Raw genomic sequence first — 169,915 nt, 5'->3', positions numbered from 1 at the left:
CGTTTCCATCAGGTACACCTCGGGCAGGGCTAAATCGTCAACGGCCCGCACGGGAAGGCGCTCGATGGCCCGCGCCGCGTCGTAGGCTACGTACCTGACAAAGCCGCCAAAAAAGGGCGGCAGCCCAGGCCATCTCGGCGCGCGGCGTGCGGCGAGGACCCCCCCGCAACTGTGCGAGGAGGTTTCCACGCCACCGCGCCGCTGTCCTACCATGCGTCACTGTCAAGAGGTCACCCTTGCCTATCACGAGTGATTCGCCGTAACCGAGAAATGTGTATCGCCCCTGGCCCCCGCTTTCGAGAAAAAAACTAGCTTGAGCATCCACCGCTAGCCGCTCATACCACACCAATGGATCAGTACCGTCCTATGGCAAGCGCCGCACCATCGGCACACAGTACAACCGTCGGGCGTCCAGATTAACGATACCTTCGTCCACAAATGACAAGCCTCCCTTCGCACACATGAATTTCATCATACGTGAGAAATAGCGCTAGAATAGCGCTCGACGACCATCAGTTTGAACGTTGTCGGGATGCTGAAGAACGACCGCCTCGCGCGCCACATTACCGACGCTGGTTGGGGCGTCTTCCGGGCGCTTTTCGAAGCAAAGGCCAAGTTTCGGGGAGTGTAAATTGAGAAGGCGAATCACTTCGAACCGACGTCGAAGAGGTTGGATTTAGCGTCCGGTTGAACGGCTCCGTCCTGTTCGTCAGCATGAAACGGAGTCTTGGCCTCGCGCGAGCGTTCATGGAGCGATCGGAGTGACGATGCTTCTTGCGAGCCCTACGGGAGACGGGCGGTGCAAAAAACGCCAATCGCTTCGTCGGACGAGGGTGGGAGGGGACCTAAATGCGACGTGTCGACGCGTGGGAAAAGAGACCCCCGCTTTTTGTATCCGTTGCATGCGGTATGGAGGTGGACGGTGCGGTAGAGTAGAGGACGAAGGAGGGATTCCATGTCCGAAAAAGTTGCGCGTTCGGAAGAGCTCTTTCGTCACGCGGTAGAACTCATGCCGGGGGGCGTAAACAGCCCCGTGCGCGCCTTCCGCGCGGTGGGACTTACCCCGCGCTTCATTGCCCGGGGAGAGGGGGCGTACCTGTACGACGTAGACGGGAACCGCTACCTCGACTACGTCCTCTCCTGGGGTCCGCTCATCGCGGGCCACGCGCACCCGCACGTCGTTCGGGCGGTCCGCGAGGTCCTCGAGCGGGGGACGAGCTTCGGGGCGCCTACGGAAGAAGAGGTACTCCTCGCGGAAGAGATCGTTCGGCGCGTTCCCTCGGTGGAGATGGTCCGCATGGTGAACTCCGGAACGGAGGCGACGATGAGCGCCGTACGCCTGGCCCGGGCCGCGACGGGACGCAGGCGAATCGTGAAGTTCGTGGGCTGCTACCACGGACACGCCGACCCGTTCCTCGTCCAGGCCGGCTCAGGTGTGGCGACCCTCTCCCTTCCCGACAGTCCGGGCGTGCCGGGGGAAACGGCGGGGCTCACCCTCACGGCCCCCTTCAACGACCTCGCCGCGGTCGAAGAGCTCTTCCGCCGCTTTGGGGAAGAGATCGCCGCGGTGATCGTAGAGCCGGTCGCCGGCAACATGGGCGTCGTTCCGCCGGTGCCCGGCTTCCTCGAAGGGCTTCGGCGGCTCACGCGCGAGGCGGGAGCGCTCCTCATCTTTGACGAGGTGATGACGGGTTTTCGCGTCCACGCCGCCTCGGCACAGGGGCTCTACGGCGTGGAGCCGGACCTCACGACGATGGGCAAGGTGATCGGCGGCGGCCTCCCCGTGGGCGCCTATGGGGGCCGGCGGGAACTCCTCGAGCTCGTCGCCCCGGCGGGGCCCGTCTACCAGGCGGGGACGCTTTCGGGGAATCCCCTGGCGATGGCCGCGGGGCGGGCGACGCTTGAACTCCTCGACGCAGAGGCTTACGCCTACCTCGACCGTCTCTCCGCCCGCCTCGCCGAGGCCTACCGCGAAGTCTTCGCCCGCCACGGCGTTCCCATCTGCGTGCAGCGAGTCGGCTCGATGCTCACGCCTTTCCTCGCGGAATGCCCCGTGCGCAACTTCGAAGACGCCCGCCGTCAAGACCTCGCGCTCTTCCGCCACCTCTTTCGCGAAATGCTGGCCGAGGGGATCTACCTCCCCGCCTCCGCGTTCGAGGCGCACTTCCTCTCCCTCGCCCACACGGAGGACGACGTCGAGCGCACGCGAGAAGCGCTGGAGCGCGCCTTACCGCGCGCGCTCGCGCAACGCAAACGCGAAGCCGACGGGAGTGCCAGCAGCTAAAGATGCGGCCTCCCGGTGGGAAGTTTGTTTTGCGGTGAACGGAGCTTGGCGAGGGGGGAGTACCGGTGGAAGTCGTCCGCATTTCGCCTCGGGGGTACTGCCACGGCGTCGTCGCCGCAATGGTCAAGGCGATTCGCGCCGCGCGCGATCCGTCCTTGCCTCGCCCACTGTACATCTTGGGAATGCTCGTCCACAACCGCTACGTCGTCGAGGCCTTTGCCTGCTTAGGCGTGGAAACCCTCGACGGTGCGGACCGCCTTTCGCTCTTAGAAAAGATCGCGACGGGAACGGTGATCTTTACGGCCCACGGCGTTTCTCCGGCCGTGCGGCGGCGCGCCGCGGAGAAGGGGCTTACGGTGGTCGACGCGACCTGCCCGGACGTCCTCCGCACCCACGAACTCATTGCGGAGAAGGCGCGGCGAGGGTACGCGATCCTCTACATCGGCCGCGCAGGGCACCCCGAACCGGAGGGGGCCATGGGGGTGGCTCCTGAGCACGTCTACCTCGTGGAGACCGTGGAGGACGTCGACCGACTCCCCGATTTTGGCGATCGGCCGATTGCGATCACGAACCAGACGACGATGAGCCAGTGGGACGTGGCGGACATCGTGGCATATGCCCGCGAGCGCTTTCCCCACGCCGAGGTGCACGACGAGATCTGCCTCGCCACGCAGGTGCGTCAGGTCGCCGTGGCGAAGCAGGCGCGCGGCGCCGACCTCACAATCGTCGTCGGCGATCCTCGAAGCAACAATACGGCCCGCCTCGCCCAGGTGAGCGAGCAAATCGCCGGCGTCAAGGCGTACCGCGTCTCCGACGTAGAGGAGATCGATCCGCGGTGGCTCTTTGGCGCGCGGCGTGTCGCCGTGACGTCCGGTGCGTCAACGCCTACGGCGATCACGAACGAAGTGATCGCCTACCTCGAACGCTTTCGGCCCGAAGATCCCGCGACGTGGCGCCCCGTTCGCCGCGTGACCTTGGAGGACATCCTGCCCAAGATCCCGCCCGAGCCCGAAATTCCGCATACCGGTCGTCCTCCCGCATAGAGGTATGGTGTGGGAGGTGAGCGCCCGGTTTGCGAAGCCGACCGGGGATCCGGGCGGCGGCAGATCGGGGAGCGGATGCCCGATCGCGGACGACTTTCCTTTGAACTCGTAGAGCGCATCGCCTTGGACGAACCCCTGGAAAGCGAAGCGCAGATCTTGGGTGCCGAACTCGTTCCGGACGTACGCATCGAAGAAGACGAGCGGCACGTGCGGATCGTTGGGTCCCTTCGCTTCACCGCAGAGTACCGCACTTCGTCCCGGGATCCCGAGGATGCGGGCGGGCCTTGCGGGGCGGGATCCGGCACGGGAGAATCGCCTCCTTCGACGCGCCATCTCGTGTACCGCATCCCGCTCGACATTTCCGTGCCCCGCGAGCGCGTGACCGGGGAGGGGCTTCTCCTCGAAATCCGCTCGCTCGAGGTAGAGCTTCTCGGCCGCGAGAGGCTCCTCTTGAGCACGGTTTTGGAGTTGGGGGGCATCGCCTCCTCGCCCGAAGGAGAGGTCGTCCCCGTCGTCGACACGGGGTATTCCTTTGAAACGACGGGTTTTTGGCCCTTTGCGGACGATTCGCAGGAGGCAAAGGAGAAGGATCCCGAACTCCTTGGAGACGATCCCGCCCTTGCGGCCCTCGCGTATTCTCCCGAGGACGTTCCATCTCCCTCGTCGGAGCCCCCTCCCGAACCGGAACCCTTTGCCCGGCCGCACGAGACTCCGTCGGCGGATGCCTTTTCTGAGTCCGTCTCCGAACCTCCTTCCCCGTCGGAGACTCCGTCTCCCCCGTCGCCGCAGGAGGCCCTCCTCTTTCCCTCCGGAGAAGGAGCCCCACCCGATGCCTTTCCTTCGGAGGAAACGCGGGAAACGACGGAGGAGGCCAAAGAGGCGGCGGAAGGAGCGAACGCGCGCGACGAAGCGGGCGCTTCGGGCGTTCCCGTAGAAGAAGCGCCCCCTACGGCGGAGGCGGAACGGGGACGACCGTCACGAGACACGGGCGAGGAGGGCGGAAAAAGCGCGACCGTCCGCGGGCAGGAGCGGGGACGAACTTCCCCGAGGAAAGGCCGAAGCGTCCTCCCCGGTTGGGGCGCGGCTCAGGCGCGGCGAGAGATTCCCGAGAACCTTCCGCCGACCGAAGGGGAGCTCCGGACGAACGAATTCCCTTCCTCCGTCGACCCTACCGCTTCTTTCGGGTCGCCCCGCATCGGCAAAGGGAATTTTCTCCCTTCGCAGATCGCCCGCTCGCGGGGACGGGAGCGGGCGAAGGAGGATTCCGCCCTCCGCTTCGTCTACCTCGGGCGAAAAACGTCCGCAGGCGGGAAAGGCGAAACTTCGCAGGCGGAAGGTTCTTCGCCCGGAGGGTCCCATTCGGCGCGGCGCGAAGGCGAGGAGCGGCGGTGAAGGCCGATGGGGTCCAAGGAAACGGAGGTCACACGCGACGCGCGGTTTGCCGCGGCCCTTCTCGGGACGTACTGGGGAATGCGCGGCGTCGTGCCCGAAGACGGCCCGCACGAACGGGGGGTCTTTTTCTTCCGCGTGGGCGGGGGGACGTACGCGCTCATTTCCGCGCCTTCGGGCATGCAGGCGGAGGCCGGCTTTCGCGCGCTCAAGTACGTGCACGGCCGGGGGCTTTCCACGTGGGAACCGCTCCCCAACCTCTTCGGCACGTACACGGTACACGTCCGCGGTACGGCATACGCCGTGTGCCGCGTCTACGAGACTCCGGCGAAAGCGCCCTCGCCGTACCCTTCCCGTTGGGACGATTCGGAAGAGGCTTCAGAGTGGCGCGTTCGCGCCGCGCAGACCCTCGCCCACCTTCACCGACTTACCGCGCTCTCCGCGTCTCCTTCCGCCGTCGCTGCGTTCCTCGAAGGTGAACGCCGGGCTTTAGCCGAACGGGCGGAGTGCATGGCCCGTCGGGAACGGGAAATCGCCTCGGCGCCCTATCCTTCCCCCGTCGAGGCGTTGTTTTTCGCTAACCTTGCCTTTTTGCGTGCGGCCGTAGAGGTTGCGCGGACCTCTTTGGACGGTGTCGCGCCTGGCGAGACTTACCCTCTCGTCCTCGTCCACGGAAGCCCCGTGGCCGACGCTTTCGATTCCGCGGGGCGCGTCCTCGGCTTTTGGAGTTCCGTGGCGTTTGCACCGGCCGCCGTCGATTTGGCGGCCTTCTTCCGCGGGGGGATCGAAGCGGCCGTCACCGCAGGCGGCCCTGTCTTCCGTTTTCGTCGGGGTGGTGAGATCTGGCTTGTCCGGTCGCGCGAAGCGTGGGAAGCGTACACGGCGGTGCGCCCGCCCGCCGAAAGCGAGGTCGCTCTGCTTCGGGCGCTTCTCGCAGCCCCCGCTCGCTCCCTCGACTTTTTTTGTCGGTACCCCGCCGACACCGCAGGCCACGAACTCGACCTCGTGCGCCGGTTTGAACGGTACCTGGACGAAGATTACCTGGCGGGCGTTCTCGCTGCCGCCCTTCCGTTTCCCTCAGTACCAGTCGAGGAGGGCGCCGACGTAGAGGAGAAAGAGGACGAGGAGCACGAAGACGTCAAACGTCGTGGGCGAGATGAGCGTGCGGAGGAAGTACACGAGGATCACCGGTAAGAGTACGGCGCGGAAAAATTCCTTTGCCCGGCCGAGGACGCCGCGCATCCACTCGAGCACTTCACCCGCCTCCCTTTGTCCCGCACGCGTGGGAAGGCGATCTTTCCCCCCAGCCCTTCCCCGTTTATCCGCGAAAGCGAGCTCTCCGCCCAATCCGTGACAAAACGAGACCCCGCCTTTTCCTGTGCATACGCGGGAAGGGCTCCCGCCTTCCGTCCGCAGGTACTCTTGTACTGCCCTTTTCCTGTACATATGCGGGAAGGGCAACTGCTGGTGCGTCAGATTCGCCGATACCTTCCTTCTCCCATACGTACGCGGGTGGGGGATGCCAGGTTTCCGGGGTTTGCCGCGCCGGGAGACGCGCGCCGCTCTTCCGTTACTCTCGCCACAGCCCGAGGGTCGCCGCGAGGAACACGAGCATCACCGCTCCGCCGATTCCGAGCAGCCAATAGGCGGCCCTGCGGAGGGGAGAGGGGTTCTCGAGGAAAGGGGGGTCTTGTTCCGGGGACACAAAAGGGTACAGCTGGCGCCAGGCGTAGCGGACGAAGGCCCAGCCGGGTGAGGTGATCAGGTAGAGGACCCCTCCTGCCGAGAAAAGGGCGAGCCCTCCCAAAAACCCGTAGTCAAGGCACGTGCGGAGATCGCAGGGGAACACGCGGCACCCCCTCTCGCGGAAAGGATTTCTTGTGTCGATCTTTCTTCATCCCGGGCATTGCCTTTGGAAAACGGTTTCGCTATAGTGAGTGTACATCACGGGCCAGAGGAGCTGTGCCCGAGAGCGAGACCTTAGGGGGGGTTCGAATGCACGGACGCGCAGTATGGCGTGGGGCGGCGTTTTTCCTGGCGCTGCTCTTCGCGGCGGCCGCCGTACTCGGAGGCTGCGGTGGGAAGGCCCAAGCGCCGGCTTCCGAGGGTCAGGTGCTCCGGCTTATGATCGGCGACGAGCCGCCGGACATGGTCGCCCAAACGACTACGGATACGATCTCCATCATGCTCCTCAGCGCGGTGCAGGAGGGGCTCGTGCGGCTTGGCCCCGACGGGAAGCCGGTTCCGGGTATGGCGGAAAAGTGGGAGGTGTCTTCCGACGGGAAGACGTATACCTTCCACCTGCGCAAGGACGCGAAGTGGTCCAACGGCGACCCCGTGACGGCAAAGGACTTCCTTGCGGGTTGGAAGCTCGTCCTCGACCCGCACATGGCTGCGGAGTATGCGAACCTCATCACAGACTACGTCGTGGGTGCGGAAGACTACTACAACTACCAGCGGTACCTCATGTTCAAGGAGCAGGCGGAGAAGTCGCCGGACGAATACCAAAAGGCACACGGCGACAAGACCCCTGCGGAAGTCGTCTACGGCAAGAAGATGGACGCGGTACCCGAGGTGACCTTCGACGCCGTAGCCCTTAAAGCCAAGGACGACTATACGATCGAGATTACGCTCAAGGAGCCGATCCCCTACTTCTTCGACCTCTTGGCCTTCCCGACGTACTTCCCCCTGAACGAGAAGTTCTACACGGCCAACAAGGAGAAGTACGGCTCCGATCCGCAATACCTCCTGTACAACGGGCCCTTCGTCCTTTCGGAGTGGGCACACGGGTCCAAGGTCGTGCTCACGAAGAACCCCAACTACTGGGACAAGGACACGGTAAAGCTCGACAAGATCACCTTCGACGTCGTGAAGGATGTCAACACGGCGGTCAACCTCTACCTCACGGGTAAGGTAGACCGGACGGGACTTGCCTCGGAACAGGTTCCCAAGTACAAAGACCGTCCCGATTACCACACCTTTGTGCAGTACGTAACCTTCTACCTCCAGTTCAACACGCAAAAGAAGCCCTTCGACAACGCAAAGGTGCGCAAGGCGCTCGCCTACGCCATCGACCGCAAGGCGTTTATCCAGACGGTCCTTCAGACGGACTCCGTTCCCGCCTACGGCCTCGTCCCCGAGACGGAGCCCGCCTGGGCCGGGGCGGACACGACTTTCCGCGACTGGAGCAAAAAGATGTTTGGCGGCCCGCTCTTCCAGGACGTCGGGGGGAACCCGGCACTCAAGGCTGAGGCCAAGAAGCTCCTCGAAGAGGGTCTGCGCGAATCGGGGATCGATCCGGCGAAGTTCACCTTCGAGTACCTCACGGACGACTCCGACGTCGCCCGGAAGTCCGCCGAGTTCTTTAAGTCGATGTGGAAGGAAAACCTGGGGATCGACGTGGAGATCAAAACCGTGGTCTTCAAGGAGCGGCTGAACCGCATGAAGACCGGCGACTTCACCGTAGTTCTGGCCGGGTGGGGTGCGGACTACGACGACCCGGAGACGTGGTTTGGCCTCTTTGAAAAGGGGAATCCGTTCAACTACGGGAAGTATTCCAACCCCGCTTACGACGAGGCCCTCAAAAAGGCGCGGACGGCGGGCACGGACCTCACGAAGCGGACAAACGCTTACGCAGAGGCGGAAAAGATTCTCATCCAGGACGACATGGGGATCGCCCCCGTCTACTACCGCGTGATTTCGTACCTCCAGCAGCCGTATGTGAAGAACCTGATCCAACGCGCTTCCGGGCCGGACCTCGAGTTCAAGTGGGCGTACATCGACACGTCGGCCAAGAAGTGAGGTTGCCGCGGATCCCTCGAGATTGCCACGGCATCCCTGCAGTGGGGCGAGGCCTTCGGGCTTCGCCCCGCTTTCTCTATCGCTTTCGGCATTTAGGTCTCTCCCCTCTTGTGCCGGGTTTAAAAGAGGGGGGAAGCGAACCTTCGGAGGTGAACGGCGTGCGCAAATGGGTTGTGTTGTTTGCGGCCTTCGCCCTCTTTCTGGCGGGGTGCGGCCGCACTCCCGGGTCCAATGCGGGAAGTGCCGACGCTTCCGCACCTAAGGGACAGGTTCTTCGCCTTCCGCTCATGGACGAGCCACCTGAGCTCGACGCTCAGAAGACTACGGACGCCGTATCCATCGACATTTTGAACGCCGTGCAAGAGGGCCTCGTGCGCATCGGTCCGGACGGCAAGCCTCATCCGGGTATGGCGGAACGCTGGGAGGTATCACCAGACGGTACGGTGTATACCTTCCACCTGCGCAAGGACGCAAAGTGGTCCAACGGCGACCCCGTGACGGCCCAAGACTTTCTCGCGGGGTGGAAACGGGTCCTCGCGCCGGAGACGGCGTCGGAGTACTCCTTTCTCCTCACGGACTACATTGCAGGGGCAAAGGCGTACGCGGATTACCAGCGTTACCAAATGCTCGTAAAGGAGCAGGCGTCGGATCCCGCCGGTTACCAAAAGGCGTACGGAGACAAGACGCCCGCGGAGGTCGTCTACGGCGAAAAGTTGGAAACGGTTCCCGAGGTGACCTTCGACGCCGTGGGAGCAAAGGCCAAAGACGAGCATACGTTGGAAATTCACGCTTCTCAAACCCATACCCTACATCTATGAACTTTTAGCCTTCCCCACGTACTTCCCCTTGAACGAGAGGTTTTACGCGGAAAACCGCGAGAAGTACGCCTCGGAAGCTTCCTCACTTTTGTACAACGGTCCCTTTGTGATCTCGGAGTGGGTGCACGGGTCTCACGTGGTACTTACGAAGAACCCGAACTATTGGGATCGGGACTCGGTAAACCTCGAGCGCGTCACCTTGAACGTCCTGAAAGACGTGAATACCGCCGTGCATCTGTACGAAGTAGGCCAGATCGACCGCGTGGTGCTCTCCGGCGATCTCGCGCCGAAGTACCGCCAGCGCGACGACTACCACGCCTTTGTGGAGTACTTCACATATTTTCTCATGTTCAACTTCGAGAAGCCGCCGTTTCAAAACGCAAAGGTGCGTAAGGCGCTCGCCTATGCCGTCGACCGCAAGTCTTACGTGGAGACTGTACTTCAGAACGGCTCCCCAGCTGCCTACGGGCTCGTCCCCGAGGGCGAACCGGCTTGGGCCGGGGCGGATACGACCTTCCGCGACTGGAGCAAAAAGATGTTTGGCGGCCCGCTCTTTCAGGACGTCGGGGGGAATCCTTCGCTCAAGGAAGAGGCCAAGAAGCTCCTCGAGGAAGGTCTGCGCGAGTCGGGGATCCCGCTTGAGAAGTTCCGCTTCACCCTCCTCCATGACGACAACGAGACGGCGCGTAAGGCTGCGGAATTTCTCAAAGCCTCTTGGAAGCAAAACCTCGGTGTTGAGGTGGAACTCAAGCAGGTGACGTTTAAGGACCGCCTCGCACGCATGCGTCGGGGGGACTTCGAGGTCGCCTATACCCGGTGGGGGGCGGATTACAACGACCCCGAGACGTGGCTGGGGCTCTTTGAGACGGGCGGGGCTTTCAACTGGGGGAAATACGCGAATCCCGCCTACGACCACGCACTGGCGCTCGCCCGTTCGGCCGGCACGGATTATGCAAAGCGAACGGATGCATACGCGGAGGCGGAGAAGATCCTCATCCGGGACGACATGGGCATCGCTCCGCTCGACCATCGCGCCGTCGCTTACCTACAAAAGCCGTACGTCCAAGGCCTCTTCATGCGCGCCACGGGAGCGAGCATTGAGCTCAAGTGGGCCAAGGTCGCGCGCTGAACCTGTTTCCGCCGGGCGGACGGCAGACAAGGAGGGGCGGCACTGCCGCCCCTTCACAGTTTTTGCTGCGGTGAGACCTGGAAAGAAATCTTCTTTTTTGGGAGGCCGTGTGCTTTAATAGGGAGAAGAACTTCGGAGGCGGTGCGGGACGATGCTGGCGTATACGTTTCGGCGCTTCATGTCCATGCTCTTTACGCTCTTCATCATCGCCACCCTCACGTTCTTCCTCGTCCACGCCCTTCCGGGCGGACCGTACAAGAACCCCGAAAAGCTCACGCCGGAGATCAAGCAGCTCTTCGACCGGAAGTACGGCCTGGACAAGCCCGTTGCCGTACAGTATGTGATGTACCTGGAGAACCTCCTTCAGGGGAATCTGGGGTACTCGTTCAAGTACGAAAACCAGACCGTCGACGAGATCATCGCCAGGAGTTTTCCGGTGTCTGCCCAAATCGGGCTCCAGGCCCTTCTCGTCGGACTTCCCGTAGGGCTCCTTTTTGGAGTCTTGGCGGCGCTCAACCGCGCGCGGGCGCTCGACTACGGCCTCGTGTTTTTGGCTGTTCTCGGAGTGTCGATTCCCAGCTTCGTGCTTGCAGGGTTTCTCCAGTACATCTTCGGGGTAAAGCTACGCGTCTTACCCGTCGCCCTCTGGGGGGGATTCGAGTATTCCATTCTTCCCACGCTCTCGCTTGCCGTAGGGGTTGTGGCCTTGGTCACCCGGCTCATGCGCACCTCGATGCTCGACGTTTTGGGGGCAGATTTCCTTCGGACCGCAGTGGCCAAGGGCTTGAGCCGGAGAACCGTAATTTGGCGTCACGCCCTGAGAAATGCCCTCCTTCCGATCGTGACGATTTTCGGTGTCCTCGTCGTCGACCTGATCACCGGATCGATCATCATCGAGCAGATCTTCAGCGTACCCGGCATCGGACAACATTACGTGACGTCGATCAACAACAACGACTACACCTTGGTCATGGGCCTCACCATCTTCTACAGCCTTCTTTTTGTCCTTGCAATCTTTTTCACGGACATCGCCTACGGGCTCGTCGATCCTCGGATACGCATCGCCGGACGGAAGGAGTGAACGGCATTGGGGGAATGGGGTACCGTTCTCTCCGAGGGACAGACATATGACGCCTCGCTCTTTCGCCCCCTCGCCCAAGAAGTAGACCGCGAAGAACTTGCCGGCCCTGCCCTCACCTTTTGGCAGGAAGTATGGCGGCGGCTGAGTCGAAACCCCGTCGCCCTCGCTTCCCTCGGGTTCCTTGTCCTCATGGTCGCATATGCCTTGCTCGTCCCCGCGCTTTCGCCCTACCGCGACGTCAACCTTGACCTCTCCAACGCACGTCTCGCTCCAAGTTGGGACCATCCTTTTGGGACGGATACGTTTGGCAGAGACCTCTTTTTCCGCGTCGCCCAAGGTGCGCGGATTTCCTTGTTCATCGCCTTTGCCGCGACGACGATCGACCTCCTCATCGGCGTGTTCTTGGGGGCTTTGGCGGGGCTCCGGGGCGGGGTTACGGACAGCGTGGTCATGCGCACGATCGAGGTCCTTTCGGGGGTTCCCTGGCTCATCATGGTGATCCTCCTCATGCTCTACCTGGGAAGTGGCCTCTTCACGATGATCGTCGCCATGGCGATCACGGGCTGGACGACGATGGCCCGGCTCGTCCGCGGACAAGTCCTCGCCTTGAAAAACCAGGAATTCGTCCTTGCGGCCCGAGCTTTGGGTGCTTCGACGTGGCGGATCCTTTGGCGCCACCTCTTTCCCAACGTTTTGGGGATTGTCGTCGTGCGCCTGACCATGAATATCCCTGCCGTGATCTTTACGGAGGCCGCCTTGAGCTTCATCGGCCTCGGGTTGCAGCCCCCCCTTGCCTCCTGGGGTGTCCTCGTAAACGACGGATGGCGTGTCCTCGAGATCCTTCCCTGGACCTTCTTCTTTCCGGCGTTGGCGATCACCTTGACCTCGCTCGCCTTCAACCTACTCGGCGACGCCCTCCGCGACGCCATCGATCCCCGGCTCCGGGTGTAAGGAGGGACCGCTATGCCGCAGACGTACGAGACAATTCACCCGAAAGAACCGCCCCTCGGATCTCGAGGGCCGCTTCTGCGCGTGGAAAATCTCACCGTGGACTTCCACACCTATGCGGGCGTCGTTCAGGCTGTGCGCGGGGTTTCTTTTGAGCTTGGGTACGGAGAGACGCTCGCCGTAGTCGGAGAATCGGGGAGCGGGAAGAGCGTGACCGCCCAGGCGATCCTTGGCCTTCTTCCCCGGCCACCGGCCCAGATCCGAAGCGGACGGATCCTCTTTGGCGGCAGGAATCTCCTCGAACTTGGTGAACGCGAGTGGGAAAACGTCCGCGGCCGCGAGATCGCCATGGTCTTTCAGGACCCCATGACCGCCCTCAACCCGACGATGACCATAGGTCGGCAGATCGCTGAAGGGTTCCAAAAGCACACCGGAGCGGGCGCGCGGGAGGCAGAAGAATGGGCGGTAGAGCTTCTCCGGCTCGTGGGCATCCCCCAACCGGAGGTCCGGGTACGCCAGTACCCCCACGAATTTTCCGGAGGAATGCGCCAACGGGTGGTCATCGCCATCGCCCTCGCCGCGCGTCCGAAGCTCATCATCGCTGACGAGCCTACCACGGCCTTGGACGTGACGATCCAGGCGCAAATCCTCGAACTTCTCATGGAGCTCAAGACGCGCTTCGGCACCTCCCTCATCCTCATCACCCACGACCTCGGTGTCGTCGCCCGCGTAGCCGATCGCGTGCTCGTGATGTACGCCGGCGAAGGGGTGGAGTGGGGGACTACCGAGGAGGTCTTTGCGGAAACGCGCCACCCATACACCTGGGGGCTTCTCAATTCCCTTCCCCGTCTGGACAAAGATCGACGGGAACCGCTCGTTTCCATCCCGGGAAGCCCTCCCAATCTCCTCAAGCCGCCTTCCGGATGCGCCTTCCATCCCCGTTGTCCTTTTGCCATGGAAATCTGTCGTCAGGCTTCGCCGCCTGAATATCGGTTTTCGCCGACGCACGGGGCCCGCTGCTTTCTCCACCACCCCGCGGCGCCGCGAATCGCCCCCGCCATTCAGGGAGGTGGTCAGGCGTGAGCCGGGTCCTTGTCGAGGTAAAGCACCTGAGCAAGTACTTCCACCTTCGGCGCGGCCAGGTCCTTCGGGCGGTGCACGATGTGAGCTTTGCGATTCGCGAAGGGGAGACCTTCGGCCTCGTCGGCGAGTCGGGGAGTGGGAAATCCACGGTGGGGAGGACCGTCCTTCGCCTTTACGACCGTACGGCGGGAGAGGTTCTCTTCGACGGCCGTGACGTCTTTGCTTTGCGCGGCCGCGACCTTCTCCGCTATCGGCGTGAGGCGCAGATGATCTTTCAGGACCCGTACGCCTCCCTGAATCCACGGATGATGGTGATGGACATCGTCGCCGAGGGGATCGACATTCACCGACTTGCCAATACTCCGGCGGAGCGGCGCGATCGCGTCTACGCCTTGCTTGAGGCCGTAGGTCTCACGCGCGAGCACGCCTTTCGCTTTCCGCACGAATTTTCCGGGGGACAACGGCAGCGAATCGGCATCGCCCGCGCCCTTGCCGTGGAACCCCGATTCATCGTCGCCGACGAGCCCATCTCCGCCCTCGACGTCTCCATCCAGGCTCAGATCGTAAACCTCCTCTACCGCCTCAAAGAGGAGCGCGGCCTTACGTACCTCTTCATCGCCCACGACCTTTCCATGGTTCGCTACCTCTCCGACCGCATTGGCGTGATGTACCTCGGGCACCTCGTAGAGGTCGCCCCGAGCGACGAACTCTACCGGAATCCTCTTCATCCCTACACGCGGGCCTTGCTCTCTGCGATCCCCGTTCCCGATCCGCGGGTGGAGCGCACGCGGGAGCGCATCGTCCTCTCGGGAGAAATTCCGAGCCCCCTCCATCCGCCCAGCGGCTGTCCGTTTCGCACGCGTTGTCCGCTGGCACAGCCGCGCTGCGCGGAGGAGCCCCCGCCGCTTCGCGAGGTCGCCCCTGGCCACTTCGTCGCCTGCCACTTCGTGTAAACGGGGGCGCAGTCTCGGACGCCTTTTGTCGTATTTCCGGTAAAGGGGTGATGGGATGCGAGCGTGGGTGTTTCGCGGCGCGCGGGTTCCCCTCGCGTGGGAAGAGGTTCCCCTTCCCGAACCCGGCCCCGGGGAAGTACGCGTTTGCCTTGCGGCGAGCGCCCTCAACCACAGGGATCTGTACTTTCTCGAAGGTTCGATGGAAGCCCGTCCCGGGACGATCCTCGGTTCTGACGGGGCGGGGGTGATTTGCGCCGTGGGCGAAGGCGTCCCTACATTTCGCATGGGCGAGCGCGTGTTTGTGGTGCCGAGCCTCGGCTGGCGCGACGCGTCTTCTGCCCCTCCTCCGGGGTTTCGCATCCTCGGCGTACCGGACAACGGGACCTTTGCCGAGGCCGTCGTCGTACCCCAAGAAAACGCCGTCCCCCTCCCTTGCGGCTTGACGTGGGAAGAGGCGGCGGCCCTCCCCCTCGCCTTCCTCACCGCATACCGCGCCCTCTTCACGCGTGCGGGACTCAAACCGGGGGAAGACCTTCTCATCACGGGGATCGGCGGCGGCGTAGCCTTGGCGGCGCTGCAGCTAGGTGTGGCTCAGGGCGCGCGGGTATGGGTCACCTCTCGGCACGAAGAAAAGCGGGCTCGCGCCTTTGCGCTCGGCGCGTCGGGAGCCTTTTCGAGCGCATCCTTCGCAGCCGACGTCCGGCGCGAGGCAGGCGGCGTCGATGTCGTCCTCGAAGCGGTGGGCGGGGCCACGTTTGCTGAGAGCCTCGCCTCCCTTCGGCCGGGCGGGCGCATCGTGACGTTTGCTGCCGCCTACGGAGGTGAAGTCCAGCTCGCCTTGCGCCCCTTCTTTTACGGACAGTACTCCCTCTTGGGGACGACGATGGGGTCCCTGGCGGAGTTTCACCGCTTGCTTGGGGAGTTCGTCGTCGGGCGCAGCGTGCGCCCGGTGATCGACCGAGTCTATCCTGCCGAACGTCTCCCTGAAGCCCTCGAACGCCTCGCCGCGGGCGAACATTTCGGGAAGATCGTCGTACGCTGGGGCGAGCCGCGCTGAACGCCAGCTCTTCTAGCCCCGCATGCGTGCGGAATCTTTTCGTCTTTGTCGAATTCCGGGAAATACGTCTCCTCCCCCCGGCTCAGCCGGGGGTTTTTTGTATCCTTCTTGTGAATTTGCGCTTTTGTCTTCTTGTGACAATGGTCACAATTGTTGCATATTCCTGCTTCGTCTGCTACAATCGCCGCAAGCGTTTCCACGCGCATACAGGGGGATTCGATCCGCACAAAGGAGGAGATGGCATGCGCCGCCTGTGGGGGATTTTTCTCGCGCTTGTGCTCGTGATGACCTTGTCCGTTGCGGGCTGCAGCAAAGGGGGCCCGCCGAGTTCGGAGAAGAAGCTCAAGCCCGAAGACCTGAAGATCGGCTACAACCCCGCTCCGGATCCGTCCAAGATTCCCGCGAAGTCCAAGGAACGCACGGATACGATTATCCTCGGCATGCAGGCACCGCAGGGGAAGTTCAACCCCGCGTACGTCGATTCCGCGTACGACGACTACGTGAACTCCTTGATTTTCGAAGCCCTGGGAAAGGTCGACAAGGACGGTTCCGTAGTCCCCGACGTGGCCACGTGGGAGATTCAAGACGGAGGCAAGACGTACGTCTTCCGCCTCAACCCCGAGGCGAAGTTCGCCGACGGAACGCCGATCACCGCTCGGGACGCGGAGTTCTACTTCTACATCACGCTCGATCCGACGTACGACGGCCCGGTCAACATGCTCTCCGCGAAGATCGTAGGGGCCAAGGAATACCACGAGGATAAGGAAGGGAAGGTAAAAGAAATTCGGGGCGTACAGGTACTTGACGAGCACACGCTGCGCGTAGAAGTCGAAGAGCCCTTGGCGATCACGATCAACTACCTCACCGTTCCGCTTCTTCCCAAGCACTACTACGGTAAGGATTTCCAAAAGGGCGATCTGTCCAAGGTGAAAGAACTTCTCTCGAAACCCCTTGGGAGCGGCCCTTACAAGCTCGAGAAGTTCGTCCCTGACCAGGAAGTGCGCCTCGTCGCTAACGAGAACTACTGGCGCAAGGACAAGATGCCCAAGATGAAGACGGTGATCGTCAAACCGACCACCCAGGAAACCAACCTCCAACTCCTCGGAGCCGGGGACACGGACTTTGAAGAAGGGATCACCGTCAACCGCGATAACCTCGAAGCGCTTCTCGACTACGGGTTCCTCGACATTAACCTCCTCCTCAACAACGGATTCGGTTACATCTCCGTAAACCACAACAACGAGATTCTCAAGGACAAACGCGTGCGTCAGGCGCTCCTCTACGGCCTCGACCGCAAGGCCGTCGTCCAAGGCGCCTTCCAGGGATTTGCCGAGGTAATCGACGTTCCCCAGACCAAGGTATCTTGGGGGTACCCGGACGAGGCGGGACTCACCCACTACGACTACAACCTCGACAAGGCCAAGCAGCTTCTCGAAGAAGCCGGGTGGAAGATGGGTTCGGACGGGTATCGCTACAAGGACGGGAAGAAGCTCGAATTCCACTACGTCGCTTCGCATCCGAACCCCGTAAACCAGGTCCTCGTCCCCTTGGCAAAGGAGAGCTACAAGACCCTCGGCATAGACCTCGTCGTCGACCAGCTCGACTTCAACGCGATGATCGAGAAGATGAACAAGGGAGACTACGACCTCGCCTTCCTCGCCGTCGGCCTCGGGAACGATCCGGACCCGTACTCCCTCTTCCACACGAACGGGGCGCGGAACAAGCAGATGTACCACTACTCGAACCCCGAGGTCGACAAGCTCATCGACGAGGGCCGCCGGGAGTTCGACAAGCAGAAGCGCAAGGAGATCTACAACAAGCTCTACAAACTCCTAAACGAAGAAGTCCCGATCCTCTACGTTTACCAGCGCTACAACCTGAATACTTGGAACGCCCGCCTCACGGGCTTTGACATCACGCCCTTCTACGACTTCACGAACTCCCTGCCCCAAGTGCACGTAAAAGAGTGACTTTGATACTTAGGGAGTTCGGGGCGCCGCGTGCCCGAAATCCGGGCGTGCGGCGCCCTTTGCCCTCACGTCGAGTTTTGGGTGAAAAAGGAAGGTGTGCGCCAATGTGGCGCTACGTCGTGCGCCGACTCCTCGAAAGCATCCCCACGTTCATCGGCGCCTCCATCGTGATCTTTCTTGCCTACTCCCTTGCCCCCGGGGACGTCTTTACCTCGCGGATCCTGAATGACACAAACATTACGCCCGAGAGGATTGCGGAACTCCGTGCCCTCTACGGCCTCGACCAGCCGCTTTACCTCCGCTACCTTCACTGGATGGGTCAGGTTTTGCGGGGGGACCTCGGCATCTCCTACATGTTTCAAAAGCCGGTTACGGAAGTGATTCAAACGTTTATGTGGAATTCCTTCCTCATCGCCGCTACGGTGATGTTCTTCGAATGGCTGTTTGCCCTGTTCATCGGCTTTTTTTCCGCCCTAAAACAATACAGTTGGTTCGATTCCCTCGTCACGCTCTTCGTCTACGCTACGATGTCCTTTCCCTCGTTTTTCCTCGGCCTTCTCCTTCTCAAGTGGCTCGCCGTGGACATCCCCATCTTTCCCTTGGGCGGGATGACGACGACGGGTTCGGACTTTACGGGGTGGGAGCACATTTTGGACGTGGCCCACCACATGGTCCTTCCGGTGCTTACGCTCACGCTTCTCAGCATCGGCGGCCTCACGCGCTACGTTCGGGCCAACGTCCTCGAGGTGATCCGTCAGGACTTCGTGCGTACGGCACGGGCGAAGGGCCTTCGGGAGCGCATCGTCCTTCAGAAGCACGTCTTCCGCAACGTGCTCCTCCCCCTCATCACCCTTTTCACCCTCGAACTCCCCGGCCTCTTCGCCGGGGCGATGATCACGGAGCAGATCTTCAACTGGCCGGGGATCGGCAAGGTAGCCCTAAGCGGGGTATACAACCGGGATTACCCGCTCGTCATGGGGTTTACCCTCTTTCTCGCCGTTCTCACGATCCTCGCGAACATCCTCGCCGACGTCCTCTACGGCGTAGCCGATCCGCGCGTACGCCACAGATAGACAATCCGACGAGTCGCAGGAGGGAGTGCACATGGACGGGCGTGGGGAGGAAACACGCGTAGGGGGACACCCGCCGTCGAAGGGCCGCAGGCGCCACCGTTCGCAGTGGGGAGACGTGTTCGCACGCCTCATCCGAAACCCCCGTGCGATTGTGGGAATTTCCCTCCTCGTCTTTATGTTCCTTTTCGCCTTTGTCGGTCCGCTTCTCTCCCCGTATGCCGGAGCAAAGGCGGACGTTTCCCAGGGGAACCGTCCGCCCAGTGCCGAACACTGGTTGGGCACCGACAACCTTGGTCGGGACGTCCTCCTTCGCCTCATGGAGGGTGGGAGGATTTCGCTCACCGTGGGGATCATCGCCACAGCCATCCTCGTCGCCATCGGGACTACCGTGGGTCTCCTCGCGGGGTTTTACGGGGGCTGGACGGACACCTTGCTCATGCGCCTCGTGGACATCCTCTTCGCCTTGCCCGCCCTTCCCCTCTTCATCACAGTAGGCGCGGTTCTTTCCGACCTCAAGTTCCCTCCCGAAAAGCGCATCTTTGTCCTCATGCTTCTCATCGGCGGCCTCAGTTGGATGGGGTTGGCCCGTCTGGTCCGAAGCCAGGTACTGAGCCTGCGGGAGCAGGAGTTCATGCTCGCCACCGAAGTTTTGGGCCTTTCCGATCGGCGGAAGCTCCTGCATCACCTTCTTCCCAACGTTGCCGCGACGATCATCGTGAGCGGCACCCTCGCCGTCGCTGGGGCGATTGTCGTCGAGTCGGCGTTGAGCTTTCTCGGCCTTGGGGTGATCCCGCCGACGCCTTCCTGGGGGCAGATGCTCTCCGCCGCCAATAACCTCATCGACTTCAAAAAGAGGCCGTGGCTTTGGATCCCTCCCGGCGTAGCGATTCTCGTTACGGTGCTCGCGATCAACATCCTTGGCGACGCCCTGCGCGACACGTTGGACCCCCGCACGCAGCGTCGGGTGCGGTAGGAGAAGGAGGCCGACGATGACGCAGCCACTCGTGGACGTTCGGGACCTGCGCGTGCACTTCTTTACGCCGGAAGGCGTGGTGAAGGCCGTCGACGGGGTGAGCTTCACCGTCGAGCGCGGACAGACGGTGAGCTTGGTCGGTGAGTCCGGAAGTGGAAAGAGCATGACGGCCCTATCCTTCCTTCGGTTGATCGACCCTCCTGGGAAGATCGTAGGCGGAGAAATCCTCTTTAAAGGACGCGAACTCGTCCGGCTTCCGGAACGGGAGCTCCGCCGAATCCGCGGAGGAGAAATCGGATTCGTCTTTCAAGAGCCGATGACCGCCCTCAACCCCGTCCTCCCTGTCGGCGAACAAATCGCGGAAGCCCTGCTCGCCCACACCCTTTTTGACCGCAAGGAGGCGTGGGAGAGGGCGGTGGAACTTTTGCGGCAGGTGGGGATCCCGCGGCCGGAAGGCGTGGTGAGCTCGTACCCCCACGAACTTTCGGGCGGCATGCGTCAACGGGTGGGGATCGCCATCGCCATCGCAAACAACCCGGATCTCGTGATCGCCGACGAGCCGACGACCGCCCTGGACGTGACAATCCAGGCGCAGATTCTCGACCTCCTCCGTACCTTGCGCGAGGAACGAAACATGGCCCTCCTCCTCATCACCCACGACCTCGGAGTCGTGGCCGAGATGGCGGACTATGTACTCGTCATGTACGCGGGGCGCATCGTGGAAGCGGGACCTGTGGAGGCGATTTTCGACGATCCTCGCCATCCCTACACCCGTGGACTGTTGCGCGCAAAGCCGGTGATCGGCCGGCGCGAGCGCCGCCTCTACGCGATTCCCGGACAGGTTCCCAACCTCCTCAATCTTCCCCCGGGTTGCGCCTTTTTCGACCGCTGCACCTTCCGCATGCCGCATTGCCGCACCGTTTTCCCACCCTACGTCGAGGTGGGCCCGGGGCACTTCGTCGCCTGTCACCTGGAGGTGAAGGAGGCGTGACGCTCGCGCAACCCGACGCGACCGCTTTGTCGCCTGGGAAGGATTTCCTCGTCGTTGCCGACGGCCTTCGTGTCTACTTCCCCATCCTCGGAGGGATTCTCCGCCGTCCCGTAGGGTACGTTCGGGCGGTAGACGGCGTGGACATTCGCATTCGACAGGGGTCGGTCCTCGGCCTCGTAGGCGAATCGGGAAGCGGTAAGTCTACCGTGGGCAGGGCGCTCCTCCGCCTCGTCCCTAAAACGGAAGGCTCCGTCTTCTACCGCGGAAGGGACGTGTACGCCCTGGGGCGGCGCGAACTCCGGAGCCTTCGACCGAAGATGCAAATGGTGTTTCAAGATCCGTTCAGTTCCCTCAACCCCAAGATGCGAGTAGGAGACGCAATTGCCGAGCCCTTGCTCGAGCACGGGTTGGCCGCACCCGGGGACGTGCGGGCGCAGGTGGAAGAAGTTCTCGCGCGGGTAGGGTTGGAGCCCGAGCACTACGACCGCTATCTCCACGAGTTTTCTGGGGGACAACGCCAGCGCATCGGGATCGCCCGCGCGCTGGCGCTTCGGCCCGAGTTCATCGTGCTCGACGAGCCCGTTTCCGCCCTCGACGTCTCCGTACAGGCGCAGATTTTGAACCTCCTCATGGACCTCAAGGAGACGTTGGGGCTCACGTACCTCTTCATTTCCCACGATTTGAGTGTCGTGGAGTTCATGAGCGACGACGTGGCGGTGATGTATCTCGGGAAGATCGTGGAGTTCGCCCCGCGCGAGGAGCTCTTTGCCCGTCCGCTCCACCCGTATACGAAGGCGCTTCTTTCTGCCGTCCCCGTCCCGGATCCGCGGGCTCGGCGTACGCGCGAACGCATCCTCCTCAAGGGGGACATCCCGAATCCCGCCGATCCTCCGGGTGGCTGCCCCTTCCATACCCGCTGTCCGTTTGCGGAAAAGCGCTGTGCGGAGGAACCTCCGGCCTTCCGGGAAGTCACCCCCGGCCACTTCGTCGCTTGCCACCTCGTCTGACGGACGGAGAGACCGTAGCCCGAGAACGGGGAAGGCCTTCAAGGGGTCACGAAATCCCGGACGTCCCCCGGACGACGGTGACGGGAAGGTGGGAGCGGCGGAGGACTTCCTCGGCGACGCTGCCGAGGAGGAGCCTACCCAATCCCGAACGTCCCGTGTTTCCCATAAAGATGGCGTTGGCATCGACGTGTGTCGCCGTACGCAGGATTCCGTCCACGATGTTTCCGCGCGCCACCCAGAGCCGAACCTGGGTGCCTTTTTGCGCGGCTGCGCGGGCGAGGAGGTACAGCCCGCGAATCCCCTGGACGGCGTGCCCTTCCAGGGGGATTTCGTGTAGGCGCCCCTCATCTTCGGGAAGGGGTTCGGGGTCTCCTTCGCCGTCCGGATCGACGTACACGGCGTGAAGGCGGGAGCCGAGGACGACGCCCAGGGCGAGGGCGTAGCCGGCGGCGGCGAGGGAGGGGGGTGAGCCGTCTAGGGCTACGAGAAGGGTACGAGGGGGGGTCGCCGAGCTCAAGAGAGCCTCTTCGTCGGATCCGGAAGGACCTTCTGGGCGGCGAGAGAGAGGACGGTCCTTCGGGTCGTGCATAGCTTTCCCTCCTTGCGCTACGATCGAATCTACGAGGTCGGTTTCCTCTGTCCTCGGACGACTCCCCGAAATTCCGAGGCGTTTGCGACGCAAAAGGAGCAGGGAGGCCGGGGGACGATGCTCCTCGACGAGGTGGACTTCCGTACGTTGCGCGTCTTTCTCGAGGTTGCCGCCACGGGGAGCATGAGCCGGGCGGCGCAAGCCCTCTATCTCGCTCCGTCTACGGTGAGCGAAGCCGTACGTCAGCTCGAGGGCGCCTTGGGCGTACGCCTCTTCGTCCGCGGCACCCGCGGCGTAGCGCTCACGAAAGCGGGTGAAGCGTGGGCGACCCACGTCCGGGACATCCTCGAGCGCTGGGATGCCGCTTTAGGCGAACTTTCTTCCGAAGCTCGCGACGACCTTTCCGGGGTGCTTTCTCTCGCGGCGAGCCGGACGGTCGGCGAATACCTCTTGCCCCGAATTCTCCCGGGTTTTCTCACCCGTCATCCCGGGATAGACGTACGCCTTCTCCTCGGAAATACGGAAGAGGCCATCCTCGCCCTCGAACGGCGCGAAGCGGTTGGCGCTCTCGTCGAAGGCGACGTGCCGCCTCGACCGACCTTGCGCAAGGTTCCCGTGCTCCTCGACGTCCTCACCTTTGCCGCACCCGTAGGTGGTCGCGAGATTTGCGCGGCATGCCGGTGTTTTTCCGAAGCGGGCGGTTTGCGCCTCCGAAGGCGGAACGCCGCCTGCAGGACTTGGAAGGAGGACGACGCCTGTGGAGTTCTCGCTCGGGCGCGTTGGCTCGTGCGCGAACCGGGTTCGGGAACGCGGGCGCTCACGGAAGGCCTGTGGCAGGCGCTGGGCATCCTTCCCGTTCAAACGCTCACTTTGGGGAGTATGCACGCCATCCTCGAAGGGGTCGCGGCGGGTCTCGGCGTTGCCCTCCTCCCCGAGCGGGTCCTCGCTTCCTCCACGGTGCGCGTCGCGGCGTGTAGGCCGCTTACGGGGCCTTTGGCGCCCCGCTTCGTCCGGCGCTTTCACCTCGTCACGCGGCTCGGGGAGGGAAACCTCCTCCTCTCCGCCTTTGCCCGTGCGGTGCGAGCCTCAGCGGAGGAGGAGCGAGACGAGGAGGCCATCTACGAGGACGAGGAACACGCTCGCGAGGGCTCCGACGGCAAAGGCCCGATACCCTAGGCGGCGAAGCGTGACGAAGTCCGCGCTCAGGCCAATGGCCGTCATGGCGGTGGTGAGGAGGAAGGAGGCGAGGTCGATCGTCCCCTGGCGAAGGGAGGGCGGTACGGGAACGAAGCTCCCGAGAAGGGCGACGGCGAGAAACCCCAAGACGAACCAAGGGAAGGGCGGCCGCGCGCGCGTCTTGCCGGGAGAACCCGGCGGGGTCGTTTTTTCGCGCCAGAAAAGTCCGATGCCCAGGGCGATGGGTACGAGGAGCGCGACGCGGGTCAACTTGACGAGGAGCGCGTCGTTCGTCACCGTAGGACCGAAGGGGTAGGCCGCGGCGACGACGTGGGCCACTTCGTGCAACGTGGCGCCGAGGAAGGTTCCTCGTCCGAGATCTGTCCAGGGAATCGCGGGGAGCACGAGGAGGTCGAACACGGTGAAGATCGTACCGAGGAAGGCCACGCTCGCCACGGCTGCGGCCGTTTCGCTTTCGTTTGCCCTGAGCTGAGGGGCAACGGCGAGGACGGCGGCGGCGCCGCACACCGACACGCCGCTCGCCGTGAGGACTCCGAGCCGCCGCTCGAGGGTGAAGCGTCGGGCGAGGGCGAGGGTCGTTCCGAAGGCGAAGGCGATGGACGTCAGCGCGAGAAGGAGGGGGAGAACCCCGAGCCCGAGGATGTCCCCGAGGGTAAGGCGCATCCCGAGGAGGACGATCCCGACGCGGAGGAGGCGCTGGGCGGCAAACCGGATTCCGGAAAAGGCGCCTGCGGGTACGTCCATGAGCTCCCGCCACGCCATGCCCACGAGAATGGCGAGGACCATGGGGCCTAGGACCTTAAATCCCGGGAGGTTGGCGAGGAGGAGGGACAGGTAGGCGAGGAGGAGGGCGAGGACGAGTCCTTGGAGGAATCCTCGGGCGTTCTTGAGGCGCGCCCGAAAGGATCGAGGGACGGGGGCGCGGTCGTCCTTCGTGACCCCCGACACGGCTTGGGACATCGGGCACACCTCCTGTGGGGTTTTTGCGTTTCCATCCTACCGGTGCCACGGAGCTTCGGCGTTCGCATCTTCCGAACGGAGTGCGGGGAGCTGGCGAAAGCCGCCCGAGAGGTTCGAGATGCAAACAAAGAAACGCCGCTTCTCTGCATTGGGAGTGGGGGACAGGAGAGCCACGCGGGAGCCGGCCAGCTCCTTTGACTGGCGGGCGGAAAATGCGTAAGATGAAAGGCGAAAAACTTCGTTCTCGAACGCGAGGATGGGGAGGAGTACCCGGGAAAAGGGCCCGCACAGAGAGGGGTTCCCGCGGCTGAAAGGACCCCCGGGTCGGCCCGGCGAAGGTGGCCCCGGAGCGGCACCGCGAAGCCCGGGAAGCGGTTCGGAGAACGCCCGAGGTTTCCCGAACCCGCTTCGGGTGGTAAGGGAATGCCGGTTGGCCCCGTTATCGGCCGAGGAGAGCGCCCGCGTTTGCGCGATAGGACGTGCGCCGGTCGCGATTTCCGTCTGGACCGAAGCGCACGAACCTGCAGAGCGCGGGCGAAGAAAGGTGGTACCGCGAAGACGGGGGTCTTCGTCCTTTCAGGGACGGGCCCCCTTTTTGCGCGTTCCCCGCGCCCCACGCCGTGCCCGGGCGTATGCGGACGTGCCCAGCGGGAAGCACGGTGCGCCGTGGGGCGCAAACGTCAGACCGAGGAGGGACGGTTCGATGGCGAAGGAACCGGAGAGTCAAATCTCCGAAGAAGGGGGAAACGCGGGTTCTTCTCACCCGCAAGACGCGCCTGCATCGGCGCTTCCCAAGACCTACAACCCTCGGGAGATCGAGCCCAAGTGGGCGGAGTTTTGGCACCGCCACGGACTCTTCACCCCCGTGGGCGGCGAGGAGCGCAAGACGTTTTCCGTCGTGATCCCGCCACCCAACGTGACGGGATCGCTGCACCTCGGCCACGCCCTAAACAGCACGCTCCAGGACATCTACGTCCGCTACCATCGGATGCTGGGGTACGATGCGCTTTGGCTTCCGGGAATGGACCACGCCGGCATCGCCACGCAGGTCGTCGTGGAGCGTCGCCTCGCCCAGGAGGGGCTCACGCGCCACGACCTTGGGCGCGAGAAGTTTCTCGAGCGTGTCTGGTCGTGGAAGGAGGAATACGCGGAGCGGATTCGCAGCCAATGGCGCAAGCTCGGCCTCTCCGTAGACTTCACGCGCGAACGGTTTACCCTCGACGAGGGGTACGTGCGGGCGATCCGCGAGGTGTTCGTCCGCCTCTACGAAGAAGGGCTCATCTACCGAGCACCGTACATCGTCCACTGGGATCCCGTAGCCCAGACCGTCCTCTCCGACTTGGAGGTCATCTACAAGGAAGTCGAAGGCAAGCTCTACTACGTGCGCTACCCCCTCGCCGACGGGTCCGGACACATCGTCGTGGCTACCACGCGGCCGGAGACGATGCTCGGCGACGTGGCGATAGCCGTTCACCCCGAGGACGAACGCTACCGCAAGCTCGTGGGCAAGGAGGCGATCCTCCCCCTCGTCGGGCGACGCCTCCCGATCCTTGCCGATGACGCGGTCGACCCCGAGTTCGGGACGGGTGCGGTGAAGATCACCCCGGCACACGACCCGTTGGACTTCGAGATCGGCCGCCGCCACGGCCTCGAGGCCGTCGTGGTCATCGATTCCTACGGTCGGATGAACGAAAACGCTGGCCCGTACCGCGGTCTTGACCGCTTTGCCTGTCGGGAAAAGATCGCCGAAGACCTCGCCCGCGAGGGCTACTTGGAAAAGGTCGAACGTCACGTCCACGCCGTTGGGCACTCGCAGCGCACGGACGCCGTGGTCGAACCCTACCTGTCCACGCAGTGGTTTGTCCGCATGAAGCCCCTGGCCGAACGCGCCCTTGCCGCCCTTCGCGAGGGGCGGGGGCCGCGGTTCGTCCCGGAGCGCTTCGAGAAGATCTACGTCCACTGGCTGGAAAACGTGCGGGACTGGGTGATTTCCCGCCAACTCTGGTGGGGGCACCGGATTCCGGCGTGGTACTGCGAGGACTGCGGGGCGACGACCGTGTCCCGCGAAGACGTCCACACGTGTCCGGTGTGCGGAAGCCCGCGCGTGCGTCAGGAAGAAGACGTGTTGGACACGTGGTTTAGCTCCGCCCTCTGGCCTTTCGTGACGCTCGGGTGGCCGGAGGAAACGGAAGACCTCCAGCGCTTCTACCCTGCCGACCTTCTGGTTACAGGCCACGACATCCTCTTTTTCTGGGTGGCGCGCATGGTCTTCATGGCGCTTCCCTTTACCGGAAAGGTTCCGTTCCGCGACGTCTATCTCCACGGGCTCATTCGCGACGAGGAAGGGCGTAAGATGTCCAAGTCCGTGGGGAACGTGGTGGACCCGCTCGAGGTGGTCGACACGTACGGCGCCGACGCCCTCCGCTTCATGCTTTCCACGGGCGTCGCTCCCGGGCAGGACATGCGTTTCCGCTGGGATCGCGCAGAGGCGGCACGAAACTTTGCCAACAAGATCTGGAACGCCACGCGCTTCGTCCTCATGAACCTGGGCAACGAAGACCTTCCCTTCGACCTCGCCTCTCCCGAAGGGATTCTTGAGTTTGCCGCCGCCCGGACGACCTTTGCGCCGGAGGACCGCTGGATCCTCCACCGCCTTGCGGAGACCGCCGAACGCGTCACGGAGCTCCTCGAACGGTACGAGGTCGGCGAGGCGGGTCGCGCCCTCTATGACTTTCTTTGGGACGAGTTTTGCGATTGGTACGTGGAACTCGCCAAGGGACCGATATACGATGGCCCGCCGGAGGCGCGGAGGCGCGTGCGGGCGATCCTCGCTTTCGTCCTCGACCACGCGTTCCGCCTCCTCCACCCGTTCATGCCCTTCCTCACGGAGGAACTCTGGCAAAAGCTTCCCCATACGTCCCGGGTTGCGCCCGTCCTTCCGCACCCTTCCCGTGTCACGAGCCTCGTCCTCGCCCCTTGGCCGACCACGGCGGGGGTTACGCTGGAGGCCTTCCGCGCCGATGCGGACGTCTCGCTCCTCGGGCGCTTCCAGGAGATCGTCCGCCTCGTCCGCAACCTCCGCGCCGAGGTAGGGGTGCCGCCGCAGACCAAGATCCCCCTGCACGTGCGCGTGGACGCCGAAGAGGCGTCGGTTGTCTTCCGCACCTTTGCCGGGGCTTTCGAACGCCTCGCCCGAGCAGAACTCGTTCGGGTGGGGCGCGACGTGAAGCGCCCGCCTACCTCGCTCACCCTCGTGTTTTCCGGCGGGGAGGGGTACGTCCCCTTGGAGGACCTCGTGGACCTCGACTCGGAAATCGCTCGACTTCGCCGCGAACTCGACCGCCTGGACGGCGAACTCGAGCGCGTGCGGCGAAAGCTCCTCAACCCAGACTTCACCGCCCGCGCGCCGGAAGAGGTCGTGTCCAAGGAACGTGCCAAGGAGGCGGAGTACCGCGAGCTCCGGGAACGCGTGCGTTCGCGCCTCGAGGAACTCACCCGTGCGGCGAGCGAGCGGCGAAAGAAATCCTAAATCCTGGGCGAAAAGGGGGCCCTTTCGTGGAGGACGTGCGGCGCGCAACCGGTGAGGAGGCAGAAGAACGTGCCAAGCACCTCGCGTGGGTGAAATCCTTCGCCCCCGAGGGGAGCGCCCTCGGTCTCGAACGGATCGAAGCCCTCCTCTCCGCCCTCGACCTTCCCCGAGACGCCGTACCGGCGGTGCACGTGGCGGGGACGAACGGCAAGGGGTCCGTGACGCGCACGGTGGCGGCGATCTTTTCCGCCGCGGGACGCCGCGTCGGCATTTACACGTCGCCGCACCTCGAAGACTACTGGGAACGGGTGGAGGTCGACGGCGCTCCCGTGCGCACGGAGACGCTCGCGGCCTTCCGCCGCGAGGTAGAGGCAGTGCTGCCGCGGCTCTCTGCCCGCGGGCTCGTCCCCACGGAGTTCGAGGTCATGACCGCCCTCGCGTGGTACGCGTTTTCCCGCGAGGGCGTGGACGTCGCCGCCGTAGAGGTCGGGCTGGGCGGCCGCCTCGACGCCACGAACGCCCTCTTCCCCAAGGTGGCGGCAATCACGACCGTCGGGTACGACCACGTACGCATTCTCGGGCCGACGCTTCGGGACATCGCCCGAGAAAAGGCGGGGATCCTCAAACCCGGCGTGCCCGTCGTCGTGGGCCCCCTCCCCCCCGAAGCGGAGGAGGTCGTCCTCGCCGAGGCGGAGGCGCGCGGGGCGCCGGCGTTCCTCTGGGGACGGGACTATGCGGCGGAAGACGTCGTCCCCTGCGGCGCGTTTCCCGGCGCCGTGCGCTTCACCTACCGCGGACCGTGGAGCACCCGCCCGGACCTCGTACCTGGGCTCGCGGGAGCGCATCAGGCGCAAAATGCCGCCGTGGCCGTACTCGCCGGAGAGATCCTCGCCCGCGCTGCGGGGATTTCCCTGCCCGACGAGGCGGTGCGCCTCGGACTCGCCGCGGTGCGCCACAAGGGTCGGCTCGAGTTCTTTCCGCCGGACGTATGGCTCGACGGCGCCCACAACCCCGAAGGGGCCCGTGCCCTGGCCGACGCGCTTGCGCGCGTGGTGGCGCCAGGGGCTCCCGGTGGGCCGCGCGTGGTCTTTCTCCTCGCCGTCTCGGCAGACAAGGACGTTTCGGAAATCCTCCGACCTTTGCTCCCTCTTGCCCGCGCGGCGTTCGTCACGCGCTACACGGGATCGCGGGCAATGTCCCCCGACGTCCTCGCCGACCACGTGCGCATGATCGCCCCGCACTTGGACGTATGGATAACCGAAGATCCCAAGCGGGCGTTTCTCGAAGCCCTCGCGCTCGCGCGGCAGGCGGGGGTACCCCTCGTCGTCTGCGGTTCGCTCTACCTCGTGGGGGAACTTCGGGCGTTTGTACGCGGCGTCCTGAGGGCCGAAGAACGCGCCCCGCAAACCTCGGGAATGCCCCCTGGGAGGGACTGACCGTACGATGAACGTTCGCCACCTTCACTTCATCGGCATCGGGGGCACGGGGATGAGCGCCCTGGCCCGCGTATTCCTCGCCCGCGGCGTGCGGGTGAGCGGCTCGGACGTGGCGGACCGTCCGATTCTCCGCGTTCTTCGGGAGGAGGGGGCCACGGTCTACGTCGGCCACAGCCCCGAACACGTGGACGGGGCGGAGGCGGTCGTCTACACGTCCGACGTCCCTGAAGACAACGTCGAATTCGTCGAAGCGGCGCGGCGCGGATTACCTCTCTTCCACCGCTCCGACCTCCTCGCCCTCCTTCTCAACGAGGCGCGCGGCGTCGCCGTCGCCGGTTCTCACGGCAAGACGACGACCACGGCGATGATCGCCTTTGTCCTTCGGGAGGCGGGGGCCGACCCGACGTACCTGATCGGGGGGGAGATCATCGGCGAGGCGGGGAACGCCCGCGCGGGGAAGGGAGACCTGGTCGTCGCCGAAGCGGACGAAAGCGACCGCACCTTCCTTAAGTACGCCCCCTCGGTGGCCGTGCTTACGAACCTGGAAAGCGACCACCTCGAAAACTACGGGGGTTCTTTTGCCTCCCTCCGGGAAGCATTCGAAGAGTTCGTGTGCCGCGTCCGTCCCGACGGCACCCTGGTCGCGGGTTGGGACGACCCTTCCGTTCGGGAGATTCTCGCGAAGGCCAAGACGCGCTGCCCCGAACGCTTTCCGGAAGTGGTGCGCTACGCGATCGCCGCCGAAGACGCCGAGATCCGCGGGGAGGGTTTCGTTTCCCGGAAAGGGAAGTATCGCTTTCGCGTCCGGGAGGGAGGAGCCCCCGCGGTCGAGGTGAGTCTGGGAATCTACGGCCGCCACCACGTGTACAATGCGCTCGCTGCGTACGCCGTCCTCCGCCGCCTGGGGATTCCCGCCGAGGAGATCGCCCGGCACCTCGCGCGCTACCCCGGGGTACACCGGCGCTTCGAAGTCCTCGGGGAAGCCCGCGGCGTACTCGCCGTGGACGATTACGCCGTCCATCCGACGGAGATCGCCGCGACGTTGGCGACGGCGCGCGAGACCGGACGGCGCGTGGTGGCCGTATTTCAGCCGCACCGCCGGGCGCGCGCCTACTACCTCTTTCGCGAGTTTTTGCCCGCCTTTCGCGACGCCGACCTCGTCCTCGTCCTCCCCGTGTACTCGCCTAAGAACGACCGCAAGGAATTCGCGATCGAAGGGTGGGAATTTGTCGAAGGAATCGCCCGCGAGAGCGGCGTTCCCGCAGCTTACCTCCCGTCGCTCGACGTCGCCCTCGCCTGGCTCGAAGCCACGCTGCGTCCCGGCGACCTCCTTCTTACGCTCGGCGCCGGCGACGTGCGGCGACTCGGCGAAAGGTGGGTGGAGCGGGGGAAGGAGGCGCACGCACCCCGGGATGCCTAGGAGGTTCCTCCTCTTGCTAGGCCCGACGGCCTAAGCTACACTAGCGGTGAAAGCCTTCGGGGGAACGGGTACGGGGGAAACGCGCGGGGGCCTTTCCTTTGGGGAAAGGACCGCCGAGGAGAGGCCCTTCCGTTTCACGGATTTGCGCAGTGCCCGAGAAGAGACGTCGAGGATGGAGTGGGACCCGACGCTGTGGGTAAGGGCGAAGGACGCGTAGCCGCATTTCTTTACGCCGCCGGTATAGCGTTTCTCGGCTTGGCCTTTTACGTAGGCGGAGAAGGCGGGGGAGCCTTTGGAGGAGTATGGAGGACGACGGCGATCGTTCCCGTCCTCCTCTGGGTTGCCGCGCCCCTTCTCGGCTGGCTTTCGTTCGTAGACCGGCGGGTGTACTTCTTTTGGGATGCCGCTCCGGCCCTCTTCCTCCTCTACGTCTACGGCCCTTTTGCCGAGTTCTTCTTCGGACAGCTCGTGGCTGCAGGAGCGATTCTCGGGATTCGTCCCCACGGTGCGCGCAAGGCCTTCACCCTTCCCGCGCTCTTCGCCGCGATGTCCGTGTTTGCGGCGACCGGCCTTTGGTTCGTGAAGTTCGCTTACGCTCCCGGGTCGACTCCTACGTTTTTTTCTCCGGGGCCGGCGGTTTCCTCGCTCGGAGAGAGCCTCGCCGTTACCGCCGTCCTCCTCTTCTTTCGCGTGGCGGGTATGTTCGCGTGTTGCGGAATCGGACACCGGTACGTGGCCGCACACGCTTCCTTTTGGCGGGGCCGCACGGCCCCGCCTTCCGTCCGTCCTTGGGTGGTCGTCGTTCTCCTCTTCGCCTACGGGTGGAGCGTGTTCGCGCTTTTCACCTTCCCCACAGGCGAAGACGTTTGGTGGTTCACCGCCTTGCTGTTTGTGGGTTGGGGGACGTACCTCCTCCTCGCCGCGGGCGCCCGCCGTCTCCTTGCGGTTTGGCAAGAAAAGGAGTCCTATCGCCTTTACCTCTTGGCCTCGCGCGGTTTGCGCCGCGAGCTCGAACTCTCCCGGGTAGCGGAAGAGGCCGCACGTGTGGCCGCACGCTTTTTTCCGCGTAGGCGCCTCGTGGTCCGCGTGTATTCCACCGGTACGCGCCAGCAGGCGTACCTCGAAGTTCGTGAGGACGGAACGCACGAGTTCTCCTTACGCTCCGAACCCCTTGCCGCCCTTCCCTCCCCCTGGGAAAAGGGAGAAGAGGTACGACCGATTACCACGTTGGAAGGGGAGGAAGCCCTCTTTCTCCCCTTTACCGGGTCGGGGCGAAGCAGCCCCGGGAAAGGGGGCTCCCCTTCGGAAGGTTCGGGCGAGGCGGGTGGGGGCGTATACGGGTACGTCTTTCTCTACGGTGCGCGGGCGTTTTCTACGGCGGGGACGGAACTCTTCCTTACTCTTTTTGGACAAGACCTGGGCAACGCCTTTTCCCTCGCCTTCGCCTATTACGACGTCGTGAAGCGACAAAACGAAGACCCCCTGACGGGACTTCCCAACTACCGCGCGCTCGACCGCGACTTCACCGTCTTTCGCGCCCTAGGAGAGCGGGGGATGCCCATCGCCCTCCTCATGGTGGACATCGACCGCTTCAAGCCGGTGAACGACACGTTTGGGCACCTCGCCGGCGACATCGTCCTGCGCAAGATCGCTCAGGTCCTCAAAGAGTTCGCCGAACGGCGCGGCGGCTACGCGTACAGGTACGGCGGCGAGGAATTCGTCCTCGTATTTCCCGGATACACCGAGGCCGAGGCCGCGCTCGTCGCCGAGGAACTTCGCGCTGAAGTAGCGGCCACTCCCGTGAGCTTTCCCAACTTTTTGGGGGGCGGCGACCTCGTCACCCTGCACCGCACGGTGAGCATCGGCGTCGCGGCGTATCCGGAGAGTGCCGAGGAACTCGAAGACCTCGTGCGCAACGCCGACCGCGCGATGTACTTCGGCGCCAAGTTCCGCGGCCGCAATCGCGTGGGTCGCTACTCCCTTCACGTATCCGCCGAATCCGACGATGCATGAAGGGGAAGGAAAGAGGGGGGCGGAGGATGCGGAGCTTCCTCGACCTCTTTGCCGAGGCCGTAGAGCGGGGGGCGACGGACCTCCACGTCACCGCTGGCGAGCCGGCAATCTTGCGCGTGCACGGGCGCCTCGAACGCCTCACGTCGGCGGTTTCGGCAGAAGACTTAGAAGGTTTCCTCGAGGAAGTTGCCGGAGAGCGCAAGCGCGAAGGGTGGTTGCGGGGGGAGGAGGTGGACGCTTCCTTTGTCGTCCCCGGGGGAGGCCGCTTTCGGCTTCACTTTTACCGCTCTCTGGGGCGGACGTCCCTTGCGGCGCGTCGCCTCCAAGAAGAAATTCCCGAACTCGAGAGCCTCGGCTTGCCCGCCCGCGTGGAGGAATGGTTGTCCTACCGAGACGGACTCGTCCTCGTGACGGGTCCTACGGGGAGCGGGAAGTCGACGACCCTCGCCGCCCTCGTGGAACGCATCAACCGGACGGAACGGCGGCACATCGTCACGCTCGAAGATCCGGTGGAGTACGTGTTTGTCGAAAAGCGTTCCGTGATTCACCAACGCGAGTACGGCTTGGACTTCACGGACTTCTCCAAGGCGCTGCGCGCCGCCTTGCGCCAAGATCCCGACGTAATCCTCGTTGGGGAGATGCGCGACCTCGAGACGATTCGCACCGCGCTCACCGCCGCGGAGACGGGGCATCTCGTGCTCGCCACCTTGCACACGAACGACGCGGCCCAAACGGTCGACCGCATCGTGGACGTCTTTCCTCCGGAACAACAGCGGCAAATTCGCGTCGAACTTGCTGCGACGCTGCGCAGCGTGTTGTCCCAGCGCCTTTTGCCCAAAGCCGGCGGTCGCGGACTCGTGCTCGTGGCGGAGCTCCTCGTGAACACCCCTGCGGTGAGAAATCTCATCCGCCAGGGGAACACGCACCAAATTCCCACGCTTTTGGAAACGGGTCGGGCACTGGGCATGCAGTCCTTGCGTCAGGACATCGAGGAAAAGCTCCGCGCCGGACTCCTAGACCCCGAGGTGGCCGCTCTCTACCTCCCGTAAGCGCCTTCGTAAAGCCACGGACCTTTCCGCCCGTCGGCATCGGTTTGTCCACCGGCGCATATACCTGGATCGAGGCGTTCGGTGGGAGGCGGTAGCATGACCGACGAATCGACCGGCGGGTTTCGCGAGAAGGGTGCTCGTCCTTCGAGACCGCAGGTGGTCGTGGAGACGGGGCGTTTGCGCCGGGGAGGCGAACCCCCGGGTACGTCTGATCCCCCACGTCCGTGGATACGCCAAGGCGTCGGCGCGGCGGAAGCCACTTCCGTCTTCCGTCGGTTGTACGGGAAGGAACGTTCCCGCACCGGACTCCCACCTTCCGTATCCCGAGAGGGGGGAGCGGATCTCGAAGCGCGTCCTTCGACGGGAGACGAAAAAGGGCGCAAGGATCCGGTGCGGCCGGAGGAGAGGGGAAGGGGTCTTCCCACTGGGAGCGGCGTGCTCGTCACCGTACCTTCGGGCGACACGGTGTCCGAGGAAACCTGGTTCGTCGGGTTGTCCGAGGAAGGGGCGGAGAACGCCCGAGGGCGTTTTCCTTCGGAAGAGGGACTTTTCCCGAGAGAACCTCTCGGGTTTTCCGGACGGGGAAGGCGGGAGATTCCCCTCGAATCCCCGCGGGCATACGTCCTTGCGCCCTCGGCATTCCGCCGGCGGCGGAGCGAAGTACTCGCCTGGATTTGGACGATCCTCGCGGCGGTAGTACTCGGTCTGTTTCTCGGGTACGTCGTCCTCTGGCTCATGGCACATTCGGATCAGCACCGACTCCCCGAAGATGCGGCGAGCCCGCGGGCGGGCCTTTCCGCCGCTCCCGGGTCCGTCCACCTCGCCCCTCAACGCTTTTACCTCCTTCAGGTGGGAGCTTACCAAGATGCGGCGAAGGCGGAGGCGGCGGCCTCCGAGCTTAAGTCCAAGGGAGTAACTCCCGTCGCGGCGGCGGAAGACGTGCACCGCCTATTTGCGGGATTGGCGGTGCGCGAGGCCGATGCCCGGCTCCTCGCCCAGGCGTACGACGAGCTGGGAGTCGAGGTGTACGTAAAGGCCTACACCGTCCCCGAACGAGACGTAAACCTCTCCACGAGCGATGCGGAGACGTCGCAGGCGCTCGGCGAGTTCCTTTCCGCCTTTACGGTTTTGGCGGAAAAGACGGCCATGTGGACGGCGGCGGGTGTGAAGGGCCCGGTCGCGATCGACGAAGAGGCATGGCGGGAATTTCGGGAGACCGCCGGGCGTTTTCGCGCACGGGGGGAAGCCCTCGAGAAACGCCTCGACGGAACTTCTGCGTCCGCGGTGGCAAACATGCGAACCCACCTCGAGGCGGCGGTTTCCGGCATGGTGAAGTACGTGGAGAAGCCGGACAAAGACCAACTCCAGGCTTCTCAGGGGGAACTCGTCCGCGCCTTCCTCGCCTACCGGGAATTCCTCTCCGCACTCGCTTTCAAGAACCCGTAAAGCCCGCCGTGGTCCTCGGTTTTTTCGGAAGTATCCCGGTTTTTCCGGCGGAGGTCCCGTAGGACCTCCGCTTTTTCGTCGAGCGGTGTTTTGCCTCGGAATTCCTGCCCAAACTCCGGAAAATCTTCCGCCTTTTGCCGCCCTTCCTCTTCCCGGCGCGCTTTTGCCTAAGGAAGAAGTCCGGTATAATAAAACGAGATCCCGCACAACGCTGCGGGACGACGGGAGTCGAGCACGACGTGAATCTCGGGCTCGCAAATTCGGGCACATGCGACGTTTTTCGCCCTAGAGATTCGGCGGTGGAGCGCACGGACGATGCACTCCCATCCTTCGCTTCCCCCCATCGTGCTTGCGAGCGCATCTCCCCGACGTTCGGCTCTGTTTTCCCTTTTCGGCCTTCCCTTCGCCGTCGTGCCGAGCGGCGTCGAAGAGGTGCTCCCCCGGGGTGCCGACGGTGCAGAGGCGAGCATGTCCTTGGCCGCGGCCAAGGGCGAGGAGGTGTACACCCGCCTTAGGGAGGAACGTCCCGACGCGATCGTCCTCGCCTTCGACACGCTCGTCGAGCTCGAGGGGCGCATCTTCGGAAAGCCGGCGGACGAAGAAGAGGCGCGGACCATGCTCCGGGCTCTCTCCGGGCGTGCCCACCTCGTGTACACGGGCTACGCCGTGTTTTCCCCTCACGGACGAAACGTCGGGTACGAGCGCACCGTCGTTCGCTTTCGCCCCCTTGCGGAGGAGGAAATTTCTGCGTACCTGGCCACGGGGGAACCCTTTGGAAAGGCGGGGGCCTACGCCGCGCAGGGACAGGGGGGAATCTTTGTCGAAGGAGTCGAGGGGGACTTTGCCAACGTCGTGGGACTTCCCCTGAGCCGGGTTGCCCTGATCCTTCGCGCGCTGGGAATTCACCCCTTGCCGTGGGGCCCGCCGCACGCCCCTGTTCCCCCCGAAGAACTCGGCCTCTTCCGCAAAGAACCATGACCAAAGGAGCGGGCCCTTCGCTTACCGGAAAATGGGCGTGACTCTACGCACACCGGCGACGGGGAAGGGGAGAGGAGAGGGAGAAGGTCGATGCGCCTCAAAGACCTCCCGCCGGAAGAACGTCCGCGCGAACGCCTTCTCGAGGTTGGGCCGGAAAGGGTGAGCACCGCGGAGCTCGTCGCCATCCTTCTCGGAAGCGGGATGCGCGGGCGCTCGGCCCTCCAACTCGCCCAGGAGATCCTCGCCCAGGCCGGATCCTTGCGAAAGCTCTTGGACTTGGGAGTTGCTGGACTCGTGCGCATTCCCGGCGTAAAGCGCGCCAAAGCCGTCCAGCTCGTAGCGGCGCTCGAGCTCGGGCGTCGTCTGTGGCGGGAGATGCGCGAGGCGCGTCCCGTGGTCACTTCCGCCGCAGAGGCGGCCGCCCTCCTCTTGGAGGAGTTGCGGCACCGTCCGGTAGAGCACTTCGTACTCCTCGTCTTGGATACCCGCCACCACGTCCTCGACCTCGTGCACCTCGCCGTAGGGACGGCGGACGAAGCGCTCGTCTCCCCGCGCGAGGTCTTTACGGAAGTGCTTCGGCGGCGGGGACGCAAGGTGATCCTCGCCCACAACCACCCGAGCGGGGACCCTACGCCGAGCGCCGAAGACGTCCTCCTCACGCGTCGCCTTGTAGAGGCGGGAAAGCTTCTCGACGTCGAAGTTGTCGACCACATCGTCGTCGGTGCCGACGGTTACGTGAGCCTTCGGGAAAGCGGCCGGTGGTGAAAGGAGCGAACAAAGAGGTGTTCTCCATGACGCGCGACATGGGCATCGACCTCGGTACGGCGAACACGCTCGTCTACGTGAAGGGGAAGGGAATCGTCCTCAAGGAGCCCTCCGTCGTCGCCGTAAACACGAAGACCGGCGCCGTTGAGGCGGTCGGCGAAGACGCGAAGCGAATGGTCGGGCGAACGCCCGCCTCGATCGTCGTGAAGCGTCCCCTTAAGGACGGGGTGATCGCCGACTTCGACACCACGGAGGTCATGGTCCGCACGTTCATCCAAAAAGCGCAAAAGAAGGGGCTCTTTTCCCGTCGCCCGAACATCATGATCTCCATTCCCCTAGGGGTAACGCCCGTAGAGCGTCGCGCCGTGGAGGACGCCGCACGGCAGGCGGGGGCGCGGGAGGCGATGACGATCGAGGAACCCTTCGCCGCCGCCATCGGCGTGGACCTCCCGGTTTGGGAACCGACGGGCAGCATGATCGTGGACATCGGCGGCGGGACGACAGAGGTGGCGATCATTTCCCTTGGTGGGATCGTCATCGGTCAGTCCGTACGCGTCGCCGGCGACGAGATGGACGAAGCGATCATCCAGTACGTGAAGCGGCGGTACAACCTCCTCATCGGGGAACGGACGGCGGAAGAGCTCAAAATCGAGTTGGGGAGCGCCCTTTCTCCGGAAAGCGGAGAAGGGCCGGAGATGGAAGTCCGGGGACGCGACCTCGTCACCGGACTGCCCAAGACCGTGTCCCTTACGGCGCGCGAGATCGCGGAGGCGCTGGACGACGTCGTGCGCGCCATCGTCGATGCCGTAAAGTCCACCTTGGAAAAGAGCCCGCCGGAGCTCGCGGCGGACATCATGGACCGCGGGATCGTCCTCGCCGGGGGGGGTTCGCTTCTTCGAAACCTCGACCGCCGGCTCGCAGAGGAGACGGGGATCCCGGTCTTCGTGGCGGAAAACCCCCTGCTTGCCGTCGCCATTGGCACGGGACGCGCGCTCGAACACCTTTCCCTCTACCAAAAGTACGTCCAGGCCAACGGAACGAGGCGGTAACGCCGTTCGCCGGCAGTTTCCCCTGCCGTAGGGAAAAGGGGGATTTTCGGTGGCCCGTGCCGGCCGGCTCTTCGTCGTGGCCCTCCTCGTCCTCGTCGTCGTGCTCCTCGCCTTTGCCCTTACGCCGCAGGGCCGCGGCGTTCTCTCCTCGCCGTCCGCCTTCGTGAAGGACACCGTGTCTCTCGGCCAGCGCATCGTCCACTGGCCCGTGCGTAAGTTCGAGGAACTCGTAGACCGCCTTCGGGAGGCGGGGCATCTGTACGAGGAAAACCGGGCGCTGCGGGCGGCCCTCGACCGCAGCCTCGACCTTGCCGCGGAAAACGAACGGTTGCGCCGTGAAAATGCGGCGCTTCGAGAGGCCCTGGGTCTCCTTCCGTCGCCGCGCGACGTTCGCCTGATTCCGGCTGAGGTCGTCGGCCGAAACTTCGAGGCATGGTACCGGATCGTCACGATCAACCGAGGCTCCCTCGACGGCGTGGGCGTGGGGATGGCCGTACGCACCCCCCGCGGCCTCGTAGGCGTTGTGGAATCCTTGGCCCCACACTCCGCCGACGTCCGCCTTCTCACGGATCCGGAGCCGCGGCGGCGCGTGTCCGTGCGGATCCAGAGCGAACCCCCGGTGTACGGGGTTCTCGACGGGTACGACGCGGACCACCGCGCCTACCGCGTCTCCATGGTTCCCCTCGGGGCAAAGCTCGAGGCAGGGCAGGCGGCCGTGACGTCGGGCTTGGGCGGGGTTCTCGCACCGGAGATCCCCGTCGGAACGGTGCAGGAGTTTCGCGCGGCAGAAGACGGGCTCACGCTCACCGTGTGGCTTAGGCCCGCACAGGATTTGTACGACTTAAACATGCTCTTCGTCGTCGCCCGAACGGATCTGAGGGGGGAGGGCGGGGGCCCGTGAACGAGGAGAGGGATTCGACGCGCGCCTTCGTTTGGACGACGGTGTGGTCGGTGGTCTTCGTACTCCTCGACACCTCTTTCCTTCCCGACGTCTTTTCCCTCGTGGGACTCGCTCCGCCCACGTACCCTTCCCTCGCCTGGACGTGGGCCGTCGTCGTCGCCTTTGTAGGGGGCGAACGCGCCGGCGCCTTTTATGGAGCCCTGTACGGGATTCTCGACGACGCCGCGTTCGGTCGGGCGGTAGGTCCGGGAATTGCGACCGGCCTGTTTGCTGGCCTTCTCGCGGGGACTTTGTCGCACGTCGTACAACCTTCCCCCTTCACCGCGGGCGGCGTCGTCTTTCTCTTTTCTCTCATCCGAGGCGCTTTTTTTTCTTCTGTTTCTTCCCTCTTTAGCGAACTGGGAGTACCTCTGTCCTCTCTCTTTTGGGGTGTGCTTCTGCCAAGGGCGTTTTGGGAAGCCTTTTTCGCCGTACTCCTCTACGCTCGCTTCCACGAGACCTTAGAGGATTTTCGCCGTACGGGGGAAGGGGGGCAGGAAGGCCGTGGAGGAGCCTAAGCGCTTTGCGCGTCGGATCAACGTCCTGTTTCTCGGCGTTTTCGTCCTCTTTTCCCTTCTTCTCCTCCGGCTTACGCAGCTCCAGCTCGTGCATGGCGAAGACTATGCCCGCCTCGCGGAAACCCTCGTCGTCCAAAATCTCGAAATTCCGGCGGCCCGCGGGTGGATTTACGACCGGAACGGCGCCGTGCTCGCGAAAAACCGCGCCGTCTACACCCTCACCTTCGTAGACCTAGGGTTAACGCGTGAGCAACTCTTGGCCCTTGCCGCCCGCCTGGAAGCCCTCCTGCGTCCCGAAGATCCCAAGCTCCACCGCGTGGAGATCCTGCGGCGGATGGACGTCGGTCTCTCCTACCGCGCCGTGGACCCCGGACGCGAGGAAGAACTCCGTCGCGCCCTCGACGAGGGGGCGCCTTTTTCGGAGGCCGACTGGAAGGTCGTGAGCGTGCCCGAGGGGCTCCCCCCGTACACCCCCCGAGTCATCGCCGACGACGTATCCGAACGCGTGACCTTTGCCGTCGAGGAAAACGCCCCCGACTACCCCGGGGTAAAGGTCGCTCCCGGGGCAAAACGCGAGTACCCCAACGGCTCGCTTGCCGCTCACGTCCTCGGCTACACGGGGTGGATCCCTGCGGAGGAAGCCACCCATTACTTCCAAAAGGGGTACGCCCCGACAGAACGCGTGGGGCGCAACGGGGTGGAGAAGACGTACGACGACGTCCTTCGCGGGCAAAAGGGGCTCGTCCAGGTACAGATCAACCGAAAGTACGAAGGCGTCGTGCAGGAAGAACGCCGACCCCCGCGCAGTGGGTACAACCTCGTCCTCTCCCTCGATGCTCGTCTACAAAAGGCTCTAGAGGACTTCCTCCGGGCGAGGGTGGACGAGCTTTCCAAGGACCCGTCGTATCCGGCCAAGGCGCGGGAGCGGATGAAGGATGCCTCTGCGGTAGTTTTGGACGTGCGCACGGGGGAAATCCTCGCCCTTGCCAACTACCGGACGTACGATCCCAATTACTTGGAAAACCTGGAAAACGAACTCAACCGCGCCGTAAGCGGGACGTACCTTCCAGGGTCCACGTTTAAGATGGTGACCGTGCTCACGGCCCTACACGAAAAGCTCTTTGCCCCTAACGAAAGGTTTTTCGCCTCCGGGACGTATTACGTGGGCACGCAACCGTTTCACGACTGGTCGGGAGCGCCCCGCACGTACGTGGACGGCCAAGACGCCCTCAAGTACTCCATCAACGGCTACATGATCGAAGTCGGAAAGCGCCTCATGCGCCGCGGAGACCTCGACGCCCAGATCGCCCTCGTCCGCCGCTACGCAGCTTCTCTGGGGCTCGGTGTCCGGCTGGGCGTAGACCTCCCAGGCGAAACCGACGTCACCCTCAAGGACATCCCGCCCGAACAGCGGGCCGGATCCCTGGCGCAGATGATGTTCGGGCAGGGAGATCAATACACGCCGCTTCAGCTCGCGGTGTACGTGGCGGCGATCGCCAACGGCGGAGACGTCCTCTGGCCGCACGTCGCGCGGGAAATCCGCGTTTCCGACGGGACCCCGGAATCTCCCGGCGCCGTGGTGGAGACGATCCCTCCCCGCGTCCTCTGGCATGTTCCCTTTACGCAGGAGGAACTCGAGTACGTGCGTCGGGGGATGTGGAAGGTCGCCAGCGAACCTGGGGGCACGGCGTACTGGACGTTCGCCGGACTTGGGGTATCCGTAGCGGCCAAGACGGGAACGGCGGAGATCTACAAAATCGGAAACACCTCCATTATGGACGGCCTCATGGTCGGGTTTGCCCCTTACGAAAATCCCGAGATCGCCTTTGCCGTCGTTTTCCCCGGGGGGAAATCCGGTTCCGCCGACGCGGGCGGCATCGCTCGAAAGATTGTGGAAACCTACTTCGAACTTCGGCGTGCGGATTCCCTCGAGGCGAGCCCGGCCCGTTAGACGTGTCTTCGAGAGGAATTTCCGGCCGGCGTGTGGAATGCATACCCCTGTGGAGGCAAGATCCATGGCCGCACCGATGTCACGCCCGCACGTCTTCGTGAAGGGAACGGAAGCCGGGCTTACCTTTTTCCTGAGCGAGGAGTCGAGCTTTGGCGAGCTTAGGGACGAGTTGCAACGAAAGGTCCGAGAAGCGCAGGAAAGTTTTTCTTCCGGGCCGCCGGTGCCGGTCGTTCTTCACCTGGGTCGGCGGCGGTTTTCTTCGGAGCGCGAAGAGGAACTCGCCCGCATCCTCGAGGAGGGCGGATACTTCCGCGTGCGCGAAATCCGGGCGGACGTATTTCCCGAAGAAGAATCCGCGGGCTTCGGAATGCCCTGCGCCCGGGTGTATTTCGGTCCCGTGCGCAGCGGCGAACACGTTGCGGCGGCAGGAGACCTCCTCGTCGTCGGCGACGTGCACGGGGGGGCCAAGGTGGAAGGGCGCGAAGCCGTGTACGTCTTGGGCCGCCTCGCCGGCGAGGCTCGCGTTCGCGAGTCGACGGGTTTCATCGTCGCGAGTTCCCTCCGGGCTGCGCTTCTCGTGATCGGCGACCGTCACCTCGCCGGGGCCGACATTCCCGAGGAACTTCGTGACCTACCCAGCTTTGCCGTACAAACGGACGGCGGGGTAGAGGTGTTTCCCTACCGGGAGTTTCGCCGCTTCCGGTTCCGCGGTCTCGAAGGGTTACTGCCGGAGGTTTGATGGCGTTTACGCGCGGCAGGAGTAGGTAGGGGAGGGGAGATCATGGGGCATCCGATCGTGATCACGTCGGGCAAAGGGGGCGTAGGGAAGTCGACGACGACGGCGAATTTGGGGACCGCCTTGGCGATGCTCGGACGGCGCGTCCTCCTCGTCGACGCGGACATCGGCCTTCGCAACCTCGACCTCATCCTCGGCTTGGAAAACCGCATCGTCTACGACCTCGTCGACGTCGCGGAGGGACGGGTTCGCCTCGAGCAGGCGTACGTGCGCGACAAGCGCATGGAAGACCGACTCTTCCTCCTCCCGGCTTCTCAGACCAAGGACAAGACGGCCGTATCCCCCGAGGCGATGGCCCGCATCGTCACGGAAGCGGGGGCCTCGTTCGATTTCGTCCTCATCGATTCTCCTGCGGGCATCGAACATGGGTTCCACACCGCCGTTGCCGGCGCGCAGGAGGCCATCGTCGTCACGACGCCGGAGGTTTCGGCGATCCGGGATGCCGACCGGGTGATCGGCCTTTTGGAAAAGAAGGGGATCTTTCGCCCCCGCCTCGTGATCAACCGCATTCGCCCGCACCTTGCCCAAAAAATGGAGCAGGTGGGCGTGGAGGAGATCGTGCAGATCCTTGGGGTCGACCTCTTGGGCATCGTTCCCGACGACGAACAGGTCATCCGCGACACGAACCAGGGCGTTCCCACGGTCCTCGAGCGCCGTTCTCCGGCCGCACAGGCGTACCGAAATATCGCGCGACGTATTTTGGGCGAATCCGTACCGCTCATGCGTCTCGAAGAGACGCCATCCGTATTTACGCGGGTTCGACGCTTTTTTTCGCGTCGCTGACAAATCGAACAGGTCGCGCCGCCGTGTAGTGTATGGGTTCCCGGGGAATGCCGTACTCCGCAGCCGGAAAGGGGGATTTGGATGGCCGAGCGAAAGCGCGCCGGGATCTCGTTTTGGCGAACCATTTCCCACGTCGACCTCACGACCGTCCTTTCCCTCCTCATCCTCGCCGCGCTGAGCTACGCCTCCATTCTCGGGGCGCACACGGGGGGCGGAGAGGCGTGGAAGCAGCTCCTTTGGTTCCTCCTCGGCCTGGGCGTCCTCTTCGCCACGGTCTTTCTCGACGACACCTTTGTGTACCGCGTCAGTTATTTCCTGTACGTCGTGGACCTTTTTCTTCTCGTGCTCCTCCTTTTTACTGGCCCCAAGTCGGAAGGAGTGTCTAGGGTACTTATGTCCTTCACTTTACCCGGTGGCATAGCGTTTCAGCCGTCGGAGTTCATGAAAGTCTTTGCCAGCCTCGTCTTTGCCCGCTGGTTTGTCGAACGCGAGGAGAAAGGCTCTCCCCCGCGGTCCGTTGTAGACCTTATTCCCCTCTTCGCCTTATGGGGTGTACCTTTCATACTCATCGCCATTGAGCCGGATCTCGGAGACGCCATTGTCCTCACAGTGCTTTTCACCTCCATCCTCTTCGTGGCGCTCGAGCGAAAGCTTCTCGTCAAAGTTTTCCTCCTCGGAGGTCTTGCGATCGGCGGTATCGCGGGGCTCTACTTCTTCGCCCCGCAGGTTTTTTTCAAGATCGTTAAGGAGTACCAGTGGCGGCGGATTACCGCTTTCTTGCAAGAGCCTACCTTCCCTGCCTCGGACGAACAGTTTCAGCTCGTAAACTCCCTCCTTGCCATCGGATCGGGCGGGGTATGGGGAAAAGGGTGGCTTTCGGAGATCAACCTTACGTACAACCACTGGGTCCCCGAGGCGCACACGGACTTCGTCTTTTCCGTGTACGGAGAATCGTTTGGCTTCGTGGGCGCTGCCTTTCTTCTCCTCGTGTACTTTCTCTTCTTCTACCGCGTGGTACAGATGAGCTTGGAAATGGAAAAGCCCTTCGCGCGCTACACCACGGCGGGATTTCTTGGGATGTTCGTCTTTCAGGTTTTCGAAAACATCGGTATGACTGTGGGGATCATGCCGATCACGGGCATTACCCTTCCCTTTCTCAGTTACGGTGGAAGTTCTCTCGTGGCGAACTTCTTTGCCGTGGGGCTCATCCTCGGCTTCTACATCCGTCGAAAGCGCCTTTCCTTCGTCTAAGTTGCGCCCCCTTCCGCATACACCTGTCCTACCAAAACTTGCGGAAGGGACGGAGCCCGACGTGCGGTTCGCAGGCGGTACGAAGATCCTCTCCCTTCTCGCCCTGGCCCTCGCCGTAGGGGCGGTGTACCGGGTTTTCTTCGCAGGCGCAGCAGGGACGGCGGCTTTCCCCGCTTCCGCCTCTCCTCGGATCTCGGGGGAGGGAAGGCCTTTTCTTTGGGAACTGCTTCCCGGCTTTCGCGGACGTCCATCCGCGTCATCCCGCTACCACATGCCCCTCGAGGGGAGGGTGGTTCAGGCCTTTCGGGAAAACGGAAGCGGCGTCGTCTTTGAGACGGGCTATCGCAGTCCCGTGTTCCCCATCGGCGTCGGCTGGGTGCGCAAGGTAACGGAGACGCTCGAGCGGGGGTTTTTCGTCGAAGTAAAGCACGGAGACGGAACGGTGAGTCGGTATGGCTTTTTAGGGGAAGTCTACGTCCGCGAAGGGGACTTCGCGTACCCCGACCGTCCGCTCGGGGTGGTAAAGGCGCGCACGCTCTACCTGGAAATCCGCCGCTTCGACGTCGCCGTAGACCCCCTGGATGTCCTCGCGCCCGCGGAGAAGCCGGGAAGGGGGGAATGACGGCTCCGTGCCCCGGATTTCCGTCCACCCCCTGTTCTTCCTCTTTGCCGGCGGAGCGTACCTCCTCGGGGTCTACCGAGAATTCCTTCTCCTCTTTCTCGCCCTCGTCTTCCACGAAGCCTTTCACACCGCGGCGGCGCTCGCTTTGGGGTACCAGATTCTTTCCCTGGAGCTTCTCCCCTACGGTGGGAGGGTTTCCCTCGAAGCAAAGGGCTACGGGCGCATCGCCTCGGAGATCGGCGTCCTCTTCGCGGGTCCGGCGAGCCACGCGCTCTTCCTCGCCCTGCCGTGGCCCTGGACGGAAGCTCTCTTAGGGCATTACGCGTCGTGGTGGCGGGACGTTCACGCGTCTCTCCTCGCGTTCAACCTCCTTCCCGTGTTTCCCTTGGACGGGGGACGGATCGTCCTTGCGGCGTTGGCGGCGTGGCTTCCCTACCGTCGTGCCGTCTACGCCGCCTACGGCGTGGGGGTGGGGCTCGTCTTGGCGGGGATCGTCTGGGCGCTCCTCGGGATCCGCACGCCTTCCCTCGGCCTCACCCTCTACGCCCCCTTTCTCCTTTGGTGGAACGTCCGAGGGCTTCGCCGCACCGAAGAGGAGTTTCTCCGCTTTCTCTGGCGGCGCTATCGGTTTCTTTCGGAGGTGCGCTCGTTTCCCCCATTCTTCCTCGGCTTTTCTTCGTCCGACGCACCCCCGCTTGCGGTACTCCGCCACGCACGGCGGGAGCGCTACCTCCGCCTTCCCTCTTCCTCCCGTCGCCCGCCCGTCTTCAGCGGGCGATTCGCCCAGGACCGAAGTGTACGGAGCGCCGCATCGGGGGTACAATCTCTCCTTTCCGAGGAAGGAAGGCCTTTCCCTGGGACGTCGAAGGGAGAAGGCGCGGCAAACGCGCCTTTTTTCCCCGATGAAGAAGGGTTTTTCCTCGCGCGGCTCTTCTCCCGGGGGGAACGGCGGTGACGTTCGCCCTTTTTCCGGTTTCCCTTCGCTTCCCCTTGCTGATCCGGCCGCTATGGTGTAGAGTGTAAGGGGCAAATCACGAACATTGATCGCACAAATCCGATCAATGTTCCCGGTTTTGCCCGTTCGCCGCCGCGTTGCGTCAGACGCGTCGGGGAGGTTTCCCGAGTCGGCAACGCCGCTCCCCATACGTGGGAGCGGCGGGGAAGGGGGCTTACGCCTGCCATGTCTACGGAGTCGCGTCGTACTTCGGAAGTCGCCGCCCACGGGGTCACCGTTCAGGCCCTCGCCGTCAAGGTCGGGCTCATCCTGCCGAACGACGACATCGCCGCGATCACCGCGGAGGCGACCCGCGGCCTCGTCCAGGACGGAGACATCCTCTGCGTCACGGAGGCCGTCGTCGCGCGCTCGCAAAACCGCTACCTCACCTGCGACGAGCTCGCCGAGGACATCATCCGCAAGTTCGACCTCTCCCCCGGGGCGACCCTGGCGGTGCTTTATCCGATCGCAAGTCGAAACCGGTTCGCCCTCGTGTTGCGGGCGATTGCCCAGGCGACCCGCGGCGGTCGGGTGATCGTGGCCTTTCCCATTCCCGCAGACGAGGTCGGCAACCAGGTGATCGACGCCGAGTTTGCCCGCGTTCGCCTGAGCCTCAAGGGCGTATACCGCCACTTCGCCGACGCCCGAGGCTCCACACCGCACCTGAACCTGCTCATCCGCGAGGTCATCGCTGCCCTCCTCCTACAGTCCATGGGGTACACGATCGTGGGAATGCGCAAGATCTTCGGGACGGGGATTGCCGACATCACCGTGCGCACGCCTGACGGCGTGCTCGCTCCGGTAGAGGTGACCTTCACCGACCTCACGAAGGCCGCCAAACAGGCGGTAGGGCTCATGGGAGACATTCCCGAGGCGCGCCGCGCCCTCGCCGCGGGCGTGGATTTCGGTCGAGGCACGTTCGTCCTCTACGATGCCGTGGAGTTCCTCGCGGGCACGGGCGAGCCCCTCGTGCGCACGTCCTTTGGGCAGCTCCTCGACGTCTTTCGAGACGACAGCGTGATCTACGCCGACGAACTCCCCGGGGGGTTTTTCCGCCACCCGATCACGGGCGTCGACTACCGAAGCCTCTACCTGGAGACAATCGCCGCCGGCGGCGCGCAGGGAGACGTGATCTTCACCAACAACCCCTTTAAGGTATACGAGCTCGGGTATCTGGACGGCGTGGTGATCGGCGAGGTGCACACGCGCCAGATGCGCCGCGAGATGTTTCAAGCCTTCGGCGCGCAGGTTCCCGTGCGTACCCTAGACGAGCTCGGACCGCCGCCGTGGGGGGTCATCGGTTCGAACGTTTCGGACTACGAAGGGTGTCTGCTCAAACTCCTTCCGGAAAACGCCGACGCCACGGCCGAGGCGATCCGCGCACGCGTGCGCGAGACGAGCGGCGTCGACGTGGAAGTCGTGATCTTCGGCGATGGGGCATACAAAGACCCGGACACGGGGATCTACGAGCTCGCCGACCCCTATCCCGCGATCGGGGCAACGTCCGGGCTCAAGAACGGCCGTTTGCGTACGGGGAAGAAGCTCAAGCTCGCCGTGGACACCCTGTCTCGGAAAGGCCATACACGGGAGGAAATCGAAGAGATCTTGCGGGCGAGCGAAGCAGACGAACGTGAGGTGGGTACGACGCCGCGGCGCATCGTCGCCATCGCCGCCACGATCGCCGACCTCATCGCGGGGAGCGCCGACCAGGCGACGCCGATCGTCGTGCTCAAGGGGTTTCTCGGCGGTTGAGAGGTTTTCCCGTTTTGGTGTTTCGCGCCCGGACTTGCCCGGATGGTCCGTCGCATGCGAAAAGGCCCTCCTCGACGTACGAGGAGGGCCTTTTCTTCGATTTGTCGGGGGACGTCCTGCGGGACCGCACTTCGAAGTTCGCCTTTTAGCCTTCCTGTGCGGCCGTGCGGAGTTTGGAGAAGGCCAGGATCACGAAGATGTAGTAGACGAGGAGGAGGATTCCCCCGATGAGAAGCGGGGTGAGGATGATCCCCCAGAGGAAGAGGTTTCCCGCGGTGCGGAATTGGGGAATTTCCGTGGCTTCTGCGGTTTGCACGTACGCCTTTCGAAGCGGGAAGGCCCCGATCAAAGACAAAAGCCAAAAGGGGAGAAACGAATAGAGGTAGATTCTTCCCATGGTGCCGATTTGCTTCGTCATCTCTTCCACTTCGGCTTCCGAGGCCGTGCCGCCTTGCATCCCCAGGGCGAGGTTTTGCAAGGCTTCCTGTGCGCTGGCGAGTTCTCCTGCCTTCCACAAAGTCACCGCCAAGGACAAGAGGACGCCGAGGGTGAGGAAGATCACGGCTGTGCGCCCGTTTCCGGAAATTTCCTGAGAGCCGAGCGCGTCCCCAATTCCGGAGAAGGCTATGTACAAGAACACCAGGGCCAAAAATTGAAGGAGAAGGGAAGAGATCTCTCGCATTCCCGCCGGTAGGAGAAAGACGAAGAGGTTGGCAATCCACAGGATTCCGGCGAGCATCCCGTAGAGCCCGGATTGGGAGAGGCGCGCGCCGTCGTTCATGGAGATACCTCCTTGTACCATACGTTTTTTCTACGCCTATAGGCAACGCGGGTTGTGGAGTGAGGCCGAGCTTTGCGGATACCGGATCAAATCGCGTGCCGACGCAAAGGAGGGAAAGAAGGGAACTTTTAAAAAGGAGATTCCGTTTTTCAGTCTACAGATTTATTTTGCGCAATGCAAGGGGGAATCACGACCGATCCGGTCTTATCCCTACGCGGTTCCGCTTGTCGGGCATTCCTCCGAACCTCGAGGACCTGTGTCCTTGTGTCCCGGTCGCTCTCTCCGCTATAATGGAACACAGTGAAATCGCGCTTTTCGCAACGGGGAGGGTTCAGGAAGAGATGGGACCGCTTTCGTGGCTCGTGCTCGCGCCGCTCGTGGGGATTCTCGTACTCCTCGTCCTCCCCGCATCTCAGACGCGCCTCATCAAGGCCGTGGGGATCGGTTTTGCCGCGGTGCCGGCCGTACTCGCGGGGTACCTGTATGCGGCGTTTCGCCCTGCGCAGGAAGGGTTTCAGTTCGTCGAGCGGGCGACGTGGTTTACCTTCGTGTACCCGAACGCGCGGAGCGGTCCCGGGACGTGGCAGGAGGTTCCTATTGCTTACGGGATGGGTGTGGACGGCCTCAGCCTCCCCCTCGTCCTTCTGGCCGCGATCGTGGGATTTCTCGCCGCCGTGGCGTCCGTCGGGTACGCGAAGCGGGTGAAGGAGTACTTTCTCTTCTTCCTCCTCCTTCAGGCGGGGACGCTCGGCGCCTTTGCGACGACGAGCACGCTCCTCTTCTTCATTTTCTTTGAGGTCGTCCTCGTCGCCTCGTTTTTCCTCATCGGCGTATGGGGGTCGGAACGGAGAGAAGAGGCGGCCTACCAGTTCTTGATCTACAACGGTCTCGGTTCGCTCCTCATGCTCCTCGCCTTCGTTTGGATCTTCAACGCTGTACTTTCGTTCGATGTTCCTGAAATTGGGAAGCGACTTGGCGAGGCCTATCTCTCTCCGGGAACGCAGGCGTTCGTCTTCGCTCTCCTCTTCCTCGGGTTTGCCGTGAAGCTTCCGATGTTTCCCTTCCACACGTGGATGCTCCGGGCGCACACGGAAGCGCCTCCGGCCATGTCCATGATCCTCTCCGGCGTCCTCCTCAAGCTCGGCGCCTACGGGATGCTCCGCTTTGCCGTAGGGTTTTTCCCGGAAGTGGCCTACCGGGCGGCGACATTCCTCGTCGTGATGGGCCTCGTGAACCTTCTGTACGGCGCCTTTGCTGCGCTCGTGCAAAAGTCCCTCAAGATGGTCATCGTCTACTCGAGCTTGAGCCACATGGGCCTCGTGCTCTTGGGGATCGCCGCCTTTAACACGTTGGGGTTCCAGGGGGCCGTGTTCCAAATGGTGTCCCACGGCCTCATCGCCGCCTTGCTCTTCTTCCTCGCCGGTGCGTTCACGGAACGTTTCGGGACAACGGAGTTTTCCGCCTTGGGCGGGATCGGAAAGAAGCTTCCCTACCTGAGCGGCGTCCTCCTCGTAGCGGCCATGGCCTCTCTTGGACTTCCCCTCATGGCTGGCTTCGTGAGCGAGGTTCAGGTGTACGTCGGTCTCTTTACGAGCGCCCTGCGTACGTACGCGTGGATTGCCCTCCTCGGCCTCGTCCTCACGGCGGCTTACTGGCTTCGCGCGGTCACGCGGGCGACGTACGGCCCCCTCGATCCGGAGACGGAACGGCGGCCTCTGTCCGACCTCCGGTTTGCCGAATGGGTTCCGGCCCTGGCCCTCGTAGGGCTCATCGTCTTCTTGGGCGTGTACCCTGCCTCCTTGAGCGTCGTCATTGCACAGGGTCTCGCACCCTTTTCGCCCCCGGTGGCGCTCCTTCCCTGACGGGAGGATCCGTTCGCGTTTCGCCGGATCACGTCGGTTTCGACGAAAGGGAAACCGCGCAGGAGCCGTACGGGCTCCTGCGCGGTTGTTTTTGCGGAATCGGTGACGGAAGTTGGAGCAGCGGGTGTGGGATTCGGCGTACGCCCACGCAGTCCGGTCGGTTAGAGTCCGTACCGTTCGGCAATGGCCTTGAGTTCCCGGGTAAGCTCGTTCGACATGGCGTAGAGGAAAGGGTCTTCGGCGGACCGCTTTTCCCTCGGCACGGGAACTTCGTATCGGGCGAGGATCCTTGCCGGACCGTATCCGAGGAGGTAGATGTCGTCACAGACGAGTACGGCCTCCCGCGTATCGTGGGTGACGTAGAGGGCGGAACGCCCGTCCGCAAAGACGCCCGTTGCCATCTCTTCGAGAAGGGCGAGACGAAGGGGGAAGTCCAGGCTGGCGAGCGGCTCGTCCATGAGGAGGAGGTCGGGTTCCGTCGCCAGCGCGCGGGCGATCGCCACGCGCTGGCGCTGTCCCCCGGAAAGTTCGAAAGGAAATTGTGCGCGGAAGGCTTCCAGGCGCACGGTGCGAAGGGCTTCTCGCGCCCGCCTCCGGCGTTCGGCCTCCGAAAGGTTCTGCCCGCGCAGGGCGAAGACGATGTTGTCCTCCGCCGAAAGCCAAGGGAGGAGCCTGGGTTCCTGAAAGATGAAGGCGTGGCGCCGAATGCGGGAGAGAATCCGCCCGCCGTCGGGCTTTTCGAGCCCCGCCACGATCCGGAGGAGGGTGGATTTCCCGCAGCCGGAAGGGCCGAGGAAACACCCTACCTTTCCCTGCATGAGACGGAAGTCGATCCCCTCGAGGACGGGTTTTCCCGCAAAGCTCTTTCCCAGACCTTCGACTTCCAGGACGTGCGCAGGCGTGGCGGGGGAATCTGTTTGTCGACCGTTTTTGAGGGCGGTAGGCACGTCGCATTCCTCCCTAAGTTTTTCTTCCGGCCGTCTTCCCCTTTCGTGTGCGGGGTGTGCTTCTCCTTCCCCGCTTTTGGGCCCGAACGTACTCCGCCAACCGCAGGTACGTCCTCATCCGGCGCGCAGGCGGCGGCGTTCTTGAAATTCGTACAACCGGTAGCGGCGCAAGACCCAGCTGCGGAAGAGCCCGATGAGGCCGTAGTCGAGGGTGAGACCGAGGAGCACGAGGAGGAGGATGTAGGCGTACACGTTTACCCCCGAACCGTACAGGTACTCCCCCCAGAGCTTTTGGCCGAGGCCCGTGTAGGCGCTCAAGGCTTCGGCCATGACGACGACGCGCCAGTTCATGCTAAGGCCGCCGGAAACGGCGGCAAGGAGCGCGGGGAGGAGGCTCGGGAAGTACAGGGTGAAGATCCGGTCGCGCAAAGGGACGCGAAAGCTCTCCGCCATTTCTACGAGGCGCCAGTTGATCTGCTTTGCCCCTTCCGTGAGGTTGAAGAAGACGATGGGAACAGCCGTAGCCACGGCGACGACGATCGAGGGCATGTGTCCGAGGCGGAACCAGAGGATGGCGAGCACGATCCAGGCCATGGGGGGGACCATTTCGAAGGTCACGAAAACCGGGTACACGGCCTCGCGGACGCGGGCGTCGAGGGTCGACCATATTCCGAAGAAGATGCCGATGCCGACGGAAAGAAGGGTGCCGAGAAACACGCGAAGGAAGGTATCTCCGGCGTCGCGCCAGATCCCGGGTTGCCGGAGGACCTCCGCAAGGGCAGAAACGACGCGTTCGATTCCGGGGACGATCGCGGGCGGGTAGACGAAGGAGAGGACTTCCCAGACGAGGACGAAGAGGGCAATTCCGAGGATCCGGTAGCGCCAAACGTGCGGCAACGGGGTTCATCCTCTCTTCCGGTAGTTCTCCCCTTTTCCTCCGGGAGCGGGAGCCCGTGAAGACGCCAAAGGAGCCCGGCCGAAGCCGAGGCTCCTGGCAGAAGGGCGCCTTTGCAAAGGAAAGGGAGGTTTTCGTCGGGGGCGCTTGAGGCGGAACGACGGATCGCGAAATCGACCGTCCCCTTTGCCCTTTACTGGTAGAGTTTCGTGCAGATGATCCCCGGGTCGCCCTCGACCCCCATCACGTTTTTCCACAGGGAGAAGACCGTGTCCTTGGCCTCCGGACCGCCCTTGAAGTCGAGGCCGAGACGGCCGGAGCTGAGCATCATCTCGAAGAGCTTGGGCGGCGCCTCCTGGTTGAACACTTCCTTCCAGTACTTCGGCAAGAGCTGGACGGCCTCCTGCCGGTTGGCCGGGTCGTTGGCGTAGGCGATGGCCTTTTTGAAGCCCTCGACGAAGGCTTTGCCCGCCTTGACACCCTCAGGAGTATCCAAGAGTTTGTCGTTTACAAGCCAAACGGCGCCGAGGGGGAAGATCTTGCCTTCGGGGTTGAGCACCTCTACCGGATCGGCGAAGACCTTGTACTTCGTCTTCCAGTTGTCCTTTTCCTGGCGCATGAGGATCATGCTCACGAGGGGCTCCGGAGCGGCGACCACCTTGATTCCCTGTTGGTTTTCGCTCAAGGTCGTCCACAGGGCTTCCCCGGGTCCCATGGGTGCGAAGTTAACTTCCGCCCCTTGCTTTTTGAGCGCCTTCTGCGCCAAGATGTGGGGAGGCGTTTGCACGCCGGGCACGGCGATCCCATTGGCGCCGTTTAGCTCCTTCCAGTCCTTGACGTCTTGCGGGGTGAGGATGTAGACGCCGCGCCAAACGTGCGTTCCTACAAGGCGGATGTGCTTCTGCCCTTCTTCGTACATCTTGCGCCCACCGAGGGAGTTGAAGAGGGCGAAGTCCGCGTCGCGGTTTTGGATGAGCGCCTTCATCGCACTCGGGTCGCCGCCGGGGGCGAGCTTGACCTGGAGCTTCACGGGAACGTCGCCTTTGAGCCACTCGTCCTGCTTCGCGTAGAGAAGGAGAAGCGGGATCGAGTTCGGGTCGGGCGGCGTGACCACGGTGAGCGTGACGGGTTCTTTCTTCGCGGTTCCCGAAGCCGGCGCGTTTGCCGCCGGCGACTTTTCTCCGGTTGCCGGCTCGCTCTTTTCCGGGGCTTCTGCCTTCTTTCCGCACGCGGCGAGCGGCAACGCCAGGAGGACGGCGAGGAGCAAGACCCCCAGGGCGCGCCAAGCGCGTTTTGTCGTTCGCACGGCTCTCCCTCCTTCGATAGTTCTTGCATACCTGCGGGGTATGATGTCTCCCAACCGGAGGAGCGGTGTGGGCCCCTCGGACGACGAGGTTCCCGCGGTGCTTTCATTCTCGACGATAAAGAGTCTCATTGTCAATGAAATTTCGGTGAAAATGAATGTAGCACTTGCCCATAACCCGTCTGCGCGCCGCGTTTGTAACAGAATCTTGAACATCGCGAAAGATTCCCTGTTTGCTGTACCTCCTATTTTAGAAGACGTACTACGTAAGGTTTCCGAGGCGCCTCGTTTTGCCTGGGATTTTTTGCTCTAGCCTTCAGGACTTTCCTCTCCTTCGGCATGCTCTGGATCGCCCTCAGGATCCCCGCGAACCTCTTATCGGCGAAGACGGATGGGTGAAAAACCTCCTTGCCCTCTCGGGGAAACCTCGGTATAATAACTTGAGTCAAATACCGCTCGCCGCAGGTCTCCGGAGGATTGCTCTGACGGGATAAGCGGACGTCCGAAACCCCGAAGTCTCGAGTGCGCGGTATCCACACGAGATGGGTTTCGGGGCGGCCCACCTTGCGGCGGCGAGTCCCGTATATGGGGGGTAGTTCCGTGTACGCGATCGTGGAGACCGGGGGCAAACAGGTTCGCGTGGAGCCCGGGAAGTGGGTTGACGTGGAAAAGCTCCCAGGTGAAGAAGGTGCGGAAGTCGTTCTCGACCGCGTCCTTCTCGTTGCGGACGACTCGGGCGTGGTTGTGGGTACGCCCTACGTACCGGGAGCGCGGGTGCGCGCCCAAATCGTAAAGCACGGCCGGGGGAAAAAGATCGTCGTCTTCAAGTACAAGCCCAAGAAGAACTACCGCAAAAAGCAGGGCCACCGCCAACCGTTTACGCGCCTCATGATCACAGCCATCGAGCGCTGAAGACGTACGTCGGAAGGTGGGGAAGATCGGAGGACGCGATGGGGAGCGTCGGTGCGGGATGGTACGGGTGCGGGCACAGCGCGAGGACGGCCGTCTCGTCGAAGTCGAGGTGAGCGGGCACGCGGGCTACAAGGAAAAGGGCATGGACATTGTCTGTGCGGGGATTTCGGCGATCACCCTCGGCGCGGCCAACGCCCTCGTCTCGCTTCTGGACGTAGACGCCGTTTCGGAGATCGGGCAAGGGGGCTACATCGTATTCCGCCTTCCGCGGGATCTTCCGACGGAAGTGGAAGAGCGTGCGGCCCTCATCCTGGAAGGCATGCTCGTCGCCCTTAAGGCGCTCGAAGAGAGCTACCCAGAGTACCTCCGCATCGAAGACCCCGACGATCCCCGCGCCCTTGCCAGACCCTAGGATCGGGATCGGACCCTTTCGAGGCCGTGCACACGTTCGTCGGCATTTGCTTTTCTCGGGGTCTCCCCAGGGTTTGCTAAGGGCTCTTGCGGCTTTGCGATTCCAGTGAGGAGGGGGAAAGGCCATGCGTTACCCCATGGATCTCCAGTTTTTCGCCCAGAAGAAGGCCGGAGGAAGCACGAAGAACGGCCGCGACAGCGTCGGGAAGCGCCTCGGCGTGAAGCGCCACGACGGCCAGTTCGTCCTAGCGGGGAACATCCTCGTCCGCCAGCGGGGCACTCGGATTTACCCGGGGCCTGGCGTAGGGATCGGCAAGGACGACACCCTGTACGCCCGCATCGACGGCGTGGTTCGCTACGAGCGCTTCGGTAAGGACAAGAAGCGCGTGAGCGTGTACCCGGTCACCGCCGAGGACCTCGAGGCGGTCGAGGCGGCGGAGTAATCGGTTTCGAGGATTGCGGAAGGTCCCGACGCGGGTCGCGTCGGGGCTTTTTTCGCGTGGAAGGGGGAGCGGCCCGGTGAGAGATCCTCACGCGCGTGTGGGCGAATTTCTGCGCCTGCGTCGCCACGCCTTCGCCAACGAACTCCAGCTTCTCTACGGCTACCTCGCCCTCGACGATCGCGAAGGTTTGCGCCGGCAGGTGGAGAAGTTGGTCCACCGCATCGAGCAAGAAAAGCGCCTCCAAGATTCTCTGGGCGATCGGATGTTTTTCCTCCTCCTGGAGTGGGAATCCCGCCTTCTCGGGATCCGCGTGCACTACGAGTTGGGAGGAGAGGACCTCCGTTCGGCTTGGAGCCCCAAACGGGTGGCGTTTTTTCGCAAATGGCTGCGCGTTTTGGAACGAGCGATAGCCGCATGGGAAACGGAGGGGGACCTCGAAGTGTCCTTCCGCGTGTCTGCGTCCCGTCCCCGCACGTTGACCGTCGTCTTTCGCCTGCGGGGCACCGCGGACGAAGTCGGACACAGGGCACGGGAGATTCTGGAGGCGGAAGGGAAGTCCCTCTTAAAGTCGCATCCCGGGCGACCGCAGCGCGTCGTCGTTACCCACACTACCTCCGGAGGGTGTGCGTTCCGGTTTGTCTGGGGTACGCGGGAACGGTCGAAGAGGTGAGAGGACGTGTTTGTCGACGAGGCCAAGATCTACGTTAAAGGAGGCGATGGCGGCAACGGTGCCGTTGCCTTTCGTCGCGAAAAGTACGTTCCCTTGGGCGGCCCAGCGGGCGGCGATGGTGGGCGCGGAGGCGATGTCATCCTCGAGGTGGACGAAGGGCTGCGCACGCTCGTGGACTTTCGTTTCCGTCGTCACTTTAAGGCAGAGAGGGGGGAACACGGGCAGGGCAAAAACCGCCACGGCCGTGACGGCCGTGACCTCGTCCTCAAGGTCCCTCCGGGTACAATCGTCTACGACGCGACGACCGGCGAGCGGCTTGCGGACCTCACGCGTCCGGGACAGCGCTTCGTCGTCGCCCGTGGCGGGCGGGGCGGTCGGGGGAATGCGCGTTTTGCCACGCACGCCAATCCGGCGCCTCGGATTGCGGAGAAGGGAGAGCCGGGGGAGGAACGCTGGGTGCGCCTCGAACTTCGGCTCCTCGCCGACGTCGGGCTCGTCGGCTTCCCCAACGCCGGGAAATCTTCGCTGCTCGCTGCGGTGACGCGGGCCAACCCCGAAGTCGCGCCGTACCCGTTCACGACGCTCAACCCGATCCTCGGGGTCGTCCGTCTCGGAGAAGGTCGAAGTTTTGTGATCGCCGACCTCCCCGGCATCATCGAAGGTGCGCATGCCGGGGCCGGGCTCGGGCACCGGTTTCTCCGCCACATTTCCCGCACGCGCCTCCTCCTCCTCGTCCTCGACATGGCCGCAACGGAAGGACGCGATCCGTACGAGGACTACCGAACGTTGCGCAAGGAACTCGAGCTCTACCACCCGGAGCTCGCGCGCCGGCCGTACTTCGTCGTGGCGAACAAGATGGACCTCCCCGAGGCGGAAGAACACCTCGCGCGGTTCCGCGCCCGCTTGGCGGAGTCTGGGGAGGACGTTCCCGTCTACCCCATTTCCGCGGTCACGCACTCCGGACTCGATGAACTCCTCCTCGCCGTCGAACGCGCGCTGCGCGAACTCCCCCCTCCGCTCGAGCTTTCGGAGGACGGCCTGAGGGACGAAGGCGGTGTGTGGGAGGAAGAGGATTGGGAGGAGGACGTCTCCCCGCCGACGTTCGAAGAGGGGCGAGCACGCGAGGGTACTTCTGTTCCTGAGCGCGAAGCCACACGAGACGAGGAAGGGTTTGTGATCACACGCGAGGGAGACACCTTCGTCGTGTACGCGCCGCGCCTTTTGCGCCTCATCGAGCGCTTCGGCCTCGAAAGCGACGAGGCCCTCCTCCGCGTCCAGCGGGAGATGCGGCGGATGCGCCTGGAAGAAGCCCTGCGCGCCCGCGGGGCGACCTCTGGTTCTCCCGTGCGCATCGGTCCTTACGAGTTCGAACTCATCGACGGTGCAGAACCGTAGGCGGCCCTTTCCCCGGTCTTCCCTCCCCCTCGTCCTCATACGCATGGGGAAGAGGGGGAAGGGGCGATGCTGCGCGAACGTCTCAAGCGCATGGGCTTTGTGTTCGGCTTGCTCGCGCTTCTCGCGCTCTACGGAGGTTGGCTGTTTGCCGGACCGTGGGGTGCGGAACGGTTTTCTGCGGTTTTCGGGAAAAACGCGCACCCCCCGTCCTCCGCGCCGACCTCCGGTTCAGGATCTGCGGCGGAGGATGGGGGATCTTCGGACGAAAGCCTTTACCGCACTTCCTTTGCCAACCGGCGGCATGTGGAACTCCCGGGTGGATTCGGCCGCGTGCAGCTTCCCCGCACATTTCGCGTACACGCCGAGACCGGGGAGGGCGAAGTTCTTGCCACCGTCGCCGCGGAAGGGCCCGGAGGACACCGGCTCCTCGTACAGGTTTTGCGCGTAGAGGACCTACGCCGTTGGGCGGAACAGGGACTCACCCGCGAAGGAGCCCCCTTCGGCGTTTCCCTACAGACGTATCGCGACCCGGAGTACGAGGGTGTGCGGCTCTGGTATGCCGTCGAAGCGTCCCACGGAACCGTCTACGCCAGCGAACTCCTCCTCCGCCCGACTGCCTCTTCGCAGCCCAAAGGCGCCGACGGAGGAAAATTGGGGTACCGCCTCGCTTCCTTTGCGCCTACACGTGCGGCCGCCGACGTAGGTCTCCTCTATCTCTACTCGTACTTTACGCCTGCTCCGTAAGCGACAAACCCGAAGCTCTAAGGGAGCCTTTCAAGCCGATCCTCCGTAGTTCCATGAGTTGTACGTGTTCGGTCGGGGTTTTCATCGCTTCGGAAGGGGTTGGATGGTGCATGCGGAAAGAACCATAGAGTATTGACAGGGGGAGCGACCGCAAGGTACGCTTGATGTGAACCATGATAAGCGATATCACGGGAAGATTTAGAAGGCTGTAAAAAGAAGCAGGAGGGAAATATTTATGAAAATAACTGATATTTTTAAGAGATGGATGAGAAATTTTGTGCAAGTAGCTAAGATTCTTGTTGTTATTTTACTGATATTAGCTTTAGGATCTGGATTAGGAAGATCTGTCTTTGATATTTATTATTATGCTGGATATAAACTCGGGTATTCTATAGGTAGCCAGGGTTTTGTAAGTAATTCCACATATGAAGAATGAGAAAAACAGAAGTTTTTTTAAATTTTTGTTATTTGATAAATAAAATAACTTTTATGTCAACAAATCCAGTCCGATCTTACAGTTTTTGTATTTTGCAAAATATTTGATAATATGTAAAAAGCATATCCGTTTTTTCGGGCAGAGGGTCAATTGTTTCCCTGCGCTTCCTACCGCGGATCTCAGAGTCGATTTCCGTCGAGGCGAGTTTGACGGCCAACCGATCTATGTGACCTACCTCACCTGAGGCCGTCGCGACTTGACTTTGTCCGGTATTTCTTGCCACAATAAAAGCACATCGATCAGATCCCCCATATGACGAGCTCCCATCATTTGTCTGTCTGGTGATGCCCATTGTCCGGAATATTCAAACATCGCGAATCGGCAGTGGTGACGCCAGGGGTGGGGGGTTCGCGGCGCAAGCGGCACAAGGCTTTTCCGGGATTTTTGCCGTCCGATCGCTCTTTTTTTGGCCCCTCAAAAAGAGGTTCGCGGAATAGGGGCCGCAAAGCCCGAAGGGACAAGGGCTTGCAGCGGCCGGAGTTTTAACCGCCTCGAAAGAGGCGGCAACGTTGAAGCCAGTGAGAAGAAACGTGAGGATGAGGAACAGAGCGCGTTTTAACCGCCTCGAAAGAGGCGGCAACGTTGAAGCAGAAGATAAGCCAGTCCTATCTCGCCTGTTCCATCAAAGTTTTAACCGCCTCGAAAGAGGCGGCAACGTTGAAGCTACATGCTGCAGGCGATGCAGATAGGTCATGAGGGAGTTTTAACCGCCTCGAAAGAGGCGGCAACGTTGAAGCTTTAATGCGAGTTCGATCGCGGTATCCGTGTCTTCACGTTTTAACCGCCTCGAAAGAGGCGGCAACGTTGAAGCGAAGACATCTCCTTCCGTCTTGAACCCGGTGTTGCGCGTTTTAACCGCCTCGAAAGAGGCGGCAACGTTGAAGCAAATCGTGGAAGGACGCAGGGGGCTGCTGATCGAAGTTTTAACCGCCTCGAAAGAGGCGGCAATTTTAATTTTATACCTATCTTGATAAATAGGGAACATATGTTTTCTTTTTGAATTTAAATTATAAAGTTTATAACGATATAAAATTTTAATTATTAGTTATTAAAAGCATGAATATTTTAAACATTGTTATCATTTTTTGTTCGTGATCCTATATTTGTTCCGCTTTTCCTTAGAATAATATGCCTAATTTGTCCAGGGTCCGTGCATATGTCGCGATACTTTTGTGGTGAGACAAATAAATCAAACGACGTCTTACGGAATGGCCAGTCGGCTGTCTCTCTTTCATTGCATTGCACTTCGTCGGGATTGATTTCTGTCGCGGCGAGTTCAACTGTCAAACGGACAGTTCGTCCTTCGTACGCGCGCCTCACGATTCGTACTGGGATCCCCGGGGGATATTTGCGAAGAACCCATTCTTCCGGTCGCACCGGAAAGCACCCAGCTTCGCGAAACGCAGGGGGGATGCTGGTTCCGTCCCAAACCTCATCGCCTACATATCCCAAAGGAGTAAACCACTTTCCCCGCCACGTTCCGGGGACGAGGGCTGCACCGGCGACAAAGGCGGCGACAAACGGCGAATTCGGTTGTAAATAGACCTCATCCGGTGGGCCGATTTGCACTACACGCCCGTCCTTTACCACTGCGATGAGATCCGCAAGCGCCAGGGCTTCTTCTCGATCGTGGGTGACAAAGATTACAGTGCTTCCGGTTGTCCGGTGAAGTTTGGCCAACTCCAATTGCATGGTGGCGCGAAGGGGGGCGTCGAGGTGGGAAAACGGCTCGTCCAGGAGGAGGAGCTTTCTCGACGCAGCCAGAGCGCGGGCAAACGCTACCCGTTGCTTTTGTCCTCCAGAAAGTTCGCTGGGGAACCGTTTGCGGAAAGGCAGTAGCTCCGTCAGTTTGAGGAGCTTCTCTACTTCGTGTTCTATCGTTTCTACGGCAGCATCCTCTTTTGGCTTGGATTGGGTTTTGTTGGATAGATATTTCCCGATCGTACGGCGGAAGATCCCCTTTCCTTCAAGTTCAGTTCGGAAGCGGCGGCGACGCCGTTGAAGAAGGGGGAAGGTGATGTGCTCTTCGACCGTCATGTGGGGCCAAAGGGCGAACGATTGGAAGACGACCCCGACTTCCCGCTCTTCGGGAGGCAACCGGTATCCTGCCCGACTTACGATTTGTCCGTCAAAGGAAATCGTTCCTGACTCCAAAGGGACAAAACCTGCAATCGCATGTAAGAGCGTCGTTTTGCCGCTCCCCGACGGCCCGAGTACGGCCAAAAAAGCTCCGGAAGGAACAGAGAGGGAGACTTCTCTAAGCACCGTTCGGTTTCCCAGTTTCACCGAAACCCCGGAAAGTTCCACCTTCACGACCATCCCCCGCTCGCGATCGGCTCTTCCTTTTGTTCTTGCATCTGCAACCTGCGTTTGCGGAATGCCTCGGACAAAGCAAAGAGGAAAAGGACAAACGTGGCGATGGTAAAGGCAAACGCCCTTGCCTCAGACAGCGCCCCGCCCTGTTCCATTTGGAAAATGCGCATGCCTACCGTTTCCTGTCCAGAGGAGGCGAGGAGGGCGGAAAGCGTGAGCTCCGTGCCGGCGAGGAGGACGACGAGGAGCATGCCTCCGAGAAGTTCGCCTGCGACGAGCGGAAACACGATGCGGGATAATCGTACTCCGAGACGTGCCCCGCTCACTTGGGCGGCTTGTTCCAAACGCACGTCCAGGCGGGAGAAGGCGGCTTCGGCAGATCGTACGCCAACTGCACTGAACCGTACGATGTAGGCGATCCAGAGCATGGCGAGCGTTCCGTAAACGCCGCCGATCATGTTGCCCACGGGCGAAGCCCAGAAGATGATGAGACCCAAGGCGACGACGATTCCCGGAAGGGCGAAGGGGAGGGTCATGAGACTGCTCGTAGCCCTCCACATGAAGTTCGGAGATTGGCGCTGTCGCAAAGTCACCGCCGTCCCCAGGACGATCGTTCCTGCGGCGGCGCTCAGCGACAGGAGCGCACTGTTCGTCGCCGCCCGGTGAATTCGCGGGTCCCCGAGCACGGTGGCAAAGTGGTTGAGCGTCCAGTTTTCCGGCGTCGGGGGTAAGCCGTAAGCCCGAACGATCGCTCCCAAACCGAGTCCCAGAAGAGGAAGCACGCTCGTGAAAAGCAAGAAGGCGAGGACGAGCGCAAAGAGGGGCCACTTGAAAGGCCCGAGTTCTACGGGGTTTCTCCATCTATCCTCGCCGAACGCTTCCGAGACGTCGTGTTGCGACCACTTCCGGAAACCGTAAATCCCCGTCATGGCGATCGCCACGAGGAGCAGGCTGAGCGTCGCTGCGCGAGCGAAGGCCGAAGGTCCAAACCCGGCCACCTGCTCATAGATGTAGGTCGAAAGCACCGGAACGTTCCCCGGAATGCCGAGGAAGGCGGGGATGCCGAAGTTGTCCAGAGATGCCAAAAACGCCAACGCGCTTCCCGCGGCGAGAGCCGGGCGCAAAAGCGGAAGTACGGCGCGGGAAAACGCGAAAGCGGGAGGGGCTCCCGAGGCTCGGGCTGCCAAGTACAGGGTTTCGGGAACGTTGCGTGCGGCTCGGACGACGAACAGGTACACGAGGGGGTAATGGGTAAGCCCCATGACCAACGTCATGCCGCCTAGGGTGTAGATCGACCATCCGGCCCAAGGTATGCCTAGAATCCCTAAGGTCTGCTCTAAAAGCGCGTTTTTTTCGAACAGCGAGGCCCAACTCAAGGCAATGACGTACGACGGGAGGACGAGGGGCAGCCACACGAAGACGGAGATGAAGGTTCGACCGGGCAAATCGGTAAACGACACGATCACCCCGATTGTTGTGCCAATGACCATGGCGAGTGCCGTTCCGCCGGCCACCATGACCGCCGTATTCCAGAGCATCGACGTCGTTCTGGGCGAGATGAAGAGCGAGAGCATTTCCGCAGAAGGTCCGAGCCGCAAGCTCTGGCCCAAAAGGGCGATAAGGGGTCCGGCAAAAAAGGCGACGATGGCGATGACCACCGCCGCCTCTCCTACCCGGGACACCCTGTCCCACCGTGAGGCGTTTGTCTGAGGAATATCCGCATCGGTTTGTCCGTGACGTTTCTCCATCGTACGGGTGACCTCCACCTCCTAAAGCTACGATCCTTTACGCGATGTCAGCGAAATAGATTGGCAAACTTTTCTTTTTCCTCTTCCCGCGATTTGGCCATTTCCTTGGGATCCGCCACGAGTACTTTGAGCGAATCGACGGAGCGTAATCCTTCTGGAGGGGTGATCCCCGGACGAATGGGCGTGTACCCGAGTTCGGCAGCAAGTTTTTGTCCTTCTTCGGAAAGGACAAAGTCGACGAACGCCTGTGCCGCCTTCGGGTTTTTCGTCCCTTTGACGATCGCAATTGGCTCCGTGATCACCGGAACGCCTTCTTTGGGGTATACGAGCTCCACCGGCGATCCTTCTTTTTTGGCCCGAGCTGCCATGAAATCGACGAGCATGCCGTAAGCCTTTTCTCCGCCCGCAACGGCGGTGAGTACACCGCCGTTCCCTTTTCCAACGACGACGCCGTTTGCCTTCATGTCTTCATAAAACTTCCACCCGAACTCCGGCTGCCGGACGAATACACCGAGGTTGTAGGCGGCCGCTCCCGAGTAGAGCGGGCTCGGCATGATCGCCTTGCCGCGCGTTTCGGGCGCTGTGAAGACGCGCCAAGAATCTGGGAGATTTGTGACTTCCTTTGTGTTGACGACGATGATGCTCGCCATAACCTTTGTTCCCACGTACGTTCCGTCTGGGTCGACGAATTCCTTGGGAATTCCTTCGACGTTTGGCGAGCGGTATGGTTCGAGCCATCCTTCCGCCTTAAGAGCTTCAAACGTGACCGCGTCGGCGAGGAGGAGTACGTCGGCCCGAATCTCGCCTGACATCTTTTCGGACCTCAGTTTGGCGACGACTTCTTCTGTTCCCGATCGAAAGAGGACAACCTCAACTTTTGGATAACGTTCTCGAAAGGCTTGGACGAGGCGGTTTGCATCGTTGTCCGGTTGTGAGGTGTAAAAAGTAAGCGTACCTGCAGGCGCGGTTTCGGTGTTGGCCTGGCCGCTTGTTTCGCTCTTTTGATTGCCGCCGGCTCCGCAGGCCCCGAGCAACGTCGCAAAGACCGCGAGCAAAAGAACCGGTAAAACGCGTAGGATCGACTTAGACAACGGTCTTCCCCCCTCGATTGCTCACCCCATAGTACAATCCTAGGAGACAACCGTTAAGCTCGAGTGAACTATGGGTTAAGGTTGTGTAAAGAACTTTCGTACCAACGGGAGGGGCGGAGTTGGAAGAGGAGTGGTGGTTTCACTCGTACAACCGCGGGAAACCCTTGGCCAAGGACGTAGAAGAGGCGCGTCGTCCGGAGTGGGCCGCGCGTCTCCTTGAGGCTCTCGGCCATCCCGAGGCGGGGATGCGCGTGGCGGTGGTGACCGGGAGCAAGGGGAAGGGAACTACGGCCTTTCTCCTCGCCCGTCTGTGGGAACGCCTCGACCCCGACGGCGGTCCCGTGGGGCTCTTTGTCGGCCCGCACCTGCACGACGTGCGCGAACGCATCCGCCTGCGGGGGGACCCAATCCCGCACGAAGCGTTTTCCCACTTTTCCGCTGTGGTTCAGCCCGTGTATACCTCGCTTTTGTCCGAGGTCCGGCACGAGGCCGGGGAGTACATCGGTCCCCTCGCCCCGCTCCTCGCCGTCGCCTTTCTCTTCTTTCGCGCGTCCGGCGTCCGGCGCGCCGTTCTCGAGGTCGGACGAGGGGGGCTTTACGACGAGGTGAACGTCGTGCCGCACGAGGCGGCGGTGATCACGGCGCTTTTCCCCGAACACCTCGATGCCTTCGGTCCTACCCTCGAGCACGTGGCGCGGCACAAGTGGGGAATCGTCACCCGCGACGTCCGCGACGTCTTCGTGGGCGCCTTGGATGCGGAAGGACTTCGGGCCCTCGGGCGGGCCGCCGAAGAACGCCAAGGTCCCCTCTGGGTACGGACGCACCTCTCGCTCGAACGGTTTGCCGGCGGACCTCTCTCTCCGGCGGCAAGAGAGATTGAAGCGCACCGCGCCGCCGCACGTCCGCGGCTCTTTTTGTACGGCCGCGATTTCGCTGCCTGCGACGTCCTCCTCGGCCCGGAGGCAACGACCTTTCGCTACTGCGAATACGCCTCTGTCTCCCGGGAAGGATCGACCGACGCGGCCCAAGGCGAAGAAGGAATCGTCCTCCCCCTTCTGGGGGCCCATCAGGCGCGGAATTACGCCCTTGCCTACCGGGCGGCGCGCCGCCTCGCCGGAGATCCTCCGCTCGCCGGGGAGAGACGCTTCGAAGGCCCTCTCCCTTGGCCCGGGCGGCTCGAACTCCTGGGGAGGGAGCCAGACGTCCTCGTAGACGGCGCGATTTCCCGCCAGGCGGCGGAAGAGGCGCGCCGCGTCCTCGAAGAGGCGTTCGGCGTTCCGCCGCGCCCCTTGGTCGTCGTCCTCGGTCTTCCTCACGGCAAGGACGTCGACGGCGTGGCGGATGTCCTTGCCCCGGTGGCCCGAAAGCTCCTCCTCGTTCCCGTTGTCGCAGCGCACCTGCGGCCGGCGGACTACGCCGCCGTGCTGCAGAAGTATCCCCACGCCGCGGAAGAACGCGAATTGGGCGCGGCCGTAAGCCGCGCCCTGAGGGAAGCGGGTCGTTCGGGAGTCGTCCTATTCGCGGGTACGCAGACCTTTGTCGCCGCCGTGCGTCGGGAGTGGCTCGGCCGAACGCGGCTCGGATAGAGGTTGCGGCGCAAGGTTCGCGCGGGCGGGGCGTACGACCGTACGCGGGCGAAGCGACCGCGGCGTGGACGAGGCGTTTTCCGTGCGCGCCCCCGTCCGCCTTGTGCGCGTGAGGAGCGGCCTGCCGGCTAAATCCGCACCGCAGCGTTTTCCTCGCGGATGCTCAAGGGGAAGGGAACGATTTGCGCGAGCTCCGCCTTGCGCCGCTCGGCTTCTTCGCGCGTGGCAAAGCGGCCGAAGACGACGCGGACGAGGTTTTTCGCTTCTGCGGCGGTGAGGGAGACCCGGCGGGTGATCGCGTCGCGGAGGAGCCCCAAGGCCGTCCGGAGCTCGACGACCGCCGTGAGGAGGAAGCCTTCCTGGCGGACTACTGTGCCCTGTTCCACGTCAAAGGTGAGGGCGCGGTCTCCGGCGCAGCCGAGGGTGTAGAGGACGTAAAGGTCGCTCAGCTGGCGGAGGACCTTTTCCCGCGACTTTTCCGAGAGGTGCAGGGCGCTCACCTTGTGGGAGGTGTAGACGATCCCGCCCTCGTATACGTCGACGAGGCCGTAGCCGTTGGGAAACTGGACTGTGGCGGGGAGCTCCACGTAGGGGAGTGCTCCTCGGGCTCCCTTCCCTACGGTGACGTAGTTTCGGTGCATGTGGCCGGCGAAGACGCCCTGGACGTTGGGGTAGCGCTTTACGATGTTTTGAAACTGAAGGAAGTTCGTCGTACCGAACCAGACGTCCATTCCGTTCGTCGGGTGGTGAAGGACGAGGAAGGCCTTCTTTTCCCGGTGCGCGGCGAGCGTGGCGTCGAGCCAGCGGAGCTCCGCTTGGGGGATGTACCCCCAGTCGTTGTTCGTTCGGGCCGAGTCCAGGTACACGAAGAGGGCGTCCCCCTGGACTTCGGCGCGGTAGAGTTCGCCGGAGACGTATTCGCGGAACCCCGCCTCGCCGACGCCGCCCGTCTTTTTCTGGTACTTGTCGTGGTTTCCCGGTACAGCGGCGAAGGGCAAGGCGGCGGCGTACGGGGCGACGACGTTCCGAAAGAGGGCGTACTCGTCTGCCCGCCCCGACTCCGTGAGGTCGCCGCCGTGGACGAGGTAGTTCGCGCCCTTCCGCACGAGGTCGTCGAGGGCGCTCCGGAGGAGTTCCGGACCGTCTTCGAGGAGCTTGCCGAGGTACAGCTGGTTCGGGTCGCCTTCCCCCGCCTGCGTGGCGATGTGGCTGTCGGAGACGAATCCCACGCGGTAGAGGAGAGATCCGCGCGGGGCGGGGAGGGTGCGCAGGGTGTTCAAGGGCCCCCGCACTCCGTCCGTCTCCACCTGGTAGAAGTAGCGCGTCGCCGGGAGAAGCCGGTCCACCTCGGCGAGGTGGTAGCGCGTCGCACCGCCAAAGGTGTACCGGGTGAGGCGTTCGGGGTGTTCGCCCAACCAGAGCACCGTAGACCCGGGTTGCTCCGTGACCCACGTGACGGCCATGCGGTCCGCTCCCACGGTGACGAGTTCCTCGTGGTAGATGGCGTTTTCCGACGATACGGCGGTGTCAGAAGTCTCGCCTTGGGCGAACGCTTCAGAGACGCCCACCGCCTGCACGAATACCGATGCGCCGATGAGGCCGAGGGAGCCGCGCAAAAAGTCGCGGCGCGAGATGAGCTGGCTCACGCCCGTCCCCTCCTCTGGCTTCGTTCCGAAATTCCCAAGTCATTATACGGATCGCATGTAAAGCGACCTTGTTCGCCTTGTAAATTTTCTTTATGTTTGTGTTAACGTTTTGTGAATTGAGGAGGGGATCGAGGCGGTTGGGTGCATTTCAGGGAACCCGCCTTCCTACGGGTTTGCTACTTAGGCCTGCGTCCGTACGCGCGCTCCACGGCGGAGGCGACGGCGTACATCGCCGTGGCGAGGAGGGCTACGAGGAGAATTCCGGCGTACACGTAGCGGAAGTTGAACACCTGGAAGCCGTAGACGATGAGGGCTCCGAGGCCTTGCCGGGCGACGAGGAATTCCCCGACGATCACGCCGATCCAGGAGAGTCCAATGTTCACCTTGAGTGCGGCGAGGAGCGTCGGGAGGCTTGCGGGAAAGACGATTTTCCGGAAGACGTCGAGGCGCGAGGCGCCGAGGGAGTAGGCGAGTCTGAGGAAGTTCGCGTCCACGGCGACAAAGGCCGACGTGAGCACCTGAATGGTCACGAAGACGGAAACGAAGGCGGCGATGGCGACGATCGCGCGCGGCCCCGCACCAAAGGCGACGATAAAGATGGGACCGAGTGCGATCTTGGGCAGGCTGTTGAGGACGACGAGGTACGGGTCGAGCACGCGCCCGAGGAGAGGAAAGAACCAAAGGGCGAGGGCGACCGCGATCCCGCCGAGCGTGCCGAGGACAAATCCAAGGAGGGTTTCGTACACGGTAATTCCCACGTGGCGCCAGAGTTCGCCGGAGGCGGCGAGGTCGGCGACGAGTTGGACGACGGCGGTGGGAGAGCTGAAGAGGAGGGGGTCTAGGATCCCCCACCGCGCTCCGAGTTCCCAACCTACGAGGAGGCTGAGGACGATCCCCAGCTGAAGGGAGCGCACGAACTGGGTCTGCCTTTCTTCCTTTCGGACGTAGGCGCGGCGCGCCTCTTCGAGCCATTCGTCTTGTTCTCTGCGGAATGCCGCGTATTCTGCAGAGGCTTCGGCACCTTTCACGCCGCTTCCCTCCTCGTTTTGGGATGAAGGTCACGCCGGGCGCTCGTCTTCCACGCGCTTCATCTCCTCCCAGATCTCCTGAAAGAGGCGCGGGAAGGCGGGGTCCGTGCGCCGGGCGAGCGGGGGTTTTTGCGCGAGTTCCGGCGGAGGGATGAAGGACGCCACGATCCGTCCGGGGTTGCGTCCCATGAGGAGGATCTGGTCGGCGAGGGAGATCGCCTCCGGGATGTCGTGGGTGACGAAGAGGGCCGTCTTTCTGTGGCGGCGGAGCACCGTGTGGACGAGTTCTCCCAGCCGGAGGCGCGTGGTGTAGTCGAGGGCGGAAAAGGGTTCGTCGAGGAGGAGAACGGCAGGGTCGGTCACGAGCGTGCGCACGAGCGCCGCGCGCTGGCGCATCCCCCCCGAAAGCTCGTGAGGATGGCGGTGGGCGGCGTCCCGAAGGTCGACTTCCTCGAGGAGGGCGTACAGACGCTCTGGCTGCGGCCGTTCGCGCCTGAGCTCCCACGCGAGCCGCACGTTGCCCGCCACCGTACGCCAGGGAAGGAGGTAGTCCTGCTGGAACATGATCCCCACAGCGGGGGAGGGTCCGCGGACGGGCTGTCCGAAGAGGCGGACCTCTCCCCGCGTGGGCATGAGAAGCCCCGCGATCGTATGGAGGAGCGTGCTCTTCCCGCAGCCGGAAGGTCCGAGGAGGGCGACGAAAGACCCTTCGGGCACAGAAAAGGTCACATCCCGGAGGACAAGGGTCGCCTTTTCCCGGGAAATAAAGGCCAGGGTGAGGTGGTCCACCTCGATGGCCGCACGCGCGGGCATGGGCGGCGACCTCCTTTGCTTCAGCGCAGGCTTCGCATTGCCTCTTCGGCGATCGAAGGATCGACGACCGCTTCGTAGGGGAGCCGCGCCGAGAGCATCCCGTTTTCCGCCAGGATGTCGAGCGTGCGTTCGTAGTCCTCTCGCGGCGGCAGGGGATCGGCGCCGAACACGTCCGCTCCTTGGAGGCGGCGTACGATTTCCGCGAGCGTGGGTTCGTCCACTCCCGGGAAGGCGTCGCGGAGCACGCGGGCGACCTCTTCGGGGGCGTGCGAGCGGACGTAGTCCTGGCCGCGGGCTATGGCGCGGGCGAAGCGCACGAAGACGTCGCGCCTGGCCTCGACGCTGCTCTTACGTGCGTGGTAGGACGTGTAGAGGACGTCGCCCGACTCCGGTCCGAACCCCGCGACGACGTACCCCTTTCCTTCGCGCACGAGCGTCGAGGCGAAGGGTTCGAAGAGCTGTACCACGTCTCCCGTACCCGACGCGAAGGCCGGGGCGAGGTTTGCGTAGTCCACGTGCTGGAGGTACTCGAGGTCGCGCCCCGGCTCGAGCCCGTGCTTGCGGAGGACGTGGCGGGCGATCATGTCCGGCATGCCCCCTTTCCGTTGGGCGAGGAATTTCTTCCCTCGCAAGTCCTCCCAACGAAAGGGCTCCATGGGCGTGCGGGAGACGAGGAAGCTCCCGTCGCGCTTCGTGAGGCGGGCAAAGACGACCATCGGGTCTTGCGGGTTTTGGGCGTTCACGTATACCGCCATTTCCGCACCTACGAGGATCACGTCGGCGTTGCCGCTCAGAAGCGCTGTGGTCACCTTGTCGCCCCCTTTGCCGTCGACGAGTTCGATGTCGAGGCCCTCTTCGGCAAAGTAGCCGAGGGCCAGGGCGACGTACTGCGGGGCGTAAAACGGGGAGTGGGTGACCTCGTAGAGGCGGATTTTCGTGCGTTCGCCGGACGGGGACGAGGTCTTCGACGAACTTTGGGAATGCGGGGCGATGTTTTCAGACGGCGCACCTGCCGTGCAGGCGGTTCCGAGGAGGACGAGGGCGGCGAGGAAAAGCCAGGCGAACCGAAAGGGGCGGAACACGCGCATCCCTCCTTCGTCCGGGCAAATGCCCAGCTGTACCCTCGGTGTATGCGCCTCTGCCGGGCTTGGTGCCCGTCCGAAGCGGAGGCGCCCGCTTTCTTGCACGCCTTTGCAGAAGCGCGGTATACTGTCTCCATGTAAAAAACACGTGTCCGTTCGGAGGGGACGAAGGTGGACATCGGATCGCCCGCGGGGGGAAGTTCGCGGCGACCCGGGCGGCGGTACTACCTCGTGCGCGAGGACCTCTTGCCGGAGACGATGCGCCGGGCCGCTCTCGCCCGCGAACGGGTGGAACTCGGGCTTTCTCCGTCCGTCCACGACGCCGTGCGAGCCGTAGGGATCAGCCGAAGCGCCTTTTACAAGTACCGCGACGGCGTCTACCCGTTCGACGACTTTGTTGGCCCACGGCTTGTCGTTCTCTCGCTCCGGCTGCGCCACCGTCCCGGGGTACTCTCCTCCGTCCTCGGGGAGATCGCCCGGCTCGGCGGAAACATCCTCACGATCAGCCAGAGCCTACCCCTCCAAGGTGCTGCGGCGGTCTTCCTCACGGTCGACCTCCGCGAAGTCGAAGAAGACCACCTCCTCCGCCGCCTCGGCGAGCTGGAGGGCGTGCTCGATGCGGCCGTTGTCGGCCGCGGTGCGAGCCCGGCGGGTCTCGGGTAGACCGTCCGGGCCTTTTCCGGGACGTGGGAATTCGCGCGAAAGGAGCGGTCGCACGATGTGGACGGGCATCCTCGACGCCTACGGAAACTACCTTCCCCTCACGGAGCGCACCCCGCGCCTTTCTTTGGGGGAGGGGAACACCCCCCTCGTCGCCCTGCCGCGCCTGGGCGCACGCCTCGACGTTGAGCTCTACGCCAAACTCGAAGGACTCAACCCCACGGGTTCTTTCAAAGACCGCGGGATGGTCGTCGCCGTGGCCAAGGCCCTCGAGGAGGGGAAGCGCGCCGTCATCTGCGCCTCCACGGGCAACACTGCGGCCTCTGCGGCGGCATATGCGGCCCGGGCGGGAATTCGCTCGTTCGTCGTCGTTCCCAAAGGGTACGTGGCCGTGGGGAAGCTCGTCCAAGCCGTAGCCTTTGGCGCGGCGATCCTCGAGATCGAGGGGAACTTCGACGCAGGGCTCCACATCGTGCGGCGCGTCGCCGAGCGGGAGTCCATCGCCCTCGTGAACTCCGTAAACCCGTACCGCTTGGAAGGGCAGAAGACCGCGGCCTTCGAGATCGTCGACGCCTTGGGGGATGCTCCGGACGTCTTGGCGCTTCCGGTGGGAAACGCTGGCAACATCTCCGCCTACTGGATGGGATTTACCCAATACCCGAAGGCGCTCCGTCGCCCTCGGCTTCTCGGCGTTCAGGCGGAAGGTGCGGCACCGATCGTCCGTGGGGCTCCTGTAGAGCGGCCGGAGACGGTGGCGACGGCCATCCGCATCGGGCATCCCGCAAGCTGGGACAAGGCGGTCCGCGCCCGCGACGAGTCGGGGGGTCGGATCCTCGCCGTATCCGACGCGGAAATCCTCGACGCCTACCGCGCCCTCGCCCGGGAGGAAGGGGTCTTTGTCGAGCCGGCGTCCGCGGCGCCAATCGCTGGCCTGTTTGCCGCTCGGCGGGACGGGTGGCTCCCCCGGGGGATCCGCGTCGTCGCGGTGCTTACGGGCAACGGCCTCAAGGATCCCGACACGGCGCTTTCGGCGCACGTCCCGGAGCGCATCGTCCTTCCCGCGGATGAAGAAGCCGTAGTTCGGACCATCGCCCGCGCACTCGGATCTTGAGGCGTAGGTCCGGGGGGCCGCTCGGTCGGTCGCGATACGAGAAGAGAAGGGGGAGCGCGGTGGAAGCGGAGGTCACGCACGAGATGTCCATCCCAGACGGAGGTCCGGGGGCACCCGCGGTCGTCGTCCGCGTACCCGCGACCTCTGCCAACCTCGGATCTGGGTTTGACGCCGTCGGTTGGGCGGTGGACCGCTACCTGTTCGCCGAAGTCCGCCCGGTTTCACCGGGCGATCGCCGGCGCTTCGAAGTTGTAGGCGAAGTTCCCCCCGACGCCCGGGCGGAGGGGGAGTCCCTCTTTTTCCGCGCGGTAGGGGAAGCCTTTGCGCGCGCGGGGCGCGAGGCGCCCGAGCTCGCCGTGCGCCTCCAAAGCGAGATTCCCCCGGGCAAGGGGTTGGGATCGAGCGCGGCGGTGATCGTGGCCGGGCTCGTGGCGGCAAACGTCCTCCTTGGGGGGAGGTTTGCCGTAGAGGAGCTCCTCTCCCTCGCCACCCGCCTCGAAGGCCATCCCGACAACGTGGCCCCCGCCCTCTTGGGCGGTCTCGTGGTAGCTCGGGCGGATGGCGAGGAAGTCGCCGCCGTACGCCTGCGCCTGCCGCGCGTGCCCGCGCTCCTCGCCTTTGTGCCGGAGGTCGAGCTCCGCACGCCTGCCTCCCGCCGCCTCCTCCCCGACACCTACGCCCGCGAGACGGCCGTTGCCGCCGCCGGGCGCGCCGCGCTCCTCGTCGCCGCCTTGGCGGCGGGGGAATTGGAGAAGCTCCCGGCGGCATTCGGCGACGGTCTGCACGAGCCGTACCGCCTGCCCCACATTCCCGGCGCCGCAGAACTGTACGCCCTCTGCGCTTCCGCGCGCGCTCGCGGTTGCCTCGGGTGTTACCTGAGCGGTGCGGGTCCGACGATCATGGCCGTCTTCGCCACGCCGGAGGCGCGGGAGGATTTCCGTCGCCGCTTTTCCGAACACCCGCTCGCCCTCTCCTTTGTGCCCGAACCCCTCGCCCTCGTGGAGGAGGGGGCCGTCGTCCTCGCTCCACGCTAGAAGGCGCAAGCGCGCACAACTTGCGATGCCGAACGAGGTGGAATCCGTGCCTACGATTGCCTATCTCGGTCCCCCGGGGTCGTTTTCTGAGGCGGCTGCCCTCAAGGTCCCGTTGCCAGACAAGACGCTCGTGGACTACCCGACGATTCCCGACGTCCTCGAGGCCGCGGACCTCGGACACACGACCTTTGCGATTATTCCCATCGAAAACGCCATCGAAGGTTCTGTGAACCTGGCGATGGATTGGCTCATCCACGAAGTCCGCCTCATGATCTTTGCCGAGATCGTCCTCCCCATCGCCCACGGCCTCTACGTCGCGCCACCGCAGCGGGAAACGCCGTTCCCTCAGATCGAAAAGATCTTTTCCCACGGGCAGGCGATTGCCCAGTCTTTTCGCTTTCTGCGTCGGACGTTTCCCCACGCCCAGGTGGAGCCGACGCTTTCCACGAGCGAAGCCCTGCGCCTCGTCGCCGAAAACCCGGACCGCCCGTGGGCGGCCCTGGGCCACCGACGCGGGGCAGAGCGCTACGGCCTCGTGGAGCGCATCCGGGACGTTCAGGACAGCCCAAACAACGCGACGCGCTTCCTCCTCGTCGGACACACGCCGCCGGCGGGCTTACCCCCGTCCGAGCGGAAGAAGACGACCCTCCTCGTCACCCTCGGGCGCGACTTTCCGGGGGCGCTCAGCCAGGTCCTCCACTGCTTCAGCTGGCGCGCGATCAACCTAAGCCGGATCGAGTCGCGGCCTACGAAGCGGCGGTTGGGTTCGTACGTCTTCTACATCGACATCGACCGCGGCGTCGACGACGTGCTCATCCCGGCGGCGATGGAAGAACTCCGCGCCCTCGGCCACGAGGTCCGCTTTCTCGGGAGCTACCCGGTGTACGAAGTGGACGACGACTGACGCGGCGCCCATTTTTCGCCACGTTTTCTCCGCACGTGCATAGAAAGGGCGGTGAGGGGTCGGACGCCGAGTCCGAAACGCGGGCAAAGGAGGGCGCTGCCGTGCGGATTCACATCGTCCAGCCGGAGGAGACGTGGGCGGCCATCGCCGAACGCTACGGCACCACTCCCGAGGAAATTCGTGCGTACAACGGCGTTGCGGAGGAAGACCTCCATCCCGGGATGAAGCTCAAGGTTCCCCCGGTTCGTTCGGCCGCGGAGGCCAGAGACCTTCAATCCGCGGAAGCGGATTTCGTCCGGGAGCATGCGGAGGCGGGAGGAGATCCCCCCGCATCCGAGGGCGACGCGTCTTCGCTTTCGGAAGCGGATGCGCCCGACGTGCGCGCGTCGTCCGCCGCGTTTGCCGAGGCGGAGGCCGCCGCAGAGCAGGAGGCGCAGGAAGGGAAGGCTGCCGCTAACGCGTGGCCGTATGCCGCGTCGACATACGTGCCCGTGGGAGCGGGGACGGGGTTTTTCGGATTTGCCCCTTCGCCCGGAGGATGGGGCGCCCCGGGCCTTTGGTGCGTTCCTGCGTACTTCCCGGGATTTTGGCCGCAGGCGGTAGGGGGCGGAGCGGGCGTCTGGCCGCCGACGGCGTGGCCTACGCCGGCGGGGTACGTTCCCGGAAGCTCCGCGGTCGGCGTAGCCTTCCCCCCTCCCGTAGGGATTTCCCCTTGGGGTTCGGCCGAAGTCGGCGCGCGCGCCTTTTGGGAGGGGATCGCCCGCACTTCTTTGCCCGCTTTTTCCGCGCCTTCGGTTGACGAGGCCGTAGAGCCCGGGAAAGACGGGGCGGTTGCGGGGAAAGACGAGGCGTTTCCCGAGATGTTCTGGGGTGGAGACGTCGAGGAGGCGTAGGCGAAAGGCAGTTGGCTGTCTTCGGGTGGGGCGGGCTGTCCAATCGGCCCGCCTTGATTTGTTTTCTCACCCTCGGGGTGTTTCGACAGATTCCCCCGCGGACGAACAGACGGTTTCCGCACCTCGGGACGCTTTGCCTCATCCGGGATGCGTCTGGTATAGTTCTGTTGTGAGGGAAAAAGCGGGCACGCGGGAAAGAGCGCCGAGGTGAAACCGTGGAAGAACTAAAGCAATATCTCGAAGCCTACCGCGTCCGCGTCGCCGAAGATGCGGCGCGGCGTGTGGAGTGGATTCGCGAACTCGTAGACCGAAGCGGGGCGCGCGGCGTCGTCCTCGGCCTCTCCGGAGGGTTGGACAGCGCCGTAGTTGCCGCCCTCGTTCGCCGGGCCGTGGGCAAAGAGCGCCTCACGTGTCTCGTGCTTCCCATAGAGAGCCCCCCTGAGTCCCTCGCCCATGCGCGGCTCGTAGCCGAGGCGCTGGACATAGACGCGCGCGAGGTCGACCTCGGACCTGCCTTTGCCGCCTTCCGTTCGGCATGCGCGTCGATCCTCACGTGGGACGAGCGCTCGGCGGGAAACCTCAAGGCGCGCCTGCGGATGGCGGCGCTGTACGCCTATGCCAACGCCCACGGGTATCTCGTGGCGGGAACCTCGAACCGGAGCGAGCTGTACGTCGGGTACTCCACCAAGGGGGGAGATGCCGTAGCCGACTTCTTCCCCATCGCGTCGCTCACGAAGAGCGAGGTGCGCGTGCTTGCGGAGTACCTGGGAATCCCGCCCGACATCCTGAAGAAGCCTCCGAGCGCCGATCTTTGGCCGGGGCAAACGGACGAGGGCGAACTCGGGCTCACGTATGCGGAGCTCGACCGCTACCTCCTTACGGGCGAGGCTCCGCCGGCCGTGCGGGAGCGCATCGAGGCCCTGCACCGCGCTTCGGAACACAAGCGGGAGCTTCCGCCCTCCCTCTGATCCGGTCTGCCGCTGCCCCGGACGGATACGCCTCCGGGGCGTTTTTGTGTCTTCCGGCAGAAGGAGTCGCGTACGGGCGAGCCCCGCTTGGCGGGGCACCGAGAGAAGCGGCCCCCCGGTCCAAGCTACGGGGCACAAGGCTCGAGGCATGGACGGGATCCCGAGGTCCGCACGACGGGGGTGAGGGCAGACCTCACGTCCACCCCACGAAGAACGGAGGGAAGGCATATGGCCGGTCACTCGAAGTGGCACAACATCAAACGGCGCAAGGCGGCCGTCGATGCCGTCCGCGGAAGGGAATTCGCCAAGGTGTCGCGGCAGATCTATGTTGCGGTGCGGAATGGAGGGGCGGACCCCAAGCAAAACCTCGCGCTCCGCGCCGCGATGGAACGTGCGCGGGAGATCAACATGCCGGCGGACACGATCGAGCGCACGATCAAGAAGGCCCTGGGCGACGTGGAGGGGGCGCGCTACGAGGAAATCCTCTACGAGGGATATGCCCCCGGCGGTGTGGCCGTACTCGTGCAGGCCCTCACGGACAACCGGAACCGCACGGCCCAGACCGTCCGCCACCTGTTTCACAAGCACGGCGGAAGCCTCGGGGAAAGCGGAAGCGCTTCCTACCTCTTTCGCTACACGGGCGTCGTGCAAATTCCCCGCTCGCCGCAGACGGAGCAGGCCGTCCTCCGCGCCCTCGACCTCGGGGCGTGGGAGGTCGAGGAAGACGAGGAGGTCGTCCACCTCTACGTAGAGCCGGACGCGCTCGAGGAAGTGCGCCGAACCCTCGAGTCGGAAGGGATCGAGGTGCGCGCTTCGCGCCTCACATACGTACCGACGCTTACCGTTCGCGTGGAGGGTGAGACGGCCGAGCGCGTCCTCGCGCTCCTCGAAGCCTTGGACGAAGAGGACGAAGTGCAAGAGGTGTACGCCAACGCCGAGTGGGAGGACGTCGGCTGACCGTTTCGCCGCGGCCGCCCCCAGGGAGAATAGGCTGGACGCAAGGGCGCACCGACGCCCGATCTCTGGTACAATTTTGGCAGGGTACAATTTCGGAAGAAAGGTCGTGCGGGGTTGCTCATCCTCGGCATCGATCCCGGCCTCGAAACCCTGGGCTACGGCGCCGTACGCGTAGAGGGGCGGACGCTACGGCCGCACGCCTACGGCGTACTGCGCACGGATGGAGGCCAACGTCCCGAAATCCGCCTCCTCGAGCTCTACCGTTCCATGCGGCGGCTCGTGGAGGACCTCGCGCCGAGCGAGGCCGTCGTGGAACGGCTCTACTTCGGCCGCAACGCCACGAGCGCCATGGCCGTTGGGGAGGCCCGGGGCGTCGCCCTCCTCGTCCTTGCGGAACTCGGGGTACCCGTGTTCTCCTACGCACCGGGGGAGGTAAAGGCAGCCGTCACCGGGTACGGCCGTGCCCCCAAGGAGCAGGTACAGGAAATGGTCCGGCGCATTCTCGGTTTGACCGCCCTCCCGCAGCCAGACGATGCCGCCGACGCCCTCGCCGTTGCCGTCGCACACGCCCACCGCCTCGCGTCGCGCCTTCGCACAGTTGGGGGGACGGGACGGTGATCGACTTTCTCCGCGGTCGGCTTGTGGACGAAGACGCCGAGGGGATCGTGCTCGAGGTAGGGGGAATGGGGTTTCGCCTGCGCACGCCTCGGCCCTTGGGGCTCCCCCGGGGAAGCGAGGTGCTCCTCTACACCCACCTCCTCTTTCGCGAGCGGGACGTAGAGCTCTACGGCTTTTCGACGCCCGAAGAGCGCCGCCTCTTCCTCTTGCTCCTGGGGGTCGGCGGCGTCGGACCCCGAAGCGCCCTCTCCGCGTTGGCGTCCTTTCCCCCGTCGGAGCTCGCCTGGGCCATCGTCCGGGAAGATCGGGACCTCCTTCGGCGGATTCCGGGGATTGGGGAAAAGCTCGCCGCACGCCTCATCCTCGAACTGCGCGATCGCCTGCGCAAGGAGCTGGGGGACGAACTTTCCGCGGCCGCTTCGGAAGGGGCGGCCTTTCGGGAGGTCCTCGAGGCCCTGTACGCGCTCGGCTTTCGGCCGGAAGAGGTCTACCCCCACGTGCGCGTGGCGATTGCCGAAGCGGGCGAAGAACTGGACGCCAACGCCCTTCTCCGCCGCGTCCTTCGCCTCTTGTCCCGACGGGAACGTTCCGCGGAGGGAGCGGGGGACGTCGGACGGGGCGGCTGAGCGCGTGAGGAGAGACACAAGGAGGGATTTCCGTGGACGGGGGGTGGAGGGAAATGGACGGCGCGGCGTTTGCCTGGGAGGAGGAAGCGACGTTTTCCGCCGCTTCCGTCGGACGGGACGATTCGACCGGGGCCTTACGCCCCGCGGCCCTCGACGAATACGTCGGCCAGAGGGAAGTGATCGGCAACCTGCGCGTGTTCCTCGCCGCCGCGCGCCGACGCGGCGAGCCCCTCGACCACGTACTCCTCTACGGCCCGCCGGGACTCGGGAAAACGACGCTCGCCCACATCATCGCCCGAGAAATGGGGGCGGAGCTCGTGGCCACTTCCGGCCCTGTCCTCGAGCGCGCTGGCGACCTCGCGGCCATCCTTTCCGGACTTCAGGAAGGGGACGTGCTCTTCATCGACGAAATTCACCGGATTCCCCGTCCCGTGGAGGAGATCCTCTACGGGGCGATGGAACAGTTCACCTTAGACATCGTCCTCGGGAAGGGTCCGGGGGCGCGCACCTTCCGCCTCGACCTCCCGCGCTTCACCCTCGTCGGGGCGACGACGCGCCTGGGCCTCTTGGGGGCGCCCTTGAGGGACCGGTTCGGCGTCGTCTTCCGCCTCGAGTACTACGAGGAAGACGAACTCGCGCGCATCGTCCTTCGGGCGGCCTCCCGCCTCGGCGTGGAGGTAGATGGGGAGGCGGCGGCGGAAATCGCCCGCCGCTCCCGCGGTACACCTCGCATCGCCCTGCGCCTCCTCCGGCGCGTGCGCGATTTTGCCGAAGTGGAGGGAGACGGGAGGATTTCCCTCGCCGTCGCCCGCCGCGCCCTCGACCGTCTGCGGGTGGATCCGGCGGGGCTCGACCCGCTCGATCGACGCTTTCTCCTCACGCTTATCGACGTCTTTGGCGGCGGCCCCGCGGGGCTCGACGCCCTCGCCGCCGCCCTCGGGGAGGACAAGGGAACGCTCGAAGAGGTATACGAGCCCTACCTTTTGGGCCGTGGCTTTCTCGCCCGCACGCCTCGGGGTCGGGTAGCCCTTCCCCGCGCATACGCCCATCTCGGGCGCCCGTTTCCCGGGGAAGGAGAAGGGGGTAGGGGGTGAGGCCGTTGCTCGGAGAGATCGGGCGCATCCTCATGGTTGCCGGAGCCGTTCTCTTCCTTCTGGGGGCGCTCCTCGCCCTGTTCGGAACGCACCTTCCGTTGGGGCGTCTTCCGGGAGACATCGTGATTCGCCGCGAGCACACGGTTTTTTACTTCCCCCTCACGACTTCGCTCCTCGTGAGCCTCTTTCTTACGCTCCTTCTCTTCCTCCTTCAATTCCTCCTCCGGCGGTGAGGCGCCGGGCCCTGCCCAACACAAAAAGGCCGGCGAAACGCCGGCCCAAGTTGGTTTTTAAGGTTCTCCGAGTACCGTTTCGTACGCCCGGATGTACCCCTCGACCATGTGGTCGAGGGTGAAGTGTTCTTCTACGCGCCTTCGCGCGTCCGCGCGGCGGAGTTCGGCGACGCGCGGCACGGCCTGTACGGCTCCTTCGAGGTCTTCCACGACAAACCCGGTCACGCCGTCCTCGACGATTTCGGGCACGGAGCCTCTCGCTGTTCCGATCACCGGCGTGCCCGTGGCCATCGCCTCGACCATCACGAGCCCGAAAGGTTCTGGGGCCCGCACGAGGTGCAAAAGCGCCAGCGCGCCCCCGAGGAGGCGGTCGCGTTCGCGCGGCCCAACCTCCCCTATGTACTCGATCGACCGCCCGTTTACGTGCGGGCGGATTTTCGTTTCAAAGAACTCGCGGTCTTCGGGAGGAACGGGTCCCGCGAGTTTGAGGGGGATCCCCGTGCGGCGGGAGACTTCGATGGCCAGATCCGGGCCCTTCACGGGGCTAAGGCGCCCCAGGAAGAGGAGGTAGGAACCCGGTCGTTCGACGAAGGTGAAGTCCGCGAGGTCGATTCCGTTGTAGACGTTGGCCACGTACCGGAGTTCCGGCGCTCCCTGGCGTTCCGCGTAGCTGATAGAGACGTACGGCAGGTGGGGAAAGCGGCGGTAGAGAAAGCGAGAGTCCGCCTCCAGAAGCGCGGCTCCGTGCAACGTGGTGAGGACGGGTACCGAGACGAGCGGCGTGAAGGGAAGGGGGAGGTAGTTCATGTGGTTGTGGAGGAGCTCGAGTTCCAGCTCCTCGGCGCGCTTCAGGGCGTGGGCGACGTGCATGAGTTCGCACGGCCGCGGCGGAAGGTCGTCCCGTTCGCCCAGAGGTCCCGGACAGACAGCTTCCAGGCGCGCGGGCGTGTCCGCGTCGGCCGTGGCGAAGAGGACGACGTCGTACCCGCGTTCGACGAGCCCTCGGGCGAGGCTGCCGGCGACGTATTCCCAAGGCCCGTACGCGCGGGGTGGGATGCGCCACGTGATGGGAGCGAGGATTCCGATGCGGCGCGTGTTTTCTCACCTCCTAGGGCACGCGCGACCGGGTTTCGGCGCGGCCCGTCCGGACATGTCCGCCGTTCCGCCCGGCGACAAAGGGATGGGCGGGTTCGGCGTTCGCCCGTTTCCGGGGGCGGGTGCGGCTCCGGTTTACAAGGCCCGACGGCCTGCCTGCTCGAGTTCGGCAAAGAAGACGCTTTCGCCTTGCGGCGTGAGAATGAAGTGTCGGCCCGTGAGGGCAGCCATGCGGACGGCGTAGTAGGCGGTCATGAGGTAGGAGAGCGTCGCCTCCGCCCCCGCGTTTTCGTTGGGCCCGGTCGGCGTGAGGCCGTCGTAGGCAGCACCCTCTTCTTCGTCGACGAGGGGAACTCCGAGGTCGTTGGCCCCCGTAAACCAGGCCGCCGCGCGCGCGAACGTCTCCCGGTAGAGGGGGTTGCGCGTGAGGGCGTACGCCTTTTCCGTCGCCATGGCGAGCTTCCAGACGTCGACGGGTTGCTGATCGAAGCGGGCGATCTTCCCCGGTTCTCCCCAACCGCGGTTGCCGACCGGGCGGACAATCCCGCGGCGGGCGTCGGTCGTCGTGCGGATCAAAAAGTCGAGCGCGGCGAGGGCGATGTCGCGAATCTCCCGATCGCCCGTGACCTCGTACGCTGCGAGAAGCCCCCACGGAAGAAGGGCGTTGGAGTACGTGAGCCGCGGTTCGAACCACGTCCACCCTTCCCGGGCGTGCGCCGCAAAGGCCGCGCGGAATTCGGCGAGCATCTCGTCGAAGGCGCGACGCTCTTCGGTGCTACGGATTCCGCGGTAGGCGAGGGCGGCCAAGGTATAGGCCATCCCCCGAAGCGCGCGGATTTCCCCCCGCCGCACGGGGCCCAACGCGTGTTCGAGGAGTTCGGTGGCGAGCTTCCTGTGCGGACGCTGGGGGAAACTCCTCTCCGCCCATGCAAGCGCCCAAAGGACGCGGCCGTGCAGGTCGTCGGAGGGGGACTCCTCCTCCGGGCGGCCGTCGTAGGTGACGTTGTTGTGGAAGCGGCCGTCGGGCAAACTCACCCATTCGAGGAACGCGAGGTAGATTTCCGCCCGTTCGAGGAGGGCATTCCGAAGTTCTCCGTCGGGGAGTTCGCGGCTCCACGCGAGCGCCGCCCAGAGGGCGCGGGCGTTGTCGTCCGCGGTGTAGCCCTCCTTGCGGCGCGGGAGGAGCTTGTGGGCGTGCTCCAGAAGTCCGGTGCGGTCCGTCAGGCGGAACAGGTGGCGAAAGGAAACCTTTCGACCCCTATCCATGGCTCGGCTTCACCTCGACTTCCGGGGCCAGCGCCTTGCCCAGTTCCCACATCGCGCGGCCCACGTTTTCCCAGCGCATCCTCCGGCCTACGGCACGGAGTCGGCGTTCGAGTCCCTTCCGGTACGCGTCGTCCCGGAGGATCCGCTTCAGCGCCGACGACCATGCGTCCTGGTCGCCGTAAGGGAGGAGGAGGTCGGGAAATCGCCCCAGGAGGTCGCGGGCGTACGTGTAGGGCGTAGAGAGGACGGGACGGCCGAGCCCTACGGCGTACGCCAGCGTGCCGCTGGAGATCTGCTCGAGTCCCGGGTAGTGGGTGATGTATACGTCGCTTACGGCGAGGAGTTCCACGAGCTCTTCGTCGCTCAGGAAGCGGTCGACGAAGCGCACGTGTTCCTCGAGGCCAAGTTCGCGGACGAGGCGTACGAGCTCCTCGCGGTAGGCTTCGCCTTCTCGGCGCCGCACCTCGGGGTGCGTTTGTCCCGCGACGAGGTAGAGGAGCTCCGGCACCTCCTTCACGACCTCCGGAAGGTAGGTGAGGAAGCGGTCGATCCCTTTGCTGCGGCTGATGAGGCCGAAGCTCAGGACGACCTTGCGTCCCGGCACGTCCCATTTCCTCCGCAGGGCTTCGCGGCTGAACCGCGGCTTTGCCGGTGCGCCGTGGGGGATCACCCGAACCTTTTCCGGCGGAATCCCGTACTGCTCTACGAGGTAGCGGACGGCACTCGGCGTCATCACGACGGCTAGGGTGCTGCGGGCGAGGATTTCCTCCTGTATGGCGTCGTAGGGAGGGGTTCGGCGAGAAAAAACGGTGTGAAACGTCGTGATGACCGGTTTTTCGAGCCGCGACAAAAAGTCGAGGAGGTATCGCCCCTCCCCGCCGCCGAAGATCCCGAACTCGTGTTGAACGTTCACGACGTCGACGTCCGAAGCGTTTACCCACTCCGCCGCCTCTCGATAGGCCTCCCGGTCTTCTTTAGGGAGGGTGCGGAGGAAGGGGCTTTCCGGCACCGTTTCCCCGGGGGGTACGACGGCGAGGACGGGGAGATCTTCCTGGGCGAGTCCAAGGGAGGCGATCATGCCGTTTCGCAGGTGGGAGGTAAAGGTGGCAATCCCGCACGCCGTCGGGGGAAAGGTGCTCACGAAGAGGAATTTCATCGGTTGGGCACCGCCTTTGGCGCGACTTCTTCTGCGGATGCGGAGGAGGCCACCTGCGCGGCGGCGCGCAACGCCAGGAGCCGTTCGCGGGAAACCTTGAGGATCGCCGCGTGTACCGTGTACGCGGGTGGCGTCTCCACCCCTTCGCACCCGATCGTCTCGGAGAGATGGCTCAGCTCGCCGACGCGGGCGCGGCGCCAGAGGATCGTCCGCGTGACCGTCGCGCCGCGGCCGACGCGCACGCCTTCTCCGAGGATTGCGTACGGTCCGACGACGGCGTCGTCTTCCACGACCACGTCGTCGGACAGAAGAAGCGGGGGCACGAGGCGCACGTTCTTCCCGATGCGCACGCGCCTACCCACGTATATGCCGCTCTTTGCTCCTGCGGGAAATTCCGGAAGCCGGAATGCACCGTCGAGGAGGTCCCAGTGCGCTTGGCGATAGCGCTCCGGTGTTCCGATGTCCATCCAGTAGCCGTCGAGGAGGAGGCCGTAAACGCCCGCTCCTTCGGCAATGAGGCGGGGAAAGATCTCCCGCTCGATGGACACCTCGCGGCCCCGAGGGATCGCGTCGAGCACGCGCCGTTCGAGAACGTACACCCCCGCGTTGATCCGACGCGAGGGCGCTTCTTCGATCTTTGGCTTTTCGACGAAGCGGAGGATTTCCCCCCGTTCCCCCTGGGCCACGACGCCGTAAGCGGAAGGATCTTCGACCTCCGTAAGCCCTATGGTCACCGCGCCCCCGTGTTCTGCGTGGAAGGCGAGGAGTCGCTCGAGATCTACCAGGTGTACGATGTCCGCGTTGACGACGAGAAAGCGGTCTTCCAGATACGGTTCGGCGTTCTTAATCGCCCCTGCCGTGCCGAGGTATTCCCGTTCCCGGGCGTAGCGGATCTCCACGCCGAGCGAAGAGCCGTCTCCGAAGTACTCTTCGATCACGTGGGCGTGGTGTTTCACGGCGAGCACAAAGCGCGACACGCCCTCCTTGCGGAGATGCAGGATCAGCGATGCGAGCCACGGGCGATTTCCCAGGGGAACCATCGGCTTCGGCAGGTCCTCCGTGATGGGGCGAAGGCGAGAGCCCATCCCCCCCGCGAGCAACAACGCCTGCATCCGTGTCCCTCCTTTTGTCCTGTGTACGCGCCCGCACACGCAAGCCCTTCCCTGCTAGTATGTGCTGCTTGGGCATTTCTCTTCGGCATGCCGGCTTTCGCGCCACGACCGTGCCGCCTGTTCCGGATAGGGCTCGGTGAGTCCCCCTGCGCACGCGATTCTTCTGTCCCTGCGAACGGAATACGGGACGCACCGGGGACCGCCTCCGCTCCCGCATCTCGCGTACGGAGACGGAGGCGGAGACGATATGTACTACATAACTCATTATGCATGACTTTCACAATTTCGTCAAGGCAATGTCTGGAAATTTGTGCTTTACCCGGCGCCGCCCCCGATGGGGCGGGAGATGCGAAAACCCCACCTCCACGAGACGAACCTTTGGCTCGTCCGCGCCTTTACAGCTTCCCCGCGAGCGGGTATATTTCTGTAGAGTATGCGTTCATCCGCAAGGGAGCGCGTCCGCCTTCGGGACGCGGCGTAGCCGGATGCGGAGGCGGAGGTGCGGAGTTCGGCTGTGCGGCGCACGCACCGCGGCGGGACTTGCGCGGTGGCGCTCTTTGCCGTTCACGACCGCGCCCGCGAGACGCATACTGTTGGAGAGGAAGACCCGCCGAGACGGGTTGCCGGTTGGGGGAGTTGCGTATGGGCGGAGGGACACCGGAGATGGTACAGATCAGACGGGCGCGTTCGGCCGAAGACCTCCTTCGCGAGCTGCGGGCCGGGGAGGGGCCGTTCCGCGCAGAAATCCTGCACTTCGTCGGCGTTGACGACCGAGATGTGTACAACATCACCCCTCCCTTTTGCGATGCCGGGCGCTGGCTCATCGCCGGCCGGGTAGAAAACCGCCGCAGCGAGGTCTCCGAGGTGTATTTTTTTGCGGAAAACGAACGAGGCGAATGGGAACTCCTCCCGGACACGCCCATCTTTTCCCTCCAAGACCCTTTTGTCGCACGCGTGCAGGGTGAACTCGTCTTCGGCGGCGTAGAGACGTTCATCCACCCGCGGGGGGTACCGCCGCGCTTTTGGTGGTGGCGGACCATCCTCTTCCGCGGTTCCGACGTGCGTTCCCTTCGCCCCTTCTTCTACGGACCGGACGGGATGAAGGACATTCGGCTCGTCGAACTCAAGGACGGGCGTATTGGCGTCTTTACGCGCCCGCAGGGCAAGGTAGGGGGGCGGGGGAAGATCGGCTTCTTCACCGTGGAGAGCCTGGACGAACTTCGCCCCGACCTCTTCGAGTCCGCCCCCATTCTCGAAGGCCTCTTTTTGGACGAGGAATGGGGCGGGGTAAACGAAGCCCAGCTCCTTCCGGATGGTCGGCTTGCCGTCATCGGCCACATCGCGCGCTTTGCCGACGAGGTGACGCGCTACCGCGACTACTACGCCCTCACCTTCGTCTTCGACCCGGTGACGTTTCACTTTACCGACGTGCGGATCGTCGCGGAGCGGCGCAACTTTGTGGAAGGCCCGGCGAAGCGGGAGGACGTAGCGAACGTCGTGTTTCCCGGCGGCCTCGTGCGCAATCCCGACGGGACGGCCGTCCTCTACGCAGGCGTAAGCGACGCGGGCGCCCAGCGCCTCTTCATGCCCGACGTCTTCAGGCCCTACGGCCTTCTTCCCAACCCCCTGCACACGCCCTGCGGGCCGCGGATCGAGCGATGAAGCTGTCCGACTTCGACTACGAACTTCCGGAAGAGCTCATCGCCCAAGAGCCCCTGCCCGAACGGGACGCTTCGCGCCTCATGGTCCTCTATCGGGCAGAGGGGCGTTGGGAGCACCGGCGTTTCCGCGAGCTTCCGAACTTCCTCCGATCGGGAGACGTCCTCGTGTTCAACGACTCCCGCGTGATTCCCGCACGCCTGTACGGCCGCAAGGCGGATACGGGTGCGCGCGTGGAACTCCTCCTCGTAGAGCCGCGGGGCGGGCCTTGGCGGTGGAAGGTGCTCGCACGTCCCGCGCGCCGCCTGCGACCCGGTACGGTCGTAGAGATCCTTCCCGTGTCCCCGGAAGCTTCCGAGCGCGCGTCTGCCGCGCTGCGCGCCGTCGTGGAGGAGGCGCTCGACGGCGGAGTGCGGGTCGTCCGCTTCGATCTCGGTGCGGGAGGAGACGAGGGGGATTTCTTTCGCCTCCTCGAGCGGGTCGGACGGGTCCCCCTGCCGCCCTACGTGCGCCGCGAGCTGCGCGACCCCGAGCGCTACCAGACGGTATACGCGCGGGAGCGCGGTTCGGTGGCCGCCCCTACGGCAGGGCTTCACTTTACTCCCGAACTCCTCAGCGCCCTTGCCGCCCGGGGGGTGACCTTCGCCTACGTCACCCTTCACGTGGGGCTGGGGACGTTTCGCCCCGTAACCGAGGAAGATCCCACCCGGCACCGCATGCACGAAGAACCGTACCGTCTGCCGCCGGAGACGGCGGAAGTCCTCGAGACGGCGCGGCGGGAAGGGCGGATGGTCCTCGCCGTAGGGACAACGAGCCTCCGCGTCCTCGAGACCGTGTACCGGCGGCACGGGCGCTTCGTGCCGGAGGAAGGGGTGACGGACCTCTTCCTCTACCCGGGCATTCCCGTCCGTTCCGTTCAGGGCCTCCTCACGAACTTCCACCTTCCCCGTTCGACGCTCCTCATGCTCGTTGCGGCGTTTGCGGGTTACGAACTCACCATGGCCGCGTACCGCGCCGCAGTGCGAGAGCGTTACCGCTTCTTCAGCTTCGGCGACGCCATGCTCATCGTATAGCCGCGACCTGGGAGAACGCCCTTTGCTTCCTGTGCGACGGAGGGAGACGCCGTTGGCCATTCGCTTTGAAGTCCTCGTCCGCGATCGCCGTTCCGGAGCGCGCGTGGGCAGATTGGTAACGCCGCACGGGACGTTCGAAACCCCGATGTTCATGCCTGTGGGCACGCAGGCTACGGTGAAGACGCTTACACCCGAAGAACTGCGCGAGATCGGGGCGAAGATCGTCCTCGCCAACACGTACCATCTCTGGCTCAGGCCGGGAGAGGACGTTGTGGCCGAGGCCGGGGGGCTACACCGCTTCATGGCGTGGGACGGTGCGATCCTCACGGACAGCGGTGGCTTTCAGGTGTTCAGCCTTGCGGAACGCCGGCGCGTCGAAGAGGAGGGTGTGTACTTCCGTTCCCACCTCGACGGCAGCGTGAAGTTCATGAGCCCCGAAGTTTCCATCGCCGTACAAAACGCCTTGGGGGCGGACATCATCATGGCCTTCGACGAATGCCCGCCCCTCGAGGCTGACCGAGCGTACGTCGAGGCGTCCGCCGCACGTACGCTTCGCTGGGCCGAGCGGAGCCTCCGCGCCCACCGCTACCCCGAGCGGCAGGCCCTGTTCGGCATCGTGCAGGGGGGGTTCTACCCCGACCTCCGCGTCGCTCACGCCCGCGCCCTCGTCGCCCTTGACTTTCCTGGATACGCTGTGGGAGGATTGAGCATAGGCGAACCTAAGGAGGTCATGTACCGGATCCTCGAGGAAACGGTCCCACACCTTCCGGAGGGAAAGCCGCGGTACCTCATGGGAGTCGGTTCCCCCGACGCGATCTTTGCCGCCGTTGAGCGGGGGATCGACCTCTTCGATTCCGTGCTCCCCACGCGCATCGCCCGCAACGGGACGGCGATGACGTCCCGGGGGCGTCTCGTGGTGCGAAACGCCGAATACCGGCGCTCCTGGGAGCCCCTCGATGCGAATTGCGACTGCAAGGTGTGCCGAACCTTTACCCGGGGGTACCTCCGCCACCTCTTTCACGCGGAGGAGATGCTCGGTCCCCGGCTCCTCACGTACCACAACCTCTACTTTCTCCTATCCCTCATGGAAGGGATCCGCGCTTCGATTCGCGAGGGGCGCTTTCAGGAGTTCAAGGAAGCGTTTCTCTCCGCGTACTACGCGGACCAACCGCACCGGGGGTTTTGAGTCGATCGGAACCCACGAATCCCCGGTACACGAAAGGGAGGATGCCCGTGCCTTACGAGCCCACGGCAACCCTGGCGCAGACCGGCGGAGACGGCAGCATCGCCCAGGTGTACGCCCAGTATTCCTCGCTCATCCTTCTCCTCCTCATGTTCGTCCTCTTTTACTTCCTCCTCATCCGCCCGCAACAAAAGCGGCAAAAAGAGCGCGAGCGTATGCTCGCCGCCCTGAAGAAGGGAGACCGGGTAGTGACCATCGGCGGCCTGCACGGCACGATCGTCGACCTCGACGACAAGACGGTCGTCCTCCGCGCCGGCGACAGCCGGCTCACGTTTGAACGAAGCGCCATAAGCGCCGTCCTCCGCGACGACAAGGGGGAAAAGTGACGCGTTCAGCGCTTCCGCCGGTGCGGCGTTCGGCGGAGGAACAGGTGCGACGAAAGGGTTCCCAACGCGCCGGCGGCCGTCGCTCCCACGAGGAGGGCGACCGTCGGGAGGTTGGGCGTTCGGTCGAAGAAGATCCAGGCAAACCCGGCGAGGGTGGCGAGGTAGAGGGCGCCGAGGAGCGCCCCTGCCGGCCACCCTCCTTCGTTTTGTCTGCTTCCGAGAAACCATCCGGCTGCGTACGCCACGCCCAGGTGCGTCCCCAGGACGAGTCCGGGAAGCGACCACATCTCCCGTCCGACTTCGACTTCTCCGTCCCTACCCGGGAACACGAGGACCACCGCCGTGCCCACGAGGACGAAAAGGACGAGCGAGAGCACGTACGCCTTGACGAACTCCATCGGTGTCCCCCCGATCTGCGCATACTACGCCCGTGGGTCGTATGCCCTGCCCGAAACGAGGTGGAAACCGCGGGAGGGTTTGCGGGTGGAAGACTTTTTGCGCATGCTCGTACGTTCCCTGATCATGTATGCGTACCTCATGTTCATCATTCGTCTTATGGGGAAGCGGGAAATCGGGCAGGTTTCCCTCTTCGACCTTGTCGTCTCGATCGTGATCGCGGAAATCGCCGCCTTCACGATTGACGACCTGGAAATGCCGCTGTACCACGGGCTTGGCCCGATCCTCCTCCTCGCGCTCACGCAGATCGTCATCTCCTACGCGTCGATGAAGAGCCGCCGCTTTCGCGACTTCGTCGACGGGAAGCCGTCCATCCTTATCGAACGCGGAAAGATCCGCGACCGCGAGATGCGCGCCCACCGGTACAACATCGACGACCTCTTCATGCAGCTTCGGGAAAAGGACATCTTGGACGTATCCGAGGTCGAGTTCGCGTACCTCGAACCTTCGGGGAAGCTCTCCGTGGTCAAGAAGCCCGAGCGTCAGCCCCTTACGCCGGAGGACTTGGGCATCCCGCCGAAGGTGAAGGACGTCCATCCCTTGCCCGTGATCATGGACGGAGAGGTGATTACAGAAAACCTCAAGCGTACGGGGAAGGACGAACGTTGGCTTCGGGAAGAACTGCGCGCCCGCGGCATCGCGCGGCCGGAGGACGTCTTTCTCATGACGTTGGACCGCGAGGGTACGGTGTACCTCGACCTCAAGGATGAAGCGGAATGTCCCCCCGCACCTTCCTCCGGAAGCGACGGGTCCGAACCGTGTTCGTCTACCCCTCGCCGCGAAGGAGGCGGGTGAGCGTGGCGGAAAAGGGGTAAAGCCCCAGCCGTTCGGCGAGAAGGGCGTAGAGGAGCGCGGCCGCGAGGAGGGCGAAGAGAAGCTCCTGTACGGATCCTCCCAGGACGACTTCGGCGGGGAGGAGGCGCAGGGCGTACACCCCGGTTGCCGCGCTCGCCAGGGCCACGAGGAACAGCTTTCCTTCGGTTTCCCCGGCGGGGGAGAATCCGAGGCGGCGGACGAGCGCGCGGTGGTGTAGGACGGTGAGGAGGACGCCTTGCAGCACGTACGCCACGGTGACGCCTCGGATCCCCAAATCGGGCCGGGGGGCGAGGGCGAGGATTGCGGCGAGCTTGAGGACGCTTGCGGCAAGCGTATTGCGGGCGTTTACCTGCGACCACCCCAGCGCCTGCAAGGCGGATCCCAAGGGTCCCTGGACGTAGAGGAAAGGTGCGGCAAGGGCGAGGAGGGAGAGGTGGGGCGCAAGGCGCGGAGTGGCAAAGAGGACCTCGGCGAGGGGCGAGGCGAAGAAAAAGAAGAAGGCGGCAAACGGAAAGGTGAACGCCGCGGTGTGGCGCACGCTCTGGCGGAGGAGCTCGGCGGTGCGCCTGCGGTCGTTTCGGGCCCAGGCTTCGGCCATGGCAGGAATGAGGCTTTGCGAAAGCGAATACGAAAAGGTGGTCGGGAACCAGACGAGAAAGACGGCGAGACCGGTAAGTTCCCCGTAGAGTGCGGCGGCTTCCGAAGCGGAGGCGCCTCCGTGGAGGAGGGCCCGGTTCACGAGAATGGGTTCTACGGCGTAGGCCGACGAGGCGATCACCTGGGTGAGGAACACGGGCCAGCCTTCCCTAAAGAGAAAGCGGAGGTCGTCGCGGACGTTTTGAGAGCCAAGGAACGGGATGCGCACCGCCTTCGGCGGACGGAACGTAGGGTCGCGGCGGTAGCGCAGGGCGAGGTAGGCGAGGCTGGCGATTTCTCCCAAAAGCGTTGCGGCGAGGATTCCCGCCGCCGCCGCGGAAGAACCGTAGGGAAGAAGGAGCCACGCGAGCAAAACCGCCGCAGGACTTCGGACGAGCACCTCTACGGTGGCGGCGACGGCCGGCGGGCGCATGTCCGAAAGGCCTTGAAAGTACGCGCGCAAGACCGTGCCGATCCCCATGATTCCGAGCGCAAGCCCGGCCACGCGGAGGGGGAGGACGAGCTCGGGGTTGGCAAAGGCCCAGCGGGCCAAGGGCTCGGCGAGGATGGCGAGGAGGGCGCCGCCCACCCCCCCGAAGCCCAGGGTGAGCCCCGCGGCGAGGTAGAACAGGCGGGCCATACGCACGTCGTCTTGCTTGCTCGCCGCTTGGGCGATGCCTTTGGGTAAGGCGACGTGGAGTCCAAAACGGGCGAAGGCGAGGAAGAAAAAGAGGAGCGGGAGGACGAGCTGAGCGAGCCCGAGAACCTCCGTACCCGCGAGGCGCGGGATCGCGAACTTGGGGAGAAAGCCCATGAGGCGGCCAAAGACGCCGGCGAAGAGGAGCGTGAAGGTTCCGCGCAAGAGGCTCTGTCGTGGCATGTCCGTCCCCCCGCTTCATGGCTATGAAAGACGTGCGGGGACCATGCCCTACTTGCCGGAGCCGTTCGGCCGAACACGGAAAGCGAGGGAGATCGCTGCGATGCGAGGCGTGTCCGAAGATCCGTACCCGAAATTCGACCGCGAGGTGCTGGAAGGCTCGTCCTCGCCCCAGGAGGATCTTTCGTTTCCGAATGCAGACGAGTTCGACATCGAGGCGGCGTTGGAGGCCCTCCGGGTTCGCGACGGTTACGGGGTGCGCGAAGCCCCTTCCGCCGACGCCGCGTGGCGTATCGACCGAGACGTCCGCGAACGCTACGGGGAGGAGATCCGCACGTCCCTCCTCGAGCTTTGCGAGGCGCGGGCCGCCGACTTTCGCCTTTTGGGACTTGCGGGGGTTACGGGAGAGGACGTGTGGCGCACGGTGCTTCGCCGCTACGACGACGTCCCACCCCTGTACCGCCTCGTCGCGGACATCCTTTCCCTCAAGGTGCAGACGTTCCTCGACGACCGGCGGCGGGAGATGTACCGGAATCTGCGTTGACCCACGCCGGGGGGCTTCCTATAATTGTGGCGTATCCTTGCGGTGTATCGCGGAATACGCCCGTTGCCCTGAACTCGGCCACGCGGCTCGAGAATGGGCGGGCGTTCCAAATCCCGTGCCCGTTCCGTTTCGGGAAGGAAGAAGGAAGGAGAACGCGCCGAAATGCCTCCTTTCCTGCGACGCCATCCCCTGGCAACCGTACTCGCCGCGGTTCTCCTTTTCGTCGTTTTGGCCGTCGGAACGCTCCCCGGAATCCTCAAAGGGATTCCGTTGGGCCTGGATCTGCGCGGTGGGTTTGAAGTCCTCTACCGCGTGGAGCCGATCGGGGGAGGGAGCGTGACGCGCGAACTCCTCGCCCAGACGCAGGCCGTACTCGAACGGCGGATCAACGCCCTCGGCGTCTCCGAACCCGACCTGAGCGTGGAAAATCCCGACCGGATTCGGGTGAAGCTCGCGGGCGTCACAGACGAAAAGGAAGCGCGCCAAATTCTCGCCGCCCAAGCCGAACTCACCTTCCGCGAAGTCGTCTACGATCCGCAGACGGGAAGGCTCGTCCCTACGGACAAGGTCCTCCTTACGGGGGCGGATCTCAAGGAAGGTTCGGCGCGGCCGGAGATCAACCCCCAGACCGGTGAAGCGGAAGTCGCGGTGGCCTTTAAGGATCCGCAGAAGTTCGAAGCGCTCACCCGGGAGTACTACGGCCTCCTCGATCGCCGCATTGGAATCTTTTTCGACAATGAGATGCTTTCGGCGCCCGTCGTCCGCGCGGTGATTACGAACGGCCAGGCGGTCATCACGGGATTTAAGGACCTCCGGGAGGCCAAGAACATCGCCAACCTCCTGAACGCCGGCGCCCTCCCCGTGAAGCTCGTGGAGATTTCCTCCAACGTCGTGAGCCCGACCCTCGGTCAGGCGGCGCTTCGCCACGGAATTGAGGCCGGCGCCCTTGCGGCGGCGTTCATCGCGATCTTCCTCACCGTGCTCTACCGGCTTCCTGGCTTGGTTGCCGTCTTTTCTCTTTCCGTCTACCTGTACCTCATGTTCGTCGTCTTGTGGGGCGTTCCCGTGACGCTCACCCTCCCGGGAATCGCCGCGTTCATCCTCGGCATGGGGATGGCGGTAGACGCGAACATCCTCACCGATGAGAGGATCAAGGAGGAACTGCGGGCTGGGCGCCCGCTTCGGGTGGCCGTGCGCCTCGGCTCCCAAAAGAGCCTCCGGTCGATCCTCGACGCCCACGTGACGACGATCCTCGCCGCCCTCGTCCTCTTTTTCCTGGGCACCGGATCTGTGCGCGGTTTTGCCCTCGTCCTCATCACCTCGAACGTCGTCAACCTCCTCACGAACGTCGCCCTCTCGCGCTTCCTCCTGCACCTCCTCGTAGAAAGCCCTCTCCTCGGGAAACCGCACTTGTTCGGAGTAAGGGAGGCAGAACCCCATGTCGCGTAAAGGGAAGGGATGGGAAGGGCGGCGGGATCTTGCGGGCGGGCGGAGCGAAGATCGGGGCGATTCCTACCGCCTCAAACGTCAGGGGGACCCTCCTCCTCCGAGGCGCGAATCTCCGCCTCTCGCCGAGGAAATGGGGGGCGCGGCATCTTCGGCGGGGGGATTTCGTGGGCTCGTAGACCGTATCGACTTTGTCCGCTTCCGGCGCGTGTACTACCTCGTCACGCTCGCCTTCCTCGTCTTCGGCGGGATCGCTCTCGCCTGGCGTGGGCTCAACCTCGGGGTGGACTTCACGAGCGGGACGCGGATCGAGGTCAAGGTCGGGAAGGAGTTCACGGACGAAGAAGTCTACGGCCTTCTCAAGGACGTCCCCCCCTCCCTCGTGGAACGGGTGGGCGTAGGTGAGGGGACATCCCTCGTCCTTCGCTACAAGCGCGTGCTGTCGCAAGAAGAGGTGGACCGTGTACGCGATCTTTTGAGCCGGCACTTCGGAGGCGACCTCACCCCGACGGTGAGCACCGTCGATCCCCTCGTAGGCCGGGAGCTCGCCCGCAACGCGGTGTACTCCACGCTCCTTGCGGCTTTGGGAATTGTGGTCTACATGACCCTGCGCTTCGAGTACCGAATGGCCTTGGCGGGCATCGTGAGCATCTTCAGCGTCGTAGGGATCGTGATCGGGTTTATCGCCCTCCTGCAGGTCGAGGTGGACGTGACCTTTATCACAGCAATCCTCACGATCGTCGGCTACGCGATCAGCGATACGGTGATCGTCTTCGACCGCATCCGGGAAAACCGCCGGCTTCGCGAGCCCAGGGACGCGGAAGGGTACCTCTCCCTCGTAAACACGAGCATCCGCCAGGTGTTCGTCCGCTCCGTGAACACCGTCCTCACGGTGCTCTTCGCCTCCCTCGCCCTTCTCGTGTTGGGCGGGCCCGGACTTTACACCTTCGCCCTAACGCTCACGCTGGGCCTCTTTTTCGGGGCATACGCCTCCCTTGCGACGGCGAGCCAGCTGTGGCTTGAATGGACCTTGTGGGACCTCCGGCGGGGACGCCTGCGTACGGCGCGTGCCTAAAGGGGGAAACGTCCGGAGGGAAGGAGGTAGGGCCGGTGGAGCTGCACGTCGCCGTAGGGGGGTGGACGTACGTCCCCCTCTCCGAAGAAGAGCGCCGCGGCGTCTTTCGCCTCGCCGAGGAAATCGCTTTCCCCCCGTCGCTTGCGGAGGTGCTCTGGCGCCGCGGGTACCGCACGCCAAAGGCGGCAAAGGACTTCCTCGCCCTAGCCGATGCCCCGCCGGCGGACCCCTTGGGTTTGCCGGGAACGGAAGCTGCCTTGGCGCGCCTCCTTCTCGCCCGACGGAGGGGGGAGCGCGTCCTCGTGTACGGGGATTACGATGCCGACGGCGTCCTCGGGACGGCCATCCTCGTGCGCGCGCTTCGCGCCGCCGGGATCCGCGTACGCGCCGTCCTCGCGGACCGCTTTCGCGGGGGCTACGGCCTTCACGCCGCCGCGCTAGAACCTCTCCTTCGCGGGCCGGAGGCGGCGACCCTCGTGGTCACGGTGGATACGGGTTCGACGGCCGCGGAAGACGTGCGCGCCCTGCGCGCGCTCGGGGCAGACGTCGTCGTGACGGACCACCACGCGTTGGGCGAATCGCTTCCCCCGGCCGACGTCTTCGTAAGCCCTCGCCTCCTTCCGGAGGGCCACCCCCTTTCCTTTCTTTCGGGCGCCGGCGTCGCCTACCTCCTCGCGCGCGCCCTCCTCGCGTCGCCCGACGTGGCAGACGAAGTCCGCGGCGCCTCCTCCGCGCGCGAAGCTCTCCTCAGCGAGCTCGAGGCGTACGCGGCATTGGCGACCGTGGCCGACGTCGTCCCCCTTTGGGGGGAAAACCGCCCCCTCGTGCGCCGCGGCCTCAAGTTCCTGCGGAACGCCTCGTCTCCCGCTCTGACTTCCCTCCTTCGGGCCGCTGGCGTGTCGCCGGACGAACTCGACGAAGTGGCGGTGGGCTTCCGCATCGCCCCGCTCCTCAACGCCGCCGGGCGCATGGCCACCCCCTATGAGGCGCTCCACCTCCTCCTTGCGGAGGACGCCGAAGAAGCCGAAAGCCGCGCCGCTCTCCTCCGCAGGTTGAACGAAGCGCGACGCCGCGAGGTCGGTAGGATATTGGAGGAAATCTCCGAAGCCGACCTCCGCGGTCCGGCGGCGGTCCTCTGCGGCGCGGATTGGCACGAAGGCGTTCTCGGCATCGTCGCTTCTCGCCTGGAGGCGGAGCTCGCACGCCCGGTGTTCGTCTTCGCGCCCGCGGAGGAAGAACCGGCGCTTCTCCGCGGATCGGCGCGCGCGCGCCCGCCTTACGACCTCGTTGCGCTTCTGGCCGAACTCCGAGGTACCCTTCCCGACGCGGTCCTCGTGGCCGGCGGCCACCGGGAAGCGGCGGGCCTCACCGTCCGGCGCGAAGCCTTTCCCGCCGTGCGCGAGGCGATTCTCACGCGTCTTGCGGCGCGGTACGGCGCTTCGGAAAGAACGCCGACGCGAGGGAGTCCCCTCGATGCCCGACTCACCCTCGAGGAGCTCGAGAACGGGTTTCTCTCCCGCTACGCCGCCCTCGCCCCGTTTGGGGAGGGGAATCCCCTACCGCGCTTTTTGCTCGAAGGAGTAGAAGTCGTGGACTCGCGCTTCGTCGGGCGGGACGGAGCGCACGTGCGTCTCAACCTCGCCCGCGGAAGCTCGCGGGGAAGGGCAATCGCCTTTCGCCAGGCGGAGTTCTGGCGCACCGCGGACCGCGCCCGTACCTATGCCCTGGCATGCGAAGTTCGTCCGTCGACCTTTCGCGGCCGGACGCACGCCGACCTCCACGTGCTCGCCGCCGAGCCGCGCCCGTCGCCCGCGTTCGTCCCCTTCGTCTGTCGGGAGGATACGCTTTCCCCAAGCCGCCTCCTCGCCTACGCCGAAGAAGAAGGGCGCACCCGGGCGTGGGCCTTTGCCCGTCCAGGGGACCTCTTCCTCGTCCTCGACCACGGGGGACCGAGGGGAATTGCCACCGTCGTAGGGAGATCCTATACCCCGTCGGTTCTTTCGCTTTCCCTCGAAGCGCTTTCGGGATCGGGCGCGGCGGAATTCGGCGAGGGGCAAACCCTTGCCGCCGTCCTCCTCGACCTCCCGCCGGGGGAACCCGCGCTTTACGCCCTTTCCCGCATCTCACGCGAAGGGGAGGTGTTCCTCCTTCCCGAAGTGCTGGAGGATGCGCGACGTTGGGCGCGCTTCGACCCGCGGGCGTGGTTCGGACGGGCGGTCGCCCACGTGCGCGACGCCTGTCGGCGCGGAGACGCTTGCAAGAAGGCAGGGGACGGTGCGTACGTCCTTGCCGTGGGAGCCTGGCGTTCGCTCTTTCCTCCTTCCTGGTCCCCCTCGGCGGTCCACTTGGTCCTTCGGGTGTTCGTGGAAACCGGCCTCGCCACCGAAGCCGGGAGGTCCGTCCTTCGCCTAAAGGAGGAGGCGCTCGAAGTTTCCGAAGGGAAGCTCGTTTCCCCTACCCTTGTCCGTCTCGTCGGCCGAAGCGAGGCCGCCCGTCTCATCCTGCGCCACGCTCAGGTTCCCGCCCACGCCGGAACTTTTGGAGAAGCGATTTCCTTCCGCGCTCCGTGATGCGGTTCCGCGTCCGGTTTATCGGCGGCGCGGCCCCATACGAGAAAGGAGTGATTTCCGTGGCCCTTCACGCCCTCGACCCTAAGGCGCTCGAAGAGCGGCTCAAGAAGTCCATCCGCACGATTCCCGATTACCCCCAGCCGGGGATCCTCTTTTACGACATCACGACGCTCTTTCAAGACCCCGAAGCGTACAAGCTCGCCATCGACCACCTCGTGGAACGCGTTCGCCCCTTCCGTCCCGACGTGATCGTCGGCCCCGAGGCGCGCGGGTTCGTGGTCGGGGGGCCCTTGGCGTACGCCCTAGGCGTCGGCTTTGCGTTCGTTCGGAAGCCCGGAAAGCTCCCGCGCGAGGTCGTCACCGCCGAATACGAAAAGGAGTACGGACCAGACTCCCTCGCCATCCACAGAGACGCTCTGCTTCCCGGGCAACGCGTCGTCGTCGCCGACGACCTCCTCGCTACGGGAGGGACGATGGGGGCAACCGTCGACCTCGTCCGCAAGTTGGGGGGTGAGGTGGTCGCCGCGGCGTTTCTCATCGAGCTCGCCCACCTGGGAGGGCGTAAGTTCCTCCTCGAGGAGAAAAAGGTTCCCGAAGTCGTCACCCTCGTTCGTTATTCCGGGGAAGGCTGACGGACCGCACGGCGGCCGCAGCCTCCCCTTCTTTTTGGAGAACAGACACCGCCGCACAGGCAGTTGTACGGCCCGCCCCTTACCCCTCGCGCGGGCCGTATTTTTCCCTTTACAGGAAGAGGGGAAGTGACGCATAATGAAAGGAAGCCGGTATGCCCATACGCGGGAAAGGGCGGCTGGTCGGACCGGATGCGACGGTGGGTGAGGCCATAATGTCTACGACCGCAATTTCCGGAATCCCCGAAAGGCTTTTTACCCTGGCAGGAGAATACCTGGACGATAGAGGAATGGAACTTCTCCGGCAGGCGTACGCCTACGCCGAGGAGCACCACCGCGGACAGTACCGGATTTCCGGCGACCCCTACATCACGCATCCCGTGGCCGTGGCGGAAATCCTCGCCGAACTTCGGATGGACGCGGTGACGCTCGCCGCTGCCCTCCTCCACGACGTGCTCGAGGACACGACGGCGACGCGGGCGGAGCTGGAGGAACGGTTCGGCAAGGCGATTGCCGAACTCGTGGACGGCGTCACGAAGCTCCGGCACCTGAATTTTTCTTCCGAAGCCGAAGAGCAGGCGGAAAACCACCGCAAGATGCTCCTCGCCATGGCCCGCGACGTGCGCGTGATCCTCATCAAGCTCGCCGACCGCCTCCACAACATGCGCACGCTCAAGTACCGCAGTGAGGAAGACCAGCGCCGGATCTCGCGCGAGACGCTGGAGATCTACGCTCCGATCGCACACCGACTGGGGATTTTTAAGGTGAAGTGGGAGCTCGAGGACCTCGCCCTCCGCTACCTCAATCCCCAGCAGTACTACCGGATCGTGCACCTCATGAAGAAGAAGCGCGCGGAGCGCGAGGCGTACATCCAGCGCGTAATCGACGTCCTCAAGGAAAAGCTCGCAGAAATGGGGATCGAGGCGGAGATTTCTGGCCGTCCCAAGCACATCTACAGCATTTACCGCAAGATGTACCTGGAAAACAAGGAATTCAACGAGATCTACGACCTCCTCGCCGTACGCATCATCGTAAACACGATTCGCGACTGCTACTCCGTCCTGGGGATCGTCCACACCCTCTGGAAGCCCGTTCCCGGTCGGTTCAAAGACTACATCGCCATGCCCAAGGCAAACATGTACCAGTCCTTGCACACGACCGTCATCGGCCCCGAAGGCGAGCCCCTCGAGGTGCAGATCCGCACCCACGACATGCACGTCACCGCGGAGTACGGAATTGCCGCCCACTGGGCCTACAAGGAGGGCAAGGGGACCAAGGACGCAGAGGAGGAAGCGCGGAGGCTGCGCTGGATTCGCGAACTCCTCGAGTACCAAAAGGAGTCGCAAAACGCCCTGGAGTTCGTCGAATCCCTCAAGGTCGACATCTTCTCCGACCTCGTCTTCGTCTTTACGCCCAAGGGAGACGTCGTCGAACTTCCCGCGGGCTCGACGCCCCTGGACTTCGCCTACAAGATCCACACGGAAATCGGTCACCGCTGTGTCGGCGCAAAGGTGAACGGGAAGCTCGTCCCCCTCGACACGACGCTCAAGACGGGGGACATCGTGGAAATCCTCACCTCCAAGCACAGCTTCGGCCCGAGCCTCGACTGGCTCAAAATCGTGAAGACCTCGAGCGCCCGCAACAAGATCCGCGCGTGGTTTAAGAAAGAGCGGCGGGAAGAGATGCTCGAGCGCGGGCGCCTCGCGCTCGAACACGAAGCACGGCGCCACGGAATCCCCATAAAGGAGACCCTGCGGGAAGAGTACCTGCGCGAAGTCGCCAATCGCCATCACTTCGGAAGCGTAGAGGACCTCCTCGTCGCCGTTGGTTACGGGGGCATGGCCCCTTCCGCCGTTCTTTCCCGCCTCGTGGAGGAGCGGCAGAAAGGAGAGGAGCCCACGGCCAAGGCGGAAACCGCTCCCGCGGAAGTCAGCAAGGCCTTCGTCCAACCAGAGGCGCGGGGAACCGCAACCGTTCCTGCGCGCGATCGGTCTTTCGGGACTCAGGGAGTCGTCGTCCCCGGCGTGGACAACGTCCTCGTGCGCCTCAGCCGCTGCTGTACCCCTATACCCGGCGACGAAATCGTCGGGTTCATCACCCGCGGCCGGGGAATTTCCGTTCACCGCAAAGACTGCCCCAACGTCGTCCGCGAAGATCCCTCGCGCCTCATCGAACTCCGCTGGGAGCCCACGGGCAATCTCGAGTACCCCGTAGAGATCGAGGTACTCGGCTTCGATCGCCCTGGGATTTTGAGCGACGTCATCCAGGCCATCGGCGAGTCCAAGGTGAACATGACGGAAGTGCGCGGGCGCAGCGACCAAAACCGCATGGCGCACATCACCGTCACCGTCCACGTGCGCGACGTGGACCATCTGAACCGCGTCCTCGATCGAATTCGGCGTGTGCGCGACGTGTACACCGTGCGGCGCGCGCTCAAGCCGTAGGCGCAAGCGGAATTTCCCCATACCGGAACTGGTACCGGGTTTCTGCAGCGGAGACGGAAGATGCGTCGCCGCCAAAGTTTTTACCTGCGTCTTTGCACCGTTCGTCGAAGGAGGATAGAACGTGCGCGTGGTGCTTCAGCGGGTTTCGGAAGCGTCGGTTCTCGTGGACGGAGAGGTGGTCGGGGCGATCGGTCCCGGACGTGGCCTTCTCCTCTTCGTCGGGTTTACCCACGGCGACGGGCCGGACGTTCTTCCGCGCATGGCCGACAAAATCCTCCGCCTCCGCATCTTCGCGGATTCCGCCGGCAAGATGAACCTCTCCGCCTTGGACGTCGGAGCCTCTCTGCTCGTCGTCTCGCAGTTCACCCTATACGCGGACATCCGCCAAGGCCGAAGGCCGAGCTTCACGGACGCGCTCCCTCCGGATCCGGCGGCCCTTCTCTTCGACGCCTTCGTACGCGAACTCCGTTCCTCCGGACTCACCGTCTCCACGGGCCGTTTCGGCGCGCACATGGAGGTACGTCTCGTAAACGACGGGCCCGTGACCCTCTTTCTCGACGACCGCGAGCTTTGGCCGAAGGGGGATTGACTCAGTTCTCCCGGTGTCCGGACGTACGCTTGGCCTTTCCAGAGGCGAACCGCCGAAGGCGATCCCGAAGGGCGGTACCTTTGAAACCTGCGTTGCAGTGCCTCACCGGTGTCGTTTGCCGAAACCGAGAGGCTACGTGTTCCTGCCCCTGGCGGAGAGTACCCACAGTCGCACGTGGATTTCGGGAAAGAAAGGAGCACCCACAAGGGCGCTCCTTTTTCTGTTTTCGGTTCTGCCTGTCTGATTTAGTCCCGAGATTGGTCTCGGGATCTAGCCCCTTCGTTGGAAATTGAGTCGGAAGGGAATGGGGAATCTCTCTACAACTTTCAGAATCCTCCGTATAGTCAAGAGGTTGGCTTGCATGACATTTTCCACGTTCGGAGGCAGGGAAAAAAGCTTTGCAACAAATCGTGAATGGAACGCGGGGATGTTGTCACGAAGAGGAAAGCTTCGCGAAGAGGGGAGTTCATACCGGGTGCCTGCCTCCCGAGTCAGTCTTGTGCCGGAGAGCGGGGCGGGCTAGAATGGGGACGAGCACAGATATAGAACCCCGAATCCGTAAAAACACTACATATAGGACAAATGGCCCACCCGCCCTTTCCGGCGGGGGACGGCTGGGAGGAAGAGAGGGAAGGCGATGGCGTACACAGTACCCACGAACTCGTCTTCGTCGGCGGGGCTATCGTCGGCCGCTTTTGCGACCGAAGAGCTCCTCCAAGAAATCCAAGACATCCTTTCCCGCTTTCCGCATCTCGACGGTACGAGATTTCTCGAGAGAACCCTCCGCGCCGTGCGCCAAGACCCGGGGCACGACCCGTACGACTACGCCGTACGAAACGCGCTCGACGAAATCCGCATAGGCGCAGAAGACTGGACGTATGTCGCCGCGCGGATTTACCTCCGCAAGCTCTACCGCGAGGCAGCGGAAAACCGAGGATTTGCGTACAATCCGGAAAAGCCGTACCAAAACTTCCCGGAGCTTGTTCGCACGCTCCACGCGAAGGGAATCTATTCCGACAGCCTCCTTAGGGCGTATTCGGAAGAAGAGCTTGCGCTTGCGGGGACGTGGCTCGACCCTGCGAAAGATGAGCTCTTTACGTACCTCGGCCTTCTTACAATGAGCACGCGCTACTTGGCGCGGGATAAGGACGGAAAGACGTACGAACTCCCGCAGGAGCGCTACCTCATCATCGCTCTTTACCTCATGCAAAAGGAAAACCCGGCGAAGCGCATGGAATTCGTGCGCGAGGCGTACTGGGCGCTTTCCAACCACTACATGACCGTGGCGACGCCGACGTTCGCCAACGCGGGGAAGGCTTGGGGGCAACTTTCGAGCTGCTTCATCGACGTCGTTGACGACTCCCTGCGCGGGATTTACGACTCGAACACGGACGCGGCGCTTCTCTCGAAGGCGGGAGGCGGCATTGGTGTCTACATGGGCAAGCTTCGTCCGCGCGGAAGCACCATCAAGGGAATCCGCGGGCTTTCTTCCGGCATTGTGCCGTGGGCGAGGCAGCTCAACAACACGGCCGTCTCCGTAGACCAGTTGGGGCAAAGGCAGGGCGCAATTGCCATTTACCTCGACGTGTGGCACAAAGACATTTTCGACTTTCTCGACCTAAAGCTCAACAACGGCGACCCGCGCATGCGGACGTACGACCTCTTTACGGGCGTGACGATTCCCGACCTCTTCATGGAGCAGGTGGAGAAGCGGGGAAGTTGGTATCTCTTTGACCCTCACGAAGTGCGCACGAAGAAGGGTTGGAGCTTGGAAGACTTTTACGACGAAGAGTTCGGCCGAGGAAGCTTTCGGGAAAAGTACTGGGAACTCGTAAACGACCCGGAAATTTCGAAAGAAGAGGTCCCCGCCATCGAAGTCATGAAGCGGATCATGCGCTCGCAGCTTGAAACGGGGACTCCGTACATGCTCTACCGCGACACGGCCAACCGGATGAACCCAAACAAGCACGCAGGTGTGATCTATGCCTCGAACCTTTGCACCGAAATCCTCCAAAACAACTCCGCAACTACCGTCGTGGAAGAATACTTAGACGAAAACGGAATGATCGTCACGAAGAAAAAGCCGGGCGATTTTGTGGTGTGCAACCTCTCTTCGATTAACCTCGCCCGGGCGGTGCCTGACGGTGTACTCGAACGCCTCATCCCCATCCAAATGCGCATGCTCGACAACGTAATCGATTTAAACCGCATCGAAGTACTTCAGGCCGTAGTGACGAACCAAAAGTACAGAGCTGTGGGGCTTGGCGTCTTTGGCTGGCACCACCTCCTCGTCTTGGAAGGAATTCCTTGGGAATCGGAAGAGGCCGTAGAGTACGCCGACAAGCTCCACGAAAAAATCGCCTTCCTCGCCATCCGCGCTTCTCTGGAGCTCGCGAAGGAAAAGGGCGCGTATCCCCTCTTCGAAGGTTCGGAGTGGCATACGGGGAAGTACTTCGAACGCCGAGGCTACATCCGGCCGAACTATAAAGAGCTTCCTACAGAAGAATGGACGGAATGGGAGAAGCTGGCGGACGAAGTGAGCCGCCACGGGCTTCGAAACGGGTACCTCCAGGCGATCGCGCCTACGGGCACGACGTCCATCGTGGGCGGCTCTACCGCCTCCATCGACCCGGTATACCGAAAGGAGTACATCGAAGAGAAGAACAACTACCGGATTCGCGTCATCGCGCCGGACATGACGCCGCTTCGGGCAATGCTCTACAAAAACGCCCACGAAATCGACCAAATGTGGAGCATCCGGCAGAACGCCGCACGCACAAGGCACGTAGACCAAGGGATTTCCTTCAACCTCTACGTCCGGCACGACATCAAAGCGAAAGACCTCTTAGAGCTTCACCTCACGGCGTGGAAGATGGGGCTTAAGACGACGTACTACGTCCGCTCCACGACGGTGGAAATCGAAGAGTGCGAGTCGTGTTCGTCCTAAGGCGACGAGGCGAAAAAAGACGGCGCCAAGTACAAAGCCAAAAAATCAAAGAAGGTGGTTCAGGATGAAAGCTGAACCAGGGAGCTCCGCTCCTCCTAAAGTTCTTGTCGCCTACGTATCCTACAGCGGCAATACGCGGGAGACGGCGGAAATCATCGCCGGCGTTCTTGCGGAGAAGGGCATGGAAGTGGCACTCCTGGACGTTTCGGAGGTAGGGATTCCTTCGGAGGACGAGGCCCCTTCGGATCCGCAGGACGTTCGGGAGTTTAAAGGTAACTCGGGGACCAGAGGGACCGGCGTTCCCTTGGAAGGTTACGACGTGTACGTTTTCGGCGCGCTCACGTGGGGAGACGGCGAGCTTCCAGAGGAGATGCGCGTCTTTCTCCGCGGGCTTCTCCCCCTTCTCGAAAGGCGCTTCGAAGAAGGGCGCGCGGGGACCTCTGCCGTCTTCGGCACGGGGGACAGCATTTTCCCTCGCTTCTGTTGGGCGGTAGACATCATCTTCCACCACCTCACGAAGCGAGGAATTCCCACCTTTCCCGAAAAGCTCAAGATCGAGCAGTCACCTTACGGATTAGGACAAGTTGCAAAGGTAAAGGCTTGGGCGGAACGGTTTGCGGAGTGGATGCAAGGTTCAACGACGGTGGAAGACGCAGCGCAGGAAGCAAGCACCTCGAAGTTTGTGGTGAAGTAGGGCGAAGGAAGAACTCCGAAGGAACGAAGAAATAAAGTCGGCAAGGTCAAAGGCCAAATCGTTGGGGCAAAGTGTGCGAAGCGCAATCCAAAGACGACAGACGACGATCTAAAGGAGGTTTCTTCCATGCTTGAACTCAGTCCGAAAGAGCCCGTCCTGCGCAAAATCCGCCTCCTCGCACCGGGAAAGCCGAACAAGGCCACGCGCATCGTAGGCGGCGAGGCGAGCGGAATCGTAAACTGGAATGACATTCGCTACCCGCACTTTTACACGATCTACAAGACGCTTCTCGGGAATTTCTGGATTCCCGATGAAGTGCCCATGACGCGCGACGCCAAGGAGTGGGAAAGCCTCACGCCTAGGGAGCAGGAAGCGTACCTCAAGACGATTGGGCTCCTCTCCAACCTCGACTCCGTTCAAACGCGCTACATCCTCGAGGCGAGCCTCTTCGTCTCCGACCCTTCTGTACACGCGATTCTCTCCGTCATCGCCCAGCAGGAAGCCGTACACAACCAGAGCTACTCGTACATCCTTTCGTCCATCGTGCCTTTCGACGTGCAGAACAAGGTGTTTACCGATGCGCATTCCGACCCTGCGGTTCTTAGGCGCAACATGCTCATCGTAGACCTCTACGAGGAATTCCGGGAAAAGCGTACAGCAGAAGCTTTGGCAAAGAGCCTCGTCGCCTCCCTCATCCTCGAAGGTCTCAACTTCTACTCGGGCTTTGCGGTGTTCTACAATTTCGCGCGCAACCAAAAGATGCTTGGGACTTCCACGATGATCAGCTACATCCAGCGCGACGAGATGCAGCACGGGTACTTCGTCACTCAGCTCATTCGGGCGATTCTCACAGAAAATCCCGAGCTCGACCGAAACGGGGAGTTCTCGGAATTCGCACTTGACACGATCGCAAAGGCGGTTGAGCTCGAGAGCGAATGGACGAAGAACGTCCTCTGGGGAATCAGCGGAATCGACCTCGAAGAGATGCTTGCGTACGTGAAGTACCTCGCGAATAAGCGCCTCTCCATGCTTGGGCTTCCCGACCTCTATCCCGGGTACGACGAAAACGTGATGCCGTGGATTCAGGCGTACTCCGACGAAAACATCAACAACATTAAGACCGACTTCTTCGAGCAGCGCGCCCGCACGTACACCAAGGTGACGGACATAAACGGGTTTGACGAGCTTTGACCTTTTCTTCGGAAGGAAGTCCCTGGGGTTCCGCCAGCTGGTTGCGCACACAGGCGGGCGAGGTCACGATGTGATGCAAACCTTCCGGAAACTGAGGGGTTCCGAGCCGTAAAGCTTACGTCGAGGGCAAGGAGCCCGGTATGCCTGAGCTCAGGGGATTCGGGTTAGGAGTACCCGAACTGCAGCTAGGCCGCCGGGCGTTTACGATTCCAAGGCTCAATGAGGGCGAAAAGCCCACGGCATCTCCCACCGACGGCGATTTCAAAATCCCCGAAAGGCTCTACGCGAAATTGGCGCTGGCGCGAGAAGGAAAAACGAGGATCGCGGCGAATGTACCAGAATAGGCGTGCAGGAGCAATTTCCGAAAAAGGAGGCTCCCTGGATGAACGTTGAGGGATTTGCCAATCTCCTTAAACAAGCCTTGTCCGACAACGGAACGGCCGTCGGGATAAGGGTGGAGCAAAAGTTCCGACCGTTTGAGAGCGGTTTCGACGTGCAACCCCCGACGTACTCGGCAGGCGAGGAAGGTCGCGGGGGAAGGCAACGCCCTGTCCGTCACTTCGCCTTGAGACGCATAGGCGGCAGGCTTTTCCTCACGGTGCTTTTAGATTCGATTCCTTCGCAGGCTAACCGGTTAGAAGAACTCATGGTTCGCCGAGCGAAAGAGCTCGAACTTCCGGTCGTAGGAGTTCGGGTGGAAAATTACCTAGTCACACAGTACGATGCACCGCACCGAATCTACGACGCCTACTTCAAGTTTTCGAAACTCGGTAGTCAGCCCTTCTTTACTTCCCCCGTAGGGCGTGAGATTCTGTGGGCCGACACCTTTACGGCTACGCCGATTTACCGGTGGTCGCCCAACACGCTCCTTTTTGGCGGTTGGGCATCTCATGCGGACGAAGCTGCAATGACGCTCACTCAGGGAGGTAAGTTCCAACGCGCGCAGGCCAAGATCGAACGGGCGCTTGAGGCGACGATCTTTGGCGTTGTCGCCGACCTTACGCCTTTTGAAGAAACGTTAGAAAAGAATGCGGATCAACTCGATCGCATGTTGGACGGTTTAAGTCGGTTTTTCACGGTTGGGAAGACCGAGAGTCGGTATGACCCCCTCAATCCTTCGGCAGCGACAGGGAGGCAAGTTTCCGAGGAAAAACTCTCCCAGCTCGGCCTCGGCCACATCCTTCCGACAATCAACGCGGATGGCGGTTACGTGACGGTACAGGAGATCGTCTATCATTCCGTGCTCAAATTTTCTTCGCTTCGAAAACTCTATTTCCCGCCCCAACAAGGCACATATGCTCACGAACGCGATGTGGCCGGAAGATTGGTGTTGGCGACCTTGGGCCTCCACCTTCTTTCGGTGTACCTTTCTCAGGGGGCAATTAAGCTGCGTTCGCGGGCAACGCTCGTTCCCGAGAATTCTCTTGTGAACGCCATGTACCTCGAGCACGTTCGGGAAGAAAGAGTGATCCAGCTGGATCCAAAGTTTACCAGGGAGCTCTACATTTATGCAAAAAAAGATGCAGAAGAAAACCACGGCCTCAGTTTTGAAAAGGAGTGCCTTCTGCTCGATCTCGATGAAGATGAATTGTCGAATAAATCATCGTTCACTTTTAAAGTCCCCCTTACACCCAGCTACGTGTACGATATTTGCCCCAAGTTTGCCGAAAGAGAAAACGGAAGGTAGGAAAAGACGATGCCTTTCGTCCTGCGCGTGGATTTCTTGAATGGTTTTGTGACGGGATCTCGGGGCTTGCGGGAGCAGCTTGAATACCCGCCGCATCCGGACCGGCTCTTCATGGCGCTTGTGGCGACGGCGGGAAAAACGCGAACCTACGACGCAGGAAAAGGTACGTACGTCCGTAAGATCGAACATCCGCGGTATCGAAATGCGCTCACTTGGCTTGAAGCACAAAAGCCGCCCAGGATCTACGCCCCGCGCACACCGCTCGACGTTTGGCTCCTCCGTATACACGTTCCCGTAAACTACACGTATCTTTTAACAAAAAAAGAAAAAAACGATAAAAATGATCAAAATGATCTTTCGCCTTCCGAAAAGGATACCAGACGTCGCGGAAACCAAACCCACAAAAAAATACAAAAAAAATTTGTTCTTCCGCCTTTCAACAACGGTGCCAGGGATCGCGTGCCGCGGGTTCGGCCCTTGGGGATTATCGATCGCCCGATTTTTTACGAATGGACGGAGAAGGCTCCGCCGGAAATTGCCGACGCCCTTGGCGAGCTGGCCAAGGACGTACCCTATTTGGGTACGACGTGGAGTTCCGTCGCCGTGCGCGTCGTCCCAGAAGTCGAAGAACCGTTTTGCTCTGCGTCCTTCTTGCGCCCCTTAGAAGAAACTGACCTCACTCTCATGCAGGACATGGAAGTGGACACCCTTCGCGTTCCTTTTCCCGGCCGACTTGAACTTCTCGATCGGGAATACGAAAGAGTCATAGAATTTCTGAATCGCACGTTGCCCAGGGTTTCTAAAACCCGTAGGTCGCGTTCGGCCTCAAAAACCCGGGAGATCCCGATGAAAACCTATCTCGGCGCGTCCCTCGTCCCCTACGTTTGGGTCGAGCGCCGAGGACCGGAAGACGGCCACGTCCTTGCCCGTAGCGCCATTGCCCGCTTTCGTCTGAAACCGTCACTTCCCCTTGTATGGAGCGGCCTTTTGGGGGAAGCGGTCCATGCGGTGCTGGCCCGCGTGGTGAACGGCTTGCGTCGTCGTTTCCTCAACGTCAACGTAGAGGAGTATGCGACGGGAAGCGGCTCTTTCCGCAAGTCGCTTCACGTGGGTATGGTCCCCCTTGCCCACGTCGGTACTTCCTTTTCCACTGGGGAGATCAAGGGATTCGCCCTTTTCTTTCCCGAAAGTGAAGGCATCACTCGCGAAATCGTCGAGGCGATTTACGAGGCGTTTCTCCGTGGGATCGCGACCTCGGAAGGGATGTTGTACTTAGACTTTGCCCAAGTGAAATCCGAGGGAACACTTTGGCCGCCCCAAAGGCGCGTGGAATTCCAAGTGGAGCCACTGGACGATCGCCCAGTTTTTGTCCGGGATTTTGGAGGGGACGACAAGTTCTCTGCCGATCCCTCGAAGCCATCCCCTGGAGATTGGGAGCGACAGAAGAAGACGACAAAGAAACCTCCCTCGACCTTGTACTCTCTCAGGTGGTCGCGCTGGAAACGCGCTTCCAACCTCTGGGCGAGCGTAACGCCAGTTATTCTCCCTCGCTTTCCCAAAAAACACGTCCCGATTCTTCAAATCGTGAACGAGAGCTTACAGGCGCTCGGGTACCCCGAAGTTCTCAGGGTAACCTATCGCCCAGTTGGGGCTCTCACCGGAACGCCCTCTGTGCACGATTTTCGCGCTTTTGGAGCACGCTATCTCGATAACGTGTGGATGCATCTCGTCCTCGAGTTCGAACGGGCGATATCCGGCCCGGTTGTCGTGGGGAAGGGAATTTACTTCGGCTACGGTTTCTTCGCCCCGGTTGTGCAAGGGAGGGAGCGAGATGACGCCTGACCCACGCGCGGTTAGGGTAGAGGACTTTGCCGATTTTTTCGCCGCGGTCATGAAAAAGGTTGTCGGACAAGAGGTCAAACCTTACCCGTGGCAGGAGCGCCTTGTAAAGACGGTGTTGAATTCCGGGTGGCCGGATGCGCTTGACTTGCCCACGGGAACAGGGAAGACTTCGGTTTTGTTGGTCGCCGTCTTCTTGCTCGCCCTGGAATCTCAAAAAACAATGTCCCAAAGGAAAACGGGTCTTAGGATTTTCTACGTCGTCGATAGGAGGCTCATTGTCGATCAGGCGGAACAACTCGCCACCGCCGCTATGGAGGCGATTTACACCGCCGACGAAAACGCTTCTGACGTTTTGGGCCGCACAAAGCGAGCGCTTCTCAACTACGGTGCGGAAAAACCCCTTGACGTGCTCAAGTTGCGCGGCGGGCTGTACGGTCGCCTGCCATGGGTCCGCGAGCCGAATCAGCCGACGATCGTCCTCACTACGGTAGACCAGATCGGGGCGAGACTCCTTTTTCGCGGGTACGGCGTGGGACCTCGGCAGTGGCCGATCCACGCGGCTTTGGCCGCAATCGACGCGATTTATTTTCTCGACGAGGTGCATCTCTCCTGGCCCTTTGCCACCACCCTCGAGGGAGTGCGGCGACATCTCGAGCACGAGCCGCTCGTTCAAGCAGGAGTCCTGCCGCTCAGGAAGGTGATCATGAGCGGTACGCTCTCGAATGACCAAGAAGGCGAGTACAAAGAGGTATTTCGTCTCGACGAGAACGACTGGGCCGACGGGCGCCTCCGAAAACGTCTTTGTGCCGAACGGTTCGTCCGTAAGGTCGAGAAGAGATTGAGCGTTTCCGGCGCCGAGGACGACGAATCCGCCGCGGCTTCCAGAGGTAAAGACAAAGAAGCCAAAGCGGTTGCCAAACTTCTCGCCGAGGAGGCGAAGAACCTCCTCCGGGAGGTAGACGGTCCGATCGCCGTCATCGCAAATCGGGTGGCCACGGCTCGATACGTCTTTGAAGAACTGAAGGAATTCCTGGCGAGCGAAGCGAAAGATCCAGCCGAGGAGGAGTTGGCTGGGAAAATCCTCCTCCTCACCGGCCGCGTGCGCCCCTACGACCGCAAGCTCCTGAACGAGCGGCTCTTTTCGTCGACAGGACTTCCGCGGGTCTTGGTGGCGACGCAGACCATTGAGGTCGGAGTAGACGTTTCGTTTGCCGGAATGGTAACGGAAGCGGCACCGTGCGACGCCCTCCTCCAGCGCCTCGGACGGCTCAACCGAGACGGTCAGTACGACGGAAAAGGGCCTCTCTGTGTTGTGGTCGCGCCCGAAGAGGAGGACTACAAACCTTACCCGTACTCCGAAAAGGACGTTCAAGAGTGCTTGCAGGTGCTCTCTTCGACAGACCGGCTCGACTTCTCGCACAGCGGGCTCAGAAAACGTGCCGAACAGGGAAAGTCCTTGTATTTCCCCGAACCTAAGAGGCCTCCGGACATTACGCATGTGGAGCTCGAACGACTCGCCCAAACGAGCTTCGTCGGCGTCGAGCCCGATATATCCCTGTACCTTCACGGGGACGAAAGCCCGCCTCTGGACGTGTACGTCGTCTGGCGAGAAGACCTCAAAGAGGAAGACCTAAACCCGGACAACCTCAAAAAACTTCAGGAATACTTTGCATACGCGCCGCCCATGAGCTACGAGATGCTATCACTTCCGTTTTACACCGTCCAGACGTGGCTCCGCCGCGAGTGGGCCGACGCCGACGACGTAGAAGGCGGAGCTACAGAAGAAGGGGCGCACAAGCGCCCGTTCCGCCCTGCATATCTCTACCGCTCTGCCGACAGCCAGGGCGACACGCCGCTTCTCCACCTGAAGGCGCTTTCCAAGGAAGAAAGAAAGGGAGCACGTGCACTGCTTCGCCCCGGCGACGTTGTGGTCGTACCGGCGTCGTACGGCGGGGTCGACGAATACGGGTGGCAGCCCCCGGCTTATGGTACAAACGCGGGACGGGGGAGTGAGCCCCTGAAGGGCGCCGACGTGTACGTCGCCGGCATCCTCGATGGGTTGGATTCTTTTCCTAGGATACTCTACCTGCCCCTTACCGTTCGACACCTCGAACGATGTGTTGCAGACGAAGAAAAGAAGCAGGAACTCGCTGCCCTCCTTCGTGCTCATGCGGCCTTTTTGGACTCCCTCTCCCCCTCCGTGAGAAAAAAGATTTCTCTAAAGCACATGTCCATCGACGATGTGGAAGTCCGACGTCTTGTGGAAGGGGTAAAATCCCTTTTGGACACGCTCGGTCGGGAGACGAATGTTGCCGATCCGTGCAAGAGGCTTGCCTCCTTCCTCAAGGGCTACGCCAATACGGTTGTACCGCATCCTTTGGGCGACGTGTTTTCTGCGTCAGAAGAAGGGGAGGGAGACCTGCAACCGATCGGACTTCTCTTTGGAGTCCCGGCGGAGGACTACCGCGAATACGTCCGAAACCAAAGGTCGGATGCGCTTGCCAGTGTTGAATTGTCCTGGGGACGCGACGAAGTCGAGGAAGAAGAAACCGCAGCTTCGCGGGAGATCGGGCTCGAAGAGCACCTCCAAGCCGTCCAAGATCAGGTGCAACATTACACCCGATTCCTCGGGTTGTCCTCGTTACGTATCCCCCTTCTTCCGGGCGTTTCTTCTCAATCGAGCGAGATCGGGTCGTCCGTTGGCGAAGCACTCAAATGGGCCGCGCGGTACCACGATGTAGGAAAGCTCGATCCGCGCTTTCAGTCCATACTCCGCGGAGGGGAAACCGAAAATCTTTCCGATGGGTACCTCGCCAAGTCCAACAGAGTCGAGCGGAACCCTGCTTTGCGGGAACAACTCTACCGGCGCTTGGATTGGCCCTTTAAGAAGCGGCATGAATACATTTCCGTGGTGCTTCTCAATCTTTCCTGGCAGAACACCGCTTTGGCTGGCGTGTCACATGAGCTCAGGGAACTCGTTCTCTACTTGATCGGAACGCACCACGGGTACGGAAGGCCATACTTCCCGCCCCTCGCCTGGGAACCTGGCGAACGTTGGAAGTCGATTCGGGCAACCCTATTTGGCGTCGAGGACCTGAGCTTGCCGGAGGGAGTCGACGTTCCCGAAGCCACGTCTTTGGAATCCGGGTGGGCAAACCGGTTCTTTGACCATCTGGAGCAGTACGGGATCTACGGTATCGCTTACCTAGAGGCACTCCTACGCCTTGCCGATGAATGGGCTTCACTCAGGGGATGAACGTTGAGAAGGCTTAAATTTAAATGCGTGCCCAAGAGGAACGAGGGCACCGTTGGAAGGAAGGCTTGCGATGGCGACATGCGAGCTTCACCTCACGTCCTTGCGTCTTGCAGACGCCCCCCTTGCGGCGATGGCCGCATACGGACTTTTGCGCATCGCTACGGAGGAACCGGAGTTTCAAAACCTCGGAGCTTACGGGAGTCCCCCACTAAACTTTTCCGTGAATAGAGACGCCGTGCGGATCGTCGAGGAACGCGATGATACCCAAAATCCATCCCGAAAAAAAGTTGTATGGTTTTTGAGGTGGGAGCGCGACAATAGCCGTCGGGACGACTACGCGGTGCTGATTGCACGAGAGGTTTCCCGTACGAGCACATGTTTGGTAAACTTTTTAAGAGCGCTCAAAGAGATGTTGGATCGGCGAGATAAAGACCCGTGGAGTCTTTTTGTTCCAACACATTATCTAAAAAGTTTATCAAATTTAAGCCTTAAGGATGTTAGAAATGAACATAATAAAAATACTTATGACGATTTTTTAAAAAAACTCGTTTTAGATAACGTGAAAGTTTATTCTATTATAGCGCTGGGAAGGTGGTTAAACGACGGAAAATTTCATGATACTCCGCTTTTGACGTACGCTGGGCAAGTAGATCCGTTTAATACTTACAAAGAAATTTTGAAATTTCTTAAAAAAGAATCCAGTAAATCTTTGCGTGTGCTTCACGATGCTCTTGTGAATGGGTCTTGGCGTTTTCTCGATGATGTTCCCTCTTTCCGTTTTCATCCCTCGATCGTTCAGGAAGATGCTTACATTAGTTATGAGGCTTCGGGGAGGAGGCTACCTACAGAAGCAGTGGGGGAGTGGCTGGCGTTCGAATCGCTGCCTCTCTACGTAACCTACCTCACCCGGGGTCGGCGCGACTTGACTTTGCCCGGAGTTATTCGTCAAAATGGAAACGTAACGATCAGGTTTCCCATATGGCGTGCTCCGCTTTCTTTGCCAGCCTTGCGAAGCCTTCTCCACCTTGTGGTAAGCGATGCGGTTGGTGGGGAAGATCGAAGGAAGCTGGGGATCATCGGGGAGATTGAAGTACCCCAGTATAGGGTTGGCCGAGGGGGGTACAAGAGCGTCGCAACGCCCGTGTATGTTGTCTAATGTCTATAATATTCAAACATCGCGGATCGGCAGTGGTGACGCCAGGGGTGGGGGGTTCGCGGTGCAAGCGGCACAAGGCTTTTCCGGGATTTGCGCCATGCGATCGCTCTTTTTTTGCTCCCTCAAAAGGAGGTTCGCGGAATAGGGGCTGCAAAGCCCGGAGGGACAAGGGCTTGCAGAGGCCGGAGTTTTAACCGCCTAGAAAGAGGCGGCAACGTTGAAGCTTCCTTTTCGGGGCTTTCCTAAACGGTGTATTTTTGTTTTAACCGCCTAGAAAGAGGCGGCAACGTTGAAGCGCCGTCTAAAACGTGTATAAGCCGAAGCAGTCCGTCGGTTTTAACCGCCTAGAAAGAGGCGGCAACGTTGAAGCATTGCGCTTAACATCACGGCCCTTCCGAAGACAAAGCGTTTTAACCGCCTAGAAAGAGGCGGCAACGTTGAAGCGATGGCTGAATCTACTAGACGTGAAGTGGTTGTCGCAATGGAACCGTCACATGTACGCTCTCCACACAGGTGGGTGACTGACGTTGCGCGTTACAGGGGTTCAAAATGGCATGTTTCCAACGGGGCTTCTCGCTCGATAACCGTGTGGCGAGCAAGCCTATCTTCTCGCTTTAATGGAGATGGCGGTAATCGGGGTGTTGACTCGAGGTGTGGCGATGGTCACAGAGCAGCGGGCGCGTCAAGACCCTCATACCGAATTTCAGGGCTGTACGTGGCAACGGTGCCAGATCCACTTCTTCCGAAGCCGGAACACTTGACTTGTTTGGAGTATTTTGGTAGAGTAATCCAAAACATGGGTCTTCACCTTTACCACTCTTTATTTGCCAGTCTTTGGTAGTGAGCGATGTGATTGGTGGGGAGGAGTAAAGGAAGCGGGGAGCGTCGGCGAGTTTGAGGTTGGTTCAATTAACTGTGATGTTTTGGAATAATATTGTTAAGACAATAAGTAAAGGAGTGTAATTTTATGGATCCAATTTTAAGTAATAATGATAGTGAATATAAATGGAAAGAAGAAGATTTAGTTAACATTCGTGCCATTCAACATTACGCGTACTGTAAACGTCAGTTCGCGCTAATATATTTAGAAAACATTTGGTTAGATAATGTCTACACACTTCGCGGTAAACACCTTCATGAAAATGTAGATATTCCCCGTGGAATAGTTAGAGAAAACCTTGGGGTTGAGTTTTCTCTTCCTGTTTGGTCGGAACGATTAGGTTTGATTGGAGTGGCGGATATTGTAGAGTTTCTTCCAGATGGTACTCCATATCCAGTAGATTATAAGCCCGGCCCTCTACCTTCGCGTTACGCAGATGAACTTCAATTATGTTCTATAGTTTTATGCTTGGAAGAAATGTTTAATAAATCGGTTAATAAAGGAGCTCTTTATTATAATAAGTCCAGAAGGAGAGTAGAAATCATATGTATAGATAAACATTTTAGTGAAATAAAGAAAATAATTAAAGAAATTCGTGACCTATTTAAAAACCTAATTTACCGCCTCCTGTAAATGATAATAGATGCAAAAATTGTTCCTTATACGAAGTTTGTTTACCGAATATAAACCAAAATATAAGAGATATTTTATTAGAGGAAGGGTTTTAAAATGGAGTTTCTAAATACATTGTATATACAAACCCAAGGTAGTTACATTCATATACACAACAAAAACTTGCGTGTAGAACAAAATAATCAAACTGTTATTCAATTTCCTATATATAATTTAGATGGTATTGTTGTTTTTGGTAACGTATTAATAAGCCCGTTTGTTATATCAAACTTAATAGATAACGGGAAATTTATTGCTTGGTTTTCTCAATCTGGAAGATTTATAGCCAGGACCCAAGGAATGACTTCGGGTAATGTTTTGCTGCGTAAATCACAATACGATGCCTATAATAATGAAGATCAAAAAATCAGATTAGCTAAAAAGTTTGTAATAGGAAAAATAAAAAACTCAAGAAGTGTTATACTTAGAGGTTTGAGGGAGTATAAGGATACTAATAATAGTTCTGTAAATTCTTTTTTAAAAGAGTCCGTCAAATCCCTTGACTTATTGATTAAAGAAATACAGCACGATGCATTTGATATTGATATTGTAAGAGGATTAGAGGGAAAAGCGGCAACAATTTATTTTTCTACTTTTAATTATCTTATTCGTAATAATGATAAATTTCGCTGGCAAGGTAGAAGTAGACGACCTCCGCGCGATCCATTAAACTCTTTGTTGTCATTTATGTATTCTCTTCTTATAAATGAATGTGTCTCGGCATGTGAGGGAGTGGGACTTGATCCTCAAATCGGTTTTCTACACGAACTTCGCCCTGGAGACCGGCTTTAGCATTAGATTTATGCGAAGAATTTAGAAGTATATTAGGAGATCGTTTAATTTTTACATTGATTAATAGAAAACAAATAACTATTGAAGATTTTGAAATACGGCCCGGAGGCTCGATTTTTATTAAAGAAGATGCTAGGCGTATTTTATTAAGTGAGTATCAAAAAAGAAAACAAGAAACGGTTGTACATCCTGTAATAAAGCGAGATGTTCCCATAGGCCTTCTCCCCCATATTCAAGCAAGACTTCTTTCTCGCTTTTTACGCGGAGATTCCGATGATTATATACCATATATTACTAAATAAAGAGGTGTTAATTTTGAATATATTGATTGCTTATGATGTAAATACAGAAACCGTAGAAGGTCAAAAAAGGTTGCGGCGTGTTGCAAAAGCTTGTACCGAATATTGTCAAAGAGTTCAAAAGTCACTTTTTGAGTGTTACATAAACGCAGAACAATTCGAAAAACTTGAGCATTTATTAATAAACATTATTGATAATAAAAAAGATAGCCTTAGGATTTATTTGCTGTATGGAGCAAGGGAACGTTTTGTGCGCGTGTATGGAATTGATCGTTATATAGATTTCGAAAAACCTTTGATTTTATAATTTATGTTACTTCGAATTCGTAGAAGTAGTTGTAGATAATGTATTGTTTGTTTTTGCTTTATATATATCCTATGCTGCAACAACCATCAATTCTTTGGGGGGATTCTTGCATATCGATCATGCTTTCCACACGGGGGACACCAACCACCACCCGCATGTACGTCGGGACGGACGACGCAGGGAACGAGTTTCATGAACTGTAGGTTTTCACCTTGTGCAATGTTAAGGAACGAGGTATACTCGAAGCGTAGGTAATGGACTTCCAAGGAGGGATCATACGTGACCTTTCCCACACAAGGGTCGTTTTCCCAGGCCGAGAGGGTTGAGCCGCTCAGCAAACTCATCTTCCACCTCGGTATGTCGCTCCTTGTGGCGGCTCTCGCCGGGGTTTTGGGGCTGATTTTTGTCCCTGCGGAAAGCCCGTTGTTTTTCCTTGCGCTCGTCGTCGAGTTGGCGATGATCGTCGGCGCTGTGATCGTGCGGGCGAGGGGAGGAGCCGTAGGTTACGGGTTTCTCTACGCCTTCACGGCCGTCACGGGCTTTGCCCTAGCCTTTCCTATTTTCGCCTACGTATCCGTTTTGGGCGGCCAGCTCGTTGCCGCAGCTGCTGGGATCACGGCGGTGAGCTTTCTCGCCCTTTCGTGGTACGCCTCGCGGGCGGAAAGCGATTTTTCCTTCCTCGGCGGATTTCTCTTCGTGGGTACAATTGGTCTCGTTCTCGTCGGGCTTTTGGGTCTTTTCCTCCCCATGGGACCGATTATGAACTACGTGTACACAATCGGCGGGATTGCGATATTCACCGGATGGATTCTCTACGACATCTCTCAGTATAAGAACGGCGTACCTGCACGCGACCTACCTATGGCTGTGCTGAACGTATATTTGGACGTGGTGAACCTCTTTCTCTTCATCCTTCGTCTCATGGCGATCCTTACGGGGAATTCGCGGAGCTAAGGGTGATATATGTAACGAGATATTTTTTTTTCTTGCTTCTACATAAAAAAGTGTAGCCTCACGCGCTACGCTTTTTTATGTTTTTGCATAAACATAATTGCACATAATAGGCATCGATTTTGTTGGGTGTATGTTTTTGGTTTGGTTACTCTGTCAAATTCACTTAACCAATCTCAAATTTATAGGATACCGATAACGAATCCCTTTACTAGCCTGTACTGCAGCGATGATGCTAAATACTATGTTGAACAAATTAACAAGATACCTCAAAATGTTCCACATCAATGCTATTTGATACAAACCGGTTCCGTATACATAATCGTTTGCACCAAGGATAACAAGAGATCCAACACTCCACATCCCGGTTGTGATTACTGTAAGGAAGGTTATAGCTAATAAAGCCAATGAAATTGTAATCTGAAAATTTAGAGCTTCTTTACCTTGGTCATTGAAGAAATCGCTGTCCTCTTTGCGCCAATACCATAGCCCAAATGTCGCAGCGAGACCAAAGAACGGGATGAAAAAAATGATGTAGCCGGCAATATGGGCTAGATGTACGCCCGTGGCCCACTGGCGCTCTTCTTGTTCGGGCATCGGTTTTTTCATGCTCGTTTCCTCCTGATTTGTGTTTTGTTGTAGGGTTTTTTAAAGGCTGCGCTTTGGTAAATTATGCGGGAAAAATTGTATCACAGACGCAGAGCTCTGTGGAGACTCCAAGTTCCCAAGAGGAGACTTCCCACCGCGACTCCCGTAAGCAGGGATAGGACGGATGCGGCATCTCCCCAGCTTCCCCCAGAAGTACCTACGAGGAGGGCATCGACCGCCCAGCTCTGAGGAATCCACGCAGCGAGTGTCTGCATCGTCGGACTTACGACGTCCGGAGGCCAAAACGTCCCTGAGAGCATGGCCGAGACGACGGCGAGGAGGATGGCAAAGGCGCGGTACGCCGCTACATTGGGAAAGAAGGATCCCATAAAGACGCCCGCTCCGGCGGCGATGAGGACGAAGAGGGCTCCCGCGGTGGCGACGATCGAAGGATTGGCGATGGGGAGGGAAAAGAACACCGAGGCCAACGCGAGGACGAGGAGGAGTTCTACGGTACGGCCGAGCCAAATTCCTCCGAGATGGCCGAGCGCCCACCCGCTTTCCGAAGCTGGAAGGGTGCGGAAGCGCATCCACGTACCGAGCGCCCGTTCTTCGGCGAGGAAGGCTCCGTCTCCAAGCGTTTGGTAAAGGGAAAAAAAGAGGGCCAAGGCCAGTACCGTGCGGGGGAAGGACGCGCGGCTCAAAGATCCGGCCGAATCCGTGCTGGTGTTCCCGGCGGCGCCCGGTGGTGCATCTGGTATTGCTCGGACGTTGATCTCGTGGACGACAATTTCGTCGTGTCGCTCTTCCGCCGTACTCTTTTCCCCGGCGTTTGCGAGGCGGAGGAAGGCGAGGTGTACGGTGAGGGTGAGGTACTCGCGCAGGTTTTCTGCATAAGGGCCTACGAGAAGAAGCGCCTCCGACCTATTCTCCTGTGCCTCTTCTGGGGCGAGGTTTTCCGACGGATTCCCTCCCTGGGAGAGGGTGGCTTGGGTAAAGACTTCTTTTCCGGATACGCCGGATAAGGCCGATTGGGGGAGGAAAAGGACGGCGTCCACGGTGCGGCGGGCGAGGAGCTCCTCGACACGTTCGCTCCTTTTTGCAAGGGGTTCCTCTATAGGGACGATGGCGATGCCGCGCACTGCGCGGAGAGCGTCGAGGACGCGGTCGGGTACGGTGCCACCCTCCTCAAGCGCCACGCCGAGGGTAACAAAGGGGCGTATGGAAAAGGTTTTGTTTTTTTCGTCTTTCCCGCCGCTTGTCTCGCTTGAGATGAAGAGCCCGAGGATTGCCGCAAACCCGAGGGGGAGTGCGAGGGAGAGGAGAAGCGCACGGGGATTGGCCCATGCAGAGGCAAAGCGCAGGCGCAGGACGGCGAGCACAGAAGAAAAAAAGCCTGGGTTTCCTTGCACGTTCACGCACCCCCTTGGCGTGTGAGGCGTTGGGTGGCAAGGGCGAGGCTTCCGACGGTGTAGGCGGTGAGTGCGATCCACGCCGGCCAGGTGGACGCAACGGGTAATCCCGCGGCGACATTGAGCATCGCTTCAAGCGCCCACGTATTGGGGAGGAGGTGGGCGGCAGCCGCAATGCTCGGGGGAAAGAGGTAAAGGGGGTACATGCTCCCAGAGATGCTTCCTACGGCCATCCCGACGAATCCCCCAAGCATCCGGAGGACAGCCGCATCATTGGCGATGGTGGCGAGGAGGAGGGAAATTCCCGACCAGGCGAGTGCGTACATTCCCGCGAGGACGAGGAGGAGCCCTAGACCGTGCCAGCGCACGCCGAAGGCGAGTTCGGCTACGACGAGGAGGAGGAGCAGGGAGAGCCAGATGACGAAAGCGTTCCCCAGGAGATACCCCGCGAGGATCGACGACTTGCTCACGGGATACGTGGATATGCGGGCGAAGATAGAAGTGTTGCGGTCTTCGACGATCCGCCCCGCACCACCAAAGGCGACGAATACGGAAAACATGACTCCCATGGCCAGGGTGTAGTATGCGAAGGGACCTACGGGGATGAGGGAAGTTTCCTTCACCTCGAGGGGGATAGGGAGAGCTCCTGCGGACTGAGGTGCGGCGGAAGAGGAGGAGAGGGTTTGAAAGGCGTCCAAAAAGGAAAGCACCACCGCCGCCTGCGTCGGCTGCCGCTCGTCGAGGTAAGCGTCTACGACGAGGGAATTCCCGCCGTCGCGGAGGACGAGGACGGCCCCGAGCTCCTCCTTTCGGAGCAATGTCAGAGCAGTCGAGAGGTCCTTTCCTTTTCCCTCTGCTAGGCTCCAAGGAGCGGAAGGTTCGGCGGCGCGAAGGGCTTCTTGCAGCGCGCGGGCGAGTGCCTCGGCTTTTGGGGCGGTGGTTTCGTCCAGCACGGAGATAGGAAACGAGGTGAGCGTGGGCGCTTCCCACGTACCCTGGAAGGCGAGGCCGAGGATCCCGACGAGGAGGGAGGGAAAGAGGAGGTAGAGAAGAAAGGCCAGGGGATCGCGGAGGGCGAGGAGGATCCGCGATCCGGTGAGGGCGAAGAGCGCGCGCACGGGAATTCCCCCTTCGGCGTCGCCGGAGTTTTGGAGAAACCCCAATTCCCACGGGCAGATAGGTCTCCTACACCCGGAGCGTTCGTCCGGTAAGGGCGAGGAAGGCGGTTTCCAGGTCGGGGCGGCGCACGCGGAGGGTGCGGAGGGTTACGCGTCCGCCGAGCTGGGAAATGAGCGCGGCCAGGATCTGCGGAATGGCGTGGTCGGCGCGTTCGACGCGGAGCACGAGGAGCGTTTCGGCGGCATCGGCTTTTCCCCCACTTTCGGCGACGGCGAGGACGGCGGGATGGGTTGCGAGAAGGGTGCGGGCAGCTTCGGCATCCCCTTGGACCTCGAGTTCTACGGTCTCGTGTTCTCCCGCGATGTTCTTTACTTCGTCCAAGGTCCCTACGACGAGAACTTTCCCCTGATCGATGATCGCAACGCGTGTGCAGAGGTCTTCGACTTCTTCCATGTAGTGGCTCGTATACACCACGGTGAGTCCTTTGTCCCGGACGAGGTTGCGGACGGTGTCCAGGATGTGCCTCCGGCTCTGTGGATCGATGCCCACCGTAGGCTCGTCCAAAAAGAGGAGGGACGGCTCGTGGAGGAGGGACGCCGCGATGTTCAGGCGCCGCTTCATCCCTCCCGAGAAGTTGCGCACGCGGTCTCGGTCGCGTTCTTCGAGGCCCACGAGTTCGAGGACTTCATCCATGCGCTTGCACAGGGCGCGCGCATCGCCGATCCCCGCCAACGCCCCCCAAAAGGCGAGGTTTTCTCTGGCGGTGAGGGTGGGGTAGAGGGCGACGTCTTGGGGGACAAACCCGATGAGGCGCTTTGCTTCCCGCGGCCTTTTCCAGATGTCCCAGGTTCCGATGCGGATGCTGCCTGCGTCCGGGCGGACGATCCCCGAGGCGGCGGCGAGCAAGGTGGACTTGCCCGCGCCGTTGGGTCCGAGGAGACCTAAGCACTCGCCTGCGGATACGTTCAGGCTCACGTCGTCCACGGCGATCCGCGCGCCGTAGCGCTTCGTAACGCGCTCGATCTCGAGGAGGGTGGAACCGACAGAACCGGGGGGCTCTTCGGAAAGCACTCGAAGCGACATCGGGATCACCTCTCGGCTTCTCTCGACTCGAGGATATCAGAAACGTCTCTGCCAATCCTTTTTTTATGGGCAGCTTTGTGGGCGAGTGCAGAACCTATCGGCTTCGCGCGAGCTACCGTGGTAGTATGGGAAGAAACGACCGCCCTGGGAGTGCCTTTGGGGGAACCGCCGTGTCCGTCGTCTACGCCCTTTTTGCCGGCGTGTTGTGGGGTACGATCGGGCTCTTCGTCCGCGCCTTGGGCGCGCAGGGCCTGTCCTCGGTGGACATCGTCGTCCTCCGCGCCGTCTTGACTTCGCTCCTCCTTTTCGCCTATCTCGCCGTTCGGCGTATGCCCCTCTTTCCCGGGGGTTGGGCGCTGCCCTACCTTTTGGGGACGGGCGTGGCGAGTATGGCTCTCTTCAACTGGGCGTACTTTCAGGCGATTCGCCTCACGCCCCTGCCCGTGGCCGTGGCTCTCCTCTACACGGCGCCGGCCTTTGTCGTCCTCCTCGCCCGCGTCGTCTTGGGCGAGAAGATCGCGCGTGCGAAGGCGCTCGCCCTCGTCGCCTCCGTCCTCGGCGTGCTGTTCGTCTCGGGTGCAGGGTTTGGGGCGTTTTCGGGTTTTGCGGGTACGGGCTACGGGCTTCTCGCCGGCTTCGCCTACGGTCTGTACACGATCTTCGCCAAGCCGCTCGCGGGGAAGGTGCCGCCGGAAGTCGTCGCCGCATACACCTTTCTCTTTGCGGGGCTCGCCCTTGCGCCGTTTGCCTCCCCGCTCGCGGAAGAGGCGGCTTGGTTCCGCGGATCCGTCCTCGCCGTAGGTCTGGCGTTTGCCCTCTTTCCCACCGCCCTCGCCTACACGCTCTACACGAAATCGCTCGAAGGGCTCGACGCTGGCCGCGCGGCGATCCTCGTCACTGTGGAGCCCGTCGTGGCGACGCTTCTCGGGATTTTCGTCTTGGGGGATGCGGTTCGGCCGCTTCAGCTCGTCGGGAGCGCCCTCGTGGTGGTCGGCGCCGTCCTCGTCGGGCGGAAGTCGTAGAGCTTCTCTCGTCTCTTTACTTTTCCTCGCCTCGTGGTGTAGAATAACGCCATCACCGCCGCCGGGAGCGCGACGCGGTGAGGAGAGCCGAGTTGAGACGAGTGTGGAGAGCATCGCGAGTTTGAGCCGAGGCGTCGCGCAGGCGGGCGCGGACGTAGGTGCGGGAGGTTGCGGGCGCGGGCGTTGCCCGTGCGCTTCGCCCCCTTGCCGAAAGGGAAGGCCGTTTCGTCGGCAAGGGCCTCTAGGTGCGGAAAGGATTTTCCGCCCGAGGCAGGGAATCCCCGTGCCTTACGCGCCGAAATCGGCAAGAACGCGATGCTCTCCTCCGGACGGGAGGGGAGCTTTTTGTTTGTCGTACACGCACTCACGCGGCGTACCCCATCGGACACTTGGACCCCCGTAACCCTCGCCCACGCGCTTCGCGCTTACCGGCCCGTGCTTCTCGAGAGCGCCGAAGGAGAGAGCGCCGTAGGGCGCCACTCCTACGTCGCTTTGGGTCGCCTCGCGGAGGTCCTTTTCTTTCCGGACGGAAGCTTTCGGGTCCTTCCCGAAGAGGCGGGGACGGCCTTTTCTCCTTCTCGGGATCCCGAGGGTCGGGAGGGCGCGCCTTTCCGGGGGAGGCCTTTAGCGGAGGGGCTATCTGCCTTTTCCCGCCTCTTCCGCCTTACGGATGAGGCGGAACTCCCCTCGGGGCGCTTTCGCGGCGGCTTTCTCTTTGCCGCGAGTTTTGAGCTCGCGCACGTTCTGGGGAGGGAGGGGGGCGTCCTCCCGCCCGCACGTCGTGCCCCTGCGGATGCTTCCGCACCTCTTCTCTACCTCGTCTTGCCGGAAGTCCTCCTCACCTTCGACCACCGCCGCGGAACGCTCGAGTGGACGTCGTTCGTCCTCTTTCGCGAAGGCGCGGATGCGGAGGAAAGAAGGGCGAAGGAGGCGGAGGCGCGGAAGCGGCTGGAGCGCCTGTGGGAAGCCTCTGCGGATGCCCGGCTGCCCCTGGCGCTCCTCGAAGAGGCAGGGGATGAGGCAGATGCGGTTCCAGACGCCCTCGTAGGGGAAGAGGAAGAAGCGTTCCTCCGGCGCGTGGAGGGCGTTCTCGCCGCCGTTCGAAAGGGAGAAGTCGAGCAGGTCGTCCTCTCGCACCGGATGGAAATCCCGCTCTCCGAACTCGTCCTTCCCGCAGGGGATGAAAGGGACCTCGCTTCAGCGGGGCGCCCGCGGGAACGTGCGTTCGAGGCGGCCTTCCTCGCCTACCGGGCGCTCCGGCACGTGAACCCTTCGCCGTACATGTACTTCTTTCCCGTTCCGCGGGACCTCCCGCGCCGGGAATCCCCCTCCCCTTCCCAGAACGCCTTCGAGTCAGGGGAGGACTTCGCCGCCCTCCTCGTGGGGTCTTCGCCGGAAGTCCTCTTTCGCATCGAGCGCGACGGTGTCGGCGGGGAAGGGGCCAGGCGGGTGCTCGTGCGTCCGATCGCCGGGACGCGGCGCCGGGGCCGTACGCCCGAAGAGGACCTCCGGATGCGGGAGGAGCTCCTGGCAGACGCCAAGGAACGCGAGGAGCACGAACAACTCGTCCGCCTCACCTTTGCCGACCTCGCTCCGCTCGTCGCGCCGGGGTCGCTCGCCCTTGCTGCGGGCGGCGTGCTCGAGACGTACTCGCACGTGATCCACCTCGTCTCGCAGGTGGAAGGGCACCTCCTCCCGGACGTGGGCGCGTGGGATGTCTTTGCCCGCCTCTTTCCGGCGGGCACCGTGCTCGGCGCGCCGCGGGCGCGGGCGCTCGAGCTTCTGGCCGAAGAGGAGGGTTCTCCCCGAGGCTTTTACGGCGGTGCCGTGGGGTTCGTCGGCTTCGACGGCGAGGCGGACGCGGCGATCGCCATCCGCACGCTCGTCTTTCGCGGGGACGTCGTCGAGGCGCAGGCGGGGGCGGGGATCGTCGCCGGCTCCTTGCCCGCGCGGGAGGCGCTGGAAATCCGCAACAAACGCCGCGTGCTCCTCACCGCCTTGGGCGTCGTTCGCTCGGCCATGAGGCGTCCGGCGCCGCGGGTTTGAAGCCTCGGCGAATTTTGGCTTCGGATCGCGGGCTTCGGGCAGGGATGTATGCGGGCCCCTCGGCAAGGGCCCGACGGTCTTTGGGCGTGAAAACGCGTCGGCTGCCGGAGGATGCTTCCGGCAAGCGCGGCAGAGAACGGAGGGAAATCGGGTGCGCGCATACCTCGAACGTCTCGTCCGGCGGAATTCCCTCACGCGCGAAGAGGCGCGCGCGGCGCTCACCGCCGTCGTCGAAGGGGAGGCCACGCCGGTTCAGGCGGCCGCCCTTCTCACCGCCTTGCGCGTCAAGGGGGAAGATGTCGAGGAAGTCCTCGGCTTCGTGGAGACCCTTCGGGCGTACGCCCGTCCCTTTCCTTCCTTTCCGGGTGCGGTGGATACGGCGGGGACGGGGGGAGACGGCGGGGTCACGTACAACGTCTCCACCGCCGCGGCCCTCGTCGCCGCGTCGGCGGGGGTTCCCGTGATCAAGCACGGAAACCGCGCCGCTTCCGGGCGCTCGGGGAGCGCCGACGCGCTGGAAGGGCTCGGGTTCCCCGTGCAGCTTTCCGCGGAGGGGCAGAGGCGGCTCGTGGAAGAGCTCGGCTTCGCCTTTCTCTTCGCTCCGCTCTACCACCCAGCGATGGCGCGCCTCCGCGACGTCCGGCGCGAGCTCGGCTTTCCTACGGTGATGAACTTCCTGGGGCCGCTCACGAACCCCGCCGGCGTGCGCCGTCAGGTGCTCGGCGTGAGCGCTCCGGAGCGCCTCGAGTTTCTCGCCGAAGTCCTGCGCCGCCTCGGCGTCGAACACGCCCTCGTCGTGAGCGGCGCGTGCGGTGGCGAGGAGGGCCGGGCGCTCGACGAGGTGAGCGTCTTCGGTCCGACGCGCGTCGCCGAAATTCGCGGGGATCGGACGGAGACGTACGTCCTCGACCCTCTGGACCTCGGGCTTCCGCGCTTTGCCTGCGAGGAAGCTACGCGCGTGGAGGCGGAAACGGCCGGCGCGTTTCTGTGGGCGCTCCTCGGCGCCGAGGGGGAAGGATTTGGGATGCAGCACGCTTTCGAACGGCGAGCGGTACCAACGCCTACGGAGGCCGACCGCGCCCTCCTATACGCCAACGCGGGTGCGGCCCTCTACGTCGCCGGAACCGTGGCAAGCCTCGCGGAAGGCGTACGCCGGGCGCGGGAGCTCGTGGAAGGCGGGGCGACTTCCGCCTACCTCGGGCGGCTCCTCCGCCGCGCCGCGGAGCTGGCGCAAAGGGGGGGCGACGTTCCCGACGCGGCCCCCACGGCCGGCTGACGTTCGTCCTTCGGCCGCATTTCTCGGGGAAGTACAGCGGCGGTCGCCAAGGGGGTGCATGGGGTTGGAATCTCCTTGCCGCGGAGCTGGCGCAAAGGGGGGGCGACGTTCCCGACGCGGCCCCCACGGCCGGCTGACGTTCGTCCTTCGGCCGCATTTCTCGGGGAAGTACAGCGGCGGTCGCCAAGGGGGTGCATGGGGTTGGAATCTCCTTCGAGTTTCCTCGCGCAGATCCTCGCCGACAAGAGGCGAGAGGTCGAGGGGCTGCGCGCGAGCGCGGCGGACCTCGCATACCTCGCCCGAAAGCTTGCGGAAGAGGCGGTTTCCGCGGGCGCCGAAGCGCCGGAAGGGACCTTCGCCTTTGCCCGGGCGCTCGTCGTTTCCCCCCGGCCCGTGGCGGTGATCGCCGAGGTAAAGCGGCGAAGCCCTTCTCGGGGGACGATTCGCGAGCCGTGGGACGTCTACGCCGTCGCCCGCGGCTACGCGGAGGCCCAAGTCGACGCCCTTTCCGTCCTCGCGGAGCGTGTGCACTTTGCCGGCGATCCTCTCTACGTCTCGTTTTTCCGCCGTGCCGTCGGGCGCCCCGTCCTGTGGAAGGACTTCGTCTTTGACCCTGTGCAGATCGACCTCGCCCGCGTCCACGGGGCCGACGCCGTCCTCCTCATCGCCCGCATCCTCGACGAGGCGACCTTGGCCGCGCTCCTCGAACATGCCCGATCCCTCGCCCTCGACGCCCTCGTCGAGGTGCACGACGAGTTCGATGCGGAAAAGGCGGTGCGCGCGGGAGCCCGGTTGGTGGGGATCAACCACCGGGATTTGACGAGCTTCCGCGTCGACCTCGGGGTTTCCGAACGCATCGTACCGCTTCTTTCGCCGGGGACGATCGTCGTGGCGGAGAGCGGAATTTCCCGCCCCGAGGACGTGGCCCGTCTCGCCCGGCTCGGCGTGCGCGCCGTGCTCGTGGGTGAGCACTTCATGCGCCAGGCGGACGTCGCCGCCGCCGTGCGCTCCCTTGTGGGGCCGATTTCGTAGGCCTCGTTTGCTCCGCCGCCCGTCCGGCCGAGCCCGCGTTCCCCCCGTTGCCTCCCGGCGGAGGGCGCACGCCCGGTCCTCCCCTCGTCGCCGCGAGGCCGCGCTCCGGTGCGCCCCGTCCTTTCCTGTGGTACGCTACGGAGGTACGAGGGGGTGAATGCGGTGGACCTTGCTGCGACGCGGGGGGAATCCGCTCCGACGATCAAGGTCTGCGGGGTGCGGCAGTTGGACACGCTCCTCCTCCTCACGGACCTGGAAGTAGAGTACGCCGGGTTCGTCTTCGTTCCCGGGAGCCGCCGCTACATTTCCCCCGCCGCCTACCACGAGCTTCTGCACGCGTACGCCCGGGAAGTGCGTCGCCGCGAGGCGCTTACCCTGAAGTTGGGACTTTCGAATCCTCCGGAAGGAGGGGGGCGTGCCGTCGAAGCGGCGGGCGAGGGCGGGGCGTCCGAGGAGGACTCCGCCCCTTCCACAAAGCGGCGCCTTCCCAAGCGCGTGGGGGTCTTCGTACGGCCCAGCCTTAGGGCGATCGAGGCCGTCCTCTCCCGCGGGCCGCTCGGAGTCCTTCAGCTTCACGGCGTCGCCGAAGCGCGGGAGGTGGAGGACGTCTATTTTGCCTTTCGCATTCCCGTCGTCCTCGCCGTCGGTCCGGAGGACTTTTCCCTCGTCCAGGGCGTGCGCGTCCCCCTTCACGCCGTCCTCGTGGATTCGCCGGGCGGGGGTACCGGGCGTACGTTTCCTTGGGAAGTCCTTCCGCGCTGGCGCGCCCTCGCCGATGCGTTGGAGACGCGCCTATGGGTTGCGGGCGGGCTCACGCCGGAAAACGTCGGCGAACTCCTCCGCACCTACCGACCGGACGGCGTCGACGTTTCCTCGGGAGTCGAGCGGGACGGGGAAAAGGACCCGGAACGCATTCGCGCCTTCGTCCGCGCGGTGCGCGGAGGGGCGGGAGAATAGGGCGAACGTTTGCTTGTTCGATCATCGTCGAGGAGGTCGAATTCGATGGTTCAAAGCGCATCCACGGAATCCCCCGAAGGGGGCAAGAAGATCGCCCGTCCCTACGGAGAGGGCGACGGCCACTTCGGCCCGTACGGCGGCCGCTACGTGCCGGAAACGCTCGTCCGCGCCCTCGAGGAGCTCGAGGAGGCGTACCACACCTACCTCAAGGACGAAAACTTCCTCGCCGAGTACCGGCGGCTCCTTCGCGAATACGCCGGACGTCCTACGCCCGTGACCTTCGTGCCGCGCCTTTCCGAGGCGTACGGCGCGCCCGTCTACCTCAAGCGCGAAGACCTGAACCACACGGGAGCGCACAAGATCAACCACGCTCTGGGCCAGGCGCTCCTTGCGGAGCGCTTGGGGAAGCGCCGTCTCGTGGCGGAGACGGGGGCGGGACAGCACGGCGTGGCCACGGCTACCGTAGCCGCGCGCTTCGGCATGGAAGCGGTGATCTTCATGGGCGAAGAGGACATGCGCCGTCAGGCCCCCAACGTGGCGCGCATGCGCCTCCTCGGCGCAAAGGTCGTTCCCGTAACCACGGGTACGCGCACGCTCCAGGACGCCGTGAGCGAGGCGATCCGCTACTGGGTGGAGCACGTAGAGGACACGTACTACCTCCTCGGCTCCGCGGTCGGTCCGCACCCGTACCCGTCGCTCGTTCGCGACTTCCAGCGGGTGATCGGGGAGGAGGCGCGGGCGCAGTTCCTCGAGATGACCGGCGAACTTCCCCGCGGACTCGTAGCCTCCGTCGGCGGCGGGAGCAACGCGATCGGCCTCTTCTACGCCTTTCTCGACGACCCCGTGGAAATCGTCGGCGTGGAAGCCGGGGGTTTGGGGATTTCCACGGGAAAGCACGCCGCATCCCTCACCGCCGGAGAAGTGGGCGTTCTCCACGGAGCGAAGTCCTACATCCTTCAGGACGAGCTGGGCAACGTCCTGCCGGCGCACTCGATTTCCGCGGGGCTCGACTACCCGGGCGTCGGTCCGGAGCACGCCTACCTCAAGGAAATCGGGCGCGTGCGCTATGAGGCGGTGACCGACGACGAGGCACTCGAGGCGTTCCTCGACCTCACGCGTCTCGAAGGGATCATCCCGGCGCTCGAAAGCGCCCACGCCGTCGCCTACGCGAAGCGTTGGGCGAAGGAGTTTCCCGGCCCGATCCTCGTGAACCTCTCCGGCCGGGGGGACAAGGACCTCGGGCACGTCTTCGAACTCTTGGAAGCCCGAGGGGTGAAGTTCGTCGACGAGGGTACCCAGGGGGATCGGGGATGAACGCGGCTTCCGACGGCTCCCGCGACCTCCGGGGGACGGCGGCGATCGAGGCGGCCTTCCGCAGAGGGCCGCGTCCCCTCTTCATCCCCTACCTCACCCTAGGCGATCCGACGCCCGAAGAGACGCGCGCGCGCCTTTGGGAGCTTGCCCGCGCAGGAGCGGGGATCGTGGAACTCGGCGTCCCGTACTCCGATCCCTTGGCGGACGGTCCGGTTCTCCGGGAAGCGGCGGTGCGGGCGCTCCGCCACCGAATCGGGATCGGAGAGGCCCTGGCCTTCGTGCGCTCCTTACGGGACGAGGGCTTCGCCCTCCCGCTCGTCCTCTTTGCGTATGCGAATCCTCTCTTTCGTTTTGGGGCGGAACGCTTCGCCCGTGAGGCGCTTGCGGCCGGCGTCGACGCCGTGCTCGTACCCGATCTGCCTCCCGAGGAGTCGGGCGACGTCCTCGGCTTCCTGCGCGCGGTCGGCATTCCCCTCATCCCCCTCGTCGCCCTCACGAGCCGCGGGCGGATCGCCGAGCGGCTTGCGGGGCGGGAGGGGTTCGTCTACGCCGTATCCTCTCTGGGCACGACGGGCGTGCGGGAGCGGTTGCCCGAGGAGCTCCTCGCCTTCCTCGCGGAAATTCGGGCGGCGACCTCTCTTCCCGTAGCCGTAGGCTTTGGGATCCACCGCCAGGAGCAGGTGGAGATGCTCGCCCCGCACGCGGAGGGGATCATCGTCGGGAGCGCCCTCGCCCACCTGTGGGCCGAGGGGGGAAGCGTGGAGGAGTTCGTGCGTGAACTCTTTTCCGGGGTATGGTGAGGCTCGGGCGGTAGGTGCCGCCGTATCGCCGGAACCCGCCGAGCTTTTCGGGCGAGTCCGTGCCCGAAAAAAAGCCCGGAAGGCGTAGACCTTCCGGGCCAATCGTTGTGCGGTGCGATGCCCTTACGCGAAGGAGGGAAACTTCCTCAGGCGTTGGAGCCCGAGGAATTGCTGCGGGGGGCGCCGTTTCCGGCACCCTTACCGCCCGGCGCGTGCTTCTTCGCGCCGTGCTCGGCCTTCCCTTCATGGGGTGCAGGTGCGGAATCCGGCCGATGGAGGCGGGAGCGGAGCTGCGCATCCGTCCCCTTGGCTTCGATGCGCTCCTGAATGCGCACCTTGGCCTCCTCGAGCCGCTTGTCGCGCTCTTCGGCCGTGATCCGGCCGTTTTCCACCGCCTTGTCGAGGCGTTCCTTGACGCCTTCGAGCGCCTTGGCGACGAGCGCGTCCGTAGATACGCCTTTCTCCTGGGCAACTTCCGCGACGGACTTGCCGCTTCGGAGTTCCGCCGCTAGGGCCTTACGGTCCATTCCTAGAGCCTCGGCGAAGCGGGCGATGAGGCTCTTGGCGCCGCGGACCGCCTTTTGCGCCGCCTGACCTTGTTGTGCAGAGATGCCCGGGGGGTTCCCCGTCCCCTGACCGGGCGCTTGGTTCCCGGTCGTGCCTTCCGCCGAGGCGACGTGCGCCAGAGCGCCCCCGAGAAGGGCGACTCCGAGGAGCGCGGCACCCAGGCGCTTCCCCGAAAGGAGCATATGTCTCCCTCCTTTCCCTTGGTTTCGCTTTGGGATAGGGAGGCGTTTTCCGCCTCCGGCTTTACCGTACCTCGCCAATCTTAGAAATTCCTTAGAAGGCGTAAGGGCGCGCGCCGCGCGCGGGTTTCCCCGCCAGGTCCGGAGGGACGCGCCCCTGGACGGGCATCCTGCGCATCGGTACCTAGACTCCCGCAGGCGCAGGGGGAGAGCGCCCGGAGGGACATATTCCCGGACGGGCATCCTGCGCATCCCCGTTGCGCGTTGCACCTTGGCGGCCTTGGGAGTAAGATAGTCGTGTTCTGGGGACTTCCCTCCTTCCCGGTTTTTCCGAGGACTCCGACGATTTCCGTGGTTTCCTCCCGGCAAACGCGGGGTTCCGACGACAAGGAAGCCGTGGGGCGGTGCGCGGGGCGACCCCCTCGTCTGCCGTCGGCGGGCAAGACGAAACTTTACCGGGCAACTCGCGGGAAGAGCTTTGGGAAGGCGCGTTCCCCGACGAAGCAGCGGTCGACATCTCAAAGAAACGATTCTGCCCTTGGCGAAGGAGATGGCGCGGGATGAGCGGGCTTTGGGGTGTTGCACGTTTCGTTCGGTCTCATGCGGAGGACGGAACGGTCGGCGAAGAGGGCCCGTCTCGCGACGGCGTCCTCGAGGCGATGGCCGGGCGTGCGTTGCACCGGGGTTCTCCGGAAATCGCCTATCGGCGGGAAGGAATCGGAATCGGCGTTTGGATCGACCGAGGATCTCCCGGGGCTTCGGAGGGGGAGGTGAAGGCCCTCGGCGTGCGTCGGGGTGCCATAGACCTCCGAACGGGACGCTACGCCCTCTTCGACGGAAGGCCGGCCAACGCACGCGGAATCCTGCGCTACGCCCGCCTCCTGTTCGGGGGGAGGCTTCCGGAGACTTCGACGGGGGACGAAGTCGAACGGGCGATCCTCGCCCTCTACGACCGGTTCGGGGAAGGCGCATTTTCCTACCTCCACGGCGCCTTCGTCCTCGTGCTCCATGACCCCGAAGCGGAGACACTGTACCTCGTCCGCGATCCTTTCGGCGTTCGTCCTTTGTTCTACTCCGCAGGGGGCGGGAGTTTGGCCTTTGCATCCGAGCTCAAGGCCCTCCTTCCCGCCCTCTCGCAGGCGCCCGAGGTAAACTTCGAAGCCTTGCTCATGTACCTCACCCTGCAGTACGTCCCCGGCCCCTTTACGCCGTTTCGCGAGGTATTCCGCCTTCGTCCCGGCCACTTCCTCCGCGTTCGCCCCGCGGGTACGGAGGAAGTGCGCTACTTTACCCCGACCGTCGATCCCGTCGAGCGGACGGAGGAGTTCTGGACGCACGCGATCCGCGCGACGGTAGAGCGGACGTTCGATGCGGAGTGGATTCCCGGCGAAACCGGCGTACTTCTCTCCAGCGGAGTCGATTCTTCGATCCTGGCGGCGCTCGCCCGAAGGCGCGGAGACGTGCCGACGTTTTCCGTATGCTTCGGGGGCCCGAACGACGAATGTCCCTTGGCGGAGGCGACGGCGCGCTTCCTGGGGACGAAGCACCGCTCTTGGCCGGTGACGCCCGAGGAGTACTTCGGGCGCGCGGCGGAGGCCGCCTTCGCCTTTGACGAGCCCCTCGGAGATCCGTCGGCCGTAGGGCTCTACCTCCTCGTGGGGCGCGCCTCAGAGTACGTGCGCAAGGTCCTCTCCGGCGAAGGCTCCGACGAGTTCTTCGGAGGGTACCGCATTTACTTGGAGCCGGCCGCCATCTCCTGGGCCGCCCACCTCCCCGGACCGGTACGCCGCGCGCTCCGCACGCTCTTTCGCAGCCTCCCGGGATTCTACGGGAAAAACTACCTCTTGCGCTCCGTGACCCCCTTGGAGGAGCGCTACGTGGGGAACGCCAAGGTCTTCACCGAAGACCGATTTGCGGCCTTCCGACCGGAGGTTCGCGACGCGCTTCGCGGAGCACGCGACGCCTTTTCCTGGGCAAAGGAGGTCTACGCCTCCTTGCCGCCTGCCGTGGACGACGTCGCCCGCATGCAGCTCGTCGACCTCAACCTCTGGCTTCCCGGGGACATTCTCGTAAAGGGCGAGCGCTCGACGGCGGCGCACGGGGTGCACCTGGGAATGCCCTTCATGCACTTCGACGTCTACCGCCTTGCCTCGCGCATCCCTTCGTCGTTCAAGGTACGCGGAGGGCAGAGCAAGTACGTCGTCCGCCAAGCCTTCCGCGACATCCTTCCCCCGCACGTCGTCGATCGGCCGAAGCTCGGCTTCCCCGTACCGCTTCGCGACTGGCTGCGCCAAGGGTATGCCGACCGGATCGTCGCCCGCATCGCCGAATCGCCAGCAGCCGCCTTTCTCGACGTAGACTACGCCGCTTCGCTCGCCCGCGAACACGCGGAGGGAAGGCGGGACAACGCCCGCAAGCTCTACGTCCTCTACGCCCTCGCCCTGTGGTCGGAGGTCTTCCTCGCCTCGGCGGCACGTGCGGGCGCATCTCCGGATAAAGGGGGAGTTTCCCGTGACCTCGCCCTCTGAACCGCCCTTCGAAGGGGTTCGCGTGCGTGCGAACGCCCGAAGCGGCCTCGTCCGCTACGTGCCCGGAGAATCTCCGGCAGACGTGGCGCGGGAAGCGGGTCTGACTCCGGCGGATGTCGCCAAGCTTTCCTCCAACGAAAACCCCTACGGCCCTTCCCCCCGGGTTCTCGCCGCGCTCCGGGAGGCCGTAGGAGATCCGGAAGTCCTTTTGCGCTATCCGGACGGGGCTTCCCGCTCCTTGCGCGCGGCGCTTGCGCGCCGGCACGGAGTCGCCCCTTCGTGGATCTTTGTCGGCGCCGGACTCGAAGACGTCCTGCAGGCGATCGCCGCCCGCTTTTTGGAACCCGGCGCGGCGGCCGTGATGAGCCGACCGAGCTTTGCCATGTACCCGATCCTCACGCGCCTCTTCGGCGCGACGGCCGTAGAAGTTCCCGTACAGGAGGGACGGCACGACCTCGCAGCTTTGGCGGAGGGCGTCCTTAGGAACGAAGACGTGCGCCTCGTGTGGCTCGACGTGCCGGACAACCCCCTGGGCACGACCGTGGATCCCGCGGCGCTGGAGGCCTTCGTCGCCGAACTTCCCGACCGCGTCCTCCTCGTCTACGACGAGGCGTACGCCGAATACGTCGCACCCGGTGCGGCGCCGTCGGGCGTCGAACTCGCACGGCGACGGCCGAACGTCCTGGCGCTTCGGACGTTCTCCAAGGCCTACGGTCTTGCGGGACTGCGCGTGGGCTACGCCGTAGGACACCCCGAGCTCGTAGAGCTCTTGGAAGAGGCACGGCGCCCCTTCAACCTCTCCGCCCTCGCCCAGCGGGCCGCGGAGGCGGCGCTCGAGGACGAGGCGCACGTCCTCGAGGTCGTTCGGCGCACGCGCGCGGCGCGGAAGCGCCTCGCCCGCGAGTTGCGGGAACTCGGGTACCCCGTACTTCCTTCGGAGACGAACTTCGTCTTCGTGCCCTGGGCTACCGAAGAGGCCCGGAGGTTGCTCGCGTCGTCCGAGTGCCCGGCGGGGAGCCTTCCTGGGAAGGCGCGGGAAATCGCCATCGGCGAGGCCCACGTCCGCCTGAAGCGCGCGGGCGTCGTCGTCCGTCCCTTCCCGCCGCTCGGGCTTCGCATTTCCGTGGGCACGGAGGCCGACGTCGATCGCGTGCTGTCGGCCTTCCGCGCCCTTCGAGACGGAGAAGGTACGCCGCAGGGCGGGGCCCCTACGAACTGACGAGGTGAGAACTTCGGTGGAAATGCGCGTGCTCATCGTCGGCCTCGGCCTCATCGGCGGGTCGCTCGCCGCGGCGCTTACGCGCGGCGGCTGGGAGGTCGGAGGGACGGACGCCGTTCCGGGGCGCATCCGTCGGGCCCGCGAACTCGGATTCATCTCTCGCGAAGAACCCGATTTTCTCCGCGCCGTATCCGCCTACGACGTGATCGTCCTCGCCACGCCCGTGCGGACGATTCGCACCTTGCTCGAGTCGCTGCGCACGGCGCGCCTTAGGCCAGGAGCGGTGATCACGGACGTAGGGAGCACGAAGGCGGGAATCGTGCGCCTGGCGGAAGAAGTCTTCCGCGACCGGGGCGTGTACTTCGTCGGCGGCCACCCCATGGCGGGTTCACACAAGGCGGGATTGGAAGCGGCGCACGCGGATTTGTTCGAAAACGCGTACTACGTCCTCTGCCCCGCGGCGGGTACGCCGGAGGGCGCCCTGGCGCTCGTCCGTGAGGTACTCGCCCCGACGCGCGCAAAGCTCGTGACCATGGATCCGGACGTTCACGACCGGGTCGTGGGCCTCATAAGCCACCTTCCCCACGTGGTCGCCGCCATCCTCGTGCACATGGTCCTCGAGCGGCGAAACGAGAGCGACTGGTACTACTACCTTGCGGCCGGTGGGTTTAAAGACCTCACCCGCATCGCCGAGGGAGATCCGGCCATGTGGCGGGACATCCTCCTCGAGAACCGCGAGGTGGTGGCGGCGTACCTCGAGGAAATCGCCCGGCGTGCGGAAACCCTCGCCCGGCTCCTCCGAAACGCCGACGACTTCGGGCAAGGGGAGAACTTCGAGGGGGACCTCGAAGGTACGGCAGACGTCGAGGAGTTCTTGTACCGATTTTTTTCCGAAGCTTCGCGCTACCGCCGCGCCCTTCCGGAAAAGCGGCGCGGGGCGATCCACCCTCTGTTCGAGCTGTACGCCCGCATTGCGGACCGCCCCGGGGAGATCGGTCGGCTCACCACGCTTTTGGGAGAGCACGGGATCAACCTCACCAACCTCGAAATTTTCGAGCTTCGGGAAGATGTCTGGGGGATCCTCCGCTTGGCGTTTCGCAACGAATCCGACCTCCTTCGCGCCCACGAAGTGCTGCAGGAGGCCGGCTACGACGTGGAGTTTCCCCGCTGACGCCCACCGACGCGGCCCGACCTTCCTCCGGGGGAGCCGCGGCCGGCGTCGCCTCGGGTACCGCGGTCCGTAGGTTCGTAGGTTTCGCAATCTCTTCGCGACGCGAGGGAGGGAACGCCTCCATGTCCGATCCGTCGTCCGCCTTGCCCTTGCGCCCCGTTCGGCGTGTGCGCTTCGACGGGCGCCTCCCCGGGGACAAGTCCCTCTCCCACCGGATCCTCATGCTCGGCGCGCTGAACCGGGGAAGGGTGAAGGCCCGCGGGGTCCTCGCCTCCCAGGACGTCGAGGCGACCCTCCGCCTCGTTCGGGCCTTGGGCGTCGACGTCTCCGTGGCCCCCGACGACAGCGGTGTCGACGCCCTTGCGGTGCACCTGGCGGGCTTGGGCCCCGAACGTTGGCAAGAGCCCCGGCACGTGGTCGACGCGGGGAATTCCGGGACGACCTTGCGGCTCGCCCTCGGACTCGTGGCGCCGTACCCGATCGCCGTCGTGTTTGACGGCGACGATTCCCTCGCCCGCCGCCCCATGCGCCGCGTCGTAGATCCGCTTCGCCGCGCAGGCGCCGCGGTGCTTGGCCGCGCCGACGGCGAGTACCTTCCCTTGGCCATCCGCGGCGGAAACCTGCGCCCGCTCTCCGTCCGCCTTTCCGTAGCCAGCGCCCAGGTGAAGTCCGCACTCCTCTTCGCCGGACTCGGTACGGAAGGCGAACACGTCGTCGAGGAGCCCGTCGTAAGCCGCGACCACACCGAACGCCTCCTTCGGGCCCTCGGCGCCCCCCTCGAGGTCGAGCCCGCCGGCGGGGAAGGGGCAAGGCGCCTCGTCCTTCGGGGCCCGTTCGTCCCCGAAGGCGACCACGAAATCCGCGTCCCCGGGGACATCTCCTCCGCCGCCTTTTTCCTCGGACTCGCCGCCGCCCACCCGGATGCGGAGGTCGTCGTGCGCGAGGTGGGCCTCAACCCGACGCGCACCGGCTTTCTCGACGTGCTCCGGAGGATGGGGGCTGTGGTCGAGGTATCCGAAGAGGGTGAGGTCTGGGGAGAACCCGTGGGCTCCGTACGCGTCGCGTCTTCCCGCCTGCGCGGCGTGACTGTAGGCGCCGAGGAGGTCCCCCGCCTCATCGACGAACTCCCCCTTCTCGCCGTCCTCGCGACGCAGGCGGAGGGGCGGACGGTCGTCGAAGGCGCGTCCGAACTCCGGGTAAAGGAGTCCGACCGCATCGCGGAAATTGTGCGCCTCCTCCGTCCCATGGGCGCCGAAATTGCCGAGCGTCCGGACGGGTTCGTCGTCGAAGGGCCTACGCCGCTTCGCGGCTCTCCAGGAGATGCGGCGGGCGACCACCGCCTCGCCATGTCCTTTGCCGTGGCGGCCGCCCTCGCCCGCGAGGGGACCTCTCTCCTCCGCGGACACGAGGCCGTGGCCGTCTCCTTTCCGTCGTTTTTCCGCCTTTGGGAATCCCTCGAAGCCCGCTAAGACGGATGCGCTTCGCGCGCTCGGGGGGCGCCTCGTTGCTTCGTTGCCCGGAAAACGGGCGAAAGGATGGCCAGTCGTGCGAAGGCGGCGCGTTCCACCGCCCGGGAGGCGGGCGAAAGGGAGTTTCATCGTGCGGCGGGAAGGCACCCGAAGGGCCTTCCCGCCGTTCTAGTTCCGCCCCTGCCGCCGTACCCATGGGAAGGATCCCGCGCCTGCGGAAGCCCGCACCCGGCGACCGCGGGGACGCGCGGAACCTTGGGACGGAAGGGCGGCAGAACCGAGGATGGACGGAAAGATCGAACGCGCGCGCCGGTTCGGCATCGATACGGCAGGGGAGCACGGCGACCTTGTCGTCCGCGACGGCCGAGCGTACGACCTCGGCGGATGCGGCGGCAGCCGGACGGCGCGTTGGCGGATCGACGCGCAGGGCGGAATCTTGCGCCCGGCGGTAGGCGCCCTCGTCGTACTCGGGAGCATGCGGGCGCATCTCGAAGAACATCCCGCCCGCGGGCGCGCGTTTTGGCGGCGCTTGTTCTACGCCGGCGTCGGAACGGCGGTCGAACTCTTCCCCTACGACGGCAGGCTCCCCTTTTCTCTCGTGTGGGCGCGCGCGCACCGCGCCTACACAGATTCCCCCTTGACCTACGCGTTCGTCCCCGTGCTGCCGCTTGCCAAGTTCACCCCGGCACTCGTGGGCGAACTGCGGCGCGCGGGGATCGCGCTCGTGTGGACGTACGGCGAGCGGTGGCCGTATCCGTACGGACGGCGGGGGACCGCGGAATTTGTCTCCCGTTCGGGGATTTCGGTTCTCCACACCCTTTGGTCGCCCGTGTGCGGCGGCGAACTCCCTTCCTCCCGCCGCGGCCCCGTCCCGCACGGAGAGCTTGAGGCTGGGGCGGGCTTTTCTGCGGAGGGGGGAGGTAGCGAGGAGGAGGGGCCGCCTTTTGCCCTCCTTCCCGACGAACCCGTGCGCGTCGTCGAGGAGGGACTCGTGGTCGCCGGGTTTTGCCCGGCGGAATTTCTCCTTCGGGTGTTTTGTGCGTTGGGCGAGTTTCTCGCGCGCGGCGGCGAAGGGGATGCGGGCCCTCCGTGGAACTGCCGGGCGGCCGTTTCCGCGCGCGGCGGTAGATCCGTCTCCCTCGAGCTGCCGGAGGAAACGGCCCTGCTTGGCAGGCCTACGCTTCAAGGGCGTCTCTACCGCCTCTTGGGCCTCTATCCCGAACGGGGGCGCCTCACCCCCGGCGCGACCGCCGACTTCGTCCTCTTTCCTCCCCGCATGGGCACGCGGCCCCCGCGATTCCTCTTTCTCGACGGCGTCCCCTACCTCCTCGTACGCCCTTCCGAGGAGCCCCTCGATTCTTCTCTCCCTAGCGGAGATGCGGGGGACGGGCGGGCCGAACCTTTTCGCCCTCGTCTTCCCTTGGCCGTCTGGGGCCCGCCGTGGGGACGCGGCTACTACTTGCGGGCGACGCGCCGCTGGTCGCACGGACGCCTGGTTTCCCTCTAAGGTGGTCCCTGCGAGACCAAGTTTTCTCCGATTGCGGGATTCTCCGAGATTACGCCTCCCCTTTCCGGGAAATAACGGGTAAGAGAGACCCGGACGAGGGGAGGGGGCGGTCGTGGGTATGGAGAAGCAGGTCGAACGGCGATCGCAGACCGGCGATCCCGTGACGGCGATCGTTGCGGAAATCGTCCTCGAGCAGGCGGTTCGCGCCCACACGGTCGAGCGCCTGCGGCGGGAAATCGATCGGGCTCTCGACGAGCGCGACCGGGAAAAGTTCGAGGAACTCGCCCTTCTTTTGCGCAGGCTCCTCTCCGAGGAATCGGGAAAGACGGAGTAAAGCCCGCCGCCTTTGCTCGGCGGGCTTCTTGCGCTAGGATTGTGTTTAGACGGTGTCCCGGGGTTGCGGGGGTTCCGGCGCCGGTTTCGGCCCTTCCCCCGGACTTTCCCACGTAAACCCTTCTCCGTGGACGTCGTGGGCTTCCGTGACGACGAAGAAGGCACGCGGATCTTCTTCGAAGATGATCTGCTTGAGGCGGGCGAGCTCGCTCTGGGAAACCACGACGTACAGAAGCGGGTACTCCGTTCCCGAGTACGCTCCGGTGCCCCGGATGTACGTGGCGCCGCGCTCGAGCTCGGCGAGCACGCGACGGGCGATCGCCTGAGAGCGGGTGGAGATTACGAGCACGGCGCGTGCGGCGTAGGCCGTCTCTTGCACGAGGTCGACGACGCGGGCACCGATGAACAGGGCGACGAGGGTGTACATCGCCCGTTCGAGGTCGAGGTATGTGGCGATGGAGAGGAGGATCACGCCCGCGTCGAAGAAGAACATCGCGCGGCCGACGTTCACCCCCGTGAGCTTGTGCACGATCCGTGCCACGAGGTCGGATCCCCCCGTGGTCCCGCCGCTTCGGATGATGAGGCCCAGCCCCAGGCCGATGCTCACGCCGGCGTAGAGGGCGGCGAGGAGGAGGTCGTGGGTGACGAACGAGCGAAGGGGCTTCATCCACTCGATGAAGATCGAGCTCGTCACCGTGGCGAAGATCGTGCGCACGAGGGCGGCCCCTCCGAGCGTGCGCCAGCCGAGGAAAAACAGCGGGAGGTTGAGGGCGAGGATCGTCCATCCCGGGGGCCACTGCGCCCGGTAGTACAGGATCAGGGCGATCCCCGTCACCCCGCCCTCGGCAAGCCCGCTCGCGAGGATGAAGGCGTTCAGTCCGGCGGCGAAGACGGCGCTCCCCGCGAGGAGGAGCGCGTAGTCGAGGAGGAGAGAGCTCAGGCGCATTTTGCCGATCGGCATGACGCTACTCCTTTCGCCCGCTCCCTTATTGTAGCGAAGCGTTTCCTTCTGCCCAAGCGATGCACGCCGTTTTCCCGCGCGACGAGGGAGGTGGGGTTGGGTGTCTGAAGCTGCGCGCGAAGGACAGACGCCGCAGGTGCGCAAGACGCTGGCCGAGATTCAGCGCGAGGTAGACGAACTCATTTCCGGCTACGCGGCGGGGTACTTTACGCCGCTCACGATGATCGCCCGCCTTGCGGAGGAGGTCGGCGAGCTCGCCCGCGAGGTGAATCACCGCTTCGGAGAAAAGCCCAAAAAGCCGACGGAGCCGGAAGGCAGCCTCGAGGAAGAGCTCGGAGACATCTTTTTTGTCCTCGTGAGCTTTGCCAACGCCCAAGGAATCGACCTCGAGGCGGCATACGAGGCGGTCATGGCGAAGTACCGAACACGCGACCGCGACCGTTGGCCGAGGCGGGAGCCGGTTCGCGAAGGAGGGGATTCGCGGTGAACGCAGGGGAGTCTTGGGGAGTGCGGAAGGAGCGAGAAGAGGCGACGGGCGTGGCCCCTACTCCCGTGCGCGTCGCCGTGGGAGGAGCGTTCGGACGCATGGGGCGGGAGGCGGTGGAGCTCGTGCGCGCGACGGAGCACTTCCTCCTCGTCGGGACGGTGGACCGCCGCGGGCGAAGCCTCGAAGGCGTTCCCGGATTTTCCTCGGTGGACGAGCTCTTTTCCGCCGTCCGGCCGGACGTCTACGTCGACTTCACCTCCCCGGAGGCCGTCTACGGGCACACGCGGGCGGCCCTCGAAGCGGGCGTTCGCCCGGTGGTCGGCACGACCGGGCTCGCGCGGGAGGAGATCGAAGAGCTCGCCGCCCTCGCCCGGAGCAAGCGGCTGGGTGCGGTGATCGCGCCGAACTTTTCCCTGGGTGCGGCCGTCATCCGCCGGGCCGCGGCCCTCGCGGCGCGCTTCTTTCCCCACGTGGAGATCGTGGAGATGCACCACGACCAAAAGAAGGACGCCCCGTCCGGCACGGCCCTCCTCCTCGCGGAGGCGGTCGCGGAGGCGCGCGGCGGGAGAGCGGGTGGCGTCTTGGGAGAGGCGGGGTCGCCTCCGTCTCCCGACCATCCAGCGCGCGGCGTCCTCGCCTTCGGCGTACCCGTCCACAGCGTGCGTCTTCCCGGATTCGTCGCCCACCACGAGCTCCTCTTCGGCGGCGACGGGGAGTGGCTCACGCTTCGCGTGGACACGGTGACGCGCCGGGCGTTCATGCCGGGGCTCCGCTACGCCGTGGAGCGCGTGCTCGAGCTCGAAGAACTCGTCTACGGGTTGGACCGCCTGCTCGAACGGGAGCTTGAGGAGGGGCAGGGGTGACGGAGGACGGCGTTTGGGAAGGGGCGTGGCAGATCGTCGGGCGCTTGCGCGCCGCAGGCCATGCGGCGTACGTCGTAGGCGGAGCCGTGCGCGACCGCATGCTCGGCCTTTCCGTGGACGAAGTGGACATCGCCACTTCGGCCACGCCCTCCGAGGTGCTCGCCCTCTTCCCGGAGGCCGTCCCTACGGGAGCGGCGTACGGCACGGTCACCGTCCTCTGGGGGGGAAAGGCGTACGAGGTGACCACCTTTCGCCGCGAGGTGTACCCCACCGCCGACCGCCATCCGGTCGTCGTCTTCGGCACCTCGCTCGAAGCGGACCTCGCCCGGCGCGACTTCACGATCAACGCCATGGCGATGGGCCCGGACGGCGAAGTGGTCGATCCCTTCGGGGGCCGCGAAGACCTGCGGCGGGGGGTGGTGCGCGCCGTCGGAAATCCAGAGGAACGCTTTCGCGAAGACCCGCTCCGCATGGTGCGCGCCGTACGCTTTGCCGCGCGCTTCGCCTTCGCCGTCGAGGAGAGGACGTGGGAGGCCCTCGTCCTTTTGCGCCTGGAACTCGTGCGCGTGGCGCGCGAGCGGATCCTCGCGGAAATCGAAAAGCTCTTCCGCCGCGAGGGGATCGGGCGCGGTCTCGCCTTGTTCGATGCCGCGGGACTTCTCGCCGTAGTTCGCGCGCAGCTTCGTGCGGTCGCCGAGAGGCTCTTTCCCCGCCTTTCGCCCGATTTGCCTCGCGCCGTCCTCGTGTGGGTGTGGGAGAAGTTTCTCGGCGATCCGCCCGGATATCCCGAGGGCTTCTTTCGCCTCCCCTGGCCGAGGCGCGTTCGCCGCGCCGTCGCGAGCCTGGAAGCGGATCTGGCGGAGCTTTCGGCCTCCCCTCCGCTGGCGGGGCTTCCGTGGCCGCTCGTGCGCGCCTGGGCCGAAGGCGACGAAGAACGCGCTGCAACGCTTTTTTCCCTCCTCGCCCTCCTGCGTGAGGCCGGGGCGGAGAGGGATCTCGTGTCGTTGCCGCAGGAGGCGCTCCCCCTTCCCGAGCGGTGGGCGGACGTACGCGCGCACCTCGGCGCGCTCCCCGTTCCGACGTACCGCGACTTTCCTCTCGAGTTGGGGGAGTTCCTTACTCGCTACGGACTCAGGCCCGGGCCGTGGGTGCGCGAGCTGCGGGAGTCGCTCTACCGTGGCGTGAACGCGGGGCGTTTCCCGCCGGATCCTGCGGCCCTCGAGGCGGAAGCCCTGCGCCTCGCGGCGCACCTCGGCGGGCAGGAGAAGAGGGGGTGAAAGGTGTGGACGAAGGGCGGCGGCGGGCTACCGGAGGTCCCGCCGCAGAGGAACGCGGTGCGGGGCTTCGTGCGGCGGTCCTCGCGGCGCTCCGCGCCGCAGAGGGGAGGCGCGTATCCGGAGGAGAGTTGGCCCGCCGTCTCGGGGTGAGCCGCACGGCGGTCTGGAAGGCCGTGGAGGCTTTACGGCGGGAAGGATTTCCGATCGAGGGCGTCCCGCGCGGGGGGTACGTCCTCCTCGATCGTTCAGACGCTCCGAGGTCCGTGGACGGCGGTGCCGGGGGAGGGACCGAGGTGGGCCGCACCCTCTTTTCCGAAGCGAAATTTGCCTCTCTCCTCCGGACGCGCGTCTTGGGTCGCGTGCGTCGCGTCTTTTCCGAAGTTCCTTCTACCCAGGACGAGGCCAAGCGCTGGGCGCAGGAAGGTGCGCCCCACGGCGCGCTCGTGTTGGCCGACGCCCAGACGCGGGGGCGCGGTCGCCACGGCAGGCGGTGGGTGACGGTTCCCGGCCGCACCCTGTCCTTTACCCTCGTCCTTCGCTACCCGCTTCCTCTTGCTGAAATCCCACCGCTCGCCCTCACGGCAGCCGTAGCTCTCGCGGAAACTGTCGTATCCTTCGGCGGCGTACCTACACTCAAGTGGCCTAATGACCTCGTCCTCGACGGACGCAAGGCGGGTGGGATTCTTTTGGAGGTAGAAGGAGAGGCAGAGCGGGCGTCGTGGGTCCTTCTTGGGATCGGCGTAAATATAGGGGATATCTCCCGGGAAATCCCACCGGATCTTCGGCCCGTTGTTCATTCGATCGCCGCACATCTTGCCGCCCGTGGGAAAGAGGCTCCAGGGCGGGAAAAGTTCCTCGCCGTGCTCTTGGAACATCTTGAGGTGCGTCTCGACGAATACGTGCATGAGGGATTTGTTTCTGCGCGGAGGGCGTTTCTCTCCTACGCCCACCCATTCCGCGGCGCGATCCGCGTAAAGACGACGCACGGTGTAGTTGCAGGGCGGATGGTCGGGGTTGGACCACGGGGGGAGCTCCTCCTCCTCCCAGAAGACAATCCGGCAAAGGGTGCGAATACTCACGCTCTCTTGACCTTGTCGGCGGCGGAAATCTTAGGGGAAGTGTAAAGTGGGGCGTGCCTTCCGTAGGACTCACCAAATCTTTCGCGACTATGCGGGGCCGCTCCTCATTGGACTTGGGGTGGCCCTCATTTGGGCAAATCTTTTTCCTGCGTCGTACGAGTTGTGGATGCAAACGCCGTGGATCGATCTTCCCGGGGTGGGCAGAGTATCCTGGGAGTGGCTCGTAAACGACGTCTTCATGACGTTCTTTTTTGGTGTCGTCACAGCTCACGTCGTCTCCACCTTTGCCCGTTTGGGAAGTATGCGGGACGTCGTTGCTTATGCCTTTACCCCCTTTCTTGCCATGACTTTTGGCGTCGTCTTTCCCGCGGGTCTATACCTCGCGGCTGTATTCTTTCTAGGTCATCCCGAGTGGGCGCGCGGCTTTGGCATCGTCACAGCGACGGATATTGCTCTTGCCTGGCTTGGTGCTCGTATCGCCTTAGGAGCGCGACATCCCGCCATCTCTTTTCTTCTCCTCGTCGCCATCGGAGACGACATTGTGAGCATGCTCGTGATCGCTTTCTTCTACCCTAGGCCAGATCGTAACTTCATTCCGGAGGCCCTTCTTTGGGTGCTCGGCGCTATAGTCGTTGCTCGACTACTTTCCCGTACGTTTCCCGAACAGTGGGTGTTTACTACCCTCGTTGCTGGGTGCCTGTCTTGGTACGGACTGTTTCACGCCGGTCTGCATCCTGCCCTCGCCCTCGTGCCGATCGTCCCTTTCCTGCCCTTTTCCTCTATTCCCACAATCGGCTCAGGCGATCCTTCATCGAACGCCTCTCCTTCGACTTCAGAAGAGAAGGTCGGGTTGAGGGGGGACGTTTCTAAAATGCCCGGGGAGGGGGACTCGCCGCTCGAACGTTTTGCAAGATCTCTTTCTGGTCCTGTAGATGACGGTCTCTTTTTGTTTGCTCTTGCCAACGGTGGGGTGGCGTTTTCTCACGTTGGAGTTCTTTCTGGGGTTATCGCGTTGTCGCTCCTTTTTGGAAAGGTGGCGGGCATTTACGCTGCCGGGCGGCTCACGGAAGCCGTCGGTTGGCTACGTGCTGTGGGCTTCAACCGTTTTAGTTTGTTTCTCATCGCACTAAGTTCCGCAAGTGGGCTTACGGTTTCTCTCTTCGTTGCCGACGCCGCCTTTGCCCATGATTTTGCTCTCAAGTCCGAGGCAAAGGCGGGAGCGCTCTTCAGTCTTGCGTTTGTCGCTCTTGCCGCTTTTCTCGGCCGATTTCGAAATAGCGGTTGCCGTGATCTGCCTGCGGACGATCGGGAGGGTACGTAGTTCAAATCCTTTTTGGTTCCATACCGTACGGGGAAGGATGGCTTCGTTTGTGCTTTGTGCCGGGCCGGGAAGTGGGAGGTTCGGTATAATTCGGTATAATACAGATATGCAACCACGTGGGCGTGTCCAGTGTTCGTGCCTACGTTCCTGAGAAGAAACGAGACGACTTCTTGCTTTTCGAAAGGAGGGATAGCCGTGCCCAAGGCGGCGTACGCCACCCTCGGATGCAAGGTCAATGCCTACGAGACCGAGGCGATCGCCCGTCTCTTCGCTGAGGAGGGATACGCGCGCGTCCCCTTCGGGGAGGCAAGGGAGGACGTTGACCTCGTCGTCGTGAACACGTGCGCCGTAACCCACGTTGCGGAACGAAAGAGCCGCCAGCTCGTGCGCCGTGCGGTCCGCCTCTACCCGCGGGCGATCGTCGTCGTCACGGGGTGCGCCGCGCAGCTCGCGCCGGAGAGCTTTGCCCGCATCCCGGGGGTGGACGTCGTCGTGGGCACCTCCGGGCGGGGCGACCTCGGGGAGCTCGTCCGGAAGGCGCGGGAACGCCGGGCGGCGGGGATTTCCGAGCCCGTAGTCGCGGTGGGGGAGATCCTGCGCGTTCGGGAGTACGAGGAACTTCCCGCCCTGGGAAGCTTCGAACACACCCGCGCCTACCTCAAGGTCGAGGAAGGATGCGGCAACCACTGCACGTTTTGCATCATCCCCCGGACCAAGGGCCCCGTGCGCAGCCGGCGCATCGTCGACGCCTTGCGGGAGGCGGAAGAGCTCGTCGCCCGCGGCTACCGGGAGATCGTCCTCACGGGGACGCACCTGGGCGCCTACGGAGAGGACGGTGCAGCGGCGCTGTCCGGTCTGGACGAAGGGGAGGTGCAGGCGGCGGGCGGTCCCCTCGCCTACCTCGTGTTGCGCCTCGCGGCGATTCCCGGCTTGTGGCGCATCCGCCTGAGCTCGGTGGAGGTCGGGCAACTCGACGCCCGCTTCGTCCGGGCGCTGGCGGCGGCGGAAAAGGTCGCCCCCCACTTCCACGTCCCCCTGCAGTCCGGCGACGACGTCGTCCTCGCCCGCATGCGCCGCCGCTACACCACCCGCGAGTACCGCGAGGCGATCGAGCGGCTCCGCACGTACTTTCCGGAAGCGGCGGTGACGACGGACGTGATCGTCGGCTTTCCGGGGGAGACGGAGGCGAGCTTCGCGCGCACACGGGCGTTTCTTGAAGAGATCGGTTTTGCCCAGCTCCACGTCTTCCCGTACTCGCCGCGCGCGGGTACGGCGGCCGCGAAGTTTGCCGACGCGGTTTCCGATGCGGAAAAGCGCCGGCGGGTCGCCGAGCTGATTGAGCTGGACCGCGAGCTCCGGAGCCGCTTTCGCCGCCGTTTCCTCGGCCGCGCCGTGGACGTGTTGCCCGAGGTCGTCCTCCCACCGCGCGGGGCGGACGCCGGCGAGGAGGCGCAAACCGTCTTGGAAGGGACGAGCGGCGAGTACCTTCGCGTTCGCGTCCCCTCTCCGCCGGGACTTCTCGGCGTGCCGATGCGGGTTCGGATCGAACGGGAGGAAGGGGAAGTGCTCTGGGGGCGCCCGCTGCGCGTCCTCGAAGAAACTCGAGAAGGCGTGGGACTCGCGTAGGATTTGCTCGGCAAGTGGCAAATGAAGTTTCGCTATTTTTTCTGATCGGGAGGGAAGCGCGTGGAAGTTTCCGCAGGAGGGATCGTGTACCGAAAGGGCGAACGCGGGCCGGAAATCCTCGTGATCGAAGACCGCTTCGGACGCATCGCCTATCCCAAAGGCCATTTGGAGGCAGGGGAGACGCCGGAGCAGGCGGCCCTGCGCGAGGTGGAGGAGGAGACGGGAATTCGCGGGGCGATCGAAAGCTACCTCGGCCGAGTGTCCTACCGGTACGTCCTCCCGGGCGGGGCGTCCCAGGAAAAGGTCGTAGACGTCTACCTCATCCGTGCCGTCGGAGGCGAACTCTCGCCGCAGTACGAGGAAATTTCCGACGCCTACTGGGTGTCCCCGGCGCAGGCCCTGGAACTTCAGGAGAGGCGCGGGTACGTGAACAACGCCGAGGTGTTCCAGGAGGCGGTGCGGCGCCTCGCCCAGGAGCCCCGGGGGGTGTCCCGCGGTGGACGAGGCTAGCCGTTGGGGAGCGCGGGAGCTCGCCCGTGCGATCGACCACACCCTCCTCCGCCCGGACGCGCGGGAGGAGGAGATTTTGCGGCTCCCGGACGAAGCCGTGCGCTACGGGTTTGCCGCCGTGTGCGTGGCGCCGCGTTGGGCGGCGCGCGTGCGCGAGCGCCTCGAAGAATTGGGAGTGAAGGGGAAGGTTCGCCTCGCCGTCGTCGTCGGCTTCCCGCACGGGACGACCACTTCCTCCGTAAAGGCGTTTGAAGCGGGGGAGGCCGTGCGGGCGGGGGCGGACGAGCTCGACATGGTCCTTTCTTTGGGCGACCTCAAAGACGGGCGATTGGAGCGCGTGCGCGCGGACATCGCCGCCGTCGTGGAAGCCGCAGAAGGCCGCCCCGTCAAGGTAATCCTCGAGACCGCTCTTCTCACGGCCGAAGAGCGGGCTTGGGCTGTGGAGGCCGCCGCAAGTGCAGGTGCGGCGTACGTGAAGACGGGGACGGGGTTCCCACCCGGAGGACCCGCGACAGAAGAAGACGTGCGGGCGCTCGCCGCCCTCGCGCACCCGTACGGCCTTCGCGTCAAGGCATCGGGGGGGATTCGCGACGCGCGTACGGCCCGCCTCCTCCTCGCCGCAGGGGCAGACCGCCTCGGTACGAGCTCCGGAGTGGCCATCGTTCGAGAGGCGGAAGAAGAGGAGCGCCGCCGAACGGGTGCAGGCGGGATCGAGCCGGAAGGACCGGCCCAAGGTCCGGCGGAGGACTAAGGCAGACGGGCGACGATGCGGGCGATCGAAGCTGCGAAGGGGAGGAATGCCGCGGCACTCGCGAAGTTGAACGCCCCCTGGACGAAAGCGAGCTTTCCCAAGGCGCTCCCCCCCTCGGGGGCAAGCCACCGGGCGACAAGGGGAACGAGGGGGACGGCGAAGAGGACGCCGAGCACGTTTACGAACAGGTGGGCGTACGCCACCCGCCGCCCCGCCCGCCCTGCCAACGCGCCTGCGACGAGCGTGTCTGCCACGGTTCCCACGTTCGTACCGAGGGCGATCCCCACGGCCGCCTCGAAAGGGAGGAGCCCCTCTTCCACGAACGCCGCCGTGAGGGCGGTCGCAGCCGTGCTCGACTGGAGGACGGCCGCGAGGAGGACGCCGACAGCCGTCGCGGACCACGGTCCACCGGCAGCGGCGTAAAGAAGGCGGCGGACGAGGGGGGATGTGCCGGCCCCTTCCGCTCCGCGGGCCAAGAGCTCCAGCGCCTCGAGGAGGAGGCCGAAGGCGAAGACCGCCACGCCCGACCATGCAAGGGTGGTCCCGCTTCCGCGTCTTGTCGTCCGGGCAAGCCACCACCCCGCGGCGGCGAGGGTGGCCCCCGCGAGGTACATCGCCTGCGGCCCGGGGAGCCGGGGCAGAGAGAGGGCAAAGAGCGTGGCCGTGGTCCCCACGTTCGCCCCGAGGACGAGGGCGACGAGCGTTTCCCCCGCCAAGCCCCCCGTTTCCGCCGCGGCAACTGCGGCGATGAGGAAAGCGCTCGACGAGTGGACAAGGGCGGAGCCGAGCACCCCCACGAGAAAGCCGAAGGTGCGCCCTTGGGGAAGGCGTCCGAGGAGTTCAACGCCCGCATCGTTTTCGCCCCAGATGCCCCGAAGCCCGCGGCGCAAGGCGAAGAGGGCGGCGAGGAAGAGGAGAATCCCCCAGAAGAGGTCTGCCACAGCCTTTCCCCTTTTTCGTCGTTTCCTTTGTCGGGCTTTGTCGGGCGCATTCCGCCCGCCTGTCCCTTCGGGATACCTCTTATGCAAGCGGAACGCTCCGCTTTCCCGCCCACGTCCTTCGCACCGCCGTACCGCAGAGTTCGAAATTCCGGCCGTTCGCGGGCGTACGGCGTACCCTTCGCTTTTCCTGTAGGCCGCACCTTCGAGCGGGGAAGCGAGAGGTCCTCGCACTCGCCCTCCGGTCCACCGCGGGAACCTGCATTCGGGGTGCGAATTTTTTCTTCGGGGATCTTTTGCGGGGTAGACGGAGAGGAAGCCTTCGGATATACTGGGGTTGGCCGTTATGTGAATGAAGTATCATTCACATAACGGCGGCCCGGCGGGGGCCGGTTGTGCGGGAGCGGGGCGACGTCGCCGCCGGCGGAAACCCTCATGGGTACGTTTCGGCTGGTCCAAACGAGCGGAACGAGCGAGTGGGGGTTTGGGGCATCCTACGGAAGCGAAGGCAATTCTACCTTTGCGGGAGGGATGGACATGTCGATGAAGGAAGACGTCCGCAGCGAACGTCGGGATCCCGAGGTCGGTCATGCGCTTCGGGCGGAAACCCGTTGGGCGGGAGGGATGAAGGTCCGCATTGCTTCGCGGGGACACGAAATTCTCGTAGACGAACCACCGGAACTCGGCGGCGAGGATACGGCCATGAACCCCATGGAGCTCCTCCTCGGCGCCCTCGGCGCGTGCGTGACGCTCATGTGCGTCGCCTTCGCTCCGAAGTTCCGCGTACGGGTACGCGACGTGCGCGCGACGATCGAGGGGGACTTCGATCCCCGTGGCTTCCAAGGCCTCGCCGACGTCCGCTACGGATTTTCCCGCGTGCGCCTCGACCTTCACCTGGACGCGGAAGGGGACGAGCGCGATATCGAGCGCCTCGTGCACTTCGCCTTCGAGCGGTGCCCCGTGGCCGATACGCTGCGGGGGGTGGAGGTTGAAAAGCGGCTCGTACGGGAGTGAAACTCGCACCTTTACTTTCCCCCCTCCTATCGTGTAAGATGGTCACGCATGGGCGGGCCACGGCCCGGCGGGGAGGGGGGGAGAGGACATGGCGACGATTCGCGTCGGCGATTTCGACTCGCTCGACAGCGCGCTTCGGAAGTTCAAGCGCGAGCTCTCGCGCGAGGGCGTCATGCGCGAGATCCGGAAGCGGGAGCACTACGAGAAACCCGGCGTGCGCAAGCGGAAGAAGGCGGCCGGTCGCCGCGGCAAGCGCCGCTGACGGTCCGAACCCTCTTCCTCCCGTTGGGTAGATCGGGTGGCCTCGTGGGCGGAAGCGCAAACTCCGGAGACGGTGGGAAAACCCGCCGTCTCTTTGCGTATATCCCCCGTTTCTCTCCGCGTATGGTTTTTCGGGGGACGGAGATGCAAAGACCGTGGTTCGTTCGGCTTTTCGACGCCCTCGACCTGCCGCCGGAGTCGGCGCTCACGCCGGAGATCGTCCTGTCTGGGTACATGCGCGTCCGCATCGAAGGGCGCAGCGAACTCCTCGCGTTTTCCCCAGAGGGCGTCGACGTACGCCTCCCCGACGGTGAGGCGTACATCCGAGGGAGTTCCCTCGTCGTCCGGAAGTACGACGCGGAGGGGCTTACGCTTGAAGGCGACATCGCCTCCGTTCGCATTCTGCGGCGGGGAGAGGGGGGATAGGCGGTGCCGAGGCTGGCACGGGGGTACGTGCGCGTGCACTGGTTTCCTCGGGAGGGCCACCCCCCTGCAGAGGGGCTGAGCCAGCTGGCCGCCCACGGCGTGGCCGTGCGCGACGTGGTGTACGCCGCTCCCGACCGCGTGGAGTTCACGGTTCGCGTCGAGGACGTCCGCACGTTGCGAAACGTCCTTCGCGGCGCGGGTAGGATTCGCTTCGGAGAGCGACGCGGCCCTTACGCGTGGCTCAAGGCCTTGCGCGCGCACCCCGGAGGAATCCTCGGCTTTACCGCGTTTCTCCTCCTTCTTTGGGTGTGGAGCGGGTTCATCTGGGTCGTACGTGTGGAAACCGACGGCCCCTACGTGTCCCCGGCGCCGGAAGCAGGAAGGAACCAAAGCGCCGCCCGCGGGTTCGACCTTCGGCTCGCCGCCGCCGTCCGCGAGGATCTCGCCCGTCTGGGCGTACGCCCGGGGACTTGGAAGGGCAACCTCCCTTCGCCGGAGGCGATTTCCGCGCATCTCCGTGAGCGCCATCCCGAGCTCGGGTGGGTGGGCTTTTCCGTCGATGGCGTCGTGGCGCGCGTCGTGGTCGTTCCCAAGGTTGGCGATCCCACGCCCCCATCCGGGGTTCCGCAGCACCTCGTCGCCGCCAAGCGCGCGGTGGTCGTCGGCTACGAACTGGCCGCGGGAAAGCTGCGCGTGCGGCCGGGCGACAGCGTCGAGCCGGGCGAGGTCCTCATCTCCGGCGTTTTGGGACAAGAAGGAGGGGAGACGAAACTCGTGCCCGCCCGTGGGCGCGTATTCGGCGAGGTGTGGTACGAAGTCGAGGTGAGCGTGCCACGCGAGCGGCGCGAGCTCGTTTTGGGTTCGAAGAGCCAGAGGTTTGTCTCCCTTTTCGCGGGGGACGCCCGGAAGGAGATCTTCCGCCGCGGGGACGCGCTTTCCGGCGAAAGTACGGAGGCCGTCCGCCGCTACGCCCTCCCCCTCCTCCCGTGGCAGATCGGCATCGAGGTGGGGGAGCGGAGGGAGCTCGTCCCCGTGGTGAGGAGCCTGAGCGCCGAAGAAGCCGAGGAAGTCGCAAAGGACCTCGCCCGCCGCGAGGTGCTCGCGCAGGCGCACGAGGGACGCGTCGCGCGCGTGCTCGTTTTGCACCGCGAGGTCGGCCGTGATAAAGTTACGTTGAAGCTCCACATCGCCGCCGTCGAGAACATCGCCCGTCCCGAACCCGTTTCCGCAGGGGGAGGGCGTTCGGAGGCGCAGCCCGGGGCGTAGGCGTTGGACGCCTTCCCGGGCGCGTGGGCGGAGGTTTGGCGGGGCGAAGGGAGAACAATACGCCTTTCCGGCCGCCCTGCGGCGGTCGGCGGGGCAAAAAGGAGCGATGGACGGCGTACATGGGTGCGGCGGTGAAGCCCATCCGGCTCCTGCATCCGGGAGAAGGACTTTCCCTTTTCGGGCCGCATGACCGCTACCTTCGGCGCATCGAAGAGGCGTTTCCCGTAAGGGTGGTTCTTCGGGGCGACGAGGTTCAGCTTTTGGGCGACGAGGAAACCGTACGGGTCGTCGGGTCCCTTCTCGAAGTGCTCGTGGCGCTCGTCCGCCGAGGACACACGCTTACGGAGCACGACGTCCTTTACGCCATTCGCCTCACCGAAGAAGGGGATCCCCGGCGACTTTTTGTCCTTTTTGAAGAAGAGCTCACGCGCACGGTGCGCGGCCGTCCCGTGCGCGCCCTTACCCTCGGGCAGCTGTACTACGTCCAGGAACTCCGCCGGCGCGAAATCGTCTTCGCCGTCGGTCCCGCCGGTACGGGGAAGACGTACCTCGCTGTCGTCTTTGCCGTGAAGGCCTTGCGAAGCCACGAGGTTCGTCGGATCGTCCTGACGCGCCCCGCGGTGGAGGCGGGCGAGCGCCTCGGCTTTCTCCCCGGGGACCTGCAAGAAAAGGTCGACCCATACCTCCGGCCGCTCTACGACGCCCTGTACGACCTTCTGGGGGCCGACGTTGTCGCCAAGGCGATCGAACGCGGAACGATCGAAATCGCCCCGCTCGCGTACATGCGCGGGCGCACGTTGGACGAGGCCTTCGTCATCCTCGACGAGGCGCAGAACACGACTCCCGCACAGATGAAGATGTTTCTCACGCGCCTCGGTGCGGGGTCGCGCATGGTGATCACCGGGGACCTCACGCAGGTCGACCTCGCCCGCGGAGAGGTTTCCGGCCTCGAGGACGCTTTGGGCCGGCTCAAGGACATCCCCGAGATCGGGATCGTCACTTTGCACGAGGCGGACGTCGTACGCCACCCCTTGGTCGAAAAGATCGTGCGGGCGTACGAGGGAGATCGCGGGACGTAACTCGAGGTCGGGAAGCGCGGAGCGGTTTGTCGGAGACGTCGTGTTTCGTCCTCTTTGGAAAGGAGGGGGGGGATGTGCTGGCTTCGTTTCGTCGCCTCGTGCCGCGCCTTTTTCGGCCGTTCGTTTGGGTCCTTTACGGCGTCGTTCTCTTCGTCCTTTTGGCGCAGGCCGTGCGCGCAAACCAGGCGACGATCGAACTCGGTTCGCGGGCGAAGGAGCGCATCGTCGCCCCCCGGACGGTGTACGACGCCGAGGCAACGCAGCGCCTGCGCGAAGAGGCGGCCAACAAGGTTGAGCCCGTCTACACGGTGAACGACGCGATCACGCAGGTGCAGCTCAACCTCGTGCGCCGCTTCTACGACGACGTCATCGCCTACCGCAGCCAAGAACCGGAACCGCCGTACGCGGAACGCGTCAAAAAGATCAAGGACGAACTCAGCCCCTTCTCCCTTCCGGACGACGCCTACCGCACGTTGGCCAGCGTTCCCGTGGAGACGCTCAGGGCGATGGAAAACGTGACCCTCTACCTCGTCGAGCAGATCCTCCACGCCGGCGTTCGGGAGGAGGAACTCGAGCGCGCTCGGGCCCTCGTGGACGAACGGATGATCGTGTCGAACCTGAGCCCCGCGGCGCGCAGCGCCGTCCAGGAGATCGCGCGGAGGGCCATCGTGCCCAACGTCACGTTGGACAAAGAAGCTACGGAAGCCGCCCGGAAAAAGGCGGCAGACTCCGTTTCTCCCGTGTACATCTACGAGGGAGATACGATTGTCGACGTAGGTCAGGTGATTAACAGCGAGGTTCTGAGGAAGCTCAAGCTCCTCGGGCTCGTGGATCCGTTTCCCGTCAAGCCCCTTGCTGGGATGGCCCTCTTCGGCTTGCTCAACCTCGGGGCCCTGCACGTGTCCTTTCGCCGGATTCCCTTTCGTTCGGGGATTCCCCAGGAGACGGCACACGCCGTGGCCGGGTTCTCCGCCCTCCTTGGACTTTTGGCGATGGCCGCCTTTTTCTGGCTCTCCGAGGCTACGGGGCGGAACTTCATCTACCTCGCCCCCTTTGCCATGTCTTCTTTTCTTGCCACGCTCATCCTCGGAGCTTCGGCGGGGCTCGTCCTCGGAGCGCACCACGCGCTCGTGGCGGCCTTCTTTTTCAAGGAGCGCCTTGGGCAGATCTTCGACGCCCCGGTGTTTCTCGTGGCCCTCCTTACGGTGGGCGTAGGGTTGTACCGCTTGGGGCGCGCGGAGACGCGGCGCGACCTCGTGGGTGCCTCGCTTTGGGCCGGGATCGCCGGAGCGTTTGCCCTTTTTCTCTACGCGCTCCTCGCGAACGAACCCCTCGCCTTTCCCGACGGGCTTCAGCGCTTCGTCCCGGCGTTTCTTTCCGCCCCGCTCGCCATGGTGCTTGCGGCCGGCGTGCTCCCCGCCTTCGAGGCCTCGTTTGGGATTCTCTCGCCCATGACGCTTCTCGAACTCGCAAACCCCAACCATCCTCTCCTCCGCAAGATCCTCCTCGAAGCTCCGGGCACGTACCACCACAGCCTCATGGTGGCTAACCTCGCGGAGGCGGCCGCCGAGGCGATCGACGCGGACGGGCTTCTCTGCCGCGTCGGGGCGTACTACCACGACGTAGGGAAGACGGTGCGCCCCGCATACTTCGTGGAAAACGAAATGGGCGGACCCAGCCCCCACGAGCACCTTTCACCCTTCGTGAGCCGGGACATCATCTTCGCGCACGTGACGGACGGGGTGCGCATCCTCGAGGAGCATCGCTTTCCCAAGGCCATCGTGGACATCGCCGCACAGCACCACGGGACGAGCGTCCTTCGCTACTTCTACGTGCGCGCGCGCGAGCACGATCCCGACGTGCGCGTCGAGGCGTTCCGCTATCCAGGCCCCAAGCCGCAGTTCAAAGAGGCGGCGATCGTGATGCTCGCGGACAGCGTGGAGGCGACAGTGCGCTCGTTGAAGCACCCGACGCCCGAGGAAGTCGAGGCGGCGGTGAACGAGGTGATCCGCGAAAAGATCGAAGACGGGCAGCTCGGGGAGTGCGACCTCACGATGCGCGAGATCGAGCTCATCCGCCGCGCGTTTTTGGAGACGCTCGCAGGGATCTTTCACCGGCGCATCGAGTACCCCAAGCTCCCCACCGCCGGCCCTTCTCGGGAGGTCGAAAGGGGCGGCTCGGAAGTTTCGCGGGAACTCTCGGATGGGGGGAGTCTGCCCGCGTCCGAAGGCGACCCGTCGCCCGCGCCGTGAGCGTCGTCCTTGGTCTGCGCCTTTCCCGGAGAGAACCGCCCCCCGTCCTGGCTTCGCGGTTTCCCGACGTTCGACGAAGGAGGAATTCCTGTGGCCCTCGAACTCGACATCCGCTACGCCGTCGACGACTTTCGCCTGAGCGCGGAAGAAGAAGACCTCCTCGTCCGCATGCTCGAAGAAGGGCTTCGGCGCGAATGGGTCCCGGCGGCGGAGATCTCCCTCTCGTTCGTAGACGACGAAGAAATCCGCGAGCTCAACGCCCGCTACCGGGGCGTGGACGCTCCGACGGACGTCCTCACCTTTCCCCTTGACGACGATCCCGTCCTCGGCGACATCGTCGTGTCCGTGCCGACGGCCCGCCGGCAGGCGGAGGCGTACGGACACTCCCTCCGCCGGGAGATCTTTTTCCTGATCGTCCACGGCTTTTACCACCTCCTCGGGTACGACCACGACACGGAGGAAGCCGAAGCGGAGATGTTTCGGCGGCAGGAGGAACTCCTTGCGGCCTTCGGCATTACGAGGTGACGGCGGTGGCCGAGTGGCGGCGGATTTTCCGGACGATCCGCTTTGCGGGGGAAGGGCTGGGCGAAGCGTACCGCCGAGAGGCGAACTTCCGCGTGCACCTTTGGCTTGCTGGCTATGCCGTTCTTGCGGGGTGGGTCGGCGGGATCTCGCGGGAGGAGTGGCTCTGGGTTCTTCTGGCCATAGGGATCGTGTTGGGGGCGGAGCTGGGGAATTCCGCCGTCGAGCGCGTCGTGGATCTCGTGACGCCCGACGTCCACCCCCTCGCCAAGGCGGCCAAGGATTTGTCCGCGGCGGCCGTGCTCCTCTCCGCCGCCTTTGCCCTCGCGGTGGGCATCATCGTCCTCCTCCCGCCGTTTGCCACACGCGCCTTTGAACTCCGCGGCCGCGTACCGACCGAATTCCTCGTATGGGGTGCGCTCGTCGCCTCCGGGCTCGCCCTGGGAATCGCCTTGGGCGGAAGACCGAAAGAGGGCCGTACCTCGGACGGAGGAAGGCCCTCTGCCTCGGACCCCCAGGTCTCGGGCGGGGTGCGGACGTTTGCCGCGACGTCCTTCCCTTTCCTTCCCAGGGACTTCTTGGCCTTGGGTGCGGACGTCCTTTTCGCCCTCCTCTATTGGCGCGCTTCCTTTTTCCCCCTTCCTGTGGTAGCATGTGTTCTGCCTCCGCTTGCCTACGTATTCGCCTTTTCCGGCCCTCGGCGCCCGCTTCACGTCTTTCTTTGGTTTGCCGTGTGGCTGGGCCTCGGCGTTCTCGAGCGGATGTAGCCCTCCCGAAGTCGGGAAGCCGGTTCAGGAGGTCGAATCGTGGAACAGACGACGTGGGAAGCGCTTCCGCCGGAACATCGCGAGGGGCTTCGTCGGGCCGTAGAGGCGCGCGAAGGCGCCTACGTGCCGTACTCACACTTTGCCGTGGGTGCGGCGGTGCGTACGGGTTCCGGCGCGTACGTCCAAGGGTTCAACATCGAAAACGCGGCTTACCCCCTCTCCATGTGCGCGGAACGGGTTGCCCTGTATCGGGCGTACGCAGAGGGCGAACGCGAATTTCGCGCGCTCTACGTCGTGGCCGACGCCCCCCGTCCCGTCCCGCCGTGCGGTGCCTGTCGCCAAGTGATGGCAGAGCTCTGTCCCCCAACGATGCCCGTGATCCTCGCCAACCTCCGCGGGGAAGTGCTCCTCACCACGGTCGAAGAACTCCTTCCCTTTTTCTTTGCTCCGGATGACCTCCTGCGGCAAGAGAAGGGGGGCGCGCTTCTCGGGACCGGGGAGGGGAATGGACACGGGCCATCTTTTGAGGGCGGGGAGGTCCGATCCTCCGAAACCGGGGCAGGGCCGCGTGGCGGGGGAAGGGAGGGAGAGGCGTGAACGCTCCGGAGGCGAAGCGGCGTTCCGGATTCGTGGCCGTCGTCGGCCGGCCCAACGTGGGCAAGTCCACCCTCGTCAACGCCGTGGTGGGTTCGAAGGTCGCGATCGTCACGCCTAAACCTCAGACGACGCGCCACAACATCCGCGGCGTGTACACGGAAGAACGCGGCCAGATCGTCTTTGTGGATACGCCGGGGATCCACCGCCCCAAGAGCAAACTCGGCGAGTGGATGAACGAAAGCGCCCGGCGCGTCCTGCGCGACGTCGACCTCGTCCTCTTCGTGATCGACGCCTCCCGTGGTTGGACGGAAGGCGACGCGCGCATCGCCGGCGAGCTCTTCCCCTCGGCGGTTCCCGTTTTTGCCGTCCTCAACAAGATCGACGCCCTGCCGAACCGCGCCCTCGTCCTCCCGCTCATCGAGCGCGTACAGGACGCCGGAGAGTTTCGCGAGATCGTGCCCGTATCCGCCCTGCGCGGGGAGGGGCTCGACCGACTCGTGGACTTGGTTTTCGCTTACTTACCAGAGGGGCCGTACTTTTACCCCCCCGACGTCCTTTCCGACCGTCCCGAGGCCTTTCACGCGGCAGAGATCATCCGCGAAAAGATCCTCCTCTTGACAGAAGAGGAGGTGCCGCACGCCGTGGACGTGCAGATCGAGAGCTGGGAGGAGACGGATCGGCTTCTCTCCCTTTCGGCGGTCATCACCGTGGAGCGGGAGGGGCAAAAGGCGATCCTCATCGGCCGGGGCGGGTCGAAGCTCAAGGAAATCGGGACGGCGGCGCGGCGCGAGCTCGAGGAACGCTTCGGCAAAAAGGTCTTCCTCAAGCTCTGGGTGCGCGTGCGCGAACGCTGGCGCGACCGACCGACGTTCCTCCGCGAGTTCGGCTACCGCGACACGTAAGGGTGCCGACCTGTTTGTTCAGGAAAACATGGGGTGCTATTTCGAGAGACACCGACGCGGCGCGTCGGGGGAACGGGCCCGCCGACGCCGAACCGCCGAAATGGGGAGAGGGAAGCGGAGGGACACGGCGTACCCGGGGCGGTACGAGTTGGCATGGCGCCGGCGGACCGCCGTGGGAAACCTAGATGGGGAGGAAGGGCACGTACAGAAAGGTTCCTCCGGACGAGGAGGGGTGAACGACCGTGTCCAATCCGTATTGGCGTCTCTTCGAGCGGACGGGTCTCGTAGAGTCGTACCTCCTGTACAAATACGCCGGCCGTTCAGCAAGGCTTGCCTCGAAGGCGGGCGAAGATTCCCGGGGGGAACTCGTGGAATTTGCCGAGGAGTACCCCCGACCGAGACGGAAGGTAGGGCGGACAGATCGGCCAGAAGGGCGGGCGGAGCTTTTGCCGCCGGATGCGGACGCCTGACGGGGAGATCGCCCCGTGCGGCGAAAGCGGCGCGCGCCGGGGAAGGGAGCGAGGGAGATGAAGGAGGGGGAGCAGGGCGTCGTCCTCCGCGTTCGCCCGTACGGGGAGCGGGATCTCCTCGTCGTGCTCTTCGGCAAGACCCAAGGACGTCTCCCGCTCATCGCCCGCGGCGGACGCAAGCTCGGGTCGCGGGTGCATGCGGTCCTACAACCGTTTCGCGTCGTCGAAGTCCGGTACCGGAAGACGAGGGAAGTGGGCACGGTCACACAGGCGGAACTCCTCGAACGTTTCCCTCCCTTAGAGGAAGACCCGGTGCGTTTCGCCTGGGCGGCGTACGGCGCGGAACTCCTCGAGCACGTGGGCGAGGACCGGGACGCGCGTCCTTTGTACGACGTCTACCTGTGGTACCTGCGCCGGCTGGCGGGGAACGACCCGCCCGAACTCGTCGCGGCCTACTTGGAGCTCGCGACGCTTCGCGCCCAAGGGCTCGCCCCGGAACTCCACCGCTGCGCCCGCTGCGGCCGAGAAGACGTCCCCCTCGTCGCCTTTTCTTCCGAAGCCGGCGGGGCGGTGTGTGCCGACTGCACCCCCTTGCTCTCGGACGCCTACCCGCTTTCCTCGGCGGCCTTGTACTTTCTGCGCGCCTTCGCCCAACTCCCTCCGGGGCGCATCGGCCGCCTCACGGCGAAGCCGGACACGATCGACGAAGTTGCCCGCCACATGGACGTCTTTTTGGCCCATCACTGGCCGGCACCCCTACACGCGAAGCGCGTGGCGCGGGAAATTTCCCGTCCGCTCCTCGTCGCGGGAGAGGAACCCGAGAGCGAGACGGCGAAAGAGACATAGACGAAGGCGCAGGTTGCGCCGAGACGTTACAGAGACGGGGAGGCTTTCCCATGGGTCCTTCGTTTCAGGAAATCGTCCTCGCCCTGCACCGCTTTTGGGCCGGACAAGGGTGCCTCCTCGTCCAGCCCCACGACGTAGAGGTCGGAGCGGGGACGATGAACCCGATGACCTTTCTTCGCGTGCTCGGGCCGGAGCCGTGGCGCGTGGCGTACGTGGAGCCGTCGCGCCGCCCGGCAGACGCCCGCTACGGGGAAAACCCCAACCGCCTGTACCAGCACCACCAGTACCAGGTGATTCTCAAACCCGCTCCGGAAGACGTCGTCGACGTATACCTGGAGAGCCTCCGCGCCCTCGGGCTCGACCTGGGGGAACACGACGTGCGCCTCGTGGAGGACAACTGGGAGGCGCCGACGCTGGGCGCGTGGGGCCTCGGGTGGGAGATCTGGCTCGACGGGATGGAGATCACCCAGTTTACGTACTTTCAGCAGGTCGGGGGACTCGAACTCAATCCAATCGCCGTGGAGATCACCTACGGACTCGAACGGATCGCCGCGTACCTCCAGGGCAAGGACGACGTGTTTTCCGTAGAGTACGGCGCCGGCGTGACGTACGGCGAGATCTTCCGCACGGCGGAGTACGAACACTCGAAGTACTCCTTTGAGGTGGCGGACGTCGGACTTTTGGGCGAACTCTTTGCGGCGTACGAACGGGAGGCGCGGCGCACCTTGGAGGAAGGACTCGTCCTACCGGCGTACGACTACGTCCTCCGCATGTCCCACACCTTCAACGTGCTCGACGCGCGAGGGGCGGTTTCCGTGAGCGAACGGGCGGGGCTCATCGCGCGCGTACGCCGCCTCGCCAACGAGGTGGCCCGCGCGTACGTGGCCCAACGGGAATCCCTCGGGTACCCACTTCTTCGGGCAGAAGCGAAGGGCGCGTGATGTTCCGGAAAATGCGATCCGGAACGGTGCACGGCGTACCCCGTGTGGACTTCCAGTACCCGAATCCGGGCGGGCGAGCACCTGAAAGTCCCCCGCATCGAGCGGTTTCCCGTAAGGCAACCGAAGAAGGAGCTGGCAACCGGTGGGCAGGACCTTTCTTTTGGAGATTGGCGTAGAGGAACTTCCCGCGCGCCTGATCGACGCCACGCGCGAAGAACTCCTCAGGCGCATCCTCGCGTACTTGGACGACGTGCACCTGCCGCACGGCGAAGCGCGGGCGTACTCGACCCCTCGCCGCCTTGCCGTGCAGATCATCGACGTGTCCGAATACTCCCTTCCGCGCGAAGAGGTGCTCCGCGGGCCGCGGCGCGAGGCAGCGCTCGCCCCAGACGGATCCTGGAACGAAGCGGCGCGCAAGTTTGCCGCGTCGCGTGGGATCGCCCTAGAGGATTTGTACGTCGCCGAACAGGGGGGCGCGGCTTACGTCTTTGGCGTTCGCCGCGAGCCTGGCCGTCCGGCACAAGAGCTCCTCGCCGCCACGGGCGAGGTCGTGCTCGGCCTACCCTTTCCCAAGGCGATGCGCTGGACGGAGGCGCCCATCCGGTTCCTCCGTCCGATTCGCTGGGTCGTCGCCCTCTTCGGCACAGAGGTGCTTCCCCTGTGCCTCGGCCCCGTCTGTGCAGACCGAAAGACACGGGGGCACCGCGTCCTCGGCGGGGAGGGAGAGATTCCCGCGGCGGACGCCTACGCGGACGTCCTCCGGGAACTCTTCGTCCTCGCCGATCCCCGCGAGCGGCGGGAGGCGGTGGAGGGAGAGATCGCCCGCGCCCTCCGCACGCTCGCGGAAGCCGTGGGGGCGGAACAGGCGGCGGAAGTCGCCCGCGACCCCGACCTCCTCGCGGAAGTGACGAACCTCGTGGAATGGCCCTCGGCCCTCGTCGGGCACTTCGATCCCTCTTTTCTCGCCGTTCCCGACGTCGTCCTCGAGACGACGATGCGCGAGCACGTGCGCGTCTTCGCCGTGCGCACCGCGGGCGGTCGCCTCGCCCCGTATTTCGTCGCCGTGCGCAACGGTGCCGGCCGGGGAGAAGACGTCGTGCGCCGCGGGTTCGAGCGCGTGATCCGCGCCCGCCTTTCGGACGCGCGCTTTTTCTACGAAAGCGACTTGAGGTACCCGCCGGAGGCGTACCTCCCGCGCCTCGAAGGCATCGTCTTTCACGAGCGACTCGGAAGCGTGGGGGACAAGGTTCGCCGCCTCGTCCGCCTTGCGGACGACCTCGCCGAAGCCCTCGGGTTTTCTCCCGAAGGGGCAGCCGTCCTGCGCCGGGCGGCATCGCTGGCGAAGTTCGACCTCGCCACCCAACTCGTAAACGAGTATCCGGAACTCGAAGGCCGGATGGGGGAGATCTACGCCCGCCACCACGGCGAACCGGAAGAAGTCGCGAGGGCCATCTTCGAGCACCGCCTCCCCCGAGGGGCGGACGACGAACTCCCCGCAACCCCCGCGGGTCGTTGGCTCGCCGTATTCGACCGCTTGGACACGCTCGTGGGCTTCTTTTCCGTGGGAATCGTCCCCCGCGGATCCGAAGACCCCTTTGCCCTTCGAAGGGCGGCCAACGGCGTCGTCCAGATCCTCCGGCAGATCGGACGCGAAGGGAGCCGCGTTGTGGGACTTTCCGCCCTTCTCAAGTCTGTCGCGTCGGCGTACGCCGCCTTCGGGCACGTCGTGACCGAGGCGGTGCTCGACGAAGTCCACGGCTTTCTCGCGCAACGCCTGCGCGCCGCCTTGGAAGAAGAGGGCCTTCCCTACGACGTGGTCCAGGCGTCCCTCGAGGCGGACGCCGGCGAGGACGGGCTCGTCGTCCACGAAGCCGAAGAGCGCGCACGACTCCTCGCGCGCTTCAAGGGCGAGGAAGACGCGAAGTGGACGATCGAACAGTGGGTGCGGACGACGCGCATGGCGCGCAAAGGCCGCGAGGAAGGGTACCTCGCGGGATCGCCCCAACCCGATCCGTCCCTCTTCCGCCAGGGTGCGGAGGCGGACCTGCATGCTCTGTGGCGGGAACTTCGGGAGGACTGGGGGACCTTGACCTGGGAGGGCCGACTTGCGCGCCTCCGCGGCCTCGCCGAAGCCATCGACCGGTTCTTTACGGACGTCCTCGTCATGGATCCCGATCCGGACGTCCGTCGTAACCGCCTCGCCCTCGTGGCCGGCGTGGCCGACCTCATACGCCGCTTCGCCGATCCCGAGCGTCTCGTCGTCGGAGGGTGAACCCGTCGAGGGCCTTGCCTCCGAAGCGGTCCTGCCCCCTCCGGAAACGAAAGGTCGGGGAGAGGAAACGTTCGGGGAGGTGCACGCCCGCCTTTCCCGGCGCCCCGACCGCCCGGCATCCGTATCCGGAGAAGGACATTCCCGGGGAAGGCGTATACGAAAAGCCTCCCGGCGGAGGCGTGCGCCTCCGCCGGGCTTTTTTCTGAGCGGTCGCTTCGCCCGCTTCCCTTGACAACCGCCGTGGGGCGGGGCATAATGGTTGGCGTTCGGTTCGTTCGTTTAGTTAACGAACAGTATGGACGCGAAGGGAGGGGGAGGTGGTGGATCGGGGGCGGCAAGAATACCTGGCAGAGTTCTACCACCTGCTCCGCAAGGTCGGTCATCGGATCAAGCAGGAAATAGCCCGCGAAGTTCAGGAGATTTCGTTTGCCGAGCTGGCCATCCTTCGGTACGTGCTGGAGCACGGGCCGGTGTCTGTAGGGAGTTTGGCCCAAGGGTTTTCCGTGAGCAAGAGCTTCGTCACGGCTACGGCAGAAGGGCTCGTGCGCAGGGGATACGTAGAAAAGGAGGTCGATCCGGGCGACCGCCGCATCGTCCGCCTTCGGGTGACGCCGGACGGGGAGAGGTTCTACCGAGAGATCGAGAGGCGGATCGCCGCACGCTTTGCGGAGATTTTGGAGAAGCTGGGGGAGGACCTCCTCGAGAGTTGCGTTCGCAGCCTTAGAATTCTCGACGAAGCGTTGGGTCCAGGAACTTCGGACGCGGAACGCGGAGTATAACGGGTTGAATCTGCAAGGGAGGGTGCGCGATGTCGAAGTCGTGGGCCAAAGTGGCGTGGACGGTGGCCATCCTTCTCACGCTTGCGGTGGCGGTAGTCGGTGCGTACTACGGAATCCACCTCTACAAGGAACGAAGCACCTACGTACTGGTGAAGGATGCCAAGGTAGACGGGACGAAGATCACGATCGTCGCACCGCAAAACGGCAAGCTCGTCGAGTTCACGGCGGAGGTGGGGAAGACCTACAAGGCCGGCGACGTCCTCGGGTACGTGTGCTTCCCGCAACAGACCCCCGGCGCGGGGGCGGCGGGAGCCCCAGGCACGGTTCAGTCCGGCGCGCCGACGTCCGGCGGGACGCAGTCCCCTTCCGGAGCGCCTTCCGGCGGTGCGCAACCCGGAGCTCCCCGGGCTTCCGGTCAGCCCGGTGCCGCGCAATCCAGCACTTCCGGGGCTTCGGGGCAGGCCGCAGGCGAGGTTGCGCGCGTGCGCGTGCCCATCACGATGCCTCAAGACGGGACGATCGTCCTTCGTTCTCAAGAGGAGGGCTCGCTCGTCGGGGCGGGGACGCCCCTTGCCTACGCCTTCGACTTTTCGAAGCTGTACGTCCGTGCCCTCGTATCCGAAGCGGATTACCCCGACGTGGCCGTGGGGAACGACGTCGAGGTCTGGCTTACGGCCTATCCCGGGACGAAGCTCCAAGGGAAGGTTGTGGAGAAGGGGCTGTACACGGAAGGCATGTTTTCCCTTCTACCCACGCTTCCCGGGACGGGCGAGACTTCGGAGAAACTTCCCGTTCGGATCGAACTCAGCTCGGTGCCGCAAGACGTCCAGCTCGTCCCCGGGCTCTCGGCGACGGTAAAGATCGCGCGCAGCCGCTGAAGGGCGGTCGCGCAGCCCTGGCGCAGGCGCGCGAGGCTGAGGTAAGCGCCCTTTGTCTCAGAGGCGCATCGGGAATGGGAACGGGAAGGGAGGGGTTCGCGTGACCGTGGTGCAGGGGGCGTTCGAGCGCCCGCAGGACCTTCCGGCCTCACCGATGAAGATCATGTTCGTGTTCATCCTTGGGGCGTTTTTCGAGTTCCTCAACCAGACGCTCATGAACATCGCGCTTCCCCACATCATGCAGGACTTTGACATCACCGCTTCGACCGCCCAGTGGCTCGTGACCGCGTACCTCCTCGTAAACGGCGTGCTCGTGCCGATCAGCGCCTTTCTCATGCACACGTACTCGACGCGCTCGCTCTTCCTTACGGCGATGGGGGCCTACTTCGTGGGCTCCCTCGTCGCCGGATTTTCTCCGACCTTTCACGTCCTCCTTGCGGGGCGCGTCCTTCAGGCGGTGGGCGCCGGCCTCATGATGCCCCTCATGATGGCCGTCTTCCTCACGATCTTTCCGCCTGAGCAACGCGGGAAGGCGATGGGCGTCATGGGCCTCGCCCTCATCCTCGCCCCCGCCCTGGGGCCCACGCTTTCCGGCTGGATCGTCGAGTACGCCCATTGGCGGATGCTCTTCTTTCTCTTTTTGCCCTTTATCCTCGTGGACATCTTCCTCGCGGTGCTCTGGCTCGGTCCCATCATCCCGATCACGCGACCCAAGTGGGATCCGCTCGGCGCGTTTTTTGCCGTCGTAGGGTTTGGCTCCCTTCTCTACGGGACGAGCGAGGCGGGTACCAAGGGATGGGGCGATGCGGAGGTTCTCACCACCATCGTCCTCGGAGTGCTCTTCGTGGGGTTTTTCGTCCTCCGTTCCCTCACCCAGGACACCCCGCTCCTCGAGTTCCGCGTCTTCCGCTCTCCCGTGTTTACCCTCGGTCTCCTCATTGGCTCTTTGGCCACCTTTGCCATGTACTCGGCGATGGTACTCTTGCCCCTCTACCTCCAGACGATCCGGGGCTTTACGCCCCTCGAGGCGGGACTCCTCCTCCTTCCGGGATCGCTCGTCATGGGGCTCTTTTCTCCCGTCGCCGGAGCGCTCTTCGACCGCTTCGGTCCGCGCCCCCTCGCCTTTTTCGGGTTTCTCATCACCCTCATCACGACCTATGCCTTCTCCCACCTCACCTTGGAGACCACGTACGAACACCTCATCTGGCTGTACACCCTTCGCGGAATCGGTCTCGGGTTCTACATGATGCCGCTCATGGCCGTGGGGATGAACTACCTCCCGCAGTCCCTCCAGAGCCACGGCACAGCGATGCAAAATACGATCCGCATGGTGGCAGGTTCCGTAGGGACGTCCTTTCTCGTCACGGTGATGTCTCAGGCCACCAAAGCCCACCTTGGCTCTTCGGCGGACGCCCTTTCTGGGCCCGTGCGTTCGGAAATCTTCGCCCAGGTCGTCCACGGGATGGCGAGCCTAGGTGTGCCCATTCCCCTTGCGCAAAACGCCTTGAGCCTTCAGCTCTTCGGTACGGTACAAAAGGCGGCCTTTGTCGCCGGGATCAACGACGCCTTCCGCGTCTCCTTTTGGATCCTCTTCGTACCGCTCTTCCTCACATTCCTCCTTCCGCGCCGCGCACGCCCGGAAGTTCCTCCGTCTGAGCTTTCCACGTGATTCCGTACCTTCTCGTCGAGTTTCCTCGAAAACGAAAGCCGGGAAGACACTTGAGCTCGGGCCTCAGAGCCCGGGCTTTTTTGTTTTCCGGGCGAGTATGGGGGCGGGAGTGTCTTTTTTTAGGCTAGGGAATGAGTACGTTGAACGGACCTTTTGTACACGACCCGCACCTCGCGCATTGCATTCGTGCCACGGCGGGTGTAAAGTTGGAGGTGGAAGGTTTGTGAACTTTTTGTGACAGGAGGGATGTGTCGTGCACATCCCCGACGGGATCCTTTCGCCTCCGGTGCTCCTCGGCGCGGGAGCGCTTTCTCTGGGCGTACTCGCCGTTGCGGCGCGCAAGGTGGGGCGGGAGCTCGATGCCGAACGCCTTCCGGCGATGGGAGCGACGGCGGCCTTCATCTTCGCCGCACAGATGGTGAACTTCCCGCTTCTCGGTGCGGCAACTTCCGGCCACCTTTTGGGCGGCGCCTTTGCGGCGATCATCTTCGGCTTTTGGCCCGCGACGCTCATCATGTCCACGGTGCTCGTCCTGCAGGCGCTCCTCTTTCAAGACGGGGGGATCACCGCCCTCGGGATGAACATCCTAGACATGGCGATCGTAGGCCCACTCGTCGGCCGGCTCGTGTACGACGCCCTAGGGCGCATTTCCGTCCCGGTCAAGGGGTTTGTGGCCGGGTGGACGAGCGCTGTGGCGGCGGCGGCAACCGCTGCCTTGGGTCTTGGGCTTTCCGGGGTCGTCTCCTACGCCCTTGCCTTTCAGGCGCTCCTCTACTGGCACGCCCTCATCGGGATCGGAGAAGGGTTGATCACGGCGGTCCTCCTACCCTTCGCCTTTCGCACACACTTCGGCGCCTCGGGGTACGCGGGGGGGATGCGCCCGTGAAGCGATGGGTGTGGTGGCTCGTCATCGCCCTCGTCGTCGGCGGCCTGTTGTCCCTCGTTTCTTCCAACTATCCGGACGGATTTGAGACCGCCGGAGAACAGCTCGGGTACATGGAGCGGGCGCGCGAGGTGTTTCACGCCCCCTTTGCGGAGTACCAGATTCCCGGGCTCCCCGAAGGGGCATCCACGGCCGCGGCGGGAGTGTTGGGCGTCCTTCTCGCGTTTGGCGTCTTCGTCGGCGTAGGTCGGCTTCTCGCCCCGCGCCCGGGGGCGGATTCGGACGGACGCCCCGCTTCGAACGGGAGGAGTTCCGAAAAACCGTGATCCAGGAAAACCGGAGCGTCCTCCGACACCCCCCGTACCGCGTCGCTTTGGTCCTCCTCGCCGCCTTTCTCGGGGTGAGCGTCCGCACCCCCGTCGCGGGGGCCGCGTTGGATCTCGGTGCGGCCCTCCTTTTCTTTGCGGAGGTAGGGCGGCAGGGGATCCTGCAAAGCTCCCGCCGCCTCGCGGTGGTTTTGCCCTGGATCGTCTTTTTCTTTATCTTTTTTCCGCTCCTCGCGGCTACGCCCGCGGCCGGGCTGGCCCAGGCGGCGCTGTACGGGACACGCCTCGCCTTTGTCGCTCTCCTACTCGCGTGGCTTTTCGCCCGGACGTCCCTCGACGACGTCTTTCGCGTGCTGTCCTCGTGGCGCGTGCCCGACGTCTTCGTCCTCCTCCTCGCCTATACCGTGCGCTACGGGGAACATCTGGCGGAGGAAGCGGCGCGCATGCGTCTCGCCCTTCGGGCTCGGGGGTTCCGCGAAGGGCGGTTCTTTACCGTGAGCGCCACCCGTACCCTCGCCCGTCTCCTCGGCGCTCTTTACTGGCGCACGGAGGCACGCAGTCGGCGGACGGCGTTGGCCCTTCGGGCCCGCGGGTTTTCCGGGCGTTTCCTCGGGCGCCCCTTTCCTCCCGCGCTTCCCGGGGAGGCGTTGCGCTTCGTCCTCCTCGTTGCCGTGGTGCTCGCGGTGGTGGTGTGGGATTACGCGGGGGTCATAGCCCTTACGCTTTGGCGGCGTTGAGTTCGGAAATCGGAGTTTGAGGCGGTTCGGGCGGTTGCCCGACCCAGAGGGCGGGCGGTCGCCCGCCGAGAAAGGAAGTCGAGCGGTGTGGTGTCCGTTGCGGAGTATTCGGTTGCGCTGTCCGAAGAGCTCTTTCGCGTAGAAGGCGTGCACTTCCGCTACCGAGAGGGGTCACCGTGGGCCCTTCGCGGCGTGGACTTCGTCTTGCGGCGACGAAGGCGCGTCGCCTTCGTCGGAGCCAACGGTTCGGGCAAGACGACGACATTCTTCGTCCTCCGCGGTCTCTTTACGCCCGAGAAGGGACGCGTCGCGTTTCGGGGCACGGAGGTCTATCCCGCACCCACCCTTCCGGCACGGGAACGGGAGAAGCTCCTGCAGAGCGTCGGGATCCTCTTTCAAGACCCTGACGACATGCTCATCTCTCTCACGGTGCTCGAAGACGTGGCCTTTACGCCTTTGCACCGAGGCCTGCCCTGGGAAGAAGCGGAACGCCGGGCTCGCGCTGCCCTGGCGCGGCTGGGCATCGAATCCCTCGCCGACCGCCCGCCGCGGGAGCTCTCCTTCGGACAGAAGAAACTCGTCGCCCTTGCCGGCCTCCTCGCCGCCGAACCTGAAGTTCTCCTCCTCGACGAACCCATGGCCTTCCTCGATCCCCGGGGTCGTCGTCTCCTCTTGGCCATTCTCGAGGACCTCTTTGCCTCTGGCGTAGATCTCGTTGTGGCCACGCACGACATGCGTTTCGTCGCCCGTTGGGCGGAGGACGTGGTCGTGCTTTCTGAGGGCACCGTTCTCTTCCGGGGTTCGCCTGCCGAGCTCTTCCGACGCGACGATGTCCTCGATGCCGCAGGTTTGGAGGATCCCGGCGTTTGATCGGAATGGAATGCCAACTGTACTACCTCGCTTGGTTTTCCGCATGCCGAGCTGACGCAGGATCCGGTTTTCGCGCGCCGTTGTGGGTTAGAGGTTACGATCTGGCAGAGAGATGCTATCGGCGCGCCTGTTTGCTATGCCAAGGAAAAGGGATACAAGAGCTAAACTCTACCGGCCTGAGAGTTGTACATCGCTAGGACTCTCCCGCCGGAACACCCCCCTTTCTTTTTGCACAGTCGTCGATCTCCGATCGTTCGAAAAAACCGGTCCGTTGCGATCTATAGGATTCTTTGTATAATGTTTTGGTAATTTTTAGGAGAAATACACACAAGAATATTATTATTGATTAAAGAAACGTTAAAACTTTGGTTTCCACGTACATCGAGATACGTAAATCCTTTCAATTTATTTATTTAAAAAAATCATCTCAGTTGTAGCTAAGTGCTTATTCGGTTTAAAAAAGCAGTTCTGGACTCGCATTTCCAGTAGAAAGATGCACCCCCACTAGCTCAGCATTAGATGGAACGGGCCATACAAACATAGATAAAAGCGCGTCTATAACAAACAAAATAGCAATGCGCTTTCTTAACATTAAATACACCTCCCAATGAAAATTCGCCGCCGATAAACTGGCGGCGTAGTCAAAAACTTAATTAAAAGGGTAACCTGTGTAAGAAAAACCGTACTCTCTTGAAAATCCCTTTGGATCCTTCTTCCATTCCGGGTTGTTCTCGTACGGGAACTTGATTGGTCCGTTGTACTCTTTAATTCCAGTGAACGGAGGCGCAAGAAGTACGAGACGTTCTCGTAAGCTGTAGTTGTAAGTGTATAATCCTTCTTTTTTCCTGTTGAAATCTTTGAATCCTGTCCAAGCTACGTTCCATTGCTTTTCTATCTTTTCTTTTGTCTCTTCGGGTTTTTCTTTTAAGAATTTTTCTGCGAGTTCCGGTTGTATTTCTGCTTGTGTGATAAACATTCTTATCGAATCAAAAGCGCGCTCAGAAAGTTCAAACACAAAGTCACCACCGTAGTAATAACGCACAAATGTATTCGGAATTCCTTTCTTCGGTATCGTAGCCTCAAACACCACCTTGTTGTCCATGGGATCATAAGCGTGAATGTACTCCTCATTCTTAGTCCAACGTATCCATTCCATTGGCGTCCTACGAGGAAAACTATCCGCCAAACGGATCAACACAGGCTGACGGTAGCGAATGAGATCCTGCAAGTACTGCTCGTTTTCCTTATTCGCAGGAAGCATCGGCGCCGTGTTCTTATCGTACCACGGAAATCCCGACCAAAAGCGGTTCAGAATGAAGCTCTCGATCGGATTCGCAATGTGCACTCGAAAAGACTCACGGTGACCCACAGGACGGAACGTGAACTCCTTGAGGTGGCCCTTTTCATCGAGTTTGTAATCGAGGAGAATTACTCTAGAGAATTCACCAGTAGAAAAACTAAGAGGGGAAATCCATTGAACATCTGGGCTCAACTGATCCCAAAGAAGTCCCGCTTCTGGATCGTAGGCATCAGGTGCATCTTTTAGCGGCTTCCCACCGGTACGCTGAAGGAACTCTGGAGACCAAGCTATGGGATTCTCATCAGGGCTCACAGAAGAGACAGCATAACGTTCCATAAACGCCTCTTCTACGCGGCTCCCAGGGATAGGACCTTTGTAATAATCAGGGCCAAGATACTCAAAACGAATGCGGTCGATGTAAGTCTGTGGATCGTAGTAGCCTTTGACAAAGGATGGCTTTTCAGTAAAACCGACCAAGGCATTCCAGTCAGCCCTAGGTTCCGTAACAGGATGCGCCGCACCATCCATAGCAGGAATCATTGCATGAGACATCAGGAACTCCTTAGAGCTCTGCGGCTTGAGGTTTTGCTTCCGCTCCCGTTCCTGGTACTCCTTAATCTCTTCCGAAGTCGGAAGCTCCCGCAAAGCCCAAAGCGACTTAGAGTAACGCGTCGGAAGCCAATCTGCGGGCGGACGGAGCTTATCCGCGAGGCAATCGCAGTACGGCTCCTCCACGCCAGGGGGGAGAGGGTTTTTCGCGGGCTGTACCTCTTCGGAAGCGGCGATGCTTGCCGTGAGGTCTTCTTGGCGCGCCGCGTCGTCGACGTGCTTATCC

General features: G+C 63.4%; 149 protein-coding genes, 3 pseudogenes and 1 CRISPR repeat array. Of the genes and pseudogenes, 122 read left to right on the top strand and 30 right to left on the bottom strand.

Annotated features, from left to right (window positions below):
* On the bottom strand, positions 1 to 189 hold a 189-nt coding region (locus tag C7438_RS03930; RefSeq protein WP_252393314.1), incomplete at its 3' end, for a hypothetical protein.
* Positions 190 to 955: 766 nt separating this feature from the next.
* On the opposite strand from C7438_RS03930, the gene hemL reads away from it, so the two are divergent.
* The 4 genes from hemL (at position 956) to C7438_RS03910 (ending at position 5,910) form a co-directional block, all read left to right on the top strand.
* Positions 956 to 2,284: a glutamate-1-semialdehyde 2,1-aminomutase gene (gene hemL, locus C7438_RS03925; RefSeq protein WP_121443991.1), complete on the top strand. Its 1,329-nt coding sequence runs from the start codon at positions 956 to 958 to the stop codon at positions 2,282 to 2,284.
* 65 nt (positions 2,285 to 2,349) lie between these two features.
* Positions 2,350 to 3,327, top strand: coding sequence for a 4-hydroxy-3-methylbut-2-enyl diphosphate reductase (locus C7438_RS03920; RefSeq protein WP_121443990.1), 978 nt, complete (start codon positions 2,350 to 2,352; stop codon positions 3,325 to 3,327).
* 9 nt (positions 3,328 to 3,336) lie between these two features.
* The gene (locus C7438_RS03915; protein WP_121443989.1) at positions 3,337 to 4,719 is read left to right on the top strand and encodes a hypothetical protein; all 1,383 of its coding nucleotides are present in this window, start codon (positions 3,337 to 3,339) and stop codon (positions 4,717 to 4,719) included.
* Between the two features lie 6 nt (positions 4,720 to 4,725).
* Positions 4,726 to 5,910, top strand: a complete 1,185-nt coding sequence (locus tag C7438_RS03910) for a hypothetical protein (RefSeq protein WP_121443988.1) — start codon at positions 4,726 to 4,728, stop codon at positions 5,908 to 5,910.
* Here C7438_RS03910 and C7438_RS09730 read toward each other — a convergent pair.
* Together C7438_RS09730 and C7438_RS03905 are read right to left on the bottom strand one after the other, a co-directional pair.
* On the bottom strand, positions 5,794 to 6,162 hold the full coding sequence (locus C7438_RS09730; protein ID WP_491996585.1) for a YszA family small membrane protein: 369 nt from the start codon (positions 6,160 to 6,162) through the stop codon (positions 5,794 to 5,796). The genes C7438_RS03910 and C7438_RS09730 overlap by 117 nt on opposite strands.
* Positions 6,163 to 6,286: 124 nt before the next feature.
* Positions 6,287 to 6,565 (bottom strand): hypothetical protein, encoded by a 279-nt coding sequence (locus C7438_RS03905; RefSeq protein WP_121443987.1) that lies wholly within the window; start codon positions 6,563 to 6,565, stop codon positions 6,287 to 6,289.
* A 146-nt stretch (positions 6,566 to 6,711) separates the two neighbouring features.
* On the opposite strand from C7438_RS03905, the gene C7438_RS03900 reads away from it, so the two are divergent.
* The 13 genes from C7438_RS03900 (at position 6,712) to C7438_RS03840 (ending at position 21,600) form a co-directional block, all read left to right on the top strand.
* Complete coding sequence (locus C7438_RS03900) at positions 6,712 to 8,517, top strand: peptide ABC transporter substrate-binding protein (protein WP_121443986.1); 1,806 nt, start codon at positions 6,712 to 6,714, stop codon at positions 8,515 to 8,517.
* A gap of 158 nt (positions 8,518 to 8,675) precedes the next feature.
* Positions 8,676 to 9,335 carry an ABC transporter substrate-binding protein gene (locus tag C7438_RS03895; protein WP_121443985.1) on the top strand — a complete coding sequence of 220 codons (660 nt, stop codon included), beginning with the start codon at positions 8,676 to 8,678 and terminating at the stop codon, positions 9,333 to 9,335.
* A 28-nt stretch (positions 9,336 to 9,363) separates the two neighbouring features.
* Entirely contained in the window at positions 9,364 to 10,464 is a 1,101-nt protein-coding gene (locus tag C7438_RS03890) for a peptide ABC transporter substrate-binding protein (RefSeq protein ID WP_353653304.1), read from the top strand.
* 151 nt (positions 10,465 to 10,615) lie between these two features.
* On the top strand, positions 10,616 to 11,545 hold the full coding sequence (locus C7438_RS03885; RefSeq protein WP_121443983.1) for an ABC transporter permease: 930 nt from the start codon (positions 10,616 to 10,618) through the stop codon (positions 11,543 to 11,545).
* A 6-nt stretch (positions 11,546 to 11,551) separates the two neighbouring features.
* Positions 11,552 to 12,496 (top strand): ABC transporter permease, encoded by a 945-nt coding sequence (locus C7438_RS03880; protein WP_121443982.1) that lies wholly within the window; start codon positions 11,552 to 11,554, stop codon positions 12,494 to 12,496.
* A 12-nt stretch (positions 12,497 to 12,508) separates the two neighbouring features.
* Entirely contained in the window at positions 12,509 to 13,576 is a 1,068-nt protein-coding gene (locus C7438_RS03875; protein WP_121443981.1) for an ABC transporter ATP-binding protein, read from the top strand.
* Entirely contained in the window at positions 13,573 to 14,529 is a 957-nt protein-coding gene (locus C7438_RS03870; protein WP_121443980.1) for an ABC transporter ATP-binding protein, read from the top strand. Before C7438_RS03875 ends, C7438_RS03870 begins: the two co-directional genes overlap by 4 nt.
* Before the next feature lie 55 nt (positions 14,530 to 14,584).
* The gene (locus C7438_RS03865) at positions 14,585 to 15,586 is read left to right on the top strand and encodes a zinc-binding dehydrogenase (RefSeq protein WP_121443979.1); all 1,002 of its coding nucleotides are present in this window, start codon (positions 14,585 to 14,587) and stop codon (positions 15,584 to 15,586) included.
* A gap of 242 nt (positions 15,587 to 15,828) precedes the next feature.
* Positions 15,829 to 17,556 carry an ABC transporter substrate-binding protein gene (locus C7438_RS03860; RefSeq protein WP_121443978.1) on the top strand — a complete coding sequence of 576 codons (1,728 nt, stop codon included), beginning with the start codon at positions 15,829 to 15,831 and terminating at the stop codon, positions 17,554 to 17,556.
* A gap of 104 nt (positions 17,557 to 17,660) precedes the next feature.
* A complete protein-coding gene (locus tag C7438_RS03855; protein WP_121443977.1) occupies positions 17,661 to 18,629 on the top strand; it encodes an ABC transporter permease in 969 nt (322 codons plus the stop codon).
* 31 nt (positions 18,630 to 18,660) lie between these two features.
* Positions 18,661 to 19,602 (top strand): oligopeptide ABC transporter permease, encoded by a 942-nt coding sequence (opp4C, locus tag C7438_RS03850; RefSeq protein WP_121443976.1) that lies wholly within the window; start codon positions 18,661 to 18,663, stop codon positions 19,600 to 19,602.
* Between the two features lie 16 nt (positions 19,603 to 19,618).
* Entirely contained in the window at positions 19,619 to 20,593 is a 975-nt protein-coding gene (locus C7438_RS03845) for an ABC transporter ATP-binding protein (RefSeq protein WP_121443975.1), read from the top strand.
* A complete protein-coding gene (locus C7438_RS03840; protein WP_434963936.1) occupies positions 20,590 to 21,600 on the top strand; it encodes an ABC transporter ATP-binding protein in 1,011 nt (336 codons plus the stop codon). The genes C7438_RS03845 and C7438_RS03840 overlap by 4 nt, the downstream gene beginning before the upstream one ends.
* 46 nt (positions 21,601 to 21,646) lie before the next feature.
* On the opposite strand, the gene C7438_RS03835 is transcribed toward C7438_RS03840, so the two are convergent.
* Positions 21,647 to 22,189 (bottom strand): universal stress protein, encoded by a 543-nt coding sequence (locus C7438_RS03835; RefSeq protein ID WP_121443974.1) that lies wholly within the window; start codon positions 22,187 to 22,189, stop codon positions 21,647 to 21,649.
* Here C7438_RS03835 and C7438_RS03830 point away from each other — a divergent pair.
* Entirely contained in the window at positions 22,184 to 23,365 is a 1,182-nt protein-coding gene (locus C7438_RS03830) for a LysR substrate-binding domain-containing protein (RefSeq protein WP_121443973.1), read from the top strand. The two genes, C7438_RS03835 and C7438_RS03830, sit on opposite strands and share 6 nt — an antisense overlap.
* Here C7438_RS03830 and C7438_RS03825 read toward each other — a convergent pair.
* Positions 23,276 to 24,346, bottom strand: a complete 1,071-nt coding sequence (locus C7438_RS03825) for a YeiH family protein (RefSeq protein ID WP_121443972.1) — start codon at positions 24,344 to 24,346, stop codon at positions 23,276 to 23,278. The genes C7438_RS03830 and C7438_RS03825 overlap by 90 nt on opposite strands.
* Before the next feature lie 703 nt (positions 24,347 to 25,049).
* Here C7438_RS03825 and C7438_RS03820 point away from each other — a divergent pair.
* The 18 genes from C7438_RS03820 (at position 25,050) to C7438_RS03735 (ending at position 47,638) form a co-directional block, all read left to right on the top strand.
* Entirely contained in the window at positions 25,050 to 27,875 is a 2,826-nt protein-coding gene (locus tag C7438_RS03820) for a valine--tRNA ligase (RefSeq protein ID WP_121443971.1), read from the top strand.
* Positions 27,876 to 27,901: 26 nt separating this feature from the next.
* Complete coding sequence (locus C7438_RS03815; RefSeq protein WP_170143556.1) at positions 27,902 to 29,311, top strand: bifunctional folylpolyglutamate synthase/dihydrofolate synthase; 1,410 nt, start codon at positions 27,902 to 27,904, stop codon at positions 29,309 to 29,311.
* A gap of 7 nt (positions 29,312 to 29,318) precedes the next feature.
* Complete coding sequence (gene murC / locus C7438_RS03810) at positions 29,319 to 30,731, top strand: UDP-N-acetylmuramate--L-alanine ligase (RefSeq protein WP_121443969.1); 1,413 nt, start codon at positions 29,319 to 29,321, stop codon at positions 30,729 to 30,731.
* A 192-nt stretch (positions 30,732 to 30,923) separates the two neighbouring features.
* On the top strand, positions 30,924 to 32,744 hold the full coding sequence (locus tag C7438_RS03805; protein WP_121443968.1) for a GGDEF domain-containing protein: 1,821 nt from the start codon (positions 30,924 to 30,926) through the stop codon (positions 32,742 to 32,744).
* 26 nt (positions 32,745 to 32,770) lie between these two features.
* Entirely contained in the window at positions 32,771 to 33,793 is a 1,023-nt protein-coding gene (locus tag C7438_RS03800; RefSeq protein ID WP_121443967.1) for a type IV pilus twitching motility protein PilT, read from the top strand.
* A 96-nt stretch (positions 33,794 to 33,889) separates the two neighbouring features.
* Entirely contained in the window at positions 33,890 to 35,239 is a 1,350-nt protein-coding gene (locus C7438_RS03795) for an SPOR domain-containing protein (RefSeq protein WP_121443966.1), read from the top strand.
* Positions 35,240 to 35,554: 315 nt separating this feature from the next.
* Complete coding sequence (locus C7438_RS03790; protein WP_121443965.1) at positions 35,555 to 36,217, top strand: Maf family protein; 663 nt, start codon at positions 35,555 to 35,557, stop codon at positions 36,215 to 36,217.
* Between the two features lie 90 nt (positions 36,218 to 36,307).
* Positions 36,308 to 36,982: a RadC family protein gene (gene radC, locus C7438_RS03785; RefSeq protein WP_121443964.1), complete on the top strand. Its 675-nt coding sequence runs from the start codon at positions 36,308 to 36,310 to the stop codon at positions 36,980 to 36,982.
* A gap of 26 nt (positions 36,983 to 37,008) precedes the next feature.
* A complete protein-coding gene (locus tag C7438_RS03780; RefSeq protein ID WP_121444087.1) occupies positions 37,009 to 38,031 on the top strand; it encodes a rod shape-determining protein in 1,023 nt (340 codons plus the stop codon).
* A gap of 49 nt (positions 38,032 to 38,080) precedes the next feature.
* Complete coding sequence (gene mreC, locus C7438_RS03775; RefSeq protein WP_121443963.1) at positions 38,081 to 38,932, top strand: rod shape-determining protein MreC; 852 nt, start codon at positions 38,081 to 38,083, stop codon at positions 38,930 to 38,932.
* Positions 38,929 to 39,489: a hypothetical protein gene (locus C7438_RS03770; RefSeq protein ID WP_121443962.1), complete on the top strand. Its 561-nt coding sequence runs from the start codon at positions 38,929 to 38,931 to the stop codon at positions 39,487 to 39,489. The genes mreC and C7438_RS03770 overlap by 4 nt, the downstream gene beginning before the upstream one ends.
* Complete coding sequence (locus tag C7438_RS03765) at positions 39,476 to 41,440, top strand: peptidoglycan D,D-transpeptidase FtsI family protein (protein WP_121443961.1); 1,965 nt, start codon at positions 39,476 to 39,478, stop codon at positions 41,438 to 41,440. Before C7438_RS03770 ends, C7438_RS03765 begins: the two co-directional genes overlap by 14 nt.
* A 64-nt stretch (positions 41,441 to 41,504) precedes the next feature.
* Positions 41,505 to 42,179, top strand: a complete 675-nt coding sequence (locus tag C7438_RS03760; RefSeq protein WP_170143555.1) for a septum site-determining protein MinC — start codon at positions 41,505 to 41,507, stop codon at positions 42,177 to 42,179.
* A 42-nt stretch (positions 42,180 to 42,221) separates the two neighbouring features.
* A complete protein-coding gene (gene minD / locus C7438_RS03755) occupies positions 42,222 to 43,019 on the top strand; it encodes a septum site-determining protein MinD (RefSeq protein WP_121443959.1) in 798 nt (265 codons plus the stop codon).
* Between the two features lie 81 nt (positions 43,020 to 43,100).
* Positions 43,101 to 44,270 carry an FtsW/RodA/SpoVE family cell cycle protein gene (locus tag C7438_RS03750; protein WP_121443958.1) on the top strand — a complete coding sequence of 390 codons (1,170 nt, stop codon included), beginning with the start codon at positions 43,101 to 43,103 and terminating at the stop codon, positions 44,268 to 44,270.
* A 61-nt stretch (positions 44,271 to 44,331) separates the two neighbouring features.
* Positions 44,332 to 44,892, top strand: coding sequence for a peptidoglycan DD-metalloendopeptidase family protein (locus C7438_RS03745; RefSeq protein ID WP_121443957.1), 561 nt, complete (start codon positions 44,332 to 44,334; stop codon positions 44,890 to 44,892).
* A 7-nt stretch (positions 44,893 to 44,899) separates the two neighbouring features.
* A complete protein-coding gene (locus tag C7438_RS03740; protein ID WP_121443956.1) occupies positions 44,900 to 45,847 on the top strand; it encodes a site-2 protease family protein in 948 nt (315 codons plus the stop codon).
* 225 nt (positions 45,848 to 46,072) lie between these two features.
* Positions 46,073 to 47,638 carry a coenzyme F420-0:L-glutamate ligase gene (locus C7438_RS03735; RefSeq protein ID WP_121443955.1) on the top strand — a complete coding sequence of 522 codons (1,566 nt, stop codon included), beginning with the start codon at positions 46,073 to 46,075 and terminating at the stop codon, positions 47,636 to 47,638.
* Between the two features lie 145 nt (positions 47,639 to 47,783).
* Here the strand turns inward: C7438_RS03735 and C7438_RS03730 are convergent, their stop codons facing one another.
* Positions 47,784 to 48,419, bottom strand: a complete 636-nt coding sequence (locus C7438_RS03730) for a DUF996 domain-containing protein (RefSeq protein ID WP_170143554.1) — start codon at positions 48,417 to 48,419, stop codon at positions 47,784 to 47,786.
* A 341-nt stretch (positions 48,420 to 48,760) separates the two neighbouring features.
* Here C7438_RS03730 and C7438_RS03725 point away from each other — a divergent pair, with 341 nt between their 5' ends.
* Positions 48,761 to 50,281 (top strand): complex I subunit 4 family protein, encoded by a 1,521-nt coding sequence (locus tag C7438_RS03725; RefSeq protein ID WP_121443953.1) that lies wholly within the window; start codon positions 48,761 to 48,763, stop codon positions 50,279 to 50,281.
* Between the two features lie 161 nt (positions 50,282 to 50,442).
* Here the strand turns inward: C7438_RS03725 and C7438_RS03720 are convergent, their stop codons facing one another.
* From C7438_RS03720 to C7438_RS03710, 3 genes are all read right to left on the bottom strand, one after another.
* Positions 50,443 to 51,228, bottom strand: a complete 786-nt coding sequence (locus C7438_RS03720; protein WP_121443952.1) for an ABC transporter ATP-binding protein — start codon at positions 51,226 to 51,228, stop codon at positions 50,443 to 50,445.
* A gap of 114 nt (positions 51,229 to 51,342) precedes the next feature.
* Complete coding sequence (locus tag C7438_RS03715; protein WP_121443951.1) at positions 51,343 to 52,125, bottom strand: ABC transporter permease; 783 nt, start codon at positions 52,123 to 52,125, stop codon at positions 51,343 to 51,345.
* A 191-nt stretch (positions 52,126 to 52,316) separates the two neighbouring features.
* Positions 52,317 to 53,429: an ABC transporter substrate-binding protein gene (locus C7438_RS03710; RefSeq protein WP_121443950.1), complete on the bottom strand. Its 1,113-nt coding sequence runs from the start codon at positions 53,427 to 53,429 to the stop codon at positions 52,317 to 52,319.
* 597 nt (positions 53,430 to 54,026) lie between these two features.
* On the opposite strand from C7438_RS03710, the gene rplU reads away from it, so the two are divergent.
* The 7 genes from rplU (at position 54,027) to C7438_RS09025 (ending at position 58,437) form a co-directional block, all read left to right on the top strand.
* Positions 54,027 to 54,338: a 50S ribosomal protein L21 gene (gene rplU, locus C7438_RS03705; RefSeq protein WP_121443949.1), complete on the top strand. Its 312-nt coding sequence runs from the start codon at positions 54,027 to 54,029 to the stop codon at positions 54,336 to 54,338.
* A gap of 58 nt (positions 54,339 to 54,396) precedes the next feature.
* Positions 54,397 to 54,750, top strand: a complete 354-nt coding sequence (locus tag C7438_RS03700; RefSeq protein ID WP_121443948.1) for a ribosomal-processing cysteine protease Prp — start codon at positions 54,397 to 54,399, stop codon at positions 54,748 to 54,750.
* Positions 54,751 to 54,874: 124 nt separating this feature from the next.
* Positions 54,875 to 55,192 carry a 50S ribosomal protein L27 gene (gene rpmA, locus C7438_RS03695; RefSeq protein ID WP_121443947.1) on the top strand — a complete coding sequence of 106 codons (318 nt, stop codon included), beginning with the start codon at positions 54,875 to 54,877 and terminating at the stop codon, positions 55,190 to 55,192.
* 76 nt (positions 55,193 to 55,268) lie between these two features.
* On the top strand, positions 55,269 to 55,862 hold the full coding sequence (locus C7438_RS03690; RefSeq protein WP_170143553.1) for a Spo0B domain-containing protein: 594 nt from the start codon (positions 55,269 to 55,271) through the stop codon (positions 55,860 to 55,862).
* 6 nt (positions 55,863 to 55,868) lie between these two features.
* Entirely contained in the window at positions 55,869 to 57,257 is a 1,389-nt protein-coding gene (obgE, locus tag C7438_RS03685; protein ID WP_121443945.1) for a GTPase ObgE, read from the top strand.
* Positions 57,258 to 57,323: 66 nt separating this feature from the next.
* On the top strand, positions 57,324 to 58,001 hold the full coding sequence (locus C7438_RS03680) for a hypothetical protein (protein WP_121443944.1): 678 nt from the start codon (positions 57,324 to 57,326) through the stop codon (positions 57,999 to 58,001).
* 235 nt (positions 58,002 to 58,236) lie between these two features.
* Complete coding sequence (locus C7438_RS09025; protein WP_147401986.1) at positions 58,237 to 58,437, top strand: hypothetical protein; 201 nt, start codon at positions 58,237 to 58,239, stop codon at positions 58,435 to 58,437.
* 539 nt (positions 58,438 to 58,976) lie between these two features.
* A CRISPR array of direct repeats spans positions 58,977 to 59,454; the repeat unit is 37 nt; unit sequence GTTTTAACCGCCTCGAAAGAGGCGGCAACGTTGAAGC.
* A 108-nt stretch (positions 59,455 to 59,562) separates the two neighbouring features.
* On the opposite strand, the gene C7438_RS03675 is transcribed toward C7438_RS09025, so the two are convergent.
* From C7438_RS03675 to C7438_RS03665, 3 genes are all read right to left on the bottom strand, one after another.
* Positions 59,563 to 60,810 (bottom strand): ABC transporter ATP-binding protein, encoded by a 1,248-nt coding sequence (locus C7438_RS03675; RefSeq protein WP_170143552.1) that lies wholly within the window; start codon positions 60,808 to 60,810, stop codon positions 59,563 to 59,565.
* Positions 60,807 to 62,492, bottom strand: coding sequence for an ABC transporter permease (locus C7438_RS03670; RefSeq protein WP_170143551.1), 1,686 nt, complete (start codon positions 62,490 to 62,492; stop codon positions 60,807 to 60,809). The genes C7438_RS03675 and C7438_RS03670 overlap by 4 nt, the downstream gene beginning before the upstream one ends.
* Before the next feature lie 113 nt (positions 62,493 to 62,605).
* Positions 62,606 to 63,649 (bottom strand): ABC transporter substrate-binding protein, encoded by a 1,044-nt coding sequence (locus C7438_RS03665; protein ID WP_211322047.1) that lies wholly within the window; start codon positions 63,647 to 63,649, stop codon positions 62,606 to 62,608.
* 119 nt (positions 63,650 to 63,768) lie between these two features.
* Here C7438_RS03665 and C7438_RS03660 point away from each other — a divergent pair, with 119 nt between their 5' ends.
* Positions 63,769 to 65,235 (top strand): bifunctional folylpolyglutamate synthase/dihydrofolate synthase, encoded by a 1,467-nt coding sequence (locus tag C7438_RS03660; protein ID WP_121443941.1) that lies wholly within the window; start codon positions 63,769 to 63,771, stop codon positions 65,233 to 65,235.
* 128 nt (positions 65,236 to 65,363) lie between these two features.
* On the opposite strand, the gene C7438_RS03655 is transcribed toward C7438_RS03660, so the two are convergent.
* The 4 genes from C7438_RS03655 to C7438_RS03640 form a co-directional block, all read right to left on the bottom strand.
* On the bottom strand, positions 65,364 to 66,881 hold the full coding sequence (locus C7438_RS03655) for a purple acid phosphatase family protein (protein WP_121443940.1): 1,518 nt from the start codon (positions 66,879 to 66,881) through the stop codon (positions 65,364 to 65,366).
* A gap of 176 nt (positions 66,882 to 67,057) precedes the next feature.
* Positions 67,058 to 67,909, bottom strand: coding sequence for an ABC transporter permease (locus C7438_RS03650; protein WP_121443939.1), 852 nt, complete (start codon positions 67,907 to 67,909; stop codon positions 67,058 to 67,060).
* A gap of 30 nt (positions 67,910 to 67,939) precedes the next feature.
* Positions 67,940 to 68,722: an ABC transporter ATP-binding protein gene (locus C7438_RS03645; RefSeq protein ID WP_121443938.1), complete on the bottom strand. Its 783-nt coding sequence runs from the start codon at positions 68,720 to 68,722 to the stop codon at positions 67,940 to 67,942.
* Between the two features lie 20 nt (positions 68,723 to 68,742).
* A complete protein-coding gene (locus C7438_RS03640) occupies positions 68,743 to 69,804 on the bottom strand; it encodes an ABC transporter substrate-binding protein (protein WP_170143550.1) in 1,062 nt (353 codons plus the stop codon).
* A gap of 171 nt (positions 69,805 to 69,975) precedes the next feature.
* On the opposite strand from C7438_RS03640, the gene C7438_RS03635 reads away from it, so the two are divergent.
* From C7438_RS03635 to C7438_RS03585, 11 genes are all read left to right on the top strand, one after another.
* Positions 69,976 to 70,467 (top strand): ACT domain-containing protein, encoded by a 492-nt coding sequence (locus tag C7438_RS03635; RefSeq protein ID WP_211322046.1) that lies wholly within the window; start codon positions 69,976 to 69,978, stop codon positions 70,465 to 70,467.
* 55 nt (positions 70,468 to 70,522) lie between these two features.
* A complete protein-coding gene (gene thrC, locus C7438_RS03630) occupies positions 70,523 to 71,575 on the top strand; it encodes a threonine synthase (RefSeq protein ID WP_121443936.1) in 1,053 nt (350 codons plus the stop codon).
* A 59-nt stretch (positions 71,576 to 71,634) separates the two neighbouring features.
* Entirely contained in the window at positions 71,635 to 72,609 is a 975-nt protein-coding gene (gene thrB / locus C7438_RS03625) for a homoserine kinase (RefSeq protein WP_121443935.1), read from the top strand.
* Between the two features lie 25 nt (positions 72,610 to 72,634).
* Positions 72,635 to 73,513: a prephenate dehydratase gene (gene pheA / locus C7438_RS03620; protein WP_121443934.1), complete on the top strand. Its 879-nt coding sequence runs from the start codon at positions 72,635 to 72,637 to the stop codon at positions 73,511 to 73,513.
* 101 nt (positions 73,514 to 73,614) lie between these two features.
* Positions 73,615 to 74,406: a LysM peptidoglycan-binding domain-containing protein gene (locus C7438_RS03615; RefSeq protein WP_170143549.1), complete on the top strand. Its 792-nt coding sequence runs from the start codon at positions 73,615 to 73,617 to the stop codon at positions 74,404 to 74,406.
* A 215-nt stretch (positions 74,407 to 74,621) separates the two neighbouring features.
* Positions 74,622 to 75,374 (top strand): NAD(+) synthase, encoded by a 753-nt coding sequence (nadE, locus tag C7438_RS03610; protein ID WP_121443933.1) that lies wholly within the window; start codon positions 74,622 to 74,624, stop codon positions 75,372 to 75,374.
* A 228-nt stretch (positions 75,375 to 75,602) separates the two neighbouring features.
* On the top strand, positions 75,603 to 76,331 hold the full coding sequence (locus tag C7438_RS03605) for a YebC/PmpR family DNA-binding transcriptional regulator (RefSeq protein ID WP_121443932.1): 729 nt from the start codon (positions 75,603 to 75,605) through the stop codon (positions 76,329 to 76,331).
* Between the two features lie 114 nt (positions 76,332 to 76,445).
* The gene (ruvC, locus tag C7438_RS03600) at positions 76,446 to 76,949 is read left to right on the top strand and encodes a crossover junction endodeoxyribonuclease RuvC (protein WP_121443931.1); all 504 of its coding nucleotides are present in this window, start codon (positions 76,446 to 76,448) and stop codon (positions 76,947 to 76,949) included.
* Positions 76,946 to 77,575, top strand: coding sequence for a Holliday junction branch migration protein RuvA (gene ruvA, locus C7438_RS03595; RefSeq protein WP_121443930.1), 630 nt, complete (start codon positions 76,946 to 76,948; stop codon positions 77,573 to 77,575). Before ruvC ends, ruvA begins: the two co-directional genes overlap by 4 nt.
* Positions 77,576 to 77,628: 53 nt before the next feature.
* Positions 77,629 to 78,669: a Holliday junction branch migration DNA helicase RuvB gene (gene ruvB, locus C7438_RS03590; protein ID WP_121444083.1), complete on the top strand. Its 1,041-nt coding sequence runs from the start codon at positions 77,629 to 77,631 to the stop codon at positions 78,667 to 78,669.
* Between the two features lie 5 nt (positions 78,670 to 78,674).
* Entirely contained in the window at positions 78,675 to 78,902 is a 228-nt protein-coding gene (locus C7438_RS03585; protein ID WP_121444082.1) for a DUF2905 domain-containing protein, read from the top strand.
* 57 nt (positions 78,903 to 78,959) lie between these two features.
* On the opposite strand, the gene C7438_RS03580 is transcribed toward C7438_RS03585, so the two are convergent.
* From C7438_RS03580 to C7438_RS03565, 4 genes are all read right to left on the bottom strand, one after another.
* Entirely contained in the window at positions 78,960 to 79,958 is a 999-nt protein-coding gene (locus C7438_RS03580) for a glycosyltransferase family 4 protein (RefSeq protein WP_245956477.1), read from the bottom strand.
* Positions 79,959 to 80,132: 174 nt separating this feature from the next.
* Complete coding sequence (locus tag C7438_RS03575) at positions 80,133 to 81,263, bottom strand: glycosyl transferase (RefSeq protein ID WP_121443928.1); 1,131 nt, start codon at positions 81,261 to 81,263, stop codon at positions 80,133 to 80,135.
* Positions 81,256 to 82,419, bottom strand: coding sequence for a glycosyltransferase (locus C7438_RS03570; RefSeq protein ID WP_121443927.1), 1,164 nt, complete (start codon positions 82,417 to 82,419; stop codon positions 81,256 to 81,258). The genes C7438_RS03575 and C7438_RS03570 overlap by 8 nt, the downstream gene beginning before the upstream one ends.
* Positions 82,416 to 83,531 (bottom strand): nucleotidyltransferase family protein, encoded by a 1,116-nt coding sequence (locus C7438_RS03565; protein WP_121443926.1) that lies wholly within the window; start codon positions 83,529 to 83,531, stop codon positions 82,416 to 82,418. Before C7438_RS03565 ends, C7438_RS03570 begins: the two co-directional genes overlap by 4 nt.
* Positions 83,532 to 84,194: 663 nt before the next feature.
* Between C7438_RS03565 and C7438_RS03560 the strand changes: the two genes are divergently transcribed.
* Genes C7438_RS03560 through yajC form a run of 4 tightly spaced genes read left to right on the top strand, consistent with a single transcriptional unit; the run spans position 84,195 to position 87,832 of the window.
* Positions 84,195 to 85,193 (top strand): DUF1861 family protein, encoded by a 999-nt coding sequence (locus tag C7438_RS03560; RefSeq protein WP_121443925.1) that lies wholly within the window; start codon positions 84,195 to 84,197, stop codon positions 85,191 to 85,193.
* Complete coding sequence (queA, locus tag C7438_RS03555) at positions 85,190 to 86,263, top strand: tRNA preQ1(34) S-adenosylmethionine ribosyltransferase-isomerase QueA (protein WP_121443924.1); 1,074 nt, start codon at positions 85,190 to 85,192, stop codon at positions 86,261 to 86,263. The genes C7438_RS03560 and queA overlap by 4 nt, the downstream gene beginning before the upstream one ends.
* 52 nt (positions 86,264 to 86,315) lie before the next feature.
* The gene (gene tgt / locus C7438_RS03550) at positions 86,316 to 87,449 is read left to right on the top strand and encodes a tRNA guanosine(34) transglycosylase Tgt (RefSeq protein WP_121443923.1); all 1,134 of its coding nucleotides are present in this window, start codon (positions 86,316 to 86,318) and stop codon (positions 87,447 to 87,449) included.
* A gap of 41 nt (positions 87,450 to 87,490) precedes the next feature.
* Entirely contained in the window at positions 87,491 to 87,832 is a 342-nt protein-coding gene (gene yajC, locus C7438_RS03545) for a preprotein translocase subunit YajC (RefSeq protein ID WP_121443922.1), read from the top strand.
* A 5-nt stretch (positions 87,833 to 87,837) separates the two neighbouring features.
* Here the strand turns inward: yajC and C7438_RS03540 are convergent, their stop codons facing one another.
* On the bottom strand, positions 87,838 to 88,230 hold the full coding sequence (locus C7438_RS03540; protein ID WP_121443921.1) for a YrzE family protein: 393 nt from the start codon (positions 88,228 to 88,230) through the stop codon (positions 87,838 to 87,840).
* Between the two features lie 85 nt (positions 88,231 to 88,315).
* On the opposite strand from C7438_RS03540, the gene C7438_RS03535 reads away from it, so the two are divergent.
* Positions 88,316 to 89,083 carry a DUF421 domain-containing protein gene (locus tag C7438_RS03535; RefSeq protein WP_121443920.1) on the top strand — a complete coding sequence of 256 codons (768 nt, stop codon included), beginning with the start codon at positions 88,316 to 88,318 and terminating at the stop codon, positions 89,081 to 89,083.
* Here the strand turns inward: C7438_RS03535 and C7438_RS03530 are convergent.
* Positions 89,055 to 90,620 carry an oligosaccharide flippase family protein gene (locus C7438_RS03530; RefSeq protein ID WP_121443919.1) on the bottom strand — a complete coding sequence of 522 codons (1,566 nt, stop codon included), beginning with the start codon at positions 90,618 to 90,620 and terminating at the stop codon, positions 89,055 to 89,057. The two genes, C7438_RS03535 and C7438_RS03530, sit on opposite strands and share 29 nt — an antisense overlap.
* Before the next feature lie 100 nt (positions 90,621 to 90,720).
* On the opposite strand from C7438_RS03530, the gene C7438_RS09240 reads away from it, so the two are divergent.
* The 19 genes and pseudogenes from C7438_RS09240 to C7438_RS03440 all read left to right on the top strand — a co-directional run bounded on the left by C7438_RS09240 (position 90,721) and on the right by C7438_RS03440 (position 116,591).
* The gene (locus C7438_RS09240) at positions 90,721 to 91,161 is read left to right on the top strand and encodes a post-transcriptional regulator (RefSeq protein ID WP_211322043.1); all 441 of its coding nucleotides are present in this window, start codon (positions 90,721 to 90,723) and stop codon (positions 91,159 to 91,161) included.
* Positions 91,162 to 91,323: 162 nt separating this feature from the next.
* The gene (gene secD / locus C7438_RS03520; protein WP_211322042.1) at positions 91,324 to 92,610 is read left to right on the top strand and encodes a protein translocase subunit SecD; all 1,287 of its coding nucleotides are present in this window, start codon (positions 91,324 to 91,326) and stop codon (positions 92,608 to 92,610) included.
* Positions 92,600 to 93,682 carry a protein translocase subunit SecF gene (gene secF / locus C7438_RS03515; protein ID WP_121443917.1) on the top strand — a complete coding sequence of 361 codons (1,083 nt, stop codon included), beginning with the start codon at positions 92,600 to 92,602 and terminating at the stop codon, positions 93,680 to 93,682. The genes secD and secF overlap by 11 nt, the downstream gene beginning before the upstream one ends.
* A 35-nt stretch (positions 93,683 to 93,717) precedes the next feature.
* A complete protein-coding gene (gene recJ / locus C7438_RS03510; RefSeq protein WP_170143548.1) occupies positions 93,718 to 96,252 on the top strand; it encodes a single-stranded-DNA-specific exonuclease RecJ in 2,535 nt (844 codons plus the stop codon).
* Positions 96,253 to 96,311: 59 nt separating this feature from the next.
* The gene (locus tag C7438_RS03505) at positions 96,312 to 96,884 is read left to right on the top strand and encodes an adenine phosphoribosyltransferase (protein ID WP_245956456.1); all 573 of its coding nucleotides are present in this window, start codon (positions 96,312 to 96,314) and stop codon (positions 96,882 to 96,884) included.
* Between the two features lie 212 nt (positions 96,885 to 97,096).
* On the top strand, positions 97,097 to 99,325 hold the full coding sequence (locus C7438_RS03500) for a RelA/SpoT family protein (protein WP_121444079.1): 2,229 nt from the start codon (positions 97,097 to 97,099) through the stop codon (positions 99,323 to 99,325).
* 121 nt (positions 99,326 to 99,446) lie between these two features.
* On the top strand, positions 99,447 to 99,914 hold the full coding sequence (gene dtd, locus C7438_RS03495) for a D-aminoacyl-tRNA deacylase (protein ID WP_121443915.1): 468 nt from the start codon (positions 99,447 to 99,449) through the stop codon (positions 99,912 to 99,914).
* Positions 99,915 to 100,551: 637 nt separating this feature from the next.
* Positions 100,552 to 102,861: a ribonucleoside-diphosphate reductase subunit alpha gene (locus C7438_RS03490; RefSeq protein WP_121443914.1), complete on the top strand. Its 2,310-nt coding sequence runs from the start codon at positions 100,552 to 100,554 to the stop codon at positions 102,859 to 102,861.
* Between the two features lie 64 nt (positions 102,862 to 102,925).
* Entirely contained in the window at positions 102,926 to 103,555 is a 630-nt protein-coding gene (locus C7438_RS03485; RefSeq protein ID WP_121443913.1) for a flavodoxin domain-containing protein, read from the top strand.
* 126 nt (positions 103,556 to 103,681) lie between these two features.
* Positions 103,682 to 104,746 carry a ribonucleotide-diphosphate reductase subunit beta gene (locus C7438_RS03480; protein ID WP_121443912.1) on the top strand — a complete coding sequence of 355 codons (1,065 nt, stop codon included), beginning with the start codon at positions 103,682 to 103,684 and terminating at the stop codon, positions 104,744 to 104,746.
* A 382-nt stretch (positions 104,747 to 105,128) separates the two neighbouring features.
* Positions 105,129 to 106,433 (top strand): type I-G CRISPR-associated RAMP protein Csb1/Cas7g, encoded by a 1,305-nt coding sequence (gene cas7g, locus C7438_RS03475; RefSeq protein ID WP_121443911.1) that lies wholly within the window; start codon positions 105,129 to 105,131, stop codon positions 106,431 to 106,433.
* A 9-nt stretch (positions 106,434 to 106,442) separates the two neighbouring features.
* A complete protein-coding gene (gene csb2 / locus C7438_RS03470; protein ID WP_121443910.1) occupies positions 106,443 to 108,275 on the top strand; it encodes a type I-G CRISPR-associated protein Csb2 in 1,833 nt (610 codons plus the stop codon).
* The gene (gene cas3g / locus C7438_RS03465; RefSeq protein WP_121443909.1) at positions 108,265 to 111,531 is read left to right on the top strand and encodes a type I-G CRISPR-associated helicase/endonuclease Cas3g; all 3,267 of its coding nucleotides are present in this window, start codon (positions 108,265 to 108,267) and stop codon (positions 111,529 to 111,531) included. The genes csb2 and cas3g overlap by 11 nt, the downstream gene beginning before the upstream one ends.
* Before the next feature lie 52 nt (positions 111,532 to 111,583).
* On the top strand, positions 111,584 to 112,687 hold the full coding sequence (locus tag C7438_RS09020) for a hypothetical protein (RefSeq protein ID WP_147401985.1): 1,104 nt from the start codon (positions 111,584 to 111,586) through the stop codon (positions 112,685 to 112,687).
* Positions 112,688 to 113,158: 471 nt separating this feature from the next.
* Positions 113,159 to 113,361: pseudogene (locus tag C7438_RS09695) on the top strand (transposase); the annotation flags it as partial.
* Between the two features lie 293 nt (positions 113,362 to 113,654).
* Positions 113,655 to 114,200 (top strand): CRISPR-associated protein Cas4, encoded by a 546-nt coding sequence (gene cas4 / locus C7438_RS03455; RefSeq protein WP_211322041.1) that lies wholly within the window; start codon positions 113,655 to 113,657, stop codon positions 114,198 to 114,200.
* Between the two features lie 96 nt (positions 114,201 to 114,296).
* Positions 114,297 to 115,333, top strand: a pseudogene (gene cas1c, locus C7438_RS03450) (type I-C CRISPR-associated endonuclease Cas1c).
* A gap of 4 nt (positions 115,334 to 115,337) precedes the next feature.
* A complete protein-coding gene (gene cas2, locus C7438_RS03445; protein ID WP_245956475.1) occupies positions 115,338 to 115,637 on the top strand; it encodes a CRISPR-associated endonuclease Cas2 in 300 nt (99 codons plus the stop codon).
* A 279-nt stretch (positions 115,638 to 115,916) separates the two neighbouring features.
* Positions 115,917 to 116,591, top strand: a complete 675-nt coding sequence (locus C7438_RS03440; RefSeq protein WP_211322039.1) for a Bax inhibitor-1/YccA family protein — start codon at positions 115,917 to 115,919, stop codon at positions 116,589 to 116,591.
* A gap of 159 nt (positions 116,592 to 116,750) precedes the next feature.
* Here C7438_RS03440 and C7438_RS03435 read toward each other — a convergent pair whose 3' ends face one another.
* The 4 genes from C7438_RS03435 to C7438_RS03420 all read right to left on the bottom strand — a co-directional run bounded on the left by C7438_RS03435 (position 116,751) and on the right by C7438_RS03420 (position 120,790).
* Positions 116,751 to 117,197: a DUF4870 domain-containing protein gene (locus C7438_RS03435; RefSeq protein WP_121443906.1), complete on the bottom strand. Its 447-nt coding sequence runs from the start codon at positions 117,195 to 117,197 to the stop codon at positions 116,751 to 116,753.
* An 80-nt stretch (positions 117,198 to 117,277) separates the two neighbouring features.
* Entirely contained in the window at positions 117,278 to 118,588 is a 1,311-nt protein-coding gene (locus tag C7438_RS03430) for an ABC transporter permease (RefSeq protein ID WP_170143547.1), read from the bottom strand.
* A gap of 2 nt (positions 118,589 to 118,590) precedes the next feature.
* Entirely contained in the window at positions 118,591 to 119,706 is a 1,116-nt protein-coding gene (locus C7438_RS03425) for an ABC transporter permease (protein WP_170143546.1), read from the bottom strand.
* Positions 119,707 to 119,773: 67 nt separating this feature from the next.
* A complete protein-coding gene (locus tag C7438_RS03420; protein WP_121443903.1) occupies positions 119,774 to 120,790 on the bottom strand; it encodes an ABC transporter ATP-binding protein in 1,017 nt (338 codons plus the stop codon).
* A gap of 170 nt (positions 120,791 to 120,960) precedes the next feature.
* Here C7438_RS03420 and C7438_RS03415 point away from each other — a divergent pair, with 170 nt between their 5' ends.
* From C7438_RS03415 to trpA, 7 genes are all read left to right on the top strand, one after another.
* Entirely contained in the window at positions 120,961 to 121,812 is an 852-nt protein-coding gene (locus C7438_RS03415; RefSeq protein ID WP_170143545.1) for a DMT family transporter, read from the top strand.
* A 345-nt stretch (positions 121,813 to 122,157) separates the two neighbouring features.
* Positions 122,158 to 123,858, top strand: coding sequence for an anthranilate synthase component I family protein (locus C7438_RS03410; RefSeq protein WP_170143544.1), 1,701 nt, complete (start codon positions 122,158 to 122,160; stop codon positions 123,856 to 123,858).
* Positions 123,859 to 124,009: 151 nt separating this feature from the next.
* Positions 124,010 to 125,134, top strand: coding sequence for an anthranilate phosphoribosyltransferase (trpD, locus tag C7438_RS03405; RefSeq protein ID WP_121443900.1), 1,125 nt, complete (start codon positions 124,010 to 124,012; stop codon positions 125,132 to 125,134).
* 201 nt (positions 125,135 to 125,335) lie between these two features.
* Complete coding sequence (locus C7438_RS03400; RefSeq protein ID WP_170143543.1) at positions 125,336 to 126,166, top strand: indole-3-glycerol phosphate synthase TrpC; 831 nt, start codon at positions 125,336 to 125,338, stop codon at positions 126,164 to 126,166.
* A gap of 162 nt (positions 126,167 to 126,328) precedes the next feature.
* Positions 126,329 to 127,123 carry a phosphoribosylanthranilate isomerase gene (locus C7438_RS03395; protein ID WP_170143542.1) on the top strand — a complete coding sequence of 265 codons (795 nt, stop codon included), beginning with the start codon at positions 126,329 to 126,331 and terminating at the stop codon, positions 127,121 to 127,123.
* A 45-nt stretch (positions 127,124 to 127,168) separates the two neighbouring features.
* The gene (trpB, locus tag C7438_RS03390) at positions 127,169 to 128,437 is read left to right on the top strand and encodes a tryptophan synthase subunit beta (RefSeq protein WP_121443897.1); all 1,269 of its coding nucleotides are present in this window, start codon (positions 127,169 to 127,171) and stop codon (positions 128,435 to 128,437) included.
* On the top strand, positions 128,434 to 129,237 hold the full coding sequence (gene trpA / locus C7438_RS03385; RefSeq protein ID WP_121443896.1) for a tryptophan synthase subunit alpha: 804 nt from the start codon (positions 128,434 to 128,436) through the stop codon (positions 129,235 to 129,237). Before trpB ends, trpA begins: the two co-directional genes overlap by 4 nt.
* 146 nt (positions 129,238 to 129,383) lie before the next feature.
* On the opposite strand, the gene C7438_RS03380 is transcribed toward trpA, so the two are convergent.
* On the bottom strand, positions 129,384 to 129,986 hold the full coding sequence (locus tag C7438_RS03380; protein WP_121443895.1) for a hypothetical protein: 603 nt from the start codon (positions 129,984 to 129,986) through the stop codon (positions 129,384 to 129,386).
* A gap of 557 nt (positions 129,987 to 130,543) precedes the next feature.
* On the opposite strand from C7438_RS03380, the gene C7438_RS03375 reads away from it, so the two are divergent.
* The 6 genes from C7438_RS03375 (at position 130,544) to C7438_RS03350 (ending at position 138,211) form a co-directional block, all read left to right on the top strand.
* Complete coding sequence (locus C7438_RS03375) at positions 130,544 to 132,511, top strand: asparagine synthetase B family protein (protein ID WP_121443894.1); 1,968 nt, start codon at positions 130,544 to 130,546, stop codon at positions 132,509 to 132,511.
* A complete protein-coding gene (locus C7438_RS03370) occupies positions 132,495 to 133,730 on the top strand; it encodes a pyridoxal phosphate-dependent aminotransferase (protein ID WP_170143541.1) in 1,236 nt (411 codons plus the stop codon). Before C7438_RS03375 ends, C7438_RS03370 begins: the two co-directional genes overlap by 17 nt.
* Before the next feature lie 22 nt (positions 133,731 to 133,752).
* Positions 133,753 to 134,901: a prephenate dehydrogenase gene (locus C7438_RS03365; protein ID WP_245956474.1), complete on the top strand. Its 1,149-nt coding sequence runs from the start codon at positions 133,753 to 133,755 to the stop codon at positions 134,899 to 134,901.
* Between the two features lie 122 nt (positions 134,902 to 135,023).
* Positions 135,024 to 136,370: a 3-phosphoshikimate 1-carboxyvinyltransferase gene (gene aroA / locus C7438_RS03360; protein WP_121443891.1), complete on the top strand. Its 1,347-nt coding sequence runs from the start codon at positions 135,024 to 135,026 to the stop codon at positions 136,368 to 136,370.
* 283 nt (positions 136,371 to 136,653) lie between these two features.
* The gene (locus C7438_RS03355; protein WP_121443890.1) at positions 136,654 to 137,877 is read left to right on the top strand and encodes a hypothetical protein; all 1,224 of its coding nucleotides are present in this window, start codon (positions 136,654 to 136,656) and stop codon (positions 137,875 to 137,877) included.
* Between the two features lie 118 nt (positions 137,878 to 137,995).
* Positions 137,996 to 138,211, top strand: coding sequence for an IDEAL domain-containing protein (locus tag C7438_RS03350; RefSeq protein WP_245956473.1), 216 nt, complete (start codon positions 137,996 to 137,998; stop codon positions 138,209 to 138,211).
* A gap of 45 nt (positions 138,212 to 138,256) precedes the next feature.
* Here C7438_RS03350 and C7438_RS03345 read toward each other — a convergent pair whose 3' ends face one another.
* Complete coding sequence (locus C7438_RS03345) at positions 138,257 to 139,171, bottom strand: YitT family protein (RefSeq protein WP_211322038.1); 915 nt, start codon at positions 139,169 to 139,171, stop codon at positions 138,257 to 138,259.
* Positions 139,172 to 139,271: 100 nt separating this feature from the next.
* Between C7438_RS03345 and C7438_RS03340 the strand changes: the two genes are divergently transcribed.
* From C7438_RS03340 to deoC, 8 genes are all read left to right on the top strand, one after another.
* A complete protein-coding gene (locus C7438_RS03340; RefSeq protein ID WP_245956454.1) occupies positions 139,272 to 139,658 on the top strand; it encodes a nucleotide pyrophosphohydrolase in 387 nt (128 codons plus the stop codon).
* 65 nt (positions 139,659 to 139,723) lie between these two features.
* Positions 139,724 to 140,521, top strand: coding sequence for a 4-hydroxy-tetrahydrodipicolinate reductase (dapB, locus tag C7438_RS03335; RefSeq protein WP_353653309.1), 798 nt, complete (start codon positions 139,724 to 139,726; stop codon positions 140,519 to 140,521).
* The gene (locus C7438_RS03330; RefSeq protein ID WP_121443888.1) at positions 140,518 to 141,798 is read left to right on the top strand and encodes a CCA tRNA nucleotidyltransferase; all 1,281 of its coding nucleotides are present in this window, start codon (positions 140,518 to 140,520) and stop codon (positions 141,796 to 141,798) included. The genes dapB and C7438_RS03330 overlap by 4 nt, the downstream gene beginning before the upstream one ends.
* Positions 141,795 to 142,922 carry a biotin--[acetyl-CoA-carboxylase] ligase gene (locus C7438_RS03325; RefSeq protein WP_245956452.1) on the top strand — a complete coding sequence of 376 codons (1,128 nt, stop codon included), beginning with the start codon at positions 141,795 to 141,797 and terminating at the stop codon, positions 142,920 to 142,922. The genes C7438_RS03330 and C7438_RS03325 overlap by 4 nt, the downstream gene beginning before the upstream one ends.
* Position 142,923: 1 nt before the next feature.
* Positions 142,924 to 144,198, top strand: coding sequence for a Na+/H+ antiporter NhaA (locus C7438_RS03320; protein ID WP_121443886.1), 1,275 nt, complete (start codon positions 142,924 to 142,926; stop codon positions 144,196 to 144,198).
* A 195-nt stretch (positions 144,199 to 144,393) separates the two neighbouring features.
* A complete protein-coding gene (gene mtaB, locus C7438_RS03315) occupies positions 144,394 to 145,824 on the top strand; it encodes a tRNA (N(6)-L-threonylcarbamoyladenosine(37)-C(2))-methylthiotransferase MtaB (RefSeq protein ID WP_170143538.1) in 1,431 nt (476 codons plus the stop codon).
* Between the two features lie 60 nt (positions 145,825 to 145,884).
* Positions 145,885 to 146,334, top strand: a complete 450-nt coding sequence (locus C7438_RS03310) for an NUDIX hydrolase (RefSeq protein ID WP_121443884.1) — start codon at positions 145,885 to 145,887, stop codon at positions 146,332 to 146,334.
* Positions 146,321 to 147,085: a deoxyribose-phosphate aldolase gene (gene deoC, locus C7438_RS03305; RefSeq protein WP_121443883.1), complete on the top strand. Its 765-nt coding sequence runs from the start codon at positions 146,321 to 146,323 to the stop codon at positions 147,083 to 147,085. The genes C7438_RS03310 and deoC overlap by 14 nt, the downstream gene beginning before the upstream one ends.
* Here deoC and C7438_RS03300 read toward each other — a convergent pair.
* A complete protein-coding gene (locus C7438_RS03300; RefSeq protein ID WP_170143537.1) occupies positions 147,082 to 148,026 on the bottom strand; it encodes a Na/Pi symporter in 945 nt (314 codons plus the stop codon). The two genes, deoC and C7438_RS03300, sit on opposite strands and share 4 nt — an antisense overlap.
* 534 nt (positions 148,027 to 148,560) lie before the next feature.
* Here C7438_RS03300 and C7438_RS03295 point away from each other — a divergent pair.
* From C7438_RS03295 to C7438_RS03190, 21 genes and pseudogenes are all read left to right on the top strand, one after another.
* Positions 148,561 to 149,037, top strand: a complete 477-nt coding sequence (locus tag C7438_RS03295; protein WP_245956451.1) for an OsmC family protein — start codon at positions 148,561 to 148,563, stop codon at positions 149,035 to 149,037.
* A gap of 88 nt (positions 149,038 to 149,125) precedes the next feature.
* Positions 149,126 to 149,299: a 30S ribosomal protein S21 gene (rpsU, locus tag C7438_RS03290; RefSeq protein ID WP_121443881.1), complete on the top strand. Its 174-nt coding sequence runs from the start codon at positions 149,126 to 149,128 to the stop codon at positions 149,297 to 149,299.
* A 143-nt stretch (positions 149,300 to 149,442) separates the two neighbouring features.
* Positions 149,443 to 149,724 (top strand): YabP/YqfC family sporulation protein, encoded by a 282-nt coding sequence (locus C7438_RS03285; protein ID WP_170143536.1) that lies wholly within the window; start codon positions 149,443 to 149,445, stop codon positions 149,722 to 149,724.
* A gap of 3 nt (positions 149,725 to 149,727) precedes the next feature.
* Positions 149,728 to 150,990, top strand: a complete 1,263-nt coding sequence (locus tag C7438_RS03280) for a sporulation protein YqfD (RefSeq protein WP_121443879.1) — start codon at positions 149,728 to 149,730, stop codon at positions 150,988 to 150,990.
* A gap of 119 nt (positions 150,991 to 151,109) precedes the next feature.
* Entirely contained in the window at positions 151,110 to 152,069 is a 960-nt protein-coding gene (locus tag C7438_RS03275; protein WP_121443878.1) for a PhoH family protein, read from the top strand.
* 74 nt (positions 152,070 to 152,143) lie between these two features.
* Entirely contained in the window at positions 152,144 to 154,321 is a 2,178-nt protein-coding gene (locus C7438_RS03270) for an HD family phosphohydrolase (protein WP_170143535.1), read from the top strand.
* A 90-nt stretch (positions 154,322 to 154,411) separates the two neighbouring features.
* Positions 154,412 to 154,846, top strand: coding sequence for an rRNA maturation RNase YbeY (ybeY, locus tag C7438_RS03265; protein WP_245956449.1), 435 nt, complete (start codon positions 154,412 to 154,414; stop codon positions 154,844 to 154,846).
* Between the two features lie 5 nt (positions 154,847 to 154,851).
* Positions 154,852 to 155,610: a diacylglycerol kinase family protein gene (locus tag C7438_RS09615; RefSeq protein ID WP_121444072.1), complete on the top strand. Its 759-nt coding sequence runs from the start codon at positions 154,852 to 154,854 to the stop codon at positions 155,608 to 155,610.
* Positions 155,611 to 155,649: 39 nt separating this feature from the next.
* Positions 155,650 to 156,069 (top strand): annotated as a pseudogene (gene cdd / locus C7438_RS03255) (cytidine deaminase); the annotation flags it as partial.
* Between the two features lie 134 nt (positions 156,070 to 156,203).
* Complete coding sequence (era, locus tag C7438_RS03250) at positions 156,204 to 157,109, top strand: GTPase Era (RefSeq protein ID WP_121443875.1); 906 nt, start codon at positions 156,204 to 156,206, stop codon at positions 157,107 to 157,109.
* Between the two features lie 242 nt (positions 157,110 to 157,351).
* Positions 157,352 to 157,579, top strand: a complete 228-nt coding sequence (locus C7438_RS03245; protein WP_121443874.1) for a hypothetical protein — start codon at positions 157,352 to 157,354, stop codon at positions 157,577 to 157,579.
* A gap of 15 nt (positions 157,580 to 157,594) precedes the next feature.
* Entirely contained in the window at positions 157,595 to 158,425 is an 831-nt protein-coding gene (gene recO, locus C7438_RS03240; protein ID WP_147401982.1) for a DNA repair protein RecO, read from the top strand.
* Between the two features lie 50 nt (positions 158,426 to 158,475).
* Positions 158,476 to 159,366 carry a glycine--tRNA ligase subunit alpha gene (gene glyQ / locus C7438_RS03235; RefSeq protein ID WP_121443872.1) on the top strand — a complete coding sequence of 297 codons (891 nt, stop codon included), beginning with the start codon at positions 158,476 to 158,478 and terminating at the stop codon, positions 159,364 to 159,366.
* 142 nt (positions 159,367 to 159,508) lie between these two features.
* The gene (glyS, locus tag C7438_RS03230; protein ID WP_121443871.1) at positions 159,509 to 161,638 is read left to right on the top strand and encodes a glycine--tRNA ligase subunit beta; all 2,130 of its coding nucleotides are present in this window, start codon (positions 159,509 to 159,511) and stop codon (positions 161,636 to 161,638) included.
* 320 nt (positions 161,639 to 161,958) lie between these two features.
* Positions 161,959 to 162,417, top strand: coding sequence for a MarR family winged helix-turn-helix transcriptional regulator (locus C7438_RS03220; RefSeq protein WP_170143534.1), 459 nt, complete (start codon positions 161,959 to 161,961; stop codon positions 162,415 to 162,417).
* 29 nt (positions 162,418 to 162,446) lie between these two features.
* Entirely contained in the window at positions 162,447 to 163,295 is an 849-nt protein-coding gene (locus C7438_RS03215; RefSeq protein WP_121443868.1) for an HlyD family secretion protein, read from the top strand.
* Between the two features lie 100 nt (positions 163,296 to 163,395).
* Positions 163,396 to 164,964, top strand: a complete 1,569-nt coding sequence (locus tag C7438_RS03210; RefSeq protein ID WP_211322037.1) for a DHA2 family efflux MFS transporter permease subunit — start codon at positions 163,396 to 163,398, stop codon at positions 164,962 to 164,964.
* A gap of 253 nt (positions 164,965 to 165,217) precedes the next feature.
* Positions 165,218 to 165,850 carry an energy-coupling factor ABC transporter permease gene (locus C7438_RS03205; protein ID WP_121443867.1) on the top strand — a complete coding sequence of 211 codons (633 nt, stop codon included), beginning with the start codon at positions 165,218 to 165,220 and terminating at the stop codon, positions 165,848 to 165,850.
* Positions 165,847 to 166,173 carry a PDGLE domain-containing protein gene (locus C7438_RS09125; protein WP_170143533.1) on the top strand — a complete coding sequence of 109 codons (327 nt, stop codon included), beginning with the start codon at positions 165,847 to 165,849 and terminating at the stop codon, positions 166,171 to 166,173. Before C7438_RS03205 ends, C7438_RS09125 begins: the two co-directional genes overlap by 4 nt.
* Positions 166,170 to 166,910, top strand: a complete 741-nt coding sequence (locus C7438_RS03195) for an energy-coupling factor transporter transmembrane component T (RefSeq protein ID WP_170143532.1) — start codon at positions 166,170 to 166,172, stop codon at positions 166,908 to 166,910. The genes C7438_RS09125 and C7438_RS03195 overlap by 4 nt, the downstream gene beginning before the upstream one ends.
* An 87-nt stretch (positions 166,911 to 166,997) precedes the next feature.
* Positions 166,998 to 167,780: an energy-coupling factor ABC transporter ATP-binding protein gene (locus C7438_RS03190; RefSeq protein ID WP_121443864.1), complete on the top strand. Its 783-nt coding sequence runs from the start codon at positions 166,998 to 167,000 to the stop codon at positions 167,778 to 167,780.
* Between the two features lie 649 nt (positions 167,781 to 168,429).
* Here C7438_RS03190 and C7438_RS03185 read toward each other — a convergent pair.
* The coding region (locus C7438_RS03185; RefSeq protein ID WP_211322036.1) for a hypothetical protein at positions 168,430 to 169,915 on the bottom strand (1,486 nt) is incomplete at its 5' end.

The sequence above is a fragment of the Brockia lithotrophica genome (assembly GCF_003633725.1).
Classification (GTDB): domain Bacteria; phylum Bacillota; class Bacilli; order Thermicanales; family DSM-22653; genus Brockia; species Brockia lithotrophica.
Note: the sequence above shows the minus strand (reverse complement) of the source record. Positions and strands in the feature narration are given on the sequence as shown.

Excerpts from the sequence above, each read along its gene's own strand:
- C7438_RS03855 (WP_121443977.1), top strand. The coding sequence starts at position 17,661 with ATGTGGCGCTACGTCGTGCGCCGACTCCTCGAAAGCATCCCCACGTTC.
- C7438_RS03795 (WP_121443966.1), top strand. The coding sequence starts at position 33,890 with ATGACCGACGAATCGACCGGCGGGTTTCGCGAGAAGGGTGCTCGTCCT.
- C7438_RS03700 (WP_121443948.1), top strand. The coding sequence starts at position 54,397 with ATGGTACGGGTGCGGGCACAGCGCGAGGACGGCCGTCTCGTCGAAGTC.
- C7438_RS03355 (WP_121443890.1), top strand. The coding sequence starts at position 136,654 with ATGGACGGAAAGATCGAACGCGCGCGCCGGTTCGGCATCGATACGGCA.
- trpA (WP_121443896.1), top strand. The coding sequence starts at position 128,434 with ATGAACGCGGCTTCCGACGGCTCCCGCGACCTCCGGGGGACGGCGGCG.
- C7438_RS09730 (WP_491996585.1), bottom strand. The coding sequence starts at position 6,162 with ATGTACAGGAAAAGGGCAGTACAAGAGTACCTGCGGACGGAAGGCGGG.
- C7438_RS03900 (WP_121443986.1), top strand. The coding sequence starts at position 6,712 with ATGCACGGACGCGCAGTATGGCGTGGGGCGGCGTTTTTCCTGGCGCTG.
- C7438_RS09025 (WP_147401986.1), top strand. The coding sequence starts at position 58,237 with ATGAAAATAACTGATATTTTTAAGAGATGGATGAGAAATTTTGTGCAA.
- C7438_RS03735 (WP_121443955.1), top strand. The coding sequence starts at position 46,073 with ATGTCTACGGAGTCGCGTCGTACTTCGGAAGTCGCCGCCCACGGGGTC.
- murC (WP_121443969.1), top strand. The coding sequence starts at position 29,319 with ATGAACGTTCGCCACCTTCACTTCATCGGCATCGGGGGCACGGGGATG.
- C7438_RS03780 (WP_121444087.1), top strand. The coding sequence starts at position 37,009 with ATGACGCGCGACATGGGCATCGACCTCGGTACGGCGAACACGCTCGTC.
- cas4 (WP_211322041.1), top strand. The coding sequence starts at position 113,655 with ATGGATCCAATTTTAAGTAATAATGATAGTGAATATAAATGGAAAGAA.
- C7438_RS03865 (WP_121443979.1), top strand. The coding sequence starts at position 14,585 with ATGCGAGCGTGGGTGTTTCGCGGCGCGCGGGTTCCCCTCGCGTGGGAA.
- rpsU (WP_121443881.1), top strand. The coding sequence starts at position 149,126 with ATGGCGACGATTCGCGTCGGCGATTTCGACTCGCTCGACAGCGCGCTT.
- thrC (WP_121443936.1), top strand. The coding sequence starts at position 70,523 with ATGTGGACGGGCATCCTCGACGCCTACGGAAACTACCTTCCCCTCACG.
- aroA (WP_121443891.1), top strand. The coding sequence starts at position 135,024 with ATGTCCGATCCGTCGTCCGCCTTGCCCTTGCGCCCCGTTCGGCGTGTG.
- C7438_RS03540 (WP_121443921.1), bottom strand. The coding sequence starts at position 88,230 with ATGGAGTTCGTCAAGGCGTACGTGCTCTCGCTCGTCCTTTTCGTCCTC.
- pheA (WP_121443934.1), top strand. The coding sequence starts at position 72,635 with ATGCCGAACGAGGTGGAATCCGTGCCTACGATTGCCTATCTCGGTCCC.
- C7438_RS03725 (WP_121443953.1), top strand. The coding sequence starts at position 48,761 with ATGGGACCGCTTTCGTGGCTCGTGCTCGCGCCGCTCGTGGGGATTCTC.
- hemL (WP_121443991.1), top strand. The coding sequence starts at position 956 with ATGTCCGAAAAAGTTGCGCGTTCGGAAGAGCTCTTTCGTCACGCGGTA.
- C7438_RS03560 (WP_121443925.1), top strand. The coding sequence starts at position 84,195 with ATGGTACAGATCAGACGGGCGCGTTCGGCCGAAGACCTCCTTCGCGAG.
- C7438_RS03860 (WP_121443978.1), top strand. The coding sequence starts at position 15,829 with ATGCGCCGCCTGTGGGGGATTTTTCTCGCGCTTGTGCTCGTGATGACC.
- C7438_RS03345 (WP_211322038.1), bottom strand. The coding sequence starts at position 139,171 with ATGCCGATCGGCAAAATGCGCCTGAGCTCTCTCCTCCTCGACTACGCG.
- C7438_RS03730 (WP_170143554.1), bottom strand. The coding sequence starts at position 48,419 with ATGAACGACGGCGCGCGCCTCTCCCAATCCGGGCTCTACGGGATGCTC.
- C7438_RS03835 (WP_121443974.1), bottom strand. The coding sequence starts at position 22,189 with ATGCACGACCCGAAGGACCGTCCTCTCTCTCGCCGCCCAGAAGGTCCT.
- C7438_RS03790 (WP_121443965.1), top strand. The coding sequence starts at position 35,555 with ATGCACTCCCATCCTTCGCTTCCCCCCATCGTGCTTGCGAGCGCATCT.
- csb2 (WP_121443910.1), top strand. The coding sequence starts at position 106,443 with ATGCCTTTCGTCCTGCGCGTGGATTTCTTGAATGGTTTTGTGACGGGA.
- C7438_RS03295 (WP_245956451.1), top strand. The coding sequence starts at position 148,561 with ATGTCGATGAAGGAAGACGTCCGCAGCGAACGTCGGGATCCCGAGGTC.
- C7438_RS03885 (WP_121443983.1), top strand. The coding sequence starts at position 10,616 with ATGCTGGCGTATACGTTTCGGCGCTTCATGTCCATGCTCTTTACGCTC.
- C7438_RS03760 (WP_170143555.1), top strand. The coding sequence starts at position 41,505 with ATGGCCGCACCGATGTCACGCCCGCACGTCTTCGTGAAGGGAACGGAA.
- C7438_RS03910 (WP_121443988.1), top strand. The coding sequence starts at position 4,726 with ATGGGGTCCAAGGAAACGGAGGTCACACGCGACGCGCGGTTTGCCGCG.
- C7438_RS03215 (WP_121443868.1), top strand. The coding sequence starts at position 162,447 with ATGTCGAAGTCGTGGGCCAAAGTGGCGTGGACGGTGGCCATCCTTCTC.
- C7438_RS03485 (WP_121443913.1), top strand. The coding sequence starts at position 102,926 with ATGAAAGCTGAACCAGGGAGCTCCGCTCCTCCTAAAGTTCTTGTCGCC.
- C7438_RS03845 (WP_121443975.1), top strand. The coding sequence starts at position 19,619 with ATGACGCAGCCACTCGTGGACGTTCGGGACCTGCGCGTGCACTTCTTT.
- C7438_RS03480 (WP_121443912.1), top strand. The coding sequence starts at position 103,682 with ATGCTTGAACTCAGTCCGAAAGAGCCCGTCCTGCGCAAAATCCGCCTC.
- cas7g (WP_121443911.1), top strand. The coding sequence starts at position 105,129 with ATGAACGTTGAGGGATTTGCCAATCTCCTTAAACAAGCCTTGTCCGAC.
- trpB (WP_121443897.1), top strand. The coding sequence starts at position 127,169 with ATGGTTCAAAGCGCATCCACGGAATCCCCCGAAGGGGGCAAGAAGATC.
- C7438_RS03565 (WP_121443926.1), bottom strand. The coding sequence starts at position 83,531 with ATGCAGGCGTTGTTGCTCGCGGGGGGGATGGGCTCTCGCCTTCGCCCC.
- C7438_RS03875 (WP_121443981.1), top strand. The coding sequence starts at position 12,509 with ATGCCGCAGACGTACGAGACAATTCACCCGAAAGAACCGCCCCTCGGA.
- C7438_RS03500 (WP_121444079.1), top strand. The coding sequence starts at position 97,097 with ATGTCTACGACCGCAATTTCCGGAATCCCCGAAAGGCTTTTTACCCTG.
- secD (WP_211322042.1), top strand. The coding sequence starts at position 91,324 with ATGCCTCCTTTCCTGCGACGCCATCCCCTGGCAACCGTACTCGCCGCG.
- C7438_RS03350 (WP_245956473.1), top strand. The coding sequence starts at position 137,996 with ATGGAGAAGCAGGTCGAACGGCGATCGCAGACCGGCGATCCCGTGACG.
- C7438_RS03750 (WP_121443958.1), top strand. The coding sequence starts at position 43,101 with ATGGCCGAGCGAAAGCGCGCCGGGATCTCGTTTTGGCGAACCATTTCC.
- C7438_RS03570 (WP_121443927.1), bottom strand. The coding sequence starts at position 82,419 with ATGAAATTCCTCTTCGTGAGCACCTTTCCCCCGACGGCGTGCGGGATT.
- cas3g (WP_121443909.1), top strand. The coding sequence starts at position 108,265 with ATGACGCCTGACCCACGCGCGGTTAGGGTAGAGGACTTTGCCGATTTT.
- C7438_RS03575 (WP_121443928.1), bottom strand. The coding sequence starts at position 81,263 with ATGGATAGGGGTCGAAAGGTTTCCTTTCGCCACCTGTTCCGCCTGACG.
- ruvB (WP_121444083.1), top strand. The coding sequence starts at position 77,629 with ATGGACGGCGCGGCGTTTGCCTGGGAGGAGGAAGCGACGTTTTCCGCC.
- C7438_RS03275 (WP_121443878.1), top strand. The coding sequence starts at position 151,110 with ATGGGTGCGGCGGTGAAGCCCATCCGGCTCCTGCATCCGGGAGAAGGA.
- queA (WP_121443924.1), top strand. The coding sequence starts at position 85,190 with ATGAAGCTGTCCGACTTCGACTACGAACTTCCGGAAGAGCTCATCGCC.
- C7438_RS03825 (WP_121443972.1), bottom strand. The coding sequence starts at position 24,346 with ATGTCCCAAGCCGTGTCGGGGGTCACGAAGGACGACCGCGCCCCCGTC.
- C7438_RS03490 (WP_121443914.1), top strand. The coding sequence starts at position 100,552 with ATGGCGTACACAGTACCCACGAACTCGTCTTCGTCGGCGGGGCTATCG.
- C7438_RS03605 (WP_121443932.1), top strand. The coding sequence starts at position 75,603 with ATGGCCGGTCACTCGAAGTGGCACAACATCAAACGGCGCAAGGCGGCC.
- opp4C (WP_121443976.1), top strand. The coding sequence starts at position 18,661 with ATGGACGGGCGTGGGGAGGAAACACGCGTAGGGGGACACCCGCCGTCG.
- C7438_RS03365 (WP_245956474.1), top strand. The coding sequence starts at position 133,753 with ATGCGCGTGCTCATCGTCGGCCTCGGCCTCATCGGCGGGTCGCTCGCC.
- C7438_RS03530 (WP_121443919.1), bottom strand. The coding sequence starts at position 90,620 with ATGCCACGACAGAGCCTCTTGCGCGGAACCTTCACGCTCCTCTTCGCC.
- C7438_RS03820 (WP_121443971.1), top strand. The coding sequence starts at position 25,050 with ATGGCGAAGGAACCGGAGAGTCAAATCTCCGAAGAAGGGGGAAACGCG.
- C7438_RS03420 (WP_121443903.1), bottom strand. The coding sequence starts at position 120,790 with ATGTCGCTTCGAGTGCTTTCCGAAGAGCCCCCCGGTTCTGTCGGTTCC.
- C7438_RS09240 (WP_211322043.1), top strand. The coding sequence starts at position 90,721 with ATGCGAGGCGTGTCCGAAGATCCGTACCCGAAATTCGACCGCGAGGTG.
- rpmA (WP_121443947.1), top strand. The coding sequence starts at position 54,875 with ATGCGTTACCCCATGGATCTCCAGTTTTTCGCCCAGAAGAAGGCCGGA.
- C7438_RS03435 (WP_121443906.1), bottom strand. The coding sequence starts at position 117,197 with ATGAAAAAACCGATGCCCGAACAAGAAGAGCGCCAGTGGGCCACGGGC.
- C7438_RS03645 (WP_121443938.1), bottom strand. The coding sequence starts at position 68,722 with ATGCCCGCGCGTGCGGCCATCGAGGTGGACCACCTCACCCTGGCCTTT.
- radC (WP_121443964.1), top strand. The coding sequence starts at position 36,308 with ATGCGCCTCAAAGACCTCCCGCCGGAAGAACGTCCGCGCGAACGCCTT.
- C7438_RS03380 (WP_121443895.1), bottom strand. The coding sequence starts at position 129,986 with ATGCTCCTTTCGGGGAAGCGCCTGGGTGCCGCGCTCCTCGGAGTCGCC.
- C7438_RS03375 (WP_121443894.1), top strand. The coding sequence starts at position 130,544 with ATGAGCGGGCTTTGGGGTGTTGCACGTTTCGTTCGGTCTCATGCGGAG.
- C7438_RS03285 (WP_170143536.1), top strand. The coding sequence starts at position 149,443 with ATGCAAAGACCGTGGTTCGTTCGGCTTTTCGACGCCCTCGACCTGCCG.
- minD (WP_121443959.1), top strand. The coding sequence starts at position 42,222 with ATGGGGCATCCGATCGTGATCACGTCGGGCAAAGGGGGCGTAGGGAAG.
- C7438_RS03680 (WP_121443944.1), top strand. The coding sequence starts at position 57,324 with ATGCTGCGCGAACGTCTCAAGCGCATGGGCTTTGTGTTCGGCTTGCTC.
- yajC (WP_121443922.1), top strand. The coding sequence starts at position 87,491 with ATGCCCGTGCCTTACGAGCCCACGGCAACCCTGGCGCAGACCGGCGGA.
- C7438_RS03800 (WP_121443967.1), top strand. The coding sequence starts at position 32,771 with ATGCGGAGCTTCCTCGACCTCTTTGCCGAGGCCGTAGAGCGGGGGGCG.
- secF (WP_121443917.1), top strand. The coding sequence starts at position 92,600 with ATGTCGCGTAAAGGGAAGGGATGGGAAGGGCGGCGGGATCTTGCGGGC.
- glyQ (WP_121443872.1), top strand. The coding sequence starts at position 158,476 with ATGGGTCCTTCGTTTCAGGAAATCGTCCTCGCCCTGCACCGCTTTTGG.